At 47.2% G+C, this 179,779-nt stretch carries 166 protein-coding genes and 1 pseudogene (1 of these 167 running past the window's edge); 84 read left to right on the top strand and 83 right to left on the bottom strand.

The features are described from left to right. Nucleotides 1-269 precede the first annotated feature (269 nt). The 5 genes from ACQ4M5_RS15550 to kdpA all read right to left on the bottom strand — a co-directional run bounded on the left by ACQ4M5_RS15550 (nt 270) and on the right by kdpA (nt 5,283). Entirely contained in the window at nt 270-473 is a 204-nt protein-coding gene (locus ACQ4M5_RS15550; protein WP_430676548.1) for a hypothetical protein, read from the bottom strand. Between the two features lie 80 nt (nt 474-553). Continuing rightward, a complete protein-coding gene (gene kdpC, locus ACQ4M5_RS15545; protein WP_430676547.1) occupies nt 554-1,156 on the bottom strand; it encodes a K(+)-transporting ATPase subunit C in 603 nt (200 codons plus the stop codon). Next, a complete protein-coding gene (locus ACQ4M5_RS15540) occupies nt 1,156-1,407 on the bottom strand; it encodes a potassium-transporting ATPase subunit F (RefSeq protein ID WP_430676546.1) in 252 nt (83 codons plus the stop codon). The genes kdpC and ACQ4M5_RS15540 overlap by 1 nt, the downstream gene beginning before the upstream one ends. Before the next feature lie 15 nt (nt 1,408-1,422). Beyond that, the gene (gene kdpB / locus ACQ4M5_RS15535; protein ID WP_430676545.1) at nt 1,423-3,567 is read right to left on the bottom strand and encodes a potassium-transporting ATPase subunit KdpB; all 2,145 of its coding nucleotides are present in this window, start codon (nt 3,565-3,567) and stop codon (nt 1,423-1,425) included. Nucleotides 3,568-3,582: 15 nt separating this feature from the next. Next, a complete protein-coding gene (kdpA, locus tag ACQ4M5_RS15530) occupies nt 3,583-5,283 on the bottom strand; it encodes a potassium-transporting ATPase subunit KdpA (protein WP_430676544.1) in 1,701 nt (566 codons plus the stop codon). A 445-nt stretch (nt 5,284-5,728) separates the two neighbouring features. Between kdpA and ACQ4M5_RS15525 the strand changes: the two genes are divergently transcribed. From ACQ4M5_RS15525 to ACQ4M5_RS15515, 3 genes are all read left to right on the top strand, one after another. Continuing rightward, nucleotides 5,729-6,832, top strand: a complete 1,104-nt coding sequence (locus tag ACQ4M5_RS15525; protein WP_430676543.1) for a sensor histidine kinase — start codon at nt 5,729-5,731, stop codon at nt 6,830-6,832. A gap of 1 nt (nt 6,833) precedes the next feature. After that, on the top strand, nt 6,834-7,520 hold the full coding sequence (locus ACQ4M5_RS15520; RefSeq protein ID WP_430676542.1) for a response regulator: 687 nt from the start codon (nt 6,834-6,836) through the stop codon (nt 7,518-7,520). A 107-nt stretch (nt 7,521-7,627) separates the two neighbouring features. Continuing rightward, complete coding sequence (locus ACQ4M5_RS15515; RefSeq protein WP_430676541.1) at nt 7,628-9,826, top strand: PhoX family protein; 2,199 nt, start codon at nt 7,628-7,630, stop codon at nt 9,824-9,826. Between the two features lie 126 nt (nt 9,827-9,952). Here ACQ4M5_RS15515 and aqpZ read toward each other — a convergent pair whose 3' ends face one another. After that, the gene (gene aqpZ, locus ACQ4M5_RS15510) at nt 9,953-10,729 is read right to left on the bottom strand and encodes an aquaporin Z (RefSeq protein WP_430676540.1); all 777 of its coding nucleotides are present in this window, start codon (nt 10,727-10,729) and stop codon (nt 9,953-9,955) included. A gap of 794 nt (nt 10,730-11,523) precedes the next feature. Between aqpZ and pyrC the strand changes: the two genes are divergently transcribed. Further along, nucleotides 11,524-12,552, top strand: coding sequence for a dihydroorotase (gene pyrC / locus ACQ4M5_RS15505; RefSeq protein ID WP_430676539.1), 1,029 nt, complete (start codon nt 11,524-11,526; stop codon nt 12,550-12,552). A gap of 22 nt (nt 12,553-12,574) precedes the next feature. On the opposite strand, the gene ACQ4M5_RS15500 is transcribed toward pyrC, so the two are convergent. Together ACQ4M5_RS15500 and ACQ4M5_RS15495 are read right to left on the bottom strand one after the other, a co-directional pair. Further along, entirely contained in the window at nt 12,575-13,840 is a 1,266-nt protein-coding gene (locus ACQ4M5_RS15500; protein WP_430676538.1) for an L-lactate MFS transporter, read from the bottom strand. A 120-nt stretch (nt 13,841-13,960) separates the two neighbouring features. Further along, entirely contained in the window at nt 13,961-16,222 is a 2,262-nt protein-coding gene (locus tag ACQ4M5_RS15495) for an amylo-alpha-1,6-glucosidase (protein WP_430676537.1), read from the bottom strand. Nucleotides 16,223-16,612: 390 nt separating this feature from the next. Here ACQ4M5_RS15495 and pyk point away from each other — a divergent pair, with 390 nt between their 5' ends. Continuing rightward, nucleotides 16,613-18,394 (top strand): pyruvate kinase, encoded by a 1,782-nt coding sequence (pyk, locus tag ACQ4M5_RS15490; protein WP_430676536.1) that lies wholly within the window; start codon nt 16,613-16,615, stop codon nt 18,392-18,394. 253 nt (nt 18,395-18,647) lie between these two features. Here pyk and ACQ4M5_RS15485 read toward each other — a convergent pair whose 3' ends face one another. Further along, the gene (locus ACQ4M5_RS15485; protein WP_430676535.1) at nt 18,648-19,523 is read right to left on the bottom strand and encodes an ABC transporter permease; all 876 of its coding nucleotides are present in this window, start codon (nt 19,521-19,523) and stop codon (nt 18,648-18,650) included. 9 nt (nt 19,524-19,532) lie between these two features. After that, nucleotides 19,533-20,552, bottom strand: a complete 1,020-nt coding sequence (locus ACQ4M5_RS15480; protein ID WP_430676534.1) for an ATP-binding cassette domain-containing protein — start codon at nt 20,550-20,552, stop codon at nt 19,533-19,535. A 271-nt stretch (nt 20,553-20,823) separates the two neighbouring features. On the opposite strand from ACQ4M5_RS15480, the gene ACQ4M5_RS15475 reads away from it, so the two are divergent. Continuing rightward, nucleotides 20,824-21,783 carry an orange carotenoid-binding protein gene (locus ACQ4M5_RS15475; protein ID WP_430676533.1) on the top strand — a complete coding sequence of 320 codons (960 nt, stop codon included), beginning with the start codon at nt 20,824-20,826 and terminating at the stop codon, nt 21,781-21,783. Nucleotides 21,784-21,879: 96 nt separating this feature from the next. Further along, nucleotides 21,880-22,209, top strand: a complete 330-nt coding sequence (locus ACQ4M5_RS15470; RefSeq protein WP_430676532.1) for a hypothetical protein — start codon at nt 21,880-21,882, stop codon at nt 22,207-22,209. Nucleotides 22,210-22,443: 234 nt separating this feature from the next. Here ACQ4M5_RS15470 and ACQ4M5_RS15465 read toward each other — a convergent pair whose 3' ends face one another. The 4 genes from ACQ4M5_RS15465 to ACQ4M5_RS15450 all read right to left on the bottom strand — a co-directional run bounded on the left by ACQ4M5_RS15465 (nt 22,444) and on the right by ACQ4M5_RS15450 (nt 27,228). Next, nucleotides 22,444-23,169 carry a hypothetical protein gene (locus tag ACQ4M5_RS15465; protein WP_430676531.1) on the bottom strand — a complete coding sequence of 242 codons (726 nt, stop codon included), beginning with the start codon at nt 23,167-23,169 and terminating at the stop codon, nt 22,444-22,446. Nucleotides 23,170-23,173: 4 nt separating this feature from the next. Further along, the gene (locus ACQ4M5_RS15460; protein WP_430676530.1) at nt 23,174-24,607 is read right to left on the bottom strand and encodes a NupC/NupG family nucleoside CNT transporter; all 1,434 of its coding nucleotides are present in this window, start codon (nt 24,605-24,607) and stop codon (nt 23,174-23,176) included. Continuing rightward, nucleotides 24,607-25,455: a glycosyltransferase gene (locus tag ACQ4M5_RS15455; protein WP_430676529.1), complete on the bottom strand. Its 849-nt coding sequence runs from the start codon at nt 25,453-25,455 to the stop codon at nt 24,607-24,609. The genes ACQ4M5_RS15460 and ACQ4M5_RS15455 overlap by 1 nt, the downstream gene beginning before the upstream one ends. Nucleotides 25,456-25,761: 306 nt before the next feature. Then, nucleotides 25,762-27,228: a glycosyltransferase gene (locus tag ACQ4M5_RS15450; protein ID WP_430676528.1), complete on the bottom strand. Its 1,467-nt coding sequence runs from the start codon at nt 27,226-27,228 to the stop codon at nt 25,762-25,764. Nucleotides 27,229-27,473: 245 nt separating this feature from the next. Here ACQ4M5_RS15450 and ACQ4M5_RS15445 point away from each other — a divergent pair, with 245 nt between their 5' ends. Continuing rightward, nucleotides 27,474-30,134 carry a DUF4912 domain-containing protein gene (locus ACQ4M5_RS15445; protein WP_430676527.1) on the top strand — a complete coding sequence of 887 codons (2,661 nt, stop codon included), beginning with the start codon at nt 27,474-27,476 and terminating at the stop codon, nt 30,132-30,134. Between the two features lie 60 nt (nt 30,135-30,194). On the opposite strand, the gene ACQ4M5_RS15440 is transcribed toward ACQ4M5_RS15445, so the two are convergent. The 3 genes from ACQ4M5_RS15440 to ACQ4M5_RS15430 form a co-directional block, all read right to left on the bottom strand. Then, the gene (locus ACQ4M5_RS15440) at nt 30,195-30,956 is read right to left on the bottom strand and encodes an ABC transporter permease (RefSeq protein WP_430676526.1); all 762 of its coding nucleotides are present in this window, start codon (nt 30,954-30,956) and stop codon (nt 30,195-30,197) included. A 5-nt stretch (nt 30,957-30,961) separates the two neighbouring features. Then, on the bottom strand, nt 30,962-31,792 hold the full coding sequence (locus ACQ4M5_RS15435; RefSeq protein WP_430676525.1) for an ABC transporter ATP-binding protein: 831 nt from the start codon (nt 31,790-31,792) through the stop codon (nt 30,962-30,964). 67 nt (nt 31,793-31,859) lie between these two features. Further along, complete coding sequence (locus tag ACQ4M5_RS15430; RefSeq protein ID WP_430676524.1) at nt 31,860-32,993, bottom strand: ABC transporter substrate-binding protein; 1,134 nt, start codon at nt 32,991-32,993, stop codon at nt 31,860-31,862. 511 nt (nt 32,994-33,504) lie between these two features. On the opposite strand from ACQ4M5_RS15430, the gene ACQ4M5_RS15425 reads away from it, so the two are divergent. From ACQ4M5_RS15425 to ACQ4M5_RS15380, 10 genes are all read left to right on the top strand, one after another. Further along, complete coding sequence (locus ACQ4M5_RS15425) at nt 33,505-34,224, top strand: GntR family transcriptional regulator (protein ID WP_430676552.1); 720 nt, start codon at nt 33,505-33,507, stop codon at nt 34,222-34,224. A 358-nt stretch (nt 34,225-34,582) separates the two neighbouring features. Next, nucleotides 34,583-36,238, top strand: a complete 1,656-nt coding sequence (locus tag ACQ4M5_RS15420; RefSeq protein WP_430676551.1) for an iron uptake porin — start codon at nt 34,583-34,585, stop codon at nt 36,236-36,238. Between the two features lie 125 nt (nt 36,239-36,363). Continuing rightward, on the top strand, nt 36,364-37,653 hold the full coding sequence (locus tag ACQ4M5_RS15415) for an MFS transporter (RefSeq protein ID WP_430676523.1): 1,290 nt from the start codon (nt 36,364-36,366) through the stop codon (nt 37,651-37,653). A gap of 44 nt (nt 37,654-37,697) precedes the next feature. Next, nucleotides 37,698-37,907, top strand: a complete 210-nt coding sequence (locus tag ACQ4M5_RS15410; protein ID WP_430676522.1) for a hypothetical protein — start codon at nt 37,698-37,700, stop codon at nt 37,905-37,907. Between the two features lie 184 nt (nt 37,908-38,091). Further along, nucleotides 38,092-39,321: a response regulator gene (locus ACQ4M5_RS15405; RefSeq protein WP_430676521.1), complete on the top strand. Its 1,230-nt coding sequence runs from the start codon at nt 38,092-38,094 to the stop codon at nt 39,319-39,321. A 37-nt stretch (nt 39,322-39,358) separates the two neighbouring features. Beyond that, nucleotides 39,359-39,724: a response regulator transcription factor gene (locus ACQ4M5_RS15400; RefSeq protein WP_430676520.1), complete on the top strand. Its 366-nt coding sequence runs from the start codon at nt 39,359-39,361 to the stop codon at nt 39,722-39,724. A gap of 2 nt (nt 39,725-39,726) precedes the next feature. Further along, the gene (locus tag ACQ4M5_RS15395) at nt 39,727-40,302 is read left to right on the top strand and encodes a chemotaxis protein CheW (protein ID WP_430676519.1); all 576 of its coding nucleotides are present in this window, start codon (nt 39,727-39,729) and stop codon (nt 40,300-40,302) included. Between the two features lie 27 nt (nt 40,303-40,329). Continuing rightward, nucleotides 40,330-44,562: a GAF domain-containing protein gene (locus tag ACQ4M5_RS15390; RefSeq protein WP_430676518.1), complete on the top strand. Its 4,233-nt coding sequence runs from the start codon at nt 40,330-40,332 to the stop codon at nt 44,560-44,562. A 78-nt stretch (nt 44,563-44,640) separates the two neighbouring features. Continuing rightward, nucleotides 44,641-47,664 (top strand): hybrid sensor histidine kinase/response regulator, encoded by a 3,024-nt coding sequence (locus tag ACQ4M5_RS15385; RefSeq protein ID WP_430676517.1) that lies wholly within the window; start codon nt 44,641-44,643, stop codon nt 47,662-47,664. Further along, on the top strand, nt 47,661-48,134 hold the full coding sequence (locus ACQ4M5_RS15380; RefSeq protein ID WP_430676516.1) for a chemotaxis protein CheW: 474 nt from the start codon (nt 47,661-47,663) through the stop codon (nt 48,132-48,134). Before ACQ4M5_RS15385 ends, ACQ4M5_RS15380 begins: the two co-directional genes overlap by 4 nt. Here the strand turns inward: ACQ4M5_RS15380 and ACQ4M5_RS15375 are convergent. The 7 genes and pseudogenes from ACQ4M5_RS15375 to ACQ4M5_RS15345 all read right to left on the bottom strand — a co-directional run bounded on the left by ACQ4M5_RS15375 (nt 48,131) and on the right by ACQ4M5_RS15345 (nt 55,501). Further along, nucleotides 48,131-48,367, bottom strand: coding sequence for an Asr1405/Asl0597 family protein (locus ACQ4M5_RS15375; RefSeq protein WP_430676515.1), 237 nt, complete (start codon nt 48,365-48,367; stop codon nt 48,131-48,133). The genes ACQ4M5_RS15380 and ACQ4M5_RS15375 overlap by 4 nt on opposite strands. Before the next feature lie 93 nt (nt 48,368-48,460). After that, nucleotides 48,461-48,697: pseudogene (locus ACQ4M5_RS15370) on the bottom strand (IS1/IS1595 family N-terminal zinc-binding domain-containing protein); the annotation flags it as partial. Between the two features lie 693 nt (nt 48,698-49,390). After that, on the bottom strand, nt 49,391-51,007 hold the full coding sequence (gene gpmI / locus ACQ4M5_RS15365) for a 2,3-bisphosphoglycerate-independent phosphoglycerate mutase (protein WP_430676514.1): 1,617 nt from the start codon (nt 51,005-51,007) through the stop codon (nt 49,391-49,393). A 233-nt stretch (nt 51,008-51,240) separates the two neighbouring features. Then, complete coding sequence (gene abc-f, locus ACQ4M5_RS15360) at nt 51,241-52,959, bottom strand: ribosomal protection-like ABC-F family protein (RefSeq protein ID WP_430676513.1); 1,719 nt, start codon at nt 52,957-52,959, stop codon at nt 51,241-51,243. 69 nt (nt 52,960-53,028) lie between these two features. Continuing rightward, nucleotides 53,029-53,367, bottom strand: coding sequence for a DUF952 domain-containing protein (locus ACQ4M5_RS15355; RefSeq protein ID WP_430676512.1), 339 nt, complete (start codon nt 53,365-53,367; stop codon nt 53,029-53,031). Nucleotides 53,368-53,847: 480 nt separating this feature from the next. Continuing rightward, complete coding sequence (locus ACQ4M5_RS15350; RefSeq protein WP_430676511.1) at nt 53,848-54,300, bottom strand: VOC family protein; 453 nt, start codon at nt 54,298-54,300, stop codon at nt 53,848-53,850. A 28-nt stretch (nt 54,301-54,328) separates the two neighbouring features. Then, entirely contained in the window at nt 54,329-55,501 is a 1,173-nt protein-coding gene (locus tag ACQ4M5_RS15345; protein WP_430676510.1) for a pyridoxal phosphate-dependent aminotransferase, read from the bottom strand. Nucleotides 55,502-55,949: 448 nt separating this feature from the next. Between ACQ4M5_RS15345 and ACQ4M5_RS15340 the strand changes: the two genes are divergently transcribed. Continuing rightward, nucleotides 55,950-56,237 (top strand): DUF3288 family protein, encoded by a 288-nt coding sequence (locus ACQ4M5_RS15340; protein ID WP_430676509.1) that lies wholly within the window; start codon nt 55,950-55,952, stop codon nt 56,235-56,237. On the opposite strand, the gene ACQ4M5_RS15335 is transcribed toward ACQ4M5_RS15340, so the two are convergent. Beyond that, nucleotides 56,234-56,857 carry a cadmium resistance transporter gene (locus ACQ4M5_RS15335; protein ID WP_430676508.1) on the bottom strand — a complete coding sequence of 208 codons (624 nt, stop codon included), beginning with the start codon at nt 56,855-56,857 and terminating at the stop codon, nt 56,234-56,236. The two genes, ACQ4M5_RS15340 and ACQ4M5_RS15335, sit on opposite strands and share 4 nt — an antisense overlap. A gap of 51 nt (nt 56,858-56,908) precedes the next feature. On the opposite strand from ACQ4M5_RS15335, the gene ACQ4M5_RS15330 reads away from it, so the two are divergent. The 3 genes from ACQ4M5_RS15330 to ACQ4M5_RS15320 all read left to right on the top strand — a co-directional run bounded on the left by ACQ4M5_RS15330 (nt 56,909) and on the right by ACQ4M5_RS15320 (nt 59,674). Then, on the top strand, nt 56,909-57,733 hold the full coding sequence (locus ACQ4M5_RS15330; protein ID WP_430676507.1) for a creatininase family protein: 825 nt from the start codon (nt 56,909-56,911) through the stop codon (nt 57,731-57,733). A gap of 83 nt (nt 57,734-57,816) precedes the next feature. Continuing rightward, on the top strand, nt 57,817-58,017 hold the full coding sequence (locus ACQ4M5_RS15325; RefSeq protein ID WP_430676506.1) for a hypothetical protein: 201 nt from the start codon (nt 57,817-57,819) through the stop codon (nt 58,015-58,017). 433 nt (nt 58,018-58,450) lie between these two features. Continuing rightward, entirely contained in the window at nt 58,451-59,674 is a 1,224-nt protein-coding gene (locus ACQ4M5_RS15320) for an O-antigen ligase family protein (protein WP_430676505.1), read from the top strand. Nucleotides 59,675-59,899: 225 nt separating this feature from the next. On the opposite strand, the gene ACQ4M5_RS15315 is transcribed toward ACQ4M5_RS15320, so the two are convergent. Then, the gene (locus tag ACQ4M5_RS15315) at nt 59,900-60,358 is read right to left on the bottom strand and encodes a hypothetical protein (RefSeq protein WP_430676504.1); all 459 of its coding nucleotides are present in this window, start codon (nt 60,356-60,358) and stop codon (nt 59,900-59,902) included. A 319-nt stretch (nt 60,359-60,677) separates the two neighbouring features. Next, the gene (locus tag ACQ4M5_RS15310; protein ID WP_430676503.1) at nt 60,678-63,752 is read right to left on the bottom strand and encodes a valine--tRNA ligase; all 3,075 of its coding nucleotides are present in this window, start codon (nt 63,750-63,752) and stop codon (nt 60,678-60,680) included. Nucleotides 63,753-63,935: 183 nt separating this feature from the next. Here ACQ4M5_RS15310 and ACQ4M5_RS15305 point away from each other — a divergent pair, with 183 nt between their 5' ends. After that, nucleotides 63,936-64,703, top strand: a complete 768-nt coding sequence (locus tag ACQ4M5_RS15305; protein WP_430676502.1) for a hypothetical protein — start codon at nt 63,936-63,938, stop codon at nt 64,701-64,703. 67 nt (nt 64,704-64,770) lie between these two features. Here ACQ4M5_RS15305 and ACQ4M5_RS15300 read toward each other — a convergent pair whose 3' ends face one another. The 3 genes from ACQ4M5_RS15300 to ACQ4M5_RS15290 all read right to left on the bottom strand — a co-directional run bounded on the left by ACQ4M5_RS15300 (nt 64,771) and on the right by ACQ4M5_RS15290 (nt 66,964). After that, nucleotides 64,771-65,553: a hypothetical protein gene (locus tag ACQ4M5_RS15300; RefSeq protein ID WP_430676501.1), complete on the bottom strand. Its 783-nt coding sequence runs from the start codon at nt 65,551-65,553 to the stop codon at nt 64,771-64,773. 233 nt (nt 65,554-65,786) lie between these two features. After that, nucleotides 65,787-66,797 (bottom strand): phosphoribulokinase, encoded by a 1,011-nt coding sequence (locus ACQ4M5_RS15295; RefSeq protein ID WP_430676500.1) that lies wholly within the window; start codon nt 66,795-66,797, stop codon nt 65,787-65,789. Nucleotides 66,798-66,820: 23 nt separating this feature from the next. Beyond that, complete coding sequence (locus ACQ4M5_RS15290; RefSeq protein ID WP_430676499.1) at nt 66,821-66,964, bottom strand: hypothetical protein; 144 nt, start codon at nt 66,962-66,964, stop codon at nt 66,821-66,823. 672 nt (nt 66,965-67,636) lie between these two features. Between ACQ4M5_RS15290 and petH the strand changes: the two genes are divergently transcribed. Next, a complete protein-coding gene (petH, locus tag ACQ4M5_RS15285; RefSeq protein WP_430676498.1) occupies nt 67,637-68,875 on the top strand; it encodes a ferredoxin--NADP reductase in 1,239 nt (412 codons plus the stop codon). Between the two features lie 94 nt (nt 68,876-68,969). Next, on the top strand, nt 68,970-69,632 hold the full coding sequence (locus ACQ4M5_RS15280; RefSeq protein ID WP_430676497.1) for a hypothetical protein: 663 nt from the start codon (nt 68,970-68,972) through the stop codon (nt 69,630-69,632). A gap of 1 nt (nt 69,633) precedes the next feature. Here the strand turns inward: ACQ4M5_RS15280 and ACQ4M5_RS15275 are convergent, their stop codons facing one another. Then, nucleotides 69,634-69,915: a helix-turn-helix domain-containing protein gene (locus tag ACQ4M5_RS15275; RefSeq protein WP_430676496.1), complete on the bottom strand. Its 282-nt coding sequence runs from the start codon at nt 69,913-69,915 to the stop codon at nt 69,634-69,636. A gap of 106 nt (nt 69,916-70,021) precedes the next feature. On the opposite strand from ACQ4M5_RS15275, the gene ACQ4M5_RS15270 reads away from it, so the two are divergent. Further along, nucleotides 70,022-70,276, top strand: a complete 255-nt coding sequence (locus ACQ4M5_RS15270) for a hypothetical protein (RefSeq protein WP_430676495.1) — start codon at nt 70,022-70,024, stop codon at nt 70,274-70,276. Here ACQ4M5_RS15270 and ACQ4M5_RS15265 read toward each other — a convergent pair. Further along, nucleotides 70,242-70,481, bottom strand: coding sequence for a type II toxin-antitoxin system HicA family toxin (locus ACQ4M5_RS15265; RefSeq protein ID WP_430676494.1), 240 nt, complete (start codon nt 70,479-70,481; stop codon nt 70,242-70,244). The two genes, ACQ4M5_RS15270 and ACQ4M5_RS15265, sit on opposite strands and share 35 nt — an antisense overlap. Then, a complete protein-coding gene (locus ACQ4M5_RS15260) occupies nt 70,474-70,740 on the bottom strand; it encodes a type II toxin-antitoxin system HicB family antitoxin (RefSeq protein ID WP_430676493.1) in 267 nt (88 codons plus the stop codon). The genes ACQ4M5_RS15265 and ACQ4M5_RS15260 overlap by 8 nt, the downstream gene beginning before the upstream one ends. Nucleotides 70,741-70,879: 139 nt before the next feature. On the opposite strand from ACQ4M5_RS15260, the gene ACQ4M5_RS15255 reads away from it, so the two are divergent. After that, nucleotides 70,880-71,941: a fatty acid desaturase gene (locus tag ACQ4M5_RS15255; protein ID WP_430676492.1), complete on the top strand. Its 1,062-nt coding sequence runs from the start codon at nt 70,880-70,882 to the stop codon at nt 71,939-71,941. A gap of 13 nt (nt 71,942-71,954) precedes the next feature. Here ACQ4M5_RS15255 and ACQ4M5_RS15250 read toward each other — a convergent pair whose 3' ends face one another. Then, complete coding sequence (locus tag ACQ4M5_RS15250; protein WP_430676491.1) at nt 71,955-72,227, bottom strand: hypothetical protein; 273 nt, start codon at nt 72,225-72,227, stop codon at nt 71,955-71,957. 55 nt (nt 72,228-72,282) lie between these two features. On the opposite strand from ACQ4M5_RS15250, the gene ACQ4M5_RS15245 reads away from it, so the two are divergent. Both ACQ4M5_RS15245 and ACQ4M5_RS15240 read left to right on the top strand, forming a co-directional pair. Next, entirely contained in the window at nt 72,283-73,146 is an 864-nt protein-coding gene (locus ACQ4M5_RS15245; protein ID WP_430676490.1) for a tRNA (5-methylaminomethyl-2-thiouridine)(34)-methyltransferase MnmD, read from the top strand. Nucleotides 73,147-73,386: 240 nt separating this feature from the next. Next, nucleotides 73,387-74,679 carry an N-acetylmuramidase domain-containing protein gene (locus ACQ4M5_RS15240; protein ID WP_430676489.1) on the top strand — a complete coding sequence of 431 codons (1,293 nt, stop codon included), beginning with the start codon at nt 73,387-73,389 and terminating at the stop codon, nt 74,677-74,679. Here ACQ4M5_RS15240 and ACQ4M5_RS15235 read toward each other — a convergent pair. Both ACQ4M5_RS15235 and ACQ4M5_RS15230 read right to left on the bottom strand, forming a co-directional pair. Continuing rightward, the gene (locus tag ACQ4M5_RS15235) at nt 74,676-75,713 is read right to left on the bottom strand and encodes a DUF4351 domain-containing protein (RefSeq protein ID WP_430676488.1); all 1,038 of its coding nucleotides are present in this window, start codon (nt 75,711-75,713) and stop codon (nt 74,676-74,678) included. The genes ACQ4M5_RS15240 and ACQ4M5_RS15235 overlap by 4 nt on opposite strands. Nucleotides 75,714-75,739: 26 nt before the next feature. Further along, nucleotides 75,740-77,365, bottom strand: coding sequence for a gamma-glutamyltransferase family protein (locus tag ACQ4M5_RS15230; RefSeq protein ID WP_430676487.1), 1,626 nt, complete (start codon nt 77,363-77,365; stop codon nt 75,740-75,742). Nucleotides 77,366-77,633: 268 nt separating this feature from the next. On the opposite strand from ACQ4M5_RS15230, the gene ACQ4M5_RS15225 reads away from it, so the two are divergent. Both ACQ4M5_RS15225 and ACQ4M5_RS15220 read left to right on the top strand, forming a co-directional pair. Further along, nucleotides 77,634-78,863, top strand: a complete 1,230-nt coding sequence (locus ACQ4M5_RS15225; protein WP_430676486.1) for a sedoheptulose 7-phosphate cyclase — start codon at nt 77,634-77,636, stop codon at nt 78,861-78,863. Further along, nucleotides 78,864-79,676, top strand: a complete 813-nt coding sequence (locus ACQ4M5_RS15220; protein ID WP_430676485.1) for an O-methyltransferase — start codon at nt 78,864-78,866, stop codon at nt 79,674-79,676. It abuts the gene before it with no gap. A gap of 100 nt (nt 79,677-79,776) precedes the next feature. On the opposite strand, the gene ACQ4M5_RS15215 is transcribed toward ACQ4M5_RS15220, so the two are convergent. Further along, complete coding sequence (locus ACQ4M5_RS15215) at nt 79,777-79,902, bottom strand: hypothetical protein (protein WP_430676484.1); 126 nt, start codon at nt 79,900-79,902, stop codon at nt 79,777-79,779. Between ACQ4M5_RS15215 and ACQ4M5_RS15210 the strand changes: the two genes are divergently transcribed. Continuing rightward, nucleotides 79,901-81,238 carry an ATP-grasp domain-containing protein gene (locus ACQ4M5_RS15210; RefSeq protein WP_430676483.1) on the top strand — a complete coding sequence of 446 codons (1,338 nt, stop codon included), beginning with the start codon at nt 79,901-79,903 and terminating at the stop codon, nt 81,236-81,238. The two genes, ACQ4M5_RS15215 and ACQ4M5_RS15210, sit on opposite strands and share 2 nt — an antisense overlap. A gap of 132 nt (nt 81,239-81,370) precedes the next feature. Next, entirely contained in the window at nt 81,371-82,204 is an 834-nt protein-coding gene (locus ACQ4M5_RS15205; RefSeq protein ID WP_430676482.1) for a hypothetical protein, read from the top strand. A gap of 2 nt (nt 82,205-82,206) precedes the next feature. Here ACQ4M5_RS15205 and ACQ4M5_RS15200 read toward each other — a convergent pair whose 3' ends face one another. The 3 genes from ACQ4M5_RS15200 to ACQ4M5_RS15190 are packed head-to-tail and all read right to left on the bottom strand — an operon-like array spanning nt 82,207 to nt 83,290. Beyond that, nucleotides 82,207-82,467 (bottom strand): type II toxin-antitoxin system RelE family toxin, encoded by a 261-nt coding sequence (locus ACQ4M5_RS15200; RefSeq protein ID WP_430676481.1) that lies wholly within the window; start codon nt 82,465-82,467, stop codon nt 82,207-82,209. Further along, a complete protein-coding gene (locus ACQ4M5_RS15195) occupies nt 82,467-82,682 on the bottom strand; it encodes a hypothetical protein (protein ID WP_430676480.1) in 216 nt (71 codons plus the stop codon). Before ACQ4M5_RS15195 ends, ACQ4M5_RS15200 begins: the two co-directional genes overlap by 1 nt. A 41-nt stretch (nt 82,683-82,723) precedes the next feature. Continuing rightward, a complete protein-coding gene (locus ACQ4M5_RS15190) occupies nt 82,724-83,290 on the bottom strand; it encodes a pentapeptide repeat-containing protein (RefSeq protein WP_430676479.1) in 567 nt (188 codons plus the stop codon). 214 nt (nt 83,291-83,504) lie between these two features. Here ACQ4M5_RS15190 and ACQ4M5_RS15185 point away from each other — a divergent pair, with 214 nt between their 5' ends. Together ACQ4M5_RS15185 and ACQ4M5_RS15180 are read left to right on the top strand one after the other, a co-directional pair. After that, on the top strand, nt 83,505-85,028 hold the full coding sequence (locus ACQ4M5_RS15185) for a SagB/ThcOx family dehydrogenase (RefSeq protein WP_430676478.1): 1,524 nt from the start codon (nt 83,505-83,507) through the stop codon (nt 85,026-85,028). A 36-nt stretch (nt 85,029-85,064) separates the two neighbouring features. After that, the gene (locus ACQ4M5_RS15180; RefSeq protein ID WP_430676477.1) at nt 85,065-85,964 is read left to right on the top strand and encodes a hypothetical protein; all 900 of its coding nucleotides are present in this window, start codon (nt 85,065-85,067) and stop codon (nt 85,962-85,964) included. Here ACQ4M5_RS15180 and ACQ4M5_RS15175 read toward each other — a convergent pair whose 3' ends face one another. The 6 genes from ACQ4M5_RS15175 to ACQ4M5_RS15150 all read right to left on the bottom strand — a co-directional run bounded on the left by ACQ4M5_RS15175 (nt 85,965) and on the right by ACQ4M5_RS15150 (nt 90,854). Next, entirely contained in the window at nt 85,965-86,453 is a 489-nt protein-coding gene (locus ACQ4M5_RS15175) for a GNAT family N-acetyltransferase (protein WP_430676476.1), read from the bottom strand. Nucleotides 86,454-86,546: 93 nt separating this feature from the next. Beyond that, nucleotides 86,547-86,852 (bottom strand): NADH-quinone oxidoreductase subunit NuoK, encoded by a 306-nt coding sequence (gene nuoK, locus ACQ4M5_RS15170; RefSeq protein ID WP_058994779.1) that lies wholly within the window; start codon nt 86,850-86,852, stop codon nt 86,547-86,549. A gap of 12 nt (nt 86,853-86,864) precedes the next feature. After that, nucleotides 86,865-87,470, bottom strand: coding sequence for an NADH-quinone oxidoreductase subunit J (locus ACQ4M5_RS15165; RefSeq protein WP_430676475.1), 606 nt, complete (start codon nt 87,468-87,470; stop codon nt 86,865-86,867). A gap of 81 nt (nt 87,471-87,551) precedes the next feature. Further along, the gene (ndhI, locus tag ACQ4M5_RS15160; RefSeq protein WP_430676550.1) at nt 87,552-88,130 is read right to left on the bottom strand and encodes a photosynthetic/respiratory NAD(P)H-quinone oxidoreductase subunit I; all 579 of its coding nucleotides are present in this window, start codon (nt 88,128-88,130) and stop codon (nt 87,552-87,554) included. 28 nt (nt 88,131-88,158) lie between these two features. Then, entirely contained in the window at nt 88,159-89,277 is a 1,119-nt protein-coding gene (gene nuoH / locus ACQ4M5_RS15155) for an NADH-quinone oxidoreductase subunit NuoH (protein WP_430676474.1), read from the bottom strand. Nucleotides 89,278-89,711: 434 nt separating this feature from the next. Further along, nucleotides 89,712-90,854, bottom strand: coding sequence for a citrate synthase (locus ACQ4M5_RS15150; RefSeq protein ID WP_430676473.1), 1,143 nt, complete (start codon nt 90,852-90,854; stop codon nt 89,712-89,714). A 335-nt stretch (nt 90,855-91,189) separates the two neighbouring features. Between ACQ4M5_RS15150 and ACQ4M5_RS15145 the strand changes: the two genes are divergently transcribed. Further along, on the top strand, nt 91,190-91,519 hold the full coding sequence (locus ACQ4M5_RS15145; protein ID WP_430676472.1) for a hypothetical protein: 330 nt from the start codon (nt 91,190-91,192) through the stop codon (nt 91,517-91,519). Between the two features lie 163 nt (nt 91,520-91,682). Continuing rightward, nucleotides 91,683-92,945: a cytosine deaminase gene (gene codA / locus ACQ4M5_RS15140; RefSeq protein WP_430676471.1), complete on the top strand. Its 1,263-nt coding sequence runs from the start codon at nt 91,683-91,685 to the stop codon at nt 92,943-92,945. Between the two features lie 123 nt (nt 92,946-93,068). Here codA and ACQ4M5_RS15135 read toward each other — a convergent pair whose 3' ends face one another. The 4 genes from ACQ4M5_RS15135 to ACQ4M5_RS15120 form a co-directional block, all read right to left on the bottom strand. Then, the gene (locus tag ACQ4M5_RS15135) at nt 93,069-93,440 is read right to left on the bottom strand and encodes a hypothetical protein (RefSeq protein WP_430676470.1); all 372 of its coding nucleotides are present in this window, start codon (nt 93,438-93,440) and stop codon (nt 93,069-93,071) included. A 185-nt stretch (nt 93,441-93,625) separates the two neighbouring features. Beyond that, on the bottom strand, nt 93,626-94,000 hold the full coding sequence (locus ACQ4M5_RS15130) for a hypothetical protein (RefSeq protein WP_430676469.1): 375 nt from the start codon (nt 93,998-94,000) through the stop codon (nt 93,626-93,628). A gap of 40 nt (nt 94,001-94,040) precedes the next feature. Beyond that, nucleotides 94,041-95,753, bottom strand: a complete 1,713-nt coding sequence (locus tag ACQ4M5_RS15125) for an ABC1 kinase family protein (RefSeq protein WP_430676468.1) — start codon at nt 95,751-95,753, stop codon at nt 94,041-94,043. Nucleotides 95,754-95,998: 245 nt separating this feature from the next. Then, nucleotides 95,999-97,108, bottom strand: a complete 1,110-nt coding sequence (locus ACQ4M5_RS15120) for a DegT/DnrJ/EryC1/StrS family aminotransferase (protein ID WP_430676467.1) — start codon at nt 97,106-97,108, stop codon at nt 95,999-96,001. 113 nt (nt 97,109-97,221) lie between these two features. On the opposite strand from ACQ4M5_RS15120, the gene ACQ4M5_RS15115 reads away from it, so the two are divergent. The 4 genes from ACQ4M5_RS15115 to ACQ4M5_RS15100 all read left to right on the top strand — a co-directional run bounded on the left by ACQ4M5_RS15115 (nt 97,222) and on the right by ACQ4M5_RS15100 (nt 101,710). Continuing rightward, nucleotides 97,222-97,986, top strand: coding sequence for an ABC transporter permease (locus tag ACQ4M5_RS15115; protein WP_430676466.1), 765 nt, complete (start codon nt 97,222-97,224; stop codon nt 97,984-97,986). Further along, nucleotides 97,980-98,795: a circadian clock KaiB family protein gene (locus tag ACQ4M5_RS15110; RefSeq protein ID WP_430676465.1), complete on the top strand. Its 816-nt coding sequence runs from the start codon at nt 97,980-97,982 to the stop codon at nt 98,793-98,795. Before ACQ4M5_RS15115 ends, ACQ4M5_RS15110 begins: the two co-directional genes overlap by 7 nt. Further along, entirely contained in the window at nt 98,773-99,909 is a 1,137-nt protein-coding gene (cofH, locus tag ACQ4M5_RS15105) for a 7,8-didemethyl-8-hydroxy-5-deazariboflavin synthase subunit CofH (RefSeq protein ID WP_430676464.1), read from the top strand. The genes ACQ4M5_RS15110 and cofH overlap by 23 nt, the downstream gene beginning before the upstream one ends. A 103-nt stretch (nt 99,910-100,012) precedes the next feature. Beyond that, on the top strand, nt 100,013-101,710 hold the full coding sequence (locus ACQ4M5_RS15100; RefSeq protein ID WP_430676463.1) for a DUF3352 domain-containing protein: 1,698 nt from the start codon (nt 100,013-100,015) through the stop codon (nt 101,708-101,710). Here ACQ4M5_RS15100 and ACQ4M5_RS15095 read toward each other — a convergent pair. Both ACQ4M5_RS15095 and ACQ4M5_RS15090 read right to left on the bottom strand, forming a co-directional pair. Beyond that, nucleotides 101,702-102,412: an endonuclease III domain-containing protein gene (locus ACQ4M5_RS15095; RefSeq protein ID WP_430676462.1), complete on the bottom strand. Its 711-nt coding sequence runs from the start codon at nt 102,410-102,412 to the stop codon at nt 101,702-101,704. The two genes, ACQ4M5_RS15100 and ACQ4M5_RS15095, sit on opposite strands and share 9 nt — an antisense overlap. 69 nt (nt 102,413-102,481) lie before the next feature. Next, nucleotides 102,482-103,300, bottom strand: a complete 819-nt coding sequence (locus ACQ4M5_RS15090; protein ID WP_430676461.1) for a LolA family protein — start codon at nt 103,298-103,300, stop codon at nt 102,482-102,484. A 173-nt stretch (nt 103,301-103,473) separates the two neighbouring features. Between ACQ4M5_RS15090 and ffh the strand changes: the two genes are divergently transcribed. Beyond that, on the top strand, nt 103,474-104,970 hold the full coding sequence (gene ffh, locus ACQ4M5_RS15085; protein WP_430676460.1) for a signal recognition particle protein: 1,497 nt from the start codon (nt 103,474-103,476) through the stop codon (nt 104,968-104,970). A gap of 19 nt (nt 104,971-104,989) precedes the next feature. Here the strand turns inward: ffh and ACQ4M5_RS15080 are convergent, their stop codons facing one another. Both ACQ4M5_RS15080 and ACQ4M5_RS15075 read right to left on the bottom strand, forming a co-directional pair. Then, nucleotides 104,990-105,250 (bottom strand): type II toxin-antitoxin system RelE family toxin, encoded by a 261-nt coding sequence (locus tag ACQ4M5_RS15080; RefSeq protein WP_430676459.1) that lies wholly within the window; start codon nt 105,248-105,250, stop codon nt 104,990-104,992. Beyond that, a complete protein-coding gene (locus ACQ4M5_RS15075; protein WP_430676458.1) occupies nt 105,251-105,463 on the bottom strand; it encodes a DUF2281 domain-containing protein in 213 nt (70 codons plus the stop codon). A 373-nt stretch (nt 105,464-105,836) separates the two neighbouring features. On the opposite strand from ACQ4M5_RS15075, the gene rpsP reads away from it, so the two are divergent. Further along, entirely contained in the window at nt 105,837-106,094 is a 258-nt protein-coding gene (gene rpsP, locus ACQ4M5_RS15070; protein WP_430676457.1) for a 30S ribosomal protein S16, read from the top strand. A gap of 5 nt (nt 106,095-106,099) precedes the next feature. Continuing rightward, nucleotides 106,100-106,471 carry a KH domain-containing protein gene (locus ACQ4M5_RS15065; protein WP_430676456.1) on the top strand — a complete coding sequence of 124 codons (372 nt, stop codon included), beginning with the start codon at nt 106,100-106,102 and terminating at the stop codon, nt 106,469-106,471. Between the two features lie 34 nt (nt 106,472-106,505). Here the strand turns inward: ACQ4M5_RS15065 and ACQ4M5_RS15060 are convergent, their stop codons facing one another. Continuing rightward, nucleotides 106,506-107,072 carry a Uma2 family endonuclease gene (locus ACQ4M5_RS15060; protein ID WP_430676455.1) on the bottom strand — a complete coding sequence of 189 codons (567 nt, stop codon included), beginning with the start codon at nt 107,070-107,072 and terminating at the stop codon, nt 106,506-106,508. Between the two features lie 98 nt (nt 107,073-107,170). Between ACQ4M5_RS15060 and ACQ4M5_RS15055 the strand changes: the two genes are divergently transcribed. From ACQ4M5_RS15055 to ACQ4M5_RS15040, 4 genes are read left to right on the top strand one after another with little or no spacing between them, the layout of a single operon-like run. Next, complete coding sequence (locus ACQ4M5_RS15055; RefSeq protein WP_430676454.1) at nt 107,171-108,124, top strand: PhoH family protein; 954 nt, start codon at nt 107,171-107,173, stop codon at nt 108,122-108,124. Next, nucleotides 108,114-108,299 carry a hypothetical protein gene (locus ACQ4M5_RS15050; protein WP_430676453.1) on the top strand — a complete coding sequence of 62 codons (186 nt, stop codon included), beginning with the start codon at nt 108,114-108,116 and terminating at the stop codon, nt 108,297-108,299. Before ACQ4M5_RS15055 ends, ACQ4M5_RS15050 begins: the two co-directional genes overlap by 11 nt. Continuing rightward, complete coding sequence (locus ACQ4M5_RS15045; RefSeq protein ID WP_430676452.1) at nt 108,292-109,662, top strand: GH1 family beta-glucosidase; 1,371 nt, start codon at nt 108,292-108,294, stop codon at nt 109,660-109,662. Before ACQ4M5_RS15050 ends, ACQ4M5_RS15045 begins: the two co-directional genes overlap by 8 nt. Next, on the top strand, nt 109,659-110,072 hold the full coding sequence (locus tag ACQ4M5_RS15040; RefSeq protein WP_430676451.1) for a hypothetical protein: 414 nt from the start codon (nt 109,659-109,661) through the stop codon (nt 110,070-110,072). Before ACQ4M5_RS15045 ends, ACQ4M5_RS15040 begins: the two co-directional genes overlap by 4 nt. On the opposite strand, the gene ACQ4M5_RS15035 is transcribed toward ACQ4M5_RS15040, so the two are convergent. Then, complete coding sequence (locus tag ACQ4M5_RS15035) at nt 110,069-110,749, bottom strand: SPOR domain-containing protein (protein WP_430676450.1); 681 nt, start codon at nt 110,747-110,749, stop codon at nt 110,069-110,071. The genes ACQ4M5_RS15040 and ACQ4M5_RS15035 overlap by 4 nt on opposite strands. A 150-nt stretch (nt 110,750-110,899) precedes the next feature. Between ACQ4M5_RS15035 and ACQ4M5_RS15030 the strand changes: the two genes are divergently transcribed. From ACQ4M5_RS15030 to larB, 8 genes are all read left to right on the top strand, one after another. Further along, a complete protein-coding gene (locus ACQ4M5_RS15030; protein WP_430676449.1) occupies nt 110,900-111,628 on the top strand; it encodes a sirohydrochlorin chelatase in 729 nt (242 codons plus the stop codon). A gap of 135 nt (nt 111,629-111,763) precedes the next feature. Continuing rightward, complete coding sequence (gene cobA / locus ACQ4M5_RS15025; RefSeq protein ID WP_430676448.1) at nt 111,764-112,561, top strand: uroporphyrinogen-III C-methyltransferase; 798 nt, start codon at nt 111,764-111,766, stop codon at nt 112,559-112,561. A gap of 2 nt (nt 112,562-112,563) precedes the next feature. After that, a complete protein-coding gene (locus ACQ4M5_RS15020; protein WP_430676447.1) occupies nt 112,564-112,890 on the top strand; it encodes a nucleotidyltransferase family protein in 327 nt (108 codons plus the stop codon). Continuing rightward, nucleotides 112,862-113,200, top strand: coding sequence for a HepT-like ribonuclease domain-containing protein (locus ACQ4M5_RS15015; RefSeq protein ID WP_430676446.1), 339 nt, complete (start codon nt 112,862-112,864; stop codon nt 113,198-113,200). Before ACQ4M5_RS15020 ends, ACQ4M5_RS15015 begins: the two co-directional genes overlap by 29 nt. Beyond that, the gene (locus ACQ4M5_RS15010; protein WP_430676445.1) at nt 113,197-114,114 is read left to right on the top strand and encodes an RluA family pseudouridine synthase; all 918 of its coding nucleotides are present in this window, start codon (nt 113,197-113,199) and stop codon (nt 114,112-114,114) included. Before ACQ4M5_RS15015 ends, ACQ4M5_RS15010 begins: the two co-directional genes overlap by 4 nt. Nucleotides 114,115-114,500: 386 nt before the next feature. After that, nucleotides 114,501-116,285, top strand: a complete 1,785-nt coding sequence (locus ACQ4M5_RS15005; protein ID WP_430676444.1) for an ABC transporter substrate-binding protein — start codon at nt 114,501-114,503, stop codon at nt 116,283-116,285. A 1-nt stretch (nt 116,286) separates the two neighbouring features. Then, nucleotides 116,287-118,068 carry an ABC transporter substrate-binding protein gene (locus ACQ4M5_RS15000; RefSeq protein ID WP_430676443.1) on the top strand — a complete coding sequence of 594 codons (1,782 nt, stop codon included), beginning with the start codon at nt 116,287-116,289 and terminating at the stop codon, nt 118,066-118,068. A gap of 16 nt (nt 118,069-118,084) precedes the next feature. After that, nucleotides 118,085-118,861: a nickel pincer cofactor biosynthesis protein LarB gene (gene larB / locus ACQ4M5_RS14995; RefSeq protein WP_430676442.1), complete on the top strand. Its 777-nt coding sequence runs from the start codon at nt 118,085-118,087 to the stop codon at nt 118,859-118,861. On the opposite strand, the gene ACQ4M5_RS14990 is transcribed toward larB, so the two are convergent. Beyond that, on the bottom strand, nt 118,856-119,212 hold the full coding sequence (locus ACQ4M5_RS14990; protein WP_430676441.1) for a hypothetical protein: 357 nt from the start codon (nt 119,210-119,212) through the stop codon (nt 118,856-118,858). The genes larB and ACQ4M5_RS14990 overlap by 6 nt on opposite strands. Nucleotides 119,213-119,224: 12 nt before the next feature. Beyond that, complete coding sequence (locus ACQ4M5_RS14985) at nt 119,225-120,394, bottom strand: cysteine desulfurase family protein (RefSeq protein WP_430676440.1); 1,170 nt, start codon at nt 120,392-120,394, stop codon at nt 119,225-119,227. Between the two features lie 84 nt (nt 120,395-120,478). Here ACQ4M5_RS14985 and ACQ4M5_RS14980 point away from each other — a divergent pair, with 84 nt between their 5' ends. From ACQ4M5_RS14980 to ACQ4M5_RS14965, 4 genes are all read left to right on the top strand, one after another. Continuing rightward, nucleotides 120,479-122,041, top strand: coding sequence for a phospholipase D-like domain-containing protein (locus tag ACQ4M5_RS14980; protein WP_430676439.1), 1,563 nt, complete (start codon nt 120,479-120,481; stop codon nt 122,039-122,041). A gap of 204 nt (nt 122,042-122,245) precedes the next feature. Next, nucleotides 122,246-122,773, top strand: coding sequence for a DNA recombination-mediator protein A (locus ACQ4M5_RS14975; protein WP_430676438.1), 528 nt, complete (start codon nt 122,246-122,248; stop codon nt 122,771-122,773). A 3-nt stretch (nt 122,774-122,776) separates the two neighbouring features. After that, nucleotides 122,777-123,202: an MAPEG family protein gene (locus ACQ4M5_RS14970; protein ID WP_430676437.1), complete on the top strand. Its 426-nt coding sequence runs from the start codon at nt 122,777-122,779 to the stop codon at nt 123,200-123,202. A 7-nt stretch (nt 123,203-123,209) separates the two neighbouring features. Beyond that, on the top strand, nt 123,210-123,701 hold the full coding sequence (locus ACQ4M5_RS14965; protein ID WP_068391211.1) for a YajQ family cyclic di-GMP-binding protein: 492 nt from the start codon (nt 123,210-123,212) through the stop codon (nt 123,699-123,701). A 278-nt stretch (nt 123,702-123,979) separates the two neighbouring features. On the opposite strand, the gene ACQ4M5_RS14960 is transcribed toward ACQ4M5_RS14965, so the two are convergent. Further along, nucleotides 123,980-125,044, bottom strand: coding sequence for an anthranilate phosphoribosyltransferase family protein (locus ACQ4M5_RS14960; protein ID WP_430676436.1), 1,065 nt, complete (start codon nt 125,042-125,044; stop codon nt 123,980-123,982). Between the two features lie 59 nt (nt 125,045-125,103). After that, nucleotides 125,104-126,030: a LysR family transcriptional regulator gene (locus ACQ4M5_RS14955; RefSeq protein ID WP_430676435.1), complete on the bottom strand. Its 927-nt coding sequence runs from the start codon at nt 126,028-126,030 to the stop codon at nt 125,104-125,106. Nucleotides 126,031-126,260: 230 nt separating this feature from the next. On the opposite strand from ACQ4M5_RS14955, the gene acnB reads away from it, so the two are divergent. The 5 genes from acnB (at nt 126,261) to ACQ4M5_RS14930 (ending at nt 132,388) form a co-directional block, all read left to right on the top strand. Beyond that, a complete protein-coding gene (acnB, locus tag ACQ4M5_RS14950; protein ID WP_430676434.1) occupies nt 126,261-128,852 on the top strand; it encodes a bifunctional aconitate hydratase 2/2-methylisocitrate dehydratase in 2,592 nt (863 codons plus the stop codon). 67 nt (nt 128,853-128,919) lie between these two features. Beyond that, the gene (locus ACQ4M5_RS14945; RefSeq protein WP_430676433.1) at nt 128,920-129,162 is read left to right on the top strand and encodes a hypothetical protein; all 243 of its coding nucleotides are present in this window, start codon (nt 128,920-128,922) and stop codon (nt 129,160-129,162) included. Between the two features lie 408 nt (nt 129,163-129,570). Further along, nucleotides 129,571-130,827, top strand: coding sequence for a bifunctional ornithine acetyltransferase/N-acetylglutamate synthase (gene argJ, locus ACQ4M5_RS14940; RefSeq protein ID WP_430676432.1), 1,257 nt, complete (start codon nt 129,571-129,573; stop codon nt 130,825-130,827). Nucleotides 130,828-130,948: 121 nt separating this feature from the next. Then, nucleotides 130,949-131,110, top strand: coding sequence for a hypothetical protein (locus ACQ4M5_RS14935; RefSeq protein ID WP_430676431.1), 162 nt, complete (start codon nt 130,949-130,951; stop codon nt 131,108-131,110). 432 nt (nt 131,111-131,542) lie between these two features. Beyond that, nucleotides 131,543-132,388 (top strand): hypothetical protein, encoded by an 846-nt coding sequence (locus ACQ4M5_RS14930; RefSeq protein ID WP_430676430.1) that lies wholly within the window; start codon nt 131,543-131,545, stop codon nt 132,386-132,388. A 45-nt stretch (nt 132,389-132,433) separates the two neighbouring features. Here the strand turns inward: ACQ4M5_RS14930 and ACQ4M5_RS14925 are convergent, their stop codons facing one another. Then, entirely contained in the window at nt 132,434-132,832 is a 399-nt protein-coding gene (locus ACQ4M5_RS14925) for a hypothetical protein (protein WP_430676429.1), read from the bottom strand. Further along, complete coding sequence (locus ACQ4M5_RS14920; protein WP_430676428.1) at nt 132,825-133,172, bottom strand: hypothetical protein; 348 nt, start codon at nt 133,170-133,172, stop codon at nt 132,825-132,827. Before ACQ4M5_RS14920 ends, ACQ4M5_RS14925 begins: the two co-directional genes overlap by 8 nt. Before the next feature lie 352 nt (nt 133,173-133,524). Here ACQ4M5_RS14920 and ACQ4M5_RS14915 point away from each other — a divergent pair, with 352 nt between their 5' ends. The 9 genes from ACQ4M5_RS14915 to ACQ4M5_RS14875 all read left to right on the top strand — a co-directional run bounded on the left by ACQ4M5_RS14915 (nt 133,525) and on the right by ACQ4M5_RS14875 (nt 140,208). Further along, nucleotides 133,525-133,896, top strand: coding sequence for a type III-B CRISPR-associated protein Cas10/Cmr2 (locus ACQ4M5_RS14915; protein WP_430676427.1), 372 nt, complete (start codon nt 133,525-133,527; stop codon nt 133,894-133,896). Between the two features lie 27 nt (nt 133,897-133,923). Continuing rightward, complete coding sequence (locus ACQ4M5_RS14910; RefSeq protein WP_430676426.1) at nt 133,924-135,222, top strand: Cas10/Cmr2 second palm domain-containing protein; 1,299 nt, start codon at nt 133,924-133,926, stop codon at nt 135,220-135,222. Next, nucleotides 135,215-136,267, top strand: coding sequence for a type III-B CRISPR module-associated Cmr3 family protein (locus tag ACQ4M5_RS14905; protein ID WP_430676425.1), 1,053 nt, complete (start codon nt 135,215-135,217; stop codon nt 136,265-136,267). Before ACQ4M5_RS14910 ends, ACQ4M5_RS14905 begins: the two co-directional genes overlap by 8 nt. A 12-nt stretch (nt 136,268-136,279) precedes the next feature. Next, nucleotides 136,280-137,092 carry an RAMP superfamily CRISPR-associated protein gene (locus ACQ4M5_RS14900; protein ID WP_430676424.1) on the top strand — a complete coding sequence of 271 codons (813 nt, stop codon included), beginning with the start codon at nt 136,280-136,282 and terminating at the stop codon, nt 137,090-137,092. 2 nt (nt 137,093-137,094) lie between these two features. Further along, nucleotides 137,095-137,277 carry a hypothetical protein gene (locus ACQ4M5_RS14895; RefSeq protein ID WP_430676423.1) on the top strand — a complete coding sequence of 61 codons (183 nt, stop codon included), beginning with the start codon at nt 137,095-137,097 and terminating at the stop codon, nt 137,275-137,277. Between the two features lie 27 nt (nt 137,278-137,304). Then, complete coding sequence (locus tag ACQ4M5_RS14890; protein WP_430676422.1) at nt 137,305-137,511, top strand: hypothetical protein; 207 nt, start codon at nt 137,305-137,307, stop codon at nt 137,509-137,511. Continuing rightward, complete coding sequence (locus tag ACQ4M5_RS14885; RefSeq protein WP_430676421.1) at nt 137,495-139,180, top strand: hypothetical protein; 1,686 nt, start codon at nt 137,495-137,497, stop codon at nt 139,178-139,180. Before ACQ4M5_RS14890 ends, ACQ4M5_RS14885 begins: the two co-directional genes overlap by 17 nt. 432 nt (nt 139,181-139,612) lie before the next feature. Beyond that, a complete protein-coding gene (locus tag ACQ4M5_RS14880) occupies nt 139,613-139,951 on the top strand; it encodes a GIY-YIG nuclease family protein (protein ID WP_430676420.1) in 339 nt (112 codons plus the stop codon). 5 nt (nt 139,952-139,956) lie between these two features. Next, nucleotides 139,957-140,208 carry a hypothetical protein gene (locus tag ACQ4M5_RS14875; RefSeq protein ID WP_430676419.1) on the top strand — a complete coding sequence of 84 codons (252 nt, stop codon included), beginning with the start codon at nt 139,957-139,959 and terminating at the stop codon, nt 140,206-140,208. A 463-nt stretch (nt 140,209-140,671) separates the two neighbouring features. On the opposite strand, the gene ACQ4M5_RS14870 is transcribed toward ACQ4M5_RS14875, so the two are convergent. From ACQ4M5_RS14870 to ACQ4M5_RS14840, 7 genes are all read right to left on the bottom strand, one after another. Beyond that, complete coding sequence (locus ACQ4M5_RS14870; protein ID WP_430676418.1) at nt 140,672-144,055, bottom strand: Swt1 family HEPN domain-containing protein; 3,384 nt, start codon at nt 144,053-144,055, stop codon at nt 140,672-140,674. Between the two features lie 3 nt (nt 144,056-144,058). Further along, entirely contained in the window at nt 144,059-146,869 is a 2,811-nt protein-coding gene (locus tag ACQ4M5_RS14865) for a DUF1156 domain-containing protein (RefSeq protein ID WP_430676417.1), read from the bottom strand. A 322-nt stretch (nt 146,870-147,191) separates the two neighbouring features. Beyond that, nucleotides 147,192-147,692, bottom strand: a complete 501-nt coding sequence (locus ACQ4M5_RS14860; RefSeq protein ID WP_430676416.1) for a DUF3368 domain-containing protein — start codon at nt 147,690-147,692, stop codon at nt 147,192-147,194. Further along, nucleotides 147,689-147,934, bottom strand: coding sequence for a UPF0175 family protein (locus ACQ4M5_RS14855; RefSeq protein ID WP_430676415.1), 246 nt, complete (start codon nt 147,932-147,934; stop codon nt 147,689-147,691). Before ACQ4M5_RS14855 ends, ACQ4M5_RS14860 begins: the two co-directional genes overlap by 4 nt. A gap of 98 nt (nt 147,935-148,032) precedes the next feature. Further along, the gene (locus ACQ4M5_RS14850) at nt 148,033-151,617 is read right to left on the bottom strand and encodes a helicase-related protein (protein ID WP_430676414.1); all 3,585 of its coding nucleotides are present in this window, start codon (nt 151,615-151,617) and stop codon (nt 148,033-148,035) included. 371 nt (nt 151,618-151,988) lie between these two features. Beyond that, complete coding sequence (gene tnpA / locus ACQ4M5_RS14845) at nt 151,989-152,423, bottom strand: IS200/IS605 family transposase (RefSeq protein ID WP_430676413.1); 435 nt, start codon at nt 152,421-152,423, stop codon at nt 151,989-151,991. Nucleotides 152,424-152,597: 174 nt separating this feature from the next. Then, entirely contained in the window at nt 152,598-152,936 is a 339-nt protein-coding gene (locus ACQ4M5_RS14840) for a recombinase family protein (protein ID WP_430676412.1), read from the bottom strand. 205 nt (nt 152,937-153,141) lie between these two features. On the opposite strand from ACQ4M5_RS14840, the gene upp reads away from it, so the two are divergent. The 5 genes from upp (at nt 153,142) to ACQ4M5_RS14815 (ending at nt 157,806) form a co-directional block, all read left to right on the top strand. Further along, nucleotides 153,142-153,792: a uracil phosphoribosyltransferase gene (gene upp, locus ACQ4M5_RS14835; RefSeq protein WP_430676411.1), complete on the top strand. Its 651-nt coding sequence runs from the start codon at nt 153,142-153,144 to the stop codon at nt 153,790-153,792. A 44-nt stretch (nt 153,793-153,836) separates the two neighbouring features. Next, nucleotides 153,837-154,163: a hypothetical protein gene (locus tag ACQ4M5_RS14830; protein ID WP_430676410.1), complete on the top strand. Its 327-nt coding sequence runs from the start codon at nt 153,837-153,839 to the stop codon at nt 154,161-154,163. 96 nt (nt 154,164-154,259) lie between these two features. Continuing rightward, on the top strand, nt 154,260-154,559 hold the full coding sequence (locus ACQ4M5_RS14825; RefSeq protein WP_430676409.1) for a YggT family protein: 300 nt from the start codon (nt 154,260-154,262) through the stop codon (nt 154,557-154,559). Between the two features lie 103 nt (nt 154,560-154,662). Next, nucleotides 154,663-156,186: a DASH family cryptochrome gene (locus tag ACQ4M5_RS14820; RefSeq protein WP_430676408.1), complete on the top strand. Its 1,524-nt coding sequence runs from the start codon at nt 154,663-154,665 to the stop codon at nt 156,184-156,186. A gap of 270 nt (nt 156,187-156,456) precedes the next feature. After that, on the top strand, nt 156,457-157,806 hold the full coding sequence (locus tag ACQ4M5_RS14815; protein ID WP_430676407.1) for an FAD-binding oxidoreductase: 1,350 nt from the start codon (nt 156,457-156,459) through the stop codon (nt 157,804-157,806). Between the two features lie 67 nt (nt 157,807-157,873). On the opposite strand, the gene ACQ4M5_RS14810 is transcribed toward ACQ4M5_RS14815, so the two are convergent. The 6 genes from ACQ4M5_RS14810 to ACQ4M5_RS14785 form a co-directional block, all read right to left on the bottom strand. Then, complete coding sequence (locus tag ACQ4M5_RS14810; protein ID WP_430676549.1) at nt 157,874-158,785, bottom strand: tetratricopeptide repeat protein; 912 nt, start codon at nt 158,783-158,785, stop codon at nt 157,874-157,876. A gap of 175 nt (nt 158,786-158,960) precedes the next feature. Next, nucleotides 158,961-159,266 (bottom strand): hypothetical protein, encoded by a 306-nt coding sequence (locus tag ACQ4M5_RS14805; protein ID WP_430676406.1) that lies wholly within the window; start codon nt 159,264-159,266, stop codon nt 158,961-158,963. 137 nt (nt 159,267-159,403) lie between these two features. Continuing rightward, entirely contained in the window at nt 159,404-160,129 is a 726-nt protein-coding gene (locus ACQ4M5_RS14800; protein WP_430676405.1) for an ABC transporter ATP-binding protein, read from the bottom strand. Nucleotides 160,130-160,175: 46 nt separating this feature from the next. After that, nucleotides 160,176-160,370, bottom strand: a complete 195-nt coding sequence (locus tag ACQ4M5_RS14795; protein WP_430676404.1) for a heavy-metal-associated domain-containing protein — start codon at nt 160,368-160,370, stop codon at nt 160,176-160,178. A 64-nt stretch (nt 160,371-160,434) separates the two neighbouring features. Next, nucleotides 160,435-165,444, bottom strand: a complete 5,010-nt coding sequence (locus ACQ4M5_RS14790; protein WP_430676403.1) for a DUF5724 domain-containing protein — start codon at nt 165,442-165,444, stop codon at nt 160,435-160,437. A 42-nt stretch (nt 165,445-165,486) separates the two neighbouring features. Further along, on the bottom strand, nt 165,487-165,918 hold the full coding sequence (locus ACQ4M5_RS14785) for a hypothetical protein (protein WP_430676402.1): 432 nt from the start codon (nt 165,916-165,918) through the stop codon (nt 165,487-165,489). 120 nt (nt 165,919-166,038) lie between these two features. On the opposite strand from ACQ4M5_RS14785, the gene codB reads away from it, so the two are divergent. Further along, complete coding sequence (gene codB, locus ACQ4M5_RS14780) at nt 166,039-167,319, top strand: cytosine permease (protein WP_430676401.1); 1,281 nt, start codon at nt 166,039-166,041, stop codon at nt 167,317-167,319. Between the two features lie 323 nt (nt 167,320-167,642). Here the strand turns inward: codB and secA are convergent, their stop codons facing one another. Continuing rightward, nucleotides 167,643-170,741 carry a preprotein translocase subunit SecA gene (gene secA / locus ACQ4M5_RS14775; protein WP_430676400.1) on the bottom strand — a complete coding sequence of 1,033 codons (3,099 nt, stop codon included), beginning with the start codon at nt 170,739-170,741 and terminating at the stop codon, nt 167,643-167,645. Between the two features lie 165 nt (nt 170,742-170,906). Continuing rightward, nucleotides 170,907-171,176 (bottom strand): type II toxin-antitoxin system MqsA family antitoxin, encoded by a 270-nt coding sequence (locus ACQ4M5_RS14770; protein WP_430676399.1) that lies wholly within the window; start codon nt 171,174-171,176, stop codon nt 170,907-170,909. A gap of 119 nt (nt 171,177-171,295) precedes the next feature. On the opposite strand from ACQ4M5_RS14770, the gene ACQ4M5_RS14765 reads away from it, so the two are divergent. After that, entirely contained in the window at nt 171,296-171,679 is a 384-nt protein-coding gene (locus ACQ4M5_RS14765) for a hypothetical protein (protein ID WP_430676398.1), read from the top strand. Here the strand turns inward: ACQ4M5_RS14765 and ACQ4M5_RS14760 are convergent. Continuing rightward, nucleotides 171,671-172,210 (bottom strand): diheme cytochrome C, encoded by a 540-nt coding sequence (locus tag ACQ4M5_RS14760; RefSeq protein WP_430676397.1) that lies wholly within the window; start codon nt 172,208-172,210, stop codon nt 171,671-171,673. The two genes, ACQ4M5_RS14765 and ACQ4M5_RS14760, sit on opposite strands and share 9 nt — an antisense overlap. A gap of 187 nt (nt 172,211-172,397) precedes the next feature. Between ACQ4M5_RS14760 and ACQ4M5_RS14755 the strand changes: the two genes are divergently transcribed. Next, nucleotides 172,398-172,859, top strand: coding sequence for a GNAT family N-acetyltransferase (locus ACQ4M5_RS14755; RefSeq protein WP_430676396.1), 462 nt, complete (start codon nt 172,398-172,400; stop codon nt 172,857-172,859). Between the two features lie 346 nt (nt 172,860-173,205). Here ACQ4M5_RS14755 and ACQ4M5_RS14750 read toward each other — a convergent pair whose 3' ends face one another. The 4 genes from ACQ4M5_RS14750 to ACQ4M5_RS14735 all read right to left on the bottom strand — a co-directional run bounded on the left by ACQ4M5_RS14750 (nt 173,206) and on the right by ACQ4M5_RS14735 (nt 176,375). Then, the gene (locus ACQ4M5_RS14750; protein WP_430676395.1) at nt 173,206-173,751 is read right to left on the bottom strand and encodes a Dps family protein; all 546 of its coding nucleotides are present in this window, start codon (nt 173,749-173,751) and stop codon (nt 173,206-173,208) included. Between the two features lie 113 nt (nt 173,752-173,864). Further along, nucleotides 173,865-174,470: a Uma2 family endonuclease gene (locus tag ACQ4M5_RS14745; protein ID WP_430676394.1), complete on the bottom strand. Its 606-nt coding sequence runs from the start codon at nt 174,468-174,470 to the stop codon at nt 173,865-173,867. A gap of 58 nt (nt 174,471-174,528) precedes the next feature. Further along, nucleotides 174,529-175,122 carry a helix-turn-helix domain-containing protein gene (locus ACQ4M5_RS14740; RefSeq protein ID WP_430676393.1) on the bottom strand — a complete coding sequence of 198 codons (594 nt, stop codon included), beginning with the start codon at nt 175,120-175,122 and terminating at the stop codon, nt 174,529-174,531. A 26-nt stretch (nt 175,123-175,148) separates the two neighbouring features. Continuing rightward, nucleotides 175,149-176,375: a hypothetical protein gene (locus ACQ4M5_RS14735; protein WP_430676392.1), complete on the bottom strand. Its 1,227-nt coding sequence runs from the start codon at nt 176,373-176,375 to the stop codon at nt 175,149-175,151. 293 nt (nt 176,376-176,668) lie between these two features. Here ACQ4M5_RS14735 and ACQ4M5_RS14730 point away from each other — a divergent pair, with 293 nt between their 5' ends. Together ACQ4M5_RS14730 and ACQ4M5_RS14725 are read left to right on the top strand one after the other, a co-directional pair. Further along, nucleotides 176,669-178,054: an SGNH/GDSL hydrolase family protein gene (locus ACQ4M5_RS14730; RefSeq protein ID WP_430676391.1), complete on the top strand. Its 1,386-nt coding sequence runs from the start codon at nt 176,669-176,671 to the stop codon at nt 178,052-178,054. Nucleotides 178,055-178,062: 8 nt separating this feature from the next. Next, nucleotides 178,063-178,686 carry a Uma2 family endonuclease gene (locus ACQ4M5_RS14725; RefSeq protein ID WP_430676390.1) on the top strand — a complete coding sequence of 208 codons (624 nt, stop codon included), beginning with the start codon at nt 178,063-178,065 and terminating at the stop codon, nt 178,684-178,686. On the opposite strand, the gene cobJ is transcribed toward ACQ4M5_RS14725, so the two are convergent. Continuing rightward, nucleotides 178,683-179,779: the 3' portion of a precorrin-3B C(17)-methyltransferase gene (gene cobJ / locus ACQ4M5_RS14720; RefSeq protein ID WP_430676389.1), read on the bottom strand. It continues 292 nt past the right edge of the window; the window shows 1,097 of its 1,389 coding nt (coding positions 293-1,389); its start codon lies beyond the right edge, outside the window; it ends in the stop codon at nt 178,683-178,685. The two genes, ACQ4M5_RS14725 and cobJ, sit on opposite strands and share 4 nt — an antisense overlap.

The raw sequence follows: 179,779 nt of genomic DNA, 5'->3' as shown, positions 1-179,779 counted from the left end.
GTCTTGCCTCCAGAGCTAGAAACATACCTCCCGTTTTGGCAGCGTTCTGAGTTGTTGCCGAAGTGGGATATCACGATTGTTCCGACTGCGTAAAATTGGGGATTCTATTTAGTTGCAGATCCCTTAAGTTTAACATCGCTTCAGAGCAGTATGTTACGCTCCACACTTAACAATTGTGGGTTAGCTTCGTCAATGCAGCAGTATGTCCATCCCTGATAAGGCTTTACGTTTTTCAACCATTTTAACGAAGATAGATTCATAAATTCCATTTAGTCCGTTTCTACAAGCACAATCACATCCCAAGCAACGCCAGCCTTTTGTAGTTCAAAATGCTGAATTGAATTGATGGTTTTACCTTCATAAACTGTTCCAGGCAATGGGTCCATCCAAACTGCTATTCCTTTCATCAGATGTCCGACTTTTGTTTTCTTCGTGGCTTCTGCACTATTACTGTAAAGAATTCTTTGCGGCATTCTATCCTCTCTTAGTAGTTCAAGCTGATAACTTGAATGCACCCACCTTACTCCGAGGATTAGCAGCATATCAGGGTGATCTAGCGGCTAAGAGCATCCAGCGCTAGATTGAGCTTCAAGACATTGACTCCTGGTTCACCAAAAATGCCTAAGAAACGACTATCCGTATTCTGATTGATTAACGCTTCAAGTTGATTCGATGGGAGTCCTCGCGCCCCTGCCACTCTTGCAATCTGCGCTTTAGCGGCTTCGGGTGTGATATGAGGATCAAGGCTGGAACCAGAAGTGTAGACCAGATCAGCAGTAGGTTCAATGCCTGCCTGTTTTAATTGAGTCACTGTTTCTTGAACCCGCTTGAGCAAGTCAGGATTGGAAGGAGCTAAGTTGCTTGCGCCTGACACTCCTGTTTCCAGAATGCCAGCAGTATCTTTGGTTGGATCAGCAGTGCTGTAAGTGGTCGTGCTAGGGCGACTGATGAAATAGCGATCGCTTGTAAATGGTTGTCCAATTAAGGCAGATCCGACAGGTTGACCTTGAGCATTGGTTAGAATGCTTCCATTTGCCTGAAACGGAAAGGCAATTTGCCCGATCGCAACCATCAGCAGCGGGTAAATAAGAGCGGTGATGATCCAGAGTACCAAGGTCGATCGAATGGCTCTACCTGCCTCGCGTGCAATACTCATTAGAATTTCTCCGGTACAAACATGACAAAGAATAGATAGATCGAAAGCGCCAGGGTTGCCAATCCCAGTAGTCCTAATGCCCAGGCTTGAGTCCGAGAGACTTCATCACGACTAGCAGCATAAACAACGGGTGCAATCACCAGGTTGAAGCATAACGCTAGGAACAAATACAGGGGCAGCTTTTGTCTGCGCCATTGGAGCCAAATTTCTGAAGCGGTTTCAAGGGATGGTTTTAGAGGATGGAGATTCATAGTTAGAAAAGAGGGTTAGGACAGTGGCAAAATTAGGTCGATCGCTTTAATCGCAATAAACGGTGCAATAATTCCGCCTAGTCCGTAGATCAAAATGTTGCGTTGCAGGAGTTGATCGGCGGTAAGCGGTCGAAACTGAACACCTCGTAGCGCTAGAGGAATTAGAACGGGAATAATTAAAGCGTTATAGATCAGCGCAGAAACGATCGCAGATTGGGCACTTTTTAAGCCCATGATGTTTAAAGCACCGATTCCAGCGGCAGCAAAGATCGTCGGAATGATCGCAAAGTATTTGGCGATGTCATTGGCAACCGAGAAAGTCGTCAATGCACCACGAGTAATCAGTAATTGTTTACCGATCGTGACGAGATCGATCAGTTTGGTGGGATCAGAATCTAAATCCACCATGTTCGCCGCTTCTTTGGCTGCCTGGGTTCCAGAATTCATGGCGACACCTACATTCGCTTGAGCCAGCGCAGGGGCATCATTCGTTCCATCTCCGGTCATGGCAACGAGCTTGCCTTGAGCTTGTTCACTCCGAATCACATCGATCTTGTCTTCGGGAGTTGCTTCAGCAATAAAATCATCGACTCCAGCTTCTTGAGCGATTACAGATGCCGTAATGCGATTATCTCCGGTCAGCATGATCGTTTTTACTCCCATGCGGCGCAGTTGATCAAACCGTTCTCGCAATCCTGGTTTTACAATGTCCTTGAGGTAAATCACACCGTAAATCTCATCGCCTTCGCAGACGGCAAGCGGCGTTCCCCCGAAGCGAGAGACTCGTTCAAAGGCTTCATCCAGCGTTGTGGGAACTTGACCCCCACGCGATCGCACAAATCCTTTGATCGCATCTACCGCTCCCTTACGGTACTCCTTGCGATTTAGATCGGTTCCGCTCATGCGAGTGCGGGCAGAGAATTCAATCCCTTCTGCGGGTTGCCCATCTAGATCGAATTTTGCCCCTAATCTTTGAGCGAGTTGAACGATCGATCTTCCTTCCGGGGTGTCATCAAACAGGCTGGCAACTAGACAGATCCGAGCAATTTCCTCAATGGAATGACCATTGACTGGAATAAACTCGTCCGCTAAACGGTTTCCCAATGTAATCGTTCCGGTTTTATCTAGAACGAGCGTATTGACATCGCCACAGGCTTCGACCGCACGTCCAGAGGTCGCGATCACGTTAAATTGTGCCACTCGATCCATTCCCGCAATCCCGATCGCACTCAGCAACCCGCCAATGGTGGTCGGAATTAGCGCCACCAAAAGAGAAATGAGAATTGCAATACTGGTTCCCGATCGAAGACTGTTGCCTGCGGCTGCCCCGACAGAACGCTCCAAGAAACCAGCGATATAGCCAGAAATCGAGGGAGTTGTCGCAACGACAATCAGAAATACCTGAGTCAACACTGCCAGCAAGACTGTTAGAGCAATTTCGTTCGGGGTTTTGCTGCGCTCGGCTCCTTCGACTAGAGAAATCATCCGATCGATGAATCCCTGCCCCGGATCAGACGTGATTCGCACAATCAATTCATCTGACAGGAGACGAGTACCGCCTGTGACAGAACTGGCAATGTCTGTACCGGGTTGTTTCAAAACGGGCGCAGATTCCCCAGTAATGGCTGATTCATCGACAGAACCAATGCCCTGCATCACCTCACCATCAGCCGGAATCATATCTCCCGCAATCACTTTCACCTGATCACCTCGACGCAACTCGGTCGAGTTGACTTCTTGAATCCTGCCGTCGGGTAGCATCTTACGCGCAAGCGTATCAGAGCGAGTCGATCTTAAAGCTTCTGCCTGCGCCTTTCCTCGCCCTTCCGCGATCGCTTCGGCAAAATTGGCAAACAGAATTGTGAAAAAGAGAATAAACGTGATGATGCCATTCAGTAATCGCTGCTGTCCGATATCGGCTTGAACGGTTCCAAACAGATTTGGATTGATGGTTACAAGCAGCGTCACGATCGTTCCTAGCCACACGACGAACAGGACTGGATTCTGCACTGCATTACGGGGATTCAGTTTGACAAAAGACTCCCGAATCGCTCGCTGATACAGTCCTTTAGAAGTCGCTTTTGGAGTATGCCTGCGATCGCTCCGACGACTGGTAGGCACCTGAATTGAGCGAGCAGATGTAGTAGATTCGTTCTTCATAAGTTCCCCAGACTCCTACCCAATTCCTTTGATAATCTGAAATGCCTCTGCAACTGGACCTAACGCTAAGGCTGGAAAGAACGTCAGTGCGCCCAGAATCAGAATTACGCCAGCCGTGACTCCCGTGAATAGTCCCGTATCAGTCCGTAGCGTTCCAGCCGTTGCGGGAACGGGTTGCTTGCGCGACATCCGATCTGCCAAGAGAAGTAACGCAACGATCGGGATGTAGCGTCCTGCCAGCAAGCTAAAACTGGTACTCAAATTCCACCAGAGCGTTGCATCCCCTAATCCTTCAAACCCAGACCCATTGTTCGCCGCAGCAGAAGCGTACTCATAAATTACCTGGGATAAGCCATGAAATCCTGGATTACTAATTCCTGCTAATTGTTCAGGAAATGCTAACGTAATCGCCGCTGGAATCAGAATCGCGATCGGGTGGACTAGCAAAATCAGCAAACTTGCCAGCACGACTTCCTGCTTTTCGATTTTGCGTCCCAAAAATTCTGGAGTCCGCCCAACCATCAACCCGGTGACAAACACTGCCAAAATCAGATAAGCAAACAGGTAAGCAGTTCCGGTTCCCTGTCCCCCGAACACAATTTGCAGGAACAGATTTGAGAGCATGACAAAGCCCCCATTCGGCATATAGGAATCGTGCAAGCTGTTCACTGCTCCACACATACTTGCGGTTGTAAAGACAGCAAACAGAGCAGATTGCGACCAACCGAATCGGACTTCTTTCCCTTCAAGATTCGGAGCCTGACTTACTCCTAGCAACTGATTCACCGCAGGGTTGCCCTGATATTCCCCGATCGCTGTAATGACAATAAATGCAATTAGAATCGCGAGTGGAATGCTATAGACCAGCCAAGCCTGTTTCGAGTTATTTGCGAAAATGCCATAAGTAATGATTAACGATGTCGGAATCGAGAGCAACGCGACTAATTCTATTAAGTTCGTAAAACCGTTGGGATTCTCAAAGGGATGAGCCGAGTTAATCCCAAAGAAACCGCCTCCGTTCTCGCCTAACTCTTTGATAATCTCGAAGTGAGCTACCGGACCTCGTGCGATCGCTTGATTGATTGCCGGATTTTCCAGAGTTGGTACAATCACCGGACCTGCAAGCGTTTCCGGTATTCCAGCAGCAATCAACACCACAGCACCGACCAGACTAATCGGCAGTAGAATCCGAGTCATCGATCGAGTCAAATCCACGTAGAAGTTTCCTAACGGTCTCCCTGTTAAGCCTCGAATGAATGCGATCGCGACTGCGATACCCGTTGCTGCCGAAGTAAACATCATGAAGCCCAACCCAGCAAACTGGCTGAAATAGCTGAAAGTCGTCTCGCCAGAATAGTGCTGCTGATTCGTATTCGTGACAAAAGAAATTGCCGTGTGCAGCGCTAAATCCCAAGAAGGCGCACCTAAGCCCGTCGGATTAAAGGGTAATGTTCCCTGAAGCATGAAGATCAAGTAGATCAACACCAGCATTGCTAGATTGCTGTATAAGACTGCTCGTGCATATTGCCAGCCTGTCATTTCTTCGCCTGCTCGAACGCCATTCAGCGAAAATATCACGCGCTCTACAGGGTTGAGAACTGGGTCAAGTAAAGTCCGCTGTCCCATAAATACCCGCGCCATGTAACGCCCGAAGAATGGCGTAATTGCCACGACGATCAGCAGCGTTAACGTAATTTGAATCCATCCTTGCAACATAAATTTAGCTCAATTGATAGTAACGATGGAGTGATGAGCATGAGTCGTTTGACTAACTTTCATCCTGAGGCTTGGATTCAACAATGACAAGGTATAGGGCGGCGTTTATCTAGCTTTTTAGATCACTGATATAGTCCGTAAGTGGTAGTGTTTAGAGAGCGTTTAGATAGGTTCTATACCTAGAACTATAAATTTGTGTCTCCGCCGCAATCTGAATCAAATTTTCCGGTGAAATCACCTGAAACTCGTTAGACTTCTAGAAATAAAGCTGGCTAGATATAGCAATCCTAAATCAGTTGTGAATTGCAGGATTGATCGTGCCCCCTAACCCCCAAGCTTGGGGGAACAAGACTCTTAGCCCCCAGAATTGGGGGTTTGGGGGCGTTCCTGAATCTCACAACTCAAACCGGATTGCTATAGTTGTCTCTTGTATTTCAGAAGCCAAATGCTGCAATTTCAACGCATTTTTCACTCAAAGATCTGGCATTTGAGAACATTCTGGTTGGTCGTGGGATTGTTTGCGATAGTTCTCACCCTAGAATTCTCCACGCCACCGGACTATGTGTTTGGCTATCTCTACATTGGTCCCATTCTGCTCGCAAGTACTTACTTAAGCCGCAAAATAACCTTCCAGGCAACGCTAATCGCTTGTGTTCTGACTTTGATCAACGTCTGGCTGCCAGGAATTGAAACCGTCAAAGCTCCTACGATCGCATCGCGAGCGATCGCAATTTTGGCACTCATCGTTACGGGTGTCCTCAGCGATCGTAATCGGTTATATCAGCAAACCGTTCTCCAGCAGCAAGCCAAACTAGAAGCACAGGAAAAGTTAGACTACATTCGAGAGGATTTTGCTTCAGCCCTGACTCATGACCTGAAAACTCCGCTACTAGGAGCAATTGAGACGATAAAAGCATTTCAACAAGGCTGTTTTGGCGATGTCGAACTCAATCAACAGACTGTTCTAGCAACCATGATGCGAAGCCATCGAACAACCCTGAAGATGGTTGAAACACTGTTAGATATCTACCGGAATGATAACGAGGGACTGCGGCTGAATCTTGCTCCAGTCGATTTAGTAGAAATTGCAGAAGAAGTGAAAGCAACCATGACAGACTTGGCAGCGAGTCGCCGGATTCACATTTCTCTGCATCAGGGGGCATCAGACTTTCGCCAGTTTCTCTGGGTCAACGGGGACACGCTACAACTTCAGCGAGTCGTAGCAAATCTACTGGCGAATGCAATCAATCATTCACCTCGTGGAGAAAAAGTGGAAATTATTCTAGAAGCAGGCTCCTCTTACCAAACGATCAAGGTAAAAGACAGCGGAGCAGGGGTCAAACTTAATGAAATCCCGCATCTGTTTGAACGATTTTATCAGGGACAGAGCGATCGACAAGCAAAAGGGTCAGGCTTGGGGCTTTACTTGTCTCGGCAGATTGTAGAGGCGCATGGCGGTACAATTTGGGCAGAGAACTGGCATCCGACCGGGGCAATTTTTGCCTTTCGGCTACCAACGCTTCCTTATCATCCTCCCCACTCTGCGTAAGATGGCATCTCCACCCCTCAAAATTCTTCTCGTTGAAGACGATGAACTGTTTCGTCTCGGCTTGCGAGTGCGGCTAGAGCGAGAACCAGCATTGGAAGTCGTGGCAGAAGCAGAAGACGGAGAAACCGCGATCGAGATTGTTAAATCTCACTTGCTCAACATTGTCATTTTAGATCTGGGTCTACCGGGACTAGGGGGTGTCGATGCCTGTCGCCAAATCCGACAATTCGCTCCGAATCTGCCAATTCTAGTTCTCACTTCGCATACCCAGAAAGCATTGATCAACCGAATCATCGAAGTTGGAGTACAAGGCTACTGCCTCAAAGGTGCGCCTTCGCAGACCTTGATTCTTGCCATTCAATCCGTTGCCGCTGGAGCATCTTGGTGGGATTCCGCTGCTACGACTGAGATCCGGGCTGCTTTTGAAGGTAACTCCGGAGCGACACCGACAAATGATGCGGATAAATTAACTGCTGTTCTGACTCGACGAGAACAAGAAATCCTCGCGCTCATTGCAGATGGCAATACCAATCAGGAAATTGCTCAGAAGCTATATATTGCACCCGGAACGGTACGAGTTCATGTTCATACTATCTTGCAGAAGTTGGAGGTACACGATCGAACTCAAGCTGCGGTCATCGCGATTCAAAGGAATTTGATCGATCGACAGTTATTTCCTGATTTATAGAAGAAATGCGATCGAGCACAGAAAGCGAAATCTTTTACCCGATCTTAACCTTTGGGTAGTAAATTCCTGCTAAGACTGAGGCGAGTATCTACTGGAGTTCTCCCATTATGCCGATGAAACGCCGGAATTTTCTGCTCTTCCTGGGTGCTGCTGCTGGAACGACCGCGATCGGAAGCTTGATCAAAAACCATCAGAAGTTTTCCATGCCCTTTCAATCGGCAGAAGCAACACTTTCAAATCTAAGTTTCAAGCCGATTCCAAGTCCAATGGCATTGCTCACGAATGCAAAGAGCGCTGCACCCACTGAGTTTGAGATTGTCGATGATTTGATTGTTCCGGAGGGCTTTTCTTACCAAGTGATCGGGGCTTGGGGAGATAAAATTGGGGATTCTCGATTTGGCTATAACAATGATTACCTCTCGTTTGTTGAAACGGCTCCAAATCAGGGCTTTCTAACGATTAACTTTGAGTACATCAGTGCGATTCCCTGGCTGCAATCTTACTCGAAAGTGCTAGGTAAAGAACTTCCTAGAACTGCTGTCGAAAAAGAATTGCAAAAGACCAAAGGAAAAGGCGTGAATGCGTTTGCACTTCCTGAGAAAAATCCGCTCAAAGCTCAAATTAAAACCATTGCCAAAGAAGCATTGATTGATCAAGGGATGGGCGTGATCTCGGTTCGCAAAAACGCAGACGGGAAATGGGAGCGGACTTTTTCTAATGCCGATCGACGAATTACCGGAATCTCAGGTCTCGAAGACGATCGCTATCTCGACTGTACTGGACCTGCAAAAGCGGTCTTTCAGAAAAAGAAGGGCAAGGGATACATTGATAAATTAGGCGATCGTATTATCGGAACATTCGGCAACTGTGCAGGTGGAACGACTCCTTGGGGAACTGTTCTGAGTGCAGAAGAGAACATTCAAATTCAGGTTCCTGATCCGGTTTATGCGGATGGCACTGCGTTTCCACCCAATCGCGTCACTTTTACGATCGACGATGAGGAAGTTTCTGGACAAGGAAACGTCTTCGGTTTAGCTGGCAACAAATACGGATGGATTGTCGAAGTCGATCCAGCAAATCCCAAAGACTTTGGCACAAAGCATACTTGGCTTGGTCGCTATAGGCATGAAGCAGTCGGAGTTCGAGTCGAAGCAGGAAAACCGTTAGCATTCTATTCAGGATGCGATCGACGCAGTGGACATATCTATAAGTTCGTCAGCCGCGATTCAGTGAGTGATCCAAAAGATAAAGCCAATTCCCGATTGTTAGCTGATGGAATGCTTTATGCAGCTAAGTTCAACGAGGATGGAACTGGACGATGGATTGCATTAAAACCAGATACACCTGTGAATCCTGAAGATCCAGCAACCGTGGTCGGTGGCATGATCAATCTACCCAAGCGCCCTGACGGTGGATTTATGCCCGTTCGGAACAAGAGCGCGATCGACCAATACAAGAAACAGTTCAAAACCTTGGGCGACCTCTACGAAGGTAATCCCACCGAAAAGCAAGGTGCAATTCTGATCGATGCTCACTATGCGGCAAATGCTTGTGGAGCAACTTGTACTGCTCGTCCTGAAGATACTGAGATTGCACCAGATGGTTCGCTCTACATCGCGTTTACGTCTGGCTCACCCGATAGTCGAGATGGTGGACCTGATAAGCGAGTATTCAAAGGACCGAACGGCGAAGCACCTTACGAATATGGCTTTGTCATGCACGTAGTAGAAGACAAGAATGATCCAGCAGCAATGACTTTCCGTTGGAAAATGATGGCAATGGGCGGAGAACCAACTGCGGGCGGCGCAGGCTTCTCGAATCCGGACAATTTGCTGATTGATCCAGATGGTCATGTTTGGATTGTCACCGATATGTCTTCGGATAAGCTCAATAAAGCAGTTCCGAAACGAATTGGTAAAAATGGAGTTCCGATCAGTCAATCCAACCTACGCGGACTCTACGGCAACAATAGCTTATGGTTTATGCCAACCTCCGGAGAGAATGCTGGCAATGCTTATCTGTTTGCAATGGCTCCGATGGAAGCGGAACTAACCGGACCTTTTTTGAGCAACGATCGACAATCTCTATTCTTAGCTGTTCAACATCCTGGAGAAAGTAACGGCATTCGGCAAAATCTGAAATCTGACACTCGCAAGTATGCTATGAAAGCGACAGACGGCAAGGAGTTTACTCAAACGCGCCAAGTGCCAGTCGGATCAAACTTCCCAGAAAACAAGGCAAATGCGGCTCCTCGACCTTGTGTCGTGGTCGTGACGAGAAGCGATCGTCAAAACATCACAGCATAGTTGAGACAAGCGATCGAGCAAAATTGTTCAATGCTCGATCGCTTAGTTCATTCCTGCCTGAACTCAGTTTTGTAAAGGTGCGATCGCACTCCACCTCTCGAATTCATTTCCAAGACAAAACTTGCACTAGACAGTTTCACGCATCCGCTCGATTTCAGGGACTTCTGATTCACCGAATAGCGCATTGTAGGCGAATCCAGCAATCACCGCACCCAAAATCGGTGCAAGCCAGAATAACCACACTTGTCCGAGCAGTTCACCCCCGACAAACACCGCAGGACCTAAGCTACGTGCCGGGTTCACAGAAGTATTGGTGATCGGAATGCTGATCAAGTGAATCAAAGTCAGTGCAAACCCGATCGACAAAGGCGCAAACGAACCTGCCGCCCGTCGATCAGTCGAGCCTAAGATAATCATCAAGAAGAAGAACGTTAACAATACTTCCGCTAAAAAGCACGCACCGAGCGAATAGCCACCCGGAGAATGTGCGCCAAATCCATTGGTTGCTAACGGATTTGACCCGGTTAAGCTAAATCCGGGTTTTCCTGAAGCAATAATATAGAGTGTTCCTGCGGCTGCAATTCCGCCTAACACTTGCGCCACAATGTAGCCGAGTAAATCTGTTCCACCCCGAAACCGCTTCGCAACAAACAATCCAAACGAGACAGCAGGATTGAAATGTCCCCCGGAAATGCCACCGACTGCAAATGCCATCGTTAACACGGTTAACCCAAAGGCGAGCGACACTCCAACTAAGCCAATTCCCAACGGGAACGAAGTGTTGTCGCCAATTCTAGCTGCATCTGCGGTATAAGTTGCAGCTAACACTGCACTCCCACACCCACCAAAGACTAACCAGAACGTTCCAAAAAATTCGGCGAAACAACGTTTTATCAGAGGCATTTTGAAAACTCCTTGGCATTAAAACAACTGACACTCTGAACTTAGAACAAGAAAATAAGAAACTTATATGAGTCTTAAAATTCCAGTTCAACTTTGCTGATTAAGCAAATCGCTATTGATTGCTAGTAAGACTTTCACCCTGAGTAAAATAAGCTGAATCGATCGGGTGAGACAGAATCCGATCAGGATTGAACCAAGCAACGCGCTAAGACTAAGTAAAAGAGTTGCTTGTGTATTGACATTGATTTACTCCATTCAGCCAGATTCTGGAACAATCACCAATACCAACCCGTTGATTTTATGTGGATCAGCGATCGAAATTGCTTGTAGAAGATAGGTCGCATCACCAATGAACAGATATTAGCTCAAACCACGATTCATTTTTGTAGAGAATTTTGACGTTTACAGTTTGTAGAATCTGGTTACTAGAGCGCATCTATCGATAGACAGATAAAAACCCGTACGAATCTTGAAATTCCGTACAGAGGATTTAGGAATTGGTTTGCGCTTGAGTCGCGATCGCGCCCACAGAGGCTTTTACATGTGGCAGCAGCAAGCTAAATGTTTCGTCGCTAGGTCAATTGCATTTGTGAGTTCCAAGCTACGATCGAGAATGTCATAGAGTTTCAAATCACTAAAAATGATGTAGAGATATTACTCTTCAATACCATCGATCGCGTACTTGGAACTGTCACCTACGCTTCAATTACGACCCGCAAATTCCCCCGTTTTTTCCAGCGATTGTGTACTATCGTGGAAGTCTTTTAAGCGGGGGAGTATGTCAAAATTGAACCATGCAAAAACTCACGATTATTCGACCTGACGACTGGCATCTTCACCTCCGCGACGGCGCAGCATTGAAAGCAGTTTTGCCACATACAGTGCGACAGTTTGCCCGTGCGATCATCATGCCAAATTTGAAGCCTCCAGTCCGCTCGGTTGTGGACGCAGCCGCCTATCGCGATCGCATCCTTGCAGCCGTTCCAGAGGGTCAATCGTTCGAGCCACTCATGACGCTCTATCTCACTGACAACACAAGCTCCGAAGAGATTGTCTCAGCGAAAGCCGCACCGTTTATTAAAGCGGTTAAATACTACCCAGCCGGAGCAACGACGAATTCGGACTCTGGAGTAACGGATATTCGCAAGTGCGATCGCGTCTTTGAAATGATGCAGAAGGTCGATCTGCCTTTACTCCTACATGGGGAAGTCACCGATCACACCGTGGATATGTTTGATCGCGAAAAAGTATTTATCGATCGACATTTGATCCCGCTCAGACAACGATTTCCTAGCCTACGCATCGTCCTTGAACATATCACCACCTCAGATGCAGTGCAGTATGTCTTATCTGCAAACAATATCGCTGCAACAATCACACCACAACATGTATTATTCAACCGCAATAGCCTTTTCCAAGGTGGCATTCGTCCCCATTTTTACTGTCTGCCGATTTTGAAACGAGAGGAACATCGATCGGCACTTTTGCAAGCAGCAACATCCGGGAATCCTAAGTTTTTTCTGGGAACCGATAGCGCTCCCCATCCTCGAAATAGCAAAGAAAGTTCCTGTGGCTGTGCAGGTTGCTATTCGGCTCTGCACGCGATGGAGTTATACACAGAAGCGTTTGAAAGCGTCGGCGCTCTGGATAAACTTGAAGCATTCGCTAGCTTCTATGGTGCAGATTTTTATCAGCTTCCGCGCAATACCGATCGCATTACTTTGACCAAAACAACATGGCGCGTTCCTGATGAAATTCCATTTACGGAAGCTGGACTGGTTCCCTTATGGGCGGGTCAAGAGATAACTTGGCAAATGGTTTGACCCACGACGTAAAGAACGAAGTCTAATCCAGAACAGAGTCCGCTGAAACTCTTTCTCGTTTAAGCAGCACACCAGCAATCACGATACCAATGATTGCTAAAAATGCCATTGGATAGAATACATAATTGTAAGCTCCAAAGAAGTCTCGAATGCGTCCAACAATTAACGTTCCGATCAAAGCACCCGCTCCATAAGCTGTGAAAACAAGTCCATAGTTTTGGGCATACCGATCGGGATTGAAGAAGCGTAACGTGAGAGTTGGAGCCATCGCTAGCCATCCACCCAGGCAAAACCAAAACAAACAAAAGGCAGTGAGATAGGTCGCAACTTGTCCAGTCTGAGCATTGATCATCAGCACACAAGCAATCAAAATCAGCACATAAGACAGAATTGCAACATAGTGAGGCTTAAATCGATCGCTTAACCAACCAAAAAGCGGACGACTCACACCATTAAACAGCGCAAACAAGGAGACACTTCTAGCGGCTACAGTCGGATTGATCTCAATCATTTCCTGCCCAACTGGACTAGAGATCCCGATCGCACTTAACCCGACAAACGTTCCAATTGCATAGCAAAGCCACAGCCCGTAGAACGATCGACTTTTAAGTAAATTGTTTGGGTAAGTTGGAGTTGCAGTCACTGTAGAGACAGCCGCAGATTGCCGAGGATGCCAGCTTTTGGGAGGCAGCTTCATGATTGTAGAAATCGCTAAAATAATCACCGTAAAAGCGATACCAAGAATGCGTAAGGTCGATCGCACACTGTAGGCTTCGATGAGTTGATTTGCAAGAGGCGCAGTAATCAGCGGCGAAAGTCCGAATCCAATAATCGTCAAACCGACCACTAACCCCCGCTTATCTGGAAACCAGCGGGAGACGACCAAAATAGGAACACCATAAACTATGCCAACTCCGGTTCCGGCGATCGCTCCGTAGGTGAAGATGAGCGTGCCAATCTGAGTCGTAAAGCTTGAAAGAATGTAGCCCAAGCCTACAAAAATTCCTCCGATCGCGATCGTGATCCGAGTCCCAATCTGAGGAATGAAAAAACCTGTAATTGGCATCAGAGCCGCATAAAAAATCAGCACGAAAGTGTACGGTAAAAGACTTTCAGTTGTACTGATCCCCATCTCACTTTCTAAAGAGGTTCTAAAAATACTCCAGGAGTACACGCTTCCTAAGCAAAGTAAAATGGTCATTCCAAATGGAATCAGAAACCATCTACCCCGCTCTGCGGGTTGTCCCAACAGCATGACTTCGGGCGTATAGTGAGTTGTTGTATTCATGATTTGATCAACAGAAGTGAAAACTGAGCCAAGTTCAGAGACAGCAAATAAGCGTTCTCCTGCCGCGTAGCTTACTCAGTTTTCACTTCTCTAGTTGTATAGAGATTGCCAGATCAGTCTCTATGCTTCGATTACGACTCGTAAATTCCCCCGTTTTTTAGAGACGCGGCAAGAAGTCGAAGATCCCGATCGCTCAAATTCCAAATCCAACAAAGTCGGACCTACTCGAAGATTTTTCAGTGCTAGATAGTTAATCGATTCCGGCAATGCTGGGTCAATCACGCGCAAACAGTTTCCAGGTGCATCAGGGACTAAATTCACAATCATGTGAACCAGTTGGAAAACACTTCCAGTTGCCCAAGCTTGTGGAGTACAAGCCACCGGATATTGCACAGGTTCGTTGTCATCAGTGCGATCGTAGCCACAGAACAATTCTGGCGGACGCTGATATGGCTGGTGACGAGTCATATCGAGTAAGCCTTTAAAGAGTTCCAAAGCTTGATCGATTAGACCGAGAGAACGAAGCCCGATCGCAATTAACGCATTGTCATGAGGCCACACTGATCCAACGTGATAACCCATCGGATTGTAAGCAGGTGACAAGCTACTTAATGTCCGAATGCCCCAACCATTGAACATGTCAGGAGCACGTAGCCGTTCTGCAACACTGTAGGCTTTCTCCGGTGTGAAAATTCCGAGTTGCAAACAATGTCCTGGATTCGAGGTAATGCTATCAACTGGATTACCATCACCATCAAGCGCCAAAGCACAGAAGTCTTGATCTTCCATCCAGAAATCACGATTAAATCGAACTTTGAGATCGCGAGCTTCTTCTTCCCAGCGATCGGCAAGATCAATTCGCTTTTTCATTCGAGCAATTTGGCTCAATCGAACTTTGGCGGAGTAGACATAGCCCTGAACTTCGCAGAGCGTGATCGCACCTTGAGCGAGTTTGCCTTTACGATCGACAATACAGTTCCCCGAATCTTTCCAGCCTTGGTTATCTAGACCACGTTTCGATTTACGCTCATAGCTGAGATATCCGGTTGGCTTTAAATTGCGGTCGACCCAATCCATTGCAGCGATCGCATTGTTCCAGAGTCGATCGAGCGTCTCATAGTCCGCTGTCCAAGAGAAATATTCAGCATACAGCATCAACCAAAGCGGCGTTGCATCAACTGTCCCGTAGTAAGGCGTGTGCGGAATTTCCTGGCATCGTGCCATTTCACCAAATCGAATCTCGTGCAGAATCTTACCCGGTTGTTCCTCGCGCCATTCGTCGTCAGTCTTGCCCTGGTAATGTGCCAAAATTGTCAGTGTTTCTCGTGCAATCTGCGGATCGAGTAGCAAAGTTTGAGAAGCAGCAATGATCGAATCTCGTCCGAACAAAGTTGAAAACCAAGGCACTCCAGCAGATAAAGCTTTGTTCTTACCAAACGTTTGTCTGAGCAGATAGACATCTTGTTCAGCACGTTCGACCACACGATTAAATGTGGTTTTATCCGTTCGGATCTGCGTTGCCTGTTGCCGCCAATGTTGTTCTTCCGCCGACTCTGCTGCTTTCGCTTGAGATAAGGTAATCGGCGCACTCACTTTGGAAACCGGACGACCATTGCTCAAAGGCTGCAATCGATATCCAAGCGTCTGCTTCTCATGCGGTTGGAACTTCAATTGCCAAACAGCGGTATAGCCTTTCACTGTATCCGGTTGATAGTGAACAAAATCGATTCGGGATTCTAAGATTGAGCCATCCAATCCTTGATAAGCCAACGTTAGCTCCATCGGAGATTGTCCCAATTCATCGACCGCGACAAATGAATCGACATCATCCACCTCATTCGCTTCTGAGGGCAATCGTCTCAGGAGTGTTCCTCGCTGATTTCGACCAAATCCTCGCACCTCGAAGAGATCAATAAAATCGGCTCCGAAACTCAAACTCAGTTCAAACTCAACAGGTTCAGTACTGTAGTTCGCGATTTCGATTTCCTCAAACAATCCGCCATTCAGAACCAGTTCGCGTTTGATCCCGATCGTTTCTGCGGGAATGCGATCGTCTAATCTCGGATTAGTACACAGCACCGATAGTACAAAACCTTTTTCTGCTGTACTGCTGAGCAAAATGGGCGATCGTCCATCAAGCTGTAATTCCAAGCGATTGAGAAACCGCGTATCATTGCAAAACAGCCCTAAACCGCTACTTCGCCCTTCATCTGATGATCCGCCGATATTTCCAAACGTATCGGTCAGCAAGAACATATCATCGTCTTTGAGTGTCAAAATCGGCTGCGGGCGCTCATTCAAAACGGAAGCCCACTCTGGTAGAGGCATCTGATCGGCTGGAACAAACTTTCTTCCGTCGAGTTCAATCAGGTCTGAAATCATTGGTCACAACTATGGGCAAACGACTAGGGGAGCGAGTTGAGAACTGCAAACAATTGAAACAAAATTTAAACCGTAACTATTTTAACGAGGATGCGATCCGTATGCGGAAGTTCCAGACTATTCTGATTAATTTTCTTTTATTACGATCGATCTCTTTTTGAATCGATTCTGAAAGTCAGAATTCTCTTACATAAATGACTTGAAGTTTCCCTCTAACTTTCCGTAACATTTTGCTTACAAAGCTGCGATAATCTCTATCCAAAAGCGATTCTGCCCTGTGCCCAAACGTGGTAGTATCCCAGATGCCCTCGATTCATTTAGACCGGATCGTGGATGTGCTGCTTTGTATGCAGGTTCGATACTATTTGACTCTCTAGGTTTTTCACTGTAATGCCATTGCAATCTTCTCACCGTCGCACGAAAATTGTTGCCACGATCGGACCTGCAACCAGCAGCCCGGATGTTCTACGCGATCTGATTGAAGCTGGAGCCACCACGCTACGTCTAAATTTTTCGCACGGAACGCACGATGATCATCTCCGCAGCATTCGCCTGATTCGACAAGTTTCGTTTGAACTGAACCAACCCGTCGCGATTCTACAGGACTTACAAGGTCCCAAAATTCGCTTAGGACGCTTCGAGAACGGCTCGATTATTTTGAATAAAGGCGATCGATTTACGCTCACGAGCCGCATGGTTCCCGGAACTCAGGAAATTAGCTCGGTGACTTACGATCTCCTGTCCGAAGAAGTTCCTCAAGGTGCGACGATTCTGCTCGATGATGGCAGAGTTGAAATGAAAGTCGAAGAAATTGATAAGGAGACGAAATCGCTCCATTGTCGTGTTGTCGTCGGTGGACCCCTCTCGAACAATAAAGGGGTCAATTTCCCTGGTGTTTATCTATCGATCAAAGCTTTAACTGACAAAGATCGCAAAGATTTAGTGTTCGGATTAGATCAAGGCGTAGATTGGGTAGCACTCAGCTTTGTCCGCAATCCTCAAGACGTTTTAGAGATCAAAGAACTGATTTCGAGCGCGGGCAAATCGGTTCCAGTGATTGTCAAGATCGAGAAGCACGAAGCGATCGAACAAATGGAGGCAATCTTATCAATCTCCGATGGTGCGATGGTTGCCCGTGGGGATCTTGGTGTTGAACTGCCTGCCGAAGATGTGCCAATCCTGCAAAAGCGCCTGATCAAAACTGCGAATCGTCTAGGAATTCCAGTGATTACCGCCACTCAGATGCTCGATAGTATGGTGCATAGCCCACGTCCCACTCGTGCAGAGATTTCCGATGTGGCAAACGCGATTTTGGATGGAACTGATGCGGTGATGCTGTCGAACGAGACGGCAGTTGGAAAATATCCGATCGAGGCAGTCTCTCAGATGGCATCGATCGCGATTCGGATCGAGCAGGAAAACATGAAGCAACCGATCGAGAATAGTGGTCGATCGATTCCAAATGCGATCAGTCAAGCGGTCGGAAATATTGCCGTACAGCTTGATGCGTCTGCAATCATGTCTTTAACCAAAACGGGATCAACGGCTCGTAACGTTTCAAAGTTCCGTCCTAGAACTCCTATTCTCGCAATTACGCCTCACGTGGATGTCGCTCGTCAACTGCAACTCGTTTGGGGTGTGAAGCCACTTTTAGTATTAGATCTGCCATCGACTGGGCAAACTTTCCAAGCTGCGCTGAATGTGGCACAAGAAAAAGGCTTAGTTTCTGAAGGTGATCTCGTTGTTCTCACGGCTGGAACGCTTCAAGGGGTCGCAGGTTCAACCGATTTGATCAAGGTTGAAGTCGTCACCGCAGTCCGTGGAAAAGGCGTGGGAATTGGACAGGGATCAGTTAGTGGTCGCGCTAGATTAGCTTCGACGCTGAAAGAGATTCGTCAATTTCATTCCGGTGAAATCTTAGTTGCTCCGAGTACGAATGCAGATCACATTGATGCCATTCGCAAAGCTGCTGGAATCGTGACCGAAGATAGTAGCTTAACGAGTCATGCAGCGGTGATCGGACTCCGATTAGGAATTCCTGTCTTAGTTGGTGTGAAAAATGCGACGGGCATGATTCGCGATGGTGAGATTGTCACGCTCGATGTACAGCGGGGGTTAGTCTATTCTGGTGGCAGTGATGCGACTCAAACCGATGCGGCTTTGTCGGTGTAGAAATTCTATTTATGCCTGAACGAATAGAATTCGCGGGTTACAAGAAGTCTATCAATTAAAAAATCGGAGGATCGTTGAATTTGATCCTCCGATTTTATAGCTGTACCTATTTCAGTTAAGACACTTCTAAGAAGCCCCCCAGCCCCCAATTCTGGGGGAGCAAGAGTCTTAAGCCCCCAGAATTGGGGGTTTGGGGGCAACTCCGAGGATGTCCTAATCTAAACTTCTACTGCTATATTTTGTGCTAAATCTTTTAAGCTAATCGACGCTTCATCAAGGGTTGAACAGCGACAAGCGCGATCGCACAAAGTCCAACTAAAATCAGCAATGCTCCACCCAAAGTCACATCCCCAAACGGAGCTTGCATAATCACACTGCCAAAGATCCAATCCGGGTGTAGATAGAGATATCGAATAGGTTCGATCGCATAACTAAGCGGGTTCAAAGTCGCGACCACTTGCAACCATTTCGGCATAAACGACAACGGAACAAGTGCTGTACTCGCAAACAGTAACGGTAAGTTCGTGACAAAGATTACAGCAAGTAATTCAATGTGCCCCGGTAGTGCAAACGCCAATCCTAAACTTAAAGCAGTCACTCCAACAACTAACAGCAGAACAATTAGAGCCACTAATGCAAGCCCGATCGGACTCGGTAATCCTGCACCTAAAAAGGCACTCATCACGACGATCGCGGTCGTTTGGATCAGACTCAGAGTCGTAATGAAGATTGCTGAAGCCATCACGATCGACGATCGCGAAGCGAGTGGAGCGACTAACAATCGATTGAGAAATCCAAATTCTCGATCGAACATCACGGGAAGTCCTGCATTTAACGCACCGCTAAATGCTGTAAACACGATCACGCCAGCCCCTAAGAACTGACCGTAGTTCACTTGCTCCCCGAACAATCCTCTCGGTGCATTTTGGAACAGTGCGCCAAATAGGAACAACCACATCAACGGCTGAATAATGCCAGCAATCAAGGTAGAAGGGCGACGTTGCAATTGAATAAACAATCGTCGAGTCATCGCAGCCGTTTCTTGGAAAAATTCGCCTACTGGATTCGGAGGCGCGATCGTTGACTTGGAATCGAACGAAGTTTTAGACGGGGTAATGGTTGTACTCATAGTTGTTTGCTATCTCATACTTTGCTTACGTTCTGCTTTTGGATCGCGACTTCCAGCGGCAGCGAGTTCCGCATCCATCAACGTGCGCCCAGTGGCGGCAAGATAGACATCATCTAAACTCGGTCGCGATTGAGCAATTCCAAAGGTCGGAAGTCCGGCTTGTTGGAGGGCTTGTTGAACAGTCGATAACGCATCACTATTGGGGGAAACGACTAAGTTTAGCGAATTTCCTTGCGCTGAGTTGATGATCACTTCCTGAACGATCGGTAAAGATTCGAGCAGCGATCGCGCTTTTTCGGCTTCATCTAAAGGTGAAAATTCTCGAATTCGTAAAGTAATCCGTTCGCCACCGACTTGATCTTTGAGTTCCGAAGGGGTTCCTGATGAGATTACGATACCCCGATCGATAATTGCTACTCGATCGGCAAGTGCATCAATTTCCTCTAAATAATGGCTCGTAATCAAAACGGCTGTCCCTTGTTCGCGCAGTTGACGCAGGAAATTCCAAACCGCAACACGGCTTTCGATATCAAGTCCAACGGTCGGTTCATCTAATACCAAAACGTCTGGCTGGTGAAGCAATCCCGCAGCAAGATCGAGTCGTTTTTGCAATCCACCTGAATATGTGCCGCTCTTTTTATCTGCCCATTCATTGAGTCCGAGCAGAGTCAACATTTCAGCAATTCGAGGTTTGATCGAGGCTTTTGGCAAATGATAAATAGCCGCCTGGAGTTCGAGCAATTCGCGACCTGTGAGCATTTTGTCGATCGCGACTGCTTGAGCGACATAGCCTAATCTTTGTCGAGCAGCACGAGGATTGTCGATCGCGCTAATCCCCGACACTTCGATCTTGCCCGCATCGGGTTCAGTCAAAGTACACAGACAGCGCAACGTCGTCGTTTTGCCTGCTCCATTGGGACCCAAAAGCCCAAAAATTTCGCCGGGTCGAACCTCTAGCGAGACCTCTTTGACCGCTTCCACTGATCCATAGCGCTTCTGTAGTTTTTCAATGAGCACCGCAGGAGTCATCTCACTCCTCCCTTTTTGATACAAATCTTTAGGATGTTCTTTCTCTATTGTAAGAACTGTAAGCCTTGAGATCCCAAGCATTCAAGATATTTATGAAAAATCCTGGATTCAGAATCAGCCTGGAAGCATCGAGCCACTCTATGAGCAGGATTGTAAAGAAGCGTTAACTGATTTGTAACAAAACGTGATAATTTGTACGGTAACGGGAAAACACGACGTTCTACAGCGATTGAGTTTTCTGCGACTGATCCATTACTCTAGGTCTCAACTTATGCCGATTACCATTGATTCAGCACGTGGTATTTTTCCTAACACACTTTCAGCGGATGCTGTACCTGCAACGACTGCTCGCTTCAATCAACTCAGTGCGGAAGATCAACTGGCTTGGACTTGGTTCGCTTACTTGGAAATGGGTAAAACTGTGACGATCGCGGCTCCGGGTGCTGCTAGTATGCAGTTCGCAGAACCGACATTGGCAGAAATCAAAAAAATGTCGTTTCCTGAGCAAACTCAAGTCATGTGCGACCTCGCAAATCGGGCAGATACTCCGATTTGCCGCACCTACGCAACTTGGTCGCCTAATATCAAGCTCGGTTTCTGGTTTCAGCTTGGAGAATGGATGGAGCAGGGTGTCGTTGCCCCGATTCCGACAGGTTACGAGCTTTCGGCGAATGCGTCGGCAGTACTGCAAGCCTTACGCGAAATGGATCAAGGTCAGCAAATCACCGTTTTGCGGAACTCGGTTGTAGACATGGGATACGACACTCAGAAGTTAGGCGAGTTTACCCGCGTGGCAGAACCCGTTGTGGCTCCCAAAGATCAATCTCAGCGCAGTGCCGTCAAAATCGAAGGCATCAACAATGCAACCGTCCTGAAGTACATGGACAACATGAACGCGAATGATTTTGATACTTTGATTGAGTTGTTCGCACAAGATGGAGCTTTACAACCGCCGTTCCAAAGACCGATCGTGGGTCGCGATGCGGTGATGCGCTTCTTTAGAGAAGAGTGCCAAAACCTGAAATTGATGCCCGAACGCGGTGTTGCTGAACCGACTGAAGACGGTTACACACAGATCAAAGTGACGGGTAAAGTTCAGACTCCTTGGTTTGGTGCAGCAGTTGGAATGAATATGGCTTGGCGCTTCTTGCTGAATCCGCAAGGTAAGATTTTCTTTGTCGCGATCGATTTACTCGCTTCTCCGAAAGAACTCTTAAACTTGATTCGATAAGCGAATTGCTCGATCGAAGATGATTCCGTTGTGAGCGTTCTACTACAAGAGCGCTCATTCTTTTGTTGATCCTTTGGGACTGTATTTAATAAAGCGATGCAAGTGAGTGAAATTCAGTGGTCTAAGACCGAAAAAGAGATTGCTCGATCGGCATTCGATCGAGCCTATGAGCGAGAAATTGAAGCGTTAATTCAAGAGGTAGTTGATCGAGCCAGCACCGTTTCAAATCAGCAAGATATTTGGCAACTGCACGATTTTCTTAGTGCAAGAAGACATGAAATCGATGGTAAATATGACTATCGCTATTCTGGTTTGATCTTTGTATTTGCCAGATTGATCAAAGAGAATCGGTTATCGATCGAAGAACTGAAAGGGCTAGAGACAGACAAAGTTGCGAAAATCTCTGCCCTGATCAGAATGAGTTAACTCAAATCTTGTACCACTCTCAAGATGGCAATTTATGGACGTTTCGTTCATTCGCGAGTCCGCCCGGAGATAAATCACCGGGCTAATGGAGGGAACCCCACTGAAGTGGGCTGAAACCGCACTCTTAGGGGGCTTCAGCCTCCTTTCTCCCATTAGCCCGGAGCGTTTACCTCCGGGCGGACTCAATCGCAGCGACGGACTCCCATCAACACAACATTTTAGACAAACTCTGCGTTAACTCGCTCGGAGACTGTTCGAGATTGCTGAAGCCGCACCTAAAACGCGATCGCCTCCTGCATTCGTCGCTGCAACCAATACGAGTAATACACTATTATTCGCCTGTCGTGCCAGGATTACACCTCCGACAGGCTGAGTGTTTCCCCCGATCGTTAAATTGCCTGTCCAATCGATCTGGACTCCGCCGGGAATCGATCGAACTTCTCCCGTCTGAAATCCTTCGCCTTGTCGAAACGCATTTTGAGCCGCTGTTACTAAAGCTTCATTCGGTACTACACCGCCCGCGATTCCAAGCTGTGATTGCGGTTGAGCTAATACGCTGTAAGCTAAATTGCCGTCTGGAGCTTCGATCAAGACAGTTCCAGCAAGCGGACTGACTTTGTAACCCTGAAGAATTCCAACAATAAAGCGATTATTCGGATCTTTGTAATCGCCACTGATAGGAAGAGGGGGAGCCGTTTGAGCCGCAGGCAATGGAGCGGTCGGCGTAACAGGAATTACAGGAACCGCTGTTGGGGAAGCAGTCGGAGACGGAGAGGGAGACGGGGAAGCGGTCGGAAGTGGGGGACGATTCGCGGGTAAAGACGGATCGACCGGAATCGGAGCAACCGGAACACCAATTGCCCCAGTCGGAGAAGGTGAGGGAGTCTGAGCAATGCTAGAAATTCCAGTAAATAGCACCATTGCCAGCGCAAACCATCCTATTAACCATTTGCGTTTCATTGTTCTACCCTCTCAGAATGGATGGATTACCAAAATAGAAGACTCCAGCTACACAGCCGATCATTAAAGTTGCTAAAGTGGCTGCCCAGAGCGCTTTCCAGCCTAAACTTGCTAAATCTTTCCGGCGGGATGGAATTAAAGCTGAAAAGCCACCGACAAAGATTCCAACTGAGGGCAAGTGAGCGAATCCACAGAGGCAATAGCTAATGATGAGTAAAGCCCGATCGCTAATTGTTCCCTGACTCGCTAACACGCCTAATTGTTGATATGAAGGCACTTCTGTTTCGAGCAATCGCCGCCCGATTAAGACCGAAGCTTGCCAAATCTCATTCCAATTTGCAGAAACTCCAGTTAGAAACGTTAACGGCACAAACAGCGCACCGACAATATTTTGCAGCGTGATTACCTGGAAGATTAATCCAATTCGTCGCACGAAGAGATTGCTACTAGCCGCAAGTCCAGCCAGGTTTGCAAAGAAGAGATTAACGAGTGCGATTAGTCCGAGAACGGCGATCAAAAGAGCCGCGATCGCAATTGCTAATTTCACGCCGTCCATCGCGCCCAGAATCACGCTTTCCATCGCTCCAGACGGGCGTTCTGCCGTCATTTGATCGTTCTCTGGATCGTCTTCGGGCAATGCACCTAATGTTTTCGGAACTTCGGTCTCAGGAACCAATAGTTTAGAAATCACGAAACAGGCAGGAATCGCCATGATTGAAGCGGAAACTAAATGCCCGGTAATGTTCGGAAATACTGGACGTAATGCTTGGGCATAAAGAGCAAGAACCGTAGAAGCAATACTTCCATAACAACAAGTCAGAACAGCACAGAGTTCACTCCGGGTCATGCTGGCGAGATACGGTCGAACCGTTAAAGCAGACTCAATTCCAACAAAAATATTCATCGAGCCGCTTAATGCTTCTGCACCACTAAGATTCATCGATCGACGAAAAATCTTGGCGAAAAATTTCACAATCGGTTGAATCACACCTAAGTAATACAGCAGTGACATTAATGCAGAGAAAAAGATCACTAACGGCAACGCTCGAAATGCGAAGGTATAGCCTAAATTCAGATTTTCAGGACTTAATCGATCGCCTGCCACTGGAACATACGGAGGCGTAATTGCACGAGCAATCCAACGTCCCACTAAAATCGGTCCCGGAGTCACATTCGGTTCTGGAACTAACAGCGATCCAAACAGAAATCTTGACCCTGCTTCAGTCGCATCTAAAACGGCATTAATCCCATTACTAATGACGCTAATTACAAAGCGCGTCACTGGAAACGTAAACACCAACAATCCCAGAATCAATTGAAGCGCAATACCCCAGAGAATCACCTTCCACGGAATCACGCGGCGGTTTTCAGATCCGAGCCATGCGATCGCACACAGCACGAAGATGCCACCGAACGATAAAAAATTTAACCAAGACATTATTGATATCGACCTAGCTGCTCATTGAATCGAATTTTGAGTAAATCCAGAAGCATTTTAATCGAGTCTTGGATCAAATTCACTTTCGACCGCTTTTTCTGATGTTTTTCAGCCACTTTCGCCGGAATTTCTCCGATCGTATATCCCCAATTTTCAGCTAAATAAATTAGCTCTACATCAAACGAAAATCCGCTCAGTGTTTGATGAAAGAACAATTTCTTTGCGGCAGATTTCCGAAATCCTTTTAGTCCTGCCTGAGTATCACTGTATTGCAGAGCAAGAATCTTACGAGATAGGAAATTAAACACTTTCTCAGCAATTTTCTGACTCAATTTGGTCTGTTTCTGATTGCCTCGTACCAAATTACGATTCCCGATCGCAACATCACAAGTTTGCAATTTCTGAATTAACAGATCGAGATGCGCTAACGAATACGCCAAATCACTATCAAGAAAGCAAATTAGATCTCCATCTGCATACTCAACGCCGCGCCGAATTGCATATCCTTTTCCAGCACGCGGATGATAAGAAATCAATCGAATTTGAGGCGTTTTTGCCAGGTGAATTCCAGCCGTAATGATGCCTTTTGTGCGATCGCTAGAACCATCATTCACGAAGATAAACGTAAAATTCGGATGCGTCTCTAAATAACGCAAAATCGCTTCAAATGTATGGCGAATATGAGCTTGCTCGTTATAAACCGGGAGAATGACCGACACTTGATCGATCGTATTTAAACGAATCGGGGTAGAAGTTCGCGAAGCCTGATGTTGCGGAGTGCTGCGACGAGTTGGACGAGAGCTTTTGAGTTGTGCCCAAGTCTCGATCGGGTTCCAAAGTTTTTTCATTAGCTTTTACCTAATCGATTACGTCATACGGCTAAGAGCATGTTTGAAACGTATAGAAAGCCACTTCACTTCGATGTCCTCTCGCCCCGGAATGGAATTCGGGGCTAACAGAACGAAGTCCACTCAAGGGGACTGGGAGAACGCTTTCAGAGTCTTGAGTCCCGTTTACTGGACTTCGCACCGTTAGCGCCGACTTCTAGTCCGGCGCGAGTGAATGCGTCCGAACGGCTACTTCTCAAACACCGTCTAAGAATTCAGGCTTCAATTAAGATACAAGATTCAAAACAAGCGAAGCAGTCTAATTTGCTAAAAGAACTTAATCTTCTTTGAAGCATAGAGACACATCTTTAGTAGAATCAAACCTTCGCGAACATGAGCAATATTCGACTCGCCATAAGTCCGAGGCTGATATCGCACAGGCACATCAACGAGATGCAATCCTAATTTTGTCGCGCCAAATAAAAGATCAAAATCGCCAAACGGATCGAAATCGCCAAAATAACTTCGTCCCGCTGCAATTTTTTCATAATCGCTTCGTCGCAACACTTTCGTACCACAGAGCGTATCTTTGATCGATTGCCCTAACAAAAATGAAAACATCAAGCTAAAAAACTTATTCGCCCAGTTATTCAACCAAGGCATCGCTTTTCCCGATCGAGGATAGACCAGTCGCGATCCGTTGACGAATTCTCCTCGATCGCTCGATATCACTTCATAGAAATGCGGCAAATCTTCCGGTTGTACGGTCAAATCCGCATCCAGAATCATCAAAATGTCCCCAGTCGCTTCCGCAAATCCCAATCGAACCGCGTCTGCTTTCCCTTTCCCGGTTTGCTGAAAGGCTTTGATCGTAAATTTCGGATGTCCTTCTTGTACGACGCGCTGAATTTCTTCCCAAGTGTTGTCGCGTGAATGTCCTTCTACAAAAATGACTTCGGTGTGACTTCCAAGTTGGGGTAAACGCTCGATCGCGCCTCGAACATTCCCCGCTTCATTCCGAGCAGGCACAATCACTGAACATGAGTAAGGCTGAGAATTTGCAGCAAATTGCGGTTTCGCGACCACGTAATTAGTTAGACAAAAATGATTCACGATCGGAAGATGCGCCAATCCGCGATTAAATAACGGCGCAATCAGTGGAATGTTTTTAGGAAAAAGAAACCGACGGCTCGATCGGAGAGGCAAATACCCCGTAATCTGTAGCAAATTCAGCACATCATTCATCGAGAGCCAACTTTGTGGTGGTTGAGGACGACGCTGACCAATTTTCTCAGCAAAGTGAAGAAGCGGCTGCCACAAAAAATTGTGAAACGTCAAAATTAATCGCGTTCGAGAATGACAAAAGGGCTGTAAATTTGCCAAAACTTGTTGCACATCACTTAAGTGCCCCAACACCCCAGAAAGCACAATAAAATCGAACTGCGTTTCTGGCAAATCCTCCGGAGTTAGCGTCTCCGCATCCAAACAATAAAACTGTAAATGCGGATATTTCGCCTGTGCTAAATCCACCATCGATCGAGAAAAATCAATCCCAATCCCGATCGCTGGATCGACCGCAGCCAACAACGTTCCTGTCCCACAGCCAATTTCTAAAACGCGGCTACCTTTTGGGATAAGAAATCGATGAAAGCGATCGAGATCCTGATAGTAATATCGATTGCGTTGATTCCAAGCATCTAGATTCACAGCAATTCGATCAAAATACGATCGCACCTGCGCCTTGAACGCATTTTTATAGCTCGATTCCGGTGATTTCGTAACAGAATAGCTCATCCGCATTCGACTCAATGGCTGGTTTTAGCCGCTCCATTTTCTCATATTGATTAATAAACTCTTAACGAGTGATCAAAATTCTACGATTCACCGTATTGTAATCATCAGTTGCTCTCGTTCTCTGGGATAAGTGCGATTCTGTTCACACCGCTATTCCAATAACACCTGTAATCCGTATCCAGTTGCACTTGTCTTCCTAGACTGCAACGATGTAAAAAAGTTTTTGCTACCACGGTGACAAAGATATGGTGCATAAAAGTTACTCAACCACAGTCGGTCTCGCGCTTCTCCTCACGGGTGTTACCGTCGCAGAGGTGCAATTGGTTCGGGCGCAGACTGCTTTCAAACTTCCTGATTCCGTTGCTGAAGGAACCAATGTCCGCATTGATGGCTCCGTCAGTATGGCAGCCATCAACTCGATTCTAGAAAAAAGCTTCGAGCAGCAATTTCCCAAAACTCAAGTGAATGCCGCTTCAAACGGTGTCCCTGCTGGAATCCAAGCGGTTCTCAGTGGACAGGCAGATCTCGCTGCGATCGGTCGTCCTTTAAATGATCAAGAAAAAGCTCAAGGCTTAAAAACGGCTCAAGTCGGACGAGACAAAATTGCGATCGTTGTTAGCGCAAACAATCCGTTCAATCGCAGTTTAACGATCGATCAATTCGCCCGCATTTTCCGAGGTGAAATCACCAACTGGTCACAAGTCGGCGGTCCGAATCTTCCAATCAAATTCGTCGATCGACCCGATAGCAGCGACACCCGCGAAGCCTTCAAGAGCTATCCCGTCTTCAGACAAGCGAAATTCGCCACAGGCGCAAACGCGGTCAAGTTAAACGAAGATACCACTGATGCGGTCGTTTCCAACTTGGGCAACAACGGCATCAGCTACATGACCGCCAGCCAAGCACAAGGATTAAAAGGCGCAAAGATCGTGACGATGCACGGAACACAGCCGACCAATCCTCGTTACCCGTTCTCGCAAGCGCTCTATTACGTCTACAAAGACGAAGCCAATCCAGCGGTTCAGGCTTTCTTAGGGTTAGCCACGACAGCAACGGGACAAAACGCGATCGCCAAATCCGGTGGAGTCCTCGACCCTGTTACCGCCGCGAAACCTGTAACGGCTCAAAAACCCATAGCCGACAGCAAACCTGCTAAACCCGCTACGACAGCCGCAAAAAATAGCACTCCTACGAAAGAGAACGCAGCCCAGCCATCCGGCAGCGGTCAAACCCTCACCGGAGCCAATCCCCAGGGCGGCAACAACAATCCTCAAGGCGGCAGTTCCCAAGCAGGGGGCGGCAATCCTTTAGCCTTCCTGTTCCCTGGAGAGAATTCAGGCGGGGCTGGAACTGCGGTAGATACCGGGACTGGACTTCCGAACTGGCTCTGGTGGCTGTTGCCGATCGGTTCAGGTGCGGCACTGCTTTGGATGCTGGCAGGTGGACGGCGCAATCGTCGTAGAACATCCGTCACGGACGATCGAGGCGCAACTGGAACCTTTAACGCTCCTGGATATTCCGATTCTGACGATCGCAAGTACGGTGGCGCTCCCTATGTCGAAGGCGGGTACGATCCGATTCAAACAAACGGTGATTATTCGGCTGGAGTTGATACTCCCGATACGAACTTAGAGTGGAATACGGAAGGCGATCGATTGGGCAATCTCGACCTCGAACCGAATACAACTGGAAATGTCGATCGCTCTAATCCATTCAGTGGTTTGGGTGGTGCAGCTTTAGTCGGAGGAGTCGCAGCAGGAGCCGCAGGTTGGGCACTGAACCGCGATCGGCGCAGCAAGATCGTGCTCAAATCTCGAAGTTCTCAAGAAGTCGAAGCGTTCTGGGATATTCCCACCGAAGAACGGCAAGAGATGAGACAACAGGGCGGAGAAAAATTAGCCCTCCGACTGTACGATGTCACCGATATTGATTTATCGCAACAACCCGCACACAGCGTTCAACAATTCGACTGTGATGAACTGACCCAACGCCAACGATTACCGATCGCACTTCCCGATCGAGATTATCTCGCAGAAATCGGCTACCTCACTCCCGATAATGAATGGCTGAGTTTGGCGCGATCGACTCATGTTCGCGTTCCCGCTGCCTCTGGAAATTCCTTCTTTGGCAACGTGGCGAAAGCAGGAGGAGCCGCTGTTGCTGGGGGAGCCGTTGCTGCGAGTGGTGCAGTTGATTCCGCGAAGTCGTTCTTGTCAGGCGATCGAGACACTGACGTAGAGCCTGTCAGCAATCCTGCAACTCCAACGACTGAGATCCCTTCTGAGAACTGGTTCCAACGGATTACACATCGTGTCGCTGATACGACGACCGATGCGACCCAATCAGGGGGAGCCGCTGTTACTGGAGGAGCCGCCGCTGCCGCTGGAGCCGCTGGAGCCGCTTGGTCGTTCGTTTCGGGTCAGCGCAATTTAGAGACGAAGGCTCCAACCGAAACCACTTCGTTTACCACAGGCGAAACCGTTTCGTTTACTCCAACCGAGACTACTTCATTTACCACAGGCGAAACCGCTCAAGTGAATTCATTCATGACGGGTGAAACCGTTACGCCTTCGATGCCTACTGAATTGGGTGAAGGTCGCTTAGTCTTGACTCCGCGTAATGCTCGATGGGCGTATGCGACTTGGGATTTACCGCGATCGCTGCGATCCCGTATCGATCGTAATGCAGGCGATAATCTGGTCTTGCGCCTGTACGATGTCACCGATGGCGGCACTCGGTTGCCTTCCCGATACGAGCAGCATGACATTGACGAAATGGCTTTGTCTTGCGATGTCCCGATTCCATTAAGCGATCGTACTTATATCGCTGAAGTCGGTTACGTCGATGCTGAAAATGTTTGGACTCCATTAGCTCGATCGGCTCCCGCCCAAATTCCAGCAAACTAACCCCAACAAAAAAGCGGTGAAGACCTGATGATCCTCACCGCTTTTATTTTCCCGAAATTCCTAACGCGCCCAGTAAATTACCTTCTTCTCAACAAAAATAAAGAAGACGTAGAGCAATACTCCCAGTAACGCCAGAATCAACAGGGCTGCAAATGCCAACGGAACGTTAAAGTCAGCAGTTGCTTGCACAATCAAGAAGCCTAACCCCGCATTCGAGGCAACCGATTCAGAAATTACTGCACCGATGAACGCGAACGAAGCTGCAATCTTGAGTGAGGCAAAAATGTAAGGCAAGGTGTGAGGCCATCCCACCTTTTGAAACGTTTCGATCTGAGTTGCTCCCAGCGCTGTCAGCACATCTTTCATTTCTGGTTCAACCGTATCTAAACCAAGTGCCACATTCACCGCGATCGGGAAAAATGCCAGCAAGAATGCCGTCAAAGTCGCCGGAACCGCATTCGCTCCAAACCAAATCGCTAACAGTGGAACTAATGCTGCTTTCGGAATCGTATTGAATGCAACTAGCAACGGATACAACGTGAGATAAGCAACTTTAGAGTAACCAATGATGAATCCTAGAATGACTCCAACTACGACTGCGATCGCAAATCCCAGCATCGTTGTCCAAAGTGTTCTTAGTGCGTTTACGGTTAATTGCGGCGCAAACGTGATCAACGCATTCAGAATGTTGGTCGGAGCGGGCAAATTAAACGGCGGAATCCTAAAGATAATCACCGCTAATTCCCACACAACAAACAGCAAAACGGTCGCAATAAACGGCAGCACAAATCCAGCCGATTTCGACTTGAGAAATTTTTCCATAGCAATTAGTTGTGATGAATGTGTTGGCGAATGCTGGCGAAATAGTGATTAAACTCGTCGCTGAGTTCCATCTCTAATGTTCTCGGACGCGGTAGCTCGATCTTGACTTTGTAGATAATCGAACTTGGGCGCGGACCCATCACATACACCGTATCGGACAAGAACACGGCTTCGCGCAAATCGTGTGTAATCAGAATTCCGACGCACTTCACCCGCATCCAAAGATTTTGCAGCATTCCCCACATTTCTTCACGAGTAAACGCATCCAGCGCTCCAAATGGTTCATCTAATAGCAAAATTTCTGGACTGTGAATCAGCGATCGACACAACGAAGCCCGCTGCCGCATCCCTCCGGACAACTGCCACGGATACTGTTTCTGAAAATCCTGCAATCGCACTGTGGACAAAATATCCTGTGCCATCCGGATATATTCGCCTTTACGCTGACGGAAATCTTTTTTATACGGCTCCACAATTTCCAGCGGCAGCATCACATTGTCGAGAGTATTGCGCCACGGCAACATAACTGGATTCTGAAACGCGATCCCGGTATTACGAAGCGGTTTTTTGATTGGCGTTCCCCGGTAGCGAATTTCCCCGATCGGAGCCGGATTCAGCCCCGACACCATCCGGAGAATCGAGGTCTTTCCGCAACCTGAAGGACCGACAAACGACACAAACTCGCCAGGATTAATTGACAAACTCACTTCATCGATAATCCGACGCATTGATCCTTCAAACGGATACTCTAGACCCACTTTATCGAACTCTAACAGCGGTGCTCCGTCCTGAAAGTCAGAGTCGATCGACAGCGAATCGACGCGAGGCTGAACCATAGTGTTTTCTGAAAATGTAGGGTGAATAAGCGAACAGGCTAAACGATTCGCCTAGCCTGAATTGATTTTAGGAAAGTGGTTTACGATCGGTCGGAACAGCCCGCTCTTCTTTTGGCGGCAGGAATTTATCGGTAAAGATATCTGCCACTGCTGGAGTCGTCGGCAATCCGAATCCTTCAGCCGTTTGCTTGAGAGTCTGTTCTAGTCGTGCGGGATCGGCTGCTCCCAAACCAAGCTTCTCCACCTCCGGATTCAGCAGCATTCGATCGAGTGCTACCTGCAAACGAACTCTTTCAGCCTCGCGATCCATCAGTTTCGAGTCATCCGATGCCATCACAGCATCCAGCGCGGCTGACGGATCTCTCAACGTATCTTGAAGTCCGCGCATATAGGCTCTGACAAAAGCTCTCACAGTATCAGGATTTTGCTCGACAAAACTAGCTTTCGCCAAAATTGTATTGCCGTAGAATTCCAGCCCATTATCGGTGTAGTAGAAAATGTTGATATCATTCAGCGTTTTGCCGCCTTTGAGCAAACCAGGAAGCGCCGAAGTTGCAAACCCACTAATTGCATCGACTTGTCCTTGCAGCAAGAAGCTTTCTCGCAGTCTCGGTTCCATCGTGGTCCACTCTACTGAGTTCGGATCAATACCAACCTGCTTCGCGAACACGGGGAACAGCTTACGGGGTCCATCTCCCGCAGGCGCACCGAGCTTCCTACCTGTCAAATCTTTCGGAGAGTTGATGCCCTTATCTTTTAAGCTCAAAATTGCAAACGGCGCTTTGTTTTGAGTGATCGCAACAGCAATCACCCGATCGTTGGGATTTTTCTGATTGAACTCCAGCGCGTTGTACATATCGCTGAAGGATAAATCAAATTTTCCAGTTCCCAGCTTGCTGATCGTATCCGCATTTCCGAATCCGCGCTCGTAGGAAACATTCAATCCTTCCTTAGCAAAATAGCCGTTTCTCATTGCTAGAATCAGCGGTGCATCTAAGCTTTGTTTCAGAAATGAAAGCTGCACCCGAACGGCTTTTAGTCCTTGAGGATTTTGAGTATTTGATGCGGGGGTAGAGCCGCCAGCAGGGGTATCACCGCCAGCCGCAGTTGTGGTCGGGGTTTGCTGTTGACAGCCAGCAAATAGCAGAATTGAGACAGCTAAAACAGCTAAATTTGAGAGGCGCTTTGATACTTTCTTCACAATGGTTCTCCAGAAGCAGGAATCGTTGATCTAAAATCGCGATCGACGACAAAAAGGATTTTGTAGGGTTTGCAAGGTAGCCGTTTCAAATCAACTCCGAAACAGTGCATTCGCACCAAGGTACAAGGTTTGACAGTACCAAAAGCTTTGGGTGTCGTCTCGTATACGGAATACAACATCCCAAAGAGCATTATTGTGATGATCTATCACGCTTTCTGTATCTGAAGATACTTGCTTTAACTTTTCTTAAGCGACAAGAAAGCTCCGGTTTCAAAAGGTTCCGACGCGAAGAGATAGAATGCTATCAAACGTAAAAACCAGTGTAAGATTTGCGGAAAGTTGGACTATCCACGTACCTCTGGCGCTACTTGCTTCTTCAGTTGATTTTGGAAGCCTGATTCTAGTGAATTGCAAAGCTGAGTCGCCAAGTTTGTAACTGTATCGATCGCTTTCTACACAATCTTTAATAGTCCGATGATTGTTTGTCAACTCTGCTGAGGATATTGCTTTGATGCTCTCTGCTCGATCGCTGCAACGCTCCCAACTGCTTCACGAACAAACCTACGAAATGCTGCGGACTGCAATTTTGTCAGGAGAACTCGCAGCCGGAAGTCGCTTGATCGAAACGCAGCTTGCGGAGCAACTTCAGGTGAGCCGAACTCCGATTCGAGAAGCTTTACGCCTGCTTCAACGGGATCATCTTGTCACGGTAGATGGTCAAGGAGCGATGCGCGTGGCGATGTTGTCGATCGAGGATGCTGTACAACTTTACGATTGCCGAATTGCTTTAGAGCAGCTATCCATTTCAGCCGCTTGTCGAATGGCAACTCCAGAACAAATCGAGCAAATCGAAGCCACCTTACAGCAAGCAGAACGAGCGATCGCAAATCCTTCTCACTCGCTCACCCCTTACCAACTTTTGCATTTAGATTATCAATTCCACCGACTGTTAGCAGAGAGTTCAAGCAATACTTGGTTAGTACAAATCTTGGATCAGGTGTTTGATAAGATGTCGCTTCTGCGCTTAAGAACGATCGAGCATAATCCCAATGTATTAGAGATTCGTGGCGAACATCGACGCATCTTAGAAGCGGTGCGAAAACGGGATGCGCTGGCAGCAATGCAGGCGATTCAATATCACTTAATTTCGAGTAAAGACCGTGTAGTAGAAGAGATTCAGGCACTTGAACAGCAACTCTCTGAGGAACCTTCAGATTCAGAAACGGTGTAGCGATCGTTCAGAAGTCGCATCTCTCTTCAGAAAGAAAACGTATACCAAATTACAGAACTCCCTAGATTTTCCGCTGTATTAGTTGGGAGTGTTTTTGTATACCGGATACTTTCCTGGTGTGAAGAGGAGTGGAATGGAAGTTACAAGGAAGCGGCTGTTCTTAGCCCCTGCTGCTGCATTGGCGGCAAGTTTTGGATTAGTTTCTGCTGCTGTTGCGGAATCAACAATCGACCCGCAAGCAGGAAGTACCCCGATTGAATCGATCGACACCACGAAGCTCAAAGAAGTTCCGAAAGCAACTGAACCGAGCGTGGCGGATTCATCAGCGATCAAGCCTGCAAACGGAATGCAGCGGGTAATGTCGGTTTCAGAACTGAGCGCATCTGACTCGAAAAAGCCCATCACACCTGGAATGGCTCAAGTCACTTCGGTGTCACAGCTTTCGGATGTTAGACCTACAGATTGGGCATTTCAAGCACTGCAATCTTTAGTGGAGCGCTACGGCTGTATTGCAGGATATCCCGATCGAACTTATCGTGGGAATCGAGCATTAACGCGGTTTGAGTTTGCAGCGGGACTGAATGCGTGTCTCGATCGAGTGAATGAACTGATCGCAGCTTCGACGGCTGATTTGATTAAGAAAGAAGATTTAACTGCACTGCAAAAGTTACAAGAGGAATTCGCCGCCGAATTAGCGACGTTACGCGGACGAGTGGATACTCTAGAAGCAAGAGCAACTACACTCGAAAGACAACAATTCTCAACCACAACAAAATTAACTGGAAATCTTTGGTTTAACCTCACTGGAGCTTTTCCAACCGGAGACATTACGGCTGAACGAAGTCTTGCAGGAGGCGGAAATAGCGCGTTTATCCCACCTGCTCGCGTCGGAGGTGTCCCCACACGAGTCCAGCGACGACAGCCAAATATTACCTTCAGCTATTACACCTTTCTCAACTTAACAACTTCTTTTACCGGAAGAGATCAGCTAGTCACACAGCTAGTCGCCGGAAACGGAAACTCTCCTGCAAACGAGCTTGTCTCCTCTGGCTTCTTCAACTCTTGGGGAACGCCTTTCACCGATCAAACAGGCTTGCCACCAAACTCAGGATTAGCAGTCCGTGAATTGTTCTACTCCTTCCCACTGAATGATTCAGTTCGAGTCGCATTTGGTCCTCGGATCAATTTCTACCGCTACTTTGACCAAAACCGCTTCACCTTCTTCTTAACTGGAGCAGGGAGCTTTAACTCCAGCGGTAGTACTCTCTCGAATGCTGTCGATCGAGGTTCCGGTGCAGTTGTCATCTGGAACATCACCCCGCAATTCCGTTTCACTGCCGCATATTTGGCAGAAAACACCGAATTCCTCAATTCAGCCGCAGGGTTCAACACCTCAAGCAACCCATCACGAGGTCTGTTCCGCAGCACCAATACTATCAGCGCTGAACTTGCCTACTCACCCAGTCCAGCGTTCAACTTCCGGTTCTTGTATACACGAGCAAATCTGTTCCCCACGAACGGCTTCATTGGCGGATCTGCGGGTGAACCTGTGCCCTATGGCTTCTTAGATGACGGATTTGGCGGTCGATTACGTGACTCTCCAGCCGATTCGATCGTAGCGAACTTCGATTGGTTGATCACGCCCCAGTTCGGCATCTTCGGACGCTACTCTTACGGGCGAACTAACATTAATCCGGTCAACCCACTCAGAGCCGAAGGCAGTGTAAAAGTGCAATCGTTCCAGTTCGGTCTTGGCTTCCCGGATTTGGGTAAGAAAGGGGCTTTGGGTGTCGTCTCATTCCTAGTTCCGCACCAATATATCAGCGGTCGTCAATTCCTGCTGTCTGGAAACGGTGACGGTGGAACCCAGTACGAGGTCGAAGCCTCTTACTTTTATCCATTGAATCGAAATATCGCGATCGTGCCCGCAGTCTACGCAATTTTCAACGCGAACAATTTCGATAGCAATCCAACCGTTTTCGTCGGCAACATCCGGACGCAGTTCAGTTTCTAATTTCCGTGATCACTCTATCCCCTTCCCTCTCTGGCACTGAGTCAGGGAGGGACTTCTTTCTCTAGACAGTCCACGATCGTAGAAATCGATTCGTATACTAAAGAGTCCGTTTAGAGAATTAAGTGATGCCACTCCGATCGCCCGCTGTGTTCCGTGCCTTACGATCGCGCAATTATCGCCTATTTTTTGCAGGTCAAGGCTTATCATTAATCGGAACTTGGATGACTCAGACAGCGGTGATCTGGCTGGTTTATCATCTGACGGATTCTGCTTTGATGCTCGGTGTCGTTGGCTTTGCTCAACAGATTCCAAACTTTTTTCTCAGTCCCTTTGCAGGAGTGTTAGTCGATCGTTGGAATCGCCGCAATACGCTGATTGTGACTCAAGCTCTATCGATGTTGCAATCATTAGCTCTAACGGTTCTAGCGCTCACTGGAACGATCGATGTTTGGCAAATTATTGCACTCAGCGTCTTTCAAGGCTGTGTGAATGCAGTCGATATGCCAACTCGTCAATCCTTTGTAATCGAATTGGTTGAAAAGCGCGAAGATTTGGGAAACGCGATCGCGCTAAATTCTTCAATTTTCAACAGTGCCCGATTAGTTGGACCTGCGATCGCGGGATTGCTCGTAGCAGCAGTAGGAACAACCGCTTGTTTTGCGATCGACACAGTGAGTTACATTGCCGTGATTCTTGGCTTGTTAGCAATGCGACTTAAACCCAGAGTGATCACCTTAAAATCAGCCAATTCAGGAGTATTTGAGCAGTTACGAGAAGGGTTCGCCTACTCATTCGGATTCCCACCGATTCGCGCAATTTTATTGCTCATTGGCTTAGTGAGCTTCGCTGGAATGCCTTACACAGTCTTGGCTCCAATCTTCGCTACACAGTATCTAGGCGGTGGAGCCGAAACCCTTGGATTTTTAATGGCGGCTTCTGGATTAGGGGCGCTTTGTTCTGCACTGTATCTAGGCTCGCGTCGAAGTGTGCTCGGACTTGGGAAAATTATGGCGATCGCACCTGCTGGATTTGGAACTGCAATCATTGTATTTTCACAATCTAGAATGCTCTGGTTATCAGTCATTGCACTATTTTTCGCAGGCGCAAGTTTAATATTGCAATCGACTTCAGGAAATACTATTTTGCAAACGATCGTCGATGAAGATAAGCGCGGTCGTGTGATGAGCTTGTACGCGCTTGCCTTTACTAGCATGGTGACGTTTGGCAATCTAATCGCAGGGAGTTTAGCGAATCAAATTGGTGCGCCAAACACCTTAGTCATCGGTGGAATGATCTGCATTGCTGGATCACTCTCCTTCGGTCAACAATTACCCGCACTCCGTCAGCTAGTCATTCCAATTTACGCCCGACTTGGCATCCTTCAATCTCCTCATCCTTATCAGCCTCATCCCTAGCGGAGATGCACGTGACACTGTAGCTGCAAATCGAGCCAAAACCCATGCAGTTACACCTTCTCAAACACGGCGACTGGGGCGGCATTATCGCAATGGCGATCGGGCTTGGCTCATTGCAAGTTGTTCTCGAAGAAGGCAGTCGCAAAGACTGGTTTAGCTCAGATTTAATTGCCCAACTCTCGATTCTTGCGTGGTTTTTCTGTCGATCTTTTTTACGATCGAACTCACCCAAAAATGCCCTTTTATTAAAGTAGCCAAAATCTATCTGAAATACTGCTTAGGTTGCTTACAGTTTGCATTGCTGATTTTTCTCCGCATTTCAAAGATTTCACTCTATTTTCTCCAAATTTAAAGTGAGCTTTATTTTGACCGTTGGGAAAAATAGACCTAGAACATTCTTGGGCAAGTCATAAAAGCCTGAATCTAGGGAAATTGGGCATGTTAGTTGATGATTCTTCAACCGATTCTCCGAGCGGTTTGCTTGGCATTCGTAGCCGGATGCACTTTAGCGGACGGTTAGATGTCTTCACCAGCGGACAGCAGTGGAGCTTATACCTCTATATGGGTCGGCTTATCTGGGCAACAGGTGGACCGCATCCCCGTCGCCGTTGGCATCGTTATATTACTCAGCACTGTCCTCAACTGAGTCCGGGAGCGATTGCCTTTGGCAACAGCGAAGCTACCGCGCTTCCCTCCACAGATACGCCTTGTCAGGACTATCAAACTCTCAATACTTTAGTTAAACGCCAGCAAGTCAGTCCAGAGCAAGCGGTTGCAGTCATTCGCAGCACCGTGGTCGATGTCCTATTCGACATTATTCAACAAGAAGAAACTCGACCTGTTACGTTCAAATCCGATGCCGAGGATATGTTAGAGGCATCTCTAGCATTGCTCAACGCAGAGCAGCTTCTCGGCGAAGTTCAACAACAGTGGAATACTTGGCGATCGCTGGGTCTTGCCGATCATTCTCCCAATCTCGCACCTGTCCTGCGTCATCCCGAACAACTTCAAGAACACGCCCCAGAAAAAGTCTACAAAATGTTGGTTTCGCTGGTAGACGGTCGAAGAACGCTACGAGATTTGGCGATGCTGATGAAGCAAGACTTACTCCAACTAACCCGCGTTCTCGTTCCCCTCTACCGAAAAGGACTGGTCGCTCTCACCAAAATTCCTGATCTCGCTCCTTCAGGAGTCCGCCCCGATGCTGTCCCTGCTTCGAGCAATTCTGGCATTCCGACTTCTGAAACAACTCGCTCAGGCATTGTGTCCTCGCCTCCAATCACAGGTTCAAACACTGCGCCTCTTATTGCCTGCATTGATGACAGTCTGCGCGAATGTCAAATCATGGAACGCATCCTCACCGAGGCAGGCTATCAGTTCGTTGGCATTCAAGACTCGATTCAGGCATTGCCAACGTTGCTAGAGAAAAAACCCGGATTAATTTTTCTTGACCTCGTGATGCCGATCGCGAATGGATACGAAATCTGCGCTCAAATTCGACGGGTCTCTGCCTTCAAAGATGTCCCGATCGTTATTTTGACCAGCAACGACGGAATCATAGATCGAGTTCGGGCAAAATTTGTCGGATCTTCGGGATTCCTCGCTAAACCAGTCGATGCCGATCGTGTATTAGCTGTCGCCCGAAAAGTGCTGCCTATTCACGATTGAACGATGATCCCTTCTCACTCTCAACTCGGAGAAACGTATGAAAACGGTTTTGGTAGTCGAAGATAGTATGACCGAAATGCAATTGCTCACGAGCTATTTGCAGAAAGCAGGATTAACCGTTGTGAGTGCTCAAAGTGGCGAAGAAGCACAAACCAAACTCATGACTCAAAAGCCTGATTTGATTGTGCTCGACGTGATTTTGCCCGGTCAAAGTGGATTTGAACTCTGCCGCGAACTCAAAGCCGACCCAAAAACTAGCCAAATCCCAGTCGTCATCTGCTCTACCAAAGATACAGATGTGGACATGATGTGGGGCAATTTACTCGGCGCAAACGCTTACCTCCCCAAACCCGTTGATCCCACCGCCCTCCTCAGCACGATCCGTCAACTCATGGTGGTTTAACGATGATGGATCTTGCTGAGTTCGCGACATCGCCCCAGTCCACTGCTTCGATTACCAGTTTGGAATCTCTGCTGAGTCCGCCTGCTGCGATCGAGCCGATCCAGAAATTTCTGCGGTTTCGGCTCGATGCGGCTCAGACGATGCTCTTAGCAGTCGAAGACATTGCCGCTGTGCAGACGATCCCCATTTCCGACATTCTACCTGTGCCTCAAATGAGTCCTTATGTCTTAGGAATGTCGAACTGGCGCGGAGAAGCGCTTTGGCTCGTTGACTTATTTCAGCAACTTGGCTTGAAAGCCAACACGACCTGGAGTGGAACGACTGCTGAAAGACTCGTGACGGTGAGCGCGATCGTTATTCAGTCCGGTCGGAAATCTCTCGGTTTAGTTGTTCCAGAAATTGACGAGATCGAAGAACACAATCCAGACAGCTTGCTAAAACCATCACCCGATCTGTTTCCTCAGTCGATTTCCACATTTATCAAAGGCTATTTTAAGCACGATCGCAGCGTTGTTTTAGATACGACTGCTGTGATTCAAGATCCAGATTTACAAATTCACCAATTTAATTCCTTTTAATCTTGTCCAGCCTCCAGGAGAAAGCCCATGTCCGCGTCGCGTCGTACTGAACCCACTCTCGATATGTCCTCTATGTTTTCTGCTGAACCCACGCTTGAAGAATTCACTGCTTTTCTCTCGGAAACTCCCGTTGAAACAAACGGCAACGATTCTACGATCGACTTTCAAGAGCCGATCGATTACACAAACGGCACAAATCGAGCAGAACCAGAGGACACCGGGCGAGAGATCCAGCAAGTCGTTACGGCTTTAACTGGATTGAAATCAGAACTCAAACGTGCCGGGCTTCTGGACAAGCCAAACGTTCAAAATCTTTTTCGTCAAGTAGCTGAATTTGCCGCCAATCAGCCGAAAAAATCAAATCAGCAAGGTGCATCTAGAGAACTCCGCTATCAGCGCAAGCAACTCAGCGCGATCGCGGCTCAAATGCGTCAGATGTCCGATCTAGATGCCTTGCTGAAAGTCTTTGTGAAAGTCGCCCGTGAAACGCTACAAGTCGATCGAGCAATCATTTACCGATTCGGATCACAAGATACAGGCGCGATCGTTGCTGAATCGATCCAACGTGGTTGGACACCTGCGCTTGGTGAATCTCCTGCATTGACTTGCTTCTGTTTCGATCAACCGGAAGACTATGTGAAGCATCAAGTTGTGGTCATTGAAGATGTTAACCGCGTCGATTTGATGCCGTACCAACACCAGCTACTTGAACAATTGCAAGTAAAAGCGAGTCTGAGCTTACCGATTCGTGTTTCTGGGCAAGCTTGGGGCTTACTTGTCGTTCATCAATGTTCGCGCACTAGACTTTGGCAAGAAGTTGAAATCAATCTTCTGCATCAACTGTGTCTGGAGTTAACGATCAATCTACAGCAATCGGAATTCTCGACTAAGCTATCTCAGCAAGATGAAGCAGAACGGGCGATTTTCAAGGTGATCGATCGCATTCGTCGATCGCTTGATCTTGATACGGTGTTCCGCACAACGACGCAGGAAATTCGACAGTTATTGAGAGCTGATCGAGTTGCAATCTACCGCTTTGAAGAAGATTGGAGTGGCGAATTTGTTTCAGAATCGACAGCACAAGGCTGGAGTTCACTACTTCAGGAGCAAATCGATAATCCGATTCTGAAGCAAAACATCAGTGAGTGTAGTGCTAAGACACTGGGTAATGGTGCTGCACGTCTCACTGATACCCATCTCCAGCAAACTCAAGGAGGCAAACTCGCGAAAGGAACCGCATTTCGAGCCGTCAGCGATATCTATGAAGTAGGCTTCTCGCCCTGCTATGTTGAAATGCTGGAACGCTATCAAGCGAGAGCCTATGTGATTGTTCCAATTCTGCGAAATCAGAAACTTTGGGGACTCTTAGCTGCCTATCAAAACTCAGGCGCTCGTCATTGGCAAGATGCAGAAATCTCACTGATGACGCGACTTGGAACGCAGTTAGGTGTTGCAATTCAACAAGCAGAGAACTTGCACCAATTGAAATCGCAAACTGAACAACTCTCGAAAGTCGCTGAACGTGAACGAGCAGCAGCACGAGTCGTTGAAAAGATCCGGACTTCGCTCGATATCAATACGATCTTCAAAACCGCGACTCAAGAAGTTCGGCAGTTTTTGAACACCGATCGCGTTGGAGTCTACCGATTCAATTCCGATTGGAGCGGTGAATTTGTTGCAGAGTCAGTTACACCGGGCTGGATTTCGCTGATGGAAGAGCAGATGCAAAATGCGACCTTCAAAGAAAACGCCAGCGATTGTGACATCAAAACGATCGGGAAAGCACAATCGATCGACACCTACCTCCAGCAAACTCAAGGAGGCGCATACGCGAGAGGCACAAACTTCAGAGCCGTTTCAGATGTCTACAAAGCTGGATTCTCGCCTTGTTACTTAGGAGTCCTGGAACGCTATCAAGCCAAAGCTTACGTCATTGTTCCAATTATGCAGGGCGAAAAGCTTTGGGGACTGTTGGCAGCGTACCAAAATTCAGGTGTTCGCCACTGGGAAGAGTCTGAAATTGCATTGATGATTCAAATTGGAACTCAACTTGGAGTTGCCATTCAACAGGCAGAGTACTTAAAACAAGTCGAAACTCAGACCGAACAATTAGCAAAGTCAGCCGCACGAGAGCGCAACTTTATTCGTGTGATCGACCAGGTAAACAAGTCTGTGTTAGACAAAATTCGCCAATTTGATGACATTGAAACGATTTTTGGACAAACCGCTCAACAGATTCGGCAATTTTTACAAGTTGATCGCATTGCCATCTATCGCTTTAACAAAGATTGGGGAGGTGCTTTTGTCTCCGAATCGGTTGCACCAGGATGGTCGCGTCTCGTTGGACCAGATATTCACACCGCTTGGAATGACACACACTTGCAAGAAACCCAAGGGGGACGCTATCGCAACAACGAAAGTTTCGCTGTAAGTGACATCTACAAAGCGGGACATCTGCCATGCCACATTGAGATCTTGGAGCAGTTCCAAGCCAAGGCATATATGATTGTGCCGATCTTCTCAGGACAAAAGCTTTGGGGATTGATGGGAGCTTATCAGAATAGCGCTCCACGTCACTGGGAAGAGTCTGAAGTGAACTTGCTGGCTCAACTTGGTGCACAGTTGGGAGTTGCAATTCAACAATCCGAGTATGTGTCACAAATTCAGCGACAAGCAGAGCGGGAGAAGATTCTGGCGAAAGTGAGCGATCGTATTCGTCAATCGATCGACATTGTGCGCCAATCTTCGGATATCAGCACGATTTTCCAAGTAACAACCCAAGACATTCGCCAACTTTTGAAAGTCGATCGTGCTGCTATCTATCGCTTTAATCCAGATTGGAGTGGCGATTTTATTTACGAATCGGTCACAAACGGTTGGGGTAAGCTTGTCGGAACCGAAATCGGGACGAATGTAAAGGATACCTATCTGCGAGAAACTCAAGGGGGACGCTATCGCAACCGGGAAAGTTTAGCGATCGATGATATCTACAACGCTGGACATGATCCCTGTCACGTTGAGCTTTTGGAGAAGTTTGAAGCGAGAGCGTATGTTCTTGTTCCAGTCTTCCGAAATCAAGAGCTTTGGGGAATTCTCGCGGTGTATCAGAACGGCGGAACGCGGCACTGGGAAGAAGCTGACGTGATTTTGCTGAATCAGATTGCAGGACAGCTTGGAGTCGCACTTGAGCAAGTAGATTCGCTGGAAAAACTTAGAATGCAGTCTGAACAGTTGACGCAAGCAGCTCAGCGTGAAAAAACCGCAAAAGAGCAACTGCAAATGCAAGTGATTCAATTGCTAGGCGCGATTAAACCTGTATTCTCAGGAGACTTAACGGTTCGAGTTCCAGTGGTTGAAAATGAAGTGGGCACGATCGCGGATGCTTACAACAACACGATTCAAAGTTTGAGAAAAATCGTAACTCAGGTGCAAACTACAGCATCGAAAGTGTCTAATACTTCTCGGAGTAGCAGTGGTGCGATTACAAAACTGACTCAGCAGGCAGAAGAACAGCTACAAGAAGTCACTCGTGCCTTGGATCAGCTTCAAGCAATGGTGAGTTCGACTCAAGCAGTAGCGGCAAATGCTCGACAGGTAGAAACCGCACTACAACAAGCGAATCAAATGGTTCGATCGGGAGATGCTGCGATGAACCGTACCGTTGATGGAATTCTCGCAATTCGGGAAACGGTGGCGGAAACCAGTAAGAAGATCAAACGCTTGAGTGAATCGTCTCAAAAGATCTCGAAAGTTGTGAGCTTGATTAGCAGTTTCACGACTCAGACTCAATTGCTGGCGTTGAATGCTTCGATCGAGGCAACTCGCGCTGGAGAGTACGGACGCGGATTCACCGTGGTTGCAGATGAAGTGCGATCGCTGGCACGACAATCCGCAGATGCAACTCGTGAAATTGAAAAGCTGGCACAAGAAATTCAATCCGAAACGAGCGCGGTTGCGACTGCAATGGATACGGGAATTCAACAGGTTGTGAGTGGAACGGGATTAGTGAGTGAAACTCGTCAGCAATTGACTGAGATTATGACTGCTACAGCACAAATTAGTCAGTTAGTTCATGGCATTACTCAGGCAACCTTGGCACAAACTCAACAATCCAAGTTAGTGACTCAATCGATGACTGATGTGGCAGCACTGGCAAACAAAAACTCGGCTCAGTCCAGTCAAATTTCGTCATCGTTCCAGGAATTGCTGACTACCGCACAACAACTGCAAACCAGTGTCGGACAGTTCAAAGTGAGTTAGGGAATTCGGGGTTAGGTTCTGATTTAGTGCCTAACCCCGATCGCATCTTTCGCCCAAATCTAGCCCTCTGATTTCTCTATGGTTTCTGACCCTAAACTCCGTGAGCAAACTTACTCGTACTTTTTGACGGAAGCACAAGATTTACTCCAATCGATCGAGCAAAATCTATTCTCGCTGCGTCAAGATCGATCGGCTGCAAAAGTCCACGAATTGATGCGATCGGCTCATACTCTTAAAGGAGCCGCCGCCAGCGTCGGATTTGACAGCATGAAGTCGATCTCACATTCATTTGAGGATGTGTTCAAAGCACTGTACAAGCCTGAAGTTGAATTAGATTCAGAGCTTGAAGCATTGCTGTATGAAGGATACGACTGTTTACGAATGCCATTGACCACTGCGATCGCGGGTGTGGCTTGCCAAGATACAGAGCTATTAAATCGGGCTGAAGCGATTTTTTCTAAGATTCGCAATAAGCTTGGTAAGCATTTTGATGCAAATGCAGCATTGCCAACATCAGCAGAATTAGGATTCGACATTGTTCAATCGCTGTTTGAAACCGGAGTACGAGAGCGACTTGAACAGTTAGCGATCGCGATTTCAGAGGGCAATCCAACAACGATCGCTCAAACGCTAAAAACACAGGCAGAAGTTTTTTCAGGATTGGCAGAGTCGCTGAATTTAAAGGGATTTGGTGCGATCGCTGAAACAACAAAGACTGCTCTCAAACGCAATCCGGATCAAGTCATCGAAATTGCTCAAGCAGCACTCGCAGATTTTCGACAGGGACAAATCGCAGTCCTGAAAGGCGATCGAGTTTTAGGCGGTGAAGTTTCAGTCACTCTCAAACAACTGGTAGGAGCGCAGAAATCGAATCGGGCTGACTCTCAAAGAACGCAGCGTACTTGGGCAAGATTGAAGCAATTCTTTCGACGTTCGGCAAGCTCTTCTAATCCTCCAGCGATCGAACCGTTGCCGATCAAATCTGAACCTGTTTCGCCTGCTCTAGTGACAAGCGATCCATTCGTGATTGATCCTGAGCTTGAAGCATTAGCAAGTCAGTTTGAAGAATTAGAACAATCTTCAACAGATGACGGGTTTGAACTTTGGGATACTTCATCATCTGAGCTATCCAGTCCTGCACTTCGATCAATCGAAGTTCAACCGATCGAGGCTCAACCCCTTGAACCGCTGCAACCCATTTCTCAAAAGCCGACTGTTCAAGACACCGTTCGGGTTAATTTAGCCCATTTGGAATCGCTGAACTTTATCACGAGTGAGTTGCTCATTCATCAGAACCAGCAATCGCTACAAGATGAGCGACTTCAGGTGATGTTAACGGAATTGCTCGATCGATTAAACCATCATCAACACGTTCTCGCACAGTTACACGATTGGGCATTTATCGCACCGGAACGTTTATCTAAGGATGCTCAATATCTGACAGGCAGCGATATCAAGCAGCGATTCGACTCGTTAGAACTCGATCGATACAATGAGCTTCACTTACTGGTACAAACTGCATTAACGGAAGCCGAACAGCTTGAAACTTCAGCAGAAGCGATCGGGTTTTTAGCCCGCGAGTCTCGATTGGTGCGGAGTAAGCAGGGACGGCTATTAACTAATCTGCGAGATGATCTGATTACAGTTCGGATGTTGCCGATCGGAACAATCCTCAATCGATTCCCCGCAGTGATTCAGCAACTGAGCGAAACACATGGTAAAACCGTCAAATTGAAGCTCGTTGGAACTCAAGTGATGGTAGATAAAGCACTTGCTGAGAGGCTTTATGATCCATTGCTGCATCTAGTTCGGAATGCGTTTGATCATGGTATTGAATCAGATGCCGATCGACAAAGACAAGGAAAGCCGATCGGTGAAATTGAAATTCGGGCTTATCAACAAGGAAATCGTACCTTTATTGAAGTCAGCGACGATGGACGCGGTTTGAACTTACAAACCATTTGTCAGCGTGGATTTGAACAACAGCGATTGACTTCTAATCAAGTCGATCAATTTACCGAAGCTGAATTGCTGAATTTGCTCTTTGAGCCTGGGTTCTCGACAGCTCAAAGTATTACCGATTTATCAGGGCGAGGCGTTGGACTGGATGTAGTGCGATCGCAAATTCGATCAATGCAAGGGAACGTGACTGTGACCTCAGTTCCAAGCCAAGGCACAACGTTCTCGATGCAGTTACCACTTACGTTGATTAGTGCCAGATTGTTAGTCTGTCAAGCAGGAAACGCAATCTACGGCATGATTTCTGAGGAGGTTGCTCGAATTGTTTCACCCGATGCAGTAGAAACCGAGCAGTTTGGTAATCAGCGGGTTCTTCGTTGGCAGCATGAAGGAGAAGAGCATACAGTTCCAATTCATTCTCTTTCTCGTGCAATCGCTTATACGAATTGGCTGGCGGGAATGCAATTAGCCATCTACCCATCCGAAGAGTTTGGCGCGGTTCCGACGTTGACTTCATCGATTTTGGTGTTCAAACATCAGACTGGATGGGTTGGAATCGAGGTCGATCGCGTTTTGGGTGAACAGGAACTCGTATTGCGACCTGTAGGAAGCGCGATCGCATCACCGAGTTACGTTTATGGCTGTAGTGTTTTGGGAGATGGTCGATCGTTATTGGCGATCGATGCCTTGGGACTCATTGAGCAAAATCATACAAAGCCTAGTTCTGTGGCGACTCCAATTGAGCCAACAATCGTTCAACGAACCCGATCCGTTTTAGTGGTTGATGATTCGATGACCGTTCGGCAAGTTGTTTCAGCCGCGTTAGATAGTGCAGGCTATCACGTGATTCAAGCCAAAGATGGATTGGATGCGATCGAGCAATTACAGCGCCATCCTGAAGTAGAAATGATTACTTGCGATGTTGAAATGCCGCGCTTGAATGGTTTCGAGTTTTTGATGCAGTATCAGCAGGAAGCTCAACTGACTCAAGTGCCAGTCATTATGTTGACTTCTCGCACGAATGAGAAGCATCAACAATTAGCGAAACAATTAGGGGCAGCGGCATATATGACCAAGCCGTTTGATCAGAGTGAGTTAATTCAGGTCGTCGATCAGTTGATCAAAGGAAAGGTGGCGCGATGAGTCAAGTCATGAATCGGTCTCAGGCTGCAACAGTTCGATTGATTGTCTTTGTGATCGCAGGCTATCGATTGGGGCTTCCAGTCGATCAAATTCTGCGGGTCGTGAATTGCCCGGAAGAGTTGAAGGCGCAAACTTCAGAGCGGCTTGAATTGCTACCCTTGGGACAGCATACGATTTCGGTGTTGAATTTGCGATCGCAGCTTAGTCTCAATCAAGCGCGGACGACACCCGAAAATGATTTTTTAGTCGTTGCAAAACTAGGCACAGACCTTTGTGCGATTCGAGTCGATGCGCCGCCGGATTTGATCGAAGTTGAGGCGGCAACGATTCGACAATTACCTGCACCGTATCGCCAAGGTCATCCTCTAAGTATTGCGAGTCAAGTCGTCGTACTGCCACAAGGGAAAGCAACACTAGCAATTTTCCTGCTGGACTTAAAGCGAGTTTTGACGATGTTAGAAGCCGCTTAGGCGCGATATTTCCAGCACCGTTCCAGACCATCAACTAAGATTTGACGCGGGATGGTGGCTTGACGCATGACGCTCCAGAGTTGGATGAATGCGATCGGGCTATTGATCTGAACGGTTAGCGGTTGATAGGCGGTACAAGAGCAGGAAATATCGAGTTCGCAGAGTCGGCGGTAGACTTGCCAGCGATGGTCGCCTTCGATCGTGTAATGGATAGGTGAGGAATCTGAAATCATGTTGATTGTTCTAAGAAAGGGATGATCGGGCTAAAGCAGCAAAGTTGAGAATTCGTCTGGATGTTCTTCGAGATCTGAAGGGTCGGATTCGGCTTGTTTTACCCAATTGATGATCGTGTTGTGACTGATTCCAGTTGTGCGCTCGATCGCTCTAAATCCGACACCATCTCGATACATTTTTAGGCAGATTCGTTTGGCATCCTCGGAGTAGCCTCTGACTGAACGAGCCTCGACGAATTGGCGACCACAAGCTTTACAGCGGTAGTTTTGCTTACCTCGGCAATGACCGTTTCGATTGATATCAGCAGAACCACAGTTGGGACATTTCATTAGTTTATGAAGCAAGACAGTTTTTGCACGCCTAATCAGTAAGATTGAGATTTTTATGAATAAAGCAAGGTTATTCTCAGTTAGCTTGGGCAAGAAAAACTCAATTTATAAGCCTTGTTTTGCAATTTCAGATGAACAGTCTTCACACTTATTCATCTGCTTATTCGCTTGAAGACGGTAGAGAATTTAGAAAATTATTATTCGATGAGAAACCAATCATTGTTGAAACTGCTTCTCAATAAGAAAGAATAGATTAATTGAGAAATCTTGTCAAGAGAATTGAAACGAGATTCGATCTGTTTTGTCAAAAGGTATAGAAGAAATATTACGCACGAGTCTCTGATTCTCATTGGTGAGTGTCGATCGCTCACGCACGAGTCTTTGATCCTCATTAATAAGTCTTGAATACTCATGCACGAGTCTTTGATCCTCATTAATAAGTCTTGAATACTCATGCACGAGTCTTGATTACTCGTTTACGAGTCTTGAATACCCATGCACGAGTCTTTCAATGTCTCTGATGAGTCTTGGTCACTCGTGAACGAGTCTTTGATTCTCATCGGTGAGTCTTGATCACTCGTTCATGAGTCTTTGATCCTTATCAACGAGTCTTGAATACTTGCCGCCATATAACAACATCCCCTCTGCACGACAGAATTGCACAGAGGGGATGTTTTGGAATTCACGATCGCACTATCGCGCAATCTTCACTGGAGTCCGGTTCGCTCTGACATCGAATTCGGCTTTCTGAATTAATGAATGACCTGTCATCTCTTCAGGGATTGGGAGCTTCAGAATCTCTAAAATCGTCGGAGCGACATCTGCCAATCGTCCATCCTCTCTCAGAGAGACCTCGGTTCCATGTCCTGGAATCTTCAGCCCTTCGCCTTCTACGAGAATGAATGGAACTGGATTCGTGGTGTGTGCTGTCCAAGGATTGTGGTTTTCGTCCCACATTTGTTCAGCGTTTCCATGATCGGCAGTAATCAGTGCGGTTCCACCTGCTCGGTTAATCGCTTCTAGCAAGCGTCCCAAACATCGATCGACGGTTTCCAATGCCTCGATCGTGGCTTCAATTTGTCCGGTATGCCCAACCATGTCGGGGTTTGCATAGTTGAGGATGATCATTGAGTAGATGCGCTTCTCGATTGCCGCGATCGCACCTTCGGTCACTTTTTCCGCTGACATGGCAGGCTTCTTATCGTAAGTCAGCACCATTGGACTCGGTACTAATTCGCGATCTTCTCCGGGGAAAGGCTCTTCTAAACCGCCGTTGAAGAAGTAAGTGACGTGAGCATACTTTTCGGTTTCAGCCGTCCGCAGTTGGCGCAATCCATGACGGGAAACGACTTCTCCAAGGATGTTGCTGAGGTTTTGTGGCTCAAAGGCAACTTTGACGGAAAGCGTGGGATCGTACTGAGTAAAGGTGACAAATGAAAGCGGCGTGATTAACGATCGTTCAAATCCGTCGAAGTTGGGATCAACCAGGGCTTGAGTCAGTTGTCGCGCTCGATCGGGTCGGAAGTTGAAGAAAATCACACCGTCTCCAGACTCAATCGCTCCCGGTGCAATCCGAACGGGTTCGATGAATTCGTCCGTGATCCCTGCTGCATAGGAAGTTTTCAGCACCTCGATCGCGCTTTGTCCTGTGCCTTCTCCGGTCGCGGACATGGCTTTGTATGCTTTTTCAACGCGATCCCAACGTCGATCGCGATCCATCGCGTAATAGCGACCGCTCACCGTTACGATTCGTCCAATTCCCAGACGATCGATTTCAAGCTGTAATTTCTGAAGTTCCTCAACTCCCGACATGGGTGTAGTATCGCGTCCATCGGTAATCGCATGAATACAGACTTGTTCAATTCCTTGTGATTTCGCGAGTTCGAGCAATCCAACGAGGTGCGAAATGTGAGCATGAACGCCCCCATCCGAACACAAACCGATCAGATGCAGCTTTGATCCCCGCGATCGTACTGCTTCGCAAACTTCAACCAACTTAGGATTCTTGAGCAGGCTTTTATCTTCTACAGCGTCGGAAATTCGCACCAACTCTTGAGGAACGACGCGCCCTGCACCAAGATTAAGGTGTCCGACTTCTGAGTTGCCCATTTGACCATCTGGCAATCCCACATCCTTACCCGATGTGCGAATCAGCGTGTGAGGATACGCTGCCCATAAACTATTCATCACAGGCGTGTGGGCTTGTGCGATCGCGTTACCGTCGCGATCCTCTCGATACCCCCAGCCGTCTAGAATAACAAGCACCACAGGAGAAACAGGCGGTTGCCCCATATTGTTCTGCCCTTTCACTGAAATATTCTCCGCAAATCATACCATTGCTATCGCGACCATTCACTTTTTCCTACGCATGAAATCCTGAACTGATTGTTTTATTAATGATCTCTTAAGACTCACATCAGATCTGCAAATCACAGTAGGAAATTCCTCTCAACAATAAATGGTTTGCCATTAGTCTAAATACTCATAGCAAACCATTTATACCCTGTTCTTCTGTTTTGAATAGTAGCGGCTTTCAACAGAAATTACGCGCTTTTTTGAGCTTTCTTTCCCTTTTCTTTGGCTTTTTGTTTGGCGCGTTTTTCTGCGACTTTTGCAGCTTGTTCTGCCTCGATCGCTGCGAGTTTAGCTTTTTCTTTCTCCTCGGCAGTTTTCTCTAGATAATAGTGGTAATCGCCCCGATACAAGCGGAGTTCACCGTCTCGAATCTCGACAATTTTGTTTGCTGTTTGTGAGATGAAATATCGATCGTGCGATACAATCACGACGCTGCCATCGTAATTTTGAATCGCTTCTTCCAACATTTCTTTGGCGGGAATATCTAAGTGATTGGTCGGCTCATCCAGAATCAGTAAATTGGCGGGTTTCAGGAGCATTTTTGCTAATGCTAGTCTGGCTTTCTCGCCACCGCTGAGGGATTCTACTTTCTTGAAAACGGTATCACCGCTAAACAAGAATCGCCCTAAATGTGTCCGAACTTCTTCGTTTTTCCAGTCCGGAACCTCGTCGTGAATTGTATCAGCGACCGTTTTATCTAGATCTAGTGCTTCTGCTTGATTCTGCTCGAAGTAGCTCGGAATGACGTTATGATCCCCTAACTTAATCGTGCCTTCAACGGGTTGTTCGCTTCCGGTCATTAAGTGGAGTAAGGTCGATTTTCCAGCCCCATTCGGTCCTAAAATTGCAACGTGATCCCCACGTTCAATCAGCAATTCTGCGCCTAAGAACAGAATCTTGTCGCCATACATGTGCGTGAGGTCTTCGATAATCACAACCTCGCGACCGCTTCTGGGCGCAGGTGGAAATCGGAAGTGAAGCGTTCTAACATCCGAATCGGGAGCTTCGATCCGTTCAACCTTATCTAACTGTTTCTCTCGGCTCTTGGCTTGAGTACTTCGAGTGGCACTAGCGCGGAATCGATCGACGAATGCCTGCTGCTTTTCGAGTTCCTTTTGTTGCCGCTCAAACGCACTCATCTGCGCGTCCCGCTGTTCTTGTTTCTGCTGCAAGTAGGCGGAATAGTTGCCCAAATACGTGGTCGATACGCCGCGCTCGGTTTCAACGATTTGGGTACAGAGTCGATCGAGGAATTCACGATCGTGCGACACGATGACCATTGGAGTAGACAATTCTTTCAAGTAATTCTCCAACCACTCGATCGTTTCCAAGTCTAAATGGTTCGTCGGTTCGTCTAGCAGCAAGAGATCTGGGGATTGGAGGAGGATTTTACCTAAACTCATTCGCATCTGCCAGCCGCCACTGAACGCGCTGACTAATCGATCGCCATCATCCGAATCGAATCCCATCTCTGGCAAAATCTTCTCGATCCGCGTTTCCAGTCCATACCCGTCCATTGCCTCGAATCGTCGCTGCAACTTGTCCATCTTGTTCAGCAACTTATCGAGTTCTTCCGGTGTTGCGGTTTCCATCGCCCGATGAACCTCAGACAGCGCTTCATGCACTTCGTTGGCTTCCTTAAACGCTCGCCAAAATTCCTCTCGAACCGTCCGAGTCGGGTCAACTTCAAATTCTTGCGTCAAATAAGCGATGTGCAAACTGCTTGGACGAATGACTTCGCCATCCGTCGGCTCGATTTCGCCTGCAATAATTTTCAACTGCGTGGACTTGCCTGCACCGTTGACACCAACCAAGCCGATTCGATCGCCGGGTTTGACTTCCCAGTTCACATCTTTCAGAACTTCGCCAGTCGAATAGATTTTGCTGACGTGTTCAAGTCGCAACATATAAAACTCCAAGGGTTAGGAATGCAGGCAAGTTTTAAAATCTTAACAAAACCTGTCATTTTCGGAGGTTTAAGTTAACAACTGCTTTGGCAAAGTAAAAGATCCGTCAGAATTTGGCGGAAAATCGATGATTTGCACGATCGCGTCCGCATTTAATTCCCCATAGATATGAGGAAAATCCCCAACTCCTTCGACAGGTTCGTACTTCACCTCTGCGTGAACCCGATCGACCTCGATCACGAGCAAAACCAGATCGTGCACTCCCCGATAAAACTGATTCGCAACCCAAATGACTTGCTCAGGCGTTGAACAATGGATGAATCCTTCCGTATCGAGCGAGTCGGCTCGGTAAGTCCCCGACTGTTTTGCTGCGATCGCACGTTCTCGATCGACAATGTGCAACAACATTAATTCAGTGATCCCAGGTCTAGTAAGGGAAAGGAAAAGGCGTGGAAGAACGGGTTCGGTGCTTCTTTAGGTTTCGGTGTCCCAATGCCAGCGAACAATGCCAAAAGTAGCGTTATGGCGATCGCCTGTAGGAATTTTTCTAGCATTTCAAACCTCACTCGATTCTCAGGAAAGCGAAAAGCGTCCACCCTTTGCATGATTTTACTCAAGTTTCATGCACATGAGCGTATCTTTTACAGTCCTATAAACTTTTGCTCTATCACGTGATCTAACTCACTTTTTGGTCAAAATACATGACCCGATGAGGCGATTCCGAATGACCTGAACGGGTGAGGCGAAGTCGAGAGAAAAAACGATACTGTATCAACATTGCTACTCTCACTGATTCGAGACACGATTCATGTTTCAACAGCTTCTTAAAAATTGGTGGATTTGAATCAATCATTTCCACAACAACTGTGCAGCCGTTCCGCTGTGATCCTATGGTGCAGGATTGCAGCGGATTTCTAATAAAAACCCATCGGGATCGTAGAAGTAGATACCGCTCCCAGTGGGACGAGTGACGGGACCGTGATCGATCAGGACGTTGTAATGATGCAGGACTTCAACGGCTCGATCGAACAATTCTGGCGCGATATCAAACGCGAAATGATTCATCCGTGTGAAGCCTTTTTTCGGGTCAGGATCAGGCGGCGTTAGCTCTGGCTCCCAAAATAAATCAATAATTGTTCCATCTGGTGTTTTGAAGTTGGCAACTTTTCCAGCCGCAACTTCATTTTTCAGCGTTTCGGGCACTTCTGCTCCGGTCAATTCATGCAGACCTAAAACAGTGCCATAGAAATGGCGGGAGGCTTGCATATCTTTAACATTGAGTGCGAGATGATGCACTTCGCGGAGACAACCTGCAAGAGAAACTGTAGGAGTTGACAGCATGGTTCGTGATTAGAATTTTGTCTCAGTTTTAGCGTGTTTCCACGATCGTTTTCAATCCAGTGACGAGGCGTTGAATTCCCTCGATCGCAGTTTCTTTCTCTAATGCGCCATAGCCCACTCGCAAGTAGCAGCCATTCTCTAAGCCAAATGTGAATCCTGGAAGCACAGCAACGCGATGATCTTGAATCAATTTTTTGACTAATTCCATCGTGTCCATCTCGGTGTGAACTTTGAGCAGAAAATAGAACGCACCATCCGCTTGAGGAACAGTGCAGAGATGCTGAATGGTTTCGAGTTCAGATAAAACGATTTCACGAACTTGAGCGATCGCTTTCAATTTCTCTTCACAGTACGATCGTCCCGCTTCCAAGGCTCCAACGGCTGCAAACTGCGAAATCACAGACGAACAAATTACGTTCGTATCCTGAATCTTTTGCACCGATTCAAGCAAAAACGCTGGAATGACCATGTACCCGATTCGCCAACTTGCAAAGCCATACGCTTTAGAGAGACTAAAGATCGAAATCGTATGGTTAGCACTATCAGCAATACTAGCCGCAGAGAAATGATCAACACCGTAAGTAAAGTATTCGTAAGCTTCATCAGTAATGTGAAAGCAATTAGAATCGCGACACAGTTGATTCACTTCTCGCAATGCTGATTCGGAATAAACTGCACCTGTAGGATTGTTTGGCGAGATCGTTACGATCGCACGAGTTCGATCCGTTATTGCAGCCCGAATTAAATCTGACTGAATCTGATAGTTCTCATCGGTTGGAACCAGTACCGCTCGGCAACTCGCAATCTCGATCGCCATTTCATGATTAAAGTAAAACGGCGTTTGCAGAATAATCTCATCACCCGGATCAGTAATTGCCAGAACGACATTCAGAAAAGCCATATTGCTGCCTGCCGTGACAACAATTTCGCGGTTTTGTAAATCAATGTTGTTTTCGGTTCTGAGCTTATCTGCGATCGCATCTTTCAAAGCCGGAATTCCTTCGACCGCTTGATACTTGTGATTATTCGGATTGCTAAGAAACTGTGTGATTTGGTCGATCGCACTTTGAGGCGGCGGATAGTTCACCACACCTTGACCGAGCGAAATCGTTCCTGGATGTTGCCGAATCAGTTCCCCGACAATTGGAATAATCGGAGCCTGAACCGCTTGCATTCGAGACGGAAGACGATGGAAATTCATGCTAGTTTTGAGGGCGCTTAGGACTATCATCGGAAAAATGGGTCTGAAACCCCGTGCTTCTAGCGCTTAAGCTTTACAAGCTTAAGCGCTAACCGATACAATACAATTGGTCACTGACCCACCCGCGACGATGGAGACATAAACCCTAACACCAAAGTTTGCGAACACTCGCAACGGGGAAGAAAAATCGGTAGACCGGGAAAAGAGGACGGGGCAATGGTAAACATCCCTCGAATCAACAAAAGACATAGAATTCTTTCTGAATTCGACGCATAAGAACCGTGGGACACACGGGGATAGTCTGTGGAGCGAACGTAAGACCATAAAACTCCTTGCGGGTGGCGGCAGTTGCAATGAAGCAGAAACCTAAATCGTGAGATTTAGGAATCACCGTGGCTCTAGCCCGGTGAGGATGTCAAGGTATCGAACTTCATTCCAGTCGGACGCTATGGCACAAGAGCAAAAAGATCAGGAACATCCGTTGTGGAAGCTCGATCGAGAAATTGTTGATGGTTTACTCGCAGGTGAAGCAACCGATTGGAATCTTGCAGAACTGGCACGTCTTCGGATTCGATACAATGGCTTTCCGGGTGCGCGAGACATCCAAACTGATTTAGACAAAGTTCTCAAACAGTGGAATTTGTCTGAGGATGCGTTGTTTGAGAAGACTCGAAAGATTCACGCTGAATCTCAACCCTATAAAGGACGCGGCGCGAAACGAGACGATTGGAGCTAGGAAAAAATCTGCCAGGTTTCGTTCTCGATCAAGATGTAAATTCCTAAGCCAATGAGCACGATCGGAACAAGGATTCGATTATATTGTTCCAACACAGGCGCGATCGCACGATGAGTCGCTAACCAATTCGCGATCGAACACCAAACTGCAACGAGAATTAAAAACACTGCGAGTACGATCGCCAATCGCTGCCAATCCAAACTTGCAAACAACGGAATGTACGTTGCGATATTATCTCCACCATTTGCAAAAGTGACGATCGCGACACTCAAAATCTGAGACTGGAAGAACTTTAGAAGAAACTTAGTCATTGCATTATTTGGCAACGTTGCACCTTGAATCTCGTCGTCCTCTTCGCGAGTCACGATCGCTCGAATTCCCAAACAAATCGGCAAAAATCCGAGCAAACCAATCCAAGCTTGTGGAATTAGCAAGCCTCCAAAGAATCCGATTAGACTACAAGCAATGATTCCACCGAGTCCCAAATACTGACCGAGATAGATCTGAGGTTTGGTAAAAGAAGCCTGCGAAAAGAACAGCATCAACACGAACAAATCATCGATATTGGTGGCTGCAAATGCGATCGTACCTGTCAAAACGGTCGAAAAGAACCAGAGCATCGAACAAGACACCTTAAGATTTGAAGTCAACCCTATCAGATTGAAGAAGCTATGATGCACGGCTTTATTCCCAGCGATCGCTATTTTCCCTACCTCAGTTGGACAGATATCGAATCGATGCCTGATAAAGAAAACGTTGTGATTGTGCAGCCGATTGGCGCGATCGAACAACATGGCGCACATTTACCTTTAGCAGTCGATTCCGCCATCAGTGTTGCTGTTTTGGGTAAAGCACTCGATCGACTTGATGCGAACATTCCAGCCTATTCTTTGCCACCTTTGTACTACGGCAAATCAAACGAACATTGGCACTTTCCTGGAACTATCACACTCAGCACTCGAACATTGTTAGCGGTTTTGATGGAAGTTGCGGAAAGCCTCTATCGGGCTGGATTTCGCAAACTTGTATTCATGAATTCTCACGGCGGACAGCCTCAGATTCTTGAAATTGCTGCACGAGACTTGCACCAACAATACGAGGATTTCGCAATCTTTCCGCTGTTTACTTGGAAAGTTCCGACTGTTGGCGCGATCGCACAAGAACTATTCACGCCAAAAGAACTCGAACTCGGTATCCATGCGGGAGATGTTGAGACAAGTTTGCTCCTTTCGATTCTGCCCGATCACGTAAAGATGGAACGGGCAAAGGCGGAGTATCCACTCGGTGAACCGCAAGCGGGAGTTTTAAGTATGGAAGGTGCGCTGCCGTTTGCTTGGATGACTCGTGATCTAAGTAGCAGCGGGGTTTTAGGCGATCCTACAACAGCAACTAAGGAAAAAGGCGATCGTATTCTCACGGCACTGGTCGAAGGTTGGATTCAAGTTCTGAGCGATGTTTATCAATTTTCATTACCAACTGCATGGAAGTGTAAATAAGTTGAAGAAATTGTCGCGATTTTTACTCCAATTTTCGTTAAATCAGTAGAATTGGAGGCAAATCGCATCCTTTGGAGGTTTGTATGGATACTGCGATCGTTGCTCCGGTGCTTCAAGTGCTACAAACAGCACAAGAACTCGATGAAGCTGTCAGAACCTACATCACATCTGACTGGCAAGGTGAGGAACTGCTGCAACACTGGCAAGCGATTCGAGATGCTTCGCTTACACTACTCAACCCCGACTCCGATCCTCTCAAAATTCCAGGAGAAGATAGCTACTGAGGATCGTGAATCAATTAGGCTAGTAAAAATCCCACCGTTGCGCGTTAAGAAACTGGCTGTTAGTCCGCCTACGCTTATCTAACGAGTCCGAGCCACCGGGACGTGAGCGTGCCATAGCAAAGCTTTCCAGTCTGTTTTAACAGACTTTGTTCTGATAGCCCCGAATTCTATTCGCTACTGTGTATACAGTAAGTCTCTTGCACTTCGTTGTGGTCAGATCGTGCCCCCTAAATCCCCCATTCTGGGGGACTTTGAGCCAGAGAAATTTCTAGAATCCCAAAGCGTTTTCTATCTTCAAAGTCCCCCAAATTTGGGGGATCTAGAGGGCTGAAGCCGATTCAACCAAAGCAAAAACGACTTGTGCATACACGGTAGAATTCCATTCGAGGGGCGGCTGATGGGATGAACGATTACTTTTCAAACACCCGCTTAGATGAAAACGCTGCGCTCTCATCCTGATCCCGCTCTACAACGCCCTTGGCTTCTAGTTCAAATTGGATTATTTTTGCTGCCATTTAGTGCATTTCTCGGCTGTACTCCAGTCTTGGTAGCGGCTCTAGAGGTCTGGCGGAAAAGATTTTCTAGCTTGAGTCGCAAACCTGTGAATCAAGGATTTGCGGTTTTGGCATTGATCATGATTGTGGCAGCAGGATTTGCGATCGATCGCTCAAACGCCTTTCTCGGTTTATTCAATTTTCTGCCGTTTTTCGTTGCGTTTGCAGGATTAAGCGAACTGATTCGATCTCCCAAACAGTTGACACAAATCGCTTGGATCTGGGTACTCACTTCGATCCCAGTAACGCTGATCGGATTAATACAGTTATTTCTTAACGTTGGGGGATCGCCTTCGATTCTGTGGGGCTTGATCGAATGGACGATCGCGCCTGGAGGTGAACCGTTGGGGCGAATGTCTTCGGTGTTCACTTATGCAAATGTATTAGCCAGCTATTACGCGATCGTGTTCATTCTCAATCTGGGCTTATGGATTGAGAAACGTCAGCGGATTCTAGGCGTAATTTTTTTCCTGAATGCGATCGCGCTTATTCTCACCAATTCTCGAAACGTTTGGGCGATTTCACTGCTTGCATGTTTAGCATTTGCGCTCTATCACGGCTGGAAAAAAATTGTTGCAGGAGTGAGCGCGATCGCGGTCTTAATGTTAGGAGCCGCATTTGCCCCAGAACCCATTGCCTCGCCACTTCGAGTGATTGTGCCGCGATTTTTCTGGGCGCGGTTAAACGATCAAATGTTTCTCGATCGACCTGTGAATCAACTGCGATCGACTCAGTGGAGATTTGCCTGGTCGATGACCGAACAACGACCGTTCACAGGCTGGGGATTACGCAGCTTTTCTAAACTGTACACCGAACAAATGCAGCTTTGGATGGGACACCCGCACAATCTCTTTTTCATGCTGTCGTCTGAAACGGGGTTGCCTGCAACGTTGATCCTGTACGGATTAGTGGGTTGGATTCTGGCTCAGGGTGTGTTCACTTGGCACAAATTACAGCCGCAAAATCAGCACATCTATTTCACCTTCTCGATCGCGTTCTTTGCTTGTACGCTGTTCAGCTTTCTCGATGTGCCATTGTTCGATGCCCGAATCAATCTGATGGGCTGGACGCTGCTGGCAGGAATTTGGAAAATGCAAGATTGAGTGATTTCTTAGAGAGTGTTTGAGAAGTGATCGTTTATCGCATTCACCCGCCCGGAAATGAATCTCCGGGCTAATCGGGGAAGCCCACTAAACTGGGCTAAGAACTCCGGATTGCGCTCCTAGCCCGCTTCAGCGGGGTTTCCTCTATCAGCCCGGAGATTCATTTCCGGGCGAACTGGCAACGAAGCAAAGCGGCTTTTTATAATTCTCAAGCGCCCTCTGATGTTAATCCTGATTCTGCGACTTCACTTGCGACATCAGAATCTCTAGCTGTTTCTTCTCGCTTTTCAGTTCTTCTTCGAGTTCTTGAATTTGTTCGCGTCGTGCCTCAAGCTCGATCGTCCTTCTTGCCAGTTCTTGACTCTCAAGCGTATTTGACTGCCGCCACTGTTCCGCCCGTTCAATTTCCTGCTGCAACGAACTCGGCGAAATTCCATAGCTGAGATACTGCTGTATCAAGTCCATCACCCAATCTTTCGCTTCTCGAATATCCAAAATTTGATTGCTGCTAGAAATTTCAACCAACACGAGTAAGCCATCGCTGTAAGCACTCGCCTCAGCCGAAAGCACCGTTTCTTCTTCAGGAAGTTTCGTCCAAACGTGCTCTGACTTTTGAGCAGCCAGTAAGCGCAATCCTGCCTTGCCTAGATAGCCTTTTTTTTGAACTTGCGCCAAGTGCAGCATTAATGTTTTCTCTCGATGTCGTCTCGGTAGGAACGATGATCAGGGGCATTTATTAAGACAGCTTTGATATTCTGTCTAGGAGTTTTGACAACATATATCGTTGTATCCCTGTTCTATCGCCCGTAGATACACTGACCTGATCGGTACGGTGTGGAACGGTTTCGGGGTTTTTTCCGGTTGCGCCCATTGTACGTACCTATCAAGACAGTATAGCCTCTTCGTTTTCTATCGGAATCATTGAGGTGTGTCCCTCACAGAATCACAAAAAAGAGATGCCAAAATTCAGCATCTCTGATAGAAAAATTAAGAATTGATAAACTTATAGGCGATCGAGCTTGGCTCTGAGAATTTCTGCCTGCTTCTCTGCTTCAGACAGGGCATCCCGCGTCGATTGCACGACTTCAGGCGGCGCTTTATCGACAAATTTCGGATTATTCAATCGACCACTGAGCGATTGAATCTCCGCTTCGACTTTCTTCAAGTCCCGTTCGGTCTTAGCTTTCAGCGCTTCAAGATCGATCAAGCCTGCCAACGGAATCGAGATTCTAACGGTTCCAGTAACACCGACGATCGTTTGAGCATCATCGATCGGCTCAGATTGAACAGGAGCGAGTGCGGGTGGTTTCGGTTCTCCAATCACTTCGGTCTTGAATTGATTCACCTGCTTGAAGAAAGTTTGTCGATCGCTCGTTCCCCACAGTCGCGTTTTCGTAAACCAAACTGTATAGCCGATTCCTACAATTTCGAGCAGCGGTGCGAGTAATGGAACTTCGTGAACCGTTTCGAGTGCAGCAGAAGCGACATGGAGGGCAAACAGAATCGCGCCAATGAGCAGAAGCGAGAGGAGAATCTTCTGATGTTTATTGATGAAGGTTCCAACGGTATCGAGAGCCGTAACTAAGATTGGTGCATCAGCATCGATCGAAGATTTCAGCGCGGGAGTTTGAGTTGTTCCAGCGATCGACAAGGTTTCAACTCGCGCCATGTCCTTAATATAAGACTGACCTCGAACCAGAGTTTGCTTCTCTTGCTCGTCCTCAGTCGAGAGCGCGACCGTGATTCTTGCACCGGGTTTGATTTCGGCACTCGCTCTCAGATTCCGAATCGTCCGAATCGAGTTGAGAATGAGTTCAAACTGTTGCTCTAGCTTCGGATCGATCAAGTTTGCATCAGAAACCGGATAGCGTTGGAGTGCTAGAGCGTTGCGATCGGTTTCAGGAGTTTGTGTCAGCGTGTGCCAAATCTCTTCAGTAATATGCGGCATGAAAGGGTGTAGAAGTTTAAGCGTTCCTTCCAGCACATGAGCGAGAGTTTGCTGAGCCGCGAGACGAGTCGGAGCATTGGGATCTTGCAGACGCGATTTGACTAGCTCAATGTATTGATCGCAGAAATCACCCCAAATGAATTCGTAGAGGCTTTTTGAAGCTTCACCGAATCCGTAGTTGTCGAGATTATTTCTCACATCTTGAGCGAGTCGATTGAACTTGGAAAGAATCCAGCGATCGCTTAATTCCAAATTCTCAGGCTGACCCAATTGTTTCGGCGTTTTCCCGTCCAGATTCAACATCACAAACCGCGACGCATTCCAGAGTTTGTTGGTGAAATTGCGCGAGGCTTCAACAGTTTCGGACTCGTCAGTTTTACGATCGTATGCCATCCGAATGTCCTGACCCGCTCCAGTCACTTCCCGCACTAAGGTATATCTCAGCGCATCGGTTCCATATTTATCAATCAAAATCAGCGGGTCGATTCCGTTATTGGCTGATTTCGACATCTTTTTATTGTTCTCATCCCTCACCAGCCCGTGAATGTAGACATCTTTGAACGGCATTTGTCCGGTAAAGTGTCCTGCCATCATCGTCATCCGAGCAACCCAGAAAAAGATAATGTCGAATCCGGTCACGAGCGTTGCAGTCGGATAGTAGCGCTTGTAATCTTCGGCTTCGGTATCCGACCAACCGAGCGTTGAAAAGGGCCACAATCCCGAAGAGAACCAAGTATCGAGAACGTCCGGATCTTGCTCGATTTGAACATTTTCGCCGAATTGCTCGATCGCTTTTTTCTGCGCTTCCTCTTGCGATCGCGCCACAATAAACGGCGTGTAATCCGTGATCTCGCCGTTCGTCTCACTGATCGCATACCAAGCTGGGATCTGATGTCCCCACCACAATTGGCGTGAGATACACCAGTCTTTCAAACTCACGAGCCAATCGCGATACACTTTCGTCCAGCGTTCCGGTACGAATCGCGGAGAAGCTTGATCATCTAAAGAAGCAAGTGCGAAATCAGAAAGCGGTTTAATTTTGACAAACCATTGAGTTGAAAGAAGCGGCTCGATCGGGACTTTTCCGCGATCGCTATACGGCACAGTATGTTTGTAAGGCTCAATCTTCACCAGACAGCCTTCTTCCTCCAACCGTTTAACGACATTTTTCCGCGCCACAAAACGATCCTGCCCTTGGAATTCTCCAGCGTTCTCGTTCATCGTGCCGTCTTTGTTCATCACATTGATCGACGGCAATTTATGACGTTGCCCCATCTCAAAATCGTTCAAATCGTGCGCGGGTGTGACTTTGACGCAACCTGTTCCAAAACTCGGATCAACGTGATCGTCTCCGATTATCGGAATTTCGCGATAAACCAGCGGCAATAAAAGGGTTTTACCGATTAAATGTTTGTAGCGATCGTCATTCGGATTTACCGCAACCGCCGTGTCGCCTAGCATCGTCTCCGGTCGAGTCGTGGCGACCACTAACTCACCTTCCCCTTCCGCGATCGGATATTTGAAATACCACAGATTCCCGTCAACTTCTTTATTTTCAACTTCCAGGTCGGACACAGCGGATTGACTCGCTGGACACCAGTTCACCAAATAATTGCCGCGATAAATCAGTCCTTCATCGTGCAATTTGACAAAGGCATCTAACACCGCAGCAGACAGTCCTTCATCCATCGTGAACCGTTCACGCGACCAATCCACCGACACGCCTAATCGTCGGAGTTGATTGACGATCGTGCCGCCCGATTCCGCTTTCCATTTCCAAGCGCGTTCTAAAAACTGTTCCCGTCCCAAATCATCGCGGGTTTTCCCTTCCGCTTTCAGTTGCCGATCCAAAATCGTCTGAACTGCAATACTGGCGTGATCCGTTCCTGGCAACCACAGCGTATTTTTACCCAACATTCGCTGATACCGAATCAACACATCGATCAGCGAACTCTCAAACGCATGACCCATGTGCAAACTTCCGGTGACATTGGGCGGCGGAATCACCACACAGTATGGCTCACCAGATTGACTGGGATCAGCCTTAAAGACCTGATTCTCCTCCCAAAACTTTTGCCATTTCGCTTCAGTGGTCGCAGCGTTGTATTGAGTTGGGAGAGTCGCAGTCATGGGAATTGAAGAGATTGGGGACATCTAGACCATGATAAACGCTTCTTTGCATGAGCAGGCGACAAAAATCAGGACTGCACCGATTCAGCACGATCGAGAAACCACCGATGTTTTTATTGATACTTTGGCTAAAGTGTAGTGTTCTAACAAAAGGCTCAAAATCACCTCATTCACTGCCACTTAATGAAAAATCTAGCCTGCCTAATTTCCACAGCTTCGATTCTCGCGATCGCTGCTCCTGCAAATGCACTCTATACCTTTTCGGCTTCGTCGGGTGCAACCGTCGATCCGGCTGGAACCCTTGTTGCAGGGTCTAATGACACAAATGAAGTTGTATCCGTCACGGTTCCTTTTAATTTCTCGATTTACAGCAATCCTGTTGCCGCGAACTCAACGATTCGCGTGAGCACCGAAGGCAATATTCAGTTCGTTTCCACAGGTGGGTCGATCGCTTCGAGCAATACAGGACTTCTAGCCACGACCTTCGGTTCAAACGTCGTTGTTGTAATGCCGTACTGGGATAATCTTAACCTGAACACCACGGGCGGGGGCATTTATACCTCGACTTCTGGCACAGCAGGCAATCAAATTTTTGCGATCGAGTGGCGAGGTCGTCACAGTACCGAGACTGCACTTCAAACGCTTAACTTTGAAGTGCGCTTCTTTGAGGGATCAAATAACTTCGAGATTGTCTATGGACAGACCGGAAACGCAAGCAGTGGATCAGCATTGAATGGAGCGAGTGCAACCGTTGGCATTCAGCAAGGTTCTGCTGCTGGCTCCCAATTCACCCAGTATTCATTCAATCAACCCACCATTACTCCCGGTCTACGTCTGAGTGCTACGGCTGTTCCTGTCCCTTTCGCGTTTTCACCTTTCACAGCGATCGCATTGATGGGCGCAAACGGGGTGCGTCGTGTCTTTCAGGCTGTGAAATCCGAAAAATATTAATCTTGCAAATCGAAAACCCTGCTTTGATCTTCAGAGCAGGGTTTCTCAACGAATATCGAATCCGCGATTAGTCGATGAAACCCATCAGCGTTGCAGGATCATCAATGTCGTTCGAGAAAATGGGTCGATCTCCTGGAAGTTTCTCAGCGTGCATTAATCCCGCTGCGCTTGCCATTACGGGTCGATCGCCTGCCAGAGTCAATGCAGATACAGGGTGAAAATCGCTGTAGAAGATAGGACGATTTCCAGGCAGCATTTCTGCCACTTTTAAATCGCTTGCCAGAATTGGACGACCGTTGAGGATAGTTCCAAAGACTTCGAGATGGCTTGCTTCGATGGGACGCTCACCGGATGACGTGATTGAGCCAACAAATTCAACATCGCTCGGCATCACGGGACGATTCCAGATCGAGAGGCTCGGAACATCGCTGCGGATCTCGATCGCGTTTCCTTCGCCTTCTGCGGGAGTTGCCGTTGCTTCGAGCACTTCTGAATGACTCATAGGAGATTCCTCTGGGGTTGATTCTGTGGATACGGTGGGAGGGTCAGGTTCTGAAACGGGATCAGGCTGTTTTGCTTTTAAAACGGGCAGCGGTTCAGGTGCATGAGCGACTTCGGGTTCGCTGGCTTCTGAAGTTGAAGCTTCTTGAGTTGGAGCTTCTTGAGTCAGAACTTCCGCTGTAGATTCTTCCGCTGTTGGTTCTTCCGCTGTAGATTCTTCCGCTGTAGATTCTTCCGCTGTTGGTTCTGTCACTGTTGGAGTTGCGCTCTCTGGTGTTTCTGTCACCTTGGCAGCAGTGCGTCGATTATTTGCCCTACGACTGGACGGATTTCCACGGCTGGTTGCCATTGCGTCATCACCTCAACAAGTTTACAGATTTACAGCTTGCGAACCACCGGAAGAATTTACTCAGGGGCTTTGTGCAGTATATTAAATGGCTGATTCTTAAGGAATCATTATAAGTGAAACGGGGGTCGCTAATATCGGTTGATCCCAAGCAGAATTAATACGATCGATTAGTTCTGCCAATTGATTAAAAAAGGAGGCACGATCGCCTCCCTTCAATCCTTGACAATTCGGATCTAGACGTTTGCAGGAATCTTGGTTGCGCTCACTTTATTCGTCAAGCGCTCATAAGTCGCCCGCATTTTCAGACCCGTCAACACTTGGAACAAGCCCGTCCCATTGTTAGAACCTGGATACTCGCGGTGTTGCAGCAATAGTTCGGTCACTTCACCGTTATATTTCGCTGAAGTTTTGCTCAAATGCTGCTCGATGTAGATCACTTCTTCGAGCTTGTCGAATTGACCATCGACTTCGAGTACCGAAACACCGTGTTTGTAGTAAACATCCGGTCCATAGTGCATTCTGATTCCCGGATACGAACAGGTGAGCTTCCGACCACAAGGAGTCCAATCGATCGTTGATCCCTCATCGAAGAGATAAACCGGATCGTAACCTTCGATGCCATCGCGTTGAATCATCTGAACGCGCAGCACTTTCCGCTCTTTATCATCCTTGATTAACTGCGTCGGCAACACTTGGATCACCACATCCGCGAACTCTTTTTGCGGATCGATGTACGCATCAAAGTCCGGTTTACGCGAATTGATTTGCGCCAGCACATCTTCGTAGCTGTGACCGCGTTCTGCCATATCACGCTGAATCTTCCAGGCGATCTTGACTTCATCGCTGATGTCGAGATAAACGCTGAAATCGATCAACTCGCGAACACGCTGATCATAAAGCGGGTGTAAGCCTTCGATCACGATGATGTGATTCGGTTCCACCTTTTCGGGCGGATCGATCATTCCGGTTTCGTGGTTATAAATCGGCTTATCGATCGTTTCTCCATTCTTGAGCGCTTTGATTTGCTCATACATCAGGTCGAAATTGTTCGCCTTCGGATTGAGTGCGGTGATGCCCGTTTCCTTGCGCTGTTTCCGATCCAGACTGTGGTAATCATCCAGGCAGATTACAGTGACGAAATCTTCCCCAAACAGATCTGTGATTCGGCGCAGAAACGTGGATTTTCCGCATCCGGAGTCTCCGGCAACGCCAATCAGAACCACGCGGTCTGGCTTACTGGTCATAAGTTTCCTCTAAAAACAAAAAGTCAACGACGGTTTTTTGGGTCAGCCAGGAGAGTCAAGGCTGTATCGAAATTCGCTTTTTCGATCGACAAAATCATCGATCGCTCTAACCCGTTCGAGCCACAGAATCTTGCCGCATGAAGCCGCAAAAAAACATCCTGTCGCAAGTTAAGGCTTAAGACATAGCGTAAGTATTTAGTACTATCAGCTAAGGGGATTCTACCAAATCGCGATCCCACGTACAAGAGCTAAAAAAATTATTAAACCTTTGTACATCTGTACTGTGGCGGATCGAAAGAATTAATTTCAGCTTCACATTTGAATCGACCGATCCCCTCAAACCCTCTGTAAAGTAAGAACGGAGGTTGTTTTGGCTTCTCAGAACCAGAAAATCGCTTTAGTAGATTTGCGATCGATCCCCAAACGTTGCATATTTATCAGAAGAATGGGTCTAAAACCCCGTGCTAGAAGCACGGCTTGCCCGCATGTTAATATCTAGATGGTCACTGACCCGCCCGGATTTAAGATACTCCGAAACAAATAACAAGGTTGAAAGTCCTGTCAGAGTTGCGATCAGAAATAGGGGAAGCAAAAGGGGCAACGGTAGGTTCCGACCCTGGAGGCAAACAAGTATTTTTGCTTGTGGACTAAACAGAAAAGTCGCCATAGGGCATTGGGAGACTCTAAACGGACGTGGAGCGACTGTAAGACCTCTTCGGAGGTTAGTTGCTGTGAAGCGTCAAGGATTCCTCGCTCCTTTAGGACGAGGAGGTATGTCAATAAACGGGCAACTTGCAGCACAGTTTTAAGTTCATTTAGGTCGGAGAAATAACAGAGCGATGTATTATTCCAGCGCGTCGGGTGCTGCGAACACCCCATCTGGGAGCCGCGTCTTCCGGTATGAAGTGGTCGGATTGCGCCAAAACGAATCAACCGATCAACAGAATTACCCGATTCGGCAAAGTGGCAGCACGTTTATCAATGTCCCCTATAGCCGCATGAATGAGTTCATGCAGCGAATCACTCGCTTGGGTGGCAAGATTGTCAGCATTCAGCCTTTAGAGGCAAACGGCAATGGGTCTGGAAACGTTACTGTTGAACAGAAAGCACCTGCTGTAAAGCAGGACAATGCTACTGCGAACCCACCAGAATCTAAGCCCATGACACAAGCTAAGGTCAAAAAACATGCAGATGTTTTAGTCAACATTTACAAGCCCAACAATCCATTGGTCGGAAAGTGCGTTTCCAACGATGAATTGGTCGGCGAAGGCGGCATCGGCACTGTTCGACACATCAAATTTGATATCTCTGGCAGCGATTTGACTTACGTAGAAGGTCAAAGTATCGGGATTATTCCGCCAGGAACTGACAAGAATGGGAAGCCAGAGAAACTGCGTCTTTATTCGATCGCGTCCACTCGCCACGGCGATGATGTGGATGATAAAACAGTCTCGCTCTGTGTTCGTCAGCTAGAGTACAAACATCCCGAAACGGGTGAAACGGTTTACGGTGTTTGCTCAACTCATCTGTGCCATCTGGAACCGGGCACAGAGGTGAAAATCACAGGTCCGACCGGAAAAGAAATGCTCTTACCGGAAGAAACCGATCGCAACGTGATCATGATGGCAACCGGAACCGGGATTGCGCCGATGCGGGCTTACCTGTGGAGACAATTCAAGGACAACGAGAAAGCAGCAAACCCTGAATATCAGTTCAACGGTTTCTCCTGGTTGATCTTCGGAATTCCGACTTCTGCCAACATTCTCTACAAGGAAGAACTTGAAGAGATCCAAAGCAAGTATCCGGAGAACTTCCGTCTCACGTATGCGATCAGCCGTGAGCAGAAGAACAAGGATGGAGGCAGAATGTACATTCAAGACCGTGTAGCTGAAAACGCGGCTGAATTGTACAAGATGATGAAGGATGAAAAGACTCACACCTATATTTGCGGTCTGAAAGGCATGGAAGACGGCATTGACGCGGCTCTGGGTGCAGAAGCGGCAAAAGAAGGTGTGGAATGGAAAGAGTTCCGTAGCGCGATGAAAAAAGCGGGTCGCTGGCACGTTGAAACCTACTAATTTCAATTAGCGAACTCAATCAAAGCCGGGAGGATTGTAAGATTCTTCCGGTTTTTTCGTGCGATATGATTTGAAGATAGATTGAGGCTGAATCATGACATTCGCGATCGATGCAAGTAATCTCACCCTAAAACAAGTTCACCAATTGCTGAAATTAAGACTTCAAGTGGGTCAAGGTTTGGCATCATTGCTTGTATTGGACGATCTCACAGCGTCAGAGCGTCAAAGCCTAGCCCAAATTCGAGAAAATTTTCTTACTTATTACGCGGAAGGCAAGATTCTTGAAGGGCAAATTCAGTATTTATTTTTGTCGCCGCTGATGTGGCTTTCTGGCTTTCATGCGCCAAGAATCAAAATTAGCCTAGAAGTCGGAATTGCCAATATTGAAGTAGAAGACGAAGACACACTGATTAAAGGACGGATGGATATTCTTGCTGCGAAACGAGTACAAAATCAGCAGGAAGTGAATGTGTTTTGGGTGTTGATTGTTGAGGCGAAAAATAGCAGTCTTGAGGCTTCAGAGGGTCTGCCGCAGCTTTTGACTTATGCGTATACTGGGCTTGAACAACAGCAAGCAGTTTGGGGATTGACAACGAATGGATTGAATTATCAGTTTGTGCGGATTGAACAGGGTGAGCCGCCGACTTATACGGTGTTTCCGCCGTTTAATATGCTCTATCCCGATCAAGCAGAGCAATTGTTACAGGTGATGAAATCGATTTGTCATGAAACGCGATCGCTGCCCACTGAACCGTAATTCACTCCTCGGCATCCGGTACATATTGAATCAAGTCCGCAGGCGTGCAATTCAGCGCATCACAAAGTTTTGCAAGCGTTTCACCACCGATCGCTGGCATATCATCCGCATTCTTCAATTTTGAAATACTCACTGGGTTCATCCTCATGATTTGAGCCAGTGTTTTATTGGTCATTTTTCGATCTGCCATGACCACTCTTAATCGCCAACGAATCTTTCCCACAAATCCATACTGCTCAAAAATAAGGTTTCCAAACTTTCTTTGGGTTGAACCTTGAATCATCACTCGTAGCCTGATAAGCTATTTAAGTGAATTAGAAGTTGATGCGCGATCGCTAACCCTGCCAAGAGATCTCGATCGCGTCACCCCAAATTGAGGTAAATAAATCATGCCATACAACGCTGAGTTTGATGATTCTGCGGCGGATGATCGTGTGCGATCGTATCGAGAACGCTTTCTTACAAATTGGGCGATCGTTTGTCTTCTCCCCAATATGCAGCGCGTCATTGTTGGACGGTTTCGCTCTCGTACTGATGCTGATGGACATCTACGAGTATTGCGACAGATGATGCCAAGGCGAGAATTTATTGTTGTCTTTGATCGTGAGACTAACGAATCATTTCTTCAATCTCCTCATCTGTAAAGCCAAACTGTCTGAAGATTCTCAGAACATAAGCGGGGGACATTTCTTTCGCTCCCATGTCAATTGGGACAATTCTAGTTTCTTCTTCAAACTCACGAGCAAAAAGCCGATGATCACCCTTGCCTTCGCGATGAAAAGCGCAACCTGAACGCTCCAAAATTTTAATTAACTGTTTTGGCTTGAGTGACGGAATGTTTTTAGGCATAAACCGCCCGTAACTCGTAGCTTTCAGTTGTCGGCTCGTCGGTTTCCACCGCTAAAAACTCATGCAATTCCTGGATTGGAACAGGTGAAAGATAGATATTGGGTTCAGTTTCGTAGACAGATTGAAAGGAATCGATCGCTTCTTTCAGTCTGTCGATCGCTTGATTTTGCGTCTCACCTTGCCCAACAATTCCATTTTCGAGGCAAAGTGCGACCCAATACTCTGAACTCCGTTTCAAGACCATTGTGTAGAAATTCATCGGCGTTTCATTACATCTACCTTTCAACTATAGAGGGTGAATCTAAGCAATGATTTTCATTTGCGAAACACACTGTTACATTTGCAGCGACGAAACGGTAAAATGACCGAGCTACATATCGTTTCGCTGAAAGAATTACGTGCAAGTTTACCCGAATCCGTCTGTCCCGGCTACAGACGTTTATACCCGTGAGGAGCTACCCTTTACGCTCAAAGATGTGCGATCGGCAATTCCCGATCGCTGTTTTGAACCTTCAACCGCTCGATCGCTCTTTTATTTCTTTCTCGATATCAGCATCATTGCAGGACTAATTGCGATCGCTGCTTATCTTGATTCTTGGTTATTTTTTCCGATTTTCTGGTTTGCTCAGGGCACAATGTTCTGGGCTTTGTTTGTGGTTGGACATGACTGCGGACATGGTTCATTTTCTAAGCACAAATGGTTGAATAATTTGATTGGTCATTTGTCGCATTCGCCGATTTTGGTTCCGTTTCATGGTTGGAGAATTAGCCATCGGACGCACCACGCGAATACAGGGAACATCGAAACCGATGAAAGCTGGTATCCGGTGACAGAAGCGCAGTATGCAGGAATGGGATTTTTGGAAAAGCTGATGCGGTTCTATCTGCCGCTGATTGCTTATCCGCTGTATCTGTTTCGTCGATCGCCGGGTAAACAAGGCTCTCACTTTATGCCGAGTAGCCCCTTGTTTAAGCCCTCTGAGCGCAATGACATCATTGTAAGTACCGTTTGCTGGTTGGCAATGATTGGGTTTCTTGCAGCATTGACAGTTCAATTTGGATTTCTGTTTTTGCTCAAGTACTATCTCGGTGGTTATGTTGTGTTCGTGATTTGGTTAGATTTGGTGACGTTCTTGCACCATACCGAAGATGATATTCCTTGGTATCGGGGTGAAGATTGGTACTTCCTTAAAGGTGCATTGTCTACTATCGATCGTGATTATGGAGTCTTTAATCCGATTCACCACGACATTGGAACGCACGTTGCACACCATATTTTCTCGAATATGCCGCACTATCGTTTGAGAGAAGCGACAGAAGCGATTAAGCCTGTACTGGGTGCGTATTATCGGAAGTCGAATGAGCCGATTTGGAAGAGCTTCTTTAAGTCCTATTTTGCTTGTCATTTTGTGGCAGACAAAGGATCAAAGATTTACTACCAATCGCCTCATACTCGGTAATAATCGGAGGAACTTACTCTTCTGTGGGTTCCTCGTTCATGTCGATTAAGCCTTCTTCTACGGCTGTTTCGAGCAAGAAACGTTTTGCGAGTCGATCGTATACTCCTGCGCCCACAAACTGCGGAAATTTATGCGATCGACTATAAACCCAAACTAAATTTCCTTTCTCGAAAATCCGCACGTCCTGAAACCATTTGCACTGAGGCATCAGGGATTTCGCAAATTCGAGAGCATCAATCCAGCGATCGAATTCTCGATCGACCTCACGAGTTACAACCTTAAACACAGTTCTATCTTTGCCAACGCTACTTCTAGAATAAAGCAAGCGTTAAAAAGTATGTATGACAGATTGGATTCCACAGTTGACTCAGGATGGGTCTTATACGTTTTTTTCTGAAGAATTTGGCGAAGCTTTTCATAGCTATCAAGGCGCGAAAACAGAAGCCTTTCAGAAATTCTCAGATGCGATCGACCTGGAGCAAAGAGCAAAACAATCTGAAATTAAACTACTCGATGTTTGCTATGGATTGGGATATAACACCGCAGCAGCGATCGAGGTGATCCGAAAAGTCAATCCAATCTGCAACATCGATATCTATGGTTTAGAGCTTGATCCAACCGTTCCAATCGGAGCCGCACCACTTCTACAACATTGGTCAACTAATGTTCAAACTGTTCTAGAATCACTTGCTAAACAGCATTTCTATCAAGACGATCATCTCAAAGCACAACTGATGACCGGAGATGCGAGACAAACAATTCAACAGTTGAATCACTTTCAAGCAGATGCTATCTTTTTCGATCCGTTCTCACCGCGTCGTTGTCCTCAGCTTTGGACAGTTGAATTTTTTAAGCTTGTTGCTCAACGTCTTGCACCGGATGGCAAACTTGCAACTTATTCTCGATCGGCATCGGTTCGCACAGCATTGATCGAAGCAGGACTACAAATCGGAACAATCCCGCTCGGAGAACTTCATCTACCGCATGATTGGGCGCAAGGTACGATCGCGGCTTGGAACTCTGAAACCTTGCATCCTTTATCGCAAATGGAACAAGAGCATTTAAACACTCGTGCGGCGATCCCTTATCGCGATCGTACACTCCACGATTCAGCCGAGGAAATTTTAGAACGACATGAACAAGAACAGCGATCGAGCAAGGTAGAATCAACCTCAAGTTGGCGCAGAAGGTGGAACATCAGATGAACGATCACGTTGGATTTTTGCAAAACTGGCAAGATGCAGTCGTATTCTGGAGCTTTGTTGCCGCGACCGTCTTTGTAACCTGGCGAATTTTAGTCAGTAAACCGAGAGAATAGAGAATCCCTTCCGAACAGCACCGTAACAATTTATTTAGCAATTCTGGAAAATACGTAGAATCTTCTAAAGAAAAGAAGAGAAACGTGCCTACAATCTAGAGTGCTATTAGCGCATGGGTGAAATCTTATGAACCTCAATACCATTGCTTCGGGAACTGCGATCGTCTCCTTAACCACCGCTCGGAATAATCAAAGCCTAGTCAGAGAACTTCAACAACGATTAACCACTTTAGGATTTCAACCGGGTCCGATCGATGGTATCTGGGGCAACCGCACTCAAAGCGCCTTCACTGCATTTATCACCCGCAATCAACTCAAAGCAAACGAAATAAGCCCCCGTACAGCCCAAGTATTGCTAGGGATTCAACCTCGTCCCGCAACTCCCACTCCCGCCCCTCGCCCCACTCCCACCCCAACTCCAACCAATCCAGCCATTCTCCAACCCCCTACAACTTCAACGCCGACCCCTACACCGCGCCCCCCTGCAACTTCAACGCCGACCCCATCTCCGACTCCCACGCCAGCCCCGACCCCTGCTCCAACTGGACCTCGATTCGCTTCACCGACGCAAACCATCCCAACAGGATTACGCCCAATTTCAGCGGATGTTTTCACCTGGCAAATGGATCGAATCTCAGCCGATCAGCGTTTGACTCGTCAAATTCAGCAAGGACTGGATGCAATGGGACACAATCCAGGACCGATCGATGGACTCTGGGGCGGTCGCACTCAATCTGGATATGTTGCATTTTCGAGAGCTTACGGGTTTAACTCAAATGAGCTTTCGCCGCTTGCAGCATTAATGTTGTTAGAGCCTGCGATTCCTCGGATTTCGGTGGTTCGCCCGCCGCGATCACTGACTTCTCAGGATTTTCAGACGGTTGCTCGATCGATTGGTTGTGAAGTGGCGGCGGTTCGAGCGGTTGTTGATGTCGAGGCAGCCGGATCAGGGTTCCTACGCGATGGCAGACCGAAAATTTTATTTGAAGCACACTGGTTTTCAGAGTTCACTGACGGGCGGTTTGACAATAGCAACAATGATATTTCCAGCGCTGTTTGGAATCGTGCTCTTTACATCGGCGGTGCGGGCGAATGGGATCGAATCTACCGAGCCGTAAACTTAAATCGGGAAGCAGCGTTGAAATCTGCCTCTTGGGGTCTAGGTCAGATTATGGGCTTTAATCACCCTGCTGCGGGCTATCGGGATGTTGAATCTTTTGTGCGAGATATGCACGAAAGTGAAGGAAAACAATTAGCGGCAATGTTCAATTTCATCAAAACCAATCGACTCGATCGATTCCTAATCAACCGCGATTGGGCAGGATTCGCACTGCGATACAACGGAGAAAGCTACCGTGTGAATCGCTACGATGAAAAACTGGCAGATGCTTACAACTATTGGCGCAACAATGTCGCTTAAGATTGTTCGATCGCATTATTCAACCAGGTTTCGAGATTTTCAACGGTATGGAAATCGAGTAATGCGATCGCCAGAGCTTCGAGTTGATCCGAACTGAGAGGGGTAATGCGATCGCGCGTGGACGCTGACAGAGTTCCGAGTTTTCGATCAAGCAATTGAATGACAAGCGATTGACGCTCCCGCTGAATTCCCTGCTGAATTCCTTCTTGAATTCCCTGCTGAATTCCTTCTTGAATTCCCTGCTGAATTCCTTCTTGAATTCCCTGCTGAATTCCTTCTTGAATTCCCTGCTGAATTCCTTCTTGAATTCCTTCTCGCATCGCGCGGCGTTGGGTTTCCTGTTTCCAGTCCAGATAAGCTTGCGAAAGTTGTGCCATGAGTTCCGGTTCCTCCTGTTGCTGAAATTCGGGACTAATTTCTAGACTAATTTTCCAGTTTGATAATAATTCTAGAACGATATCCCTCTGTCGATCGACGCTTGGTAGTGCTAATGTTTCTATGATAGCTTGTCGCTGGGTTTGTCCACGTCCTAGAAGGCGAATCCATAACGTTTCAGGAACAACAGGCAATTCGTTGATCGCAATAATGGCACTGTCGAAAATGTCACCCAGGAAATAAACACCTGGAAGCCAGTCTCGTCGAGGATAGGCAGGAAACTTGCCTAAAAACGCTGGAGAAGCAGAAGGAGCTAAAATCCAGAGTCGAGGAAGCGCTTTATCAGAAATTTGCCGCTCTTCGCGTCTTGCCTGTCGTTGTAAGTCAGCTTGAACTAAGAAGAGCTTTGTTAGACAACTTTTTGCCTCGGTGCGGGTCGGCGGATTGCGAAACGGCTCGATCAAGCATTGCGTTCTCGACATTCTTCCAAGTAAGCCCAAGGCAGCGAACTCAGTAGACGATCGAGCAGTTGGCATGAACCGGATGTCAATAAACCGCGATTCTCCTGCAACTTCCTGATTGATTCGCACTTCGCCTAGAGGAGAAAGTAACTCTTCTAAGAATTGCTTGCTGAAACTATCGAAAGGAGTGCGGCTCATGGTGCATTTGAATTAGTTTTATCATCTTACACTGCGATCGCACATCCATCGGCTCTCGATTCTGAGCCTGCAATTAGCACATTGTTGTCTTTGAGAATGATTTGTCCTCGACCAAATGCACTGGGTTCTGCTGCGAGTTGAATGTTGTGGTGACGATCGGAAAGTGCGATCGCAATATCAGACGAAACGGTTTGCTCTAGAAAGACCTGATTGTTCGCAGACCATCGCCAGCGAGGAGCATCTAAAGCAGTTTGAGGATTCATTTCATAGTCAATGAGATTAACAACCATTTGTAAATGTCCTTGAGGTTGCATGAATCCGCCCATCACGCCAAAAGCACCGATCGGCTGATTTTCAAGACTTAGAAAGCCTGGAATAATTGTGTGATACGGACGTTTACCGGGTGCTACTTGATTGGGGTGTCCTGCTTCAGTTGAGAATCCACTGGCACGATTCTGTAATGCAATGCCTGTACCGGGAATCAGAATGCCACTACCAAAGCCAGCATAGTTCGACTGGATGAAGGACACCATTAAATCTTGGTCTGCTGCTGCTAGATAGACTGTTCCACCTTTGGGAAGTCCTGAGCTAATCGAAGACAAAGCAGTATCAGTGATTAACTGTCGTCTTTCGGCTGCATAAGCTTTATCGAGTAAATCGGTGTTAGAAACTAACATTGAGAGTGGATCTCCGATATGTCGATCGACTTCTACAAATGCTAATTTCATCGCCTCAATTTGCAAGTGGAAGCTTTCGACAGAATCACGCGGATATTGTGAAAGATCAAAGCCTTCTAGAATGTTCAGTGCAATTAGTGTAGCAATTCCGTGTGTGTTGGGTGGAGTTTCCCAAACCGTGACACCTCGGTAGTTCGTTGAGATTGGATCAACCCAGTTGCATTGATGATTTGCGAGATCAATACGATCGATAAATCCTCCGGTTTGTTCTGCAAATTGTGCGATCGCATCTGCAAGCTCACCTCGATAGAAAGATTCGCCCTTTGATTGAGCTATCGATCGTAGTGTTTTCGCATGGTTCGGACTGTTCCAAACTTCTCCTGCACGAGGAGCGCGACCTGTAGGAAAGAGCACAGATAGAAAGGGCTGAAATTCTACTCCTGATAGTTGAGTAAAAAGCTGTTCTACTCGTTTCCAAGCTCTTGCTGTTTCAGGAGAGACGGGAAAGCCTTCTTCTGCATAGCGGATTGCAGGTGCAAACAATTGTTCAAACGGGAGTTTGCCCCAACGTTCAGATAAAGCTCTCCAAGCTGATACTGCACCCGGAACAGTGACCGTTCCCCAACCTAAATCCGGCATCTTAGGCAAGTCTAGAAAGCTTTGAGTTGGAAGATGTTGAGGACTTCGACCGGAGGCGTTTAAGCTGTGAAGTTGACCATCCCAAACCAGTGCGAACGCATCAGAGCCAATTCCGTTTGAGGTCGGTTCAACGACAGTCAGCGCGATCGCAGTTGCAATGGCAGCATCGATCGCGTTTCCACCTGTCAATAGCATTTGTATTCCAGCTAACGTTGCTAAAGGTTGGCTGGTTGCGACTGCTCCTCTATTTCCCATGACGACGCGACGGTGAGCGGCGTAAGGATAACGGTCAATCTGTTTTACGGTAGAAAATCTTTCTCTAGAATTAGTCTTCAAGACGTACTCCTTTCTACTCCTTTAGGCACTGTTAAGCGATCGAGCAGATTATTACTCTACTGATAGTTTACAGTGCGGCTAATACATGATTCAGATTACGAGGCACTTCATGTTTTGGGAGTCCGCCAAATCGATTCGGTTGATCTTATTTAGTCGGTTGCGGTTTCTGACACAAACTTAGGTTTTCAATAACTTAATTTTGCGGTTCGTAATCTTATTTACGGGCGAGTTTGTGTTGGCAATTTAGACAATTTACGGAAAAGAAGCTATGAGTTCTGTTGAGGCAAGAGTTGAAGCAACGGATCAATCGTTCCATTTGGAAGGATACGAAAAGATCGAGTTTAATTTGGATCTGATTGAGGGTTTGTTTGAGGTTGGTCATTCAGCCTTGGCGGATAACTATCGCGCTTTGGGTCGGTGTCTAGCGGTGGTCGATCATAATGTCGATCGATTGTACGGCGACCAGTTGCGATCGTACTTTGAGTACTATGAAATCGATTTGACTGTTTTTGCGATCGAGATTACTGAACCTGCAAAAACGATCGATACGTTTCTCAAAATCACCGATGCTTTTTGTGACTTCAATTTGAAGCGTAAAGAGCCTGTTCTAGTAATCGGTGGCGGATTGGTTTTGGATGTTGCAGGATTCGCTTGCTCTGCGTATCGGAGAAGTACGAATTACATTCGAGTGCCGTCTACTTTGATTGGATTGATCGATGCAGGTGTCGCGATCAAAGTAGCTGTGAATCACGGTAAATTGAAGAACCGTTTGGGCGCGTATCATCCACCGAAACAGGTGATTCTAGACTTTTCATTTCTGAAAACATTGCCTGTAGATCAAATCCGAAATGGAATGGCAGAACTCGTTAAGATTGCTGTTGTTTCCAATGAGGAAGTGTTCAATTTATTGGAACAGCATGGCGAAGAGTTGCTGTATAACCACTTCGGATTTGCTGGCGATAATGCTGACCTGAAGCAGATTGGGCATCGGGTGAACTATGAATCGATCAAAACCATGTTGGAGTTGGAAGCACCCAACTTACATGAATTGATGCTCGATCGAGTCATCGCCTACGGTCACACTTGGAGTCCGACGCTCGAACTTGCTCCCCAAATTCCTTTGCTGCATGGTCATGCGGTGAACATTGATATGGCGATTTCTGCCACCCTTGCAGAAAAACGCGGCTATATTTCAGCAACAGATCGCGATCGCATTCTCGGTTTGATGAGTCGTCTTGGGCTTGCATTAGATCATCCGTTGATGGAGATTGATCTGATGTGGAAAGCAACACAATCGATCATGCTGACTCGCGATGGATTGTTAAGAGCCGCAATGCCTCGCCCAATTGGAACTTGCCACTTTGTGAATGATCTGACTCGCGAAGAATTGGAAAGCGCGATCGCAGATCATAAACGCTTGTGTGCTGACTATCCGCGATCGGGTGCGGGAATTGATGCGTATGTGGGCAGCAGCGAATTGATCGGGAGTGCAAACTAGATGACCACAATTACACCGATTGCGGCTCGTCCAGTAACACCGCTTGGGATTCTAACGGCTCATTTGCAAACCGCACTCAAGCAGCTTCAACACTCAGAAGATGCGACTGAATTGGTGCAGCAAGCTTTAGATTTAGCGGTCGGGCTTGAAGAGTATGTGAATGCTTGTACAACGCCTGAATCGAGCGATTTGAAAGCGATCGCACAAAAGACGCAGATTGAGCCTTGGAATCAGCGATTTTCAGATGGTGAAACTGTGCGCCATTTGGAACAAGAAATGCTCTCCGGTCATGTGGAAGGACAATTTTTGAAAATGTTAGTTCACATGACTCGTGCTCGTCGCATTCTCGATATCGGAATGTTCACCGGATATTCTGCGTTAGCAATGGCGGAAGCGTTGCCTGATGACGGAATTCTGGTCGCTTGCGAGGTCGATGATTATGTGGCGAACTTTGCTCAGAATCTTTTTGACCAATCAGCACATGGTTCTAAGATTCAGATCAAGTTAGCTCCAGCGATCGACACTCTTAAGCAACTTGCGGATCAAGGTGAATCATTCGATTTTGTGTTCATTGATGCAGATAAGCGAGAGTATGTTCAATACTTCCGAATGCTGCTTGATGAGGGATTATTAGCACCGGATGGCTTTATCTGTGTGGATAATACTTTGCTTCAAGGACAGCCTTATCTGAGTGAACGATCGGCGAATGGAACTGCGATCGCAGAGTTCAATCAAACGGTTGCTGAAGATGAACGGGTGGAACAAGTTTTAGTTCCACTGCGCGATGGTGTGACGTTGATTCGACGAGCTTAGGGTGTTCTAAAGTTTTCTCGCTGCGTTGCTCACTCGCCCCGGAATGAATTCGGGGCTAATTAAACAAAGTCCGCTGAAGGGGACTGATGTTTCAGTTCTTCTAGTCCTGAAGGGACTTCGCACTGTTAGCCCCGAATTCCATTCCGGGGCGGGACAGCGCAATAAACGAGAAGCCTTCATCTACGGCTGTTAACAAGAAGCCTTCATCTACGGCTGTTTTTACCATGTTAAATTCTAAGTCTCTCTCACCTAAGCTCACAGCGGCATTACAAAATATACTAACGCTCACAGCATTATTGATTGCACTACCGATTAATTTAGCGATCGTATTCATCGCCTCTTTGATCGGACTATTTCAAAGAACAACAATCCCAAAATCCGATATTCCGAAACGAATTCTGATTACAGGCGGCAAAATGACCAAAGCGTTGCAGCTTGCTCGATCGTTTCATGCTGCGGGGCATTCTGTTGTCTTGGTCGAAACTCAGAAGTATTGGCTGACTGGGCATCGGTTCTCGAATGCAGTCGATCGCTTTTACACAGTTCCCGCACCCAAGCAAGATCCAGATAGATTCATTCAAACTTTGGTCGATATTATTCAGCGGGAAAACATTGATTTCTTTGTTCCAGTCACTAGCCCAGTTGAGAGCTATTATTGTTCATTAGCAAAACCTGAACTATCGAAATACTGTGAAGTGTTCCATTTTGATGTGGGCATTACACAGCTATTAGATGACAAATTTGAACTGAGCGAGAAAGCTCGATCGCTAAATCTCACGGCTCCGAAAACGTGTCGGATTACTGATCGGCAGCAAGTTCTAGAGTTCGAGTTCGATTCCAGCCAATACATTCTCAAAAGCATCGCTTACAATTCGGTGCATCGATTGGATATGACGAAGTACCCATTGGAATCGAAAACAGCAATGGAAGCTCATTTAGCAACCTTGCCGATTAGCGAAGAGAATCCTTGGATTTTGCAAGAGTTCATTACTGGGCAAGAGTATTGCACTCATAGCACTGTGCGTAATGGTAAAGTGCGATTGCATTGTTGTGCAAAGTCTTCTGCATTCCAGGTGAACTATGAGCAAGTAGAAAATTCTGCGATTCAGGCTTGGGTGACAACGTTTGTAGAAGCCTTGAACTTATCTGGACAACTCTCGTTTGATTTTATTGAAAATGCAGATGGAAAAGTTTATGCGATCGAATGTAATCCCAGAACTCACTCTGCGATCACGATGTTTTACAATCACCCCGATGTTGCCAAAGCTTATCTGGGTGAACCGCTAACCGTAGAACCAATTCAACCACTTGCAACTAGCAAGCCGACTTATTGGACTTATCACGAAGTTTGGAGATTGTTCACAGGCGATCGCCCTCTACACCGTTTGCAAACGCTTTTAACTGGAAAAGATGCCATTCTACAAACTTCTGATCCGCTCCCTTTCTTGATGGTGCATCATTGGCAGATTCCCTTGTTACTGCTGAATAACTTACGTCAACTCAAAGGCTGGGTACGCATCGATTTCAACATTGGTAAATTGGTCGAACCAGGCGGCGACTAATAAACCTAAATCGCTGAACAGGAAAAGAAACTGGCAAACCGTCCGTAACGCTCTATCTCATCCGGAAATCTCCAACTCACGAGTGAATCCAGACTATAAGAGGACATTGCCTAATTCGTCTCAGTTCGGGCAATGACGTATATGAAAACGAATGCTTTGATTTTGTCTGGAGTCGTCGTCTTAACCGCTGCTGTGAGTTCTACGATCGCTGCTGTCACCTATCTTCGTCCTGCACCCCAACCCGAACCTCTGAAGGTCGAACAACCAACAGTTTCAACTCCGCCTGCCACGACTGAAAAGTTCAATCCTCCAATCGCAGTTTCCCCAACTCCAGTTGGATTGCCGATCGCATTAGTAGACGAATCCGTTCAGTCTCCAGAATTCGCAAAATTCCTCGATCGCACCAAACAAGCGGTTCGCGATCGCGATGCAAAATACATCCGCAGCATTGTCACTCCACAGACTAAATTCAGCTTTGGAGCGCAACGCACGATCGACTATCTCAATCCCGAAAATCCTAAATCTTCGTTCTGGACATCGCTCGAAAAAGCCCTCGCTTTAGGCTGTTCCAAAGAGCAAAGCGGCTATTCTTGCCCCACCGTGTTTCAACAATTTGATGCGGCGATCAAGAAAGGAACTTCTGATCTGGATGCCTTTTCTGCCATTGTTGTCGTCGGTCAAAACGTGAATGTGCGATCGAAACCTGATGTCAGTTCACCTGCGATCGCGACTTTGACCAATGAGATTGTGAAATACGATGTCACGACCTTTCAAAACGCTTCTGAGCAAGAAAAGGCAGAAACTTTCCGCCTCGACAATCCAAACGGTTGGACACCTGTAATTTTGTCAGAGAACCGCCGTGGATTTGTCTCTAGTCAGTATGCTTACAGTCCAGTCGGTTATCGAGTTTTGTTTGGCAAAGAAGGCGGTGAATGGAAAATGCAAGCCTTCGTCACTGGAGATTAGCATTACGAATAGATTTCTCTTCGATGCCCGATTCGATGCACTGTAAGGACTTTAGTTGATTCGCTGAAAGAATACAAAACCCGATAATCTCCCACTCTAAGCTTGAAAAGCCCGCTTAAGTCACCTGTTAGAGCAGTTGGGCTAAGTTCACTAAAATTCTCCGCAAGCCATTCAATCTTACGGAGAATTCTTTGTTGGTTCTTCTGATCAATTAGCTCTAGTCCAGAGAATGCTTCAGGTGTCAACTCAACAGAATATGCCATTACCGATCCAGTCCAAGCCTTTTGGCAACTTCATTGAGCGGAATACCAGGCTCTCCCGCATGAGTACGCCTTAAAGATTCAATTAATTGCTGCTTCACTTCAGGACGAATCTCTTGTCCTTCGTCGGGATCTTCGAGAAATTCTTCCAAAGTTTCTAATACGGTTTCTCGAATTAACGCTTTTAGTTCATCAGTGGTTAGGTCTTTCACTTGCATACTGATAGTCCAGCCAGAAGATTTTCTTATTCTATCGGAAACTAGAGTTCACTCTCTTGGCGATGTCCATCGGGGTAAATCGTGAACGCATCGACGATCGCACCTGTTAAATCCAGGTCAGTCGATCGCGTTAAATTTGCCCCACTCAAATTTGCGCCTTTCAGATTTGCCTGTCGGAAGTTCACACGACTCAAATCCGCATTGCTCAAATCCGCATTACTCAAATCTGCATTGACCAAATTAGCTCCACATAGATTTGCTCCACTTAACTTCGCCTCACTTAGATCCGCCAAGCTCAAATCGGCTCTCAGCAACGATGCCCGCTCTAAATTGGCATTCGTAAAGTTTGCCTGGTGCAATTGAGCATCACTTAATTCGGCAGCTTCTAGCTGAGTTGCAGCTAGATTCGCTTGTCTTAAGTTGGCATACGGCAAATAGGCTCGATTTAAGCAACTTTGTGCCAAGTTAATCTGAGCTAACATTGCTTCAAAAAAATCGGCTTGTTCTAGGTTACAGTTCTCAAAATCTCGTTCTCCCTGGTTGTATCTTGCAATCAGAGTTTTTGCTGCGATCGTGTCCATCGTCGTCCTAGAATCCGTCTGTCTCACACTTCACTATGTAAAACGTAAAAAGTAATGGCGAAAAGTTAAGGATACTTAACACTTTCTTTAGGGATCAGCGGAAAAATTTCTGATTTAGATGGAACCCCCCCAGATTGCCATCAAGTCTGCTCTATTGCTGGAAAAATTGTCTCCTAGATGTCTAGCCCCCAATCCATTCTCATGTCAAGATCAAGAATAGTACGCAGTCTAAAGAAGAATTATGCCGGACTTGCAAGTGTCGATCGCTGAACACTATCACGAACGCACCAAATACGACCCGGAAACGATTCACGCCAAGAGCCAAGCGCTGAACTGGGAAGAGCAACCAACTCCATTCAAGTCGTACAAGTTTGGGACATCGATCGATCTCAAACCGTACCTTAGCGAGGATTTGAACCACGATGATTGGTGGCAGCGTCTTTCTAAGCTGTTGGTGTGTAGCTACGGGCTGACGGGTGCGATTCCGACCAACGGAGAACCGCATTATCTTCGATCGTCCCCGTCTGCGGGCGGACTCTATCCGGCTGAAGTTTACCTCATTTCACGCGGCACTCCGGAGCTTCCTGCTGGATTGTATAACTATCAGGCAAGAACCCACACGCTTTTACATTTCTGGGAGTCCGATGTCTGGACAGCGTTACAATCTGCCTGTTTTTGGAATCCAGTTCTAGACAATACGCAACTTGCGATCGTGGTTTCCGCTGTCTTTTTCCGGTCTGCATGGCGCTACCAGGATCGAGCCTATCGCCGCATTTTCCTCGACACTGGACATTTGATCGGAAACATTGAGCTTGCCTGTTCGATGACCAATTTTCGCCCGCATCTCATTGGTGGATTTGCAGATGAAGCACTCAATCAATTGCTTTACTTTGATCCGGATCAAGAAGGCGCGATCGCAGTGTTACCGATCGCAGATTTAACTCAAATCCAAGAAAATCTTCCCTTAGCTCGAACGGCTCTACCCACCACTCCAAAGCTCGACTATCCCAGAATTCCGGATGGTGGGCTATTGAGCTATTTCCATCAAGCCACACAAATTCCCAACAACCCCAATGCAAAAGTAAATTGGAAGGTTCCTGAAACAATAGAACATTCTGATAAGTACAATTTCCCCTTTTGTCTCAAGGTTCCGACTGATTGTGATCCGATCGATTGGCAACAGGAGCTACGCGGATTAGAACAAACGATGATTCATCGTCGATCGACTCGTGCGTTTAGTGGCGAACCTTTACCGATCGACGAACTCAAAGCCATCTTAGATTTCACATATCAACCTCAACACTATATTGATCAAAATCTCGATCGTTCTCCCGACTATTTCGACCTGAACTTAGTTGAAACCTTTGTCGCTGTTTCAGGTGTGGCTGACCTCGACGATGGTTGTTACTACTACGCGCCGAAAGCTCAAGAACTGCGCCAAATTCGATTCAAGAACTTCCGACGAGAACTACATTTTCTGTGTTTAGGGCAAGACATAGGACGCGATGCGAGTGCGATCGTGTTTCACACCGCAGATTTGAGAGATGCGATCGAGCAATACGGCGATCGTGTTTACCGTTATCTGCACATGGATGCGGGACACTTAGGACAGCGCATGAATTTAGCAGCAATTCATCTAGGACTTGGTGCGAGTGGAATTGGTGGATTCTTTGATGATCAAGTTAACGAAGTCTTGGGAATTCCACAAGATGAAGCGGTTTTGTATATTACTGCTTTGGGTCGGTCTAGATATATTCGACAGTGATAAAATTTAGAACAAATTAACTATCCTGTTCTAGGAATGACCGAACAAAACGCCGAAAACACAGACTACGACAATCCATGGAAAACATTCATCGAACTGTATTTTCGGGACTTCTTAACGTTCTTCTTCTCAGGTATCGAAACTGATATTGATTGGTCTCAGCCTGTTCGATTCTTGGATAAGGAGCTACAGAAAATCGTTCGAGATGCCGAAATTCCGAAACGTTATGCAGATAAATTAGTCGAGGTGCATCGATCGGATGGACAGAAAACATTAGTGATTTGTCACATTGAGGTGCAGAGTCAGGAAGAAGGCAACTTTGCAGCCCGAATGTACAGCTACAACTATCGATTACGCGATCGCTATAATTGCCCCGTCGTGAGTCTAGCCATTCTCGGAGACGATCGTGAATCTTGGCGACCTAGCAGATTTCGTGAAGAACTTTGGGGCTGTTCAATTCAGTTTGAATTCCCGATCGTCAAACTCTCAGACTATCAAGCCCAATGGTCTGATCTAGAAGCCAGTCGCAATCCTTTCGCCGTTGTTGTGATGGCTCATTTGAAGACGAAAGAGACGCACAATCAACCGATCGAGCGCAAGCGATGGCGGTATTACTTGACGACGATGCTCTACGATCGCGGCTATAGTGAGCAGGATATACTAGAGCTACAGTACTTCCTAGACTGGTTGATGAATTTGCCTGAAGAGTTAGAGAATCAACTCCAGATCGAATTAAGGACTTTTGAGGAGGCTAGACGAATGAAATACGTTGCAGGATGGGAACGCAGGGCGATCGCGCAAGGAAGACAAGATGAAAAGAAAGCGATCGCGCTAAATATGCTTCGTAAGAATCTTGATTTAGAAACGATCGCTGAAGTGACTGGACTATCGATCGCAGAAATTCAAGCCCTTCAATCCCAGCAACAAGATCAGTAATCAACAAACTACGTGAACCATAATCACAAATTCTTCTCTAGTATCAACTTTGAAAAACTTCTCAACCTGCTTGAATCCTAGTTGCTCCCAAACTCGTTGTGCCCGTTTATTAAACGCTGCAATCGTGACCCGTAACTGATGCACTTTATATTGGCTCCCTCCATAGTTCACGATAGCTTGAGCATATAATCTTCCATGCCCTTGACCTGTTAAATCTGGTTTTAGTCCCATACCAATATCAAGAGCTTCAGCCGTGTAATCTCCACCTGGCACTCGACCATCTGATCCGAAAGAGCAATAGCCTTCGAGTTCTCCTTCTGAGTTTACGATCGCATAAAAGGATTGCTTAGGGTCAAGCAGGTATTCTAACTCCTCTTGAGCAGTTTCAGGGTTGAAGTTGTAGTAGTCATAGTCATACGGAGGGGCGTAGCACCAATTTAGAATCGCTAGGGCGTGTTCCTTGCCAAGTCGTTGAAATGTAAGTTGCATCCTAGCTTTCCTCAAACCTGATTGAGAATCAAAAAATTTAGGGGCACAACCTAAATTGCACCCCTAAACACAATGTTGAGATTAAGGCTCGAATTACCACTTGAGCAGATTGAATTGCTCCATATCTACAGTGTCGCGGTTCCGGTAAATCGCAAGCACGATCGCTAAACCAACCGCCGCCTCCGCAGCCGCGATCGTAATCACGAAGACGGTGAAAATTTGCCCTTTAATCTCTTGCGGATCGAGATAGTTGGAAAACGCCATCAGATTGAGATTCACAGCGTTTAACATTAGCTCGATCGACATCAGTACTCGCACTGCGTTCCGACTTGTCACCAAGCCATAAATGCCAATGCAAAATAACGCCGCCGCAATCAGTAAGAAATATTGAAGTTGCATCGGGATTCGTCCTTAAGATTCAAGATTGCTTTGACCTGCGGGGGTCAGTTCACGCGGACGCTCTGGTAAGGTCAGCGCAGTGGTTCCAGCTTCGTCATCCGCGTCAGGAATAAATTCACGACGAGCCAGCACGATCGCACCCACAAGTGCCATCAACAGCAACACTGATGCCAACTCAAACGGCAACAAGAAATCGCTGAAGAAGTGAAGCCCGATCGTAATAATCGAACTCTCGATCGGAACAGCCGTCGAGATTGCCCAAGGCGTTGTCACTACCATTGCACTCAGAAGCGCGAAAATTCCCGCACACACGAGCGCAGTTGCCGCCCGACGAATCCACGATTTCGGCATCGCTACAAATGCCTCACGCTTGTTCACCAGCATGATTGCGAACAAAATCAGAACGTTGACCGCTCCGACGTAAATCAGCACTTGCGCCGCTGCAACAAAGTCTGCATTTAACAGTAAATACAGTCCAGCAATGCTGATGAACACACCACCCAGTAAGAAGGCGGAGTAAACCACATTTTCGAGCAAGACAACACCGATCGCAGATCCAAGCATCATCGCTGCTAGAATCCCGAACGATACAATTTGAACACCTTCCGCTAAATTCACGGTTCTCTCTCCTAAATATCCAACTAGAGACGCGATGCCTGTGGCACAGCAAAGCTGCCCGCTCACGTCTCTTTAAATCCACTACGATCCTTTTTCAACGATTTCTTCGGGACGCAATCCAGCCCGACGCGATCCAGCCGGAAGGTCGTGCGGTTCGGTTACGCCTTTCGGCAAGTACGCAAACTCCCGGAGCGGAGTCACCATCGGATCTTCCGTGACCTTGTAGGGGAGACGACCGAGCGCGACGCTATCGTAATTTAGTTCGTGTCGATCGTAGGTAGACATTTCGTATTCTTCGGTCATCGACAAACAGTTTGTGGGGCAGAATTCCACACAGTTACCGCAGAAGATACAAACGCCGAAATCGATACTGTAGTGATTCAGCTTCTTCTTCTTCGTTTCTTTGTTGAATTCCCAATCAACGACCGGAAGGTTAATTGGGCAAACTCGGACGCAGACTTCGCAAGCAATACACTTGTCGAATTCAAAGTGAATCCGTCCCCGGAAGCGCTCTGAGAGAATCAGCTTTTCGTAAGGATATTGAACCGTGACGGGGCGGCGGCGCATGTGGTCAAAGGTCACAGACAAGCCTTGACCGATATATTTGCCCGCTTGAATTGCCTCTTTGGTATAGTCACCGACTTGTTTGAGAAATTTCAGCATGAGGTGTTCTCCACTGGTTCAGAGGTTAGCCGCCAAATGCGACTGGGAATGCGAGCTTTAATCCTGCGGTTACAAGCAGGTTTACAAGCGAGACGGGAAGTAAGAATTTCCAGCCGAGGTCGAGGAGTTGGTCAATCCGCACACGGGGCACTGTCCAACGCATCAAGATCGCCAAGAAGATTAAGAAGTAGGCTTTGAGAATCGTGGTTCCAATCCCGATCGCTGCAAAAATCAGTTGCAGCCAAGGAGTATTCTCAGAAACACCAATCAGCCCCGAAAATACACTCAACGGCACTGGAAACTCCCATCCTCCTAGGTATAGCACCGCAAATAGGAGGGCTGATAATGTGAGGTTAACGTAAGACCCCAAGTAAAAGAGCGCAAACTTCATCCCGGAGTATTCGGTTTGATAGCCTGCAACGAGTTCTTCTTCTGCTTCGGGCAAATCGAAAGGAATCCGCTCACATTCTGCCAGTGCTGAGATCCAGAAGATGATAAATCCGACGGGTTGCCGCCAAATGTTCCAGCCCAAAATGCCGTATCCCGCTTGCTGATTCACAATGTCTACGGTACTGAGCGAGTTCGACATCATGACGATCGCTAAAACAGAAAGCGCCAGCGGTAGTTCATAACTAATCGACTGTGCAGCGGCTCTAAGTCCACCCAACAGCGAGTATTTATTATTCGAGGCATAGCCCGACATCAAAAGCCCGATCGGAACCACACTAGAAAGTGCGATCCACAAGAAGATGCCCAAGCTGACATCGGTAATTTGAAGATTCTGTCCAAACGGCAGAATCAAGTAGGACAAGAAAACGGGAATTACAACGATCGCGGGACCCAGCGTAAACAGTAATTTATCTGCTTTCGCGGGAACCACATCTTCTTTGAGTACCAGTTTCAATCCGTCCGCCAGCGGTGCAAGCACACCGAGGGGTCCGATAAATTCGGGACCGATCCGCTGTTGAGCGGCGGCGGAAATTTTACGCTCTAGCCACACCACGACCAAGACACTGACCGTTGCTGCAACCAGCATGATCAGCATTGGCAATGGCATCCAGAGGGCTTTGGCTGCCCCGGCAGGAATGCCAAGGCTCTGCACAGTTTCAATAAAGGTTCCTTGAAGGTCAATTCCTGGATTCATGGTTCCCGACTCGTAGGAAGGCAGTTGGAACTGATTCGTTCTTCATCCATGAAGATTTATCAATGTACCCAACGTCTTTCAGTATAGCGGTCTCGATGAAGCCGAAACTTATTCAATTACTGAATTTTCGCGTGTTTGAGTCATCAAAGTATCTAATGCGATGGATTGAGCGAATCGAATGTTTAAACGGGATTCGATGACGATTTTTCTATCGTTCAGATAGGGGGATTTTGTCGATCGATTTCAAACTGAAGTGGGAATCTCGATCGAGCCATTCATTTTTCAATGCCATCGACTTTCGCTCCAATAAAGAAACCCTCAGAAGCAAGATTCCTGAGGGCTGGAGTTCCTGAAAATCGTCACGTCAATATACTTGCAAGGGATCGAGGAAATCACAAGAGGGGTCTAACCCATCATCCCCACTGATGAAATCTTTATTCTCGTTTCTCAATGGGAATGTAAGGAGAATTGTGCAGCCCTGTATAAATCTGTGTCGGACGGAAGATTCGGTTTTCTCCCAGTTGTTCTTTCCAATGCGCCAACCAGCCCGCAGCACGGGAAATCGCAAACACAGGCGTAAACAAATCCGGTGGAATTCCTAATTTTCGGTACACCAGTCCGGAGTAGAAATCGACGTTCGGGTAAATTCCCTTGTGTCCCAGTTTTTCCTCGACTGCTTTTTCCAGTTCGACCGCGATATCGTAATACTTATCTTGACCAAACTTTTCAAACAATTGTTCGGCGAGTTGTTGCAGAATGATCGCTCTTGGGTCTTTGACTTTGTAAACGCGGTGTCCAAAGCCCATGATCTTGTCCTTTTGCTCTAAGCGATCGTCTAAAAACGGTCTAACATTCTCGACTGATCCGATCTCTTCGAGCATATTGATTACTTCTTCACTTGCGCCCCCGTGTAGTGGACCCGCCAACGTTCCCACCGCTGACGCAATCACCGCATACGGATCAGTCAAAGTCGAAGCTGTTACCATCGCCGAAAACGTGGACGCATTAATCGTATGCTCTGCATGAAGCGTCAGGCTGATATCAAAAATCCGAGCCGCAAACGGATCAGGTTCCTGCTCGTTCAACATATAGAGAAAATTCGCCGCATAGCTCAGATCATCACGCGGCTGTACCGGATCATTGCCCTTCCGCATCAGTTGAAACGCCGCTACCATCGTCGGAATCTTTGCCAGAATCCGCACAACTGCCGCTCGAATGTAACTCGGATCGTCCAATGCCCGCTTCGAGTAAAACAATCCCAAAGCCGCCGCGCACGCTTGCAGCGCATCCATCGGATGACCACTTTCAGGAAAACACTTCATCATGTCGCGAATCCGATACTTCAAGCGACGATGAAACTGAATCTCATGCTCAAACTCTGCCAAGGTTTCCCGGTTCGGCAGTTCGTTCCAAATCAAAAGGTAGGCGGTTTCCAAAAAGGTATTGTCTGGCTGCATCGCCAATTCCTGAATCGGAATGCCGCGATACTCCAAAATTCCTTTTTGTCCGTCTACAAAACTTATGCTGGACTGAGTTGCAGGAATGCCTTCCAGACCTGCCCGATATTCGACAGTCATTAGTTCACCACTGGCTGAATTAAAGTCACAAGTTAACTTATCAGATCCGTTACCCAGCTTTGTAGTCTAACTACCAGACGATGCGCGATCGCGGAATTTTTTACAGAACTTCTCACAATCTTGGATAACACACTTTCGTGTTGAAGACTACAAAAAATCGATACAAATCTGTAAACATTTGCGGTTTTTTATAAAAGGGAATACTATCAAGATAGAAAGCTTTACATCTTGACGAAATTGCATCTACCCCCTAGCCAACTCACTCCAGTCGCGACCCGGTTTCTGTTTCGACGGAGTTGTTTGGCAATTTTTTATATTCGATCGTAAGGAGTTTTATGCCTCACAAAATGTCTCAGAAAAACCAAACGGCTCACAAAAATCATTCTCACCGCTACCGCGAAGATGTGCCTCGCACGATGCTCACCCGACTGATCGAACAAGACGCTCCACTGTTCTCGCATAGTCATCTGGTGTTAATGTACGGATTCTTCCAAGCAGAAATGGCTCCCGAAGCAAACCAAGGCGTAGCTTCCTGGATTCGAGACTGTATCCGACAATATGGACTACCGAGCCTTGTCCGATTTGATTCTCACCGTCGCGCTCAGATTTTCCGACGAGATCAGTTCCAACCCTGGATTGAACCCCTGATCGATCAAGCTTGCTAAAACGTTTCAGGTCTAGGTGTTAGCGCTCTATCAGCTTGGGAACGCACAATACGGATCGATTCGCTGCTAACAACCGAGTTTCTGAAAATTTGCACGATTCAGCACCTTTTGAATTCAACCGAATCCGCTAGAGTTGGATGAAGATCTTTGCGGTGCTGGAATTATGCCGAACTATGACCTTCTGCTGCGTGACTGTCAGTTACTTCGCTCAGCAAATGTTTCTGAACGAGTGGATGTTGCGATTCATGCAGGTGAGATTGTGGAGATTGCCCCTCACTTAGAATCAGCCACAGCGGAGATGGAACTAGAAATCCAAGGGCATCTAGTCAGCCCTCCGTTTGTCGAGTCGCACATTCACTTAGATTCTGCTCTGACCGCAGGCGAACCCCGCTGGAACCAAAGTGGGACGCTGTTTGAGGGCATCGAAATTTGGCGAGAACGTAAGCAAAACCTCTCGCTAGAGGACGTGAAACAAAGAGCGATCGAGACACTGAAACAACAAGCGTTGCAGGGGGTTCTTTTTGTGCGAAGTCACGCGGATGTGAGTGAGCAGAGTTTGACCGCGCTCAAAGCGCTACTCGAAGTCCGCGAAGAAGTCAAAGATTGGATTACTCTGCAAGTTGTCGCATTTCCGCAAGATGGAATCTATGGCGGGGCGAAGAATGACGAATTGATGGAAGAAGCGATGCGATTGGGTGCGGATGTGGTTGGGGGAATTCCGCATTACGAACTGACTCGCGAAGATGGAGTGAGATCGATTGATCGCATTTTTGAACTGGCGCAGAAGTACGATCGCTTAATTGATATTCACTGTGACGAAATCGACGACGATCAATCTCGCTTTCTAGAAGTGGTTGCTGCCTGTGCAATTCGTACTGGAATGGGGTCAAAAGTCACTGCCAGTCACACCACTGCATTCGGTTCTTATAACAATGCGTATGCGTTCAAACTATTGGGATTCCTCAAACGCACTCAGCTTAATTTCATTGCAAATCCGCTGATCAACATTACGTTGCAAGGTCGGACTGATACCTATCCTAAACGTCGCGGAGTGACACGAGTTAAAGAACTCTGGCAACAAGGAATGAATGTGAGCTTAGGACATGATTGCGTTCAAGATCCTTGGTACTCGCTTGGGACTGGTAATATGCTCGACGTGGCATCAATGGCAGTTCACGTTTGTCAAATGACCGGAACTGCTGAGATTGATGCTTGTTACAACATGGTGACTTGGGGTGGTGCGAAGACATTGAACATTGAAGAGCAGTATGGAATAGAAGTAGGTAAGCCTGCGAATTTGATTGTGTTAGATGCGATCGACAAGTATGATGCAATCCGCCGACGTGCCACAGTGCAATATGTGATCTCTCAAGGCAAACTTTTGGCGCAGACCGAGCCACCGAAAGCGAAATGGCGCGGACATTAGAGTGTTGCGATCGCGCTTTGAATGACAAATGTTGCCCTAGCAGAAAGTCCACCGAAGGGACTGTAATACTCTCAGTTCCTTTGGTGGACTTTGTTTGCTTGAATGACGATCGCGCTCGATTAACTAACCTGCAAAGATCGAGGTTTTAGCTTGCTCGTTGAGTAAGACTTGTCCTTTGCCATCCATGCTGAAATCTTGACCTGGTTCGTAGCCTTGGGTGATCAGACGGCGATAGATGGTCACAGAGGTAATTCGGCGAATTTCTCGCATGACGTAGCCAGGGATAACTTGCTCGATCGCCCAACAAAAGGCAAGTTGATCAGTCCAAACTAATCGCTCTAAGCTGACAATCACCATTCCTGCAACTTCTCGAAGCGTGAGGCGGCTTCTGAGATTCGCGATGACGGCTTTACCAATTTCAGCGTTCCGGGTTGCCAGGGCACAGGTGAGACGATTCAATTCTTGTTCGAGGTCTAATTGATTAGTGTCTTGCACGGATCGTTTCTTCTCCCAAAGATTCAGCAATGTGTCGTAACAACAAAAGTTTGTACGAGTATATCTTGGGATAGATTTACAGCAATGAAGAAATAAGCAGCGTAACAAAACTTTATAAGTCTAGCCAAATTAAAACCCCGCTGGCTTTGATTAAACCAACAGGGCAGTAGAAATATTTCTGAAAATTAACCCCAGGAATCGAGATCGAGCGCAGCAGAGCCACCTTGTTCAATTTGGGACAGGATTTTGCCTAACTGCCACCACACAAGCCATGCAGTTCCAATGGTTAGAGGCAATGAAACACCATAGGCGAATGCGGTCGGAATTCCAAAGATTTCCACTCCTGCGCCCAGAAAGAAGAATGCGCCACCTGCCATTCCCAAGAACGGCGTAAAGAGTGAGAGTCCGCGCATATTTGCGAGGCTGCGGGTCGATTTGTTTTCGTTCCAGTCTTTTACGGATTGTTTTAAGACCGCTTCAAATGCCAGTCCGGAGGCAATACTCGCCAACAGTCCAGCGATGAGCAGCAGATACGGAGGTTGAGGAAAAAAGTATTGCACGATGGATAGTTTAGGTTAAGAATGCCTTTGTCCCCATATCCTACCGTTCTAGCTTGATCCCCGTCAAAGAAGAAACCGTTGGGATCAAGGCAGCAGCAGGAGAAAGTTCTGCAAATGCGCCCAGTGCGGCTGTCCAGAGTCGAGCGGGTTTAATGTCGTCTTTGACTAATTCCCAAAGGCGTTGAACTTCTTTGGTGTGTAAGCGATCGTCCTCGGTCAGCGCAATCAACAATTGGCGACGAAGGAACTGTCCTTCATCCGAGAGTAAGTACTGTAAGCCCAGTTGAGCAGTCGGAAGAATGTCAAAATTGGAATCCGATCGAGCGATCGAAATCATGTTTTCCAAACGATGCCACTGGAATTTGCCATCTTTAAAAAGAACATCAATCAAGCGACGACGCAGACGAGGAGATTCCCCAGTGAGTAAGCGTCGAGCGACGTAAGGATAAGCAATTTCGACGATTTTGAAGTTCGGGTCGAGGGTGAGGGCTAACCCTTCTTGAGTGACAAGCGATCGAATAATCAGGGCGAATTTTGCGGGGACTCGGAACGGGTAATCGTACATCAACTCGCTAAAGCGATCGGTAATCGTTTTGAAGTTGAAGTTTCCGACACTTTCGCCCACGATGTCACCGAGAACGGCTTCGAGGGCAGGGACGATCGGGTAAATGTCCGTGCCGGGTGCGAGAAAGCCCAATTTAACGAAGTCGTGAGCGAGATCGAGGTAATCTTTGTTGATTAAGTGAACGAGCGCATCCACGAGCGTTTCTTTCGCTTCTTCTTCAAGCTGATCCATCATGCCGAAATCGATGTACGCCATTTGACCACCGGAAGGAGTGGGAACCGCGAAAAGGTTTCCGGGATGCGGGTCGGCGTGGAAGAAACCGAATTCTAAAAGCTGGCGTAAGCCAGATGTGACACCGATTCGGATAATTGCGTTGGGATCGGCTCCAGCGGCACGAACACGATCGACATCGGTTAATTTGTAGCCGTCAATCCATTCCAAAACGAGAACGTGCTGGGAAGTGTAGCGCCAGTAGATTGAGGGCACTTTCACTGAAGGATCATTGCGGAAGTTTGCAGCGAATTTTTCGGCGTTGCGTCCTTCGTTTAGATAATCGATTTCTTCAAACAGTTTTGTACCGAATTCGTCCACGATTAGCGTTAAATCGTGTCCTAAATTTAGAGGAAGCCAGGGAGCCAGCCAACCTGCTGCCCACCGCATTAAGTAAAGATCGAGCGTTAGAGTCGGCAGAAGGTTCGGACGTTGGACTTTAACCGCAACTTCTTCACCTGTTTTGAGTCTGGCGCGGTAGACCTGACCGAGAGAAGCAGCCGCGATCGGGGCTGGGGTAATTTGAGCAAAGATTTCATCGACATCGGCATCCAGTTCCAGTTCCATAATCCGAAACGCGAGGTCACTGGGGAACGGTGGCAGTTGATCTTGTAGCTTGGTCAGTTCGTCGAGGAAGTCGCGGCGGATTAAGTCAGGACGAGTCGAAAGCGCTTGACCGACTTTGATGAAAGTGGGACCCAGTTTAGTCAGAATTTGACGGAGTTGGGTAGCGCGTTTGAGTTTGTTGCGCTCTGCGACTCCTTGCCAATCGTCCCATTTCAGACCCAAAATAAAGCCGACGAACAGCAAAGTCACTCGGAGCGCACGCCAGATTACTCGCCACGGGCGTAAACGGTAATGACTTGCGATCGCATTCGAGTCGTAACGTTTCAGTTGGAAAAGCGGAGTTCGAGCCACGGTATTATCTGCCTCTTTCTCGATCGTTGATGAATCGCAATCACCCGCAGCGATAGCATTGTCGTTCCAACATCAAGTCGTCAGAGGTTCCGGGACTGGCTCACTGCCCTGTGATGATTACTATTCTTTATGTTTCATCTCATTCTAGTATATAAAACTACAACTTTTTGGACGGAAATCCGACCGCTTTTATTCCCAAAAGCAGGAATTTATAAGGATTTCAGCGATCGAGCATCGAGTTGGGTCTAACTCAGACAATCTTTCAAACTGTAAACGACTTGATCCTGCTGCTCGTGTGACAGTTCGGGGAACATCGGCAGAGATAGGACTTGATTTGCGGCTCGATCGCTTTCTGGCAGTTGTCCCGGTTGATATCCAAGCGATTTGTAGACAGGCTGCAAATGTAACGGAAGTGGATAATAAATAGCAGTGTTTACGCCTTTCGCTTGTAGATTGCTCTTCAGTTTGTCGCGATTTTGTTCGACTCGAATTGTGTACTGATTCCAAACACTACGACCGCCTTTGATCGTTTCCGGGGCAACAATTCCGGGAATCGGGGCAAGAAGAGAATGATAGCGATCGGCAATTTCGGTACGCTGTTGATTCCAGCGATCGAGATAGCGCAGTTTGATCTGGAGAATGACTGCTTGAACTGCATCGAGTCGGCTATTGACCCCTAATTCTTCGTGATAGTAACCGCTGTAGCGTCCGTGATCTCGAAGCATTTTCAGTTTTGCGGCAATTTTTGGATCGTTCGTCGTGATCGCGCCACCGTCACCACACGCGCCTAAATTCTTTGTTGGGTAAAAGCTAAAACAGCCAATTTGTCCGATGCTGCCGACTCGTTTTCCTGCCCATTCTGCCCCAGTCGATTGAGCGCAATCTTCGACCACGTATAAATTGTGAGCGTTCGCGATCGACATTAACTGCGTCATGTCCACAGGCTGACCGAATAAATGCACCGGAACGATCGCTTTCGTTCGCTCAGTAATTGCAGACTCGATTTGATTGAGATCGAGATTGAACGTTTTTGGATCGATATCGATAAAGACTGGAGTTGCGCCGACTGCACTGATCGTTTCTGCGGTGGCGATGAAGGTAAAGGGCGTGGTGATCACTTCGTCTCCTGCACCGATATTCAGGGCGCGGAGAGCGAGGAAAAGGGCATCGGTTCCGGAGTTACAGGCAATCGCAATTTCAGAACCAATATATTGAGCGAACGCAGTTTCAAAATTCTCGATCGCGGCTCCGCCAATGTATCGACCGGATGCCAAAACTTCTAAAACAGCTTGATTAATTTCGGAACCAATGAGCTTGAATTGTTCGGACAGATCAAAGGGGGGAATTGTATTCACTCGGTTAACACCACGTACCTGTAAAGATTGGTCTTATGCTTTAGACCGGAAGGGATTCAGTTTGGTTTCTCAAACTTGAATCTAAAGATATCAGGCAAGGGGAAAATCAATCAATGAATTTGGCGATTCAGGCAGTTTGGGCGATCGGACTAATTTTGGCGGCGTTTGCGATTTCGTCTTGGCAACACCTTGGATTAGAAGGAAGCTTGATTCTGGCAGCGGGACGGGCGATCGTTCAGTTAGCAGTCGTTGGATACGTTTTGGCAGTCGTATTTGCACCGCCTCAAAGTCCGTTTCTGATTCTGTTTGTGTTGGGAGTTTTGTTACTGATTAGCGCGATCGTCACTCGAAATCGGATTAGCCAAAAATTGCCGATTTTGCCTTGGTTGATTGGGTCGTTTTTGATTTCAACGATCGTAACAGTCGCTTATGTGCAAATCATCGTCGTACAGCCACAAACTTGGTATGAACCGAGATTTTTGATTCCGTTGGGTGCGATCGTACTTTCTCAAGCGATCAACGCGGCAACGATTTCAGGAGAGCGGTTATTTAGTGCGCTCAATTCTAATGTGTTGGAAATTGAGACGCATTTGAGTTTGGGAGCCAGTCCAGAGCAAGCGATCGCTCAATATCGAAAAGACGCGATTCGTTCGGGAGTCTTGCCTGTGATCAATGCGATGTCGATCGTCGGATTGGCAACCTTGCCAGAACTGCTCAGTGGTCAGCTTTTAGGAGGAGCCGATCCGATTTCTGCGATCGCGCTTCAAATCGTTGTTCTGTTTATGGTGGCGTTTTCGACCCTTCTCGTAACGCTCTTAGTGACGTATGGAATTTGGCGACAGTTTTTTAATTCTCAGGCGCAACTGATTCGATGGTGAATTATGACAAACAGCGATACACTGAGGGCAATCTGTTCTTCGATCGAGTGTTTGCATTGAATCCTCATTCTTATCGATCGATTCCTGCTTTCTTTAAGGGCATCGCTCTTTTTACACCGGGAGGAGATTTAATCTACTGCATTGATCCGGACAAGAAAGGGCGATGGCATTTGAATTTGTGTACTGCGCTGCAAGATGTACTAGAACTACCTGAACCGCCTCATTTTCTTGTGCCTTGTTACACAGCCACCCTCGATCGATGGTTTGATGCCAGAGCGAGTCGAGTTCGTGTGTTTGCAGAAGCTTATCCGCCTGTGTACCGATATCGATCGTTGTTAAACACCGTGTTTGAATCGGGTGATTTAGTCTGGCAGATTGCGCCTTCTCAAGAAATCTGTGATCCGGTGATTCTCGAAACTTATCGCCACCAATTTCCGCAGCTTTGGGAAAATCATGATTTAGTGATGCGATACGAGCCGACTCCCGCTGCACAATCCGCCGCACCTGCTTCTCCTTATCCTCAAGGCTATGTTCTGCGATTGTTTGTATCGGGCTATAGTGCGGCAACTGCACGAATTCTTCAGAACTTACACGCATTACTAGAACAATCGCTGGAGAGTCCTTATACGCTGAAAGTGATTGATATATTTAAACATCCGGAGCAAGCAGAAGCCGATCAGATTTCAGCAACGCCTACACTAATAAAGGTGTATCCGCGTCCGGTGCGTCGAATTGTAGGAAATTTGGACGATGCCGATCGCGTTTTACGATTGTTAGGCGCATTGGATGAAGGACTACGAGATGATTGATGCCATTTTAGAAAAAGCTCGATCGGGATTCGATTTGTCTCCTGAAGAGGGAGTCCTGTTACTCAAATCGAATGAAGTGGAAAAGATTCGCGAAATTAGCGATCGACTCCGACAAGAACAAGCCGGAGAAACTGTAACTTATGTAGTTAATCGCAACATTAACTATACAAATATCTGTGAGCAGCATTGTAGTTTCTGTGCCTTCCGCAGAGATGACGGAGACGAAGGCGCGTACTGGTTGGATTGGACACAGATTTTAGAAAAAGCGACCGATGGAGTAAAACGTGGCGCGACTGAAATCTGTATGCAGGGTGGATTGAATCCGACTGCAAAAATCAATGATAGTTCGCTGAAGTACTATCAAAAGCTAGTAGAAACGATTAAATCAGAGTTTCCGCACTTGCACCTTCATGCTTTTTCGCCGCAGGAAGTTCAATTTATTGCACGAGAAGATCATTTAACGTTTGCGGAAGTGATCGCAGCACTGAGAGATTCAGGAGTCGATTCGATGCCTGGAACGGCTGCGGAAGTGTTAGACGATTCGGTTCGGAGAGTGCTCTGCCCGGAAAAGATTGATAGTGACACTTGGATCGAGATTGTTCGGACTGTTCATGAACAAGGTGTGCCAACCACGAGCACAATGATGTCCGGACACATTGAAACACCGGAACAGCAAATCCAGCATTTCGAGAAACTACGATCGATACAACAATCCGCTAAACAATCGGGACATACCGGAATCACAGAGTTTATTTTGCTGCCCTTTGTCGGTCAAGAAGCTCCGAAACCTTTGCGGCGTAGAGTCGGACGAGATCAGCCTGTTCTAGAAGATTCATTGTTACTCACTGCGGTTGCTCGAATCTACTTAGGCAACTGGATTCCGAATCATCAGCCGAGTTGGGTCAAGTTAGGACTCTCTGGAGCCGTGGAAGCTTTGAACTGGGGCTGTAATGATATTGGTGGAACCTTGATGGAGGAACACATTACCTCAATGGCAGGCGCGATCGGCGGAACTTGTATGGAAGTTGAAACCTTGCAGAACGCGATCGCATCTCTGAGTCGTCCTTACCAACAGAGAGACACACTCTACCGATCGCTCGTTGCACTGAATTAAGAACCACGAAAGTCCTGGAAACTAAAGTCGATCGAAAAGTCGTCACAGATTCCAAAGTCTTTGCTAAAGTGACTACGGCAATACACCTCGACTTGTCACCCCCATGAACGCCCCGACCAAACCGAAACCTCAGAAACAAAAACCGCCTTTACCTCTGACGCTGGGTGCTGCCGCTGCCCTTGTGACCGGGGGGACGATCGCATTTTGGGCATTAACCCGCCAACAGCAATTAAACGTGATGCCAATCGGGGCAAGCGCCATTCCTCAAGATGCGCTCATGGTCGTTTCGGTTTCGACTGATCCGGGCAAATGGCAGCAACTCAGAGAATTTGGCACACCTCGATCGCAAGCCGCATTTGATCAAAACTTGGCACAATTGCGCGATCGCTTTCTCAAAAGTCGCAATCTCGATTTTCAACGGGATATTCAACCCTGGATTGGTAAAGAAGTCACAATGGCGTTTCTGCCGCCTCAAGCGGGTGTGAATGTGCCACCACCGGGACAAGCTGCGATTCCTCCAAATTCTCAGCCGACGGTGATGATTTTGCCGATCGCGGATGCGCTGAAAGCCAAAGAAGTTTTAGAACAGTCTCCCGCTACAAAGGGAGGCAAGTGGACTGAGCGCGATTACAAAGGCGTGAAGATTCGGGAAAATCAAGACTCACCGACTCAAAGTGCCTCGATCGCGGTTTTAGATACAACCCAAGTTTTGGTCGCGAATAATCCGACTGCGATCGAACGAGCGATCGATACGGTCAAAGGTGGCGCGTCTTTATCGCAAACCCCTGGATTTGGAGATGCGCTATCTCAGATTCAATCGGAAAATGCGATCGCCCGTCTTTACGTCAACATTCCCGCCGCTGCAAATACATCTGCTGTAAACTCTAATCGCCCAATTCCACCTCAAGATCTGGCAAGACTCCAACAAAATCAAGGATTAGCAGCAACCGCAACACTCGCGAATGAAGGAATCCAATTCAAAAGTATTTCGTGGCTGAAACCAGATAGTCAACGCAAATTTGATACGAGTAACAATGCCAAAATGATGCCAACCCGATTACCGGGAGACACGCTCATGATGGCATCTGGCGGCAATCTACAGCGATTCTGGCAAGATTACACTCAGGGCATTTCTGCGAACCCGATTCAGTTCGTGAATCCTGAAGCACTAAAGCAAGGACTGAGAACAACCGTTGGACTCGATTTAGAAAAAGATTTACTCAACTGGATGCAGGGCGAATATTCGTTATCTCTGATTCCTGCGCCTCAAGGTGCGCCCGCCAATCTGCCAGCGAGTCTGGTGTTCATGGTGCAAACCAACGATCGACGAGCCGCAGAAGAAGCCCTGAAAAAACTTGATGGTGTGATGGCAAATAAGTACGCTTTCAAGGTCGAAGAATCGAAAGTCGAAGGGCAATCTGTAGTGAATTGGTCGTTACCTGCCGCAAGTGTCAATATTACTCGTGGTTGGCTTGATGGCGATGTCGCGTTCCTCTCACTGGGTGCGCCTGTTGCGGGTTCATTTTTACCCAAACCGCCGACGACTTTAGCTGAGAATGAACTATTTCGCAAAAATACCCAATCCGAACTTGGTGCAAAGAATGGTCATTTCTTTGTGGACATGGATCGAGTGCTGAAACTGCAAAATTTTCCGCTGCTCCAGATTCCCGCAGCAAATCGAGCCATGTTAGAAGGTATTCGATCGATTGGTGTCACCGCTGCAATTACGAGCGATCGTACTTCTCGATATGATGTATTCGTTTCGTTGCAGAAAGGCAATCCGCCCGGAGCTTTACCGTAAGCGGGACTGACCGTAGGGACATAAAGAAAGAAGAACGCAGCGATCGCACTCTGGATTCCGATAGAAACAACAGCGCTGACCATGAAGCATCAATACCTCGTGATTGTCGTAGACTTGCTGTGCTGTCCACTCTGGCGGTAACTGTGCTTCTAATAAATCGTGAGCAGGCGAAACCGCTGTCGTTTCGGGAATCAATCCCAATCGAATCGCGACTCGGTGATGGTGACTATCCACAGGTAAAGCACGTCTTCTTAGATTGCTAAAAGCGAGAACGGCTGCGCTCGTTTTTCGTCCAATTCCAGGGAAAGATTCGAGCCAGTTTCGGGCTTCTTCCACGCTCAAATCGGATAGGAAATCGATCGACAATTCGCCTCGCTGTTCGGTGATCTGTTGCAAAATTTGTTTGAGTCTCAGCGCTTTTTGATCTGCCCAAGTGCAAGAGATAATTTCTCTTTCGATCTCTTTTTCCGAAGCGTCTCGCACCGCTTCCCAGGTTGGAAATTTTGCCTTTAATTGTTTGAATGCGCGATCGGAGTCTGCGTTTTTTGTTCGATGTGATAACAATGCCGAAACTAATTCGCTCAATGGATCGAGGCTGTGAAAATAAGGAATTGGGCAGCCGTATTCTTTGCATAAGCGATCGTGAATTTGAATCAGCTTTTCTTGAAGTTCGGGAGTAACAGAGGGAGTTTTCGATCGCATAAAAAAAAGGGATGAAAACCTAATATCTATCAGGTCATCCCTAATCTTGAACTCTTCTTCGTGAGAGATTTAGAACGGCGAAAGGCTGATCGAGTTCACCCGTTTCGCATCTTTGGGCGGTGTGAATTGGAACGTATTGCCTGCAACTTTTGGATTTACAATTCGCCGCTGAATCGTCTCAGTCATCACAATATCGAATCCGCTGGCGTTACCTGTGAGGCTGATTTGCTTAATGAGGGAATCGATCGGGTTAATCGCCAATTCGTAGGTAAAACCGCGTTGTCGATCGGGATAGCTGTAAACCACTAAGTCGCCAAAATCCGTCCGCTTAGTTGTACTCTTCACTTCTGGTGGAATCATTGCGCTCAACTGAGCTTGTAGAGCAGGATTGTCAAATCCACCCTGACTGTTGAACTCTTTGAGGCTAGGAGCCATCATCATGTAAAGCATGGATGACATTCCAATCACGAAATTATCGTTCCGTCGATCGAACTCTGCATAAGGCATCGTCATGAACTGCTTGAGGTCGGCGCGATAAATCGAAACCGTCTGACCATCTGACACGATCGTAAATCTCGGAGTTGTCTCATTACCGACTCTGACCTCTGAGCGAAACCGATTCGGAGATTGCACGATCGTCTGAGTGCGAAACTGAATATTTGCAGCAACTCCACTCCGTGAACCGTTAATCTGAGTCACAGATTCAGTCTGAAACGCAGAAACGTTCAGAGCTTTGTCTGCGGCTTTGAAGAGGAGGGCGAGATCTTGCGATCGAGAAGTCGATCGAGGTTGAGTCTGAGAAACAGCGGGCGCGGAATGGACGATCGGCGCACCGATGAGCACCGTCATCGCGAGAGATACCATTCCCAATCGAGAAATAAAACGCATAGAGAAGCTTTGCTGTGAATTTGAGAGAATTAATTTGAGGAAGCCCTGCGATACCACCATAGAAAATTTCTACCTCCACGTCATTAGGGTTGGGATTTCCGCCCGTGAGATTGCGTATTCGTTCGGCAGAAACACGCTACTCTGGAATAGATATTTCCTGATCAGTTCCTCTTATGTTTGACGCTCTTGCCGATCGCTTAGAACAAGCCTGGAAAAAAGTTCGCGGTCAAGACAAAATCTCTGAATCGAATGTGAAAGATGCCTTACGGGAAGTGCGTCGTGCTTTGCTTGAAGCCGATGTGAACCTGCAAGTCGTCAAAGATTTTGTCGCAGAAGTCGAACAGAACGCCCTCGGAGCGGAAGTTGTCTCCGGAGTCCGTCCCGATCAGCAATTTATTGAAATTGTCTACAACGAACTCGTCAAAGTCATGGGAGACGCGAATGTTCCCTTGGCTGAAGCAGACACGGCTCCGACGATCGTATTAATGGCAGGTTTGCAAGGAACCGGAAAAACGACTGCGACCGCAAAACTCGCTCTCCATCTGCGGAAAGAAAATAAGAAAGCATTATTAGTTGCGACAGACGTTTATCGACCTGCTGCGATCGACCAATTGATCGCCCTCGGTAAGCAAATTAATATCCCTGTGTTCGACATGGGGAAAGATGCTGATCCGGTTGAAATCGCTCGTCAAGGGGTCGATCGAGCCAGAGCCGAAGGCGTTGATGTCGTAATTGTCGATACTGCCGGACGTTTGCAGATTGACGAATCGATGATGGGCGAACTTAAGCGCATCAAGGACACGATTCAGCCGCATGAAACGCTGCTCGTCGTGGATGCGATGACAGGTCAAGAAGCCGCGAACTTGACTCGTACCTTTCATGAGCAAATCGGAGTCACAGGCGCAATTCTGACCAAAATGGATGGTGACACTCGTGGGGGTGCAGCACTTTCCGTTCGTCGGATTTCTGGACAGCCGATCAAATTCATCGGGATCGGGGAAAAAGTCGATGCGTTACAGCCGTTTTATCCCGATCGCATGGCATCGCGAATTCTCGGTATGGGCGATGTCCTGACGCTGGTTGAAAAAGCCCGCGAAGAAGTAGACATGGCAGAAGCCGAAAAAATGCAGGAGAAGATTCTCACTGCACAATTCGACTTTACTGACTTCCTCAAACAAACTCGCCTGCTCAAAAATATGGGATCGCTTGGCGGAGTCATGAAGCTGATTCCGGGTATGGGCAAAATGGTCAACGAAGAACAGCTTCAAAAAGGTGAAGAACAACTGAAAAAAGCCGAAGCAATGATCGGTTCGATGACGGTTGAAGAGCGTAAGAATCCTGATTTGTTGGCAAATTCTCCCAGTCGTCGCAAGCGGATTGCTAGAGGTTCGGGACACTCGGATAAGGAAGTCGGCGAACTGGTGAGCAACTTCCAGAGAATGCGATCGCTGATGCAGCAAATGGGTTCTGGTCAAATGGGCTTCCCTGGAATGGGTGGCGGAATGCCAATGGGCGGACTTCCCAATCCGTTTGGTGGCGGCAATCCATTCGGTGGCGGTATAGGCGGCGGAATGCGTCCCCCACAACCGGGATTTAGAGGCTATCAAGGCGGCGGTAAGAAGAAGAAAGGCGGCAAAGATAAGAAGAAAAAGGGCTTTGGTAATTTGTAGCGTGTCGATGACGTGATGTTTAGCGATAGATATCACGTCGATGCCCGACTTTGATGACCGTGATAATGAGTTGTTTATCTTGAATCTGATAAACAACTCGATAGTTTTTCAAGACTCGAATTCTGTACAAGTCCTTGTCACCTTTTAGCTTCTTGCACCCTTCAGGGCGCAGATTGTCAGCTAAAGTTTCTACTTGCTCGGTGATTGCAATTTGAACCTCTTCGCGAAGTTTACGGAACTGACGTAATGCCGTTGAGCTAAAGCCGACTTCATAACTCATTTATTTCAATCCCAACTCTCGCTTGACCTCAGAAAGAGGAATGAAGCCTCCTTCAGCAAGCGCGGCTTCCGCATCTTCAATATCTTCCGCATCTTCAAGTGCTTCCAAAGCAGCTTCCTTGTGTTGTAGAAACTGAATAAAATCTAGAACCTCTTCCCAACGATCACTTGGAAGTTGTTCTAAGTTTTGGAGAATCGAGTCTTTACTCACCATTGCAATTAAAAATCATGCTTTGCTTAGTGTCAGCTTAACATCTGGTCAGTATCACGATCGTAAGGAACACCTGTGAACATCCTCACCTCACTGATTTGTGAAACGCTGATGTTCAAGCCAGTTCTTACCCTATGGAGAAATTCCGATGAAACTGAGTACGATCGCTAAAATTGCCCTACTTCCAATCACAGCCGTGACAATGGAAATCGTTCAACAAATGCCCGATACGTTTGAGCACCAAGCCTCACAATCCTCGTACAAATAGAGTTCTGCTCAGATTGCCGCGCCCATGTTACCATAACTATTCCGGGAAGTATGGCAAATTCCGCCATATCACTTTGTAACTACTAATAAGGAGTCCTCGGTTTTAGTTATGCTCAAATTGAGATTAAAGCGCTTCGGTAAAAAACGCGAAGCTAGTTATCGGATTGTGGTCGCTCAAAGCACCACCCGCCGCGATGGTCGTCCGTTGGCAGAAGTCGGATTTTATAATCCGCGATCGGATGAAGTCCGGTTAGATGTGCCTGTCATTCTCGATTGGTTAAAGAGAGGCGCACAGCCAACCGATACCGTTCGTGATATTCTCTTCAAGAACAACGTGCTTGAGCAATTGAAATCTGAATCCGTCTAAAGCTTGTGAAATCTGCAACTCCTGATTATGCCGGACTGATCCGGTTTCTCGTTCAACCCTTTTTAGAAACGCCTGATGCACTGCGGGTCGATTGCGAAGTGTTAGTCAATGGATCGCGCATTTGGGTGCGACTGGCGTTTGAAGGGACAGATAAAGGGCGCGTCTTTGGGCGCGGCGGTCGAAATGTTCAGGCAATTCGCAGCGCGATCGAGGGAGTGGCGGCATCAGCCGGACAAACGGTAAGTTTGGATATTTATGGCAGTGGACAGCATCGGGAGAACGGTGGACAGCATCGGGAGAACGACGATGATCGTCCACCCCGTCCGCCTCGGTCTTCACCGCGTCCAGATGCTCCCAGACGACCGATGAAAAATTAGTGTTTTGAAAGCATCTCTGTGTGGGGTGCTTTTTTTAACGAAACAATCGATCGACCTGACAGGAAAACTCAGGCAAGAGCGGAGAAGTCATCGTATCTCCGGGTAAGAGTGTTGCAACGAGAATGAGTTGAGCGTTTTCGCGGCGGTAAATTTCGAGGCGTTGAGCGGTGCGATCGACAATCCAATATTCTTGTACGCCTTGAGTTGAATAGAGTTTGAGTTTGGCAGAACGATCGCGATCTTCGTTGGCTTTTCCAGGTGAGAGGACTTCGACGACTAATTCCGGTGCGCCCTGGAAATGTCCCGCTTCATCGACGATTTGAGCATAGCGATCGCGACTCACCCACACAACATCTGGAGAAACATTGTCGGCATCTGAAAAAATCAAACCCGGCATGACGAACGCTTCACCAAGTTCAGATTCGGTTGACCAGTCATCAAGAACGGCGAAGATTCTTCCGGTAACTTTTTGATGTTGGCAGTGGGGCGATCGCGTCACAAACAGTTCTCCATCAATAATTTCGTATCGAATCCATTCGTTATCAGGCATGGCTTCGATGTCTTGAATTGTCCAACGAACGCTGCTTTTCGTTTGGCTCATGGATTTTTAATCTTGAAACTATCTTGATTGTAGATTTTCTCGACTCAATCGCAGATGAAACCCCTAGACTAGAGATAGAATCCTTCTTTGGGTATTGCATGGTCGAAACATTTACGCTGCCTTTACCAAGTCCTGAGAGCGCGATCGCGCTCTCTGGCGATCGAGAAGATAATTTGAAAACACTTGCCCGTCAAACTGGAGCGACGATCGTTCTACGAGGGCAGGATTTGTTGATTACTGGAACACCGAATCAGATTGAGTTGATTAAACGATTGATCGGTGCGCTGGAATCTTCTTGGAGTAAAGGACAGGCGATTTCGAGTGTGGATATTCTAACCGCCCGTCATGCGCTGGATACGCAGCAAGAAGGCGAATTAGAAACGATTCAGCAGGATGTACTGGGACGGACGCGCCGAGGGGAAGCAGTTCGAGCGAAAACGTTTCGGCAACGGCAATATATTCAATCGGTGAGAACGCATGATTTGACATTCTGTATTGGTCCTGCTGGAACTGGAAAAACTTATCTCGCGGCAGTTTTGGCGATTCAAGCGCTGTTATCGAATCAGTATGAGCGATTGATTTTGACTCGACCCGCAGTAGAAGCAGGAGAAAGATTAGGATTCTTGCCGGGAGACTTGCAGCAGAAGATCGATCCTTATCTGCGTCCGCTTTATGATGCGCTTTACGAATTTGTGGAGCCTGAGAAAATTAGCGGATTGATGGAACGTGGAATTATTGAAGTTGCACCGATCGCTTATATGCGCGGACGAACTTTGAATAATGCGTTTGTGATTATTGATGAAGCGCAAAATACAACGCCTGCACAAATGAAAATGTTACTGACTCGGATTGGGTTTAAATCCAAAATGGTCGTAACCGGAGATTTAACACAAACAGATTTACCATCACAGCAGGAATCAGGATTGGCAATGGCGCAGAAGATTTTGAAATCGATCGATACGATCGCATTCTGTACCTTGAACAAAGCTGATGTCGTGCGTCACCCGCTCGTGCAGAGAATTGTTGAGGCTTATGAACAGTATGAACGCTGATACGCTGTCGGTGATTTTCAAAGTGATGGGAGCGTCTTTATTGATTGCGATCGCGATTAAATATCTCGCTCCTTTTGCAGAGATTGAGCAAACCACTTTTAACGTACTGTTGGCAGTATTATCGCCCACGATTATTCTGGCAACTGTACTGTTGGTTTCTCTCAAAGATGGTTAGCTATCAATTTCCAGATGATTTCCAATGGGGCACTGCGACTTCTGCATATCAAATTGAAGGCGCGGTGAACCGAGACGGACGTAAACCGAGCGTTTGGGATACGTTCAGTGCGAAAAAAGGAAGTACGCTTGGCGGAGATACAGGCGAAATTGCTTGCGAACATTACGATCGATACAAAGATGACATTAAGCTAATGGCAGAATTGGGCGTGAAACACTACCGATTCAGCATTTCTTGGTGTCGAATTATTCCTGATGGGCGTGGGGCAGTCAATGAAGCGGGAATCGATTTCTACCGTCGATTAGTCGATTGTTTGCTTGATCACGGAATTACACCTTGGGCAACCTTGTTTCATTGGGACAGTCCGCAAGCATTGGAAGATCGATACGGGTCTTGGCGCAGTCGGGAAATGGCGCAAGATTTTGCAGATTATGTGAGTGCAGTTGTTTCGCGATTGGGCGATCGCATTACAAACTGGATGACGCTCAACGAAATCACCTGCTTTACGCACATGGGATACGACGTTTTAGAGAAGCCAAAACACGCTCCCGGAACGTATGTCGGTTCAAGAAAAGAAGTTTGGCAGACTTCACATCATGCGTTACTTGCTCACGGGTTAGCGTGTCAGGCGATTCGATCGAACTCAAAACAATCCTCGATCGGCTTAGTCGATAACTTTGGTGTGACCGTTCCAATTAACGAATCTCCTGAAAATATTGAAGCTGCTAAAAAAGCCTTTCAGTATCACTGCCAGAACGGTGGAATTATCTATCCAGCATTAACAGGCGAATATAATCGAGCGTTTCTAGAACAGTTGAAAAATGATACTCCAGAGATTCAACAAGGTGATCTCGAAATCATTCATCAACCTTTAGATTTTGTGGGACTAAATATTTACACTGCAACTTATATTCGAGCAGCAGACAATTGGCAGGGATGTGAATGGATCGATTTTCCCAAAGCTTATCCAGCGTTGAATATGCCGTGGTTGCAATTGGTTCCAGAATCGTTGTACTGGGGAATTCGTCACGTTAGCGAAACTTTGAATCGACCGGATCTAAACGTTTTTATTACTGAAAACGGATGTGCTGCTCAGGATCAATTAAAACGGTCTGGAGAAGTGTTGGATCTCGATCGTATTCTTTATCTTCGTCAGCATCTCCAAGGCGTTCATCGAGCTGCTACAGAAGGCTATCCGATCAAAGGCTATTTTGTTTGGAGCTTTATGGATAATTTTGAATGGGCGTGGGGATACGATCGACGATTTGGCATCACCTATGTAGATTACAAAACTCAGCGACGCATCCCGAAATCGAGTTATCACTGGTACGCTGAGTGTATTCGCCAAAATCGCGTCGTATGAAAAGATTTCCCTGGCTATCCTCAGCTTTATTGTTCGCTGCGTATGCCACATTCGGCAAAATCGTGATTTCTACCGCTCATCTTTGGACATCGATCGCATCTGCGGCAGGGCTTGGAGTCGTACTCGCAATCATTTTGATGCACCCGCTGACCAGTTCTGAGAAAATGCTGGCGAAATGGTTTCGCTCCGATACGGTTGCATTTATGAGTTTGCTTGCCTTTGCTGCATTTGCCTCCATTCTGCTCAACTGGTTCAAAATCTTTTTGCCAATCATTATGGTGCTCACCGCAGAAGCATTAGTGCGATTGGATTTGCAGACCGCAGAATACACCCAGAACCAAACATTAGGAATTTTGGTTGTAGTCGCTTGGCTCGGTCTGGGATTGGGATGGGCAATGACGCTGATTTAACGATCGTAAAACAATCGCGCATCTAAACTCCCTTGCTCCCGCAGATATTGAACGACTTGCTCTGCTTCCCGTTGATTAGAAAACGGACCGACTGCCAAATGCAATCCACGAGGACGATCGCGAATTCGTAACAGCGAAGGAGTTACACCCAAACGAATAGCTCGATCGCGATATTCCTGCACCTCTCGCTGACTTCCCGGAACGATCGCATAAAATCCCCGTTCGGCATTTCCAAATTCTGGCGATCGACCTGTGATCTGAGCACTGATTCCTTGTGAGGCTAATCGGGAAACTTGCTGACGGGCGTTGAATTCATCGCCATATAATCCTGCTTGAATCACCCTGCGTCCACCAAAGTTTTGAATAAACGCATCCGGTTGAATCGATCGAACTTGCTGCAACACAAATGGACTATTACTATCCACAATCACCCGATATCCGCCATTCACCGGACGAGCTACTGGATTGGGTTGGGGCGCGGTAAACACTCGTTCATTCGGTGAATCGATCGGGACATTCGGAGCGGGCGCAACTGGAATCGAGGGCAATGGCGCACTGGGTGGAACAAGAGGAACATTGGTGGGAGGTGGCGGTAAGGGTTGTTGTGCGGTCACAACGCTGATTTGACCCAATCCTACAATCAAGCCAATGGCAATGTTCGTTCCAACCCGTTTCATTTGACCTCGCATAGATGCCCAAACAACGACTGAATTGCGGTCAGTGTACCATGTTGGGTCTCGATCGCTTCACCTTTGTGAACTTGGTCAAAATTACCTCAAACCGCTAGAATGTTACGTAACTTCACAATTTATTTAGAGGTTTGAATCTTGCAGTCTGCTTACCTCCTCGTCACGCATGGCAGTCGAGATATTCGTCCCCAGATCGCGATCGATCAATTACGCGATCGCATTGAGCAGCGTTTATCTGTTCCCGTTGGAGCCGCTGTTTTAGAATGCGCCCCGACTGAATTGCATGAACAAATCGAAGAGTTCAGCCGCCAGCATCCGACCCTTTCAGAAATCAAAATTGTGCCGCTGTTTCTGTTGCCCGGAGTTCATGTCAAAGAGGATATTCCGGAGCAAATTGCGATCGCAAAATCTCGCATCAGTCCAAAACTCGAACTTCTTCCACATCTCGGAAGCCACTCTGGAATGGTGGAAGTTCTCGCTTCAAGAATTGCTCAAATTCCCGCAGATGCTCGAATTCTGATGTCTCATGGCAGTCGTCGTGCAGGCGGAAATACTCCAATTGATCAAATGGCAACCGCGATCGATGCCGTTTCTGCTTATTGGTCAGTCGAGCCAAAATTAGAAACGCGCATTCTAGAATTGAAACAGCGAGGATGTCAGGAAATCGCAATCTTGCCGTACTTTCTCTTCTCAGGCGGAATTACAGATGCGATCGCTCAATCCATCCAAGCCTTATCCGAACAACATCCCGATCTGACGCTGCAATGGTTAACTCCGTTTGACTTCTGCGAAGATCTGGTGCGATTGATTATTGACTTTATCGCGGTGCAAACTTCAGCCGAATTGCTAACGCGATCGAGCAAATAACCGCATATTCTCTAATAAAGCGTGACAATTTTTAAGATCTTTTCAGATGTCATGTAGCAAAAGTAACAAATTGAATTTTTCAGACTGATTACCGTGAGATACTCAATTCTCACCCGTTTTCCCTACACTCGCCTCATGGTCAATACAACAGAAGCTGCTGGTAAGGTTTATTTAGTCGGCGCGGGACCGGGCGATCCAGGTCTCATGACTCTGAAAGGAAAAGCATTGCTCGAATGTGCAGATGTCGTCGTTTACGATGCGCTAGTCAGTGAACCGATTTTGGCGATGATTAACCCGATCGCTGAAAAGATCGATGCAGGAAAACGGCGCGGACGGCATTCAATGGCACAAGATGAAATCAATCAGCTATTAATCGATAAGGCTCATGAAGCTGCGATCGTGGTTCGATTAAAAGGTGGCGATCCATTTATTTTCGGACGTGGTGGCGAGGAAATGCTCGATCTCGTTGCGGCAGGTGTTTCAGTCGAAATGGTTCCAGGCATTACTTCTGGAATTGCGGCTCCAGCCTATGCGGGAATTCCGTTAACTCATCGATCGTATAGTTCCTCTGTCACCTTCGTCACTGGACACGAAGAAGCTGGAAAGTATCGTCCTGCGGTGAATTGGAGCGCGATCGCTCACGGTTCAGAAACGATCGTCATTTACATGGGCGTTCATCATCTGCCGCACATTATTGAACAACTGCACCAAGCAGGAATGAGCTTAGAAACGCCGATCGCAATGGTGCGCTGGGGAACTCGACCGGAGCAAGAAGAACTAATCGGAACGCTTGAAACGATTTGCGCTCAGATGGAAGCTGCGGACTTTAAAGCGCCAGCGATCGCGGTAATCGGTAATGTCGTAAATTTGCATGAAATCTTGTCGCAATGTCGTCCACAATTTCTAGATATAGCAAGAGACAAAGGAATCTAGATATGATTGCGATCGAGCTACCAATGGAGAAAATTATCGAATTCTGCGATCGATGGAACGTGACCGAATTTGCTCTCTTTGGTTCCGTCCTACGCGACGACTTTCGCCCCGATAGCGATATCGATGTCATGGTTGTCTTTGATCCGGATGCTCGCCCGACCCTATTCGATTTAACATACATGGAAGATGAATTGAAACAGGTTTTTCAACGCGACGTTGACCTTGTTACTCGCAAAGGGATCGAATCGAGCCGAAACTATCTACGTCGAAACGCGATTCTCTCGTCTGCTCAGGTAATCTATGGAACGGGATCTACAATCTCTGCTTGATATGCTACAGTCCGCCCAAATTGTGATGAACTACATAGCAGGACGATCGCGGGCTGAACTCACAACCGATTTGCAATTCCAAGATGCAATCATCCGAAGGCTTTTAATCATTGGCGAAGCCGCAAGACGAATTTCTGAAACAACTCGACAAACTTTAACTACAATTCCCTGGTTTGCAATCAATGGTATGCGAAATCGTCTCGTACACGAATACGACGAAATTGATCTGGACACGGTTTGGGATACTGTAATCAATAGCTTACCGATGCTAATTTCAGAGCTAGAAAGGATCGTTCCTCCCAACCCATGATTGAGTTTTATGTTGAAGAAAGCGGCGATCGAATCGATCGATATCTCGCGGATCAGCTTCCAGAGTTGTCTCGATCGCGCATTCAAAAATTAATCGAACTTGGTCACGTCCAAGTGAATGGCGCACTTTGCAAATCCAAAAAAGCCGAAGTCGAAGACGGTGATTTCATCCAAATTGAACTTCCCGAAGTCCAACCGCTTGAACTTAAACCTGAAGCGATTCCGTTAGAGGTTCTCTACGAAGATGATTCACTAATTATCGTAAATAAATCTGCCGGAATGGTTGTACATCCATCAGCCGGACACGAATCAGGAACTTTAGTGAATGCTTTATTGGCACATTGTGAAACGCTACCGGGAATCAATGGAGTGCAACGTCCGGGAATCGTGCATCGATTAGATAAAGACACAACAGGCGCGATCGTAGCCGCCAAAACTGAGCAAGCCTTTCATCATTTACAAGAACAATTTCGCACCAAGACGGCACGACGAGATTATTACGCGATCGTATACGGCGCACCGAAACAAGAGAGCGGCACGATCGATCAACCGATTGGGCGGCATCCCGTCGATCGACAAAAACAAGCGATCGTTCCTGAAGAAAAAGGTGGCAGACGTGCGATCACTCATTGGCAAGTCAAAGAACGATTAGGAAACTACTCGCTATTACAATTCGAGCTAGAAACGGGAAGAACTCATCAAATTCGAGTTCATAGCGCCTTTATCGGGCATCCGGTTGTTGGCGATCCGGTTTATAGCTCTGGTCGATCGATTGGTGTGAATCTTCCTGGGCAAGCGCTTCATGCTTGGAGACTTAAATTAATTCATCCAGTGACAGAACAATGGATCGAAGCGATCGCGCCTGTTCCCAAATATTTCACAACCTTGCTAGAGATTCTGAGAAAGCGATCGTAAAAGATTTGGGAGATGAGTCACTCTTCGCTGACATCATCGATACGCTTTCTACCTTAGAGGGTGTTTGAGAAGTATAAAAAGCGGCTTTGCTGCGTTGCCAGTCCGCCCGGACATAAATCTCCGGGCTAATGGAAGAAACCCCGCTGAAGCGGGCTGGGAGCGTAATTCGGAGTTCTTAGCCCAATTTAGTGGGCTTCCCACGATTAGCCCGGAGATTCATTTCCGGGCGGGTGAATGCGATGAACGATGACTTCTCAAACACCCTCTTAAAAAGGTTTTGGAGTTCAAACTTTGGCAAGCAACGAATCTCCCAGAAATCTCCCAGAAATCGCGCAAAAGGTGTAAAACGGATAGAATCACTCTTCTGAAAGTGGCGCGATCGACGTATGAAATTTTCTGCTCCGACAGGTTTTTGGCGATTCTGGGCATTCGCGATGGTGACGTTTTGCTTGGCGCTCACCGTAACCGCTTGCAATCCACAAGGCTACAAAACTCAGGCTGCAAGAGTTCCGCAAATCATTGATACGGTTCTCAGCGATCCAAAGTCATTTAACTATGCACTGATTAACGAAGATCCAAACGTGACTGGATTTGTTTATGTTGGATTGATTAATGAGAATGCACTGACGGGACAACTCGAACCTGAACTGGCGGAGAAATGGGAAATTTCGCCTGATAAGAAGAGAGTGACTTTTACCCTGCGGGAAGGCTTGAAATGGTCGGATGGTCAGCCGTTGACCTCTGATGATGTTGTCTTTACGTTTCAGGATGTTTTTCTCAATCCGAAGATTCCGACCGATATTCAGGATGTGTTGCGGATTGGAAAAAGTCGAGCGCTGCCGGGTGTGCGGAAAATTGACGATCGACGAGTGGAATTTACGACTCCTGAACCGTTTGCGCCATTCGTTCGAGTGACAGGTGGATTGGGAATTTTGCCGAAACATATCTTAGAAGAAACAGTAAAAAATACTGATTCCAAAGGCAACCCTCTGTTTCTTTCGACTTGGGGAACTGATACTGATCCCAAAAAAGTGGTTGGGAATGGTCCTTATACGATCGATCAATATGTCGCGACTCAGCGAGTCATCTTCAAACGAAATCCGAACTACTGGCGCAAAGATGCTCAAGGCAATCAGCAGCCTTTCATCGAGCGAATTATTTGGAGCGTTGTCGAGAATCAGAATACGATTCTGTTGCAGTTTCGATCGGGCGGTTTAGATATTTCTGAGCCGATTCGTCCAGAAGATTTTCCGATTCTGAAAAAGCAAGAGAAGCAAGGGGATTTCACAACTTTTGTCGGTGGTATTCGACCTGTGACCACGTTTATGGCGTTCAATCTGAATCAAGGACGCAGAAACGGAAAGCCAGTCGTTGATCCGGTGAAATCGAAGTGGTTTAATAATCCGAAATTCCGACAAGCGATCGCGTATGGCATCGATCGCGAACGGATGAATACGAATATCTTTCGAGGTTTAGGGGGACTGATTAATTCAACGATTATTGAGTCTAGCCCGTACCATCTCAGTCCAGAACAAGGATTGAAAGTCTACAACTTTGACCAAACTCGATCGAAAGAATTGCTGAAAGAAGCAGGGTTTAGATTGAACGATCGTGGACAGCTTACCGATGCTGAAGGAAACGCAGTTCGGTTTACTTTAATGACCAATGCTGGAAACGTTGTGCGAGAAGCAATGGTCGCTCAGATTAAGCAAGATTTGAGCCAATTGGGAATTCAAGTTGATATCAATCCAATCAACTTCGGGGTGTTGATTGATAAGCTGGATAACACTCAAGAATGGGAGTCTTATCTGTTAGCAATGGGTGGCAGTAAAGAGCCGAATAGTGGCGCGAACGTGTGGTTGCCGGATAGTCGATCGCATAGTTTTAATCAGTCTGCGGGTCCTGGAAAACCACCGCTTGAAGGTCGAGTCGTAGCAGATTGGGAAGCAGAAATTGGACGGCTTTATGTTGAAGGCGCACAAGAATTAGACGAAACCAAACGGAAACAAATTTATGGAGAAATCCAGAAAATTGCTCAGGAATATTTGCCTTGGATTCCGTTGGTAAATGCGCGAGTGATGGCTGTTGTGCGAAATCGGGTGCAAGGAGTGAATTATCCTGAGACGGGTGGCGCATTGTGGAACCTTCACGAATTGAGAGTTGAGGATTGATATGAAGGTTCTGCACCGAGGCTTCGTTTTGATTTTAGCGATCGCTTCTCTTTTTCTATCAGGTTGCAATCCACGAGACTATAAAACTCAAGCCGCACAAGTTCCACAATTAGTATTAGTCAGTCCCACTGATCCAAAAACGTTTAATTACGCAAACAATCAAACGTTTCCAAGCGTATTTCCGTTTATTTATGAGGGACTGACGAAAGAGAATGGTGTGACTGGAGAATACGAACCTGCATTAGCAGAATCGTGGAAGTTTTCGCCTGACAATAAGCGAGTTGTTTTTACCCTTAGACCAAATTTGAAATGGTCAGATGGGAAACCTTTAACAGCGGATGATGTTGTTTTTACTTATGAGGATATTGTCTTTAATCCGCAAATTCCAACGGATCAGAAAGAGAGTATTCAGATTGGAACGAAGAAGATTTTTCCGAAAGTACGGAAGATTAGCGATCGACAAGTTGAGTTTATTCTCCCCGAACCTTTTGCCCCGTTGCTTGCCGCGACCGCTGCCCCAGATGGCATTATGATCTTGCCGAAACATGCCCTTTCTGATGCGGTTACGAAGAAATTACCTGACGGAAATCCAGCGTTTATTTCAACCTGGGGAACCGATACTGATCCGAAGAAAATCATCACAAACGGCGCTTATGTGATTGATAGTTACAGCGCTGCACAACGATTAGTATTGAAACGAAATCCGAATTATTGGCGGAAGGATCAAGCTGGAACACAATTGCCTTATATCGATCGAATTGTTTGGCAGTTTATTGAAAACCAAGATACTCAATTGTTGAGATTTCGATCGGGCGATTTGGATGTGATGGGGGATACAAGACCGCTCCGACCAGAGTATTTTTCATTGCTTAAACGAGAAGAAGACCGTGGAAATTTCCAAGTCTTAAATGGTGGTCCTTGGTCGGGAGTTTTATACCTTACATTCAATTTGAGTAAGGCAAAAGATGAGAATGGAAAACCATTTGTTGATCCGGTTAAATCACGCTGGTTTAACACCGTAGAATTTCGGCAAGCGGTGGCTTATGGAATCGATAGAGATCGAATCAATACGAATTTGTTTCGAGGCTTAGGAGTTGTACAAAATTCTCCGATTTCTGTACAAAGTCCGTTCTCATTGAAAGAAGGATTAAGAGTCTATAACTATAATCCAGAGAAATCGCGAGAACTGCTAAAAAAAGCGGGATTCAAATATAACGATCGAGGACAATTATTCGATTCAGAAGGCAATCGCGTTAAGTTCACATTGCTGACGAATTCTAATAACTTAACGCGGGTTGCGATCGGCGCTCAAGTTCGACAAGATCTTGCCAAAATCGGAATCGAAGTCGATTACAATCCAATCAATTTCAATGTGTTAGTCGATAAAACAAATGGCTCTAGAGAGTGGGATGCTCACATGATTGGTTTTACCGGAGGGATTGAACCGCAAGGACTTGCAAATCTCTGGATGACAAGCGGTGGATCACATTCGTTTAATCTCGCTCAACAGCCTGGACAGCCGAAGATTCAGGGCTATGTGGCAAATGATTGGGAGAAAGAAATCGATCGATTATTTATCGAAGGAGCGCGGGAACTCGATCGAGAAAAACGCAAAGCCATCTACGGCGAATTCCAAAAATTAGTGCAAGAACAACTTCCAGTCATTCACCTAGTCAACGATTCTGCAATCATGGCAGTTCGCAATCGAGTTCAAGGCTTGAAATACTCTGGTTTACCGAGTTGGGGATTGTGGAATATCCAAGAACTTAGAATAAAAGAGTAAGCTGTGTGTCCCCAAAATGAGTCAACCCGAAGCGATTAAAGCCTTACTCGATCAAGTTTCTCAAGGCAAAATTAGTTCTGCCGATGCGCTCGATAAATTGAAGTATCTGGCGTATGAACCTGTCGGCGGATTTGCCAATATTGACCATCATCGATCGCTGAGAACGGGTTTCCCTGAAGTGATTTGGAGTCCTGGCAAAACTCCCGAACAGATTGCCCAAATCATGGAAGCCTTGCGTGGTAAAGCTTCGACTGTAATGGCGACTCGCATGGAAGCAGAGGTTTACGCTTGGGTCAAAGAGATGGTTCCTGATGCAATTTACTATCCAATGGCTCGAATCTGTTCCTTAAATCCAGTTCAGTCACCAACTCATCAGGGTACGATCGGCATTCTTTCGGCTGGAACGGCTGATTTACCTGTAGCAGAAGAAGCGGCGATTACGGCTGAATTGTGCGGGTTTCGAGTGCAGCGACTTTGGGATGTAGGTGTTGCTGGTATTCATCGCTTACTTAGCAATGTTCATGTACTTTCGGAAGCTGATGTTTTGATTGTTGTGGCGGGAATGGAGGGAGCCTTGCCGAGCGTTGTAGCGGGATTATCGGATTGTGCGATCGTTGCTGTTCCGACAAGTATCGGATACGGTGCTAGTTTTAACGGCTTGTCTGCGCTATTAACGATGTTGAATTCTTGCGCTACTGGGATCGGAGTTGTCAATATCGACAATGGATTTGGCGGAGCAATGTTAGCAGGTCAGATTCTTAGAACGGCAGCAAAACTGAAATCGCGATTATGAGTACTCTGCAATGAAATTGAACTGTTCGTCGTAAACTTCAAACTTGGTTTCATATCCAGCCCAGCGTAATGGCTTGGATAACGATTCAAGCACGATCAAAATCTCCTCTCGATCGCCTGCGACTGATCCATTAAATAGCCAAGGTTCTCCTTGTTGTGCTTTTCGGGCTTCAAACTCAAACGTTTCTGTTTTGATATGAAGTGTCTCGCTACTATTGAACTGGCTTCTGTAAACATAGACTTGCGAGTTTGTTAGCCCTAGATGAATCCGCAGTACCTCTGCAACTCTTTCTAGAGAAGTGTTGAGGAAGAGAAAGCCGTACACATTACACGCAGAAGGTAAGTCTTTCATCTAAGAACTACCTTAAACACATTCACAAGGCTGTTTTTGGGGTTGCAATCGCGCCAAGATTTGCTTTAGCACGATCGCTGTCCAATCAATGTCTTCTTCGGTCGTGTATCGTCCCAAGGTTAAGCGAATTCCTGATTTTGCGGCTCGATCGCTATATCCCATCGCTAACAAGATCGAACTTGGTTTTAATGTACCGCTACTACAGGCAGCCCCCGCACTAATCCCGATTCCGGCAAGATTCATCTGGCGTACAAGTGCTTTTCCGTTCAAGCTTTCGCCATCGGCATCGGGTAGACAAAAGCTCACATGATGCGGCAAGCGATGAATCCGATCGCCCGTTACAACCAGTTCAGGAACATCCGAAAGCTGATCAAAGAGTCGATCGCGTAATCGAATTAATCTCGGTGTTTCGGTTGGTAATTCTTGGGCGCTTAATTCGGCAGCAATGCCAAAACTCGCGATCGTCGGTAACGCTTGAGTGCCCGATCGTAGTTTCCCTTCTTGTCCTCCACCTCCAAGCAACGGCACTAATTCTACGCCGGGACGAACATAGAGCGCTCCTGATCCCTGACAGCCATAGAGTTTGTGACTCGATAGTGAAAGTAAATCGATCGGTAACTGTTGCACATCGATCGGTAATCTTCCCGCAACTTGAACCGCATCCGTGTGGAAGATTGCGCCATGATTGCGAACGATTTGACCGAGTTGTGAGATCGGTTGAACGGTTCCGACTTCGCTTTGCCCGTAAATGATTGAAACGAGAACGGTGTTCGATCGTAGTGCCGCCTGCAAATCAGCCGGATTCACTTGTCCAAACACATTCACAGGTAAGCGCGTCACTTCCCAGCCCCATTGTTCTAAAAGTCGAGCGGGTTCAGAGATCGCCGAATGTTCTACGCTCGAAATGATCAAGTGCTGTGGCGTGCTGTATTGATGCGCGATACCCATGATCGCTAGATTGTTCGACTCTGTGCCACCCGAAGTAAACACGATCGATTCTTCAGACGCATTGATCAATCGGGCAACTTGCACTCTCGATCGCTCTAGAATCGTGGCAGCGCGATTTCCCCAGACGTGCAGACTTGATGGATTGCCCCATTGCTCGGTTAAAACTTGCTGCATCAGCGCGATCGCTTCGGGTCGCGTCGGTGTGGTCGCACTGTAATCGAGATAGATTTGCATGAGCGGTGTTGACCAGAGAAAAATGGGTACGATACGGGTGCTGTTTTGAAATTAACAGCTTCGTGCTGTGGGGCAATCTAGCTTGTGGGTAGACTCAATCGCTTTCTCCAGTTTAGTCTCTGTGTGTCACTGTTGATGGGATGCAAAGCCGCATCTTCGTCAAATGGTCGTCCGATTTCGCTGCCGCAAGATCCGAATGTTCAGGTTTTCATGAATCAGGACGTGTCGGCTGAATACACTGAGCCGTATCGGAAGATTGCACGATCGGGCAATGATTTGGAGCAGGTTTTGATTGAGGCGATTTCGTCTGCGACTTCGAGTATTGATGTTGCTGTGCAAGAATTTCGATTGCCGAATGTCGCGAAGGCGTTACGCGATCGAGCCGCTGCTGGGGTAACAGTTCGAGTGATTCTAGAACATCAGTATGCTCGTCCTTATAGTGCATATACGAGAGCAGAAATTGAGAAGCTACCAGAGCGGGAGAAGGCAAGATATCAGGAAGCTCGATCGCTGATTGATCTCAACAAGGATGGCGAACTGAGTGAGGAGGAAATTCTCGATCGTGATGCGTTAGTGATTTTGGATCAGGCGAAAGTTCCTCGAATTGACGATCGTGCGGATGGTAGCCGTGGAAGTGGATTGATGCACCACAAATTCATGGTTGTGGATGGCAAAACAACGATCGTAACTTCGGCGAATCTCACCTTGTCAGACGTTCACGGCGACTTTGCTCGATCGACCAGTCGCGGCAATGCGAACAATCTTTTGAGAATTAACAGTCCTGAACTATCGCGGGCGTTTACTGAAGAATTTGAATTGATGTGGCGCGATCGTAAATTTGGAGTTAAAAAACCTGTTCGCCCAGTTCAACAATTCAAGATTGGCGAGACATTGATTGATCTGCACTTCTCTCCAAATTCTGCGAGTGTTCCTTGGAAGCAAACCTCAAATGGATTGATTGCAAATACGCTACAACAATCGACGCAATCGATCGATTTAGCTTTGTTTGTGTTTTCAGATCAAGATTTAGTAAACTCCATTGAGTCTCGTAGTAACATTCGCGCTTTGATTGAGCCTACTTTTGCTTATCGATCGTACAGTGAAGCTCTAGATATGTTGGGAGTCGCACTGAGTGATAACTGTAAGTGGGAACTGAACAATCGCCCGTGGAAGAATCCGCTTAAAACCGTTGGTGTACCGCAACTTCCGCCCGGAGATTTGTTGCATCATAAATTTGGAATCGTCGATCGACAAACAGTAATCACAGGCTCACATAACTGGACAAATGCTGGGAATCGGAACAATGATGAGACGCTGCTGATTATTCGCAATCCAAAGGTTGCAGCACATTTTCAGCGAGAGTTCGATCGACTTTATGCAAATTCAATTCTAGGTGTTCCTCCAGCAATCCAACGGAAAGTAGAAGCCCAACAAAAACAATGTCCTCCACCGACTGTACAAGCAAACGATAAATTGGATTTGAATACTGCGACTCAAGCCGAATTAGAAGCATTGCCGGGAGTTGGATCAGGATTGGCAAAACAAATTATTCAGGCGCGACCGATTAATTCGCTGGAAGATCTCGATCGTGTTCCGGGAGTAGGGAAAAAACTAATCGAGCGATTACGCGATCGAGTAACTTTCTAGCTGGATGGTTGATGACCAGAAGTTTCATCGTTAACGGCTTGTGGAAAAATCTATCAAGTCCGAGGGCAAGTGCACAAAAATACTCTTCTCTCGTGTTTCAGCGTGGAGATCAATCCGAGAAAAATGACGCGGCTTCGGGTGATCAAGTCTCGAACTGTTTGCAAATCACGCGGATGTCAAGGGTATCTGATACAATGAGCGGCGTTGTCAACCGATGTACATCCTTTGAGCCAGTCGATCGACGATCTACCCAAGGTAGACGATTTTTTACAAGAACTCGCCACGATTCAGCAAACAGGGTCTAAGCGGATCGCCATTCTCGGTTCGCGTCACGTTCCAATCACACACCAAACGCTGATTGAAATGATGACTTATGCTCTAGTGCTGGAAGGAAATCGTGTTATCACTTCTGGTTCAACCGGAACCAATTTTGCTGTCATTCGAGGCGCATTACGCGCTGATCCGTCGATGTTGACGGTGATTTTGCCACAGGGACTCGATCGACAGCCTCGCGAATCTCGTGACCAGCTTGAAACGGTGATGCACCTAGTGGAATGCCCGGAAAACAATTCCCTTTCTCTCGGTGAAGCAAGTGCGCTTTGTAACCAGGAAATCATCTCTCGCTGTCAGCAGCTTATTTCCTTTGCGTTCCATGATAGTCATACATTGCTGCAAACCTGCCGAGATGCAGAAGATCAGCGTAAAGTTGTGACATTGTTCTACTTTGATTAATGTATGTTGTTTGGATTACCTGTTCCGGGTTTGTTACTGATCTCGATCGCGGTTGCTGTCGTTTGGATCTATCTGCCGTTTCTCGTCGTGGGCTATGCGCGGGTGCAAATGGGCTACACCAAAGAAATGCAATCTGCTCCTCGTGCATTCTTTGATCAATTGCCAGACTATGGAAAGCGAGCAACCTGGGCGCATCAGAACGCACTAGAAGCGTTTCCAATCTTTGCAGCGGCAGCACTGATGGCGTATGTAACGAATCAAACTTCGGAAATTGCAGGATGGGCGGCAATTCTGTGGGTTGTGGCACGATTCTTATTTCCGGTATTTTACATTTTGAACATTCCGATTTTACGATCGCTAATGTTTGGAGTTGGGTCACTTTGCAGCTTTACATTAATCGGACTAAGCTTGATCAGCACCCTTAGATAGTTGGTTTATGGCTTCTACATTTTCGTTTGATATTGTCAGCGACTTCGATCGCCAAGAACTCGTCAACGCGATCGACACTACAAAGCGCGATGTCCAAAGCCGCTACGATCTCAAGGATACGAAGACAGAGATCGAACTTGGTGCGGACTCGATCGTGATTAATACCGACAGCGAGTTTACGCTGGATGCGGTTCACACGTTGATGCAGCAGCGGGCAGCGAAGCGGAATTTGTCGCTGAAGATTTTTGATTATGGCAAGGTTGAGTCTGCCAGCGGCAGTCGGGTTCGGCAAGAAATTAAGCTGAAAAAGGGAATTAGTCAGGATATCGCGAAGCAGATTACAAAGATTATTCGCGATGAGTATAAGAAAGTTCAAGGCTCGATTCAGGGGGATGCCGTTCGGGTTACGGCAAAGTCGAAAGATGATTTGCAAGCCGTCATGCAGCGGATGAAACAGGAAGATTTTCCGATGGCTTTGCAGTTTACGAATTATCGGTAGTTATATGTGAGAGGGTATTCGAGATTTTGTGTCGATGGGGGTTTGTCGCTGCGATACGGTTCGCCCGGAGGTAAACGCTCCGGGCTAATGGAGGAAAGGAGGCTGAAGCCCCCTCAGACAGCAGTTTTAGCCCACTTCAGTGGGGTTCCCTCCATTAGCCCGGAGGTTCAACTCCGGGCGGATTCGTGGGCGAACGAACCCCTTCCAAATTCACAGAGTTTGCGGATGAACAAACACTCCCAAAATTACAGAGGTCAGAGTTAATACCCAACACCTTATTAACCAACCTTGACCACCGATCGAACATTTTCGATCGCACCAACCAATTGCTGCAATTTCCGCTCCGCCTGTCCCAACTCCAAGATTGCTTTTGCTTGAGAAAATCCCGCCTCAATCGTCGTACAAGCTCCCGCTCTCCACAAATAAAAGCCACTATTCCAAACGATCGCTTGAAATAGCTCTGAAGGTTCACCTTGCAATGCCGCTTTCATGTCGATCGGAAACTGCTCGATCGACACTAAAGGAAGCTCTTTCGCTGCAAAACCATAGTCACGCGGAACTAGAGTTAAGCGATCGAACTTTTCGCCTTGATTGATGCCAATAATCACAGTGCGATCGCGAGGTAAATCACAACTTCCTTCTAAGCCTTTCATGCTAGTAAAATTCGTTGTTCCTCTCAGCGCAAACGCATCTCGGAACATTCCCTCAGTAGGCGGATGAACATAGCCACACACTAAATGCGACTCGCCCGCGTAAGGATTCCACATCAGTTCCAAAGTCGAGAAAGGGGGACGCTTCCCAATCTGATCGCGAAATGGAACTAACCCTTGAGCTAAGGGAAAATGATTTGGTAGATAAACAAAGCCTAAACCTGTACTTTCTAGAACTTGATGAACCTGGGAAATTGATAACGGCTTCCAGTTCACGCCCAAGCTATCCCATAGTTCGATCAGTGGAATTCCTTCTTTCGTGGGCATTCGATCGCCTCCATGCAGCACGACTGGAACACCCGCAGCAGAAAGAACCAGTGCAATTAGTGGACTTAATGGAGCAGTGCGCGATCGACCATCGTAAGGATTGCACATCACAGTAACGGGAATGTTAGATGCAATTGCAGGCAGTTTCTCGCTCAAAGCATCATACGCATCCAACATTCCTGCAAGTTCTTCGCCTGTCGGACGCTTAATTCGATGAGCAATCATAAACGCTCCAATTTGGGCAGGAGTCGCTTCTTGCAGCAGCATTAATCGAGTTGCGGTTTCTGCTTCCACACGAGTCAAATCCTCGCTCGTATGAGGACCACTTCCAACTTTTTTTAGCAAATTCCGAAACTCGTCGCTCATAGCTCCTACCTAAAATGAATAGCTGCACAGTCTAAAGTGTTCCATCATACCAAACCGATTTAGACGATCGCTTTCGGAATTCGAGTAAGAAATGAGGGGTGCATAATCTCCTGAACTAATGCCCGAAATCGTTGAATGGGTGGAATTTGTAATCGATCTTGAGTAGTCACGAGAACGACTTGGCGGATCAACGTTGGATCGTTTGTCGATCGAACCACTAAAGTCGGATCTAAATGAATATCGTGAATCGCTCCTTGGGGTAGTAACGCGATCAATTCTCCCTGTCTGACCACACCTCGAAACGCATCTAAAGTATTGAGTTCTAATGCTGCTTTAAGAATTGCACCTTGCCGCTGGAATTGTTCTTGCACCAAGCGCTGCATTCCATAACCATCTTTGAACACAACTTGCGGATAGTGAACCAATTCCGACCAGGGCACAGAATCAAACTGAGTCAGTGGATGATCTGCTGACATCAACACCCGAACAGGCTCCTCGTAAAGCACATCTACGACCATTTCTGGGCTAGAAGTCAGAAAACGATTATTCATCACGATCGCTAAATCGACCAGTCCATCTTTCAGCACTTTAAGAGCGCGATCGCTTCCCAAAGAAGTCACCCGTAACTGAACTTCGGGATAGTCTTGGCAAAATCGCTGCAACACAGGCGGCAAGTGAAATGCACAGACTGAATGAATCGCAGCAACACACAATTCCGGCTGTTTACCGAGTCGGAGTTCTTCAAGTTCTGCGATCGCAGTTTTCCACTCTTGACAAATTCTTCGAGCGCGGGGTAAAAATTGCTCACCTGCCACGGTTAATTTTGCCTGTGCCGTTCGGTGTAAAAGCTGCATCCCCAAATCTGCCTCCAGCGATTGAAGCTGACGGCTGATCGTAGATTGAGTCACATCGCACTTACGGGCAGCTTGTTGAAAACTTCCGGTTTCTGCGATCGCCAAAAATGCCTGCAATTGCTCTAGGCGCATAGAGGTGTAACCACAGTCACAGTTCTGTGACCTTAGCGGATCTGCAAAACAAGTTTCGTAAGAGTTGATACAGGAAAACGATCGCGGTTTGAAAAAGATTTGAAGTGAAAACATTTTACCGCGAGAGGGTTGTCAAGTTCTCTAGATCACTTCTTTTCTAGAAGATTTAGACTGATAGTTCGCGATAGAGTGATAAAGCTGCTGATCTACACTGAATAACCCTCCGAAATATGCTTGAATCTTACCGCCAACACGCCGCTGAACGGGCTGCATTAGGAATTCCACCGCTTCCCCTGAGTCCGCAGCAAACTTCAGAATTGTGTGAATTGCTCAAGTCTCCGCCTGCGGGTGAAGAAGCGTTTTTACTGTCTCTGTTGCGCGATCGCATTCCGCCGGGAGTCGATCAAGCCGCTTACGTCAAAGCCGGATTTTTGAGCGCGATCGCCAAAGAAGAAATGACGAGTCCGCTGGTTTCCCCCAGAGAAGCGGTCGAACTGCTCGGCACAATGATGGGCGGCTACAATGTGCATTCTTTGATCGAATTGCTCAAGTCATCAAATCCTGAAATTGCAGAAACGGCAACGGCGGCTCTAAGTAAAACGCTGCTTGTGTATGATGCGTTCCACGATGTTCAAGAACTGGCTGACAGTGGAAACTCGTATGCTCAGAATGTGTTGAATTCTTGGGCAAACGCAGATTGGTTCACGAACCGCCCCCCACTGGCTGAAGCGATTACGGTAACGGTGTTTAAAGTCCCAGGTGAGACGAATACGGATGATTTGTCTCCTGCGACTCATGCCACCACGCGCCCGGACATTCCACTTCATGCGCTGGCAATGTTAGAAACGCGCCAACCGGGATCACTTGAAACGATCGCACAATTGAAACAAAAAGGTCATCCGCTGGCTTACGTGGGCGATGTGGTTGGAACGGGATCATCGCGCAAATCGGCGATTAATTCAGTGCTGTGGCACATTGGCGAAGATATTCCGTTTGTACCAAATAAGCGATCGGCAGGTTACGTTCTCGGTGGCAAGATTGCGCCAATCTTCTTCAACACAGCAGAAGATTCGGGTGCTTTACCGATCGAATGTGACGTGACGAATTTGAATACAGGCGATGTGATCACGATCTATCCCTACAAAGGCGAGATCACGAATGAAGCGGGTGAAGTGATTTCGACCTTCACGCTCAAGCCCGATACGATTTTGGATGAAGTTCGGGCAGGGGGACGGATTCCGCTGCTGATTGGAAGAACCTTGACCGATAAGATTCGATCGACATTAGGCTTACCGATTTCGGATCTCTTCGTTCGTCCTCAGATGCCAACCGATACCGGAAAAGGCTTCACCCTCGCTCAAAAAATGGTGGGTAAAGCCTGTGGTCTTCCCGGTGTTCGTCCTGGAACGTCTTGCGAACCGATCATGACGACTGTGGGATCGCAAGATACAACGGGACCCATGACTCGCGACGAACTGAAAGAACTTGCCTGTCTCGGTTTCAGTGCCGATCTCGTGATGCAAAGTTTCTGTCACACGGCAGCCTATCCGAAACCCGTAGACATCAAAACTCATCACGAACTCCCAGATTTCATCAATTCTCGCGGCGGCGTTTCCCTGCGTCCGGGTGATGGAATTATTCACTCCTGGCTGAATCGAATGCTGCTCCCCGATACGGTTGGAACAGGTGGCGATTCACATACTCGATTCCCACTCGGTATCTCGTTCCCGGCTGGTTCTGGCTTAGTCGCGTTCGCTGCTGCGCTCGGTGCAATGCCGCTTGATATGCCTGAATCTGTTCTCGTCCGATTCAAAGGTAAATTACAACCGGGTGTCACTCTGCGCGATGTGGTGAATGCCATTCCTTATGTTGCCATGCAGCAAGGAAAGCTCACTGTTGCGAAAGAGAACAAGAAAAATGTTTACTCTGGCAAAATTATCGAAATGGAAGGATTGCCAGATTTGCAATTAGAGCAAGCGTTCGAGCTAACAGATGCAACGGCAGAACGATCGGCAGCGGGATGTACGATCGCGCTTTCAGTTGAAACCGTTTCCGAATATCTCCGCTCCAATGTTGCCCTACTCAAAAACATGGTCGCTCGTGGATACGGAGATGCCCGTACCATTCTCCGCCGCGTTCGCAAAATGGAAGAATGGTTAGCCGATCCGCATCTATTACAAGCCGATTCCGATGCTGAATATGCAGACATTATCGAAGTCGATTTGGATCAGATCAAAGAACCGATCGTTGCCGCTCCAAACGATCCCGATAACATCAAACTCATGACCGAATGTGCAGGCGATCCGATTCACGAAGTCTTTATCGGTTCCTGCATGACCAACATTGGACACTACCGCGCTGCTGCCAAAATTCTCGAAGGTGCTGGAGTCGCCAAAGCAAAACTCTGGATCGCTCCTCCCACTCGAATGGATGAACAGCACCTCAGAGCCGAAGGCATTTACGACATCTTCCAAGCAACTGGCGCAAGAACTGAGATGCCTGGATGCTCTCTCTGTATGGGCAACCAAGCACGAGTTGACGATGGCGTGACTGTCTTTTCAACCTCGACCCGCAATTTCAACAACCGGATGGGCAAAGGCGCTCAAGTCTATCTTGGTTCTGCGGAACTCGCGGCGGTTTGTGCGCTTCTCGGCAAGATTCCGACTGTCGAGGAATACATGAACGTTGTCCAGGCGAAGATCGATCCGTTTGCGTCAGATTTATATCGTTATCTGAACTTCGATCGTATTTCCGGCTTTGAAGATGAAGGTCGCGTCTTGTCGAAAGAAGAAGAAGCCAAATTAGCAGCAACGGTAAGCTAGAAAATCGAATTGGGGTAGGTAGACCTGCCCCTTTTTATCTAAAGATGAGTTATTTGAGCGTGATGGGATGAAAGAAGAGTACGACTTTTCAGGTGGAATTCGAGGCAAGCACTCTCGATCGATGCAGCAAGGATATACGGTGACGATTCATCACAGTGATGGAACAACCGAAGTGAGACAGTTTCAGCCAGAATCAGAAGCGGTAATTCTCGATCCTGATGTGCGGGAGATTTTTCCGAATTCTGAATCTGTAAATCATGCGCTTCGGACATTAATTCAGTTAGTTTCGCAAAACTCTTCTGAGTCGTAGCGTTTCTTTCTGCGGACAGTGCTTTTGGGACGCTTCGTTCGATTATTGCCGATGGGTATTGGCTAATCTACTTTCAGACGATCGAGAAATCCATCAGAAAATCAGACCGCGATCGTGTCCCCTTCTCTTGTATTCTCAGATCGGTCAACACGGCGAAATGATCCGGTTTCACCGCAAAAACACTGAGTTTTGTGAAGCTGTATCCAAAAATAGATGTAAATTTTACGAAGTTTCTCGGAGGGGGTTACACCCCTCACCCTCTAGATGGCATACTGTGATAAGTAGATGCACCCTGATGACAGGGGGGAACCGCCAACCGCGACCCTCCTTTTTTCTTGTTTAAACCCCTAGCCCCCTGCCGCAACTCCCGATATAATCGCTGTTTCAGGAACTTAGGAAGGGGATATTATGGCAGACTGGCAGCAAATCGAGGGCGGGATCACAGCCCCCAAAGGCTATAGAGCCGCAGGCATCACCGCTGGACTCAAACCCTCTGGTTTACCAGATTTGGCTTTAATCGTTTCTGAAGTGGACGCGATCGCGGCTGGAGTGTTCACGACTTCTCAAGTTCGCGCTGCTTGCGTCGATTACTGCCGCGAAAGTCTCCAAACCAAATCTAACTGCCGCGCAATTCTCTGTAACGCTGGACAAGCCAACGCTGCCACAGGCGCACAAGGCATGATCGATGCGCTCGAATCTGCTCAATTGATTTCGCAAGCCTTAAATCTTGCTTCTGATACGATTTTGCTGGCTTCAACGGGTGTGATCGGTCAGCGAATCAAAATGGATGCTTTACGATCGGCAATTCCGAATCTCGTCGCGAGTCTAAGCGAAACTGGAAATGATGCAGCTTCTAAAGCGATCACGACCACAGATTTAGTGACGAAATCGATCGCATTAGAAACCACGATCGGCGATCGACCTGTTCGGATCGGTGGAATTGCAAAAGGCTCCGGAATGATTCATCCGAACATGGCAACAATGTTAGCTTTCGTTACTTGTGATGCGGCTGTGTCCTCTCACTTGTGGCAAGAAATGTTAAGTCGTGCTGCCGATCGCAGTTTTAATCAAATCACAGTCGATGGTGATACCAGCACGAATGATAGTTTGATTGCATTAGCAAATGGACAATCAAGAACGCCTGCAATTACGGAACCGGGAGCCGAGGCGGACAAGCTCGAAGCAATGCTGACAGAAGTTTGTATCTATTTGGCGAAAGCGATCGCACGAGATGGAGAAGGCGCGACTTGCTTGATCGAAGTTCAGGTGACGGGTGCAATAGATGATGAATCAGCGCGGAAAGTCGCTCGCACGATCGCGGGTTCATCGTTGGTGAAGTCTGCAATTTTTGGACGTGATCCGAACTGGGGCAGAATTGCAGGAGCAGCAGGACGAGCAGATGTCACCTTTGATCAGGAAGATTTGCAGATTAAGCTCGGTGAGTTTGTTTTGATGCAGAATGGACAGCCGCAACTGTTCGATCGAGCAAGTGCAAGTGAGTATTTGAAGCAGCAAGCCGCAAAAAGTTTAGACGGCGATCGACAATTGCTCGATCGTCCAGTGATCATCTCAGTGAGTATTGGAAATGGGACAGGGAGTGGAAAGGCTTGGGGCTGTGATCTGAGCTATGACTATGTGAAAATCAATGCTGAATACACTACCTAGCCTTTGAAGTTAGATTAAACTTGCTTGAATGATGCTGCCAGCTTTCTTCATCTGGTTTGTATAGGTTCGCTTTGTCAAGTTACCAATATTTAGTACCAAAGGCACAAATCCCATTGCGGATGTGTTAGTCACTCGATCGAAGCTGATTACAGATCGTCGGACTGATCTCAAAGCCTTTCTCAAAGCTGCGGATCAAGGGAGCAAACCTTTAAAGGCTGGAGACAAATCCGCGATCGCAACAGAACTTGCGCCAGGACGATTCAAAGGACTATGGGATGGGTGAGGCAGAAACAGTTGGCATATTTTCACGTTATTCTCCTTCCAGTCGCAACACTTTATCGAGAGTTGCAGTCCAACACGAAAGTTCGATCGTTGAATTAAATCCATAATTGAACGAACTTCTGAAATCAGGGCTTGGTTCTTGGCTGTGAGGAGAATGTCGAGGATTCCAGTAACTCTCAAGCCTTGACGTTTCGCTTCCAGTCGTTCAAGGCGTTCGATGAGAAGCTAGATTGCCTTCTCCAGTGCAAGGACGTTGCCTTCGGCACAGAAAAGATATCCGCGCTCTAGCGTTTTGACCTGCTGCTTGTCATTGACGGACTTTTACCTGTATCTGTTGCCTGCCTGAAGAAGAATTTCGAGCGTTGCCTGCCAGTATTGCGATTCAATAGGCTCACTGATCTGTATGATGTGGTCAACGATTTGCGCTGCTTCTATGGATTGGTTATTCTCTTTTGATCCTGCTCAGTTTAGCGATTGGACGATCGCTCAAACACCAACTCCTTCACCTACCCCTCGATCGAACGATCTCGAATTGCTCAGAAGCCAAATTGAATTTCTCAGAGCTTCAAATGCTCAATTGAGCGATAGTTTCAGCAAGTTTCTCGAATCGATGAAATTTGCGCTGACGTTTCTGAGCGTTTTGGGCGGCATTGCGATCGCGATCGTTGGATTTCTGGTGGGGCAGAATGTACTGGAAGCGAGAAAGAATATTCGAGAAGCCAGAGAGAATTTTCGAGAAGAAACCCGAATTACAACTCAGAGAATTCAGCAGCAATTTGAGTATCAGTTAGCGGATCAAGTGAGAGATGTGGTCGTTCGAGAGGTGAATAATGTTCGACGAGTTCTTGATCGGGAACGTATTATCGGTTCTGCGATCGTGGATTACTATTTACCGTCGAATGGGACTGAATCGATCGAGGAGAAACTGCTTCAAGAACGAGGCTTCGATCAGGTTCGGTTCTGGAATAAAGACACTTTGAGAACGTTACCAAACTCGCAATTTGCCGATGTCGTCGTTTTGGATTTGATTAACTCTCAGGTATTTTCTCCTCAAGCAACACAACAGGAAAAAGAAGCGATCGTTGGAGACTATATCAAACAAGTAAAGCCTTTGTTAGCATCCTATTCCGCTTTAGTGTTTTATGTGAAAGGGCGTGTTGACGCGATCGACAATTCAGGGCTGAAGTACTATGTCCCGGCAAATGGCACAGTTGCGCTCATCGGTGCAGTTTCAGATTCGGCTTATGTCGCCTATGGTCAGAAACAACTGAGGAAGTAGCAATCAGAGGTTGCGGTCATATTGTTTATTACGATAGAACTGCTGCTAATTCGTTTTGAGGTAATCCAAAATCACAAGGCGTAGATAATCGATCGTTTGCAGGTAGGCTTTGGTTTGAGGGTAACGATCGCTAGTCGTAAAGTAAAAGTGAGCGATCGCGGAATGCTCAAAAATCGATTGATGCTGAAGTCGATCGATAGCTGCGATCGCGGGTTCAATCCGACCTCTCGCTTGAATTTGACTGGCATACCCACGAATGTTTACGGTTAACAGTTCGATTTCTTCTAGCAGCGTGAAGTCTGACTCGTTGGGCGGTTCAACCGTTGCTAAGATTTGGCGCTCTGGTTTGCTGTGCTGGTACTCGCGAGTTGATTGCTCTAGCAGATGGGCGATGTAATTTCTCTTTGCTTCAGGAACTTGGAAATTGAGGATGGCTTCAGTCATCGTTGACTCCGTAGGTGACTATTTTCTCCATACCAAATCGATCAGGTCGAACAATCAAGTACTCATTGCCTTTACGATACACGGCTGAATTGTCGCTGCGGTAGCCTGTTCTGGGAACTCGAACTGCATTGCGTTGATTAAAATTATGCGCTTTTCGCAAGTATTTCAAGGGATCGTATTCTTTTCGAGCGGCATGATCAAGAATGCTTTGAGCAACGCTGGCGTAGGTGGAAGCGTCCCACTCGCTCAGGTATTGCGTAATTTCTAGAACCTCTGCTTCGGTGTAGCCCTTACAGAGTTGGTCAAGAAATGGATCGATTAGGGGTTCATCTTGCGCCACGCTGACTCCTATTCAAATAGAAATGCGATCGTACCCGAAGAAAATTCAAGCACGATCGCACCGTTTTAATTAATCCGATCGCACCCGACCGGAAACTCTTTGGTTCCAAGATTACACCGGGATTCCTGAGATCAAGTTTCCAACTAATCCAATCGCACCCGACCGGAAACTGGGCATCACCCCGTGGTTTAATCCCCTCAATGGAATGTTTCCAACTAATCCGATCGCATCCGCTGAGAAATACAGGCAAAATATCGATCGCTCTCAACAAATTCTACGCAATTTTATTGATCTTTCAGGAATTAATTGAAACATCTGCATATTAGTGATCGAGTGATTTTTCCTGCACCCCATGACCAAATCGCCCCCGATTTATACCGCAATTACCTTTGCCCCGATCCAAGGTTTCATCGAAAACTCCCGCAAACTCCGCGACCTCTACGGCAGTTCCTACCTGTTATCGTTTCTCTCCTGGTCAGTCTGCCATGCCGCTGAAAGTCAACACTTCCCCATCATCTCCCCTGCCCTCACCAACATTGCCCAAGGACTTCCCAATGTCATCCTAATCGAAGGGAAACTTGAAGCTGAAACGGCTCAAACTGCATTCAATCAAGCTTGGAAATGTGCAGTCGAAACTTGCCGTCAGTGGATTGAAACCAAACTCGTCATCGCTCCGAATGGCAAGCCTTGGCACTACCACTGGGAACGTGATTGGAGCCTGTGAGCAAACTATGCTTGGGAGTTCTTCTGTGTGCAGGGGCAACCCGGAGAAACGCTTGCCCAAGTCAAAGCCAAACTGACTCAAATCAAGCGATCACGCAACTGGACAGGCATCAATTGGACGGGGGAAAGCTCAACGCTATCGGGCAGTAATGCGATCGCGTATCCCGAACTCGGACGCGCTGGCATTGATCCACGTCGCTACAACTATCACGAGCAAAAGATCAAAGTCGAGCAATTCTATCAACAACTGAGTCAAAAACTCGGAGAAGCGTTTATCGATCCGAGAGAAGAACTCAGCATCCCGGAATTGATCAAACGGATGATTACGCATGGAGATGTGGCTCAGAAAGTAGGCGATCGCTTGCGGCAATTACTCGGTGAATCACAGCCTAAACAACCCGATGAACTGGATAAACTGATTCAAAACATCAAAGAGCAGCTTAGACCCGAATCATTCAAAGAACTGAATCGACTCAAGCGAAAACGTAACCCGAATCAACCTGACTACTGGACAGGCTGGTTTCAAGGCGATGGCGATGGAGCGGGCAATTATCTCCAAACACTAGAGATTGACCGAATTACAGAGTTCAGTCGGGAGATGCGGCAGTGGGGATGTGATTTACCGAAAGCCTCACTGCCCGGTGATAGTCGAATTGTGTATGCTGGCGGCGATGACTTTTTAGGCGTACTATTCGCCGAGAACTATCAACTGCAAGCCCAAGACTGTTTAGCATTTTTCACTAAGTTCAAGCCGAAAGTCTGGGATGTACCCAAGCAGAAACCGATTAACGTTAGTGTTGGGTTTGTGTGGGCGGGTCCGAAAGTCCCTCAGCGAGAAGTGCTGCAACACTGTCGAGAAGCTGAGAAAGTTGCGAAACAGCAAGGACGCGATCGTATTAATTTTCGCATTCTGTTCAACAGTGGCACTTATCTGGAGTGGGCGTGTCCCTGGTGGGTGCTAGAGCAAGGATTGTTTGATCAGTACTGCGATCGCAATAAGAAAAAAGGCGAGCAAAAATGGGTTCACTTCTACAATGATGTTGCTGTTCTCGAATCAAGACACGCTTTTGGAACCGGAACAGCAATCAACCTCGAAGTCACTCACGCACTATTCAAAGCCTACTTTGGTGAAGACAACGACTTACTGAACGAGAAATACTGGTGGAATCAGTACAACGATCGCAATCATCAAACTTTTGCAGGGATTCTAGGCAATCAAGCGAACTGTCCGCCGGATGAAATTAACCTTGCGCTTAAAAATTGGATTGTCAACTTCGCGAAAGTTGGATTTCATTTGCAGAGTGAGTGGGGGCAAGGCAATGTTTAAGTATTTGATTCAGATTGAGCCATTGGGATTGCTTTACGGCAGTGCTGGACGCTTTCTGTCACCAGATAACTTAGTTGGTCGATCGGGAACTCGATTTCCTCCCAGTGCTGCGGTTGTTTCAGGGCTGTTTGCTGCGTCTTATGGCAATGCTGCAATTCAAGATTTGCAACTTGCTGGTGCATTCTGGGCACAAAGCAGCGCCCCCCAAAACTTCTATGTTCCATTACCGCTTAATTTTACATCTCACACTCCACCGCACCAGAAAACACTCCAAGCTGGACACATTACAGCAAAACTCACTTGGAATGACGAATGGCAGAGTAATGGAGAAGAGCATAGTAAAAGCCATTCAGGGGGATGGATTGCGATCGACCATTGGCAAACGTTAACGCGATCGATGAATGCCATCTCCCAAGCAAATCCTGCTATTTATGCTGATCCTTGGAAATTTCTACCTCACCTGCATCCACGCTTACAAGAAACGGAACGGCGAGTCGTTAATCCAGAAGAAAACGGCGGCAGTTTATTTCTAGAAAACTCAGTGCAGCTTCACCCTGAAGTGTGTCTCGTGTATCTCTCGAATCTTCCGCTTGAGGCTGGATGGTATCGCTTCGGGGGTGAAGGACACATGGTTGATGTGATTTGCCACGAATTGAGCGAATCGACTCAAACACTCTTGCGGCAACCTGTCGGCAACTGTTTTGCGCTGATCACGCCTGCCATCTGGGGATCGAATCGATTATCGTATCGCGCCCCGATGATTGGTCAGGAAAAGCAATGGGCAGTCACCACGATGTTGACCGATCGACCTACACCGTTTCGGTATCGATTAGGCGATCGACTCGATGAACAAGGAAACAAAGTGCGTTCTGCCCATCAGCCAAAACGACTGTCGCGAGGACGGTACGCGGTTCCAGCAGGAACGGTCTATGTTCTGCAAGAACCCTTAGAGATTCCTTGGCAAGATTGGTCGATCGATTGGTTTCCGAAAGAAGGTCCATCACTGAAACGCTGGGGATGTGGTCTTGCATTACCGTTGAACTAAAGGACAGACAGAATGTACACCAAACGTTATGGAATTATTGAGGCACTCGCCCCATTGCACGTGGGAGCCAGTGCGGGAGAAGAAACGGGAAATCTGAACTTGATTTTTCGCGACCAATTTACGCAAACGGGCATTATTCCGGGAAGTTCGATTCGCGGTCGATTTCGGGCAGATATGCGGCAAGAGAAACCTGGAGAGGAACATCATTGGTATGGCAAAGCGATCAAAGAAGACGATTCTGAAACGACGGAAGCTTTCGTTAAATTTGAATATGCCTCGATCGTCTGGTTGCCTGTGTTCTGTCCAGGACAGCCTGTGGTGTGGGTGACTTGTCCGTGGTTGCTGAAGCGATATCAGAAGATAGCTTATGATCAGCCGATCTCAAAAGTACCCTTACCACTTCCCTACTCTGCACCGAAAGGATTGGGGCGACAGATCGGCAATAATATGACCCGGACTCTCTTTTTCAATCTCGGTTTTATTGAGTTAGAGCATGAAGTTGAACTTTCGCCTTGGGTGCATCCAGGCGTTAACTTAAACGCGAACAATTTAGTCGTTGTCGATGATAATGACATTGCAATGGTTCATGATATGTCCCTGTTTCGTCAGAGCCGAGTCAAACTATCAGACACCGAGAAAAAGGTTGATGGCGGTGGATTTTTCAACGTTGAAGCGTTACCAGAAGGAACAGTCATGGTGTTTCCGATCGCAACTCGCGCCCAAGGCTGGAAGCCCTTCAACTCAGAAACTTCAGAGCTATATTTTGGCGGCTTAGAGTCGATCGGGTTTGGTCGTTGCCAGGTCACACTGTCGGAGGAGAACTAATCATGGGTTGGAAATCTTATGATCTCGATCGCATTGCTCAAAAATTAGTCCTGAATGCCAGAACAAGAGATCCACAATCACTCAATCAGTCTCACAAGATGCGAATGGCAGTTGCTTATGGGCTAGAACGGTTTTGGGGTGAACATTTGCGCCTCAGTGGAAAAGAACAACAAAAATCAGACTAAGAGACGTGGGATGAACTCGTTGTCATCATGAAACGAGCAGGCGTAACGATTCCCAATGATCCAGTTAATGTCAACAATGTTAAACAAGTCCAAGCAATGTCGGAGAAGCTATGGGCATTGAGATTAGAAGATCAACGAATCGCGATCGCAGTTCTGACCCAACTCTGTGATTGCATTGTCTGGTGGACACAACGCTACAAAGTCGGGAGATTAGTCGATGACAGCGATTCCTGAACCGCATAAGAGAGTCCCGATGATGTTTCGGGCACAAGTGAATGGACGCTGCCAACTTCAGCGACTTGTGAAAGATGAAGAACCGGATGCTGTGCAGTGGGTAGATGAATGGGTCGATAAAGTTTATCCTGAGCTACCGGAACTAGGGGAGACTGTTCGATCGAGAACTTACAAAATCACTTGGCGATTGATCACCAATTGCGGCATGGATGATAGTGTGATTCGTCCAGTGATTGGGGCGCGGGGTTGGGTGTACTATCCCGGTAGCAGCATGAAAGGACTCTTTCGCCGCACTTGCACTCCACAACAAGCAGCAAAATACTGTGGCAATCTTGAGCAACCTGGAATTTTACGATTTCAAGGAGGCTATCCGATCGACACCAGTTGGACAGAAAACCTGGTCGATATTGTTCATCCTCAACAAGGCTGGCAAGTCGAAGACCAAGCGAAAAAATCGGCTGCCTTTGCTCAGATTTCCCTCTACAAACCAACTCTGCGATTTAGTATTTCGAGCCGCGCTAAAGATGTGAATTGGGATGAGGTTTGGCAGATTTGGGAAAGCGCGATCGCGACCGGGTTAGGCAGTCGAGTCTGTGCGGGCTACGGTCATGTTGAAACAAGCCGTGAAACAACGGTCGCCCAAGGCTTGAAAGTTCTTTATCGCACCCGCCTCAAAGGACAGGGACAAGCGCCAAAGCTGCTCAACGGTAAAGGAGAATTTCGTCCGAACATTTTCCGGGCAGCGTTGCGGGGTCACGCCTTGAGAATTTTTGGTGGATTGACCGACGATCGCACCGCATCCCGTTTAGTCGAAGATCTCTTTGGGGGTGTGAGTGGTCATGGAACTGTCGGACTGGTAGGCTTGCGCTTTCAAGAGTCTCGACTAGCGTTGCCCAAATTCCAAGCGGGATCATCGTATGAACAGACCGCTTACGAGGTCGAAGGAGAATTAAGTTTGCTTTTGGCAAGATCTTTAGGCGACCCCACACACGAGGAAACCTTGAAGAAATTGCTCGCGCACTTAGTTCAATTTGCAATGGTGTTGGGCGGATTTGGCAAGTCTTGGCGACGATTGGATCATCGCTTATTTTTTGAAGACTACTATGATAACGATCGATATAAACCGCTGATCGGCTGTCATTGGCAATGGTTGGGTGAGATGGCACTCAAGCGCGATGTGCAAGTGCGATCGCTCTCTGGACTAGAGACGTTTATCGACAAAGTGCGAGACACCGCTGCGGCATGGATGCAGCTTCAGCAGGTGACTCCGAACGGGGCAAAGTCAGCCGACTGGCGCGAGGCTTGGCATCCGCAGCGGGTTCAAGTGTGGGGACGATTGGCAGCAAATCAGGACGAAAGCGAGGCGATTCGCTGGTTTCATGGCGCGTATCAAGAGCGGATTGCACGAGTGCAGCCAGAAGGAACGATTTATGCAGCGGGATTGACTGGGAAAGTGGGACAGATTGGACGATTGTGGCATCGGATGTATCCACGAGTGAAGCTAGTGGGGAATCGGCAAAATCCAGAGGAGAAGCCGAAACCAAAGGTGACGGGTGAGTTTTTGGAGTTGCTGACGATTTTTCCGGATCAGTCGCGGGAGTGTGAGCAGTTTTTACGATTTTTGCAGGGGGAGCCGTTTGGATTTCAGAGATTCTGGGGTGATGATTAGAAGATGCCGATTTATGCGATCGGATTAGTTGGGAACAAATTAAATAGATTAATTAATAGATCTCTTTCAGAGTTGCGCCGATCCTTTGCGATCGGATTAGTTGGAAACACATGTCTTTGCTCATCAATCATAATCCAATCAGCAGTTGCACCGATTCTTTGCGATCGGATTAGTTGGAAACTCAAATCATGGCAGGTATTACAAACCGGAAAAATATCACTTGCGCCGATCCTTTGCGATCGGATTAGTTGGAAACTCGTCAAATACAGTAATCGCAAACTGCCAGAAGATGCTTGCGCCGATTGTTTGCGATCGCATTGTCATGTTTGAATCTCTGACAATGCGATCGCTTTTTACTGCGAAAATCTTTCTGTGAACGATAGAGCGTATTTTTGAATGAGCGATCGTGATGAACAGATCAGACGAGAGGCGATGAGAATTCTTCAAGTTCTCATAGATACACCATTTGAAGAATGTTGCCCGTTATCAAAAGACTATGAGGATCTACCCACTCGACTTGGAATTTATGCTGTGAAACATCGAGAAGAAGGAATTTTGTACATTGGCAAAGCAGGCAATCTTCGCAGTCGATTTACAGGCGGACACAAAGCAATCTCTTGGGCATACGTCGAACGCATTGATCCTGATGAAATTCGCATCTGTGCGGTAGTGTTGTCAAACGAATGGCGACGATCGCAGTTAGAACTTGAAACGCTGATGATTCAGACCCTCAAACCACGCTATAACATTAGAATCCGCGCTGAAGAGTAAAGATAATGCAAACGACAGACATTGCAGCCCTTAAAGGCATTCTCAATCATTTACCAGCGAGCATTCGTGAAGCCCTAGAAGCTTATGCGGAAGAGACGGATTTACCTGTTGAATTTGTGATTGAAATGGCGATCGCCGCTTTCTTAGATATTGATGCCGTCACCTTTTCGGATTGTCGAATTGAGTCTCCAGGACGATTACGAGAGCAAATTGAAACGCTGCGAATTGAATTAGCCGCCGCAAAAGGGCAACTGTGAAATGATCGTTAGTATGCCGATCCATTGCGATCGGATTAGTTGGAAACGTCTGCATCGGTGCGATCTTTGTCGTGTAATTTAAGATCTTGCGCCGATCTTTTGCGATCGGATTAGTTGGAAACATACAAAGTGGTGTGTATCGATCATCAGGCAAGCGAAACTGTTGCGCCGATCCTCTGCGATCGGATTAGTTGGAAACTGTAGCCACCCGTAGTGCGCGATGAACTCGTCGTAGGTTGCACCGATCCTTTGCGATCGGATTAGTTGGAAACGCTAGAAAGCAATGTGTAATCGTTCGATGCGGATACTTGTGCCGATCCTTTGCGATCGGATTAGTTGGAAACCCGGTTTCAGTCGCAGTAGAACCAAGGGACTTAGCATCTTCCGCCGATCCTTTGCGATCGCAGTTGTCAGACATTCGAGAATGACGAATGCGATCGCTTTTTACTTTTCAACAAAAATGTCAATCTTCCTCAAAGCTTTGTTGAGAAAAGCGCAGAACACGACAGTTCTCTGAAACGGTGCGAATGACGTTCTCTGGGATGCCGTCCGGAGCATTCACCTGAATTTCGAGCGTGATTTGAACATCGGCATTGAGACTGCTGAGATGCTGGATTACTTCATTCGCAATTTGCGATGTGTCGCGTGTGAGCCGAATGGGGTCGATCGACACAGAACCATAGAAACGCTGTACCTGCTTTTTCGTAGCAGCGATCGACGGCGAACTGCCTTCACTGACTCGGAGAGATTGATTTGCTGGAGTTTGAGTCTTGTGATTGATGTCTTGTCCAACTTCGGCGGAATTGCTTGTTTCAACGATCGCGTTTCGAGCCGCTTCATCCGCAGTCAACTGGCGAAGTGCGGCTTCAGGCTTGACAATGAAGTTTTGGGAACTCAATGAAACTGTAAAGGATTCTCTCGTCCCTGCTTTTAAGCCCAAATAGCGCTGTTTCGCTTCATCCCAACCCGTCGCATAAGCAAAATTTTCTTCCCAAAGCATTGCCGATGCGCCTTCCTGAACGGCTTGAAGCAGCATTTGCTCATTCTTTAATCTGGGAAGATAGAGGTAGTTGGATAAATATGTCCATAGTTTTTTGAGATCAAGGTGATCGACATCGCGCCAGAGATAGCGATCGAGTGCCTCTAATCGCAGCAGACTCGCAGCATAGGTCGTAAGCAAATGTCCCTCATGCACCGCTTTGCGACTGGCGCGAAGGATCGGTGAGTCTTGACCCTGGAGGCGAATGTCCGTCCAAACTAATTGATCTTTAGGATGGGTTGCGCTGGAATCGTGACCCGGAACAAGTAACCATTGGTACGCTTCTTTTAGCTGATAATCAACGGTTTCGTTGGTTTGGTTGCGTTTCGCGATCGCTTGGTTACTCTGAAAGACATCTAAATTGAGAACCGTCTTGTCTTGAACGATCGACTCCCAAGCTAGATACTGACTGACACTTTGTTCTAGAATTGTCACCTTTGTTTTGTCAGGCACTAGGAACAAAAGCAGATTTTTACAATAGCGGGGACTAGCTCCTTTGTGACTAAGAATTGCTTCAACTTGCTGACGGGCTGGACTATCTGAAGTTTTGGCAATATGAGAATATTGAGGACTCAGAATAACGAGGCGGACACCCATTGTTTCTTCATCGGGAATGTCCGCTGTTGAATCGGGGGCAACGTGAACGCCAGCAAATTCGCCGCGCTGCTTGTCGCTTTTCAGACGTTTGATGATTTCTTCCCAGATTTGGTCTTTGTCTTCTTGGATCTGGGTGGCGCGGTCTTGAGCAGTGCGAGTGACGTTGGGTTGAGTGGAGATCCAGTAACGATTGTTGCTATCGACGTAGAGATAAGTCGCTTGGTCGGTGAGACGGCGAAGGGCATCACCAAAGGTTGCGACGGTTTCACCGGGTTGGACACAACCAAGCTTGATGCGACGGTCTTCGATGCCTCGATTGGCAGCTTGCAGAGTGGGAGCCGAACCGAGATAAATGGTTCGTGTGACGCGGCGACAGGCAGAATAACGTCCTAAATTCGGGTTTTGATTGTCGAGGGAAACCGGTAGGGAGTTTGCACCATCTACATCTTTTTCAATGATGGGAACCCAAGAATCTTCTAAGTAACGGGTGAGTTCGGTTTGCACCTGAGTATCATCCATTGAGATGCTGGCTGGCATGATCAGGAGGTTTTTGTCTCCTCTGTCCCACAGCGAATGAATCACCTTCGCCATCAAGCGCAAAACGCCACGGGTGCGCTGGAATTTATCGAGCGTTGACCAGTCGGAGTAAAGCCGATCGAAGACTTCTGGATGAATCGGATATGCTTCTTCAAGTCGGCGTTTGTAGCTGGCTTCACGGCAGTCTGAGGGAAATTCTTGTGCCTGGTTTTGGTAGAGGTCGAAGAAAGCGCGAACAACCGCATCACGAGCAACGTAAGCATCTGGGCTAATCGATTGAAACAAGCGACGACGAACAATCTCGAAGCTTTCTTCAGCGCTGGCAGGTCGCCACGGAGATTCGACTCGCCCGATCGCATTTTTCAATCGATCAAGAGCTTGTTTTCCGCGATCGCCACCGATTTCGATATCCGAGGCAGGAATGCTGACGACGAGAAGAGTACGATCGGCGTTCTTGGCGGATTCGCTCAAGGTTTGGGCAAAGGTGATATGCGTGTCGAAGTTGCCAGCGGGAAGATCGTTTTCCTCATGAAGCTGACGGGCGTAAGCAACCCATTCATCAATCAACACTAGACAGGGAGCATAGCGATTAAACAGAGAAGTGAGAACATCGCCAGGATTCGTTGCGGTTTCGTCTGCCTTGCGAATCATTTCATAGGCGGCTCTGGCTTCTTGGGTTCCACCAGCAGATTTGCCTAATTGCCAAGCAATTTCGCCCCAAAGTGTGTGAACGATCGTGCCATCGGGCTTTTCGTGAGGTTGTCCTGGAGAGATCTTGTTTCCGACAAGTACAACCGTGTTGACGGTCTGAGGCGGCTCATTAACGCCTGACTCAGAGAAAACAGGCTCCATTCCTGGAAGATCTTTTGCAGCGACTCCAGAGCACAAGTGATACAGGGAGAGCATTGCATGAGTTTTGCCGCCTCCAAAGTTGGTTTGGAGTTCGATGACAGGATCTCCACCGTTTCCGCTCAATCGGGTCAAGGCATTGGTGAGAAGGTGCTTGAGTCCATCGGTTAGGTAGGTTCGACGGAAGAATTCGTTCGGTAAACGGTATTCGTCGGAGCCTTTGTCTAGAAAGACTTGCCAAAGATCTGCTGCAAATTCGGCTTGTTGATAGCGACCGGAGGCGACATCTTGGTGCGGGGTGACGATTTCTCGCCAGGGCTTGAGTCCGTGAATGGGTGTGCCTTCGAGTGAAGTGGAGGCAGCGCGGCGAGTTTCGCGGCGGGCTTGTTCGTCGAAGCGCAGTCGGAGGAGTTCTTGTTTTTGCTTTTCAACGAGATCGGCTTGGGGGGCTGCGATCGCATTCAGTAATCGAGTAATACTATCCAAGGCGCGATAGGTATCATCGCTCGAAATCGTGCTGGTGTGCGCCCAATCATTCCGCGTGTCTCGCAGTTCACTCACGATGCTGCGTTCGGTGCGTCCAAGAGTCTGCTTGAACACAGCGTTCCACTGTTCCCACAGCACAATCAACAGAGCGGAGATGTCTTCGCGGAGAACTTTTTGGACATCGCGACGGGCGACGTAGTGATCGGGGAGACAAGCAGAGGCAGCCGTGAGCCAGCGATCGCGGTGAATCGCTTTCATTTCTCGTTCGATGAATGGATAAAGCCCGTCGCGCAAGTGATCTAAGGCGCGTCCAATGCGTTCTTTATTGCTAATTGCCATGACTTAGACTCCTGCGAGTTGACCTTGAACGGTCTTGGGTTGTTGGGCGGCAAGACGAGTGATTTCTGACCAGGAAATGACGAGGCTGTTGTAGGCGATCGCTTCTTGTGTCCAGGATTTGCGATCGCAGATGTTGTAGAGTCGGTAGGCAAGATCGCGGTAGATTTCAGTGCGATCGAGGTCGAGTTGGTTGAGCAAGAAAGCGGCTTGGTGTTCGCCACGCTCTAGAAGGGCTTTGATCAAGTGTTGGGTGGCTTCCCAGTCGGGGATGCGGGTGTCGCCTTTGGGATTCCATTGTGAGGGGAGATCGTCGCGATGGAGGAGGCGGACTTTGCCGGATTTGGCGGTGAGAATGCCTGCACTGACTAAGCCTTGAATGCTGGTGACTTTGGCTTTAGAGAGGGTTTCGGCATCGCCAAAGTTGCCGTCATCGAATTGGTGTTGCTCGAACCAGGTGAGCGCCCAACGGGTGTCGGCATCGAGTTCGCCTTCTTGTTCGGTGAGGTATTCGTCGAGGGTTTGGTTGATGAGTTGTAGGGCGGTGCGGACGCGCATGGGGGTGCCGTCGGATTCGAGGACTTGTTTGTAGCGCGAGAAGACTGCCATGCCGGGTCCGATGCTGGCTTGGGCAAGATCGACGGGGGCGATGTTGCCTTGCTGCATGGCGCGGAGGGCGGCGGGAAGTTCGCGTTTGAGGGCGTTGAGGAAGTCGCGACGGGTGGTTTTGGGTGCGGTTTTGGGGAGAGGGCGGCAGACGAGAGCGATCGAGGAAGCAAGAGCGTTAGAATCTCTTCCTATCATTCGATTACTTAATTCTGTCCGCATGGGCCATGTCCCAGTAATGCTGAAGCCTGCTTTAATCAAACTTTCTAGCATTGTTTCCCATCCAGTTGAAGCAGTCAGTTGAAGACCATTCTCGCTTTCGGTTTCGGTTTGCTTAAAAGCATAGAAAACTGAGAAAGGATAGTCTTGATTGCACTGTTTATGAAGAATGCAAGCCAGATCACAGACGTTCTTAATTTCTTGAAATGCTTGATTCAAACCGTCTTCAAAGAATTGTTTAGCTTTCTCTTTATCGCCTCCAAATCGATAAGGTGCTGCTACTAGCTCCTGTTCTTTTGGAGTTGCTAATGTGCTGAAAAGCTCAGGATAGATGCTTCCCAGCGATTGTCTAAGCCAAACATAGAAAAAATCAGATAGTTCCGCATAGCTGATGTTGTCGTAGTAAGGCGGATCAGTTGTAAAAACGATAGGAAGGTTACTTTTATCAATGTTGTCAAATGGAGTTCTAGCGTCTTTTTGCTCAGATTTTCCGCTTTGAATCCTTAAAGTTGGTAGATTTGCCAATACCTCAACAATCCACTTGATGCCTCCTTTAAAGTTGCCCGTTGAATCACTAAACAAGTTAACTTCAGAATAGTCCCAAGACATCGGAATAGCTTGACGAGCAAAGGTATTTCTGATTGTGTCTCGTCCTGAGTGCCAGCTACAGATTGACGAGTTATAGTCTGCCAGTTTATCTATTGCAAAGCCCAAGTAGGTTGAAATCGCATCTGCATAACTTTCTACTTCAGTTTTCTCTCTTGTCTGAGCAGCATCTTGGCAGATCCGATCGCGCACTTCTTTAACTAGATCGCTGAGCGTTGTTAATGCAATAAGTTGACGATCAGTAAAAAGATCGCCAAAGGTAGTTAGACCATAAATCAGCGTATTGAAGTTACGAGGATTTTCAGGTAACTCTAATTCAGGTCGCCACTGGGGTTGTGCTTGTTGGGCTATCTTCACATGATTAGAATTCGGAGGCAGATAAACTCGTCCACGATGTCCTTCAGCTACAATCGCCATTAACTGTTCAGACATTCGTTTCGCTTTCCCTTCAGACCGAACGTAATCTAGAGCCATTGGCGTATCACAAGCAATACAAACTGCTCCACGACGACCAACTGTTCCTTCACGCGCTTTTCCTTCGCCTGTTTTAACTGTGAAATTCACAACGGGCGGAGTTTGAGTTCGATCGATCACTGGCTCAACCCAAGCCGCTTTCCCCTTCTTGGTCGAAAGCTCAAACGACTTGACTAGCGGCATCTGACAGCCACAAGTTGGATTCGGACACTTGACCGTTCTCGCCCACAGCCAAGCGATCGCCGTTGCTTCACCCTCACCCAATTCCTTTGGTAATTTCACTTTCGGATACAGATGTCCAATCCGCTTTTCTGCCTCATCCCGAATCCACTTTCCGTAGTAGCGCACATCTTCCGCCAATCCTTGCGCCCCAAACCACTGATTCGCCTTTAATTGCTTCTGCGCCTCCGGATTCACAGGCGGTTGATTCTTAAACTTCGGCGGAATCTCAATCAACGCCTTTGTGATCAGCACTGCCACCGGATTGATATCACTCGCATGAGCTTCCAACCCCAATCGCTGCACCTCCAACGGAATCGATCCCCCACCACAGAAAGGATCGAGTACCGGAGGCGGATTCCCATTCGTCGATTTCAGAATTTCTGCTTGCGCCTCTGCTAACAATTCCTGATTATTAACATTCTCCCAAGCCACCAATTTCTCAATGAGTTCTAGGAGTCGCTTTCTCTCGATCGCCTGTGCTTCTTCGGTTGGAAACTCTTCAGGTCGTGCTGAAGGATCATCTACCAGTGATGCAAATAATACAGCCCGACAAGAAGCAAGCGGTCTCCGCGCCCACCAAAGATGAAGTGTCGAAGGATGCCCGTGACGAATCGATTTTTCACGAGCAGATTGCTTATTAATTTCCTCTAACGGGAGAGCAACCTCAATGAGCTTCTTGCGTACTGACATCGCTTTATACTTTCTTAAAATTGAGCAAGTTACTTATTTGTACCCAACTCATTGAGAATTAATTCAGTTAGTAAGTTGCAATCAGCACATTGTATTTACGCAAGCATTACGAAATCTTGATACATGAGAAGTAATATCCCAGTACTTCTACGGTGTGAGAAATAGAAATATTTGCTACTTATTTTATCTAGTTAAATTTATTTACGTATTTTGAGAATTTCAGCACGATCGAGTTCTCTGTTCTACAACGATCGCTTGTCATCAAATCGAAGCGTTGTTGGAGTGCTTGATCGTGATGGCGATCGCTTGCAGAGCAATCGGCTCATTCTCCCTGTTCCCCTGCCAGTTGCAATACTTCACTGTAGAGTTGAGAACTAACGCGAAAGTTTGATTGTTGAATCAGAGCATCCACGATCGAACGAACTTCTGGAATTAGGGCTTGGTTTTTGGCAGCGAGTAGAACACCCAATATTCCAGTAATTCTTAAGCCTTGCCGTTTCGCTTCGAGCCGTCCAAGCCGTTCGTCAATCAGTAACTGGTTTGCTCCAAGCTCGATCGCAAGTACGATCGCGTTTGCCTCTCCAGGGTCAAGATTACGATCGTTCTCTAGCGCTTCAACCTGCTGCTCATCAGTGACAGAACGAATTTTTAGCCAGTCAACCATTTGTACGATTTGGGTAACAGGATGGCGGCTCCCATTAGCAATTAGTTCTTGGTACACCAAGTCTGGAATGATGACGGAGCCGAAAAGCTGAGGAAGTAGGTGATCGTAACCGACGACAATGAGATTCGCGATCGGAGATGTATCGCTGACGATGATCACAGTAAGCCTAACTCTTGCAAGTTTCTAACATCTTCGTGCAGGTCTTCAACATCATAGTGAATGTAAAGGTCGTGGCTTGCAAGAAGCGCTTGAAATTCGAGTTGGGTCATACCGAGAATGCGACTGGCTTTACCGAGGGAGAGTTTTTCGCGCTGAAACAGCAGCAGTACTAATTCTTGCAGTAGTTCTGCTTCAGACAATCCAGAGGCTTTGACTAATTCATCGGAAATGAGCAAACTCATATCAACTGTAATAGAAAAATATTTTCAAGACCCAGACATAGCGTAATTCTATCTAACGAATATCAGTTCTGTGAGCTTCCTTCGCTTGACTCTGGTTTCTACTGCGGCGGAGATCCTCGCTCCCACAATTCCTGCCAATGATAGTTCACACTCGTCACCCCGAAATCTGGCTCTTTCTGAAACGGTTGCCATACATATCGAACGATCTGCTTCGCAGAAATCCCAAGGATCGATGATTCATCCACTTGATATTCTCCCTGAGAAGCACGAACCCGAAACGCATCGCCGTCTTTGAATTCTTCCGATTTCGGAACCTGCACCAATGCTAAAACAAATTCCTCTGGCTTATTCAATGCCGTGAGAATTTCATTTTTTGTCACTGTGACTGTCTCTGCGCCTTCAATTCGTCCCTTCACTTCAATAAATCGCAGCTTTCCATCTGGCATTCTCGATTCAATATCGTAACCGCATTTGTCCGCACTCACATCTTGAGGTTGATGCCCTAACGATCGCTCCGCCGCCATCACTGCTTTCATCGCTTCCAGTTCCACCCGCTTCGTTTCTTTGGCAAACAAACTTGGTGTAGACTGCCGTTTTCCTTGAAGTCGCTGAAGCAGCCCGATCGAAACCACGATCGCGCCTCCAATCACAACAGGTGGCAATGGAGAAAGTCGTCGCTCTTGCTCTAAATCCGCCACCCGCTTTTTTAGTCTGGATTCCAACTCATCCGCTCTTGTCCTTGCCTTCGCTGAATTAATTTTGGCATTCACTTTTCCGGCAGCTTCTTGCTGAGATAGAACGATCGCTCTTTGATCCCAGTAATTGATCTCTTTGGTCAACCGTTCTTTGACTGCAACTTGCGTTTTATCGATCAATTCTTCTTTGCGCTGCCGAACTTCTTGAAGATGCTGTGGAACTAAATGCGCGATCGCATAACTGGATGCTTGAGATTCCAGATCTTTTTTCAACCAAGACTCTACGACCACAGATGCCACTATATGCTTTTCCTCATCAGACAGCGATCGATAGTTCAGATAAGGCGCGTAGCCTGCATTCTGAGCATTGCCCTCCGCATCAATTTCGACGTACTGCATTCGTCGCGAGACAATTCGCCGCTTACCACTCGCATCTGTGCTGGCATCCTGAATCGAATGTTCTAGATACACTAAAGCTCGAACTTGTTCACTCGGATCGTTATCATCGACTAGAATTGCACCTTGTTTGAGCAAATCTCGGTAGCGTTCTTGAATTAAGTCGATCGTTGCATCTAACAATGGATGCCCTGGACAAACAAAAGACGCGATCGGCTTTCCAGGAAGATTGATTAAGGTCTTCTCAAAACAAATCCGCTCGTAGCTTCGCAGAATTGGTTCTCCCATCCCAAACCCTTCACGACTGCGAATCACTGCCGGAACATGAGTAATTTCATAGCGTTTTGATTCACGTTGCTTGACCGTACCACCCAACTGTCTAAACGCTTCCAAGAAGAAAGACACAATGAAGTGAGGTTGTAATTTTCGGGCTTCGGCTCGTTCCATTTGTTCCCGAATTTGCTGCACCCCTGACGCATCGATTAAGTCCCGCACCAACGCCCTTTCTTCCAGCAGTTCTCGCAATCGCTGCTGGTCGAGTCGATCAGCCACAACTTGATTTAATCGATCGCGCACCTCAGACCGATCGCCATACCGAATCGCTTGAATTAGCAGTTCTCGTAGCTCGGTTCCTGCGATCGCCTTTCCTAGAACATCAAACACTTTGCCGCCCAATGCTTTCTGTTCTTGTTCCAGCTTCTTGAGCAGCGATCGATACACTTCTCCTTCGCGAGTTTCTGCGGCAACCAGATTCCAAAGATGACAAACCTCGGTCTGTCCAATTCGGTGAATCCGTCCGAATCTTTGCTCTAGCCGATTCGGATTCCACGGCAAATCATAGTTCACCATCAAATGCGCTCTTTGCAAGTTGATCCCTTCCCCTGCCGCATCCGTTGCTAAAAGAACTTGAACCTCAACATCTTGCTTAAACGAACTCTCAACTTTCTTTCGCTGCTCTCGCCCCATGCCTCCATGAATCATCACCACTGACTCCGGACGACCGAGCAACGTGCAAATTCGATCTGCTAAGTAGTTGAGTGTGTCTCGATGTTCTGTAAAAATGACCAACTTACGACGATGTCCATGTATGTCAAAGAGCGTTGCTTCATTTTGAAGTAGTTTTGAAAGTTCTTCCCATTTCTTATCTGTACCGCCTCGTCTCACTCTTAATGCCAACTGTTCTAAATCCTCTAGCTGGCTGATTTCCGCTTGCAGTTCCGCTACAGTCCGGGCAGCCGTCGCTTGATCAACGACTTCTTGTTCCGTCGCTTCTCGCTCATCTCCAGGCGAGTCCTCGAAGTCATCTTCCCAATCCTCCGGATCGATCGTCTTTCCAAACTCGATCTGCGCCGTGAGTCCTCGTTTCAGAGATTCCTCTTCGCGCAAGCGTTTCCCAAGTCGTTCTCGCCGCCGTCGAATCGATTGATAAATGGCTTCTGGAGAAGACGCTAACCGCCGTTGCAAAATGGTTAGCGCAAAGCCGACCGTTCCTTTACGACCCTCATTGTCGAGCGCATCTGCCCGATTAAACTCAGCGCGAACGTAATCGGTAACCTTACGATAAAGCGTTGCCTCCAAGTCAGACAGTGGATAGCCAACTGTATGAGCAATCCGCTCAGGAAAAAGCGGCTTGCCATCAAATTTGAGCAAATCTTCTTTGACCAATCGCCGCATCATGTCGGACGTATCGCAAACGTGAACCCCGTCTCGGAATTTGCCTTCAAAGCGATCGCTATCCAACAGCGCCATAAACAGTTGGAAATCCTCTTCTTTCCCGTTGTGTGGTGTTGCTGACATCAGTAAAAAGTGTCGCGTCACAGTAGAAAGCAGTTTCCCCAATTTGTATCGCTGAGTTGCCTGAATCTCGCCACCAAAGAAAGAAGCAGACATTTTGTGCGCTTCGTCACAAATAATCAAGTCCCAATCCGTTTGCTTCAGCTTTTCCTGTAAATTCTCATTGCGGCTCAATTGATCCAATCGTGCAATCACCAAGGGCATCTCAGCCAGCGCGTTACCTGTGCGAGCCGATTGAATGCGATCGCTTGTCAGAATCTCAAACGGCAAATGAAACTTTGTGGCAAGCTCATCTTGCCACTGAATTGCTAGACTTCCCGGACAAACCACAAGACAACGATGCAGATCTCCCCGAATCACCAACTCTCGAATCAACAGCCCCGCCATAATGGTCTTCCCAGCTCCTGGATCATCTGCGAGCAAGAATCGAAGCGGTTGGCGAGGAATCATTTCACCATAAACGGCAGTGATTTGGTGCGGCAACGGATCAACCAACGACGTATGAACAGCCAGCAGCGGATCAAATAAATGGGCGAGTCGAATTCGATGCGCTTCAGACACAAGGCGAAGTAATGCTCCGTCTCCATCAAAGCTCCACGGTTGCCCTTCCGTAACGACTTCCAAATCAGATAACTGGCTTCGGAAAACTAACTCAGTACCTAGATTTCCATCGGTATCTTTGTAAACCAACTCTACCGCGTCCGTTCCGTGCCAAGTTACATCTACGATCGTTACGTGCCGATTTGACAGAATGCCTTTCACGGTTTTGCCACGAGTCAAGTCTTCAAGTTGAGACATGAATTTACTCTAATTTCTAATGCCAGATTTTTCAGAATCCAGCCCGCCAAAATTTCGATGACCATTATGAACCGTATTCCATCAGCAGGTGAAAGCTTTTCTATAAAAAAGTTTTGTATTTGAAAGACTTAGAGGGTGTTTGAGAAGTCATCGTTCATCGCATTCACCCGCCCGGAAATGAATCTCCGGGCTAATCGTGGGAAGCCCACTCAACTGGGCTAAGAACTCCGAATTACGCTCTCAGCCCGCTGAAGCGGGGTTTCCTATATTAACGTGAGTTCGACAAGTAAGTATCCTCCGGCAGAGCTGGCTTTAACATGTGTGCGCCGCTCAAAGCGGCAAATCAGCACCTCCTGAAGGAGGCAATCGGATTACTCGTTGAAGAAATTCAATTGATCCACCCGCTGATCTTCTTTTTCTTGATCCCGGATGTACTGGCGCACTAGCGCTTCATCTCGTCCTACCGTCGAGACATCGTACCCCCTTGCCCAAAAGTGTTGTCCCGTAAAGTTCTTCCGCCGCCCCTGATAGGTTCTCGCAACGTTGATTGCGCTCTTGCCTTTGATATAGCCCATCACCTGCGATACCGAGTACTTCGGCGGAATCGAGATCAGCATCTGCACAGGGTCTGGCATCAAATGCCCTTCCTCAATCCGACATTCCTTTTGGGCTGCCAAGTCTCGAAACAGTTCTCCCAAATGCTGCCGCAACTCGTAGTACAGCGCTTTCTTCCGATACTTGGGAATGAACACCACATGATATTTGCACTCCCACTTTGTATGACTTAAACTTCCGGTATCTTTCATTTTGAGTCTCCTTGCACGAATCACTTTGTTCGTGTCTTTGAGACTCTTTCTTAGATTCCCGGAACTGTCAAACTCTGGGAGTCCCCCAGCAAAGCTGGGGGTTTACCGAATTAATTATCTGTTGAGCGATTTTGAAGTTCTGCGGGTGTAGTTCGTATTTTCCTTCAGATTCGCTCAGGGCGCGATCTCTAGCTGACTGAGCGAAGCCGAAGACAACGGGTAATTTGTTTTCGATAAATCTCCTAAGCCATCATCGCGTGTGATCACAATACGATCGAACTGCTCCCGTTTCTGCCTTCGTGCAATAAGCCTCTCGAAATTCGGACGATCGTCGTCCGTACCCCGTTGAATATCGAAAAAGATTTCAGTACATCCCGCTCGCTCTAATCGACTGCGTTGCTGCTTGGCGGCAGTATCTAACTCTTCATCACTGACCTTGCGACCATAGTCAAGTTTGGACACGCGACCGTAGCCTAAAACCTGCATAAAAATGGAAAAAGCGGTTCTAGTCAATCTTAGCTCAACTAAAACCGCGAACGATCCTCTAGAGAGGAGAACACTGAACGTTACTATAAGGCTTATTGAAAATCCTTGTCAACACTAATGAGAAAAGATTTCAATAAATTCGAGGATGCAATCGCCGAATGCCACGGAAATAACCGAAAATATTGAGACAGAAGGAGTATGATAATTCAGATTCATTCATGATGAGCGATTTATGACTCTGCAACTGCGCGTATATGTTCCGCCCCATCCCTTAATCAAACATTGGCTTGGTGTCGCTCGTGATGCCTCGACTCCTTCAACTCTGTTTCGGACTGCGATCGCAGAATTAGGACGGTGGCTGACTTACGAAGCAGTTCGCGAATGGTTGCCCACGATCGAAACCACGATCGAGACTCCGCTTGCCCCTTGTCCTGCGACATTTATTAATCCTGAAATCCCGGTCGTCGTCGTGCCGATTCTGCGGGCTGGACTCGGTTTACTGGATGGCGCACAGTCCTTATTGCCCTTGGCATCGATTTATCATCTCGGACTGGTGCGGAATGAAGAGACACTAGAAGCGAGTTGTTATTTAAACAAATTGCCTGATCAGTTTGATCCGCAGACTCGTGTTCTGATCGTTGATCCGATGCTGGCAACGGGTGGCAGTTCGATTCGGGCAATGGAAGAATTGACCAAACGGGGAATTGATCCCGCATTGGTGAGAATTGTTGCAGTCGTGGCGGCTCCTCCTGCCTTGCAAAAATTGGGAAGTGCTTATCCGAGCTTGTCGATTTACACAGCGGGAATTGATGAAGTGTTAAACGATCGCGGATTTATTGTTCCTGGACTGGGAGATGCGGGAGATCGCATTTTTGGCACTTGAGGATCGATACAATAGAGGGAATAGAGCTTGAGGAACGATCGCCCATGAGTCAACAAGATAATTTTTCTGGTGGATTTGTCCTCGGCGCGATCGTCGGTGGCATTGTTGGCGGAATCATTGGATCAGTGGTGACATCGCAACGATTGGCAGAGGAAGTCGAAGAAAAGCCAGAATTGAAAACTGCGAAGCCGAGGAAAAAAATGCGGGCTTCGGAAGAACAAAATATTGAATTGGCACGACGGAGTTTAGAAGATAAGATTGCACAGTTGAATGATGCGATCGATGATGTGCGCCAGCAGTTAGGCACTGTGAACGGTCGCGGAATTGAAAATGATTTGCCGGGATCGCGTGAAATTATGCGAGAAGATTAGGTGCTTCTATAGCAAGAGTACGATCGCTCGGAAAATCGCTTAAACTATGATGAAAATGAATCGAATATCCCTAAGCCAAGAGGAAGTTCAAACGTTATGAGTCCAGCGGATTTACTAGCAACCACTATCGATCGATTCTTAGGAATTTACTTTGTCTTACTCGTGCTTAGAATTCTCCTAAGCTGGTTCCCCACGATCGATTGGTACAGCCAACCCTTTGCAATTTTGAGCCAGTTGACCGATCCGTATCTGAATCTTTTCCGTCGCATCATTCCGCCACTGGGTGGAATCGATATTTCACCGATTTTGGCATTTCTAGCGCTGCAACTGGTTCAAGGATTTGTTCCCGCGCTGTTGCGTTCAACCTTGGCAAGCTTACCCGTCTTTGCAGGCTAGACTTCTCACGGCATAGGGTATAGAGCGCGGTCGTCAGTCTAATTGGCGATCGCGTTCTTGTTAAGAAGCGTTACGATCGAGATTGAAGCGTTAGAGATCGATCGTGGCAGAGAAACGGATTATTATTTGGCATCGCAATGATCTACGAGTGCATGATCACGAACCGTTAAGCAAAGCGGTGAGATCAGGCGCAAAAGTGATTCCGGTTTATATTTTTGAGCCGAGACAGTTTGGTAAGACTCCTTATGGATTTCCGAAAACGGGAGCAATTCGGGCAAATTTTCTGCTCGAAAGCGTGACAGATTTGCGGGAAAATCTACGATCGCTCGGCAGTGATTTGATTATCCGAATCGGAAATGCACAGGAATTAATTCCAGCGATCGCGCAAGAATTAGAAGTTGAAGCGGTTTATTACTATCACGAAGTCACCTCTGAAGAAACGAAGATCGAAGATGCGTTAGAGAATGCACTGAAAGCGATCGGGGTTTCAACGAAACGATTCTGGGCGCAAACGCTTTATCACGTCGATGATTTGCCGTTTGAAATTCGAGAAATTCCAGAACTATTCACCAGTTTTCGCAAGCAAGTCGAAAAATCTTCAACCGTTTACGAACTCGTTCCAACTCCGCAGCGATTAGTCGGATTACCAGAAATCGATCGAGGCGAAATTCCGACTCTTAAGGATTTTGAATTAGAGTTACCGCCACCAGATCCGAGAGCCATGATTCCATACCGGGGAGGCGAAACCGCAGGAAAGGCAAGACTCGAAGAGTATTTCTGGAACCAAGACGCGCTCAAGGTTTACAAAGAAACGCGCAATGGAATGTTAGGGGTCGATTATTCCTCGAAGTTTTCTGCCTGGTTAGCTTTGGGCTGTTTGTCACCGCGTTATATCTATTGGCAAGTTCAGGAGTATGAGTCGAAACGAGTGCGGAATGATTCGACGTATTGGCTGATTTTTGAACTATTGTGGCGGGATTATTTTCGGTTCATTGTCGCGAAACATGGGAATCAGGTGTTTCGTCGATCGGGCTTGCAAGGGGTCGATATTAACTGGAAAGCAGATCTCGATCGCTTTAATCTTTGGCTCGAAGGCAAAACCGGATTCCCGCTCGTGGATGCCAATATGCAGGAAATTGCTGCAACTGGATTTATGTCAAATCGCGGACGGCAAAACGTCGCCAGCTTTCTAACCAAAAATCTTGGAATTAATTGGCAGTGGGGCGCGGAATGGTTCGAGGCTCAGTTGATTGATTACGATGTCTGTAGCAATTGGGGCAACTGGAACTATACAGCAGGCGTTGGGAATGATGCGCGAGGCTTCCGATTCTTCAACATCACCAAGCAAGCCAAGGATTATGACCCGGATGGCTCGTATGTGAAACATTGGCTACCTGCGCTAAAAGATATTCCCGCTGCGAAAGTTCATGAGCCTTGGAAATTACTACCCGTTGAGCAAGAGCGATTCAATGTGCGCTTAGGAGTTGATTATCCCAATCCCGTTGTGGACTTGTTCAAATCTGCCGAGGCAAACGAAAAAATCTACAATGCTGCATTTGGCAAGTCTTCCCAGGCTCCGAGAAAAGAGAGAGATCGACAATTCAGCAAACCTCAAAAACGCCGTTAAATGTTCCGGACACGCCTTGGACATTTGGAATAGTGGAATGGTAGATGCACCCTGATTATTTGCCTCGGTTTCTGACCGAGGTTTTTTATTGGAAATTTTTAGAAATTCTCCGGATGCCTCTCTAACTTTAGGAATAGTGGAATGGTAGATGCACCCTGATTATTTGCCCTGGTTTCTGACCGGGGTTTTTTATTGGAAATTTTGCGATCGTTCGTACATTTACCAGCCTGAAATCCATTTATAGTCAGAAAAGACTTAGAGGATAGGGCAATGACGACCACCACATCGAACGCGATCGCATCGGTTCTCGCAGATTTGGCAGACCTCGAACTGATTACCGAACCGAGCCAAGTCGCCAAACTGTCTCAAGATTATTATCATTTCAGTCCGGTATTAGTTCCCCAATTGCAAGACAAAGTGGGGGATGTGGTCGTTCGTCCCGCCAATGAAGCAGAAGTCCTGAAAGTCGCGCAAGCCTGTGTTCGATATCGCGTGCCATTAACAGTACGAGGAGCGGGAACAGGCAACTACGGGCAATGTATTCCACTCGAAGGCGGCGTGATTCTGGATTTAACCAAGATGACCGCGATCAAATGGATGAAGCCAGGAATGTTGCGAGTAGAAGCAGGCGCGAAATTAGCCACGATCGACAAACAAACTCGTGAAATCGGTTGGGAGATTCGCATGGCTCCTTCCACGTATCGGACTGCTACGATCGGTGGATTTATTGGCGGTGGCAGCGGGGGAATTGGCTCAGTCACGTATGGGCAATTACGCGATCGAGGGAATTTGATCGCGGTACGAGTGGTGACGATGGAAGATGAACCGAGAGCGATCGAGCTTCGGGGCGATGAAGTATATCAAGTCGCTCACGCTTACGGGACAAATGGAATTATTACCGAGTTGGAGATTCCGCTGGCTCCAGCTTATCCTTGGGCAGAAGCGATCGTGACCTTTGACGATTTCATGGGTGCGGCTCGATTTGGTCAAACTCTGAGCGATGCAGATGGCATGATCAACAAACTCGTTTGCATCTGTGCTGATCCGGTTCCGGGCTATTTTGCCGCACTGAAGAGTTACATTCCAACCGGAAAAAGCTGTGCGCTTCTGATTGTGTCTGAGACTTGTCTAGAGCCGCTGAGTGAGTATGTAAAAGAGTTTGGCGGAGAGATTACTTATCAAAAGAATGCTGAAGATGCAGGCAAAGGATTCACTCTAGGAGAATACAGTTGGAACCATACGACGCTTCACGCTCGGAGTGTTGATCCGTCGATTACTTATCTGCAAACCCTGTTCCCGGACGATAAGAATTTGACGCTTCTGGAAGAGATGTACCATCACTATGGCGATGAAGTGATGCCGCATTTGGAATTTCTCAGAGTGGGCGGAACGGCGCGACCTGCTTCACTTCAATTAGTGCGATATTCCACTGAGGAGCGGTTGAATGAAATCATTGCTCATCATGAATCGAAAGGGGCATTCATTTTCAATCCGCATACTTATTTGATCGAGGATGGCGGGATGAAAATGGTGGATGTGGCACAACTGGAATTTAAGAAAAAGGTTGATCCGTATGGGTTACTGAATCCGGGTAAGATGCGGGCTTGGTTGGAGAGATAGGAAATTGAAAAAGCCAGGAATGCAAAAAACTCGATCGCGCATTCCTGGCTTTTCAGTTTGAATTCAATTAATTTTTCGGTGCGGGAGCAGGGGAAGACTGCACTGGAGCGGGACTTACCGGAGTCACACCAGCAGGCGGAGTCGTTGGACTGGTCGTACTTTCGCTACCTTGAGCCGCAGGAGGTTGAGCCGTACTCAGACGAGTAATTTGATCCTTGAACTGAGCAGGAGCAAGCGAGGCAGCCTTATCAAACAAGGGTTTTGCCTCGTCATTTTTACCTTGTTCTTTTAACACCAATGCTTTGTAAAGAACAGGCTGAAAATCATTCGCGTTCGTTTTCGAGGCTTCATCAAACGTAGTCAACGCCTCATCGTAGCGCTTCTGAGACGCGAACACTTTGCCTAATAAAACTTGTACCGCTGTAGTATCAACGCTATTTGCTTGAGCTTGATTTCTAGTTGGAGCTTGCTTAACCGTGTCTTGTAAAAGTCCGATCGCAGCTTCAGGACGATTCTGTTTAATCAGCAAATCTGACAATCCCGCCAGCGCATTTAAGTCACCGGGCTTGCCTTGAAGAATCGATCGATACGCCTCTGCTGCTCCTTCTGGATCGTTCAACTGCTGTTTCGCCTGAGCCAACAGAACGCCGTACTCGGTCTGATTCGGATTCAGTTTCGCTAACTTCTCCAGCGGATCAATGACACCTTTGACATCATTAAGCTGCAATCTTGCTTCGAGTAAGCCTCGGAGTGCTGTGGTGTTTTCCGGTTCGCGTTTGAGGACTTCTTCGTAGCCTCGCGCTCGTGCTTCGATGTCTGCTTTCTGAGGAGTCGCTGCTTCAGAGGGACTCGGACTCGGTTTTGTCGCTTGGGAATTGCTCCCGATCGCGGAAGTAATCAACGGCAGCATCGTGACACCGAGTAAGCCCAAAGTTGCCACAATCAGCACGATATTCAGGAGCCAACGATTTTTCCGCATTTCACTCACGAGATTACCTCACCATTTTTCGCAGGGTTGAACAGCTAAGACGAAGTTAGCAGATTCAACGATAGCGCAAAGTTGTGGAAACGGCGCAGTTGAGGGGGAAGGAGGAAGAGTGGGGAGTGGGGAGTGGGGTGGCTTTGTGTCTTACTCCCTACTCCCTACCCCCTACTTACGCTTGAGCCGTTTGGCGTGGAACTGAAGGGGCAGGAGTCGATCGCGTTTCTTTCGCCGAATCGACCTCGGTGATTTCGATGTGATTTAACAGTGTGGTAACAAAAGCGAAGAGTAAGAAAGGAAGTGATAGCACCAGGATTAGTCCGACGGTGGCAAGTGCGTAAACGGGACGACTCGCGCCCATCATTGCCATCGCAGACGCAAGCGAGACGAAAATTACGATGAGCCAGATGATGATCTGACCATAAATATCGCCGAATGAAAGTGTGCAAGTTAAGCGATACCGTTGCATATTATTCATGGTTTCTCATGAAAAACGATTTGAGCGATTTCTTAAACGTAGCGTCAAGTTTCGCAGAAGGTCGATTTCTTCCGTTTTTTGCAACCTTTTTTAATGTCGATCGACGATTCAAATCTAACAAAAGCCAGATGAATCGATTAATGCGCCCGCCCTGCTCCTAAGTACAATTCTGCAACTCTGGGATTGTTTAGCAGTTCTGATCCGACTCCTTCAAATCGATCGCGTCCTGATTCGAGTACGTAACCACGATCCGCCATTTCTAGCGCTCTACGGGCATTTTGCTCGACTAGAACGATCGCAGTTCCATCTCGATTAATCTGCCGAATTTGTTCAAATACACTATTTACCAGAATTGGAGACAAAGCGGCTGAAGGCTCATCGAGCAAAAGCAGTGTGGGTTTTAGCATTAAAGCTTTTCCCATTGCTAACATTTGCCGTTCTCCGCCTGAAAGCGTTCCTGCTCGTTGTTTGCGGCGTTCTGCAAGTCTGGGAAATCGCTGATAAATCTCATCTTTAAGCGGTTGGAGTGGGACATCTCGAACATAAGCGCCCATTTCGAGATTTTCCTCGATCGATAAAGAGGGAAAAACGTTTGCAATCTGCGGTACGTAAGACATTCCGCGCTGCACGATTTGATCCGATCGCAATCCTGCAATCTCTTGCCCGTTAAATTTAATGCTTCCCGTATGCGGCTTCAGCAATCCAAATACTGTTTTTGCCAAAGTCGATTTTCCGGCTCCATTCGGTCCAATAATTGCCACAAGTTCACCGGGAAGGACTCGCATATTTGCGCCTTGCAAAATGTCTAAGTCTTTGACATAACCTGCGTGAACGTCTTGAACTTCAAGGATCGGAGAAGTCATAGTGAGAGTCGCTGAAAACTCCCACTATCTTTGCATAGATTGTGAATTAGGCGATCGTATATCCCGCCTCAGTGATGGCACTTTTCACTGCTGTCTCAGATTCTGCGGTTTCGATTTTGACGAGTTTGGTTTTGGTGTCGGCTTGAACGATCGCAGATGAATCGATCGCTTTTACGGCTTCGGTAATCGTAGTGGCGCAAGCAGAACACGCCATATCGGGCACAGTCAGTTCAAGAGTCATGATGAGAAATAGAACTGGAACATTTCTATTTTGAACGCTCCAGTCCGCAGGAGAGTCAACCCATTTACAGAATTTGCTCCAAAATCGTTGGATCTTGAATTTCTTTATCTTTGGCAAGCAGAACGACTTTAGAGATCACTTCCGCTGTTTTTGGATCATTATCAATAAAGGGAAGAAAGATACGTCCCCGATGTTGTGAGGGTACTGGAATGATGCACAATGCGCCTCCGGGTTGACGATGTACCATTGCACTCCCTAAATGCACTGAGTAGCTTCCTAAATGTCCCTCAATTAAGACATGATTGCTCTGAATGTGAACATTGGGAAGCTTTAATAATCGGCAAGTTTCGCGGACTAAGCTCGATCGCATTTCAACAGTGGAAGCGGTTGCTTCTGGATCGACACCGCCTTGATGTGCCACACTCACAACTAGATCGAGATCCCGCAGCACTTCACTCAGTAACAAGGGCGGAACTTCTACTAATGGCAACGGTTTCCACTCATCACGACGGTAGAATCGCACACCTTCTAAAGTCAATCCTTCCACTTCGAGCGGCGTGTAGTATCCGTATTGGAATTCAACCTCTGCAACGATTCCCTCCGCGTGAAACGTTCGTCTTACGCCTTCATCGGGTGTCGCAATCCAGCCACGTTGTCCAAAAAGCGCGATCGCTTGCTTGGAATTGACCTGATGCCCTTCATACCGCTTCAAAAGTTTTTCGGATTGTTCTTGAGCGGTTAAGACATACAATTCGCGGAACACTTGCTTAAAGGGCTGAGAAACCGATCGCTCAAAACAATCCTGTTGCCAGAGATGCCATTCATTCGATTTCAGCAAATCATACGGGTGAGCAATTCTAAGCGATTCGGATTCAATTGCTCGGATTATTCCAGTGTGCGATCGCAGTCCAGTTTCAGTAAGATAGCCAATGTCTTGATCACTGATTAAAACTAACTGACATAACATCGGAGCAAGTACTGGATGTGTCCGAAGCTGCATCAATTCATCGACTGTAAAGCGATCGCCGCGACACATCGCTTGTTCTAACGAAATCCGCATTCGAGAAGCTTGCTTGGTAATCTCTTGTTTACGGCTTGTGATCGCTTGAATTTGCGGATCTTTTTTGAGCTTTGCAGGAATCGATTTTAGAGCTTTTCCAGCTTTAGAAATCGCTATCTCAGGCTCTCCTAATTCATTGATGGATAGGCTGACGCTTACATCACTGATGGTTACTGTTTGCGCCTGTCCTGCTAAATCTGCAACCAATGAAGCCTCCATTGCCCACTGTAATCTTTGTGGATCAATGTATCCTGCTGTTCTCGCTAAGTTTTCTAAGCCGATCGACACTGCTAGTTTTTCGCTCTGCTGCCGTTGTGAGCCGAACTTTTTACTAGAGCGAAGAAACTCTTGTAGTAATTTGTATCGATCGAGTAATTCTTTCTCGCGTTTTTTCCCTTTTGGTAATGGCAAAAGTCCAAGAGCGCGAACGGAATCTTGATGGCGTTTTTCAGAGATGCGATCGCGAACCGCTTCAATTTGCAAATTTCCTAACATTGCATCCGCGAACAATTTCGCTCGTTGATGTCCGCCTCCACTCGAAGCAAACTGGGCTGAATCATACAACTGTTTCCAATGTTCCGGTTTCAATCGCTTGCGTAAATCTAAGAACCAAGCAACATCGACTGCACCATCCATTAAACTCTGAGCAGACAGCGGAGTGCGTTCACTAATTTGAGCTTCCCAGGTTTCTCGAACATCTTGCTCGACTGACCAGCTTGTATCTTTAGTGTGAGCATGAATCCACCACACCGCATCAGCAAATCCAGTCCATTCAAGTGTGTGTTCAACATAGTTCACCCACTGCGGCGTGTAGAATGCAAACTGAATCAATTTCTGAGGTGAAATCTGAGCCGATAGCACTCGCTGTTTGAATTCTTCGGGAGTATCTTCTGGAGCCGGAAAACTCACCCGCATCAGGTGACTAAAGACAGACGCTTTACTTAGATTGCCATAGCTATAACCGCGAACTAATTTTTCCTGTCCTAAACCTTGCATCAACTGAATCACCGTTGGAATTCCAGTGATCGATCGCAGTCGTGTCGCAGCATACGAAGCCGCTGTGGGAAAGTCCCCCCGCTGAAGCTCGATCGACAAAATTCGAGCGCGAATACGATCAACGATTTCATTCAGTTTTGGAAGTTGCTGATATTCCGCCTGTGGCTTGCGTCGAGTCAGATTGTAGAGATCGGTGAAGTTCAATCGCACTCTGGCTTTGGCTTCTGCGATCGTGGCTGCTGTTGCGTTCTCTTGAGTTTGAACAGTGCGATGCGTCCCAAGAATCCGGAAAATCAAATCCGCTTCTTTTGCTTCTCCAGCTTCCCAAGCCATGTAAGTGTCAATCAGCAAGGTGGATGAATAATGAACGGGCAGCCGGCGATCGAGCCAGCGAGTAATTTGCCACCAAAGTTTGCGATCGTCATTCCAATCTAAAGTGAGGTGGGATTGAATCAGATAGCACCAAGCTCTGAGAAAGGTTTGAACGCGATCGCACAGTCCGCCATAGTTGTATTGATTCCAGATTGGAGAGTCTTGCAATTTGTCGATCGGAATCAGTTGGAGAATTTGAGCGAGGGTGTCGATCGCAAATCCTGAAACTTGCTCTGGTGGATGCTTTACCACTAACCATCGCGCAATTTCATACACTAATTGCGGATAACGCAGTTCAGGAGGATCAGCCGCAAACTGTTTCAGTGATTCCTCAACTTGATTAGCGAGTTCATCATAAGACACATAATCAGGCGCATAAGAGCGAATGAGTGCTGTCAGTTGATCTGGAATCGCACTAAGCGCATTAACCAACTCTATTTGTTCATCATCAAGCTCCGCAATCTCAGTAATATCCTCCGTGGGAGTTTGCGGAGTAGCAGGCTGAAACTTAGGAACCATGATTCGCAGCAATTCTAGTCCGTCTTCATCTCGCAATCTGGGCGATCGCTGCTGCCACCAATTCTCCCAAACATCATCCAGCAAAATCGTGCCAGTGCCGGGATGCAATTGCCAGTGGTAGTAAAGATTGCCAAATAACTGTTCTTCATCGCCACCTCTCACCGCTGGAGCTATCACAGGTGTTTGGCGATGTTCATGAACGAGATCATCGAGCGATCGTAAACATGCGATCGCGGCAGGAGTCATAATTTGAGCCGCTGTCCTGGGTTCTGGTTGAACGATCGGCGTAAGTTCATCAACCTCTACTAATCCCAGTGCATCTGTTAACGAAGGTTCTTTCGTTTCAGGTTCTAAGATTGTGGCTAATAGTTGATCTTCGGTTGTAGAACGCTTCGATCGCTCTTTTTGATAGTTCGTCGCTAAAGTTCGACTGGCTTCTACTACCCGCTGTGCTAGAACTAACTCGCGTAAGAGTTCTAATCCTGCTTGCCGTTGTGAAGCTTGTTTTGCTTGTAATAATCTGTGTGCCGATGCGATCGTGTCAATATCCGATTGATTCAACAACAGTCCTAAAATACCGCGTCGTAAATTACTCGCTTTCCGAGTTAACAATTGCTCGATTTGAATGCTCTCATCTGTTGTAATCGTACAGTCATGCAGCAATCGAATTGTTGTTTCGCGTACCCATTGAGCGCTATCTCCCACTAGCTTGAACAAGGTTGCGCGAATCTCAGCATCCCAAGGCTTGATTGCTGCTAGTAGTCCCGCGACTTGTTGACGACTGTAAGGTTCCATTACGGAAATAAACGGGATCAATCGTTTTGGCGATCGCGTTCCCATCTGCATGATCATTGCGGTTGCGACGTGTTCTTGGCTCGATTCGAGTTTGATCCATTCCCATACCATTGAAAGTGTTTTCGGCTTTTCGGGAAATCGAGGTAAATTTCGCTCTAGTCGATCGAATAAATCTGAATCTTTGATTTCTTGGTCTGAACCGTATTGAAACTCTTGAACAACACGAGTTGTAACCGTTAAATCTGGATCGTCGATCGCATCAATCAAAGCCAATTTTGCTGGCGTAAGTTGCAATTGCGATAAGAAATGAACTGCTACAAACCGATGAGTTGCTTCAGGATATTTGAACAATGCAGTCGCGAGATCAATTGCAGCGATCGCATCTCTAAACCCATAAGTCCAAAGTGCCAGATAAACCGTTTGAGCATCGTCACTCTCTAAGGCTTGCTGTTGCGCGGTTTCATCTGCTAACAGTTCGCTTACTTGAGTCAGAATTTGTTTGGCGAATTTCTCATTGATTGACTCGACTCCGAAACCGAACCAAACATCGATCGCACGAATCACCGAGCTAAATCGCGTCAACTTCTCTGCCACAATCAATTGCAACAGTCTTGCAAATGCGATCGGGTGAGCTTCATCAATGGTTTCTAAGATTCGCTGTCTTAAACCTTCTTGTCGCTGTGCTGCTAGTAGCAACCGTTCAACAAATTCCCAGCCTTCTTGCCGATTCGCGGTGAGAAACGCCCGAATCACATGGTTTCCCATTGCTCCAATTTCGTGATCTCCCAGTGCCGACTCCATCAAGATTTGAAAGATTTGCTCATCACCTTGATTGATAGCTGCTGCGAATAAAATCCCAAATGTATCCGCCGATCGATTGAGATAAGGAAACCAGGCGGCAAACCAAGCCAAATCTTGGTCATATCCTGTCACCGCATTGATGAGATCCAAAAGCCAGTTAATTCGCCGAGGAGAACGAAACTGAGGATGATTTGGAGCGCGAAACGATCGACGGTAGTATCCCATCTGATAAGGCAGTTGATCATGCAGTATCAAAGCCTCAATGACAGTCGATCCGAACTTTGGAAACAAACACTCAAACACGGGAGTAACATCATCAAGCTCTGCCAGTTTGAGTACGGCTTTTCTTTGGAAATCATCGATCAATCGATAGTCTGTGGTGCTGCGTCCTGTGGAATTGCAACCGAGTAACCCGTATACGATCGAGCAAATCGATTCCGGTAGTTCTGCCGCTTGCTGTACCCGTTGATTCTTCCATTCTGCATCGTAAACCTGTCTCAATTGAGCTTGTGCAATTTCAGGATTCAGCATCTCTTAAAAAGCTCCAAAAACAATAATTCAGCAGATCACCCATTAACCGCCCACCAATGGAACCAATCGCAGAAACAATAATTCTGATTGTTCACCCAAAGCGACTTTTGTTTCTAAACTCTCAATCTGTTGTTCATCTAAAAATACAAAGTAAAATCCATCTGCAAACGCTTGTAATGCAGTTTCAACCGCCTGTTCAACTTCTACAGCTTGATCGAGTTCACTTCCGCCCGATTCGATTTTTCCTTGTGCGAGTCCTGCCTGAATTTGCTCAGGACTGAGAATATTGAGTAATCTACGCTGACTTTGACGCGATCGAAAAGATTCCACTTCTGCGTGAACAATGTGTGTGAGCAGCGATCGTAGTGTAATTTCTTCTGCTTCCAATTCTTCAGGCAAGGACAGTTCCCAATTTGCGAACGTTGGGCGAGTCTTGCCCATTACTTTCCCGGAAATCGTAAGTTTGGCTGACATAATCAGGGGAAAAAGAATTTAGATCAATTGTACTATATAAACACCCTGTCGTAGCTTGCAATACGTTTAGATTCAGTTAATTATTGGACAATACCAGAAATTTCTACTAGGCGATTTCTTATGAGTCTGATTGGGGAACCACAAGTTGCTGATTCATCCCAAGCGAATCAGGACTATCCGCTGTCTGCTGTCCCAATGTCCGATCGTCGTCCGGTCTGGTCGTTGGCTCCTTTGTTAATGGGATTTGCGCTAACTTCGACCACTCTGATCGCAGGCGGTACACTCGGCTCATCACTGCGATTCACAGACATGCTCTGGGCGCTAATTATTGGAAACTTAGCACTCGGCTCGTATTGTGCGGCACTTGCGTACATTGCTGCAAAAAGTGGATTGAGTACAGTGCTAATGGCACGATTTAGCTTTGGAGCCATTGGATCGCGTTGGGTCGATTTTATTCTCGGCTTTACTCAGATTGGTTGGTACGCTGTGACAAATGCGTTTATTGCTGATGCGCTCTTGAGATTGTTGAATCTGCCAGACTCTTGGGAATGGTTCGGAATGGTATTCTTCACGTATGCCTTCTGTGTCACAGCTTACATGGGCTACACCGCAATGGATTGGTTAAGCCGATTAGCAGTTCCAGCAATGCTGATTTTGATTGCACTCAGTTTAACGATCGGTTTCCGAGATGCTGGAGATTTATTCGCGATCGCACCCCAAAAAACAATCGGCATCGGTGAAGCGATCGGCGTTGTAATCGGTACATTCATCTCTGGTGGAACTCAAGCAACCAACTGGAGCCGATACGCAGATTCGACCAAGAATGCAGTCTTGAGTACTCTAGGTGCTTTTCTCTTCATCAATGGATTGCTAGTCTTCACAGGTGCATTCTGCACTTTGGTATATGGAACCAATGACCTAATCGAAGCAATGGCAAAACAAGGATTGCTCTTGGGTGGATTGATCCTCTTGATTCTGAACGTTTGGACAACGCAGGACAATACGATTTATGCGTTCTCGATCGCAGGAAGTAACTTCTTCCGCACGTCTAAACGAACAGCTTTTGTATTAGGTGGAGCTACTTTCGCGCTCGTTCTCGCACTCGGTGGCATCTATGGAAATATCATTCCGTTCCTGGTTCTTCTTGGAACGGTAATTCCTCCGGTTGGCGGCATCATCATGGCGGATTTCTGGTTCCACCGGGGCGCACATTTCCCATCGTTGGATGATCCGCTGCCTGCATTTAACTGGGCGGGTGTGATTTCTTATATTGTTGCAGCCTCGATCGCTTATTTCTCTGGTTCTGTAGGCTTCGGAATTGCGCCGATCAATGGTGTAATTTCTGCGGCTGTGCTGTATGTGATTCTGAGCAAGGTTTTACCTAGTTCAGTTCGGGCGTAAAACACTATAGCAGTAGAAGTTTAGATTAGGACATCCTCGGAGTCGCCCCCAAACCCCCAATTCTGGGGGCTTAGGAGATTTATCGAAAACAAATTACCCGCTGTCTTCGGCTTCGCTCAGTCAGCTAGAGATCGCGCCCTGAGCGAAGCCGAAGGGCAGTCTTTCAAGCGGTAAGCTCTTTCGTAGAAATCTCCTTAAGACTCTTGCTCCCCCAAACTTGGGGGCTGGGGGGCGATCTCGAAGTGTCCTAACTGAAATAAGTACGGCTATAAAAAAGACGATCGCAGAAAAACCGCGATCGTCTTTTTCATGTCAATTCAACCTTAAACCACTTCCACTTCAACTTGCGGTTGCTGTTGTTGCGGTTGGAATTGGAACAGCGAGTAAACCACATCCCGACGAATGTTGATCATCATTTCCAAGAACAGTTCATAACCCTCGCTCTTGTACTCGATCAGTGGATCTTTCTGACCATAACCCCGCAGACCAACCGATTCGCGCAATCCATCCATCGATTGCAAGTGTTCACGCCACAGAGTATCAATCCGATTCAGAATAAAGAACCGTTCCGCCTGACGCATCAGACCTGGTGAAACAGAATCAACTTCCGCTTCTTTCAGGTCATAAGCAATTCGAGCTTGTTCGTGTAAGAATGCTTTGATCTCGCTCAAGGTCATGTCTTCAAGATCATTCGGCTCCAGATCATCCAGGAGATAAACGAACTCTTTGACTTTGCTCAAGAGCTTATCGAGTTCCCATTCTTCTGATGGCAGTTCAGGATTGATATACGCTTCAACAACGTCATCCATTGTTCGTTCTGCGTATTCGATCACTTTCTCTTTGAGATCCATCCCTTCCAACACTCGACGACGCTCGGCGTAAATTGCACGACGCTGATTGTTCATCACTTCGTCATACTCGAATACTTGTTTCCGAATGTCGTAGTAATAGGTTTCGACTTTCTTCTGAGCACCTTCGAGCGATCGAGTCAGCATTTTCGATTCGATCGGCATATCTTCCTCGACTCGGAAGGCGTTCATCATTCCTGCAACTCGATCGCCTCCAAAGATTCGCAGCAAGTTGTCCTGCAAGCTCAAGAAGAACTTAGTCGATCCAGGGTCGCCTTGTCGTCCTGCCCGTCCACGCAACTGGTTATCAATCCGCCGCGATTCGTGACGCTCCGTTCCAATCACGTGCAGTCCACCGAGTTTCACCACTTCTTCGTGTTCGCTATCGGTAAACGCATCGTATTCTTTCCGAATCATCTTGTAGACGGCACGTAGCGCTTGAATCACTGGATCATCAGTCGGCGCTTTTTCGGCTGCGGTCGCGATCTTGTCTTCTGCTTCCAACTCTGGCAAGCTCCGCTCACCATATTGTTGAACTGCGACATGAACCGCATCTTTCAAGGCTTGCTCAGTTTCAGGAGAAAGTTCAGTCGGGTAAATATCCGATTTTGCTTTCCAGGTTTTGATCCTGCCGCCTGGTGCAAAACCTTGTCCACCTTCACGCGAATCTCCGAAGCCCATGCCCGAAAAATCGTTGTCATCTTCAGGCTCAACAATCCGAGGCATGAAGTACTCACGGATCTTCAAACGCGCCATATAGTCGGAGTTACCACCCAAGATGATGTCCGTTCCGCGTCCTGCCATGTTGGTCGCGATCGTAACCTTACCCATCCGACCCGCTTGAGCGATAATCTCAGATTCCCGCTCAACGTTCTCCGGTTTCGCATTCAGCAAGTTGTGGGGCACGTTCAATTCTTGGAGCAGTTGAGAGAGTAATTCTGATTTCTCAACGCTCGTGGTTCCAACGAGAACGGGGCGACCTGTGCGGTGCATCTCCTCACATTCTTGTGCGATCGCACTCCATTTTCCAGTAATGCTTAGAACATACAGCCCGTTATCTCCTTCAGGAACGCTTTGACGCACCATCCGGTAGACTTCATAACTATTCGTCACCGTGATCATTCCAGGGTGCTTCGCTTGCCGAACGATTTCCCGCGCTTGATCTGCACTTTGGGGCAAACCAGGACAGAGATTATGCGGCAATTCTTGTCGATCGAGCAGTTGGGATAAATTACCTAATGCTTCGTAGTTCATTACCCAAACGAGAACCGGGCGACCTTCTGCAACTTTCTCAGCACACTCACGTGCGAAGACAGTCAAATCACCTGCTTCGGTTTTGTAAACGACATCAGATAAATCGATCCGGCGACGCGGCTGGTTCGTAGGAACCAAAGTAACTTCAAGCTTGTAGATCTTCTCTAATTCTGCTTCTTCAGTCTTCGCGGTTCCGGTCATTCCAGCGAGTTTCGGATAGAGCAGGAAGAAGTTTTGGTAAGTAATCGTTGCTAGGGTTTGGGTTTCATTTTGGATTTCGACCCCTTCTTTTGCTTCGATCGCTTGGTGCAATCCATCGCTCCAACGACGACCCGGCATCACTCGTCCGGTAAATTCGTCCACAATCACGATCTCACCGTTTCTCACGATGTAATTCACATCATTGATAAACAGTTCTTTCGCCTTAATCGCGTTGAATACATAATGCGCCCAAGGATCATTCGGATCGAACAAATCTGAAACACCAAGAAACTGTTCTGCCGCGATAAAGCCTTCATCGGTCAGCAGAATGTTCCGCTGTTTCTCATCCACTTCGTAGTGGTCATCACGCTTCAGCGCACGAGCTACACCTGCCGCCTGCAAATATTTCTCAGTCGGACGTTCAACCTGACCGGAAATAATCAACGGAGTCCGGGCTTCATCAATCAGCACCGAATCCACTTCGTCAATCACACAATAATTAAACGGGCGCTGTACAACTTCTTCCATCGAAGTCGCCATGTTATCGCGCAAATAATCGAAGCCGAGTTCGCTGTTGGTTGCGTAAGTAATGTCACAAGCGTAGTTTTTCTGACGCTCGATCGGACTCATATTTTGCTGAATCAGTCCGACACTCAGACCCAAAAAGCGGTGAACTTGTCCCATCCATTCCGCGTCACGCTTTGCTAAGTAATCGTTCACCGTCACGACGTGAACCCCTTTCCCAGAGAGCGCATTCAGATAAGCAGGCAAGGTCGAAACCAGGGTTTTTCCTTCCCCCGTTTTCATCTCAGCGATTTGTCCATCGTGCAGCACCATACCACCGATCAACTGCACATCGAAGTGCCGCATTCCAAGGACTCGCTTTCCAGCTTCCCGTACCACCGCGAACGCTTCCGGCAGAATATCATCGAGAATTTGCTTCTCTTCGTCTCTATTTTTCGCCTTGGCGAGTCGCTCTCGAAATTCAGCGGTCTTCGCTCTCAGTCCGTCATCGGAAAGCGGCTCAATCTCTTCTTCGAGCAGATTGATGTCATTGACCAGCGGTTTGTATTTCTTGAGCTTGCGTTGATTGGGGTCGCCCAGGAGAGATTTAAGCATGACAGGGGAAAATCAGAGCTTCTGAATGTGGGTGTGATGAGCGATCGAAACGTGCAAGTTCTCACTTTGGTTCCGATCCCGTTAAGTATTCCAATCCTATCACTCAGAACGAAACCTGAACGGGCAATGGCATCGGGGGAAAGCCGAACCTGCGAAATTCAAGAACTACACCGACCAATCGGTAATTGTCCCCTGTTCCCAAGCTTCATCGCGTTCAAATTCATCTAGCGCAAGAGCCGCTTCGATCACTGTTTTCCGTTCTTGCTGTTTCTGCTGAATTTGATGTAGCGTTTGAGCCGTGAGATAAGTTTCGCCACAGTCAGGACAATTCACGACGGGCACATTTCTAATTACTAATAGCCTTTCGTCCTTTCCATAACTGCGAGAAAGGTATCGAATTCGAGCATTGCCTTGCCCACATACATCACAAATCATGGCAAAGATTTGAAGGTGAAACAGAATTTCATTGAATCATAAGATATTACAGCGATCGCTCTCCGGAGCATTTCAATATTGCATCGTAGTCAATTCTATGTTTTATTCACTTTTAGACGATGTCACAGAAATTCCTCAAGGCTTCTGCATTCTGCGTTCTTACCCTTGCTCTGATTTTCGGTAGCGCACATTTAGCCGAATCCAAACTGCCTGAGGTGCTTCCGATTCGCGAACAGATGCCATATTCGCAAGCTCGACAAGAATTAATCGATCGAGGTTGGCAACCGAATCTAGAAGGCGATGAACCGAATTTGAATAGCTCTGTTGTGAAAACCTTGTTCGATTTAGGCTACGAGGAAACCAAGGATTGTGCTGGAACCGGGGAAGGACTCTGCCGATTCGAGTTTGTGAATCAGCACAATCAATTACTCATTGTGATTGGTGCACCAGGAAGAGGAGCAGGAGAGCAATTTGTTCGACGCTGGTGGATCGAATCAAGGTGAATTTTCCCATTGAGCACTGAGCTTGCGGAAATTGTACTGGTTCGCACCCGGATGGCAACTGACGCAGCTAGAGATTGGAACCGATCGAGATAATTCAACTCTCGGATGCAGAATCTTGAACGCTTTCGACTCGCCAAATCGGAAGGGAATTCGCTCACCTTCAACCACTTGGCGGGAGAACGTTCTGAGATATGTCCAAACCAGCGATCGAGCAGGTTCTTGCAGCGGATTCAACGTCGCTCCATAATGTTGCGGGTCTTGGAGCAATTCTCGCCAAGTTTGAGTCGGAAAAGTAGCGGGCGGAATGCCGATATGACAAGTGGCGCAATTTTCTAAATATGCTTGCTGTCCCAGTTTGAGATTGCCAGTCACAACATCGACAGTTCCAATCTCAGCCGAGCTTTTTGGAGCTTCAACGGCTTGAGCGAGTCCCCATCCGAGAATTAAACTCCAAATCAATAAAATTCCAATTAAGATGACTGGAGAACGTCTCCGAATTCGACGGGGTTTAGGCGGAACGGACTGGGACATAACGACTCACGTTGAATCCGGTTGAACTAGATCAGATAATACGTTACTCAGGGGCACTGACTTACGATCGAGAAATTTTGTTTCTTTGGATCGAAAAACTTTCTAAAGTCAAAGTGCTACATTCGCAACGGATATCAAAATCAATTTTGGATACAACAAAGTTTCACGCACATTTTGGGACATCAGGATGGATTGTAGTCACGTTCAACTTTGCGATCGCAAAAGCCAAATTGATTTAGTTCAACTTCAAGCGTTATTTCAAGTGGCAGCGTTTTGGGCAAGCGATCGGAAACCTGAAGATTTAGCGATCGCGATCAAACATAGTGATCCGGTGATTTCGGCTTGGGATGGCGATCGATTAATTGGATTTGCTCGTGCAACTTCGGACGGCGTTTATCGTGCCACGATTTGGGATGTCGTTGTGCATCCGGATTTTCAAGGGGCAGGACTTGGACGCAAATTGGTTCAAACCGTTTTGAGTCATCCTCAAGTGTCGAAAGTGGAACGGCTCTATTTGATGACGACGAATCAGCAAGAGTTCTATAAGCGGATTGGCTTTGAGGTGAATCAGACAACGACTATGGTTTATTTTAATCAGCCGTTGGTACTGCCACCTTCTCCCGTTGAAGTCGAATGCGATATTGGATAACGATCGTGAATTAAATTAAGTCCAGCGAGTTTGATCGCCAAGTAAAAGTTCGGAGTTATTAAATTCACATTCCTAAAGGGGTGTTTGAAAAGTATAAAAAGCGGCTTTGCTGCGTTGACAGTCCGCCCGGAAATGAATCTCCGGGCTAATGGAGGAAACCCCGCTGAAGCGGGCTGAGAGCGCAATTCGGAGTTCTTAGCCCAGTTTAGTGGGCTTCCCCCGATTAGCCCGGAGATTCATTTCCGGGCGGGTGAATGCGATCAACGATTATTTCTCAAACACCCTCTAAGCAAATTGCCCGGAGTCGTAAAGGCTCCGGGCACTGCTTTAGATTAGAACCCGATCGCTAGTTTGCGACACCTGCGGGAAACTTCACGCCGCTGGGGGTTTCACCATCCGATTCCACTCGCGAACCTTGCAGGAACGATCGCAGCATCCATGCCATTTCTTCGTGCTGTTCCATCATTCCGGTGAGGAAGTCAGCGGTTCCTTCATCGTGGAACTCGTCAGAACAACGATCGATATGTTCGCGCAAGTTGCGGATGATTAATTCATGATCGTTGACCAAGTTTTCCACCATTTTCGAGGCAGGAGGAACGTCACCTGTATGTTCTTCGATCGAAGAGTACTCAACAAAGCCTTTCGCGGTTCCAATCGGATAATCACCTAATTGGCGAATTCGTTCTGCGATCGCGTCGATCGCTTCATTCAAGACGGTGTACTGCTCTTCCCAAATTTGGTGCAGGGAGCGAAATTCGGGTCCAGTGACATCCCAGTGATATTTTTTGGTCTTAATCAACAGCAAATTTTCGTCTGCTAAGTCGCGATTTAGCATTTCACATACGCCTTGGCGCTGTTCGTCGGTTAAACCAATATTAATTTTGCTACGCATGACAATCACTCTCTACCTTTTTGGGTTTCTACTTGAGTTCACCAAATTTCCAGGAGAGTGGCATCAGTCAAAGGTGGGAACGAAGAAATTGTGAATTCTACCTTCCGAGCGTTTTAGGCTCGATCGCTTTCTTCAGCCTGCGATTCAGAGAAGTCAACTTTGTTGTAGAGATCTGCTACTAGAATTCGACAGGGTACAGAGGATAGTGAGATTTCCGCATTTTCGTCTTCATAATCAACTAAAATCCAGCGATTTTCCTCTTTTGTGTAATGCTCAACATGAACGGAGTGCTGATCAATTAATAGGTACTCCTGGAATGATGCAATACTTCGGTAGGCACTAAATTTTCCAGCTCGATCGAAGTTCTGAGTCGATTGCGATAAGATTTCTGCAATTAGCAAAGGGTTGATTAAAGTATCACGCCGACCTTCTTGACATTGAATCGGCTCCGCCATAACCATGACATCTGGATAGGTGTAAATCCGTTTGTCAGGAATCCAAAGGCGCTGATCGGTTACAAAAACGCTATAAGGTTCACGCTTTAAAGCAACATTCAATTCAGTATGAAGATTACCTGCAATTTTGTTGTGATTCGGAAGTCCACCTGCCATTAAAAGAATCTCACCATCGTTATATTCGTGGCGCTCATCCGATTGCACCTCAGCTTCTAGATACTCTTCTGGGGTGTATTTGCGCTTTGTTTCAGTTTGTAGAATCATGAGGCTACGACTCCTAATCGCTACTAGAAAATGATTTTAATACATTTGCATTATTAATTCAAATCGGGCTAACTTTGGCGCGGTATAACAGTCGATCGTAGTGTCGATATCCCGCATACCGAACTCGAACTAAATCACCCGTTTCTGCTGCGCCGCCCATTAACTGGTGCTGTTGTGGATCATAAGGAATTTCAGAACCGACGATCGCAGTTTGCTCAATTCCCCATTGTTGTAATAATTGCTCGATCGGACGCACTAATGGCAGTAGTTTAACCGCTGGAGCTTGCGGATTTTGTTGAGCCGCATACGCCGCCGCAGACCATTGAATGAGCCACGGTTCTAAGGTTTGTAAGCTCGATTGTTGAAACTCTTGTAGCAATGTTTCGCGCTGTTCTGAGAGTTGAATTTGAAGTCGATCGTATTCTTTTTGAATAGCTGGCATTAGATCGAACATCGCAAGCAGATCCGCCAAAGAGAGTCCTAACTTTGCTGCAAATTGCGTGAGGGTTTCTAACCGGAGTTGTTGAAGCTCTCCCCGACGGAGTTTGAGCAATTGTTTCTCAGAAATGCCAGCCCGATCGCGTAATTCTCGGAATGTTTTGAGATTGCGCGATCGCATTAATTCCCGAATCTGAGGGGTGTAGTCTGCCATAACTAATACAGTTTATTTCAACTGTATCAGAGTGGTTTGCTGCTAATGCGATCGACAATCCAACGCCGATGTTTAATCACAAAAAAGATGTACAAGCTGATCAGAATGATGAAACAACTATTACCTAGTGCACTGTAGGTTCCAATGATCTTCTGATCGCTCCAGTTATACACTTCACTGAGTTGGTTCATATCACCACCAGAATCACCAGAGCCAAATAAAAGCGAACCCCAAGGAATTGATTCGGCTCCTTTTTTAATCTGTTGCCAACGAGAGAATGCTGCCCAAAACGTATTTGCACCCACGATGATGAATGGATATCTCCAGAAATCCCATCGCCAATAGTTGGGTAATTGAAAATAGAATCCAGCAATCATCAAAGCACTGAGATAGAATTCGCCACCAATTCCGCCAAACGACAGCCACATCTCAAAGTGATAGGCGGACTGAATCCAGGTCATTACAAACTGAAGAATGGCGCAGATCACCGCGAGAATCATTGTCGATCGCTTTTTCTCTTTCCAACCAGCGTAGAACAATAATCCTAGTAAAAAGAGAATTCCAAAATACACAAACAGCGATCGCTCTAATGCCACATTCGTCCAACCAAAGGGAAGCGGAATCGCTCGTCGTCCAGAAAACCAAGCCACCATAGCATGACCCACTTCATGCACCCAAAGCTGAAATGGAAATAATAAAAGTTTGGTGAATCCAAGCGATTGAAACAGCACCGCAGTACAGATCGCAACAGGAAAAGCTAAAAGCAATATGTAGCGATTTTTAAAGGAATAAGGGTTGCAATCATCCTCTGAAATTGCATCCAGCTCGAATCGTTTTTTCCAAATCACTGATTTTGTCGATCGCATTCCATAAATCACGATCGATTTAATCTCAGGAAGCTCTAACCCGCTTAATTGCTGATAAATAAAATCCGCGTAGTCTGATTTTGCATTTGTTTTGAAAAAGATCTGAATTGTATCCGCTTGGAGTTTGACATGAAACGGCTCCGGATTAAGTTGCTGGATCAATTCCGTAATTTGCTCAACGAGCGGCGGTAAATCGGATTGAGTTGATCGATACATCTCTTCTCGAATGCGATCGTAAGCCGCTTTTAGTAAAACTTTTTCCTGCTTTGCGCCTTGCTGAATCTTCTCCAGGACTTTCTTCGCATACGCAGCATCTAAATCCGCGATCGAAACCTCCGGATTGACCTCCAGCAGCGCGTAACATTGCTCCAATGACATCTCATTCATATCGGGAAAGGGGCGAGTTTTCCCAATCAGAATTCCCGATCTGGCGAGATCAAACGCGATTCAAATGTTGCGAAATGTCAGAAAAAACGGTTTCGTTGCGCGGTATGGTAGTAAGATTTGAAACCGAATATCTCAAGACAAGGCAGATTCATATCTTTCATTTCTGTCTTTCAGCAATCATCAGGTGCGATCGAGCAAACTTGAATCCTTAAATGTTCGATTTAACTGCATTTATCAGGTTTAGTACGGATACTGCATCACCCTAACTGCGATCGTAAAAGAGGAAACTGTGAATGTTTTTTAGGTCTAGCCGAAAGTCCTCCTGGTCTAGCCGTTCGCTATATCAGAAGAAGAAGGCGTTGCCAAAACGGTGGATTTTTCTCTCTGTTCCGCTCGTGTTAATTGGGCTAGAACTGTTGGCGCGTCTCGTGGTCGGTGTCACGGGCAAAACGGCTGAATTCAATGCGTTTCAAGGCGAACCGCTGAATCTCACTGCCTATCGGTTGAAATTTTTGGATCAACAAGGAAAAGCCTTTGATGGTCTGCCTGATCATGGTCAACTGACGGTGAAACGCAGCCCAATGCTGGGCTACCGATTAATGGGGAATCAACAAAATTCAGTCTGGAAAATTAATGAGCAAGGATTCCGAGCCGATCAGCCGATCAGCGTCGCTAAACCAAAAGATGAAGTACGGATTTTTCTGATTGGTGGTTCAGCCGCATTTGGACAACTGAGTTCGAGTAATCAAAGTACGATCGCGGCTCAACTTGAAGCCCGTCTAAATCAGCAAGTTGCGGCTCAAAAAGCAACGCCAGCGAAGTTCCGCCCAGATACGTTGCCCTACTTTGCGGACGAGTTGGAGAAAGCGCTGAGATTACCACCTCGGATTCGAGAAACGCGCTATCGAGTGGTGAATGCTGCGGTTCCAGGATATGCGTCAGGCAATGAATTGGCGAAATTAGCGTTTGAAGTGTTGCCTTATCAACCGGATGCGATCGTGCTGATGAATGGTTATTCTGATCTGCTCCTCCCTAGTGCGAATGAGGGGGTCGATGTTCCAGAGGTTGAAGCCTTGCTGGAAAGTGCACCGCGCCATTTGATGTCAAGCTGGGGCAATCAGTTGAGCGATTTCTTTCATCAGTTCTATCTGGTCAAAGGAGTTGAATACTTAGTCTTTCGTCCCCAAACGACGTTTAAGCAATTGATTCCGCCAATTGAAGCTCCAGTACAAGATCGCTTAACCACCGATACCAAAGAGCTAGAACGACGAGTCGATCGCTATCGTCAAAATGTTCATCAAGTTTCACGGTTGGCATCAGCTTCTAAGATTCCCTTGTTTGTTGCACTTCAGCCCGAAGTTTCCTCACGAGCTTCAAAGCCTGCTGGACGAGAAAAGGAAATTCTGGAGCAGTTAGGTTCTCGTTATCCAGAACAGATGAAGTCAGGCTACGGTAAGCTACAGAGCGCGATCGAGCAAGTGAAACGGGATACTCCTGGAACCGCGACTTTGAATTTAACGGAGACTGTAAATTCAACTCAGGGTGAAGTGTTTCAAGATGCGATTCACTTAACTGATGGTGCGAATCGTGCGATCGCGAATCGATTGTATGATGCGATCGTGCCTAGATTGCATCTTCAGCCCAAACCGTATACTGGAGGAAATGTTCCACCGTCGTAGGGAAAGTGATGTTTGCGACTGTACCTGAGCCACTGACATTTGAAGCGTTTCTTGCTTGGGATGACGGAACAGGCAGACGCTTTGAATTGCGAGACGGATTTCCGATGCCCATTACTGAGCCAACTGCAAAACACGAGGATTTGATTCAACGGCTTTGTGCCTATTTGGATCATCATTGTGTCGATCGGGATTGTCCATATATTCCTCGCCAATCCAAGCAGATTCGGCTTGGCAACAATCCGACTACAGGACGCGAAGAAAGCCGCAAAGCAGACATTGTTGTGTTTGACAAAGCAGAATGGGGACGAATGCGGAATAGTTCAATATCTGCTGCTGCTTACATTCCTCCTCCTTTAGTGATTGAGGTCGTTAGCACCAATTGGGCAGATGACTATGACACGAAGTTTCTAGAGTATGAAGCACTAGGAATTGCAGAATATTGGATCGTCGATTATGGTGCATTTGATGGAATTCGCTATATTGGCAAGCCGAAACAACCGACTATTACTGTGAATCGATTGCGGGATGGCGAATATCAGTCTGAGCTATTTCGAGGCGATGAAAGAATTCGATCGAGCATTTTTCCCGATCTAGAATTCACCGCTGCTCAGATTTTCGCAATGGCGGATTAGGCATCATAGCAGCGCGGTGTATAGACCCAGACTCCGCCATCAGGACGCGGAACCGATCGCGTTTTACTCGATCCAATCAGAATCACCGTTCTCATATCAGCATCGTCGATCGATAAATCTCCCAATCGTTTCACCTGTGTTTGTTGTCCCGGTCTACCTAAATTTCGAGCGAGAACAATTGGCGTATCGGGAGTGCGATAGTTCAATAAAAGCTGTTTTGCTTTTTCTAATTGCCAGGTGCGAGTTTTAGAAATGGGATTGTAAAACGCGATCGCGAAATCTGCCTGCGCTGCTGCACAAATGCGATCGGCAATAATTTCCCAAGGTTTGAGAATGTCTGACAGCGAAATCGCACAGAAATCGTGTCCCAACGGTGCGCCCACTTGAGCCGCCGCTGCTTGCATCGCGGAAATTCCAGGACAAACTTGAATGTCGATCGAGTCCCATTCTGGTTTATTGTCTCGCTCTAGGACTTCAAATACCGCCGCTGCCATCGCATAAATGCCTGGATCGCCAGAAGATACCATCACGACAGATCGCCCCTCAGCCGCCAAATTTAGAGCTAATGCTGCTCGATCGAGTTCTTCTCGGTTATCGAACACATGAATTTGCTGAGTTGTGTGAAGCGGTTCGACTAAGTTCAAATAGGTTTGATAACCGATCCAATCAGTAGACGATCGCAAAACTTCTTTCACTTGCGGGGACATCCATTCGGCTGATCCTGGTCCCGTTCCAATGATTGCGAGTCGCTGAGTTAAAACCGTTTGATAAACTAAACAATCTGAGCTACCTTGAGCAATCTGATCCGTTACTTTGATTGTTAGTTTTGCATCTTCAGCGATCGGTAATTGACTATTTTCCAACCAAGGCGCAGATCCTTCAATTTTGACAGTTGCACCCGCAAGCAAATCTGCTAAAAACGTCTTGGCATCATCAGGATTTACTAATTGGTATCCATTGGGCGGTGAAAGTAAAGCAGTCCGAAAGCGAATGTCTCCAGTCGTTGTAATTGCAGGAATTGTATCTAGCACAGTTGCAATCTCGCGGGCTAGATCATTCACACCTTGCAATCCACCGAGCAAGGGAACGACAG

It is taken from the genome of Leptolyngbya sp. AN10 (assembly GCF_050565645.1).
Classification (GTDB): domain Bacteria; phylum Cyanobacteriota; class Cyanobacteriia; order Leptolyngbyales; family Leptolyngbyaceae; genus Leptolyngbya.
This window is presented reverse-complemented; position numbering and strand designations above follow the sequence as displayed.

Coding starts and splice junctions, on each gene's coding strand:
- ACQ4M5_RS15550 (WP_430676548.1), bottom strand. CDS start 473: ATGCCGCAAAGAATTCTTTACAGTAATAGTGCAGAAGCCACGAAGAAA.
- kdpC (WP_430676547.1), bottom strand. CDS start 1,156: ATGAGTATTGCACGCGAGGCAGGTAGAGCCATTCGATCGACCTTGGTA.
- ACQ4M5_RS15540 (WP_430676546.1), bottom strand. CDS start 1,407: ATGAATCTCCATCCTCTAAAACCATCCCTTGAAACCGCTTCAGAAATT.
- kdpB (WP_430676545.1), bottom strand. CDS start 3,567: ATGAAGAACGAATCTACTACATCTGCTCGCTCAATTCAGGTGCCTACC.
- kdpA (WP_430676544.1), bottom strand. CDS start 5,283: ATGTTGCAAGGATGGATTCAAATTACGTTAACGCTGCTGATCGTCGTG.
- ACQ4M5_RS15525 (WP_430676543.1), top strand. CDS start 5,729: ATGCTGCAATTTCAACGCATTTTTCACTCAAAGATCTGGCATTTGAGA.
- ACQ4M5_RS15520 (WP_430676542.1), top strand. CDS start 6,834: ATGGCATCTCCACCCCTCAAAATTCTTCTCGTTGAAGACGATGAACTG.
- ACQ4M5_RS15515 (WP_430676541.1), top strand. CDS start 7,628: ATGCCGATGAAACGCCGGAATTTTCTGCTCTTCCTGGGTGCTGCTGCT.
- aqpZ (WP_430676540.1), bottom strand. CDS start 10,729: ATGCCTCTGATAAAACGTTGTTTCGCCGAATTTTTTGGAACGTTCTGG.
- pyrC (WP_430676539.1), top strand. CDS start 11,524: ATGCAAAAACTCACGATTATTCGACCTGACGACTGGCATCTTCACCTC.
- ACQ4M5_RS15500 (WP_430676538.1), bottom strand. CDS start 13,840: ATGAATACAACAACTCACTATACGCCCGAAGTCATGCTGTTGGGACAA.
- ACQ4M5_RS15495 (WP_430676537.1), bottom strand. CDS start 16,222: ATGATTTCAGACCTGATTGAACTCGACGGAAGAAAGTTTGTTCCAGCC.
- pyk (WP_430676536.1), top strand. CDS start 16,613: ATGCCATTGCAATCTTCTCACCGTCGCACGAAAATTGTTGCCACGATC.
- ACQ4M5_RS15485 (WP_430676535.1), bottom strand. CDS start 19,523: ATGAGTACAACCATTACCCCGTCTAAAACTTCGTTCGATTCCAAGTCA.
- ACQ4M5_RS15480 (WP_430676534.1), bottom strand. CDS start 20,552: ATGACTCCTGCGGTGCTCATTGAAAAACTACAGAAGCGCTATGGATCA.
- ACQ4M5_RS15475 (WP_430676533.1), top strand. CDS start 20,824: ATGCCGATTACCATTGATTCAGCACGTGGTATTTTTCCTAACACACTT.
- ACQ4M5_RS15470 (WP_430676532.1), top strand. CDS start 21,880: ATGCAAGTGAGTGAAATTCAGTGGTCTAAGACCGAAAAAGAGATTGCT.
- ACQ4M5_RS15465 (WP_430676531.1), bottom strand. CDS start 23,169: ATGAAACGCAAATGGTTAATAGGATGGTTTGCGCTGGCAATGGTGCTA.
- ACQ4M5_RS15460 (WP_430676530.1), bottom strand. CDS start 24,607: ATGTCTTGGTTAAATTTTTTATCGTTCGGTGGCATCTTCGTGCTGTGT.
- ACQ4M5_RS15455 (WP_430676529.1), bottom strand. CDS start 25,455: ATGAAAAAACTTTGGAACCCGATCGAGACTTGGGCACAACTCAAAAGC.
- ACQ4M5_RS15450 (WP_430676528.1), bottom strand. CDS start 27,228: ATGAGCTATTCTGTTACGAAATCACCGGAATCGAGCTATAAAAATGCG.
- ACQ4M5_RS15445 (WP_430676527.1), top strand. CDS start 27,474: ATGGTGCATAAAAGTTACTCAACCACAGTCGGTCTCGCGCTTCTCCTC.
- ACQ4M5_RS15440 (WP_430676526.1), bottom strand. CDS start 30,956: ATGGAAAAATTTCTCAAGTCGAAATCGGCTGGATTTGTGCTGCCGTTT.
- ACQ4M5_RS15435 (WP_430676525.1), bottom strand. CDS start 31,792: ATGGTTCAGCCTCGCGTCGATTCGCTGTCGATCGACTCTGACTTTCAG.
- ACQ4M5_RS15425 (WP_430676552.1), top strand. CDS start 33,505: ATGCTCTCTGCTCGATCGCTGCAACGCTCCCAACTGCTTCACGAACAA.
- ACQ4M5_RS15420 (WP_430676551.1), top strand. CDS start 34,583: ATGTCGGTTTCAGAACTGAGCGCATCTGACTCGAAAAAGCCCATCACA.
- ACQ4M5_RS15415 (WP_430676523.1), top strand. CDS start 36,364: ATGCCACTCCGATCGCCCGCTGTGTTCCGTGCCTTACGATCGCGCAAT.
- ACQ4M5_RS15410 (WP_430676522.1), top strand. CDS start 37,698: ATGCAGTTACACCTTCTCAAACACGGCGACTGGGGCGGCATTATCGCA.
- ACQ4M5_RS15405 (WP_430676521.1), top strand. CDS start 38,092: ATGTTAGTTGATGATTCTTCAACCGATTCTCCGAGCGGTTTGCTTGGC.
- ACQ4M5_RS15400 (WP_430676520.1), top strand. CDS start 39,359: ATGAAAACGGTTTTGGTAGTCGAAGATAGTATGACCGAAATGCAATTG.
- ACQ4M5_RS15395 (WP_430676519.1), top strand. CDS start 39,727: ATGATGGATCTTGCTGAGTTCGCGACATCGCCCCAGTCCACTGCTTCG.
- ACQ4M5_RS15390 (WP_430676518.1), top strand. CDS start 40,330: ATGTCCGCGTCGCGTCGTACTGAACCCACTCTCGATATGTCCTCTATG.
- ACQ4M5_RS15385 (WP_430676517.1), top strand. CDS start 44,641: ATGGTTTCTGACCCTAAACTCCGTGAGCAAACTTACTCGTACTTTTTG.
- ACQ4M5_RS15380 (WP_430676516.1), top strand. CDS start 47,661: ATGAGTCAAGTCATGAATCGGTCTCAGGCTGCAACAGTTCGATTGATT.
- ACQ4M5_RS15375 (WP_430676515.1), bottom strand. CDS start 48,367: ATGATTTCAGATTCCTCACCTATCCATTACACGATCGAAGGCGACCAT.
- abc-f (WP_430676513.1), bottom strand. CDS start 52,959: ATGTTGCGACTTGAACACGTCAGCAAAATCTATTCGACTGGCGAAGTT.
- ACQ4M5_RS15355 (WP_430676512.1), bottom strand. CDS start 53,367: ATGTTGTTGCACATTGTCGATCGAGAACGTGCGATCGCAGCAAAACAG.
- ACQ4M5_RS15350 (WP_430676511.1), bottom strand. CDS start 54,300: ATGCTGTCAACTCCTACAGTTTCTCTTGCAGGTTGTCTCCGCGAAGTG.
- ACQ4M5_RS15345 (WP_430676510.1), bottom strand. CDS start 55,501: ATGAATTTCCATCGTCTTCCGTCTCGAATGCAAGCGGTTCAGGCTCCG.
- ACQ4M5_RS15340 (WP_430676509.1), top strand. CDS start 55,950: ATGGCACAAGAGCAAAAAGATCAGGAACATCCGTTGTGGAAGCTCGAT.
- ACQ4M5_RS15335 (WP_430676508.1), bottom strand. CDS start 56,857: ATGCTCTGGTTCTTTTCGACCGTTTTGACAGGTACGATCGCATTTGCA.
- ACQ4M5_RS15330 (WP_430676507.1), top strand. CDS start 56,909: ATGATGCACGGCTTTATTCCCAGCGATCGCTATTTTCCCTACCTCAGT.
- ACQ4M5_RS15325 (WP_430676506.1), top strand. CDS start 57,817: ATGGATACTGCGATCGTTGCTCCGGTGCTTCAAGTGCTACAAACAGCA.
- ACQ4M5_RS15320 (WP_430676505.1), top strand. CDS start 58,451: ATGAAAACGCTGCGCTCTCATCCTGATCCCGCTCTACAACGCCCTTGG.
- ACQ4M5_RS15315 (WP_430676504.1), bottom strand. CDS start 60,358: ATGCTGCACTTGGCGCAAGTTCAAAAAAAAGGCTATCTAGGCAAGGCA.
- ACQ4M5_RS15310 (WP_430676503.1), bottom strand. CDS start 63,752: ATGACTGCGACTCTCCCAACTCAATACAACGCTGCGACCACTGAAGCG.
- ACQ4M5_RS15305 (WP_430676502.1), top strand. CDS start 63,936: ATGAAAAATCTAGCCTGCCTAATTTCCACAGCTTCGATTCTCGCGATC.
- ACQ4M5_RS15300 (WP_430676501.1), bottom strand. CDS start 65,553: ATGGCAACCAGCCGTGGAAATCCGTCCAGTCGTAGGGCAAATAATCGA.
- ACQ4M5_RS15295 (WP_430676500.1), bottom strand. CDS start 66,797: ATGACCAGTAAGCCAGACCGCGTGGTTCTGATTGGCGTTGCCGGAGAC.
- petH (WP_430676498.1), top strand. CDS start 67,637: ATGTATTATTCCAGCGCGTCGGGTGCTGCGAACACCCCATCTGGGAGC.
- ACQ4M5_RS15280 (WP_430676497.1), top strand. CDS start 68,970: ATGACATTCGCGATCGATGCAAGTAATCTCACCCTAAAACAAGTTCAC.
- ACQ4M5_RS15275 (WP_430676496.1), bottom strand. CDS start 69,915: ATGATTCAAGGTTCAACCCAAAGAAAGTTTGGAAACCTTATTTTTGAG.
- ACQ4M5_RS15270 (WP_430676495.1), top strand. CDS start 70,022: ATGCCATACAACGCTGAGTTTGATGATTCTGCGGCGGATGATCGTGTG.
- ACQ4M5_RS15265 (WP_430676494.1), bottom strand. CDS start 70,481: ATGCCTAAAAACATTCCGTCACTCAAGCCAAAACAGTTAATTAAAATT.
- ACQ4M5_RS15260 (WP_430676493.1), bottom strand. CDS start 70,740: ATGAATTTCTACACAATGGTCTTGAAACGGAGTTCAGAGTATTGGGTC.
- ACQ4M5_RS15245 (WP_430676490.1), top strand. CDS start 72,283: ATGACAGATTGGATTCCACAGTTGACTCAGGATGGGTCTTATACGTTT.
- ACQ4M5_RS15240 (WP_430676489.1), top strand. CDS start 73,387: ATGAACCTCAATACCATTGCTTCGGGAACTGCGATCGTCTCCTTAACC.
- ACQ4M5_RS15235 (WP_430676488.1), bottom strand. CDS start 75,713: ATGAGCCGCACTCCTTTCGATAGTTTCAGCAAGCAATTCTTAGAAGAG.
- ACQ4M5_RS15225 (WP_430676486.1), top strand. CDS start 77,634: ATGAGTTCTGTTGAGGCAAGAGTTGAAGCAACGGATCAATCGTTCCAT.
- ACQ4M5_RS15220 (WP_430676485.1), top strand. CDS start 78,864: ATGACCACAATTACACCGATTGCGGCTCGTCCAGTAACACCGCTTGGG.
- ACQ4M5_RS15210 (WP_430676483.1), top strand. CDS start 79,901: ATGTTAAATTCTAAGTCTCTCTCACCTAAGCTCACAGCGGCATTACAA.
- ACQ4M5_RS15215 (WP_430676484.1), bottom strand. CDS start 79,902: ATGGTAAAAACAGCCGTAGATGAAGGCTTCTTGTTAACAGCCGTAGAT.
- ACQ4M5_RS15205 (WP_430676482.1), top strand. CDS start 81,371: ATGACGTATATGAAAACGAATGCTTTGATTTTGTCTGGAGTCGTCGTC.
- ACQ4M5_RS15200 (WP_430676481.1), bottom strand. CDS start 82,467: ATGGCATATTCTGTTGAGTTGACACCTGAAGCATTCTCTGGACTAGAG.
- ACQ4M5_RS15195 (WP_430676480.1), bottom strand. CDS start 82,682: ATGCAAGTGAAAGACCTAACCACTGATGAACTAAAAGCGTTAATTCGA.
- ACQ4M5_RS15185 (WP_430676478.1), top strand. CDS start 83,505: ATGCCGGACTTGCAAGTGTCGATCGCTGAACACTATCACGAACGCACC.
- ACQ4M5_RS15180 (WP_430676477.1), top strand. CDS start 85,065: ATGACCGAACAAAACGCCGAAAACACAGACTACGACAATCCATGGAAA.
- ACQ4M5_RS15175 (WP_430676476.1), bottom strand. CDS start 86,453: ATGCAACTTACATTTCAACGACTTGGCAAGGAACACGCCCTAGCGATT.
- nuoK (WP_058994779.1), bottom strand. CDS start 86,852: ATGCAACTTCAATATTTCTTACTGATTGCGGCGGCGTTATTTTGCATT.
- nuoH (WP_430676474.1), bottom strand. CDS start 89,277: ATGAATCCAGGAATTGACCTTCAAGGAACCTTTATTGAAACTGTGCAG.
- ACQ4M5_RS15150 (WP_430676473.1), bottom strand. CDS start 90,854: ATGACTGTCGAATATCGGGCAGGTCTGGAAGGCATTCCTGCAACTCAG.
- ACQ4M5_RS15145 (WP_430676472.1), top strand. CDS start 91,190: ATGCCTCACAAAATGTCTCAGAAAAACCAAACGGCTCACAAAAATCAT.
- codA (WP_430676471.1), top strand. CDS start 91,683: ATGCCGAACTATGACCTTCTGCTGCGTGACTGTCAGTTACTTCGCTCA.
- ACQ4M5_RS15115 (WP_430676466.1), top strand. CDS start 97,222: ATGAATTTGGCGATTCAGGCAGTTTGGGCGATCGGACTAATTTTGGCG.
- ACQ4M5_RS15110 (WP_430676465.1), top strand. CDS start 97,980: ATGGTGAATTATGACAAACAGCGATACACTGAGGGCAATCTGTTCTTC.
- cofH (WP_430676464.1), top strand. CDS start 98,773: ATGAAGGACTACGAGATGATTGATGCCATTTTAGAAAAAGCTCGATCG.
- ACQ4M5_RS15100 (WP_430676463.1), top strand. CDS start 100,013: ATGAACGCCCCGACCAAACCGAAACCTCAGAAACAAAAACCGCCTTTA.
- ACQ4M5_RS15095 (WP_430676462.1), bottom strand. CDS start 102,412: ATGCGATCGAAAACTCCCTCTGTTACTCCCGAACTTCAAGAAAAGCTG.
- ACQ4M5_RS15090 (WP_430676461.1), bottom strand. CDS start 103,300: ATGCGTTTTATTTCTCGATTGGGAATGGTATCTCTCGCGATGACGGTG.
- ffh (WP_430676460.1), top strand. CDS start 103,474: ATGTTTGACGCTCTTGCCGATCGCTTAGAACAAGCCTGGAAAAAAGTT.
- ACQ4M5_RS15080 (WP_430676459.1), bottom strand. CDS start 105,250: ATGAGTTATGAAGTCGGCTTTAGCTCAACGGCATTACGTCAGTTCCGT.
- ACQ4M5_RS15075 (WP_430676458.1), bottom strand. CDS start 105,463: ATGGTGAGTAAAGACTCGATTCTCCAAAACTTAGAACAACTTCCAAGT.
- rpsP (WP_430676457.1), top strand. CDS start 105,837: ATGCTCAAATTGAGATTAAAGCGCTTCGGTAAAAAACGCGAAGCTAGT.
- ACQ4M5_RS15060 (WP_430676455.1), bottom strand. CDS start 107,072: ATGAGCCAAACGAAAAGCAGCGTTCGTTGGACAATTCAAGACATCGAA.
- ACQ4M5_RS15055 (WP_430676454.1), top strand. CDS start 107,171: ATGGTCGAAACATTTACGCTGCCTTTACCAAGTCCTGAGAGCGCGATC.
- ACQ4M5_RS15050 (WP_430676453.1), top strand. CDS start 108,114: ATGAACGCTGATACGCTGTCGGTGATTTTCAAAGTGATGGGAGCGTCT.
- ACQ4M5_RS15045 (WP_430676452.1), top strand. CDS start 108,292: ATGGTTAGCTATCAATTTCCAGATGATTTCCAATGGGGCACTGCGACT.
- ACQ4M5_RS15040 (WP_430676451.1), top strand. CDS start 109,659: ATGAAAAGATTTCCCTGGCTATCCTCAGCTTTATTGTTCGCTGCGTAT.
- ACQ4M5_RS15035 (WP_430676450.1), bottom strand. CDS start 110,749: ATGAAACGGGTTGGAACGAACATTGCCATTGGCTTGATTGTAGGATTG.
- cobA (WP_430676448.1), top strand. CDS start 111,764: ATGGTCAATACAACAGAAGCTGCTGGTAAGGTTTATTTAGTCGGCGCG.
- ACQ4M5_RS15020 (WP_430676447.1), top strand. CDS start 112,564: ATGATTGCGATCGAGCTACCAATGGAGAAAATTATCGAATTCTGCGAT.
- ACQ4M5_RS15015 (WP_430676446.1), top strand. CDS start 112,862: ATGGAACGGGATCTACAATCTCTGCTTGATATGCTACAGTCCGCCCAA.
- ACQ4M5_RS15010 (WP_430676445.1), top strand. CDS start 113,197: ATGATTGAGTTTTATGTTGAAGAAAGCGGCGATCGAATCGATCGATAT.
- ACQ4M5_RS15005 (WP_430676444.1), top strand. CDS start 114,501: ATGAAATTTTCTGCTCCGACAGGTTTTTGGCGATTCTGGGCATTCGCG.
- ACQ4M5_RS15000 (WP_430676443.1), top strand. CDS start 116,287: ATGAAGGTTCTGCACCGAGGCTTCGTTTTGATTTTAGCGATCGCTTCT.
- larB (WP_430676442.1), top strand. CDS start 118,085: ATGAGTCAACCCGAAGCGATTAAAGCCTTACTCGATCAAGTTTCTCAA.
- ACQ4M5_RS14990 (WP_430676441.1), bottom strand. CDS start 119,212: ATGAAAGACTTACCTTCTGCGTGTAATGTGTACGGCTTTCTCTTCCTC.
- ACQ4M5_RS14985 (WP_430676440.1), bottom strand. CDS start 120,394: ATGCAAATCTATCTCGATTACAGTGCGACCACACCGACGCGACCCGAA.
- ACQ4M5_RS14970 (WP_430676437.1), top strand. CDS start 122,777: ATGTTGTTTGGATTACCTGTTCCGGGTTTGTTACTGATCTCGATCGCG.
- ACQ4M5_RS14965 (WP_068391211.1), top strand. CDS start 123,210: ATGGCTTCTACATTTTCGTTTGATATTGTCAGCGACTTCGATCGCCAA.
- ACQ4M5_RS14960 (WP_430676436.1), bottom strand. CDS start 125,044: ATGAGCGACGAGTTTCGGAATTTGCTAAAAAAAGTTGGAAGTGGTCCT.
- ACQ4M5_RS14955 (WP_430676435.1), bottom strand. CDS start 126,030: ATGCGCCTAGAGCAATTGCAGGCATTTTTGGCGATCGCAGAAACCGGA.
- acnB (WP_430676434.1), top strand. CDS start 126,261: ATGCTTGAATCTTACCGCCAACACGCCGCTGAACGGGCTGCATTAGGA.
- ACQ4M5_RS14945 (WP_430676433.1), top strand. CDS start 128,920: ATGAAAGAAGAGTACGACTTTTCAGGTGGAATTCGAGGCAAGCACTCT.
- argJ (WP_430676432.1), top strand. CDS start 129,571: ATGGCAGACTGGCAGCAAATCGAGGGCGGGATCACAGCCCCCAAAGGC.
- ACQ4M5_RS14930 (WP_430676430.1), top strand. CDS start 131,543: ATGGATTGGTTATTCTCTTTTGATCCTGCTCAGTTTAGCGATTGGACG.
- ACQ4M5_RS14925 (WP_430676429.1), bottom strand. CDS start 132,832: ATGACTGAAGCCATCCTCAATTTCCAAGTTCCTGAAGCAAAGAGAAAT.
- ACQ4M5_RS14915 (WP_430676427.1), top strand. CDS start 133,525: ATGACCAAATCGCCCCCGATTTATACCGCAATTACCTTTGCCCCGATC.
- ACQ4M5_RS14905 (WP_430676425.1), top strand. CDS start 135,215: ATGTTTAAGTATTTGATTCAGATTGAGCCATTGGGATTGCTTTACGGC.
- ACQ4M5_RS14900 (WP_430676424.1), top strand. CDS start 136,280: ATGTACACCAAACGTTATGGAATTATTGAGGCACTCGCCCCATTGCAC.
- ACQ4M5_RS14895 (WP_430676423.1), top strand. CDS start 137,095: ATGGGTTGGAAATCTTATGATCTCGATCGCATTGCTCAAAAATTAGTC.
- ACQ4M5_RS14890 (WP_430676422.1), top strand. CDS start 137,305: ATGAAACGAGCAGGCGTAACGATTCCCAATGATCCAGTTAATGTCAAC.
- ACQ4M5_RS14885 (WP_430676421.1), top strand. CDS start 137,495: ATGACAGCGATTCCTGAACCGCATAAGAGAGTCCCGATGATGTTTCGG.
- ACQ4M5_RS14880 (WP_430676420.1), top strand. CDS start 139,613: ATGAGAATTCTTCAAGTTCTCATAGATACACCATTTGAAGAATGTTGC.
- ACQ4M5_RS14875 (WP_430676419.1), top strand. CDS start 139,957: ATGCAAACGACAGACATTGCAGCCCTTAAAGGCATTCTCAATCATTTA.
- ACQ4M5_RS14870 (WP_430676418.1), bottom strand. CDS start 144,055: ATGGCAATTAGCAATAAAGAACGCATTGGACGCGCCTTAGATCACTTG.
- ACQ4M5_RS14865 (WP_430676417.1), bottom strand. CDS start 146,869: ATGTCAGTACGCAAGAAGCTCATTGAGGTTGCTCTCCCGTTAGAGGAA.
- ACQ4M5_RS14855 (WP_430676415.1), bottom strand. CDS start 147,934: ATGAGTTTGCTCATTTCCGATGAATTAGTCAAAGCCTCTGGATTGTCT.
- ACQ4M5_RS14850 (WP_430676414.1), bottom strand. CDS start 151,617: ATGTCTCAACTTGAAGACTTGACTCGTGGCAAAACCGTGAAAGGCATT.
- tnpA (WP_430676413.1), bottom strand. CDS start 152,423: ATGAAAGATACCGGAAGTTTAAGTCATACAAAGTGGGAGTGCAAATAT.
- upp (WP_430676411.1), top strand. CDS start 153,142: ATGACTCTGCAACTGCGCGTATATGTTCCGCCCCATCCCTTAATCAAA.
- ACQ4M5_RS14830 (WP_430676410.1), top strand. CDS start 153,837: ATGAGTCAACAAGATAATTTTTCTGGTGGATTTGTCCTCGGCGCGATC.
- ACQ4M5_RS14825 (WP_430676409.1), top strand. CDS start 154,260: ATGAGTCCAGCGGATTTACTAGCAACCACTATCGATCGATTCTTAGGA.
- ACQ4M5_RS14815 (WP_430676407.1), top strand. CDS start 156,457: ATGACGACCACCACATCGAACGCGATCGCATCGGTTCTCGCAGATTTG.
- ACQ4M5_RS14810 (WP_430676549.1), bottom strand. CDS start 158,785: ATGCGGAAAAATCGTTGGCTCCTGAATATCGTGCTGATTGTGGCAACT.
- ACQ4M5_RS14805 (WP_430676406.1), bottom strand. CDS start 159,266: ATGAATAATATGCAACGGTATCGCTTAACTTGCACACTTTCATTCGGC.
- ACQ4M5_RS14800 (WP_430676405.1), bottom strand. CDS start 160,129: ATGACTTCTCCGATCCTTGAAGTTCAAGACGTTCACGCAGGTTATGTC.
- ACQ4M5_RS14795 (WP_430676404.1), bottom strand. CDS start 160,370: ATGACTCTTGAACTGACTGTGCCCGATATGGCGTGTTCTGCTTGCGCC.
- ACQ4M5_RS14790 (WP_430676403.1), bottom strand. CDS start 165,444: ATGCTGAATCCTGAAATTGCACAAGCTCAATTGAGACAGGTTTACGAT.
- ACQ4M5_RS14785 (WP_430676402.1), bottom strand. CDS start 165,918: ATGTCAGCCAAACTTACGATTTCCGGGAAAGTAATGGGCAAGACTCGC.
- codB (WP_430676401.1), top strand. CDS start 166,039: ATGAGTCTGATTGGGGAACCACAAGTTGCTGATTCATCCCAAGCGAAT.
- secA (WP_430676400.1), bottom strand. CDS start 170,741: ATGCTTAAATCTCTCCTGGGCGACCCCAATCAACGCAAGCTCAAGAAA.
- ACQ4M5_RS14770 (WP_430676399.1), bottom strand. CDS start 171,176: ATGATTTGTGATGTATGTGGGCAAGGCAATGCTCGAATTCGATACCTT.
- ACQ4M5_RS14765 (WP_430676398.1), top strand. CDS start 171,296: ATGTCACAGAAATTCCTCAAGGCTTCTGCATTCTGCGTTCTTACCCTT.
- ACQ4M5_RS14760 (WP_430676397.1), bottom strand. CDS start 172,210: ATGTCCCAGTCCGTTCCGCCTAAACCCCGTCGAATTCGGAGACGTTCT.
- ACQ4M5_RS14755 (WP_430676396.1), top strand. CDS start 172,398: ATGGATTGTAGTCACGTTCAACTTTGCGATCGCAAAAGCCAAATTGAT.
- ACQ4M5_RS14750 (WP_430676395.1), bottom strand. CDS start 173,751: ATGCGTAGCAAAATTAATATTGGTTTAACCGACGAACAGCGCCAAGGC.
- ACQ4M5_RS14745 (WP_430676394.1), bottom strand. CDS start 174,470: ATGATTCTACAAACTGAAACAAAGCGCAAATACACCCCAGAAGAGTAT.
- ACQ4M5_RS14740 (WP_430676393.1), bottom strand. CDS start 175,122: ATGGCAGACTACACCCCTCAGATTCGGGAATTAATGCGATCGCGCAAT.
- ACQ4M5_RS14735 (WP_430676392.1), bottom strand. CDS start 176,375: ATGAATGAGATGTCATTGGAGCAATGTTACGCGCTGCTGGAGGTCAAT.
- ACQ4M5_RS14730 (WP_430676391.1), top strand. CDS start 176,669: ATGTTTTTTAGGTCTAGCCGAAAGTCCTCCTGGTCTAGCCGTTCGCTA.
- ACQ4M5_RS14725 (WP_430676390.1), top strand. CDS start 178,063: ATGTTTGCGACTGTACCTGAGCCACTGACATTTGAAGCGTTTCTTGCT.